The organism is Pseudomonas sp. DSV-1, assembly GCF_035830915.1.
GTDB lineage: Bacteria > Pseudomonadota > Gammaproteobacteria > Pseudomonadales > Pseudomonadaceae > Aquipseudomonas.
Map to the genome: position 1 here is coordinate 1,416,057 of NZ_JAYMYG010000001.1, position 229,588 is coordinate 1,645,644.

201 protein-coding genes and 3 pseudogenes (2 of these 204 only partly in view) are annotated in these 229,588 nt (G+C 58.5%); 98 read left to right on the forward strand and 106 right to left on the reverse strand.

Translation table 11 applies throughout. From position 1 onward, the window contains the following. A protein-coding gene (locus VSQ83_RS06775; RefSeq protein ID WP_326425814.1) for a mechanosensitive ion channel family protein crosses the window boundary here: on the reverse strand, positions 1-691 show its 5' portion. It extends 737 nt beyond the left edge of the window; the window shows 691 of its 1,428 coding nt (coding positions 1-691); its start codon is at positions 689-691; the stop codon falls past the left edge of the window. Between the two features lie 118 nt (positions 692-809). Here VSQ83_RS06775 and VSQ83_RS06780 point away from each other — a divergent pair, with 118 nt between their 5' ends. The 3 genes and pseudogenes from VSQ83_RS06780 (at position 810) to VSQ83_RS06790 (ending at position 4,191) form a co-directional block, all read left to right on the forward strand. Continuing rightward, the gene (locus tag VSQ83_RS06780; RefSeq protein WP_326425817.1) at positions 810-1,706 is read left to right on the forward strand and encodes a LysR family transcriptional regulator; all 897 of its coding nucleotides are present in this window, start codon (positions 810-812) and stop codon (positions 1,704-1,706) included. A gap of 175 nt (positions 1,707-1,881) precedes the next feature. After that, positions 1,882-2,931: an alpha/beta hydrolase gene (locus tag VSQ83_RS06785; protein WP_133077797.1), complete on the forward strand. Its 1,050-nt coding sequence runs from the start codon at positions 1,882-1,884 to the stop codon at positions 2,929-2,931. 14 nt (positions 2,932-2,945) lie between these two features. Beyond that, positions 2,946-4,191: pseudogene (locus VSQ83_RS06790) on the forward strand ((R)-mandelonitrile lyase). Here VSQ83_RS06790 and VSQ83_RS06795 read toward each other — a convergent pair. From VSQ83_RS06795 to VSQ83_RS06805, 3 genes are read right to left on the reverse strand one after another with little or no spacing between them, the layout of a single operon-like run. Then, on the reverse strand, positions 4,179-5,072 hold the full coding sequence (locus VSQ83_RS06795; RefSeq protein ID WP_219262463.1) for a LysR family transcriptional regulator: 894 nt from the start codon (positions 5,070-5,072) through the stop codon (positions 4,179-4,181). The pseudogene VSQ83_RS06790 and the gene VSQ83_RS06795 sit on opposite strands and share 13 nt — an antisense overlap. A gap of 24 nt (positions 5,073-5,096) precedes the next feature. Further along, positions 5,097-5,888: a type I methionyl aminopeptidase gene (map, locus tag VSQ83_RS06800; protein WP_133077794.1), complete on the reverse strand. Its 792-nt coding sequence runs from the start codon at positions 5,886-5,888 to the stop codon at positions 5,097-5,099. Then, a complete protein-coding gene (locus VSQ83_RS06805) occupies positions 5,885-6,127 on the reverse strand; it encodes a ParD-like family protein (RefSeq protein ID WP_133077793.1) in 243 nt (80 codons plus the stop codon). The genes map and VSQ83_RS06805 overlap by 4 nt, the downstream gene beginning before the upstream one ends. Before the next feature lie 142 nt (positions 6,128-6,269). Between VSQ83_RS06805 and VSQ83_RS06810 the strand changes: the two genes are divergently transcribed. The 10 genes from VSQ83_RS06810 to VSQ83_RS06855 all read left to right on the forward strand — a co-directional run bounded on the left by VSQ83_RS06810 (position 6,270) and on the right by VSQ83_RS06855 (position 17,967). Beyond that, entirely contained in the window at positions 6,270-8,027 is a 1,758-nt protein-coding gene (locus VSQ83_RS06810) for an ATP-binding protein (RefSeq protein WP_133077792.1), read from the forward strand. 7 nt (positions 8,028-8,034) lie between these two features. Continuing rightward, positions 8,035-9,375, forward strand: coding sequence for a sigma-54-dependent transcriptional regulator (locus VSQ83_RS06815; RefSeq protein WP_326425820.1), 1,341 nt, complete (start codon positions 8,035-8,037; stop codon positions 9,373-9,375). A gap of 188 nt (positions 9,376-9,563) precedes the next feature. Then, positions 9,564-10,868, forward strand: coding sequence for an ABC transporter substrate-binding protein (locus VSQ83_RS06820; protein WP_133077790.1), 1,305 nt, complete (start codon positions 9,564-9,566; stop codon positions 10,866-10,868). 28 nt (positions 10,869-10,896) lie between these two features. Next, entirely contained in the window at positions 10,897-12,219 is a 1,323-nt protein-coding gene (locus VSQ83_RS06825) for an ABC transporter substrate-binding protein (protein WP_133077789.1), read from the forward strand. Positions 12,220-12,368: 149 nt separating this feature from the next. Beyond that, positions 12,369-13,268, forward strand: a complete 900-nt coding sequence (locus VSQ83_RS06830) for a branched-chain amino acid ABC transporter permease (RefSeq protein ID WP_133077788.1) — start codon at positions 12,369-12,371, stop codon at positions 13,266-13,268. 1 nt (position 13,269) lies between these two features. After that, on the forward strand, positions 13,270-14,214 hold the full coding sequence (locus tag VSQ83_RS06835) for a branched-chain amino acid ABC transporter permease (protein ID WP_326398276.1): 945 nt from the start codon (positions 13,270-13,272) through the stop codon (positions 14,212-14,214). Continuing rightward, complete coding sequence (locus VSQ83_RS06840; RefSeq protein ID WP_326425822.1) at positions 14,211-14,981, forward strand: ABC transporter ATP-binding protein; 771 nt, start codon at positions 14,211-14,213, stop codon at positions 14,979-14,981. Before VSQ83_RS06835 ends, VSQ83_RS06840 begins: the two co-directional genes overlap by 4 nt. Then, positions 14,978-15,625: an ATP-binding cassette domain-containing protein gene (locus VSQ83_RS06845; RefSeq protein ID WP_133077785.1), complete on the forward strand. Its 648-nt coding sequence runs from the start codon at positions 14,978-14,980 to the stop codon at positions 15,623-15,625. The genes VSQ83_RS06840 and VSQ83_RS06845 overlap by 4 nt, the downstream gene beginning before the upstream one ends. 8 nt (positions 15,626-15,633) lie before the next feature. Then, on the forward strand, positions 15,634-16,788 hold the full coding sequence (locus VSQ83_RS06850; protein ID WP_326425824.1) for an iron-containing alcohol dehydrogenase: 1,155 nt from the start codon (positions 15,634-15,636) through the stop codon (positions 16,786-16,788). Positions 16,789-16,812: 24 nt separating this feature from the next. Then, positions 16,813-17,967 (forward strand): iron-containing alcohol dehydrogenase, encoded by a 1,155-nt coding sequence (locus tag VSQ83_RS06855; protein ID WP_326398273.1) that lies wholly within the window; start codon positions 16,813-16,815, stop codon positions 17,965-17,967. A gap of 103 nt (positions 17,968-18,070) precedes the next feature. Here the strand turns inward: VSQ83_RS06855 and VSQ83_RS06860 are convergent, their stop codons facing one another. Then, entirely contained in the window at positions 18,071-18,418 is a 348-nt protein-coding gene (locus VSQ83_RS06860; protein ID WP_219262459.1) for a DUF6124 family protein, read from the reverse strand. A 616-nt stretch (positions 18,419-19,034) separates the two neighbouring features. Then, positions 19,035-20,756, reverse strand: a complete 1,722-nt coding sequence (gene poxB / locus VSQ83_RS06865; RefSeq protein WP_133079332.1) for a ubiquinone-dependent pyruvate dehydrogenase — start codon at positions 20,754-20,756, stop codon at positions 19,035-19,037. A gap of 407 nt (positions 20,757-21,163) precedes the next feature. Between poxB and VSQ83_RS06870 the strand changes: the two genes are divergently transcribed. Continuing rightward, on the forward strand, positions 21,164-22,543 hold the full coding sequence (locus VSQ83_RS06870; RefSeq protein WP_326425826.1) for a glutamine synthetase family protein: 1,380 nt from the start codon (positions 21,164-21,166) through the stop codon (positions 22,541-22,543). Positions 22,544-22,673: 130 nt separating this feature from the next. Further along, on the forward strand, positions 22,674-23,324 hold the full coding sequence (locus VSQ83_RS06875; protein WP_133079334.1) for a class I SAM-dependent methyltransferase: 651 nt from the start codon (positions 22,674-22,676) through the stop codon (positions 23,322-23,324). Here VSQ83_RS06875 and ampC read toward each other — a convergent pair. Then, complete coding sequence (gene ampC, locus VSQ83_RS06880; RefSeq protein WP_326425828.1) at positions 23,321-24,481, reverse strand: class C beta-lactamase; 1,161 nt, start codon at positions 24,479-24,481, stop codon at positions 23,321-23,323. The two genes, VSQ83_RS06875 and ampC, sit on opposite strands and share 4 nt — an antisense overlap. Before the next feature lie 253 nt (positions 24,482-24,734). Here ampC and rnd point away from each other — a divergent pair, with 253 nt between their 5' ends. The 3 genes from rnd to VSQ83_RS06895 all read left to right on the forward strand — a co-directional run bounded on the left by rnd (position 24,735) and on the right by VSQ83_RS06895 (position 27,217). Then, positions 24,735-25,868 carry a ribonuclease D gene (rnd, locus tag VSQ83_RS06885; RefSeq protein WP_219262456.1) on the forward strand — a complete coding sequence of 378 codons (1,134 nt, stop codon included), beginning with the start codon at positions 24,735-24,737 and terminating at the stop codon, positions 25,866-25,868. Continuing rightward, positions 25,865-26,158 (forward strand): YcgL domain-containing protein, encoded by a 294-nt coding sequence (locus VSQ83_RS06890; RefSeq protein ID WP_133079337.1) that lies wholly within the window; start codon positions 25,865-25,867, stop codon positions 26,156-26,158. The genes rnd and VSQ83_RS06890 overlap by 4 nt, the downstream gene beginning before the upstream one ends. A gap of 126 nt (positions 26,159-26,284) precedes the next feature. Further along, positions 26,285-27,217, forward strand: a complete 933-nt coding sequence (locus tag VSQ83_RS06895; RefSeq protein ID WP_326425830.1) for a D-2-hydroxyacid dehydrogenase — start codon at positions 26,285-26,287, stop codon at positions 27,215-27,217. 92 nt (positions 27,218-27,309) lie between these two features. Here VSQ83_RS06895 and VSQ83_RS06900 read toward each other — a convergent pair whose 3' ends face one another. After that, positions 27,310-27,903, reverse strand: a complete 594-nt coding sequence (locus tag VSQ83_RS06900) for a nitroreductase family protein (protein ID WP_133079339.1) — start codon at positions 27,901-27,903, stop codon at positions 27,310-27,312. A gap of 155 nt (positions 27,904-28,058) precedes the next feature. On the opposite strand from VSQ83_RS06900, the gene VSQ83_RS06905 reads away from it, so the two are divergent. The 8 genes from VSQ83_RS06905 to VSQ83_RS06940 all read left to right on the forward strand — a co-directional run bounded on the left by VSQ83_RS06905 (position 28,059) and on the right by VSQ83_RS06940 (position 37,916). After that, the gene (locus VSQ83_RS06905) at positions 28,059-28,508 is read left to right on the forward strand and encodes a YcgN family cysteine cluster protein (protein WP_133079340.1); all 450 of its coding nucleotides are present in this window, start codon (positions 28,059-28,061) and stop codon (positions 28,506-28,508) included. Between the two features lie 27 nt (positions 28,509-28,535). Beyond that, on the forward strand, positions 28,536-29,777 hold the full coding sequence (locus VSQ83_RS06910; protein WP_326425833.1) for a hypothetical protein: 1,242 nt from the start codon (positions 28,536-28,538) through the stop codon (positions 29,775-29,777). Positions 29,778-29,934: 157 nt separating this feature from the next. Further along, positions 29,935-30,024, forward strand: a complete 90-nt coding sequence (gene kdpF / locus VSQ83_RS06915) for a K(+)-transporting ATPase subunit F (protein WP_037032648.1) — start codon at positions 29,935-29,937, stop codon at positions 30,022-30,024. An 8-nt stretch (positions 30,025-30,032) separates the two neighbouring features. Further along, positions 30,033-31,727 (forward strand): potassium-transporting ATPase subunit KdpA, encoded by a 1,695-nt coding sequence (kdpA, locus tag VSQ83_RS06920; protein WP_133079342.1) that lies wholly within the window; start codon positions 30,033-30,035, stop codon positions 31,725-31,727. 10 nt (positions 31,728-31,737) lie between these two features. Then, on the forward strand, positions 31,738-33,810 hold the full coding sequence (gene kdpB / locus VSQ83_RS06925; protein ID WP_133079343.1) for a potassium-transporting ATPase subunit KdpB: 2,073 nt from the start codon (positions 31,738-31,740) through the stop codon (positions 33,808-33,810). A gap of 18 nt (positions 33,811-33,828) precedes the next feature. Next, positions 33,829-34,380, forward strand: a complete 552-nt coding sequence (gene kdpC / locus VSQ83_RS06930) for a potassium-transporting ATPase subunit KdpC (RefSeq protein WP_219261604.1) — start codon at positions 33,829-33,831, stop codon at positions 34,378-34,380. Positions 34,381-34,511: 131 nt separating this feature from the next. Continuing rightward, entirely contained in the window at positions 34,512-37,178 is a 2,667-nt protein-coding gene (locus tag VSQ83_RS06935; protein WP_326425835.1) for a sensor histidine kinase KdpD, read from the forward strand. A 36-nt stretch (positions 37,179-37,214) separates the two neighbouring features. Beyond that, positions 37,215-37,916, forward strand: coding sequence for a response regulator (locus VSQ83_RS06940; protein ID WP_133079346.1), 702 nt, complete (start codon positions 37,215-37,217; stop codon positions 37,914-37,916). Here VSQ83_RS06940 and VSQ83_RS06945 read toward each other — a convergent pair. Then, complete coding sequence (locus VSQ83_RS06945) at positions 37,883-38,920, reverse strand: patatin-like phospholipase family protein (RefSeq protein ID WP_219261602.1); 1,038 nt, start codon at positions 38,918-38,920, stop codon at positions 37,883-37,885. The two genes, VSQ83_RS06940 and VSQ83_RS06945, sit on opposite strands and share 34 nt — an antisense overlap. A 210-nt stretch (positions 38,921-39,130) precedes the next feature. Here VSQ83_RS06945 and VSQ83_RS06950 point away from each other — a divergent pair, with 210 nt between their 5' ends. The 3 genes from VSQ83_RS06950 to VSQ83_RS06960 all read left to right on the forward strand — a co-directional run bounded on the left by VSQ83_RS06950 (position 39,131) and on the right by VSQ83_RS06960 (position 41,080). Further along, positions 39,131-39,409: a hypothetical protein gene (locus tag VSQ83_RS06950; protein WP_016780105.1), complete on the forward strand. Its 279-nt coding sequence runs from the start codon at positions 39,131-39,133 to the stop codon at positions 39,407-39,409. Positions 39,410-39,437: 28 nt separating this feature from the next. Beyond that, positions 39,438-40,205 carry a CHAD domain-containing protein gene (locus tag VSQ83_RS06955; protein WP_133079348.1) on the forward strand — a complete coding sequence of 256 codons (768 nt, stop codon included), beginning with the start codon at positions 39,438-39,440 and terminating at the stop codon, positions 40,203-40,205. A 77-nt stretch (positions 40,206-40,282) separates the two neighbouring features. Next, positions 40,283-41,080: an acyl-CoA thioesterase gene (locus tag VSQ83_RS06960; protein ID WP_219261601.1), complete on the forward strand. Its 798-nt coding sequence runs from the start codon at positions 40,283-40,285 to the stop codon at positions 41,078-41,080. On the opposite strand, the gene VSQ83_RS06965 is transcribed toward VSQ83_RS06960, so the two are convergent. The 3 genes from VSQ83_RS06965 to VSQ83_RS06975 all read right to left on the reverse strand — a co-directional run bounded on the left by VSQ83_RS06965 (position 41,081) and on the right by VSQ83_RS06975 (position 43,970). Next, a complete protein-coding gene (locus tag VSQ83_RS06965) occupies positions 41,081-41,326 on the reverse strand; it encodes a terminase (RefSeq protein WP_219261600.1) in 246 nt (81 codons plus the stop codon). A gap of 99 nt (positions 41,327-41,425) precedes the next feature. Beyond that, a complete protein-coding gene (locus VSQ83_RS06970; RefSeq protein WP_326425840.1) occupies positions 41,426-42,907 on the reverse strand; it encodes a methyl-accepting chemotaxis protein in 1,482 nt (493 codons plus the stop codon). Between the two features lie 256 nt (positions 42,908-43,163). Continuing rightward, on the reverse strand, positions 43,164-43,970 hold the full coding sequence (locus VSQ83_RS06975) for a TatD family hydrolase (RefSeq protein ID WP_326425842.1): 807 nt from the start codon (positions 43,968-43,970) through the stop codon (positions 43,164-43,166). A 237-nt stretch (positions 43,971-44,207) separates the two neighbouring features. Between VSQ83_RS06975 and VSQ83_RS06980 the strand changes: the two genes are divergently transcribed. The 3 genes from VSQ83_RS06980 to VSQ83_RS06990 all read left to right on the forward strand — a co-directional run bounded on the left by VSQ83_RS06980 (position 44,208) and on the right by VSQ83_RS06990 (position 46,717). Continuing rightward, a complete protein-coding gene (locus VSQ83_RS06980; protein ID WP_326425844.1) occupies positions 44,208-45,626 on the forward strand; it encodes a transglycosylase SLT domain-containing protein in 1,419 nt (472 codons plus the stop codon). Between the two features lie 103 nt (positions 45,627-45,729). Next, the gene (locus tag VSQ83_RS06985) at positions 45,730-46,164 is read left to right on the forward strand and encodes a DoxX family protein (RefSeq protein WP_133079354.1); all 435 of its coding nucleotides are present in this window, start codon (positions 45,730-45,732) and stop codon (positions 46,162-46,164) included. 244 nt (positions 46,165-46,408) lie between these two features. Further along, positions 46,409-46,717 carry a class I SAM-dependent methyltransferase gene (locus tag VSQ83_RS06990; protein WP_133079355.1) on the forward strand — a complete coding sequence of 103 codons (309 nt, stop codon included), beginning with the start codon at positions 46,409-46,411 and terminating at the stop codon, positions 46,715-46,717. Positions 46,718-46,942: 225 nt separating this feature from the next. Here the strand turns inward: VSQ83_RS06990 and VSQ83_RS06995 are convergent, their stop codons facing one another. From VSQ83_RS06995 to VSQ83_RS07010, 4 genes and pseudogenes are all read right to left on the reverse strand, one after another. Further along, positions 46,943-48,220 carry an NAD(P)/FAD-dependent oxidoreductase gene (locus VSQ83_RS06995; RefSeq protein ID WP_133079356.1) on the reverse strand — a complete coding sequence of 426 codons (1,278 nt, stop codon included), beginning with the start codon at positions 48,218-48,220 and terminating at the stop codon, positions 46,943-46,945. Continuing rightward, positions 48,213-48,617 (reverse strand): annotated as a pseudogene (locus VSQ83_RS07000) (hypothetical protein); the annotation flags it as partial. The gene VSQ83_RS06995 and the pseudogene VSQ83_RS07000, both read right to left, overlap by 8 nt. Positions 48,618-48,668: 51 nt before the next feature. Beyond that, positions 48,669-49,616, reverse strand: coding sequence for a dihydrodipicolinate synthase family protein (locus VSQ83_RS07005; protein ID WP_133079358.1), 948 nt, complete (start codon positions 49,614-49,616; stop codon positions 48,669-48,671). Between the two features lie 49 nt (positions 49,617-49,665). After that, entirely contained in the window at positions 49,666-50,592 is a 927-nt protein-coding gene (locus VSQ83_RS07010) for a 4-hydroxyproline epimerase (protein WP_326425846.1), read from the reverse strand. A 166-nt stretch (positions 50,593-50,758) separates the two neighbouring features. Between VSQ83_RS07010 and VSQ83_RS07015 the strand changes: the two genes are divergently transcribed. Next, complete coding sequence (locus VSQ83_RS07015; protein ID WP_219261596.1) at positions 50,759-51,532, forward strand: AraC family transcriptional regulator; 774 nt, start codon at positions 50,759-50,761, stop codon at positions 51,530-51,532. Between the two features lie 3 nt (positions 51,533-51,535). Here VSQ83_RS07015 and greB read toward each other — a convergent pair whose 3' ends face one another. Genes greB through VSQ83_RS07030 form a run of 3 tightly spaced genes read right to left on the reverse strand, consistent with a single transcriptional unit; the run spans position 51,536 to position 55,255 of the window. Beyond that, positions 51,536-52,033 (reverse strand): transcription elongation factor GreB, encoded by a 498-nt coding sequence (gene greB / locus VSQ83_RS07020; RefSeq protein ID WP_133079361.1) that lies wholly within the window; start codon positions 52,031-52,033, stop codon positions 51,536-51,538. A 34-nt stretch (positions 52,034-52,067) separates the two neighbouring features. Then, positions 52,068-54,572, reverse strand: a complete 2,505-nt coding sequence (locus tag VSQ83_RS07025; protein WP_326425849.1) for an ABC transporter permease — start codon at positions 54,570-54,572, stop codon at positions 52,068-52,070. Further along, positions 54,572-55,255, reverse strand: a complete 684-nt coding sequence (locus VSQ83_RS07030; RefSeq protein ID WP_133079363.1) for an ABC transporter ATP-binding protein — start codon at positions 55,253-55,255, stop codon at positions 54,572-54,574. Before VSQ83_RS07030 ends, VSQ83_RS07025 begins: the two co-directional genes overlap by 1 nt. A 10-nt stretch (positions 55,256-55,265) precedes the next feature. Between VSQ83_RS07030 and VSQ83_RS07035 the strand changes: the two genes are divergently transcribed. The 3 genes from VSQ83_RS07035 to VSQ83_RS07045 all read left to right on the forward strand — a co-directional run bounded on the left by VSQ83_RS07035 (position 55,266) and on the right by VSQ83_RS07045 (position 57,349). Further along, positions 55,266-55,871: an arylesterase gene (locus VSQ83_RS07035; protein WP_326425851.1), complete on the forward strand. Its 606-nt coding sequence runs from the start codon at positions 55,266-55,268 to the stop codon at positions 55,869-55,871. 58 nt (positions 55,872-55,929) lie between these two features. Next, positions 55,930-56,223 carry a hypothetical protein gene (locus VSQ83_RS07040; RefSeq protein WP_003446817.1) on the forward strand — a complete coding sequence of 98 codons (294 nt, stop codon included), beginning with the start codon at positions 55,930-55,932 and terminating at the stop codon, positions 56,221-56,223. Positions 56,224-56,320: 97 nt separating this feature from the next. Then, a complete protein-coding gene (locus VSQ83_RS07045; protein ID WP_219261593.1) occupies positions 56,321-57,349 on the forward strand; it encodes a L,D-transpeptidase family protein in 1,029 nt (342 codons plus the stop codon). Positions 57,350-57,487: 138 nt separating this feature from the next. On the opposite strand, the gene oprI is transcribed toward VSQ83_RS07045, so the two are convergent. Continuing rightward, a complete protein-coding gene (oprI, locus tag VSQ83_RS07050) occupies positions 57,488-57,739 on the reverse strand; it encodes an outer membrane lipoprotei OprI (protein WP_003172710.1) in 252 nt (83 codons plus the stop codon). Between the two features lie 498 nt (positions 57,740-58,237). Between oprI and VSQ83_RS07055 the strand changes: the two genes are divergently transcribed. Further along, complete coding sequence (locus tag VSQ83_RS07055) at positions 58,238-58,519, forward strand: GNAT family N-acetyltransferase (protein ID WP_019827604.1); 282 nt, start codon at positions 58,238-58,240, stop codon at positions 58,517-58,519. A 49-nt stretch (positions 58,520-58,568) separates the two neighbouring features. Here VSQ83_RS07055 and VSQ83_RS07060 read toward each other — a convergent pair whose 3' ends face one another. From VSQ83_RS07060 to VSQ83_RS07090, 7 genes are all read right to left on the reverse strand, one after another. Beyond that, positions 58,569-59,666: a 2Fe-2S iron-sulfur cluster-binding protein gene (locus VSQ83_RS07060; protein ID WP_326425853.1), complete on the reverse strand. Its 1,098-nt coding sequence runs from the start codon at positions 59,664-59,666 to the stop codon at positions 58,569-58,571. Position 59,667: 1 nt separating this feature from the next. Beyond that, a complete protein-coding gene (locus VSQ83_RS07065; RefSeq protein ID WP_219261591.1) occupies positions 59,668-60,732 on the reverse strand; it encodes an aromatic ring-hydroxylating dioxygenase subunit alpha in 1,065 nt (354 codons plus the stop codon). A 240-nt stretch (positions 60,733-60,972) separates the two neighbouring features. Further along, positions 60,973-62,073, reverse strand: coding sequence for a DUF2817 domain-containing protein (locus tag VSQ83_RS07070; protein ID WP_326425856.1), 1,101 nt, complete (start codon positions 62,071-62,073; stop codon positions 60,973-60,975). A gap of 29 nt (positions 62,074-62,102) precedes the next feature. Beyond that, the gene (locus VSQ83_RS07075) at positions 62,103-62,870 is read right to left on the reverse strand and encodes an ABC transporter ATP-binding protein (RefSeq protein ID WP_326425859.1); all 768 of its coding nucleotides are present in this window, start codon (positions 62,868-62,870) and stop codon (positions 62,103-62,105) included. A gap of 27 nt (positions 62,871-62,897) precedes the next feature. Then, positions 62,898-63,611: an ABC transporter permease gene (locus VSQ83_RS07080; protein ID WP_019827609.1), complete on the reverse strand. Its 714-nt coding sequence runs from the start codon at positions 63,609-63,611 to the stop codon at positions 62,898-62,900. Beyond that, the gene (locus VSQ83_RS07085) at positions 63,608-64,297 is read right to left on the reverse strand and encodes an ABC transporter permease (RefSeq protein ID WP_219261614.1); all 690 of its coding nucleotides are present in this window, start codon (positions 64,295-64,297) and stop codon (positions 63,608-63,610) included. The genes VSQ83_RS07080 and VSQ83_RS07085 overlap by 4 nt, the downstream gene beginning before the upstream one ends. A gap of 111 nt (positions 64,298-64,408) precedes the next feature. Then, positions 64,409-65,179: an ABC transporter substrate-binding protein gene (locus VSQ83_RS07090; protein ID WP_133079372.1), complete on the reverse strand. Its 771-nt coding sequence runs from the start codon at positions 65,177-65,179 to the stop codon at positions 64,409-64,411. Positions 65,180-65,527: 348 nt separating this feature from the next. On the opposite strand from VSQ83_RS07090, the gene VSQ83_RS07095 reads away from it, so the two are divergent. Further along, positions 65,528-66,463 (forward strand): LysR substrate-binding domain-containing protein, encoded by a 936-nt coding sequence (locus VSQ83_RS07095; protein WP_326425862.1) that lies wholly within the window; start codon positions 65,528-65,530, stop codon positions 66,461-66,463. Between the two features lie 51 nt (positions 66,464-66,514). Here VSQ83_RS07095 and VSQ83_RS07100 read toward each other — a convergent pair whose 3' ends face one another. Together VSQ83_RS07100 and VSQ83_RS07105 are read right to left on the reverse strand one after the other, a co-directional pair. After that, a complete protein-coding gene (locus tag VSQ83_RS07100) occupies positions 66,515-67,591 on the reverse strand; it encodes a 3-deoxy-7-phosphoheptulonate synthase (RefSeq protein WP_133079374.1) in 1,077 nt (358 codons plus the stop codon). Between the two features lie 131 nt (positions 67,592-67,722). Beyond that, a complete protein-coding gene (locus VSQ83_RS07105; RefSeq protein ID WP_133079375.1) occupies positions 67,723-68,169 on the reverse strand; it encodes a PilZ domain-containing protein in 447 nt (148 codons plus the stop codon). Here VSQ83_RS07105 and VSQ83_RS07110 point away from each other — a divergent pair. The 4 genes and pseudogenes from VSQ83_RS07110 to cysB all read left to right on the forward strand — a co-directional run bounded on the left by VSQ83_RS07110 (position 68,168) and on the right by cysB (position 71,190). Continuing rightward, positions 68,168-68,553: pseudogene (locus VSQ83_RS07110) on the forward strand (thioredoxin family protein). The gene VSQ83_RS07105 and the pseudogene VSQ83_RS07110 sit on opposite strands and share 2 nt — an antisense overlap. A 38-nt stretch (positions 68,554-68,591) precedes the next feature. Continuing rightward, positions 68,592-69,509 carry a 5'-nucleotidase gene (locus VSQ83_RS07115; RefSeq protein WP_133079377.1) on the forward strand — a complete coding sequence of 306 codons (918 nt, stop codon included), beginning with the start codon at positions 68,592-68,594 and terminating at the stop codon, positions 69,507-69,509. 92 nt (positions 69,510-69,601) lie between these two features. Continuing rightward, positions 69,602-70,102 (forward strand): universal stress protein, encoded by a 501-nt coding sequence (locus VSQ83_RS07120; RefSeq protein WP_133079378.1) that lies wholly within the window; start codon positions 69,602-69,604, stop codon positions 70,100-70,102. A gap of 113 nt (positions 70,103-70,215) precedes the next feature. Further along, positions 70,216-71,190: an HTH-type transcriptional regulator CysB gene (gene cysB / locus VSQ83_RS07125; RefSeq protein ID WP_133079379.1), complete on the forward strand. Its 975-nt coding sequence runs from the start codon at positions 70,216-70,218 to the stop codon at positions 71,188-71,190. A 77-nt stretch (positions 71,191-71,267) separates the two neighbouring features. Here the strand turns inward: cysB and VSQ83_RS07130 are convergent, their stop codons facing one another. The 8 genes from VSQ83_RS07130 to VSQ83_RS07165 all read right to left on the reverse strand — a co-directional run bounded on the left by VSQ83_RS07130 (position 71,268) and on the right by VSQ83_RS07165 (position 81,921). Next, positions 71,268-73,841: a T6SS phospholipase effector Tle1-like catalytic domain-containing protein gene (locus VSQ83_RS07130; protein ID WP_326425864.1), complete on the reverse strand. Its 2,574-nt coding sequence runs from the start codon at positions 73,839-73,841 to the stop codon at positions 71,268-71,270. Continuing rightward, the gene (locus VSQ83_RS07135) at positions 73,826-74,359 is read right to left on the reverse strand and encodes a DUF3304 domain-containing protein (protein WP_326425866.1); all 534 of its coding nucleotides are present in this window, start codon (positions 74,357-74,359) and stop codon (positions 73,826-73,828) included. The genes VSQ83_RS07130 and VSQ83_RS07135 overlap by 16 nt, the downstream gene beginning before the upstream one ends. Then, positions 74,344-74,865: a DUF3304 domain-containing protein gene (locus VSQ83_RS07140; protein ID WP_326425868.1), complete on the reverse strand. Its 522-nt coding sequence runs from the start codon at positions 74,863-74,865 to the stop codon at positions 74,344-74,346. The genes VSQ83_RS07135 and VSQ83_RS07140 overlap by 16 nt, the downstream gene beginning before the upstream one ends. Beyond that, a complete protein-coding gene (locus tag VSQ83_RS07145; RefSeq protein WP_326425870.1) occupies positions 74,862-75,671 on the reverse strand; it encodes a DUF4123 domain-containing protein in 810 nt (269 codons plus the stop codon). The genes VSQ83_RS07140 and VSQ83_RS07145 overlap by 4 nt, the downstream gene beginning before the upstream one ends. Positions 75,672-75,708: 37 nt before the next feature. Beyond that, on the reverse strand, positions 75,709-77,772 hold the full coding sequence (locus VSQ83_RS07150) for a type VI secretion system Vgr family protein (protein ID WP_219261581.1): 2,064 nt from the start codon (positions 77,770-77,772) through the stop codon (positions 75,709-75,711). An 88-nt stretch (positions 77,773-77,860) separates the two neighbouring features. Further along, complete coding sequence (locus VSQ83_RS07155; protein WP_219261057.1) at positions 77,861-78,379, reverse strand: Hcp family type VI secretion system effector; 519 nt, start codon at positions 78,377-78,379, stop codon at positions 77,861-77,863. Positions 78,380-78,926: 547 nt separating this feature from the next. Then, entirely contained in the window at positions 78,927-80,063 is a 1,137-nt protein-coding gene (locus VSQ83_RS07160; RefSeq protein ID WP_326425874.1) for a catalase family protein, read from the reverse strand. A gap of 43 nt (positions 80,064-80,106) precedes the next feature. Beyond that, on the reverse strand, positions 80,107-81,921 hold the full coding sequence (locus VSQ83_RS07165) for a di-heme-cytochrome C peroxidase (RefSeq protein WP_326425877.1): 1,815 nt from the start codon (positions 81,919-81,921) through the stop codon (positions 80,107-80,109). 244 nt (positions 81,922-82,165) lie between these two features. On the opposite strand from VSQ83_RS07165, the gene VSQ83_RS07170 reads away from it, so the two are divergent. The 4 genes from VSQ83_RS07170 to VSQ83_RS07185 all read left to right on the forward strand — a co-directional run bounded on the left by VSQ83_RS07170 (position 82,166) and on the right by VSQ83_RS07185 (position 84,451). Then, the gene (locus VSQ83_RS07170; RefSeq protein ID WP_219261577.1) at positions 82,166-82,885 is read left to right on the forward strand and encodes an FKBP-type peptidyl-prolyl cis-trans isomerase; all 720 of its coding nucleotides are present in this window, start codon (positions 82,166-82,168) and stop codon (positions 82,883-82,885) included. Between the two features lie 415 nt (positions 82,886-83,300). Continuing rightward, positions 83,301-83,642 (forward strand): helix-turn-helix domain-containing protein, encoded by a 342-nt coding sequence (locus VSQ83_RS07175; protein WP_133078115.1) that lies wholly within the window; start codon positions 83,301-83,303, stop codon positions 83,640-83,642. After that, the gene (locus VSQ83_RS07180; RefSeq protein ID WP_133078116.1) at positions 83,639-84,007 is read left to right on the forward strand and encodes a hypothetical protein; all 369 of its coding nucleotides are present in this window, start codon (positions 83,639-83,641) and stop codon (positions 84,005-84,007) included. Before VSQ83_RS07175 ends, VSQ83_RS07180 begins: the two co-directional genes overlap by 4 nt. Then, positions 84,008-84,451 (forward strand): tetratricopeptide repeat protein, encoded by a 444-nt coding sequence (locus tag VSQ83_RS07185; RefSeq protein WP_219261576.1) that lies wholly within the window; start codon positions 84,008-84,010, stop codon positions 84,449-84,451. A gap of 55 nt (positions 84,452-84,506) precedes the next feature. Here VSQ83_RS07185 and VSQ83_RS07190 read toward each other — a convergent pair whose 3' ends face one another. Continuing rightward, on the reverse strand, positions 84,507-86,588 hold the full coding sequence (locus VSQ83_RS07190) for a carboxy terminal-processing peptidase (protein ID WP_219261575.1): 2,082 nt from the start codon (positions 86,586-86,588) through the stop codon (positions 84,507-84,509). A gap of 139 nt (positions 86,589-86,727) precedes the next feature. Here VSQ83_RS07190 and VSQ83_RS07195 point away from each other — a divergent pair, with 139 nt between their 5' ends. Beyond that, positions 86,728-87,690 carry a zinc-binding dehydrogenase gene (locus tag VSQ83_RS07195; protein WP_219261574.1) on the forward strand — a complete coding sequence of 321 codons (963 nt, stop codon included), beginning with the start codon at positions 86,728-86,730 and terminating at the stop codon, positions 87,688-87,690. 103 nt (positions 87,691-87,793) lie between these two features. Here the strand turns inward: VSQ83_RS07195 and VSQ83_RS07200 are convergent, their stop codons facing one another. The 6 genes from VSQ83_RS07200 to VSQ83_RS07225 all read right to left on the reverse strand — a co-directional run bounded on the left by VSQ83_RS07200 (position 87,794) and on the right by VSQ83_RS07225 (position 93,107). Next, entirely contained in the window at positions 87,794-88,447 is a 654-nt protein-coding gene (locus VSQ83_RS07200; RefSeq protein WP_133078120.1) for an HAD family hydrolase, read from the reverse strand. 34 nt (positions 88,448-88,481) lie between these two features. Then, positions 88,482-89,471, reverse strand: a complete 990-nt coding sequence (locus VSQ83_RS07205) for an ABC transporter ATP-binding protein (protein ID WP_133078121.1) — start codon at positions 89,469-89,471, stop codon at positions 88,482-88,484. Beyond that, a complete protein-coding gene (locus tag VSQ83_RS07210) occupies positions 89,468-90,268 on the reverse strand; it encodes an ABC transporter permease (protein ID WP_219261573.1) in 801 nt (266 codons plus the stop codon). The genes VSQ83_RS07205 and VSQ83_RS07210 overlap by 4 nt, the downstream gene beginning before the upstream one ends. Next, on the reverse strand, positions 90,255-91,091 hold the full coding sequence (locus VSQ83_RS07215; protein ID WP_019827637.1) for an ABC transporter permease: 837 nt from the start codon (positions 91,089-91,091) through the stop codon (positions 90,255-90,257). The genes VSQ83_RS07210 and VSQ83_RS07215 overlap by 14 nt, the downstream gene beginning before the upstream one ends. After that, entirely contained in the window at positions 91,088-91,903 is an 816-nt protein-coding gene (locus VSQ83_RS07220; RefSeq protein ID WP_219261572.1) for an alkaline phosphatase family protein, read from the reverse strand. The genes VSQ83_RS07215 and VSQ83_RS07220 overlap by 4 nt, the downstream gene beginning before the upstream one ends. A 136-nt stretch (positions 91,904-92,039) precedes the next feature. Next, positions 92,040-93,107, reverse strand: coding sequence for an ABC transporter substrate-binding protein (locus VSQ83_RS07225; RefSeq protein ID WP_133078124.1), 1,068 nt, complete (start codon positions 93,105-93,107; stop codon positions 92,040-92,042). Positions 93,108-93,453: 346 nt separating this feature from the next. Here VSQ83_RS07225 and VSQ83_RS07230 point away from each other — a divergent pair, with 346 nt between their 5' ends. Beyond that, complete coding sequence (locus VSQ83_RS07230; protein ID WP_133078125.1) at positions 93,454-94,173, forward strand: UTRA domain-containing protein; 720 nt, start codon at positions 93,454-93,456, stop codon at positions 94,171-94,173. A gap of 48 nt (positions 94,174-94,221) precedes the next feature. Here VSQ83_RS07230 and VSQ83_RS07235 read toward each other — a convergent pair whose 3' ends face one another. The 7 genes from VSQ83_RS07235 to minC all read right to left on the reverse strand — a co-directional run bounded on the left by VSQ83_RS07235 (position 94,222) and on the right by minC (position 101,023). Further along, positions 94,222-96,381, reverse strand: a complete 2,160-nt coding sequence (locus VSQ83_RS07235) for a mechanosensitive ion channel domain-containing protein (RefSeq protein ID WP_219261571.1) — start codon at positions 96,379-96,381, stop codon at positions 94,222-94,224. 76 nt (positions 96,382-96,457) lie between these two features. After that, a complete protein-coding gene (locus VSQ83_RS07240; RefSeq protein WP_133078127.1) occupies positions 96,458-96,640 on the reverse strand; it encodes a hypothetical protein in 183 nt (60 codons plus the stop codon). A gap of 195 nt (positions 96,641-96,835) precedes the next feature. After that, entirely contained in the window at positions 96,836-98,125 is a 1,290-nt protein-coding gene (locus VSQ83_RS07245) for a M18 family aminopeptidase (RefSeq protein ID WP_326425882.1), read from the reverse strand. 175 nt (positions 98,126-98,300) lie between these two features. After that, positions 98,301-98,936 (reverse strand): RluA family pseudouridine synthase, encoded by a 636-nt coding sequence (locus VSQ83_RS07250; protein ID WP_016780153.1) that lies wholly within the window; start codon positions 98,934-98,936, stop codon positions 98,301-98,303. A 90-nt stretch (positions 98,937-99,026) separates the two neighbouring features. Next, positions 99,027-99,281, reverse strand: coding sequence for a cell division topological specificity factor MinE (gene minE / locus VSQ83_RS07255; RefSeq protein ID WP_019828577.1), 255 nt, complete (start codon positions 99,279-99,281; stop codon positions 99,027-99,029). A gap of 3 nt (positions 99,282-99,284) precedes the next feature. Next, the gene (gene minD / locus VSQ83_RS07260; protein ID WP_019828576.1) at positions 99,285-100,097 is read right to left on the reverse strand and encodes a septum site-determining protein MinD; all 813 of its coding nucleotides are present in this window, start codon (positions 100,095-100,097) and stop codon (positions 99,285-99,287) included. 188 nt (positions 100,098-100,285) lie between these two features. After that, complete coding sequence (minC, locus tag VSQ83_RS07265; protein ID WP_326425885.1) at positions 100,286-101,023, reverse strand: septum site-determining protein MinC; 738 nt, start codon at positions 101,021-101,023, stop codon at positions 100,286-100,288. A gap of 119 nt (positions 101,024-101,142) precedes the next feature. Here minC and VSQ83_RS07270 point away from each other — a divergent pair, with 119 nt between their 5' ends. Continuing rightward, a complete protein-coding gene (locus VSQ83_RS07270) occupies positions 101,143-102,075 on the forward strand; it encodes a lipid A biosynthesis lauroyl acyltransferase (RefSeq protein ID WP_133078129.1) in 933 nt (310 codons plus the stop codon). 27 nt (positions 102,076-102,102) lie between these two features. Further along, on the forward strand, positions 102,103-103,248 hold the full coding sequence (locus VSQ83_RS07275) for a patatin-like phospholipase family protein (protein WP_326425887.1): 1,146 nt from the start codon (positions 102,103-102,105) through the stop codon (positions 103,246-103,248). A gap of 134 nt (positions 103,249-103,382) precedes the next feature. Here VSQ83_RS07275 and VSQ83_RS07280 read toward each other — a convergent pair whose 3' ends face one another. Further along, positions 103,383-104,171 carry an MlaA family lipoprotein gene (locus VSQ83_RS07280; RefSeq protein WP_133078131.1) on the reverse strand — a complete coding sequence of 263 codons (789 nt, stop codon included), beginning with the start codon at positions 104,169-104,171 and terminating at the stop codon, positions 103,383-103,385. Continuing rightward, positions 104,164-105,462 carry a serine/threonine protein kinase gene (locus tag VSQ83_RS07285; protein WP_133078132.1) on the reverse strand — a complete coding sequence of 433 codons (1,299 nt, stop codon included), beginning with the start codon at positions 105,460-105,462 and terminating at the stop codon, positions 104,164-104,166. The genes VSQ83_RS07280 and VSQ83_RS07285 overlap by 8 nt, the downstream gene beginning before the upstream one ends. A 227-nt stretch (positions 105,463-105,689) precedes the next feature. Between VSQ83_RS07285 and VSQ83_RS07290 the strand changes: the two genes are divergently transcribed. Beyond that, a complete protein-coding gene (locus VSQ83_RS07290; RefSeq protein ID WP_133078133.1) occupies positions 105,690-106,052 on the forward strand; it encodes a hypothetical protein in 363 nt (120 codons plus the stop codon). A 103-nt stretch (positions 106,053-106,155) separates the two neighbouring features. Here VSQ83_RS07290 and VSQ83_RS07295 read toward each other — a convergent pair whose 3' ends face one another. Beyond that, positions 106,156-107,706 carry a glycoside hydrolase family 17 protein gene (locus VSQ83_RS07295; protein WP_219261569.1) on the reverse strand — a complete coding sequence of 517 codons (1,551 nt, stop codon included), beginning with the start codon at positions 107,704-107,706 and terminating at the stop codon, positions 106,156-106,158. 290 nt (positions 107,707-107,996) lie between these two features. Between VSQ83_RS07295 and VSQ83_RS07300 the strand changes: the two genes are divergently transcribed. From VSQ83_RS07300 to VSQ83_RS07310, 3 genes are all read left to right on the forward strand, one after another. Beyond that, entirely contained in the window at positions 107,997-108,854 is an 858-nt protein-coding gene (locus tag VSQ83_RS07300) for a glycine betaine ABC transporter substrate-binding protein (RefSeq protein WP_133078135.1), read from the forward strand. 223 nt (positions 108,855-109,077) lie between these two features. Continuing rightward, positions 109,078-109,389: a DUF485 domain-containing protein gene (locus VSQ83_RS07305; RefSeq protein WP_133078136.1), complete on the forward strand. Its 312-nt coding sequence runs from the start codon at positions 109,078-109,080 to the stop codon at positions 109,387-109,389. Beyond that, a complete protein-coding gene (locus VSQ83_RS07310; protein WP_133078137.1) occupies positions 109,386-111,044 on the forward strand; it encodes a cation acetate symporter in 1,659 nt (552 codons plus the stop codon). Before VSQ83_RS07305 ends, VSQ83_RS07310 begins: the two co-directional genes overlap by 4 nt. A 247-nt stretch (positions 111,045-111,291) precedes the next feature. Here VSQ83_RS07310 and gltA read toward each other — a convergent pair whose 3' ends face one another. Next, positions 111,292-112,581: a citrate synthase gene (gene gltA / locus VSQ83_RS07315; protein ID WP_019828565.1), complete on the reverse strand. Its 1,290-nt coding sequence runs from the start codon at positions 112,579-112,581 to the stop codon at positions 111,292-111,294. Positions 112,582-112,931: 350 nt separating this feature from the next. Here gltA and sdhC point away from each other — a divergent pair, with 350 nt between their 5' ends. The 10 genes from sdhC to brnQ all read left to right on the forward strand — a co-directional run bounded on the left by sdhC (position 112,932) and on the right by brnQ (position 126,038). Beyond that, the gene (gene sdhC, locus VSQ83_RS07320) at positions 112,932-113,318 is read left to right on the forward strand and encodes a succinate dehydrogenase, cytochrome b556 subunit (RefSeq protein ID WP_019828563.1); all 387 of its coding nucleotides are present in this window, start codon (positions 112,932-112,934) and stop codon (positions 113,316-113,318) included. Further along, the gene (gene sdhD / locus VSQ83_RS07325; protein WP_003446906.1) at positions 113,312-113,680 is read left to right on the forward strand and encodes a succinate dehydrogenase, hydrophobic membrane anchor protein; all 369 of its coding nucleotides are present in this window, start codon (positions 113,312-113,314) and stop codon (positions 113,678-113,680) included. The genes sdhC and sdhD overlap by 7 nt, the downstream gene beginning before the upstream one ends. A 3-nt stretch (positions 113,681-113,683) precedes the next feature. Continuing rightward, entirely contained in the window at positions 113,684-115,459 is a 1,776-nt protein-coding gene (sdhA, locus tag VSQ83_RS07330) for a succinate dehydrogenase flavoprotein subunit (protein ID WP_219261568.1), read from the forward strand. An 11-nt stretch (positions 115,460-115,470) separates the two neighbouring features. After that, positions 115,471-116,175: a succinate dehydrogenase iron-sulfur subunit gene (locus tag VSQ83_RS07335; RefSeq protein WP_133078138.1), complete on the forward strand. Its 705-nt coding sequence runs from the start codon at positions 115,471-115,473 to the stop codon at positions 116,173-116,175. A gap of 259 nt (positions 116,176-116,434) precedes the next feature. Further along, on the forward strand, positions 116,435-119,266 hold the full coding sequence (locus tag VSQ83_RS07340) for a 2-oxoglutarate dehydrogenase E1 component (RefSeq protein WP_019828558.1): 2,832 nt from the start codon (positions 116,435-116,437) through the stop codon (positions 119,264-119,266). 41 nt (positions 119,267-119,307) lie between these two features. Further along, entirely contained in the window at positions 119,308-120,522 is a 1,215-nt protein-coding gene (gene odhB / locus VSQ83_RS07345; RefSeq protein ID WP_019828557.1) for a 2-oxoglutarate dehydrogenase complex dihydrolipoyllysine-residue succinyltransferase, read from the forward strand. Positions 120,523-120,627: 105 nt separating this feature from the next. Beyond that, positions 120,628-122,064, forward strand: coding sequence for a dihydrolipoyl dehydrogenase (gene lpdA / locus VSQ83_RS07350; RefSeq protein ID WP_133078139.1), 1,437 nt, complete (start codon positions 120,628-120,630; stop codon positions 122,062-122,064). Positions 122,065-122,290: 226 nt separating this feature from the next. After that, positions 122,291-123,457, forward strand: coding sequence for an ADP-forming succinate--CoA ligase subunit beta (gene sucC, locus VSQ83_RS07355; protein WP_133078140.1), 1,167 nt, complete (start codon positions 122,291-122,293; stop codon positions 123,455-123,457). Continuing rightward, positions 123,457-124,338 (forward strand): succinate--CoA ligase subunit alpha, encoded by an 882-nt coding sequence (gene sucD / locus VSQ83_RS07360; protein ID WP_019408932.1) that lies wholly within the window; start codon positions 123,457-123,459, stop codon positions 124,336-124,338. The genes sucC and sucD overlap by 1 nt, the downstream gene beginning before the upstream one ends. Before the next feature lie 386 nt (positions 124,339-124,724). Then, complete coding sequence (gene brnQ / locus VSQ83_RS07365) at positions 124,725-126,038, forward strand: branched-chain amino acid transport system II carrier protein (RefSeq protein ID WP_133078141.1); 1,314 nt, start codon at positions 124,725-124,727, stop codon at positions 126,036-126,038. Positions 126,039-126,207: 169 nt separating this feature from the next. On the opposite strand, the gene VSQ83_RS07370 is transcribed toward brnQ, so the two are convergent. Next, the gene (locus tag VSQ83_RS07370; RefSeq protein WP_133078142.1) at positions 126,208-126,477 is read right to left on the reverse strand and encodes a hypothetical protein; all 270 of its coding nucleotides are present in this window, start codon (positions 126,475-126,477) and stop codon (positions 126,208-126,210) included. Positions 126,478-126,710: 233 nt separating this feature from the next. Here VSQ83_RS07370 and htpG point away from each other — a divergent pair, with 233 nt between their 5' ends. Further along, positions 126,711-128,615: a molecular chaperone HtpG gene (gene htpG, locus VSQ83_RS07375; RefSeq protein WP_326425889.1), complete on the forward strand. Its 1,905-nt coding sequence runs from the start codon at positions 126,711-126,713 to the stop codon at positions 128,613-128,615. 58 nt (positions 128,616-128,673) lie between these two features. Further along, positions 128,674-129,402 carry a dienelactone hydrolase family protein gene (locus VSQ83_RS07380; protein ID WP_133078144.1) on the forward strand — a complete coding sequence of 243 codons (729 nt, stop codon included), beginning with the start codon at positions 128,674-128,676 and terminating at the stop codon, positions 129,400-129,402. A 106-nt stretch (positions 129,403-129,508) separates the two neighbouring features. Here VSQ83_RS07380 and trhP read toward each other — a convergent pair whose 3' ends face one another. The 9 genes from trhP to VSQ83_RS07425 form a co-directional block, all read right to left on the reverse strand. Next, positions 129,509-130,849, reverse strand: coding sequence for a prephenate-dependent tRNA uridine(34) hydroxylase TrhP (trhP, locus tag VSQ83_RS07385; RefSeq protein ID WP_326425891.1), 1,341 nt, complete (start codon positions 130,847-130,849; stop codon positions 129,509-129,511). Between the two features lie 65 nt (positions 130,850-130,914). Further along, positions 130,915-131,781, reverse strand: a complete 867-nt coding sequence (locus VSQ83_RS07390; protein ID WP_326425893.1) for an aldose 1-epimerase — start codon at positions 131,779-131,781, stop codon at positions 130,915-130,917. Between the two features lie 27 nt (positions 131,782-131,808). After that, positions 131,809-132,723: an EamA family transporter gene (locus VSQ83_RS07395; RefSeq protein ID WP_133078147.1), complete on the reverse strand. Its 915-nt coding sequence runs from the start codon at positions 132,721-132,723 to the stop codon at positions 131,809-131,811. Between the two features lie 147 nt (positions 132,724-132,870). Next, positions 132,871-134,151, reverse strand: coding sequence for a TRAP transporter large permease (locus VSQ83_RS07400; RefSeq protein WP_133078149.1), 1,281 nt, complete (start codon positions 134,149-134,151; stop codon positions 132,871-132,873). Continuing rightward, complete coding sequence (locus tag VSQ83_RS07405; RefSeq protein ID WP_133078150.1) at positions 134,152-134,679, reverse strand: TRAP transporter small permease; 528 nt, start codon at positions 134,677-134,679, stop codon at positions 134,152-134,154. 62 nt (positions 134,680-134,741) lie between these two features. Further along, positions 134,742-135,725, reverse strand: coding sequence for a TRAP transporter substrate-binding protein (locus VSQ83_RS07410; RefSeq protein WP_219261565.1), 984 nt, complete (start codon positions 135,723-135,725; stop codon positions 134,742-134,744). A gap of 49 nt (positions 135,726-135,774) precedes the next feature. Next, positions 135,775-136,662, reverse strand: coding sequence for a glucurono-1,5-lactonase (locus VSQ83_RS07415; protein WP_133078152.1), 888 nt, complete (start codon positions 136,660-136,662; stop codon positions 135,775-135,777). Positions 136,663-136,709: 47 nt separating this feature from the next. After that, positions 136,710-137,537 carry an NAD-dependent epimerase/dehydratase family protein gene (locus VSQ83_RS07420; RefSeq protein ID WP_219261563.1) on the reverse strand — a complete coding sequence of 276 codons (828 nt, stop codon included), beginning with the start codon at positions 137,535-137,537 and terminating at the stop codon, positions 136,710-136,712. A 240-nt stretch (positions 137,538-137,777) separates the two neighbouring features. After that, entirely contained in the window at positions 137,778-139,073 is a 1,296-nt protein-coding gene (locus VSQ83_RS07425; protein WP_257622837.1) for an OprD family porin, read from the reverse strand. Between the two features lie 236 nt (positions 139,074-139,309). On the opposite strand from VSQ83_RS07425, the gene VSQ83_RS07430 reads away from it, so the two are divergent. Continuing rightward, complete coding sequence (locus tag VSQ83_RS07430) at positions 139,310-140,392, forward strand: AI-2E family transporter (RefSeq protein WP_133078154.1); 1,083 nt, start codon at positions 139,310-139,312, stop codon at positions 140,390-140,392. On the opposite strand, the gene VSQ83_RS07435 is transcribed toward VSQ83_RS07430, so the two are convergent. After that, on the reverse strand, positions 140,389-142,473 hold the full coding sequence (locus VSQ83_RS07435) for a TonB-dependent receptor family protein (protein ID WP_326425895.1): 2,085 nt from the start codon (positions 142,471-142,473) through the stop codon (positions 140,389-140,391). The genes VSQ83_RS07430 and VSQ83_RS07435 overlap by 4 nt on opposite strands. A 428-nt stretch (positions 142,474-142,901) precedes the next feature. On the opposite strand from VSQ83_RS07435, the gene VSQ83_RS07440 reads away from it, so the two are divergent. Further along, positions 142,902-143,171, forward strand: coding sequence for a short-chain dehydrogenase (locus tag VSQ83_RS07440; RefSeq protein WP_326425896.1), 270 nt, complete (start codon positions 142,902-142,904; stop codon positions 143,169-143,171). Positions 143,172-143,837: 666 nt separating this feature from the next. Here the strand turns inward: VSQ83_RS07440 and VSQ83_RS07445 are convergent. From VSQ83_RS07445 to VSQ83_RS07565, 25 genes are all read right to left on the reverse strand, one after another. Then, a complete protein-coding gene (locus VSQ83_RS07445) occupies positions 143,838-144,266 on the reverse strand; it encodes a DUF4304 domain-containing protein (RefSeq protein WP_219261560.1) in 429 nt (142 codons plus the stop codon). Between the two features lie 94 nt (positions 144,267-144,360). After that, entirely contained in the window at positions 144,361-144,963 is a 603-nt protein-coding gene (locus tag VSQ83_RS07450; RefSeq protein WP_326425898.1) for a hypothetical protein, read from the reverse strand. Positions 144,964-145,204: 241 nt separating this feature from the next. After that, positions 145,205-146,674: an NADH-quinone oxidoreductase subunit NuoN gene (gene nuoN / locus VSQ83_RS07455; RefSeq protein ID WP_133078158.1), complete on the reverse strand. Its 1,470-nt coding sequence runs from the start codon at positions 146,672-146,674 to the stop codon at positions 145,205-145,207. 7 nt (positions 146,675-146,681) lie between these two features. Beyond that, entirely contained in the window at positions 146,682-148,214 is a 1,533-nt protein-coding gene (gene nuoM, locus VSQ83_RS07460) for an NADH-quinone oxidoreductase subunit M (RefSeq protein ID WP_133078159.1), read from the reverse strand. A 38-nt stretch (positions 148,215-148,252) separates the two neighbouring features. Further along, positions 148,253-150,106: an NADH-quinone oxidoreductase subunit L gene (gene nuoL / locus VSQ83_RS07465; RefSeq protein WP_133078160.1), complete on the reverse strand. Its 1,854-nt coding sequence runs from the start codon at positions 150,104-150,106 to the stop codon at positions 148,253-148,255. Then, a complete protein-coding gene (nuoK, locus tag VSQ83_RS07470) occupies positions 150,103-150,411 on the reverse strand; it encodes an NADH-quinone oxidoreductase subunit NuoK (RefSeq protein ID WP_019412103.1) in 309 nt (102 codons plus the stop codon). Before nuoK ends, nuoL begins: the two co-directional genes overlap by 4 nt. Position 150,412: 1 nt before the next feature. Next, positions 150,413-150,916 carry an NADH-quinone oxidoreductase subunit J gene (gene nuoJ, locus VSQ83_RS07475; RefSeq protein WP_019828520.1) on the reverse strand — a complete coding sequence of 168 codons (504 nt, stop codon included), beginning with the start codon at positions 150,914-150,916 and terminating at the stop codon, positions 150,413-150,415. A 9-nt stretch (positions 150,917-150,925) separates the two neighbouring features. After that, complete coding sequence (gene nuoI / locus VSQ83_RS07480; RefSeq protein WP_016780194.1) at positions 150,926-151,474, reverse strand: NADH-quinone oxidoreductase subunit NuoI; 549 nt, start codon at positions 151,472-151,474, stop codon at positions 150,926-150,928. Positions 151,475-151,486: 12 nt separating this feature from the next. After that, the gene (gene nuoH / locus VSQ83_RS07485; RefSeq protein WP_019828518.1) at positions 151,487-152,494 is read right to left on the reverse strand and encodes an NADH-quinone oxidoreductase subunit NuoH; all 1,008 of its coding nucleotides are present in this window, start codon (positions 152,492-152,494) and stop codon (positions 151,487-151,489) included. Further along, positions 152,491-155,205: an NADH-quinone oxidoreductase subunit NuoG gene (gene nuoG, locus VSQ83_RS07490; RefSeq protein WP_326425900.1), complete on the reverse strand. Its 2,715-nt coding sequence runs from the start codon at positions 155,203-155,205 to the stop codon at positions 152,491-152,493. Before nuoG ends, nuoH begins: the two co-directional genes overlap by 4 nt. A gap of 132 nt (positions 155,206-155,337) precedes the next feature. Next, positions 155,338-156,693 (reverse strand): NADH-quinone oxidoreductase subunit NuoF, encoded by a 1,356-nt coding sequence (nuoF, locus tag VSQ83_RS07495; RefSeq protein ID WP_086796175.1) that lies wholly within the window; start codon positions 156,691-156,693, stop codon positions 155,338-155,340. After that, positions 156,690-157,187 (reverse strand): NADH-quinone oxidoreductase subunit NuoE, encoded by a 498-nt coding sequence (gene nuoE / locus VSQ83_RS07500; RefSeq protein WP_016780198.1) that lies wholly within the window; start codon positions 157,185-157,187, stop codon positions 156,690-156,692. The genes nuoF and nuoE overlap by 4 nt, the downstream gene beginning before the upstream one ends. A gap of 2 nt (positions 157,188-157,189) precedes the next feature. Further along, positions 157,190-158,974, reverse strand: a complete 1,785-nt coding sequence (nuoC, locus tag VSQ83_RS07505; protein ID WP_019828515.1) for an NADH-quinone oxidoreductase subunit C/D — start codon at positions 158,972-158,974, stop codon at positions 157,190-157,192. Between the two features lie 74 nt (positions 158,975-159,048). After that, entirely contained in the window at positions 159,049-159,723 is a 675-nt protein-coding gene (locus tag VSQ83_RS07510) for a NuoB/complex I 20 kDa subunit family protein (RefSeq protein WP_016780200.1), read from the reverse strand. Between the two features lie 10 nt (positions 159,724-159,733). Further along, the gene (locus VSQ83_RS07515) at positions 159,734-160,147 is read right to left on the reverse strand and encodes an NADH-quinone oxidoreductase subunit A (RefSeq protein ID WP_048358577.1); all 414 of its coding nucleotides are present in this window, start codon (positions 160,145-160,147) and stop codon (positions 159,734-159,736) included. Between the two features lie 685 nt (positions 160,148-160,832). Further along, positions 160,833-162,158, reverse strand: a complete 1,326-nt coding sequence (aceA, locus tag VSQ83_RS07520; RefSeq protein ID WP_003446991.1) for an isocitrate lyase — start codon at positions 162,156-162,158, stop codon at positions 160,833-160,835. Between the two features lie 242 nt (positions 162,159-162,400). Further along, the gene (locus tag VSQ83_RS07525) at positions 162,401-163,138 is read right to left on the reverse strand and encodes a secretin N-terminal domain-containing protein (protein ID WP_133078162.1); all 738 of its coding nucleotides are present in this window, start codon (positions 163,136-163,138) and stop codon (positions 162,401-162,403) included. 124 nt (positions 163,139-163,262) lie between these two features. After that, positions 163,263-163,685 carry a GNAT family N-acetyltransferase gene (locus VSQ83_RS07530; protein ID WP_133078163.1) on the reverse strand — a complete coding sequence of 141 codons (423 nt, stop codon included), beginning with the start codon at positions 163,683-163,685 and terminating at the stop codon, positions 163,263-163,265. After that, positions 163,678-164,844 carry a ribosomal protein uL16 3-hydroxylase gene (locus VSQ83_RS07535; RefSeq protein WP_219261557.1) on the reverse strand — a complete coding sequence of 389 codons (1,167 nt, stop codon included), beginning with the start codon at positions 164,842-164,844 and terminating at the stop codon, positions 163,678-163,680. Before VSQ83_RS07535 ends, VSQ83_RS07530 begins: the two co-directional genes overlap by 8 nt. Positions 164,845-164,927: 83 nt before the next feature. Beyond that, positions 164,928-166,298: an adenylosuccinate lyase gene (purB, locus tag VSQ83_RS07540; protein WP_133078165.1), complete on the reverse strand. Its 1,371-nt coding sequence runs from the start codon at positions 166,296-166,298 to the stop codon at positions 164,928-164,930. A gap of 127 nt (positions 166,299-166,425) precedes the next feature. Beyond that, positions 166,426-167,049 carry a high frequency lysogenization protein HflD gene (hflD, locus tag VSQ83_RS07545; protein ID WP_019828508.1) on the reverse strand — a complete coding sequence of 208 codons (624 nt, stop codon included), beginning with the start codon at positions 167,047-167,049 and terminating at the stop codon, positions 166,426-166,428. Further along, entirely contained in the window at positions 167,046-168,179 is a 1,134-nt protein-coding gene (gene mnmA / locus VSQ83_RS07550; RefSeq protein WP_133078166.1) for a tRNA 2-thiouridine(34) synthase MnmA, read from the reverse strand. Before mnmA ends, hflD begins: the two co-directional genes overlap by 4 nt. Before the next feature lie 59 nt (positions 168,180-168,238). Continuing rightward, positions 168,239-168,685 carry an NUDIX hydrolase gene (locus tag VSQ83_RS07555; RefSeq protein ID WP_133078167.1) on the reverse strand — a complete coding sequence of 149 codons (447 nt, stop codon included), beginning with the start codon at positions 168,683-168,685 and terminating at the stop codon, positions 168,239-168,241. A gap of 229 nt (positions 168,686-168,914) precedes the next feature. Beyond that, positions 168,915-171,140: an NADP-dependent isocitrate dehydrogenase gene (locus VSQ83_RS07560; RefSeq protein WP_219261555.1), complete on the reverse strand. Its 2,226-nt coding sequence runs from the start codon at positions 171,138-171,140 to the stop codon at positions 168,915-168,917. A gap of 439 nt (positions 171,141-171,579) precedes the next feature. Then, complete coding sequence (locus VSQ83_RS07565) at positions 171,580-171,858, reverse strand: cold shock domain-containing protein (protein WP_133078181.1); 279 nt, start codon at positions 171,856-171,858, stop codon at positions 171,580-171,582. 228 nt (positions 171,859-172,086) lie between these two features. Here VSQ83_RS07565 and clpS point away from each other — a divergent pair, with 228 nt between their 5' ends. Then, positions 172,087-172,449, forward strand: coding sequence for an ATP-dependent Clp protease adapter ClpS (gene clpS, locus VSQ83_RS07570; RefSeq protein ID WP_019828502.1), 363 nt, complete (start codon positions 172,087-172,089; stop codon positions 172,447-172,449). A 29-nt stretch (positions 172,450-172,478) separates the two neighbouring features. Continuing rightward, complete coding sequence (clpA, locus tag VSQ83_RS07575) at positions 172,479-174,749, forward strand: ATP-dependent Clp protease ATP-binding subunit ClpA (RefSeq protein WP_019828501.1); 2,271 nt, start codon at positions 172,479-172,481, stop codon at positions 174,747-174,749. Between the two features lie 53 nt (positions 174,750-174,802). Here the strand turns inward: clpA and VSQ83_RS07580 are convergent, their stop codons facing one another. The 6 genes from VSQ83_RS07580 to aat form a co-directional block, all read right to left on the reverse strand. Beyond that, positions 174,803-176,431, reverse strand: a complete 1,629-nt coding sequence (locus tag VSQ83_RS07580; protein ID WP_326425903.1) for a Na/Pi cotransporter family protein — start codon at positions 176,429-176,431, stop codon at positions 174,803-174,805. A gap of 95 nt (positions 176,432-176,526) precedes the next feature. Further along, the gene (mgtA, locus tag VSQ83_RS07585; protein WP_326425905.1) at positions 176,527-179,241 is read right to left on the reverse strand and encodes a magnesium-translocating P-type ATPase; all 2,715 of its coding nucleotides are present in this window, start codon (positions 179,239-179,241) and stop codon (positions 176,527-176,529) included. 228 nt (positions 179,242-179,469) lie between these two features. After that, positions 179,470-179,709 carry a hypothetical protein gene (locus VSQ83_RS07590; protein ID WP_046809210.1) on the reverse strand — a complete coding sequence of 80 codons (240 nt, stop codon included), beginning with the start codon at positions 179,707-179,709 and terminating at the stop codon, positions 179,470-179,472. 552 nt (positions 179,710-180,261) lie between these two features. Next, the gene (infA, locus tag VSQ83_RS07595) at positions 180,262-180,480 is read right to left on the reverse strand and encodes a translation initiation factor IF-1 (protein ID WP_002553999.1); all 219 of its coding nucleotides are present in this window, start codon (positions 180,478-180,480) and stop codon (positions 180,262-180,264) included. A 98-nt stretch (positions 180,481-180,578) separates the two neighbouring features. Then, complete coding sequence (locus VSQ83_RS07600) at positions 180,579-181,286, reverse strand: arginyltransferase (protein ID WP_133078171.1); 708 nt, start codon at positions 181,284-181,286, stop codon at positions 180,579-180,581. A gap of 54 nt (positions 181,287-181,340) precedes the next feature. Continuing rightward, the gene (gene aat / locus VSQ83_RS07605) at positions 181,341-182,021 is read right to left on the reverse strand and encodes a leucyl/phenylalanyl-tRNA--protein transferase (RefSeq protein WP_133078172.1); all 681 of its coding nucleotides are present in this window, start codon (positions 182,019-182,021) and stop codon (positions 181,341-181,343) included. Positions 182,022-182,384: 363 nt separating this feature from the next. Here aat and ftsK point away from each other — a divergent pair, with 363 nt between their 5' ends. From ftsK to cysG, 6 genes are read left to right on the forward strand one after another with little or no spacing between them, the layout of a single operon-like run. Beyond that, positions 182,385-184,826 (forward strand): DNA translocase FtsK, encoded by a 2,442-nt coding sequence (ftsK, locus tag VSQ83_RS07610; RefSeq protein ID WP_374105697.1) that lies wholly within the window; start codon positions 182,385-182,387, stop codon positions 184,824-184,826. Positions 184,827-184,864: 38 nt separating this feature from the next. Next, positions 184,865-185,485: an outer membrane lipoprotein chaperone LolA gene (gene lolA, locus VSQ83_RS07615; protein ID WP_133078174.1), complete on the forward strand. Its 621-nt coding sequence runs from the start codon at positions 184,865-184,867 to the stop codon at positions 185,483-185,485. Between the two features lie 28 nt (positions 185,486-185,513). After that, positions 185,514-186,839 (forward strand): replication-associated recombination protein A, encoded by a 1,326-nt coding sequence (locus VSQ83_RS07620; protein WP_048350824.1) that lies wholly within the window; start codon positions 185,514-185,516, stop codon positions 186,837-186,839. After that, positions 186,836-187,210 (forward strand): fluoride efflux transporter CrcB, encoded by a 375-nt coding sequence (gene crcB / locus VSQ83_RS07625; protein WP_133078176.1) that lies wholly within the window; start codon positions 186,836-186,838, stop codon positions 187,208-187,210. Before VSQ83_RS07620 ends, crcB begins: the two co-directional genes overlap by 4 nt. 15 nt (positions 187,211-187,225) lie before the next feature. Further along, a complete protein-coding gene (gene serS / locus VSQ83_RS07630) occupies positions 187,226-188,506 on the forward strand; it encodes a serine--tRNA ligase (protein ID WP_326425910.1) in 1,281 nt (426 codons plus the stop codon). Continuing rightward, entirely contained in the window at positions 188,507-189,901 is a 1,395-nt protein-coding gene (cysG, locus tag VSQ83_RS07635) for a siroheme synthase CysG (RefSeq protein ID WP_133078178.1), read from the forward strand. Positions 189,902-190,010: 109 nt separating this feature from the next. Here cysG and VSQ83_RS07640 read toward each other — a convergent pair whose 3' ends face one another. From VSQ83_RS07640 to mnmC, 4 genes are all read right to left on the reverse strand, one after another. Further along, on the reverse strand, positions 190,011-191,198 hold the full coding sequence (locus VSQ83_RS07640) for an osmoprotectant NAGGN system M42 family peptidase (RefSeq protein WP_019828486.1): 1,188 nt from the start codon (positions 191,196-191,198) through the stop codon (positions 190,011-190,013). A gap of 23 nt (positions 191,199-191,221) precedes the next feature. Beyond that, positions 191,222-192,967 carry an N-acetylglutaminylglutamine synthetase gene (ngg, locus tag VSQ83_RS07645; protein ID WP_326425912.1) on the reverse strand — a complete coding sequence of 582 codons (1,746 nt, stop codon included), beginning with the start codon at positions 192,965-192,967 and terminating at the stop codon, positions 191,222-191,224. Positions 192,968-192,970: 3 nt separating this feature from the next. Beyond that, a complete protein-coding gene (locus tag VSQ83_RS07650; protein ID WP_133077089.1) occupies positions 192,971-194,743 on the reverse strand; it encodes an N-acetylglutaminylglutamine amidotransferase in 1,773 nt (590 codons plus the stop codon). Between the two features lie 409 nt (positions 194,744-195,152). Continuing rightward, the gene (gene mnmC / locus VSQ83_RS07655; RefSeq protein WP_133077090.1) at positions 195,153-197,132 is read right to left on the reverse strand and encodes a bifunctional tRNA (5-methylaminomethyl-2-thiouridine)(34)-methyltransferase MnmD/FAD-dependent 5-carboxymethylaminomethyl-2-thiouridine(34) oxidoreductase MnmC; all 1,980 of its coding nucleotides are present in this window, start codon (positions 197,130-197,132) and stop codon (positions 195,153-195,155) included. 139 nt (positions 197,133-197,271) lie between these two features. Here mnmC and pap point away from each other — a divergent pair, with 139 nt between their 5' ends. Next, positions 197,272-198,777, forward strand: a complete 1,506-nt coding sequence (gene pap, locus VSQ83_RS07660) for a polyphosphate:AMP phosphotransferase (protein WP_133077091.1) — start codon at positions 197,272-197,274, stop codon at positions 198,775-198,777. Positions 198,778-198,874: 97 nt separating this feature from the next. On the opposite strand, the gene VSQ83_RS07665 is transcribed toward pap, so the two are convergent. Continuing rightward, positions 198,875-200,266, reverse strand: a complete 1,392-nt coding sequence (locus VSQ83_RS07665) for a class II fumarate hydratase (protein WP_133077092.1) — start codon at positions 200,264-200,266, stop codon at positions 198,875-198,877. Between the two features lie 192 nt (positions 200,267-200,458). Here VSQ83_RS07665 and VSQ83_RS07670 point away from each other — a divergent pair, with 192 nt between their 5' ends. The 7 genes from VSQ83_RS07670 to VSQ83_RS07700 all read left to right on the forward strand — a co-directional run bounded on the left by VSQ83_RS07670 (position 200,459) and on the right by VSQ83_RS07700 (position 208,240). Continuing rightward, positions 200,459-200,974 carry a DUF2059 domain-containing protein gene (locus tag VSQ83_RS07670; RefSeq protein ID WP_095036428.1) on the forward strand — a complete coding sequence of 172 codons (516 nt, stop codon included), beginning with the start codon at positions 200,459-200,461 and terminating at the stop codon, positions 200,972-200,974. 11 nt (positions 200,975-200,985) lie between these two features. Next, on the forward strand, positions 200,986-201,282 hold the full coding sequence (locus VSQ83_RS07675; RefSeq protein WP_019826801.1) for a BolA family protein: 297 nt from the start codon (positions 200,986-200,988) through the stop codon (positions 201,280-201,282). A 113-nt stretch (positions 201,283-201,395) separates the two neighbouring features. Beyond that, positions 201,396-202,334 carry an oxygen-dependent tRNA uridine(34) hydroxylase TrhO gene (gene trhO / locus VSQ83_RS07680; RefSeq protein WP_133077093.1) on the forward strand — a complete coding sequence of 313 codons (939 nt, stop codon included), beginning with the start codon at positions 201,396-201,398 and terminating at the stop codon, positions 202,332-202,334. 1 nt (position 202,335) lies between these two features. Further along, positions 202,336-202,971, forward strand: a complete 636-nt coding sequence (locus tag VSQ83_RS07685) for a DsbA family protein (protein ID WP_133077094.1) — start codon at positions 202,336-202,338, stop codon at positions 202,969-202,971. Positions 202,972-203,005: 34 nt separating this feature from the next. Then, entirely contained in the window at positions 203,006-204,787 is a 1,782-nt protein-coding gene (locus VSQ83_RS07690; RefSeq protein WP_219261611.1) for an ABC transporter ATP-binding protein, read from the forward strand. A gap of 161 nt (positions 204,788-204,948) precedes the next feature. Next, a complete protein-coding gene (locus VSQ83_RS07695; protein ID WP_219261610.1) occupies positions 204,949-207,408 on the forward strand; it encodes an EAL domain-containing protein in 2,460 nt (819 codons plus the stop codon). 46 nt (positions 207,409-207,454) lie between these two features. Then, positions 207,455-208,240, forward strand: coding sequence for a TenA family transcriptional regulator (locus tag VSQ83_RS07700; RefSeq protein ID WP_326425914.1), 786 nt, complete (start codon positions 207,455-207,457; stop codon positions 208,238-208,240). A gap of 80 nt (positions 208,241-208,320) precedes the next feature. Here VSQ83_RS07700 and VSQ83_RS07705 read toward each other — a convergent pair whose 3' ends face one another. From VSQ83_RS07705 to VSQ83_RS07720, 4 genes are all read right to left on the reverse strand, one after another. Then, the gene (locus VSQ83_RS07705) at positions 208,321-209,061 is read right to left on the reverse strand and encodes a YciK family oxidoreductase (RefSeq protein ID WP_133077097.1); all 741 of its coding nucleotides are present in this window, start codon (positions 209,059-209,061) and stop codon (positions 208,321-208,323) included. Positions 209,062-209,103: 42 nt separating this feature from the next. Continuing rightward, positions 209,104-209,775, reverse strand: coding sequence for an N-acetylmuramic acid 6-phosphate phosphatase MupP (gene mupP, locus VSQ83_RS07710; RefSeq protein ID WP_326398250.1), 672 nt, complete (start codon positions 209,773-209,775; stop codon positions 209,104-209,106). Between the two features lie 3 nt (positions 209,776-209,778). Continuing rightward, positions 209,779-210,477 (reverse strand): bifunctional 2-polyprenyl-6-hydroxyphenol methylase/3-demethylubiquinol 3-O-methyltransferase UbiG, encoded by a 699-nt coding sequence (gene ubiG / locus VSQ83_RS07715; RefSeq protein ID WP_133077099.1) that lies wholly within the window; start codon positions 210,475-210,477, stop codon positions 209,779-209,781. Between the two features lie 63 nt (positions 210,478-210,540). Beyond that, positions 210,541-211,872, reverse strand: coding sequence for a TRZ/ATZ family hydrolase (locus tag VSQ83_RS07720; protein WP_326425916.1), 1,332 nt, complete (start codon positions 211,870-211,872; stop codon positions 210,541-210,543). Between the two features lie 106 nt (positions 211,873-211,978). On the opposite strand from VSQ83_RS07720, the gene mtnA reads away from it, so the two are divergent. From mtnA to VSQ83_RS07790, 14 genes are all read left to right on the forward strand, one after another. Beyond that, the gene (gene mtnA / locus VSQ83_RS07725; protein ID WP_326425918.1) at positions 211,979-213,055 is read left to right on the forward strand and encodes an S-methyl-5-thioribose-1-phosphate isomerase; all 1,077 of its coding nucleotides are present in this window, start codon (positions 211,979-211,981) and stop codon (positions 213,053-213,055) included. 410 nt (positions 213,056-213,465) lie between these two features. Next, positions 213,466-216,126, forward strand: a complete 2,661-nt coding sequence (gene gyrA / locus VSQ83_RS07730) for a DNA gyrase subunit A (RefSeq protein ID WP_133077102.1) — start codon at positions 213,466-213,468, stop codon at positions 216,124-216,126. A gap of 224 nt (positions 216,127-216,350) precedes the next feature. Beyond that, complete coding sequence (serC, locus tag VSQ83_RS07735; protein ID WP_219261545.1) at positions 216,351-217,436, forward strand: 3-phosphoserine/phosphohydroxythreonine transaminase; 1,086 nt, start codon at positions 216,351-216,353, stop codon at positions 217,434-217,436. After that, entirely contained in the window at positions 217,436-218,530 is a 1,095-nt protein-coding gene (pheA, locus tag VSQ83_RS07740; protein WP_016780245.1) for a prephenate dehydratase, read from the forward strand. Before serC ends, pheA begins: the two co-directional genes overlap by 1 nt. 11 nt (positions 218,531-218,541) lie before the next feature. After that, positions 218,542-219,654, forward strand: a complete 1,113-nt coding sequence (gene hisC / locus VSQ83_RS07745; protein WP_326425921.1) for a histidinol-phosphate transaminase — start codon at positions 218,542-218,544, stop codon at positions 219,652-219,654. A gap of 4 nt (positions 219,655-219,658) precedes the next feature. Next, entirely contained in the window at positions 219,659-221,890 is a 2,232-nt protein-coding gene (locus tag VSQ83_RS07750; RefSeq protein ID WP_326425923.1) for a bifunctional prephenate dehydrogenase/3-phosphoshikimate 1-carboxyvinyltransferase, read from the forward strand. Beyond that, the gene (gene cmk, locus VSQ83_RS07755) at positions 221,887-222,570 is read left to right on the forward strand and encodes a (d)CMP kinase (RefSeq protein ID WP_374105694.1); all 684 of its coding nucleotides are present in this window, start codon (positions 221,887-221,889) and stop codon (positions 222,568-222,570) included. The genes VSQ83_RS07750 and cmk overlap by 4 nt, the downstream gene beginning before the upstream one ends. A 126-nt stretch (positions 222,571-222,696) precedes the next feature. Continuing rightward, positions 222,697-224,391 (forward strand): 30S ribosomal protein S1, encoded by a 1,695-nt coding sequence (gene rpsA / locus VSQ83_RS07760; RefSeq protein WP_019826775.1) that lies wholly within the window; start codon positions 222,697-222,699, stop codon positions 224,389-224,391. Between the two features lie 335 nt (positions 224,392-224,726). Further along, positions 224,727-225,023 carry an integration host factor subunit beta gene (gene ihfB, locus VSQ83_RS07765; protein WP_003447108.1) on the forward strand — a complete coding sequence of 99 codons (297 nt, stop codon included), beginning with the start codon at positions 224,727-224,729 and terminating at the stop codon, positions 225,021-225,023. A 24-nt stretch (positions 225,024-225,047) separates the two neighbouring features. Beyond that, on the forward strand, positions 225,048-225,299 hold the full coding sequence (locus tag VSQ83_RS07770) for a LapA family protein (protein ID WP_326425925.1): 252 nt from the start codon (positions 225,048-225,050) through the stop codon (positions 225,297-225,299). A gap of 1,230 nt (positions 225,300-226,529) precedes the next feature. Next, positions 226,530-227,057: a transcription/translation regulatory transformer protein RfaH gene (gene rfaH / locus VSQ83_RS07775; RefSeq protein ID WP_133077107.1), complete on the forward strand. Its 528-nt coding sequence runs from the start codon at positions 226,530-226,532 to the stop codon at positions 227,055-227,057. 161 nt (positions 227,058-227,218) lie between these two features. Continuing rightward, positions 227,219-228,112, forward strand: coding sequence for a glucose-1-phosphate thymidylyltransferase RfbA (gene rfbA / locus VSQ83_RS07780; RefSeq protein ID WP_326425928.1), 894 nt, complete (start codon positions 227,219-227,221; stop codon positions 228,110-228,112). Beyond that, the gene (gene rfbC / locus VSQ83_RS07785) at positions 228,109-228,669 is read left to right on the forward strand and encodes a dTDP-4-dehydrorhamnose 3,5-epimerase (RefSeq protein ID WP_133077109.1); all 561 of its coding nucleotides are present in this window, start codon (positions 228,109-228,111) and stop codon (positions 228,667-228,669) included. Before rfbA ends, rfbC begins: the two co-directional genes overlap by 4 nt. A gap of 143 nt (positions 228,670-228,812) precedes the next feature. After that, on the forward strand, positions 228,813-229,588 hold the 5' portion of the coding sequence (locus VSQ83_RS07790) for an O-antigen translocase (protein WP_326425930.1). 481 nt of this gene lie beyond the right edge of the window; the window shows 776 of its 1,257 coding nt (coding positions 1-776); it begins with the start codon at positions 228,813-228,815; its stop codon lies off the right edge, out of view.

Sequence of the window (229,588 nt, forward strand, 5' to 3'; positions counted from 1 at the left end):
CCTGAATGCTGATCGACACGCCATGCAGATTCGTGGGCCGGCTCAGGTTGACGATCTTGGCCTTGGCCGCCACCGAGTTGGGCACGACCGCCGTACTGCCCGCGCTGGTCAGCAGGTGGGTGGCGCGCCAGTCGATATCCAGCACCTTGCCTTCGACACCGTCGATCACCACCCAGTCATCCACCTGATACGGCTTGGTGGTGTTGAGCACGATGCCGGAAAACACGTCACTGAGGGTGCTCTGCAAGGCCAGGCCGACCACAATGGCGACTACCCCGGAAGTCGCCAGCAATCCTTTGACCGGCAACTCCAGCACGTACCCGGCTGCGGCGACGATGGCCGCCAGAAACACCAGGGCGCCAATCACATCCTGCAGCAGGCGGCCGCTGTGACCGATGCGGCGCATCAGCACCAGGCCGATCACTTCGGTCAGCACCCGCGCCGCGTACAGCCACCACACAATTCCCAGCGCCGTCGCCCCCAATTGCTCCACCCGGTCATCGGTAAACAGCGGGGCCTGCAACGGGCTGACGCCAGCGTTGATGATCAACGCGCTGAACATTGCAAACAGCGCCAGACGCACCCCCACCCGGGTGACACGTTGCTTGAACGGCGCCAGATGCCAGAGTGCGGTGTCGATCACCAACAGCACGGCACCCCAGGACAGCGGGTGATCGAGGAGAAAGGACATGGGCAAACTCCAGTTTCAGAAAGCAGGCGAGAGAGGGGGACCGTGCACAGAGAATAGACGGGTGTTGAAAAGGGAAAAAGCCGCTATAAAGGGTTTAACTGTCCACCAGGTAGTGACAATGAACCCCTTTGAAGACATGCGTATTTTTTGCCAGGTCATGGACTCCGGCAGCTTCACGGCGGCGGCCGACCAACTGGGCCTGTCCAAGCAATTCGTGAGCCGACGATTGATGCAACTGGAGGCGCGACTGGGCGTGCGCCTGCTCAACCGCTCTACCCGGCGACTGGACGTCACGCCCCTGGGGCAGACCTATTACGAGTCGGCCATGCGCTTGCTCAACGACGTCGAGCACATGGAGCAGGGCATCGCCGGCCAGACCAGCGAGCCGCGCGGCACCCTGCGGGTCAGTGCGCCGCTGTCCTTTGCGATGGCCCAGCTGGGCTGCCTGCTGCCGTTGTTTTTGCAGCGCTACAGCGGCGTGACCGTAGAGGTGGACCTCAGCGACCGGCCAGTGGACTTGCTCAGCGAAGGCTATGACCTGGCCTTGCGCATCGGCGTGCTGGAAGACTCGACCCTGATTGCCCGCCGTATCGCCAGCATCGATCGCGTGTACTGTGCCAGCCCGGCCTACCTGGCCGAGCGGGGCACACCGCTCAAACCCCAGGAGCTGCACGAGCATGATTGCCTGCCCTACGGTCATGGCCGTCAAGTGCAGTGGCGTTTCGAAGGGCAGGGCAAGCCCCTGACCCTCAACGTCAGCGGGCGCATGCGGGTCAATAATGGTGAGTTGCTCAAGGATGCGGCCATCGCCGGGCTGGGGATTACCTACCTGCCGACCTTTATCGTCGGCTCGGCGCTGGAGAGCGGGCAATTGGTCCGGGTGCTGGACGATTACCGCTGCGCGCCGCTGGCGTTATCGGCGGTCTATCCGCAGCACCGCCAGCGCTCGCAGCCGGTGCAGGCATTGATCGAGTTCTTGCGCGAGCGGCTGGATCAAGTGCAAGGAGGGTTGTAGCGCCATTGTGCAGATCAGGCCAGGGTGGGGCATTTATGCATGCTTGATATAAGTGCTATCCGGTAAGCGCCGTTTATCAATTAACTCCCAGCCGCTAAGTTACTTCTATATTGAATACGCGCACGTCTATGGCGGCCGTTTCCTACAGAAGTTTCACTTTGACGGGGAGATTTTTATGACGTTTACGGTGCTTAAAGCCACGCTAATGGCCGCAATGGTCGGTATGTCCGCCGCCGAGGCGGGCGACTACAAAGCCAACCCGTTTACCTTGACCTACGCTGGCGCAATCACCCGCAACGAGCCGGGCAAGGTCAACATTCATCCGGTTACCTACACGCTCAACGGCCTGGATATTGCCGCCAATGTGTACACTCCGGCGAACTACGATGCCAACAAAAAATACCCGGCCATTGTTGTTGCTCACCCCAACGGCGGAGTCAAGGAGCAGGTGGCGGGCCTGTATGCCCAGCGCCTGGCTGAAAAGGGCTACATCACCATCACTGCGGATGCCGCCTATCAGGGGGCCAGTGGCGGTCAGCCGCGCAATGTGGATAAACCTGCCAACCGCGTTGAAGACATCCACGGCATGGCTGACTTCATCGCCCGTTACCCCGGTGTTGATCCTCAGCGTCTTGGCCTGCTGGGCATCTGCGGCGGCGGTGGCTATGCCTTGAAGGCGGGGCAAAGCGACAAACGCTTTCAGTCGATTGCCACCGTGAGCATGTTCAACTCCGGGCTGGTTCGCCGTAATGGCTTCATGGATTCGCAACTGGACACTATCCAGGAGCGTCTGCAACAGGCATCCGCAGCCCGTGCCCAGGAAGCGGCAGGCGGGGAGGTGGTGTACACCGGTGATGTCAAACTCACCGACGAACAAATCGCCAAGCTGCCCTTCGACCTGTATCGCGAAGGCTTCGAGTATTACGGCAAGACCCATGCCCACCCCAACTCGACCTTCAAATACACCCTGAGCAGCCTGCTGGACCTGATGAGCTTCGATGCCACCAACCAGCTCGAACTGCTCAACACGCCGCTGCTGATGATTGCCGGCAGCAAGGCCGACACGCTGTACATGACCGAGCAGGCGTTCGCCAAGGCTACGGGCACCCAGGACAAGACGTTGTTCAAGATCGAGGGCGCGACCCATATCCAGACCTACTGGGTGCCTGAATATGTCGACGCAGCCATCAACCAGCTGGCCGATTTTTACGCCAGGACACTCTGAGTCGGGAGGCAGGCATGAACAGGACACTATGGACGCTTGCGCTGTGTGCCGCGGTGCCCCTGACTGACGCCGCCGCTGGCGGTAGTGACAGGGCCCGCACGCAGCAGATCACCCGTGGCGACACTCAGGTACCGTCGCCGGGGCCAGCGGATTATTTTTCAGGAGTGGTGCGCGTCGATCCCTTGTTTGCTGCCAGCGATGAAATCAGTGCATCGGGTGCCTATGTCACGTTCGAGCCTGGAGCACGCTCGGCCTGGCACACTCATCCAGCCGGCCAGCGGCTGGTGGTGGTTTCCGGGGCAGGCCTGACGCAGGAGTGGGGCAAGCCGGTGCAGCAGATTTACCCGGGCGACGTAGTGGTCTGCCCGCCGGGCATCAAACACTGGCATGGCGCAGCGCCAGACGGTGCCATGACCCACCTGGCCGTCACCGGCACGGTGGACGGCAAAAACGTGACCTGGATGGAGAAAGTCACGGATGAACAATACCGAGCCCGTTAAATTCCAGGCATCTGCGATGCTGGCCGTGGCGTTTACCTTCAGCCTGGGCCTGGCCACCTCCTGGGCTCAAGCAGCCCAACCGGCCGGGGATTCGCCCGCTGCCGGCGGGGTGGTCGAGCAGGGCCTGTCGCCCCGCCAGCGCGCGATTCCCCTGATCGCCGCCGCGATGGCCAGCAGTAATATGCCAGCGCTTGATCGTGCCCTGAATCAGGGGCTCGATGCTGGTCTGACGGTCAGCGAGGTGAGGGAGATCCTAGTGCAGTTATATGCCTACACCGGTTTTCCGCGCAGCCTCAACGCCCTAGGTGAGTTGATGAAGGTGCTGCAGGCCCGTCAGCAACGTGGCATTGAAGATGCGCCGGGGCGTGAGCCGGAACGTGTGATCCCCACCGGCGACGAGTTACTGGCGGCGGGCAAGGCCAACCAGACCCGTATTTCAGGTGCACCGGTACAGGGCCCGTTGTTTGACTTTGCTCCGGTGATCAACCAGTACCTGCAGGCGCATTTGTTCGGCGACATTTTTGAACGCGACAATCTGGACTGGCAAAGCCGCGAGCTGGCGACCGTCGGAGCACTGGCTGCCACGCCCGGGGTTGAGCCGCAACTGCGCTCACACATGGGCGCAAGCCTGCGGGTGGGTCTGAGCGAGGCGCAACTGCGCGAGGTGAGCCAGGTATTGGCCGAAAGCGGTGATGGAGATGCCGCCCGGCGCGCCGTCGAGGCGCTGGACGCGCAACTGGCAGCGCGTCAGTCGGGGTAGCGCAGGGCTTCGCGCAACAGGGTGAAGGCCGGGGAAGACTGACGACGGCTCGGGTAATAGAGGTGGTAGCCAGAGTAGGGTTCGCACCAGTCCTCCAGCACGCGGATCAAACGGCCCTGCTCGACATGGGGCCGCACCACATCTTCCGGCATATAGGCCAGGCCCAGCCCCTGCAGGACCGACTCCAGGCGCATGGCAATGTTGTTGAACACCAGTTGGCCTTCTATCCGCACCTTGAGCGCCTGGCCGTTTTTCTCGAACTCCCACATAAACAGGCCGCCGTGGGTGGGCATGCGCAGCGTTATGCAGTTGTGTGACACCAGGTCGGCCGGGGTCACCGGCGTGGGGTAGCGACTGAAGTACGCGGGGGAACCGACCACGGCCATGCGCATATCGGGGCCGATACGCATGGCAATCATGTCCTTGGCTACCTGTTCGCCCAGACGCACGCCAGCGTCGAAGCCCTCGGCGACAATATCGGTCAGGCCGTAGTCAACGATGATTTCAATGTTCAAGTCGGGGTTGTCAGGCAACAGCTGAGCCAGCACCGGTTGCAGGACCGCGATCGAGGCATGCTCCCCTGCCGTGATGCGTAATGTACCCGCAGGTTTGTCGCGGAACTTGCTGAGCAGCGCCAGTTCGTTATTGATCTCGTCGAAGCGTGGCGCAATCACCTGCAACAGGTGCTCCCCCGCTTGCGTGGGGGCAACGCTGCGGGTTGTCCGCGCCAGCAACCTGACCCCCAGCCGCTCCTCCAGTTGGCGCATGGCCCGGCTGAGTGCTGGTTGCGATATGCCGAGCCGGGCCGCGGCGCGCGTAAAACTGCGCTCTTGGGCGACGACCGAGAAGATTGCCAATTGCTCGTAATTTTCAACCGCCATATCGCCGTCCCTATGCAGTGCCCGTCAAACGATGGCGGGGTAGTCTGCCATCGTGTCCGGCCACGGGCTCAATACTTCAAAGCCTTCGTCGGTCACGGCGACCATGTGCTCCCACTGAGCCGATAGCGCGCCATCCTTAGTGACCACGGTCCAGTGATCGGGCAGGGTTTTGACATGGCGTTTGCCGGCATTGAGCATGGGCTCGATGGTGAAAATCATGCCGGTCTTGAGCTTCATACCCTGGCCCGGATAGCCGTAGTGCAGCACTTGCGGCTCGTCGTGATAGACCTTGCCGATGCCGTGGCCGCAGTACTCGCGCACGACGCTGAAGCCTTCTTTCTCGGCGAGGGTCTGGATGGCGTGGCCGATATCGCCCAGGGTTGCTCCGGGGCGCACCATGCGGATACCGGCGCACATGGCGTCGTAGGTGGTCTTGACCAGATGCCGTGCGGCGGCACTGGGTTCGCCGACGAAGTACATGCGGCTGGTGTCGCCGAACCAGCCATCCTTGACCACCGCAATGTCGATATTGACGATGTCGCCGTCCTGCAGCACCCGGTTCGACGGGATGCCGTGGCACACCACTTCATTGACCGACGCGCACACGGTTTTCGGAAAGCCGTGGTAGCCCACGTTGCCCGGAATGGCCTTCTGCACATTGACGATGTAGTCGTGGCAGATCTGGTCGAGCTGGTCGGTGGTAACGCCCGCCTTCACGTGTTCGCCGATCATGGCCAGCACCTCGGCGGCCAGTTTGCCCGCCACCTTGGACTGGGCAATCTGTGCCGGGCTATTGATAACGACGTTGTTTCTCATTGATTTGCTCCCGCAGTGGCATCAGCCAGTTCGCACACGTGCTTCAAATCGAGACCGCCTTGCAGTTCGGCCTGTATCAGCAAGCGGCAGATCTGGTTGTGATCCAGGTCGGGATGCAATTCGGTCAACATGCCGATACGCATCCAGTGCTCTGCCTGTGCATTGATCGAACGGTTGAGTGCGTTGCTGGCGACCCGCAAGTTTTCATGGGTGGCGTCCGAGATCTTTACGATGCCCATCTGAATGCTCAATATGAAATGTATATGAAACGTATATTAATCGAGAGGGGTGCCCGATCGCAACTCAAAGGTCTGTTTGTCATGGACAGCGCGCAGGGTCGATCCCTATGCTGGTGCCATTAAAAAAACAATCAAGCACACCATGACCCTCAATGCCTCTTTCCATGCGCTGCTCCATTGGCTGGCCCGGCCACACCGAAGCCTGGTGGCGCGCTATACCCTACTTTCGGTTTTTGTGATGAGCATTGCGCTGATCACCCTTGCCGTTCTTTACGAGCAATTGGCCAAGGATCTGCTCAACCGCCTGACCGGTGAGCGGCTCGACGCTCAGGCGCTGTCGACGGCAAACCGCTTGTCATCGTTTCTGGATGACCGCTTTTACCAGCTCTCGGCCCTGTCGAATCACCCCAACATGCCGGATTTTATCGCCGACCCGTCACCCCTGATCAGTGACGTGGATTCGTTGCTCAAGCTGGAGGGGGACTTGCCCTTCATGTACGGGGTGCTGTTTTTCGATGAGCAGGACCGGCTGGTCAAGGTATTGCCAGGCCAGTCTGCCTCCGGTGAGCCTTACTGGGGCAGTGAGCACTGGTCCATCGCGGGTCTGGCGGTGCAAAAGGTGGGGGATGTGGAGGTCATTGGCCCGCTGCTGCCCAAGGCGGGAGGTTCGGGCAGCTTTCTGATCCGCAAGAGCGTGCGCAACGGCCGCACCAACCAGCGGGTACGGATTGCGCTGCATCTACGCCTGGCGTCCTTGACCGAACTGCTGGTCAGTGCAGGCATGAGCGGTGTGGTTGCGCCGCTGTTGCGCGTGCCCGGAGGCGAGTTTGTCGACCCCACTGGCCGTCAGGTCAAGGCCCCGACCCAATGGCATGAAGGACCGGTCATTCTGCCGGGCTGGCAGTTGGTGTTCAGCGTGGAGCCGGGAGCGATCCTCAAGCCGCTCAACGACGCCCGGTGGTGGCTGTACTGGGTCGCTGCGGGTTTCATCGGTTTTATCCTGATCGTGTTTTTCACCCTGTCCCGGCAACTGCGTTCACGGGTCAGTACGCTGCTGCAAGGTGCCCACCAGCTGTCCATGGGCGACCTGACCTACCGTCTGGCCCGGCAGCCCCGTGACGATGAAATCAGCCATGTAGCCCGGGCGTTCAACGTGATGGCCGAGCGCCTGGCCCAGGTCATGGAAAAAACCGTGCGCACCGAAAACCTCGCGGTGCTCGGTACATTCGCCACCGGTGTTGCCCATGAGGTGCGCAATCCACTGGCAACCATGAAAACTACCGTTCAGGCCCTGCTGCGCCGGGAGCAAGAGCCGCAACGACGCCTGCTGCTGAGTGATCTGGTCAAGGAAATCGACCGCCTGTCACGGGTCACCAATGACTTGCTGGAGTACGGCAGGCCGCGCCCGGCTCAGCCGCGAGAGGTGTCGGTGGCGCAGCTTTTTGCCCACGCCGCGCACGTGGTCGGGCCCCAGATGCAGGCACGCAACATTGATTTTCAGTGCGCTGCGCCACCGGACTTGCAGGTGTATATCGACCCGGATCAGGCCCAGCAGGTGTTGCTCAATTTATGCTTGAACGCCTTGCAGGCCAGCAGCGAGGGGCAGGTTGTCCGGCTTGACGCCGAGCCCTGGCAAGGGCGGGTACGTATGGTGGTCACTGATCAGGGCTGCGGTATATCGGCCGCTGACTTGCAGAATATCCGCCAGCCATTTTTCACCCTCAAGGCCCGTGGCACCGGCTTGGGGCTAAGCATTTGCCAGCAGTTGCTGGAGGCCAACGGCGCCCGAATGGAAATCGCCAGCACCGTGGGCGAGGGCACTCGGGTGATACTGGATTGCCCGATGCCGCCATCCCCCCTGCTAGCAGGACACGTCCCAACAGAGAACGAATTGAAGTGAGTCGCTGATGTCCGATGTTCACGTTTTAATCGTCGACGATGAAGAAGCGCTGGTGCGCTCGCTCAGCTATGCCTTGCGTGAGGAGGGCATGCGCATCAGCACGGCCGGCAGTGGCGAAGCGGCACTGCAGCATGCCCTGGATGACATCGACATTGTCCTGCTCGATCTTGGCCTGCCGGGGATTGACGGCATGGCCACTCTGGACGGCTTGCGCCTGCGCAGCCCGCTGCTGCCGGTGATCATGATTTCTGCCCATGGGGATACCCGTGCGGCCGTTCAGGCGGTCAAGGGCGGTGCGACCGATTACCTGACCAAGCCGTTTGAACTGGATGACTTGCTCGCCACCATCAGCAGCACCCTGGCCCTTGATGGGCCGGAGCCGGTCGCCAGTGGGGAGTTGGCGGCAGGCCTGCAAGGCCAGAGCGCGGTCATGTTGGCATTGCATGGGGCCGTGCAGCGGATTGCCCGCAGTTCGGCAACGCGGATCCTGCTGCTGGGCGAGTCCGGCACGGGCAAAACCCTGGTGGCCCAGGCCCTTCACGGCTACAGCTCACGTGCTGGCTGCGCCTTTATCGAGGTCAACTGCGCGGCCTTGCCGGAACAGTTGATTGAGGCTGAACTGTTTGGCTCCGAAAAGGGTGCCTACACCGGTGCCCATCAAAAGCGTGCCGGGCTGGTCAGCCAGGCCAATGGCGGGACGCTGTTTCTGGATGAAATTGGTGAACTGCCGTTGAGTCTGCAAGCCAAGCTTTTGCATTTTCTGGAGAACGGAAACTACCGCGCCGTGGGTGCCAGCCAGGCCAGCAGCGCGGATGTCAGGGTGGTGGCTGCCACCAATCGGGACCTGGCCGACGATGTCCGCCTGGGACGGTTTCGTGAAGACCTGTTTTATCGCCTGAACGTGATCACCGTGGATATTCCGGCCTTGCGTGAACGCGAAGATGATCTGCTGCTTCTGGCCCAGTACTTTGCCCAGCGCCAGGCGCTGGAAGAGGGCGTGAGTCCGATCCGGTTTTTGCCTGACTGCGTCGAGCGGCTGCGCCGTCATCGCTGGCCGGGCAATGTGCGCGAGTTGAAGAACCTGGTCGAGCGCCTGACCATTCTTTTGCCGGGGCAAGGGATCAGTGCCGGGATGCTGCCGGCGCAGTTGCAAGAATCCCCATTGCCCGACAACACGGCCCTGGTGCTGGGTGATCAGCTCGAACGTGCCGAGCGTGAACTGGTCACTGATGCCCTGACCCGCACGGCGGGCCACAAAGGCCTGGCCGCGCAATTGCTGGGGATTTCCCGGCACGCCCTCAAGCGCCGCCTGCAACGCCTGGGCATTGAGCGCTCACACGAGCGCTAACCGCTCAGGGTTGCGCGCCTGTTGAGCGGATAGCGCTCAACAGGCATCAAACACCCCATCCGTAGCCGCTGCCGAAGGCTGTGTCCGGCTGCTGCGGCTACAGGGTGGCGCTTGGCACACCCTTTGCTCTATCCCTCTGGCTGCTCAACAAGAGGCGTTTTCAACGCCCCAAGGAATTTATGCACCCGATGCGTTCATGGCGTTTTTGCGCCCCGGCTTTGGCTGGTCTGCTGATTGGTTCGTCTGCCTGTGCCGAGGTCGGTCGGCTGGAGCTCGGCGTGCCTGCGGCCCAGGCCGATCTGACCATGGGTTGCCTGTATCCGATGACCGAACGTGCGGCCATCTACGGGCAAGACAGCATTGTCGGGATTCAGGTCGCCCTCGATGAATTGCAGGCCCGCCAGCAGGCCGGTGAGCCCGTGCCGCGTTTGCGGGTGATCATTGATGATGACCAGTCCAAGGCCTCGTACGGTGTCAGCCTGGCCAGAAGCTTTATCCACAAGGACGGCGTGCAGGTGCTGTGCGGCATGGTCTCGTCGGGGGTGGCGCTGGCGGTCAGCCAACTGGCCCGCCAGGAAAAAGTGCTGATGATCGGCACCGATCACGCGTCTTCGCGCATGACCCTGGAAAACGGCCACCCTTACTACTTCCGTGTGACCAACGACACCTGGACCTCAATGGCGGCCGGAGCCCGTTATCTGCAGGCACTGCAGAAAAAGACCGGCTGGAAGCGCCTGGCCTTTATCGGCCCCGATTACGAATACGGTCACGTGTCGCGGGATGACCTGCACACCGCCCTGAACCAGTTGGGTGTGAAGTTCGACGACGTGATCGAGCTATGGCCGCGTCTGTATGAGCCGGATTACTCGCCCTATATCACCGCGCTGGAGCAATCCAGACCCGACATTATCGTCTCGGCCATTTGGGGCGGCGACTTCCACGCATTCGTCAAGCAGGCGGCCGGTTCCCGCTTGCTGGAGACCTCGCGCCTGGCCAACTTCGACACCGGGGCCAATTTCGACTTTCTGGTTGCCCTGGGTGACAAGGCCCCGGCGGGGCTGATCCTGTCTGCCCGGCACCACAACAACTGGCCGCAAACCGAACGCAACCGCTCGTTTGTCGAGCGCTTTCATCAGTTGAGCGGACGCTATCCAACCTATGCCGCACAGGGCGCCTACACCGGCGTCATGGTGTTGGCCAAAGCCTTTGAAAAGACCGGGGGCGTGACCGACAGCCAGGCGCTGATCCGTGCACTGGAAGGCCTGGAAATCGCCTTGCCGGAAGATCCGCCCGGTACGTACTCGCGCATCGATCCCGTCACCCATCAGATCCAGCAGAGCCAGGCCATTGGCTCGCCGGTGCCCACGACCGCTTACCCGCCTGCCCAACTGATGCTGGGTAACTGGTCGGTGTACTCGGCGCAAGAGCTACAGCTCGACAGCGCCACGCTGAAGCGGCGACTGGCCGCACGAAAACCCGTTGACGAGCCTTAGCCGCTCACTCATCCATTGAGAACCAAGCATGAATAATTCCAAGAAAAGCATGTTGAAACACCCTTTGGCATACGCCATCACTGCTGCCGGTCTGGCCCTGTCCTTGAGTACAGGTGTGCAGGCGGCTGAAAACGGCAAGTTCCGCATTGGTATCGTGACCTTCCTGTCTGGCCCGGCTGCCGGGCCGTTTGGCGAACCGTCGGCCAATGCGGCCAAGGTGCTGGTCGAAGGCCTGAACAAGGGCCAGCTTCCTGCGCCCTACGACAAGCTGGGGATCAATGGCGCTGAAATCGAGGTGGTGATCATCGACGAGGCGGGTGGGGCCGCCAAGCAGGTCGAGGAGTTCCGCAATCTGGTGCAGCGCCAGAAAGTCGATGCGGTGGTGGGCTACATCTCGTCCGGCGACTGCCTGGCCATCGCGCCGGTGGCGGAAGAGCTGGGCGCGATGACGGTGTTCTACGACTGCGGTACGTCGCAGTTGTTCAAGGAAGACAAAACCCCGCAGTACGTGTTCCGCACCAGCCTTGATGCGGCCGTGGACAACATCGGCGCGGCGCGATACCTGGCCAAGGTTCGTCCCGACGCGCAGAAAGTCGCCGGCATTCAGCAAAACTACGCCTGGGGCCAGGACAGCTGGAATGACTTCACCCACTCCATGGAGCAGTTGATGCCCAAGGCCAAGGTGGTCGAATCGCAGATGCCCAAGGTATTCCAGGGGCAGTACGGCGCTGAGATCTCGGCGATCTCGGTCAAGCGTCCGGACATCATTCACTCCAGCTTCTGGGGTGGCGACATGGAGGCCCTGGTGCTGCAAGCCAACGCCCGTGGCCTGCTCGAAGATGCAACGGCTGTCCTGACCTGCGGCGAGTCGGCCATCGACCGCTACAAGGATCAGGCACCCAACGGCATGATCATCGGCGGTCGTGGTCCGTTCGGCGCCTTTGCCCCGGATAACGAACTCAACCGCTGGTTCAAGGACAAGTACGTGGCGGCCTACAAGACCGCCCCGACTTACCCGGCAAGCAAAATGGCCCAGGCGATCCTTGGCCTCAAGCACGCGGCTGAAAACGCCAAGGTCGAGTCCGGGAAAATCCCGACCCCGCTGCAAATCGCCACGGCGTTCAAGGGCTCAACCTTCGAGTCAGTGTCCGGCACCGTGCAAATGGCTCGCGCCGATGGTCATCAGGCCATGCAGGGCATTGCCTACGGCGAGTACCAGTACGACCCGGCGAATAAAAAGGGCAGCGTGCAAAACGTCATCGCCTTTTCCGGTGAGTGCGTGACCCCGCCTGATGGCACCACTGCGCTGGAGTGGATCAAGGCGGGCTTCCCTGGCGCTCAGTGCAACTGATCCCCACACACCTGTAGTCGCTGACGCAGGCTGCGATAAGGGCTCAAGGACCTTCGCTTCTCACAAGGCGCGAACCCTGCGGGCCTGATCGCAGCCTGCGGCAGCGACTACAGCAACGGTTGCGTGATTGATCCCAAGGTAGGACCTCTATGATGAGTCTTTTCGCGGTGCTGATTGACGGCACCATCTATGCCTCGTGGCTGTTTCTGGTCGCCGCCGGGCTCACGGTGATTTACGGGGTGATGCGCATCCTGAACATGGCTCATGGCAGTTTCTATGCCATTGGTGCCTACACCGCTGCCTCGCTCGTGGGCTGGTATTTCAACAACGGCATCGGCCCGGTCTGGGCCGGGTATCTGCTGATGCTGGGCTGCGCGCTGGTGGCGGGCCTGATCGTCGGCCTGATCATCGAGCGAGGTCTGTTGCGCTTTATGTACGGGCGCGACGAAGTGCTGATGGTGATCATCACTTACGCCCTGCTGCTGGTGCTTGAAGACACCATGAAGATGATCTGGGGCGTGAACCCTTATTTCGCTTATCAGCCTTACGCCGAGATGGGCCGCAGCGCCCTGGCCGGACTGAAAGTCTCCAATTACGACCTGATGCTGGTCGGCGTTTCCGCCGTGCTGGGGCTGTGCCTGTGGTTGTGGCTGGAGCGCACACACCAGGGCAAGGTGCTGCGCGCCGTAATTCACGACCGCGAAGTGGCGATGGCCATGGGTGTCAACGTGCGGCGCATGTTCACCCTGGTTTTTGTGCTGGGCACCATGCTCGGCACGCTGGCGGGTGCCTTGACCGCTCCGGCCATTTCGGTGGTGCCGGGCATGGGGGTGGAAATCATCGTGCTGGCGTTTGCCGTGGTGGTGATCGGCGGCATGGGCAGCATCGAAGGCGCCGCAGTGGGCGCATTGCTGGTGGGCTTGAGCCGGGCCGCGGCGGTGCATTACGCCCCGGAGTTCGAACTCTTTGTGATTTACGGGGTAATGGCGCTGGTACTTGCCGTGCGTCCCCAAGGGCTGTTCGGCCGTGTACTGGCGAGGAAAATTTGATATGCGCCTGAGTAAAACCGAATTGATTCTGCTCGGCGTTGCCGTGCTGCTGGCGGCGGGCGGGTTTATCGCGCCGCAATGGCTGGTGTTCCTGCTGACGATGGCCCTGGCCAAGGCCATGGTGGTGCAAGGCGTGGTGATGCAGATGCGCGCCGGGCTGGTGACGTTTGGCCAGGGCCTGTTCTTTTGTGTGGGCGGCTATGCCGTGGGCATGAGCGGGCATTTTCTGGACATCACCGATCTGGCCGTGCTGTTGCTGATCGGAGTGGGCGCCGCAGTGTTGCTGGCCATGCTGCTGGGGCTGTTGATGACCCGCTACCGCGAGATTTTCTTCGCCATGCTGTCGTTGGCGTTCTCGATGATCCTCTACGGCGTGCTGGTAAAAAGCTCGGCGCTGGGCAGCACCGACGGCTTCAACGTCAAGGCCTGGACCCTGTTCGGCTGGACCCCGGCTTCAGGGCAGGCGCCGCTGGCGTTGTTTGTCATCATCGTTGCCTGCTCGGCAGTGCTGGCGGTGTTGCTGCATCGCTACAGCCGCAGCAGCGCCGGGATGATGTGCGAAGCCATTCGTGAAAACGAAGTGCGGGTTGAATACCTGGGCCAGTCCCCACGCTGGGTGCTGTACATGAACTACGTTGCGGCTGCCGCGGTGTCGGCATTGGGCGGTGGTTTCATGGCCTTGTCTGCCGGGCACATCGACCCTGAAATGGCCTACTGGATCACTTCGGGCGAATTCGTCTTTATCGCGCTGCTGGGCGGTACCGCCCATGTTGCAGCACCGTTCATTGCAGCCATTCTGTTTGCCGTGGTGCGCACCTACGCCATCGAACTGGTGCCACACAGCTGGCAGATGATTTTGGGGTTCACCCTGCTGGCAATCATCGTATTTCTGCCTAAAGGCTTGTGGAGCCTGTTCACCGGGCAAGCACGGAGAGCAAAAGCATGAGTTGCATCCTCGAAACCAAGGGCCTGTGCAAATCGTTCGGCGCCGTCACGGCGGCCAAGGATGTGAATGTTCGCATCCACAAAGGCGAAGTGGTCGGCGTGATCGGTTCCAACGGCGCGGGCAAGACCACGTTTATCAACATGGTCACCGGCTACCTGAAACCCAGCAGTGGCGAGATTCTGTTCAACGGCCAGTCCATCATCGGCCACACCCCTCGGGCAATCACCCGGGCGGGCATGGCCCGTTCGTTCCAGGTGGCGCAGTTGTTCCCGCAATTGAGCGTGCTGGACAACTTGCTCATCGCCGTATCGGCCGCACAAAGCCCGTTTCCGTCGTTGCTGGCGCCCATGCGCAATGCATGCCGCATCGCCCAGGCAGATGCGATTCTCGCTGAATTCGACATCAGCCGCTGGCGCGACACGCCGGTCACCGCCGTGCCCCAAGGCGTGCGCAAACTGATCGACATTGCGATGGCGCTGATCGGTGATCCGCAAATGCTGCTGCTCGACGAACCCACCAGCGGGGTGAGCGCCGAGGAAAAAACCGCATTGATGGACACGGTGATGCGGGTTGTCGCCCAGCATCAGGTCACGGTGCTGTTCGTTGAACATGACATGGACGTGGTGCGCCGCTATGTGTCGCGGATTCTGGCTTTCTACAGCGGTGAAGTCCTGGCCGATGGCGCACCCGAGGCCGTGCTGGCCAACGCGCGGGTACAAGAGTTTGTGACCGGTGGCCCGAACGCTCACAAGAGGGCAGCGCAATGAGTCTGGATATTCGCAATCTGCACGTTTCGATCGAAGGCGTGCCCATCCTCCATGACGTGTCCCTGCAGGTGGGAAGCGGCCAGATGGTTGGCCTGATCGGTCACAACGGTGCCGGCAAAACCACCCTGATCCGCGCCATCATGGGCCTGCTCGACGCCGATTCCGGCTCGATCACCTTTGCCGGTCAGGACCTGCGCGGCCTGCCCGGGTTTACCCGCGCCGGTGCCGGTATCAGCTACCTGCCCGAAGACCGTCGCCTGATCCCGTCGTTGACCGTGGAAGAAAATATCCTGCTGCCGGTCTGGGCCAATAAGTTGGCCGACAGCCAGCGCCGCCTGGAGTGGGTCTACAGCCTGATCCCGGAAATCGCCCAGTTTCGTGACCGCAAGGCCATGCAATTGTCCGGCGGGCAACAAAAGCTGGTGGCACTGGCGCGGGCATTGATGCCGGGCAACAAGTTGCTGCTGCTCGATGAGCCCTTCGAAGGTGTGGCGCCGGTACTGTCCCGGCGTTTGAGCGAGGTGATTGCCAAGCTGGGTCAGGAAGGATTGTGCGTACTGATTTCTGAATCTGATGACACTCACTCTGCCGATCTGGTCGATGCGTTGTTTCGCATCGAGCGCGGCAGCGTGACCGTAGGGTAGGGACCACAATGTCAAAATTCATCTTTGAAACCACACCGCGGGTGATCTGCGAAATCGATGGTGCGCTGCGCCTTGGCGCCCTGTGCCGCGAACTGAAAGCCGAGCGCGTGCTGCTGATCAGCGACCCGGGCCTGCTGCGTGCGGGGCTGCTGGATGCACCGCTGCAGGCCATGCGCGACAGCGGATTGCAGGTCACGTTGTACAGTGACGTGCAGGCCGATCCGCCTGCGGCATCGGTGCAGGACGCGGTTGATGTTGCGCGTCAATGTCGTGCTCAGGCGGTTATCGGTCTGGGCGGCGGCAGCTCCCTGGACACGGCCAAACTGGTGGCTTTGCTCTGCGGTCAGACACAGTGCCTGGAGGACATCTACGGCATTGGCCTTGCCAAGGGGCCACGGCTGCCGCTGATTCAGGTTCCGACCACGGCAGGGACAGGTTCGGAGGTGACGGCGGTGGCGATTGTCACCACCCCCAGCCATGAGAAAAAGGGCGTGGTCAGCCCCTTGTTGTACCCCGACATTGCCTTGCTCGATGCACGGCTGACGGTTGGCCTGCCCGCCGCGGTCAGCGCCATGACCGGGGTCGATGCGATGGTGCATGCCATCGAGGCTTACACCAGCGTGCACAAAAAGAACGTGTTGTCCGACGGACTGGCCGTTCAGGCCCTGACCTTGCTGGCGGCCAACATGGACCGGGTGCTGGCCGAACCCGGCGACTTGCAGGCGCGATCGGACATGCTGCTGGGCTCGATGCTCGCCGGCATGGCATTCGCCAATGCCCCGGTGGCGGCGGTGCACGCGCTGGCCTATCCATTGGGCGGACATTTCCATGTGCCCCACGGGTTGAGCAATGCCCTGGTGCTGGTGCCCGTACTGAACTTCAATCGCTCAGCTGCCGAGTCGCTCTATGCACAACTGGCCGCGGCGGTGTTGCCGGGCCAGCGGTTTGCCAGTGCGGTCGAGGCTTGCGATGGCTTTATCGATTTCATGACCGGTCTGGTGGCGCGCATGCCATTTGCCCAGCGCCTGCATGAAGTGGGTGTCACGGCTGAGGACCTTGACCGGTTGACCGATGACGCGCTGAAAGTCGAGCGACTGCTGATCAACAACCCGCGCCCGCTTGACCGCGACGACATCTACGGCATTTACGCCTCGGTGCTGTAGGCACGCTTATTACAGGAGTTAGTCATGAACCATGAATTCAGAAGTGTGCCGCGTATCGTCTGTGAAGTCGGGGCATTACAGGAAGTCGGTTACGTATTCAGAGGCCTGGGCGCACAGCGTGTGATGCTGGTGTGTGACCCGGGCATTGTCAGCCTGGGCTTTGCCGGGCAGGCCTGCAAAGTGCTTGAGGCGGCAGGTTGCGAAGTGGCGGTGTTTGATCAGGTCGCGCCCGATCCGTCATCGGCGCTGGTTGAACGGGCAGTGAAACAGGCGCAAGGGTTCAAGGCCGATGGGGTGCTGGGACTGGGCGGTGGCAGTTCCCTGGACGCGGCCAAACTGGTGGCGTTGCTGATCAACAGCGAGCAACCCCTGGAAGACTTGTACGGCACCGACAAGGCCCTGGGCCAACGCACGCCGCTGGTATTGATGCCTACCACCTCGGGCACCGGTTCCGAGGTGACGTGGGTCTCGGTGATTACCGACGCGCAACAGCGTAAACAGGCGGTTTATTCGCCTCAATTGCTGCCGGATGTGGCGATTCTCGACCCGCAACTGACCCTCGGCCTGCCAGCGAAAGTGACAGCGGCTACGGGGCTGGATGCGATGGTGCATGCCATCGAGGCCTACACCAGTCGCACTCGTAAAAACCCGATCTCCGATGGTCTGGCGACCGCGGCCCTGGCACTGCTGGGTGCCAACTTGCCCAAGGTTCTGGCCAACGGCCAGGACCTGGAAGCGCGCACCGCCATGTTGCAAGGTTCATTGATGGCAGGCATGGCGTTCGTCAATGCGTCGGTGGCGGCCATCCATGCGCTGGCATACCCGCTGGGGGCACGTTTTCATATCCCTCATGGCCACGCCAATGCCCTGGTCATGGCGCCGGTGATCCGTTTCAACCTGGCCAGCGCTCAGCGCCACTACGCCGAACTGGCCGCGCACTTGCTGCCAGGCCAGGATTTTGACAATGAGGCCAGCGCCGCCGAAGCGTTTGTCCAGGCCGTCGAGGGGCTGGTCAAAGCCAGTGGGCTGGAGCAGCGCCTGTCGAATTTGAACGTGGATCAAGCATCACTGCCGGTGATGGCCAGTGACGTGGTGGTGGGCATTCGTCGGCTGATCGACAGCAATCCCTGTGACATGACCGAGCAAGACGTGGAGGCCATTTACCGAAGCATTTACTAGCGCAATCCGTGGCAGCTGTAGCCGTGTTCTTGCGCCAGCTGCTGCAGAAACCCTTCCGTCATTGAGCAATGACGCGCCTGTCGCCAATCAGGCGCGTGCTGCTTCAGTGCGTTGCCAGTGTGTCCAGCGACTTGTCGACATAGCCCTTGGCCAGCTCCACCAAGTGCATGACCGACAACACCAAATCGCGCGCAGGCCCGCTCAAGCCATTCCCCGCCTCATTCGCGCAGGCACCCGCACAGCGCAACAAGTCTGACGCCTGGGCCAAAGCCGCTTCTGAATTGACACTGTTCGGGATGGCCAGCATGGCCGTGCCCATAGGGCGATAAGGCTTATGGTTTTGCAGGTAGTAATTGAGCGCACGTTCGACGGCGGCACGGTCCAGCAACGGGTCGTGACTGTCAGCAGCATCGAGGGGTAAAGCAGGGGGATCGGGGGTGATTTTTTTCATGGTTAAAACTCCTGACCAACTTAAAGGAGCTGTCACCTGTCGCTACTAAACGAATGGGTGGCAGCCGTACGCAGGTTAGTAGACCGGTGATCAGGAAACCCGGCGCGCTCGAAGGCGCCCTGCGCACGACCACCATAAAGCGGGGCCGAAAAAAAGCGCCTCACTAAGGTGGCGCCTTGCGCCTGATCACATCGTCGGGCTACTAAACCCAACCGCTGTTTTGCAGCGATTGGCCGAGACTATTCCCCGAAATGGACAGGCGCAAGCGAGCGGAATCTTCTCGGATGTTTCATGAGAATGAAAGCGAAACGTCGTACGAAATGACTGATTTCCAAGGCCTGAACACCACGTGTAGTCGCTGCCGCAGGCTGCGATAAGGGCCGAAGGACCTTCAAGCAGGGTCGCTGCGCAACCCCTCGCAGCCTCGCTTCGCTCCTCAGCGACTACAGGTTTCGTCGTCAGATGCTACGGATCGCGAGTACCACCCACCTCGCCCTAGGGGCGAAACCCATATTTCAGTTGGACACAAACGCTGGAGATGTACTCGAAATACCTGTTTTACGCGCAGCCACTAGAGGAACGCGTTTGACCGGCAACAGAGTACCCACAGAGTTGCTCAACGCCACAAATTGACTTTGGCCAGATCGATCAGCTCCCGTGCGCGGCCGTCCATCACTGTCTTGAGCATAAACAGGCTGAACCCCTTGGCCTGCTCGAAGGTTTTGGTCGGCGGCATGACTAGCTCCTGGCGGGCGCTGACTACGTCCACCAGCACGGGGCCATCATGGCTGAAAGCTTCTCGCAGTGCGGCTTCCAGCTGTGCCGGGTGCTCAACCCGTATCCCTTTCACGCCCATGGCCTGGGCCATTGCCGCAAAGTTCGGGTTTTTCAGGTCGCAGCCCACATCCGGGAAGCCCGCGGCTTTCATTTCCATTTCCACAAAGCCCAGGGTGCCGTTGTTGAGTACGATGACCTTGACCGGCAAACCCACCTGATTGAGGGTCAGAAAGTCGCCCATCATCATGGTGAATCCGCCATCCCCAGACATTGAAATGACCTGGCGATCAGGAAATGTCGCTTGCGCCCCGATGGCCTGCAGCATGGCATTGGCCATTGAGCCGTGATTGAACGAGCCGATCAGGCGCCGTTTGCCATTCATCTTCAAATAACGGGCAGCCCATGCGGTAGGCGTGCCGACATCGCAGGTGAAAATCGCATCCTCTGCCGCCAGTTCACTGACCAGGCGATTGAGGTACTGCGGATGAATGATCGAACTGTTGGGGCTGCTTTCAGCCAGCGCATCGAGGTCTTCGCGGGCTTTTCTGTAGTCGGCGCAGGCGGCATCGAGGTGTTCGTGATCGGGGTTTTGCATCACCTTGGGCAGCACCGCCTGTAGCGTGAGCTTCACATCACCCAGCAGGCCCAATTGCAGCGGGCAACGGTTGCCCAGGGCTTCGGGGCGCAAGTCGATTTGCGCGATGTAGCTGTGCTGCGGGTAAAACTGGCGATACGGAAAATTGGTGCCGAGCATCAACAAGGTGTCGCAGTTCATCATCGCCTTGTAACCCGAGGCGAAGCCGATCAGTCCGGTCATGCCGACGTCATAGGGGTTGTCGTATTCGACATGTTCCTTGCCGCGCAGGGCATGCACGATGGGCGCGTTCAAGCGCTCGGCCAGCGCCAGGATTTCGCTATGGGCACCGGCGCAGCCTGCGCCGCACAGCAGCGTGACTTTCTTGCCATCATTGAGAAACGACGCCAGCCGGTCGATATCGGCCGGGGCAGGGCAAATCAGCGGTTGGGCAGGCTTTATCCATTGCGGCACTTTGGCCTCGGTGACTTGCAGCGCCACATCGCCGGGAATCACGACGACCGCGACCCCGCGTTTGGCGATGGCCACGCGCATGGCCCGCTGCAGAATCTGCGGCAACTGCTCGGGGTGGGACACCAGTTCGACGTAATGGCTGCATTCCTTGAACAGGCTTTCGGGGTGGGTGGCCTGGAAGTAATCGATACCGATCTCACTGCCGGGAATATGGGCGGCCAGCGCCAGTACCGGTACACCACTGCGATGGGCGTCGAACAGGCCATTGATCAAGTGCAGGTTGCCCGGCCCGCAACTGCCGGCGCATACCGCCAGCTCGCCAGTCAAATGGGCCTCGGCCCCGGCGGCAAAAGCAGCGGACTCCTCATTGCGCATATGGATCCACTCGATCTGCTCCTGGCGGCGCAGGGCATCGGTAAAACCGTTGAGTGAATCGCCCACCACGCCGAACACGCGTTTTACGCCGGCTTGCTGCAGGGTTTCGGTGATGAAATCGGCAACCGTTCTGGTCATGGGGCTGGCTCCTCGAAGCAGTAAGGTGGATCAAGCAGGATAGACACTGCATGCGACCTTGCCGGTCTTTGAAACGTTCACCGGCCTGCGGGATGGGAATGTTTAGCGCAGGTGTAACCAAAGGTATAAAACCCTGCATTTAAACAAGCGGGCCAGCCGTGTGAGGCTGGGTTCCCTTTTTGGCAACGGTTGCAGGTATGAGGCGTGGTCTGAGCAGTATTCAGTGCCAACGGCAGTCGCGCGCTCCTGCCGTGCGGCGTGTGCCATGCCTGCCCTCAGAACTGGCTTTCTGGGCCCTGTTTCACTGCCGCCATGCCCGCCCGCCGGATGCTCGTTAGCCGTTAAATCCTGACTGTCGCGTACCCTCAAGGGGGGCGCCTGCCTGATACGAATCTACGAGTATTGCCATGAGTGCCTCAACCACGTTTGCCCCGCTACAAGAAGCCCTGGATTTTCTGGAACAGCACCCGGACATCGAGATGTTCGAGCTGTTCATCATCGATAACAACGGCGTGCCCCGGGGCAAGTTGTTGCACCGCGACGAATTGCGGGCGGTGTACGAGAGCGGACGGCCGCTGCCCAGCACAATTCTGGGGTTGAGCATCAATGGCGATGATGTGGAAAACACCGGGCTGGTATGGGATGTGGGTGATATCGATTGCCGCGCTTACCCGGTCAGCGGCAGTTTGCAGCGCATGCCATGGCGCTTGATTCCTACGGCGGCAGTGCAAGTCAGCATGCACCCGCAGCAGGGAATGCCCGCCACCGTGGCCGACCCCAGGCACTTGCTGGCCAAGGTGATCGACGGCCTCAAGGCGGACGGTTACTACCCGGTGATGGCGGCAGAGCTGGAGTTTTATCTGCTCGATCAGCAGCGTGACAGCAATGGCCGCCCGCAACCGGCGCGCGATGCCGATGGTCAGCGTCCGCGCGCTACCCAGGTGTACGGGCTGCGTGAGCTGGAGCAAATCGAGCCGTTTCTGGCCGACCTTTACAGCGCCTGCAAGCTGCAAGGGATCCCGGCCCGCACGGCGATTTCCGAGTACGCACCGGGGCAAGTGGAAATCACCCTGGAGCACCGCAGCGACGCGCTGCAAGCGATGGACGAGGCCGTGCGCTACAAGCGCCTGGTCAAGGGCGTGGCGCACAAGCACGGGATGGTTGCCTGCTTTATGGCCAAGCCATTCGATGACCTGGCCGGAACCGGCATGCACATGCATGTGAGCCTGGCCGACAAGGAGGGCAACAACCTGTTTGCCAGTGAGGCGCCGGACGGTACGCCATTACTCAGGCAGGCGGTTGGGGGGATGCTCAGTAGCTTGCTCGACTCGTTGTTGATGTTTTGCCCCAATGCCAACTCGTATCGCCGTTTTCAAAGCAACAGCTATGCGCCGCTGGCCGCGACCTGGGGCGTGGACAATCGCACGGTGAGCTTGCGGGTCCCGGGCGGTCCGGCGTACTCGCGGCATATAGAACACCGTATTTGTGGCGCCGACGCCAATCCCTACCTGGCCGCAGCCGCCATCCTGGCCGGTATTCATCGTGGCATTCGCGAGCAGCTCGATCCGGGCGCGCCGATTGAAGGCAACGGGTATGCCCAGGCCACCGAAATGCTGCCGAACGACTGGCTGACCACCTTGCGGGCGCTGGATGGCTCGCAGTGGGCGAAAGAGGCGTTCGGGCCAGCCTTCTTGAAGGTGTACCTGGCCGTGAAGAAATCGGAGTACCGACAGTTCATGGGTGAGGTGGGTGAGCAGGACTGGCGTTGGTATTTGCAGCAGGCGTGAACACAGGGTCGACAGCGGCTACAACGAAACTGCTTCATCCCTGTGGTTTTCATGCTTCTGTGACAATTTTTTCACTGGTGTCCCGCTAACCTCCGTGTCGAACATCATCAAACACAAGAGTTCGCGGGCCATGTCATCGCAGCCACCTTCTACCCATATTGAGCATGAGTTCGCCGAGCGTTATGACCGCGAGCATGCGAAGGTTTGCCTGCAGGCTCAGCCCCAGGGGTTTGTTCGCAGGTTGGCGTTGTGGCGCGAGAAGCGTCTGGTTCGCCGTGCGTTGAAAGTGGCGGGGGAACCCGGGCTGGTCCTGGACCTGGCCTGCGGTGCTGGGCGTTTCTGGCCTGTATTGGCCGAGCACGGCAATCGGGTGATCCTGGCCTCGGATTCGTCGCAAGACATGCTCAATCACGCCCAGACCCACCATCCAGCCAGTTTGCTGGCGCGCATCAAGCTGTTTCAAAGCTCGGTGTTCTCCATCGATATTTCCGAGAACGCGGTGGACTGCATTTTTTGCATGCAGCTGTTCCACCACGTGCGCGACAGTGACCATCGACTGGCCATTTTGCGTGAGCTGCACCGGGTCAGTCGCGACAGCCTGATCCTGTCAGTGCCTCTTGGTCGTGGGACAGAGCCGGTCAATGACCCGCAACGTATCGTGGTCAGCAGGGGCGAAATTGAAACTCAGTTCAAACAGGCAGGTTTCAGCATCCTCAAGCAGTATGAGGTGCTGCCCGGTTTTGGCATGGGCAGCATCTATATCTTGCGCAAAGATACTTAGTTCAACGCTTTCAAGATCTCGTACGCCAACTCGACACGTGCGCTGTTCGGGTAGTTCTTGTTGGCCAGGATGACAATCGATTTCTGCTCGGACGGCACCATCACCGCGTACCCGCCAAAACCGTTGGTTGACCCGGTCTTGTTGATCCACACCGCCTGCTGTGGCGCCAGGGGCGGGTTGAGGGCGATGGCGCCATTGTTCTCGTAGGCCATTTTGTCCGAGTTGCCCACCAGCAGCGATTTGAGTTCGACAGGGTAAGCGTACTGTTCCCAGATCAGGTCCTGAATCACAGGCCCGATGCGATAGTAACCGACACGGGTGTCAGCCAATACCTGGCGAATGGTGGGGCTGGCATCGCCCTGGCCCAGGCTCAGCTCGGTAAAGTGAATCAGGTCGCGGGCAGTGGTTTTTACGCCGTAGGCTTCGTTGCCCAGAACGCCGGGGTTGAGCCTGACGGGTTCATCCTGTTTGTTGTAGCCCTGGGCATACACCCCCGTTTTGTCCGCGGGCACCGTCAGGTAGGTGCTTTGCAGGCCCAGTGCCGGGAACAGTTGCTGCTCCATCGCCTGGGTAAACGGCATGTTCATGCTTTTGGCCGCAATCTGGCCGAGCATGCCAATGCTGGGGTTGGCATAGCTGCGCTGGGTGCCGGTCGGGTAAACCGGCTTCCAGTCTTTGAAATAGCTCATCAACTGGCTTTGGTTCTGCACGCTGTCAGGCAGCTGCAACGGGAATCCGCCAGCCGTGTGAGTGGCCAGATGGGTCAGCGTAATCTTGCCAAAGGGCGTGCCTTCGAGCTCAGGCTCGTATTTGGCAACGGTGTCGTTAAGTGATAGCTGGCCTTTGGCTTGGGCATAGGTGGCCAGGGTGGCGGTAAACACTTTGCTGATGGAGCCGACTTCAAAAAGAGTGTCCGGGCTCATGGGTTCTTTGGTGGCCTTTGACGCTACACCGAAGTTGTAAAAGTGTTGTTTGCCGTTAACGCTCACGGCGATAACCAGACCGGGTACTGCGTACGCTTGCATCACCTTTCTGGCGCCGTCTTGCACTGCGGCATCCAGCGCGGGCTCAGGGTTTTGAGCCAGTGCAGCGTTGGCAAAGGCACAAAGACCTACCAGCGAGAGAGTCATTGCTGACAGTTTGCAGGACATTTTCATTGGAGTTTCCTCGGTTTTTATAGGGCGCAAATCTACTCGTGTCGTCACGATCCGGTCCTGTCGGCTTGTCACATAATGTGTTGTAACAAATCGTATGGGCGTGAAGTCAGGCAACCTACCGGTAATAACGGTAAGTGGATGCAGGTTTTTGACTTAACTTTTGTAAGTTTTTTCGCACACAACATGACGAGTCGATGTCCGGAAATACTTGAGGGCGATATATACTGCGCGCCATTCTTCAAGGGAGAGCCGTGTGGCCATCGATATTCACTGGATTCGCGACAACGATAGCCTCGGCCAACATTGCGCCGAATGGCAACAATTGCCGTTCGTAGCCCTCGACACCGAATTTATGCGGGTCGATACCTTTTACCCCATTGCCGGCCTGATCCAGATTGGCGACGGCACGCGGGCTTACCTGATTGACCCGTTGACCATCGACAACTGGCAGCCATTGGCTGACTTGCTGGAAAACACGTCGGTCGTCAAAGTCCTGCACGCGTGCAGCGAAGATCTTGAGGTGTTGCTGCGTCTGACTTCCAGCTTGCCGGTGCCTTTGTTCGACACCCAATTGGCAGCAGCCTACCTGAACCTTGGCTTCTCCATGGGCTATTCACGCCTGGTCAAGGAAGTGCTGGATATCGACCTGCCCAAGGGTGAAACCCGCTCCGACTGGCTGCAGCGTCCGCTGTCTGAAACCCAGATCAGCTATGCCGCAGAAGATGCCGTGCATCTGGCTGAAGTCTACAAGTTGCTGTTTCCACGCCTGTCTGACGAAAAATACAGCTGGGTGCTGGAAGATGGTGCCGAGCTTGTCGCCAACCTGCGCCGCGAAGTAGACCCTTACGAGGTGTACCGCGAAGCCAAGCTGGCCTGGAAATTGTCACGGGATCAGTTGGCTGTGTTGCGTGAAATTTGCGCCTGGCGCGAGCACGAAGCCCGTGCCCGGGATCTGCCGCGCAACCGTGTGATACGTGAGCACGCGTTATGGCCTCTGGCCAAGACGCAGCCCGACAATCTGGTCGCGCTGGCGCGGATCGAAGACATGCACCCGCGTACCGTGCGTCAGGATGGCGAGTTTTTGCTTGATCTGATCAAGCGTGCTGGCAGTCTACCGCCAGAGCAATGGCCGCCCGCCGTACCCGAGCCGTTACCGGTCGAGGCGGCGCTGCAGATCAAGCGTCTGCGTGCCATCGGTCAGGCCCAGGCCGAGCGTTTGAACATTGCGCCGGAACTGATGCTGCGCAAGAAAACCCTGGAAGCCCTGCTGAAAAGCGGCTTTCCCAATGGCCCTTACCAATTGCCGGAATCACTGCGCGGCTGGCGCCGTGAGCTGATGGGCCAGGCCTTGCTCGATTGCCTGGCCACCGCTGGAGAACAGTCTTGAAACGTATTTGCTCTATTTATCGCAGCACCAAACGCAACGAAATGTATCTTTATGTACTCAAAGCCGATGCCCTGGAGCGCGTGCCGGAACCCTTGCTGGCTGCCTTCGGCAAGCCATTCCATGCCTTTGACCTGGTACTGAGCCCTGAGCGTACCCTGTCGCGCGAGGACATTCACAAGGTGCTGGAAAACCTGGAAACCCAGGGCTACCACTTGCAAATGCCTCCGGCCGAAGACGAATATATCGAGCACTTGCCCGAAGAGCTGCTGCGTCGCAACGATCCGATGTAAGTGCAGCGCCAGGTGTCCGGTTCCGGGCACCTGTCTTAAACGAACTCATTAAGATTGGCGGTGGCCGAACGCTCCGAGGCAAACCTCGGCGACGGGTGCTGGCAGTGGTTTAGAAAGGTTAGAAACATGCGCATCCTGATCGCCGAGAAAGACTACCCGCTCTACACCCAACTTCTGCAACGCATCGCGCCGGATCTGGAGGTTCAGTCCAGCGGCGACTCCGAGCAATTGTCGCGCATGGCTGGCGAGTGCCAGGTGTGGCTGGGGCAGCCGGACCTGTTGGCGACCCTGTTGCGCCAGGGCCACACGCCGGACTGGCTGCAGTCGACCTGGGCGGGGATCACGCCGTTACTGGCTGAAGGTTTGCCCCGTTCATACCGCCTGACTCGCGCGGTGGGTATTTTTGGTCAGGTGATGGCTGAATACGTATTGACTTACATGCTCGGTCACGAGCGCGAAGTCATGGCCCGCCTGGTCAGCCAGGTCGAGCGCAAGTGGGATAACCGCATGGGCCAGAGCCTGGTCGGGCGCAAGGCCTTGATCGTCGGGGCCGGGGATATTGGCCAGACCGTGGCTCAGTTTCTGTTGCCCTTTGGTGTTGAGCTGTATGCCATTGCCAGCACCGCCCGTGAACTGGCGCCGTTCAAGGAAGTGGGTGTGTTGAGCGACTTGCCGCGCATGGTCGGGCAGATGGATTACGTGATCAATCTGCTGCCCAATACCGCAGACACCCATGACGTCTACGATGCGCCGCTGTTTGCGCAATTCAATCCCAATGCCGTGTTCATCAATGCCGGACGCGGCGTAGCGGTGGTGGATGCCGATTTGGTCGAAGCCTTGCGAGTGGGGCATCTGGCGGGCGCGGTGATTGATGTTTGCCGTCAGGAGCCGTTGCCGGCCAAGCATCCGTTCTGGACTGCCTGGGGCTTGCTGCTGACAGGCCACAGCTCGGCACCCACCTCGCCACCGATGATGGTGCAGCTGTTTGTCGATAACTTGCGGGCGTTTCAGGCGGGTGAAGCACTGCGTGGCGAAGTGGATTTCGAACGCGGTTACTAAACCGGTAGTCGCTGGCGCAGGCTGCGAGCTTTTGATGTTGAAAAGCTCGCAGCCTGCGCCAGCGACTACCGGGTTTGCACCAAGAGGTGCATTTACAGGCTGAAATCGCCTTCAGCCACCAGCTTGCTCAATGGCTCGCGCTGGCTTGGCACTTCCTTGGCCTGCAGGTAATCCACCAGCGTCGACTTGTCGCCGATCTTGCCGATGGCAACCATCGCCTGCACAGCGTAACCCTCAGGAATTTTCAGCTCTGTGCGCGCCCGCTCGAAATCCAGGCCGCTCATGCCGTGGGTGTGCCAGCCGCTCAAGTGCGCTTGCAGCGCCAGATGGCCCCAGGCCGCGCCGGTGTCGAAGGCGTGGGTTGGCGCAGGCTTTTCTTCGGTGGTACCCGGTGCTCCAAAGGTGGTCTTGGACACAATCACCACCAGAGCGGCCGCATGCTTGGCCCAGCCCTGGTTGAATTCCACCAGCAGGCTCAGGTAACGGTCAAAGTCCGGGGTGCCGCGCAGGGCAAACAAAAAACGCCAGGGTTGCGCGTTGTAGGCCGATGGCGCCCAGCGTGCCGCTTCGAAAAAGCTCATCAGGGTCGCTTTGTCGATGGTCGCGTCGGCAAAGGCGCGGGGCGACCAGCGCAGGGTAAATTGCTCGTCAATCGTGTGATCGGCTTTACGGCTGTTGGCAGGCATGGCGGTTTCCTGAGGTAAATGTTACGTATTAATTCAGGGCCTAAAACTACTGTGATGTCGTCAAGGTGACAAGTCTGACGACAAGCCCTTGGCCCCAAGGGCCTTGGGCACTAGACTGGCGGCCTTTTCCACTCCCTGATGTTGATGTTTGAGCCATGGCCGCAATCGTTGAACCGTTCTGGATCCGCAAAACCCTCGATCAACTTGATCAAGAGGAATGGGAGTCGCTGTGCGACGGCTGCGGGTTGTGCTGCTTGCAAAAGCTCGAAGATGAAGACGACAACAGCGTCTACTACACGCGCATTGCCTGCAAATTGCTTGATATGAAAACCTGCCAGTGTACCGACTACCCTAACCGTCGTGATTCGGTGCCGGACTGCATTCAGCTGTCGCCGGGCAAGGCCGAGGAGTTCAAATGGCTGCCGCCGACCTGCGGCTATCGTCTGGTCAGCGAGCGCAAGGACTTGCCGCTCTGGCACCATTTGGTCTGCGGTGACCCGGACGCTGTACACCATGAACGCATTTCGCAGTCGGGGCGCATGCTTGCTGAAGGCAGCGTGCCTGAAGACGACTGGGAAGATCATCTGATTTTCCGCGCCGGTTAAGTGCCGCAGCGCAGCAAAGGAGTGTGTATGGCGCTGCATTACAAATGGCCCCTGGGCCCGAGTCTGTTGCTGTTGCTGTTGCTGTTGCTGATCTGCGGCCCGCTGTGGGCCGGGCAAAAAGTCGATCTCAACTACCACGTGCGCCTGTTGCCGCAAAGCGACCAGGCCGAGGTGCGGCTGACCCTTGCTGAAGGTTCTGCGGTGCGCAGCCTGGATTTCGACCTCGGCGAGCAGGGCAGTTACACCGACTTCAAGGCCGACGGGCAGTGGCAACTTTCTGCCAGGAGCCGGGGGTTGTGGCGGCCCGCACCGGGCAGTGCCAGCCTGAGCTACCGCGTGCGGTTGAACCAGCCGCGCAAGAACGGCAGTTTTGATACCCGTATCACACCTGAGTGGGCCTTGTTTCGCGGCGAACAGTTGATCCCTCCTGCCAATCTCGACCAGCAGGATGGCGTTGAACTGGTGTCGCGTCTTGAGTTCGAGTTGCCCAACGGCTGGAAAAGCGTTGAAACCGCCTGGCCGCGCATCGGCAAGAACCGCTTTCGCATCGATGATGTCTCGCGTCTGTTTGACCGGCCCACCGGCTGGATGCTGGCGGGTAACCTGGGCAGCCGTCGCACCACTGTGGGCGAAACCGAAGTCACGGTGAGTGCGCCTAAAGGTCAGGGCATGCGCCGCATGGATGTGCTGACCTTGCTGACGTTTGTGTGGCCGCAAGTCCAGGCGGTATTCCCGCGCAACCCGCCCAAGCTGCTGATAGTCGGCGCGGGTAGCCCTATGTGGAAGGGCGGTGCAGCGGCGCGCAACTCGATTTATCTCTACAGCGGCCTGCCGCTGGTCAGTGAGAACGGTACCAGCACCCTGTTGCGTGAAGTGGTGCAGGTGTTCAGCGGCATCAATGACGAGCCGGGCCATGACTGGATCGGCGAAGGCTTGAGCGAGTACTACGCCATTGAACTGATGCGTCGTGCAGGCGGCATGAGTGACGAGCGTTATCAGACCCTGCAACACAAGTTCAATGCCGCCGGCAAAAACGTCACCCGACTGCGCGGCCAGCAGGCAGGCCCGGCAATGGTTGCGCGGGCCGTGACGCTGTTGCAGTCGCTGGACCGCGAAATTCGCTTGCAGACTCACAATAAACGCTCTCTGGATGACGTCAGCCAGGCGCTGATGCGCATGGATAAGGTCAATACCGCGAGCTTTATCCAGTTGAGCGAAAGCGTGCTCGGCGGTCACTCCGAGGTGCTGGACACCCCGCTGTTGCGCTAAGAGCCCTCCACCCACATCCGTAGCAGCTGCTACGGCAGGCATCCCTGCTTCTTTACGCCTTCTTTACGCCCCCGCATCCCTCTCGGTCTCGATCCTTTACGGCCTCATTCCCCACACTCTCTCCATACGCGGCAAGTGCCGCTTTGGGAGAGTTGTCATGGGCGTTCTGGATGGGGTGTCGCTGCTGTTGGCAGTGTCGCTGTTCGTTTATCTGCTGGTTGCGCTGTTGCGCGCAGACCGGAACTAGGAGCGGGTATGCACAGTTATGACTATGGGCTGATCCTCGCCTTCTTTGCCCTGGTACTGTTACCGGCGCCGTGGCTGGGACGCTTTTACTACAAGGTGATGGAAGGCCAGCGTACCTGGCTGACCCCGGTGTTCGGGCCCGTCGAGAAGGTGTGCTACCGCATCGCCGGGGTAGACCCCGGCATCGAGCAAAGCTGGCAGAAATACACCCTGGCCCTGCTGGTCTTCAACCTGATGGGCTTTGTGCTGCTGTTTGCAATTCTGCTGTTTCAGCAGTATTTGCCCCTTAACCCGCAGCAGTTGCCGGGGCAGGAATGGACGCAAGCCTTCAACACTGCCGTGAGCTTTGTCACCAACACCAACTGGCAGAGCTACAGCGGTGAAGCCAGCCTGAGCTACTTCAGCCAGATGGCCGGTTTGACCGTGCAGAACTTTGTCAGCGCCGCCACCGGCCTGGCGGTACTGGTTGCACTGTGCCGTGGCATCAGCCGTCGCTCGGCCCATACCCTGGGCAACTTCTGGGTCGACATGACCCGTGCCACCCTCTACGGCTTGCTGCCGCTGTGTGTCGTGCTGGCGCTGTTTCTGGTCTGGCAGGGCGTGCCGCAAACATTTGCCCATTACGTCAATGCCGTCACCCAGCAGGGTGTGGATCAAGTCATCCCCCTGGGCCCGGCCGCCAGCCAGATCGCGATCAAGCAACTGGGCACCAACGGCGGTGGTTTCTTCGGCGTCAACTCGGCACATCCGTTCGAGAACCCGACGGCCTGGAGCAACCTGTTCGAGCTGGCCTCGATCATTCTGATCCCGGTGGCGCTGGTGTTCACCTTCGGCCACTACGTCAAGGATCTGCGCCAGAGCCGGGCGATTGTGGCCTGCATGCTGGCCTTGTTCCTGATCGGCGGCGGCACTGCGCTGTATGCCGAGTATCAGCCGAACCCGGCGCTCAACAGCCCGCTGGTTGAGCAGGCGGCACCGCTGGAAGGCAAGGAAGTGCGCTTCGGCACAACCGGCACGGTGCTCTGGACCGAAACCACGACCTCGGCCTCCAATGGCTCGGTCAACGGCATGCACGACAGCCTCAACCCGCTGACCGGGATGGTGGCGCTGGTCAACATGATGGTCGGCGAAGTGATCTTCGGCGGCGTTGGTGCCGGGCTCTACGGCATGTTGCTCAACGTGTTGATCGCTGTGTTCCTCGCCGGCCTGATGATTGGCCGCACCCCTGAATACCTGGGCAAAAAGCTGCAAGCCAGGGAAGTCCAGCTGCTGGTGGTGACCTTGCTGGTGATGCCGGTGGGCGTGCTGGTACTGGGTTCGATTGCGGCCGTGCTGCCCAGTGCCGTGGCCTCGGTCAGCAACCCCGGGCCCCACGGTTTCAGTCAGGTGCTGTACGCCTTTACCTCGGCCAGTGCCAACAACGGTTCAGCCTTTGCCGGACTCAATGCCAACACGCCGTTCTACAACCTGATGCTGGGGCTGGGCATGTTGATCGGGCGCTTCGGTTACATCCTGCCGGTGCTGGCGTTGGCCGGTAGCCTGGCGCTGAAGAAGTCCGCACCCATTGGCCAGAACAGTTTTCCAACCCACGGCCCGCTGTTTGTAGCCCTGTTGACCGTGACCATTTTGCTGGTGGGCGGCCTGACCTTTCTGCCGACATTGGCCCTTGGCCCAATCGCTGAACAACTGACCCTGGGCTTCTAAGGAGACGATGATGACTATGCCTGCTCCTGTTTCAACGTTGACGCCAACCCCGGAGGCCAAGGCCCCCGAGTCGCCGAAAACTTCGTTTGCCGATATCTGGCGCCCGGCGCTGCTGCAAGCGTTCGTCAAACTCGACCCGCGCCAGCTCAAGCGCTCGCCGGTGATGCTGGTGGTTGAACTGACTGCGATTTTCACCACGGTGCTGTGCTTTGTACCCGAGCCTGCGGTGCCCACCGGGGTGGCTGTGCAAATCGCCCTGTGGCTGTGGTTTACCGTGCTGTTCGCCAACTTTGCCGAAGCACTGGCCGAGGGTCGGGGCAAAGCCCGGGCCGATAGCCTCAAGGCTGGCAGCGTGGGCCTGAGTGCTCGTCGTAGGACCCCTGCGGGAAGTTTCGAGGTCGTACCGGCCACCCGTTTGCGCAAGGGCGATGTGGTGCGCGTCGAAGCGGGGGAGATGATCCCTGGCGACGGCGAGGTGATTGCGGGGATTGCCGCGGTCAACGAAGCGGCAATCACCGGCGAATCGGCACCGGTGATCCGCGAGTCGGGAGGAGATCGTTCGGCAGTGACCGGCAACACGCGTCTGGTCAGTGACTGGCTGCTGGTGCAAATCAGCGCCAACCCCGGCGAGTCGACCCTGGACCGCATGATTGCGCTGGTCGAAGGCGCCAAACGCCAGAAAACCCCCAACGAAGTGGCCCTGGATATCCTGCTGATCGGCTTGACCCTGATCTTTCTGATCGTGGTCGTGACCTTGCAGCCGTTTGCCTACTTTGCCGGTGGCAGCTTGCCGCTGGTGTTTCTGGTGGCGCTGCTGGTCACGCTGATCCCGACCACCATCGGGGGGCTGCTGTCGGCGATCGGGATTGCCGGCATGGACCGCCTGGTACGCCTCAACGTGATCGCCAAGTCCGGTCGCGCAGTGGAAGCGGCCGGTGATGTGCATGTGCTGATGCTCGACAAGACCGGCACCATCACCTTCGGCAACCGTCGTTGCACGGCCTTGTATGCCACCCCTGGCGTGACGGCCAGGGAGCTGGCAGAGGGCGCGTTGCGCGCTTCGCTGGCGGACGAGACGGCCGAGGGCAAGTCCATCGTCGAGTTTATTCGGGGCCAGCACAGCCTGGACGAGCTGCCGGTGTCCGACTTCACGGCGGTGCCGTTCACGGCCGAAACCCGTCTGTCGGGGATCGATTACAACGGCCAGGTGTACCGCAAGGGGGCTGTGGATTCGGTGCTGGCGTTTGTCGGCCTCACACGGGGCGAACTGTTGCCGGCCCTGTCGCGGGAAATCGACAAGATCGCCCAGAGCGGCGGCACCCCGTTGCTGGTCTGTGCCCAGGGCAAGTTGCTGGGTGCGATCCATCTCAAGGACGTGGTGAAACCAGGTATTCGCGAGCGCTTCGCCGAGTTGCGCAAGCTGGGGATCCGCACCGTGATGGTGACGGGCGACAACCCGCTGACCGCGGCTGCGATTGCCGCTGAAGCGGGGGTGGATGATGTGCTGGCTGAGGCCACGCCGGAGAAAAAACTGGCACGCATTCGTCATGAACAGAATGACGGGCGACTGGTGGCCATGTGCGGTGACGGTGCCAACGACGCCCCGGCCCTGGCCCAGGCAGACGTGGGCATGGCCATGAACGACGGCACCCAGGCTGCACGGGAAGCCGCGAACATGGTCGATCTGGACAGCGATCCGACCAAGCTGCTGGATGTGGTGCAAATCGGCAAAGAGTTGCTGGTGACCCGTGGCGCGTTGACTACGTTCTCGATCGCCAACGACGTGGCCAAGTACTTTGCGATCCTGCCTGCGCTGTTTGCTTCGATCTACCCGCAGCTGGGCGTGTTGAACGTGATGGGCCTGAGCAGCCCGCAAAGCGCAATTGTGTCGGCCATCGTGTTCAACGCGCTGATCATCGTGGTGCTGATCCCGCTGGCATTGCGTGGGGTGCGCGTTCAGGCGGCCAGTGCCGCGCACTTGCTGCGTCGCAACTTGCTGATCTATGGCGTGGGCGGGCTGGTGGTGCCGTTTGTGGGCATCAAGCTGATCGACATGCTGCTCACGGCGCTGCATCTGGTTTAAGCATTGGAGGGTTACACCATGACTACTTTTCTACGTCCGGCCCTGAGCCTGATGCTGTTGATGACCGCCATAACCGGCGTGATCTACCCGCTGACCGTCACCGGCATTGCGCAACTGGCGTTCCCCGAGCAGGCCAACGGCAGTCTGGTGCGCGACAGCGCCGGCAAGGTGCTGGGGTCGGCGCTGATCGCTCAGGACTTCAGCGGTGACACCTGGTTTCACCCGCGGCCTTCGGCGGGGGCTTATGCCACCGTGGCCAGTTCGGCCAGCAATCTGGCGCCGAGCAACCCGGCACTGGCCACACGGGTCAAGGACAGCGCCGCCCGGCTCGCCGTGCCGGGGCAGGGGCCGGTGCCCCTGGCGTTGCTGACCACCTCGGGCAGCGGTCTGGACCCGCACTTGCCACCAGAGGCAATACGCTATCAACTGGCCCGTGTAGCTGGCGCGCGCAATGTACCGGTGCAGGCCGTCGAACAGTTGGTGGCTGAACATACCGAGCGGCCACTGGTGGGGCCGCCGGTGGTCAACGTATTGCTGTTGAATCAGGCGTTGGCGCAGCTCAAGAACTGACACCTCCATGTGTGGGAGCGGGCTTGCTCGCGATGGCAGCACTGCGGTTTATCTGACGACCGCATCGTTTGCATCGCGAGCAAGCCCGCTCCCACAGGTCACATACACACACCCGATTTACAGGTAAACCCATGAGTCATTCCGGTCGCGCCGATGCGCTGTTAGCTGATTTGCCCCGCGCAGGCCGTGGCCGGCTCAAGGTGTTCCTTGGCGCGGCACCCGGTGTGGGTAAAACCTACGCCATGTTGCAGGCCGCCCACACTCAACTGCGCCAAGGGGTCCTGGTGCTGGCCGGGGTCGTCGAAACCCATGGCCGCGCCGAGACCGAGGCGTTGCTCAACGGCGTGCCCCAGCAGCCCATGCTGCGCTCGGAATATCGTGGCGTGCAGCTCGAAGAAATGGACCTCGACGGTCTGCTCGCCGCCCGGCCCAAGCTGGTGCTGGTCGATGAGCTGGCCCACAGCAACGCCCCCGGCAGCCGCCATGCCAAACGCTGGCAGGACGTGCAGGAACTGCTGGCAGCCGGGATCGACGTGTACACCACGGTCAACGTCCAGCACCTGGAAAGCCTGAACGATCAGGTGCGCGGGATCACCGGGGTGCAGGTGCGCGAAACACTGCCCGACTGGATCGTGCAGGAAGCCTACGAACTGTTGCTGATCGACCTGCCGCCCCGTGAACTGCTGGAGCGCCTGCGCGAGGGCAAGGTGTATGTGCCGGAACAGGCGCGGGCGGCGATTGATGCGTTTTTCAGTCAGACCAATCTCAACGCCCTGCGCGAACTGGCGATGCAAACGGCAGCGGTGTACGTCGATGATGAACTGGACAAGGGCTATCGCCAGCAGGGGCAGTCGGCCCCGGCGTTGCGCGGGCGCTTGCTGGTCGGGATCGATGGCGATGAGCATGCCGAGCGCCTGGTGCGTCACGCCAGCCGGGTCGCGGAACGTCGGCATCTGCCCTGGAGCCTGGTGCATGTGGACAACGGCACGGTGCGCGACGAGCAATCACGCCTGCGCCTGCAAAGCGCCCAGCAACTGGCCGAGCGCCTGGGGGGCGAAGTGGTCCTGTTGCGTGCCGGTGAAGTGGCCAGGACCCTGATCCAGCACGCCGCTGAACGCCGTGCCAGCTTGCTGCTGGTCGGCCAGTCGCGGCTGACGTGGCGCCGACGCCTGTTCGGTGGCGGGTTGGCGGCGCGCTTGTTGCGCGACTCCCATGGCCTTGAAATCAACGTGCTCGACAATGAGCAATCACCCGCACCGACCGTCAGCCGTCGTGAACATTCCCTGGTGTGGTTTGACTATGGGCTGGCGCTGATTGCCACGGTACTGGCCAGCGCCCTGGCCTGGGGAGTGGCCAGTGTGTTGGCCCTGCCCAATATCTCCCTGGTGTTTCTGGCCGCTGTGTTGCTGGTTGCCGTGCGCAGCAGCCTGGGGCCGTCGCTGGCCTGTGCGGCGATGTCATTTCTGGCCTATGACTTTCTGTTCATCCCGCCCAACTTTTCTTTCAGCATTCAGCGCGAAGAAGACGTGCTCACCCTGGTGTTCTTTCTGCTGATGGCGGCATTGACCGGCAATCTGGCGGCCCGTCAGCGTCGTCAATTGCAGGCCTTGCGCGATACCCAGCAAGAAACCACCGAGCTGCTCGATCTGTCGCGCAAGCTCACCGCCGCCACTGACCGCAAGGCCGTGGTCAACGCTGCCAGTCAGCATTTGAGCGGCTGGAAAGAACTGGATGTGTGCCTGCTCAACCGCAATGGCGAGGGTGGCTGGGAGATTGAAACGGGCGGGCCGCTGCAGTTTTCCGAAGCCGAGCGCGCCGCTGCGGACTGGGCCTGGAGCCATGACCAGCCCGCGGGCAAGGGCACGGGGACGTTGCCGATGGGGCGTTGGTGGTGGTGGCCGATAAGCGCCGAGGAAGGGCCGCTGGCCTTGCTCGGCGTGTGCCCCAGGCAGGGGCAGTCGCTTAGCGGCCAGCGCCGTCGCTTGCTGATGGCTTTGAGCCAACCCCTGGCCCAGGCGCTGGCGCGCGCACGGTTGGCCCAGGACCTGGAAGCGGCACGCCTGCACGGCGAAACCGAGCAGTTGCGCAGCGCGCTGCTGGCGTCGGTGTCCCATGACCTGCGCACGCCGCTGACCAGCATGCGCGGCAGTATCGACACCCTGTTGGCACTGGGCGAGGCCATCCCCCTGGCCGATCGGCGCGAATTGCTTGAAGGCACCCGCGATGAGGCGGAGCGCCTGGACCGCTATATTCAGAACCTGCTGGACATGACCCGGCTGGGCCACGGTGCATTGAAGCTGGCCCGTGACTGGGTATCGCCCGCCGACATTGCGGGCAGTGCCCTGAACCGCTTGCGTGCGGTGCTGGCGCCCTTGCAGGTGCAGGTGGATGTGCCGCCGCAATTGCCGCTGCTCCACGTACACGGTGCATTGATTGAACAGGCACTGGTCAATGTGCTGGAAAACGCCGCGCGCTTTTCACCGCCCCACGGCCAGCTGCAACTGACGGCTGGCGCAGACGAGGGTGAGCTGTGGTTTGCCGTCAGTGACCAGGGGCCGGGCATCCCGGAGGAAGATCGGGCGAAGATATTCGACATGTTTTACACCGCTGCCCGTGGCGATCGCGGCGGGCAGGGCACCGGGCTCGGCCTGGCCATCTGCCAGGGCATGGTAGGCGCCCACGGCGGGCGTATCACGGTCGGCGACGGCATTGCCGGGCAGGGCACGTGCATCACCTTGTATCTGCCGGTCAGCGCGCAGCCGGGCCTTGAGCATGAAGGCCCGGAACGTGAAGACTGATACTCTGGGGCCATTCCTTTGCCACGATCCGAAGCCATGAGCCAGAGCGCGACTATTTTGGTCATCGATGATGAGCCGCAGATTCGCAAGTTCCTGCGGATCAGTCTGGTATCCCAGGGCTACACCGTGCTTGAGGCTGCGACCGGCGCCGAGGGCCTGAGCCAGGCGGCCCTCAAGCGACCCGACGTGATGGTGCTTGATCTGGGCTTGCCGGACATGGACGGCCAGCAGGTACTGCGTGAGTTGCGCGAGTGGTCCGGCATTCCGGTACTGGTTCTGTCGGTGCGCGCCAGTGAAGCGCAGAAAGTCCAGGCGCTGGACGGCGGGGCCAACGATTACGTGACCAAGCCCTTCGGTATCCAGGAGTTTCTGGCGCGGATTCGTGCGTTGCTGCGTCAGGCTCCCGCGGGTGAGGCTCAGGAGGCGGCGCTTGAACTCGGCCCGTTGACCGTTGACCTGGCCTTTCGCCGGGTGTTGCTCGACGGTGTCGAAGTGGCGCTGACGCGCAAGGAGTACGCGGTGCTGGCACAACTGGCGCGCCATCCCGGACGGGTCATCACCCAGCAGCAATTGCTCAAGGATATCTGGGGCCCTACCCATGTCGAGAACAGCCATTACCTGCGGATCGTTGTCGGCCATTTGCGCCAGAAACTGGCGGATGACCCGACCCGGCCCCGGTTTATCGTGACCGAGGCCGGGGTCGGTTATCGGTTGTTGGACGCCTCGTCCCTTTCGTAACGGTCCAGGGTGTCCCTGGCAATCATGCGCCCCAGTGCAATCAGCTCCTGAGCCTTGTAGAACTCGAAAAACCGGCACACCCGCTTGGGCACGTTGATCAGGATATCGGGCGGGTAACCGGCAATCTTGTATTGCGCCAGTGAGGTTTGCATCACCTCGAAACTCTGGTTGATCAAGTCCAGCAGCGAAGCCGGGCCGACGTTGTCGACGATCACCGATCCGGTGGCCGACTTGGGCGAGCCTTGGGCGGCGGCAGGGCGGGCAGGTTGTGCCGAGTCGAGCCAGGGATTGGTCAGGGGCTCGACCAGCGGGTTGAGCATCTCCTGTTCCAGATTGAGCAATTGCTCGGCGTGCCTGTTGCGAAACGGCATGCGCGAACCCAGGGACGTCATCAGGTTGTCAAAGCGCCCTTTGAACGCGGCAGGGCGCTGGATGACAGGCAGTTGGTAGTTGCTGGGATGGGATGAATTCAGGTTGACGGCGATGATCAGGTCGCAATGGCTGGAGACCACCGGCACGATAGGGAGCGGGTTGAGCAGGCTGCCATCGACCAGCATGCGGTTGCCTTGCATCACCGGGGTGAACAGGCTGGGAATCGCCGCCGAGGCGCGCATGGCCTGGTGCAGGCAGCCTTCCTGAAACCAGATCTCCTGCTGATGGGTGAGGTCGGTGGCGACGGCGGTATAGGGGATGCGCAGGTCTTCGATATTGATTTCGCCGACCATGTTGCGGATCTGGCCGAAGACTTTTTCGCCACGAATCGCTCCCAGTCGAAAGCTGACATCCACCAGACGCAACACGTCGAGGTAATCCAGGCTTTGAATCCAGTCGCGATACACATCAAGTTTGCCAGCGGCGTAGATCCCGCCCACCACGGCGCCCATGGAGCAACCGGCGATGCAGGCAATGTCATAGCCCCGGCTCTCAAGCTCTTCAATCACGCCAATATGGGCATAGCCCCGTGCGCCACCTGAGCCCAATACCAATGCAATACGTTTTTTCATGAGCCCAACCTTTGCCTGACAATGACCCACAATGCCTTTTTGTGGCCCTGAGTGACAGCTTTTGGCATGAACGCGTATCTACAAGCTAGGCTAGTGCCTTGTAGCCATGATGGGTAGGCGCTGTCTGTTTTTTGATTGTGGCGTTGTGGCACTTTTAGTCGGGTTGTTCGTCTGAGACTGCACTGAACCTTTATTCCTGAGGAAAACAACATGAAAGCATGGATTTGTGTGCCGTTGATTGCACTGGCATTGGCAGGTTGTGCGGGCACCAAGGCGTACCGTGATACGTGTGCGACCAACCTTGATGCGGCCTGGCATGAGCTGGACCTGGCCAAGGCGGAAGGTTTTGCCGGTACTGTCAGCTACTCCAAGGCCTTGTCCTTGCTGACCGCAGCCAAAACCCAGCAGCAATTCGAAGCCTTTGAGGGTTGCACCAAAAAAGCCGAGAAGGCACGTTTCTATATTCGTGAATCCCGCGCCGGACGTTGAGCCGGCGCAGTGAAGGTGGAGGGTGAGGATGTCTGAGCTGGTTGACCGGATTGTTGCAAACGTTGTGCGTCTGGAGGTCAGGCTGCTGGCCTGCCAGGCGCGTCTTGAAGCCGACACGGACCCTGAGGCCCTGCATGATCTGCGCACCACGGTTCGCCGTTTGCGCAGCCTGCTGCGGCCATTGCGCGGGTTGCCGGGCGTGGTGCAACTGGAAATGTCGGCGGCCCAGGTGGGCACATTGACGACCCCCTTGCGCGACCTTGAGGTGCTGGCGGCGCACTTGCAGCAGCAGGGCTTCCCGACTCAGGCACAACGGCGCCTGCAACAGTTGTCCGGCAGTTACGCCCGGGTGGCTGACAGCGAGCAGCTGGCTCAGCTGTTGATGATCCTTGATGTGTTTCCGCGCTTTCTGCGGGCCGCCGAGCGTGAAAACATGTTGCGCGGTTTGCGTAAGCGGATCGAAAAGGTGCTGGAAAAACAGTGGCAAACCCTGGAGGCCGCCCTCAATGATCCGGGCCATGACCGCCATCGTGTCAGGTTGTTGATCAAGCGCGTGCGCTACGCCGCAGAGGCTTACCCTGAGTTGAATCAGTTACCCCCTCTGGTGGTGACGCGACTCAAGGGCGCGCAACAGGCCCTGGGTGAGTGGCACGATGCCTGGCAGTGGTTGTTGCAAGCCGAGCAGCAGGCCGATTTGCAGCCCTGTGTTGCTCAATGGCAGGCAACCCTTGAACGGGGTGAAAAACGGGCTGACAAGGCGCTGATCAAATTGAGTGCGGCGTGCTTTCACTCCTGATATTTGTCCGATTCAGCACTGTGCAGAGTCAGATCGATGGGTAGTATCCCGTCATATTTTTCTGTTTTGAGGTGCACATGCAGTTTTGCGAATTGGTTGCGGCGGTGCGCGACACGCCCCTGAACGTCACAATCCCGGCAGACTGGGGGCAGGGACGTGCCAGCTTCGGCGGGTTGGTGGTGGCCTTGCAGTACGAAGCCATGCGCGCCCATGTGTCTGTCGAGCGGGCCTTGCGCTCGCTGGCAGTGAGCTTTGTGGGCCCGGTTGCCGCCGATGTGCCGATCAGCTTTGAGGTCGAGGTGTTGCGCGAAGGCCGGGCCGTCAGCCAGGTCGTAGGCCGCGCCGTGCAGAACGGTCAAGTGATGACGCTGGTGCAAGCCAGTTTTGGCGCGTCGAGGGAATCAGCGGTGAGCGTCGACAGCGTACCGGCCCCGGAAATGAAAGCTGTGGCGCAGTGCCCGCTCTTGCCCTGCATCAAGGGCATCACCCCGGAGTTCATGGGGCACCTGTCCATGGCCTGGGCCGTTGGCGCATTGCCGTTTACGGGCCGCGGGACGCGTGAAATGGGGGGGTGGGTGCGTCTTGCCGGGGAGGTTCAGGATGAACCCCTGACTGAAACCCACTTGCTGGCACTGGTCGATGCCTGGCCACCTGCGCTGCTGCCACTGCTGAACAAGCCGACAGCGGGCAGCACGCTGACCTGGACCATCGAATTTGTGCAGCCATTGCCCAAGGCCAGCACGCTGGAGTGGTGCAAGTACCTGGCGGTCATCGAGCATGCCCGTGACGGTTACGGCCATGTGGCGGCCAACCTGTGGGCGCCGGGTGGCGAGCTGATTGCAATCAGTCGCCAGACCGTAGCCGTCTTCGGCTGATCAGAAGGTCTGGCTGTTCTCTTGCGTGCGGCCCTGGTGTTGCAGGATCAGCGCCGCAAACAAGGCAACCAGGCCGATCACCGCGCTCGTGGCGTTTTCACTGAACACGCCCGACACCAGCAGTAGAAAGGCCACCACCATAATGGGGATCGCGATCAGGTTGATCGCCTGATGCGTGCTGCCCTGATGGCTTTGCGGGTTGGAGCGCCATTGCCAGGCCGGTAAGTTTGGATGACGTTTGCCCATGATTGCTCTCCTTGTTCGAGGGTTCAGTTGTCGCTGAACCGGATAAACAAATCATAGATTTATGGCCGCCCCACGGCGAATCAACAATGGCTATTGGCCTTATAGTTTTAACTGACCAATGGCTATGTTCAGTTGAGCGGCCAGGGTTGCCAGCTCATTGCTGGTGGTGGCCGACTCGACGGTTTGTTGCACGGTGTTTTCGGTGACATCACGGATGCTCACCACTGCGCGGTTCATCTCTTCTGCCACCTGGCTTTGCTGCTCGGCAGCCACGGCAATCTGCGTGTTGCTTTCACGCATCTGCGCCACGGCATGGGTGATTTCGGCCAAGGCTACACCCGCTTCCTGGGCCTGCTGTACGCAGTCGTCGGCCTTGAACGAGCTTTCCTGCATGAAGTCCACCGCGTCACGGGTGCCCGCCTGCAGGGCCGAGACCATTGTGGTGATTTCGTCGGTGGAGGTTTGCACGCGTTTGGCCAAATGCCGCACTTCATCGGCGACCACGGCGAAGCCCCGGCCCATTTCGCCTGCGCGAGCGGCTTCAATCGCTGCGTTCAAGGCCAGCAGGTTGGTCTGTTCGGCAATGCTGTGAATCACACTGACGACGCTGTTGATCTTCTGACTGTCCTGGGCCAGTTGCTGGATCATCTCGGCAGTGGTTTGGACCCCGGTGGACAGGCTGGCGATGGATTGCTGCACGCGGCTGACCACCTGCTGGCCGCTGCCGGCCAGGTTGTCTGCTGTCTGTGACAGGTCGCGGGTGGCGCCCGCGTGTTGCGCAATGTGATAGACGGTGGCCGTCATTTGATTGATCGCGGTGGCGGCCTGGTCCGTCTCGCTTTGCTGGCCGAGCATGCCGTGGCGTACCTCGTCCATGCTGCTGGCCAGGCGGGCGGCACCGGCATCCAGTTGCGCGGCGGTTTCGGCCACGGTATTGACCACGCGCTGGTAGCCGGCCTGCATGGCGTTGAAGGCGCTGGCCATCTGCCCGACTTCATCGGTACAGGCCAAGGGAACCCGGGCGGACAGATCGCCGGTTTGCTCGACATGCAACATCACGTCTTTCAGGGTATTGAGCTGGCTAAGCAGGAAGCGGATCAGCAATTGCGAGGCGCAGAGCATGGCCAGCATCAGGATCAGCACTGCGCCTGCATAGTTGGGCAGTCGCTCGACAAATACCTGGGCCAGGCTTGGCGTATAGGCCAGTACCGCGATTTTTTGTCCGTCATCGCGGGTCAGCACATCGGCGCCCAACAACAGATCGTGGCCGAACAGCGGCATGGGATTGATCGAAATCCAGCCCTTGGCGCTGTTTAGCTGTGGCAGGGGTTGATCGTCGACGCTGGCGATCTGGTTGGGTTCAAGGCGCAGCAAGTGCCGGGTTTCAGGCAAGGGTTGCCCGGCGGGCCATGCCTTGAGCAAGTGCGCCTGGTCCCGGGCGTTGGCCTGGGCGGCGGCGCTGCGCGATTGTTGCTCAAGCTGCACGGCGTAAAGCACCAGCAGCAGGGTGGTGACAAATGCCACCCCGTTGACGGCCCAGAATTTGTATTTGAGCGAGATGTTGCTAAGCCAGGTACCCATGGGAGGTCTTCTCTGATTTGGCGCAAACAATATTGGCAAGGTGCCATCATTGTGCCGCTATTCAGTGACGATCTTGTTGATGTGGGTCAACCCTGTGGGTTAGACAAACTTCGTAGTCGCTGACGAGGAACGAAGGCTGCGAGCTTTCGCCTGCTCCGCAGTCGTTGCAAAACTATCAGGACTGCGTTTGGGAATGTATCCGGGATACTTCACCAAAAAGCTCGCAGCCTTCGTTCCTCGTCAGCGACTACTCAGATCAGGCGACCACCGGCAACCCATAAAACGCCCGGGCACACGCGGTGGTGTGCTCAGCCAGGTCCTGTTCGCTCTCGCCACGATGCACGGCCACTTCACGAAGCACGTCGGTCAGGTAAGCCGGTTCGTTACGGCCATTTTTCGGTTTGGGCCGCAAGGTACGGGGCAGCAAGTAGGGCGCGTCACTTTCCAGCATCAGGCGACCCCGGGGGATGTCCCGTACCAGCGGGTGCAAGTGGGTGCCGCGGCGCTCGTCGCAGATCCAGCCGGTAATGCCGATGTGCAGGTCCAGATCCAGATAACTGAACAACGCCTTTTTCTCGCCGGTGAAACAGTGCACTACGGCGGCGGGCAAGCGATCGCGGAAGTCGCGCAGGATTTCCAGTAACCGCTGGCTGGCATCGCGCTCATGCAGAAAAACCGGTAACTGCAGATCAACAGCCATTGCCAGGTGTTCTTCCAGCACTTTTTCCTGCTGGGCACGGGGCGAGAAGTCACGGTTGAAGTCCAGGCCGCACTCACCGACGGCGCACACACCGGGCTCCTTGAGCAAGGCAAGCAAGTGTCGGGCGCTGTCGCCGTTCCAGTCACTGGCCGAGTGCGGGTGAATGCCGGCGGTGGAGAACAGTCGCTGACCGCTTTCATCCAGCTCGCGGCACAGTTGCAAGGCCTGTTCGCTGCCTTCAACGCTGGTGCCGGTCAGCACCAATTGGCACACGCCGGCCGCGTAAGCACGGTCCAGGACCGCCTGGTGTTTGCCGTCGAAGCTTGGATTGGTCAGGTTGACGCCGATATCGATGAGTTGCATGGTGCTACCTCAGGCCACAAGCCGCGAAGCATATCAGAGCTGTAGATTTATAAGAAAAACCAAGAACTACAGACAGTTATGGTTGTCTTTGAATGCCGCAACAACGCAATGCCCGGTTTTCTTCAGGGCGCATTGACTGTTTTGCGCGCTGTTTCCAGCGCTTAAAAGCCCCAAAAAGGGCAACCGGTTGTCGGTTAATCCGACAGGGTGCTGGGCTGTATGCTTTCCGGAGAACGGATGACAAGACCGACGCTATTGATTGCGCTGTGCCTGATGCTGATGCCGCTCCCGGCACTGGCACGACTGGCCGGACCCTTGCAGGTCGGGCAGCCGAGTCAGGTCCGCGATCTGGCGCAAATCCGCAGCAGTCAGGTGCTGCGGGTGCTGGTCAATCAAAGCCGCAACAGTTCGGGTGAAGTGCAAGGCCAGGCCATTGGCGTTGAATACCACCGTCTGCGGGCGTATGAACGCTTTCTCAACAGCCATGCCCGCGACGGCCAGGAAGTCACCCTCAAGATCATTCCCAAAGCCAAGGACCAGCTTCTCGGGGCCTTGTCCCGTGGAGAAGGCGATGTGGTTGCGCCGGGGGAACTGATCGATTTCAAGCCCACCCGCGCCATCAGCGCCAGTGACCCGATCGTCGACGATGTGCCGTTGCTGCTGGTGGGGGTCAAGGGCGAGCGCCGCTTTACCCACCTGGAACAACTGTCGGGACGCACGGTGGCGTTGACCACGGGCAGTGCAGCGGGTGCCGCGGTCAATTTGATCAATCAAAAGCTGGCGCTGCGCAAATTGCCGCCGGTCAGGATCGAATGGGTAGACCCGACTCTGGCCGTGGAAGATGTGCTGGAAATGGTGCAGGCAGGCATTTTTCACCTGACTATCGTTGAGCGCCCGATTGCCGAGCGCTGGGCCACGTTGATGCCCAAGCTGCGTTTTGACCGCAAGGTGCTGGTCAGCGAACCCGAAGCGATGCGCTGGTACGTGCGCCGTGATGCCTCGATGTTGCGTGCCAGTATCGACCGCTTTCTGGACGGTTATAAGGCACCGGCCGATCAGGATGTGGCGTTTGAGCGGGTTTATCGCCGCTTGTACCGGGTGCATAACCCTTTGGCCCGAGCCGACCGGCAGAAGCTTGAAAAACTGCGTCCGGTGTTGCAAAAGCATGCCCGGCAGCAGGGGATGGACTGGTTGAACCTGGCGGCACTGGCGTTCAAGGAGTCTACCCTTGACCCGAATGCCAAGGGCGTTGGCGGGGCGACGGGGCTGTTGCAAATCACCCCCTCTGCGGCGCAACGGGTGGGGGTCAACAATATTCAAAACGTCGATAACAATGTACAGGCCGGTGCCCGGTACCTGGCGTTGATCCGTCGCAAGTTCTTTGCCAGCCCCAAACTCAACGAGCGCGAGCGCATGGCCTTTGTCCTGGCGGCCTACAACATGGGCCCCGAGCGAGTACAAGGCATGCGGGCCGAGGCCCGGCGGCGCGGATTGAACCCCAATCAATGGTTCTTTCAGGTTGAACGTATTGCCATGGAGCAGGTGGGAATGGGCGCTGTCAGCTATGTTAATAGCGTGAATAAATACTATTTGGCCTTTGATCGGGAGCGCGACTCCCTGGAACCCGCAAAAGCTGAACTGGCTTCACGCAAGTAATCGAATAAACTGATAGTTATATTGGGTTTATTCGACTTTTAACATTCTAAAAACTGATTAGTATGGCGAGCATTCCCCAACTGATTACCTAAAGGATTCCACCATGAGCAAATTGATCCATACCGTACTGGGCAGTCGCGCAGGTTATGGTTTGACTGTTTTGCGTATCTTCGTAGGCATCATCTTTGCTGCTCACGGTTCGCAAAAACTGTTTGGCTGGTTTGGCGGCGGGGGGTTGGCAGGAACCGCGCAATGGATGGAAAGCATCGGCCTGGCACCGGGCACGCTGATGGCAGCGCTGGCGGGCGGTACCGAGTTTCTGGGTGGTCTGGCGCTGATCGTGGGGCTGCTGGCGCGACCTGCGGCATTGGGTCTGACGTTCACCCTGCTGGTGGCGATTTTCTCGGTGCATATCCACAACGGTCTGTTCATGGCCAACAACGGTTATGAATTTGCCCTGGCCCTGCTGGGCGGCACTATTGCGGTATTGTTCGAAGGTGCAGGCAAGGTGTCCCTTGACCGTGCGATAACCGACTGAAAACCGAATGTTCGCCAAAAGGCCCGCCCAGCGCGGGCCTTTTTCGTTTTACTGGATTGTTGACAGTTGTAAGCCGGTTTATCTAGGATGTTTTCTTGCGCCGATTTAAACAGCTACTTGCGGGGCGCCAGAGGGTCCAGGGACCGTCTAAGAGGCTTGAAGCACGCCTCGAAATACCGCTAAAGCGCTGGTTCGGTGATGCCTCTCACCTGCCACGCAGAATCTTGAGGCGGAGAACCGATACATGAGTCACCCACGTCCCCTAGTACGTCTTGCACCGATCTCGGCCAGTCCTGCCTTGCGCAACCCAAAAATCCTCCTGGGCGGTAAACACCAGCCCACACTGCTGCGTTGCCTGGACGGCTGGCCGCGTCGCAAGGGGCGGGCTACTGCGTTTTTGATCCAGTTTGTGGAAGAGGGTGATCAGCTGGCGCGATTTGCCGCTGACAGTTTCGACCTGGCAGTGATCCAGTCCCCCGGCGCCGATGATGCCGAGCGAGTGATTCACCACCTGACCCGCGTGTGCCGCCAGGGGCTGATAACCCTGCGTTGAATCCACCTGAAACCCTGTAGTCGCTGACGAGCTCCGCGAGGCGGCGTTCGGCGGCGCAGCCGTCGTAAACCTTGCGGCTCGATGTGTCAGGTATAGCGCGTATTCAGGGCTTACGACCGCTGCGCGCTCGGACGCAGCCTCGTTCTACTCGTCAGCAACTACAGGGCCACGGGGTTTCAGAGTTACAGTGTTTTCAAGCAACAAAGTAGCGACAGGCTTCGTGGTTCAGAATCTATCCAGGCGGTAGGGCTCCAGTGCCGGTAAATCACGGGAGCTACCGGGCAATGCCAACTGCGTAATCATTTCTGCAGTCACCGCTGCCTGGGTCAGGCCCAGATGCTGATGACCGAAAGCAAGCAGCACCTTGCCGTCGCACACGGTGTCGATGATCGGCAACGAGTCTGGCAGCGACGGCCGAAAGCCCATCCAGGGCGTGGCGGCTTCTGCGCTCAAGTCCCGACGGAACAACCCTTTGCTCAGTCGATGCAGCTGCCAGGCGCGCTCCATGCTCGGTGGGGCCTGCAACCCTGCGAACTCAACCGTACCCGCCAGCCTCAGACCGTCAGTCATCGGGGTCATGATGAACTTGCGCTCCAGCGAGGTGACGGCAAAAGGCAGCCGGTCATGTTCGTGGGGCAGCATCAGGTGATAACCGCGCTCGGTATCCAGAGGGACCTTTTTGCCGGTCAGCTCGGCAGTGAGTTTCGCCGAGTGGGCGCCGCAGGCGATCACCACTCGCCGGGCCGTCACCCGGCCCTGAGGGGTGACCAGGTTCACGCCGGCCTCGCTCAGTTGCCCGCCCGTGACCGGTTGCTTGAGGAACTGCACACCACAGGTTTTGGCGGCGTTTACCAGTTCGCAGACCACGCGGTAGGGGTCGATAAAATGCCCGGTAGCCGGAAAAAACAACCCGCCCTGAATCTGCTCGCTGAGTTGCGGTGCGGTCTCGTGTACCGCCCTGGCCTGCCAGAACTCGACCGGTACCTGTTGCTGACGCATGCGCGCCTGAAGTGCTTCGAGCGCCGGGCGCGATTCAGGTCGCTCGTAGACCAGTAACGAGCCGTCCTCCCTCATCAGACCGGGGCAGTCAATGCCGTCGAGCAGCCGGTGCCAGGCCTGCAGGCTGCTCTCGTTGAGGGCGCGGATACCGGCGACGGTGCGCTGGAATGGCGCCGGGCGCAGGTTCAGCAGCAGGCGGGTAAACCAGGGCAGGGCGCGGGGCATGTATTTCCAGTCCAGGCGCAGGGGGCCCATCGGGTCCATGAGCATGGCGGGCAAGCGCTTGAGAATGGACAGGTCGGCAATCGGGAATACCTGTTCGGTTGCCAGGTGCCCGGCATTGCCGAATGAAGCACCCTGGCCCGGTTCCTGTTGGTCGATGACCACCACCCGCAGGCCCTGGCGCGCCAGCTGCAGGGCGCAGGCGACGCCGATAATGCCAGCCCCGACCACTGCGATGTCAGGGGTCGGGTGCGCGCTGTTCGAGCTGAAATGATCAGGCATTGGGTTGGGCTTCTCTGTGGCCATCGAGCAGGCGACGCAGTTGCAGAGGATTGTCATGCTTGAGTGCGCTGGGCAACAAGCTGTCCGAGGTGGCCGGGAAAGGACCGCCGTGGACCATCGCGTCGCACACCTCAACCCCGGTAGGCCAGCCGTTGACCAGCAGGCGTCCGGCTTTCTTTACCCGCTCGGCTGCGGCGCTGATGAATAGATCCAGAGCGGGGCCTTGGTGGGCAATGACCAGCCCCGGGTTGGTGCAAAACTGGCCAGCCCCTTGGGTCAGGGAGGCCACAAAGCCTTGTGCCAGGGCTTCGCCGCTACCGGTGATGGCTTGCTGACCGATCAGCATGTTGCCTGTCAGAGTCATGACGTGTTCCTGGGAAAATGGGGTGGGGCGCGAGCAAGGCGGCGCACCTGATGTGCGCCGCGGGCTTGAGGGTGTGGCGAAGCCTTAGGCGACGCTCTGTTCTGCGGACCAGTTTTTGTACCACTGGCGGAACAGGGTGTACTGGTTCTCGGCGTAATGGCGCTGGGCATCGCTGAGCGCGTCGGTTTCGTTGAAGTGCAGGGTGTATTCGGTGTCGCCATTGAGCACCATCAGGTGCTTGTAGTAGAGCACCAGGTCGGTGCCTTCATCGAATGACGAGAGCACGCCAAGGGCGGCTTCCAGCTCGCGGGCCAGACGGCGGGCCTTGGGATCACCGGTGGCGGCCTGCTTGCTCAGGGCTACCAGTTGCAGCACTTCCCGTGGCAGGGCGTTGCCGATACCGGTGATGGCGCCGGTGGCGTTGCAGTTGACGAAACCGTGGACCACTTGAGTATCGACACCGACCATCAGGGTCACGTCATCGTCCTTGGAGGTGATGTTTTCGGCGGCGTAACGCATGTCGGCAGCACCGCCGAACTCTTTGAAGCCGATCAGGTTCGGGTATTCGCGGCGCAGTTCGAAGAACAGGTCGGCGCGGGTGGCGAAGCCATAATAAGGGCTGTTATAGATCACCGCCGGCAGCTCTGGAGCCGCCTGCAGGATGGCGGCGAAATGGGCTTTTTGTGCAGCAGGCGAGGCTGCGCGGGACAGCAGTCGCGGAATCACCATCAGGCCCTTGGCGCCTACCTTGGCTGCGTGCGCTGCGTGGGACACGGCTTCGCGACTGTTTACGGCGCCGGTGCCGACGATGGTCGGGATGCCCGCAGCCACCAGTCGTGCCACACCTTCCTGACGTTCGGCCTCGGTCAACAGAGGCCAGTCACCCATTGAGCCGCAGTAAACGACTGCGCTCATGCCGATGTCGATCAGTTCGCGGCCTTTGGCGACCAGGGCGTCGAAATCCGGCTTGCGCTGGGCGGTGCAAGGGGTCATCAGGGCAGGCATGCAGCCGGTGAAAATGTTGTCGCTCATTGCTGTAACTCCTGGAGTCGTTTATTCGGACGGGTGTGGAACCGGGGGCTTAAATGCCCCACGCGAAAGGATCTTTTTCGTCAATCAGCAGCGTGCTGTCGGCGGTCATGAAGGCCTGGCCGGTAATGAACGGGCGGATACGTTCGCCTTCCCACTGGTAGCTGCCGACGAACTGGCTGGCGGTAATGCTGGCTTGCACCCAGGGCTGGCCTGGAGCCAGTTTTCCATCGGCCGCCAGGCATGCCAGCTTGGCGCTGGTGCCCGTGCCGCATGGGGAGCGGTCGTAGGCCTTGCCCGGGCACATGACGAAGTTGCGGCTGTCTGCCTGGTCGTCGTCGGCAAACAGTTCGATGTGGTCGATCAGGGCGCCGTCTTCGCCGTGGATACCCTGGGCCTCCAGGGCTTTGAGCATCGCCCAGGTGTACTCGGTCAGGGCTTCGACGTTGTCCAGTTGCAGGGCATGGCCATGATCGGAAACCAGGAAAAACCAGTTGCCGCCCCAGGCGATATCGCCGAACACCTGACCGTGCCCCGGTACTTCAACGGCCACCTGCTTGCGGTAGCGGTAAGCGGGCACATTGCCCACGGTCACGCTGCCATCCTCATGCAGGGTGGCGCTGACCGGGCCGACCGGGGTGTCGATTTTGTGCTCGCCGGTCTCGATCAGGCCCAGGTGGTGCAGCGAGGCAACCAGGCCTATGGTGCCGTGCCCGCACATGCCCAGGTAGCCGGCATTGTTGAAGAAGATGACGCCGCAGGTGGCATCTGGCGAAACCGGTTCGCAATACAGCGCGCCGACCAGTACATCATTGCCGCGAGGCTCCAGCAGGCAAGCCCGGCGCCACTGGTCATGCTGGTCGCGCAAGGCATCGCGCTTCTCGACCATGGTATGACCGGACAGTTGTGGAAAACCTTTGATCACCAGGCGGGTGGGTTCGCCGCCGGTGTGTGAGTCAATGATATGTACCTGCTTCATAAACCTATCCATTAGAAGAGAGCAGCGGCCGGGAGGTATGCGATGTCTTTAGATTGAAGGCTTGAAGAGGTTTGCGATTGATCTTTTCGGTTGATGCCGATGACGAAATCGGCACAATGGCCCAAGGCTGGTTTCGCACAGGTTGTGCAGTTTTGGAGTGAGACTCATGACGCAGAATGCTTTTGCAACCCTGTGCCAGGGGAGCGACCTGAGTCGTCCCGAGACCCTTGAACAGTTGCTGTCAGGCGTTGCGCTTTTGCTGCCGATGCTGGATGTGATTCCCAATGCCGCGATCTTTATCAAGGACATTCAGGCGCGCTACGTCTTGGCCAACCGCACGCTGGTGCAGCGTTGCGGCTTGAAGCAGTTGCAACCCCTGCTGGGCAAAACCAGCGCCGAGGTATTTCCTGAGCAATTGGGGCCTGGCTATACCGAACAGGATCGACGCGTGCTGGAGCAGGGGCTGGTACTGGAAGATCAGCTGGAACTGCATTTGTACGGGAGCCGGGAGCCGGGCTGGTGCCTGACGCACAAGCGCCCCCTGTACAACCGGGACGGTGCAATCATCGGCCTGGCCGGGATTTCGGTTGACCTGCAGTCGGCCAGTGACACTCACCCGGCCTATCAGCGGCTGGCGGCGGTAGACGAGCACATCCGCCTGCATTTCAACCGTCGCGTGACCCTGGGCGAGTTGACGCGCATTGCCGGGATTTCAGTGGCGCAACTGGAGCGGTACTGCAAGCGGGTGTTCCATCTTACGCCGCGGCAGATGATTCAGAAGGTTCGTCTGGAGCATGCTCATCGTCTGTTGCTGACCGATATCCCCATCACTGAAGTTGCCCTGCAGTGCGGCTACACCGACCACAGCGCGTTCACCCGACAGTTCAAGGCATTGACCGGCTTCACCCCGCGTCAGTACCGACAGGCCACGGCACCCTGAGCACTACGGGTAGTCAATCGCGACGATGTACACCCACTGCTCCCCGGTGGGTGTCTGTACCTGGACTTCGGCATCCAGTGCCTTGCCGATCAGCGCCCGGGCAAGTGGGGAGTCGATGCTGATCAGGCCTTGCTTGAGGTCAAGCTCATCGGGCCCGACGATGCGGTAGCGCGACTGTTTGCCGTCTTCATCTTCAATGGTGACCCAGGCGCCGAAATAAACCTTGTTCGGATCGCTGGGTTTTTCGCTGACCACCTTGAGGCTTTCAAGGCGCTTTGTAAGGAAGCGCACGCGGCTATCGATCTCGCGCAGCATTTTTTTGCCGTAGGTGTATTCGGCGTTTTCAGAGCGGTCGCCCTGGGCTGCGGCTTCACTGACAGACTGCGTCACCTGGGGCCTGCGCACGTGCCACAACTCGTGCAGCTCGGCGCGCATCCGCGCTTCACCTTCAGGGGTGATCAGCGCGGTGCCGGCAGGGCGGGGAGGGCGATAGCGGCTCATGGGCAATCCGTGTGCAGAGGAGGGCGCGAGTCTATCAGCCCTCGCGCAACACTGTCAGCGGGCTGGCATTGAGCGCTCTGCGCGTCCCAAACACGCCTGCTGCCCCCACCATCAAGGCGCCCAGCACCGGCAACAGCAGCAGCCACGGGTGCGGGGACCACGGCAGGTCAAACGCAAAGCGGTAAAGCACCAGGCTGACCAGCTCGGCGCCTAACGCTGCGAGCAAGCCGCTGGTGGCACCCAGCAGGCCGAACTCGATGCGCCTGGCCTTGATCAGCAACTGCCGCTCGGCTCCCAATGCCCTGAGCAGGGCGCCCTGGCGAATGCGTTCGTCCAGGGTGGACTGCAAGCCGGAAAACAGCACCGCCATGCCCGCTGCCAACACGAACAGCAGTACGTATTCCACGGCGATGGTCACTTGCGCCAGGATGCTGCGCAACTGCTCAAGCAGGGCATCGATGGGCAGAATGGTCACGGCCGGAAAGCGGCGCGACAGCTCGATGACTTCCTTGTCGTGCCCCGGTGCCAGGTAAAAGCTGGTGAGGTAGGTGGCCGGCAAGTCCTGCAAGGTGCCGGGTTGGAAAATCATGAAGAAGTTGGGCTGGAAGTTGTCCCAGTTGATGCTGCGCAAACTGGTGACCTGTGCTTCACGGTTGACCCCGGCCACGGTGAAGATCAGGCGATCGCCCAATTTCAGCTTCAGGCTTTCGGCGACTTTGGCTTCGACCGAGACGCCGGGTACATCGGCGGCTGGCTGTTGGGTCCACCAGGTGCCTGCGGTCAATTCGTTGTCCGCAGGCAGGTTGGCCGCCCAGGTCAGGCTCAAATCGCGCTGAATGGCCCGGTCGCCGCTGGAGTCCTTGCTGACGATGTCTTGCACCGGCTCGCCATTGATACTGATCAAGCGCCCCGGAATAACCGGGTACAGCGGCGCAGCCTGAGCCTGTAGGGTCATCAGGTGGGCGCCGAATGCGTCCTTGTCGGCGGGCAGGATGTTGAGGGCAAAGTAGTTGGGCGCGTCCTTGGGCAACTGGTTTTGCCAGGTGTCGAGCAGTTCGCCGCGCAGCAGGGCGATCAGGCCCATCGACAGCAGGATCAGGCCAAAGGCCAGGGCCTGGCCCGCGGCTGCCAGCGGGTGGCGCAGCAACTGGCCCAGCCCCAGGCGCCAGGGTAGCGAGGCGCGTGCCAGCAAGCGGCGCAGGCTTTGCAGGCCCAGCAGCAGGATGCCGCCCAGCACCAGCGCGGCAATCACGCCACCCCCCAGCAGGGCGAACGTCAGCACCAGATCGAGGCTCATGCGCCACATGATCAGGCCCAGTGCCAGCAGCGCCGCACCGTAGACGGTCCAGGTGCTGGCCGGGATCGGCAGCATGTCGCGTCGCAAGACCCGCAGCGGCGGTACGCGACCCAGTGCAGCCAGTGGCGGCAATGCGAAACCTGCCAGAGCCACCAGCCCGGTGCCCATCCCGGCGATCGCCGGCATCAGGCCGCCGGGCGGCACGTCAGAGGGCAGCAGGTCGTGCAGCAGGGCGAACAGTCCGAGTTGGGCCAGCCAGCCAAGCACGGCGCCTGCAAGGCTCGCCAGCAGCCCGAGCACGGCCAGTTGCAAGGTGAACAGCCACAGGGTTTCGCGCCGCGACAGGCCCAGGCAGCGCAGCAGGGCACTGGCATCGAAGCGGCGATTGGCAAAGCGCGTTGCAGACAACGCCACGGCCACGCCCGCCAACAGGACCGCCACCAGGCTGGCCATGTTCAAGTAGCGCTCGGCCTTGCCCAGCGCCCCGCCGATTTGTTGATTGCCATCACGACCGTCCAGCAGGCGCTGGTTGGGGTCCAGGCCGGGTTTGATTAACCCTCGATAGGATTCAAGGGCTGGCGCTTCACCTCGCCACAGTTCGCGATAGGTGACCCTGCTGCCCGGTTGGACGATCCCGGTGGCGGCCAGATCCTCCAGGTTGATCAGCACCCGCGGGGTAAGGCTGTACAGATTGCCGGCGCGGTCAGGCTCGTAAGTCAGTACGCGGGAAATGCGTACGGTTTTTGAACCGACATCGATTTGATCGCCGATGTTGAGATCCAGGGCGGTCAGCAGTCGGGCTTCGGCCCAGGCTTCCCCGGGTCTGGGGCCACCGCCGGGTTGTTCTTCGGCATAGGGTTGAGGGGCGCTTTTCAGTTCGCCGCGCAACGGGTAGGCATCGTCTGCCGCCTTGATGCTGGACAGCTGAATGCCGTTGTCGGTAGCGATCACGCTGGCAAACTCGACCACGCGAGCGTGCTTGAGTCCCAGGTCGGTGCCGACCTTGATTTGCTCTTCACGGGCCGGGGAGCTGCCATCAAGCACCAGGTCGGCGCCCAGGAACTCGGTGGCGCGCAACAGCATCGCGCCATTGAGGCGGGCACCGAAGTAACCGATGGCGGTGCTGGCTGCGACCGCAACCAGGAGGGCAAAGAACAGCACGCGCAACTCGCCTGCGCGGGCATCGCGCAGCAATTGGCGTACGGCAAGGCTTAGCAGGCGCAACAGCGGCAGGCGTGCCATCAGGGCTCCAGAGGGCCGACCAGATGGCCAGCTTCAAGGCGGATCAGGCGACGGCAGCGATGGGCCAGGCGTTCGTCGTGGGTCACCAGCACCAGGGTGGTGCCGCGTTCCTTGTTCAGTTCGAAGAGCAGATCGGTGATGCGCTCGCCGGTGTGACTGTCCAGGTTGCCGGTGGGTTCATCGGCAAACAGCACATCCGGGTTGGCCGCAAATGCCCGTGCAATGGCGACTCGCTGTTGTTCACCGCCGGAAAGCTGGCGCGGTGAATGGCTCAGGCGCTGGCCCAGGCCGACCCGTTCCAGCAAATGGCGGGCATGTTCGCGGGCGTCCTTTCGGCCCTCAAGCTCCAGGGGCAGCATGACGTTTTCCAGGGCGTTGAGGCTGTCGAGCAACTGGAACGACTGGAACACAAAACCCACGTGTTCGGCCCGAACCCGGGCTCGCTGGTCTTCGTCCAGAGTGCTCAGGGCCCGACCGGCCAGAATCACTTCACCTTGGCTTGGCAGGTCCAGGCCAGCCAGCAAACCCAGCAAGGTGGACTTGCCCGAGCCGGATGCGCCGACAATCGCCAGACTGTCGCCCTTGCTCAATTCAAGGTTCAAGGGGTGCAGGATGGTTAACTCGCCTTCCGCGCTGGGAACCACTTTGCTAAGGTTCTGCGCGGTGAGAATACTTTCGCCCATGGAGAATCCAATGCGTGTGTGGTTTTTAAGTGCTGCTCTGGCCCTGATGTGCATGGCGCAGACGGCAACGGCGGGAACAATACTGATTGTTGGCGATAGTATCAGCGCGGCTTTCGGACTGGATACCCGTCTGGGATGGGTGTCTTTGCTCGAACAGCGACTCAAGGAGCAAGGATACGACGACCAGGTGGTCAACGCTTCGATCAGCGGTGACACCAGCGCTGGAGGGCTTGCGCGCCTGCCTGCGCTGCTTGCAGAGCATAAACCCGATGTGGTGATTGTCGAATTGGGTGGCAACGATGGACTGCGTGGCCAGTTGCCAGCGCAATTGAAACAAAATCTTGCAGGCATGATTGACGCCTCCAGGCAGGCGGGTGCCAAGGTGCTGTTGCTGGGGATGCAGTTGCCGCCCAATTACGGTGCGCGCTACACCCAGGCTTTTGCCGCCGTGTATGGCGAACTGGGCAAGGAAAAAAACGTCCCGCTGGTGCCGTTTTTCCTTGAGGGCGTGGGGGGCAAACCCGAGCTGATGCAGGCCGATCGCATCCACCCGGCGGTCGGGGCGCAGGGGCTTTTGCTGGATAATGTGTGGCCGGCGCTAAAACCCCTGCTTTGATGCTTTTCTAGTGGCAGTGTTTCGGCTAAGGTGGCGCCCCCCCGATTTGGAGCCCCCGATGTCGCGTCCTGCCTGGTCTTTATATGCCTATCAACTGATCGAGCCTGACGAACAGCTCGATCTGTTCGCCTGCCAGGAGGTACGGGTGCATCTGGTGACGCGTCAATTGGAGCTGGGAGGCACCATTGACCGTACGTTGTGTGGCTCGTTGCTGCCTGCCCAGCCGCGCTGGTCGGATGTCACTCGCAAGGTCTTTCAAGACCACCGGCTATGCCCGCTGTGCAGGGCAATTATCGAGTCCCAGCGGCGTGGCACCGAGCCTATCTGGCCAGAGTTACGCTTTGAACTATGATGTTACCTGTTTGATGCCCTAGCCGGCTCACGCTCCCCGTGGGCGCGGTGTACACTCCCTTTTTTGTCCCCCGTTGATTATGCGAAGGATGTTCCGGATGTTGTCGCGCCTACCTGCCGTCACCCGCTACCTGTCAGTTGCCGCACTTTGTGTTGCGGGTCCCGCTGTTGCGCTTGAATTCCCGCTGCCACCGCCTGGCGAAGATGTGGTCGGCGAAGTGCAGGTCATCAAGGGCAAGTACGAAGACTCCTTTGCTGATCTGGGAAACAAGTACGAACTGGGCTATTCGGAAATGATCGCAGCCAACCCGGGAGTGGATGCCTGGTTGCCGGTCAAGAAGAACCTGGATGGTACGATCGTCGACACCGATATCGTGTTGCCAACCCAGTTCATCCTGCCGCCGGGCAAGCGTGAAGGGATCGTGATCAACCTGGCCGAATATCGTTTGTATTACTTCCCCAAGGACCAGAGCAAGGTCTACACCTTCCCGCTGGGGATTGGCCGCGAAGGTTGGGGCTCGCCTCTGGGCCAGACCAAGATCACCGCCAAGACACCCAATCCGACCTGGACGCCACCGGCTTCGATCAAGGCCGAGCACGCCAGAAATGGCGATCCGCTGCCCAACGTCGTGCCTGCAGGGCCTGACAACCCGTTGGGCCCTTTCAAGTTCACGCTTGGCATGCCGGGTTACCTGATCCATGGTTCGAACGCCAAGTTCGGCATTGGTACCGGAACCAGCCATGGCTGCTTCCGTATGCTGAACCAGAACGTCCTTGAAATGTCGCGAATAGTGCCTGTCGGAACACCGGTGCGAATCATCAACGAGCCGTACAAGATTGGTGTCAGCGGCGGCAAGGTCTTCCTTGAGGTCCATGAGCCGTTGAACGTCAAGGATGGCTCGCTGCTGGCCGTCAGCGACAAGTCCCATTTGACCCCTGAAGACTTGCAAAACAAGTACGCCGCGTTCATGAACTTTTTGCTCAAGCACAAAGCCCTGGAAAACAACATCCAGATAGACAAGGACAAGGCGTTCCCTGTTGTGGGTGCCGAGACCGGTATACCTGCAGAGATCGGCATATCCAATTCGCCAGTGGCGGATGGCCAGTCTCTGGATTACGTGCAGTAAAACGCACTAAAAACGCGCAATAAAAAGCCGCCGCGGTTAATACCTTCGGCGGCTTTTTTATTGCCTGCTTAGTGGCCGGCAGGCAATAAAAAAGCCGACCTATAAATAGGTCGGCTTGATAACAATCCCGAAGGACTATTACTTGCGGCTTGCTTTTTCAAGCATGCGCAGAGCGCGCTCGTTTGCTTCATCAGCAGTCTGTTGTGCTTTTTGAGCAGCAGCCAGAGCTTCGTCAGCTTTACGGTAGGCTTCGTCAGCACGAGCCTGGGAGCGAGCTGCTGCATCTTCAGTTGCAGTCAGACGGGCTTCAGTTTCTTTAGATACGCTGCTGCAACCGGTAGCCAGAACTGCGGCCAATGCCAGAGCAGAGAATTTCAGAACGTTGTTCATCGTGTTCCCCTTCAAGGACTTTCTAATTAAAGCTGCTCCTTCAAAGTGAGGAAACAGCCGGCGTACATAGTACCCATTACTTGTAGTAAGTAAAATGACCTAGCGCAAGAACCAAAAAAAATATTTGGTCAGCATTGTTGATAGGCTAGCTTTAACTGATTGTGCTTGTAAAACAGTCAGTTTGGAGTGCGGTCAGGGGCGTGCTCGTTGAGGGCACAACGTGACTTTAAGTGTGGTTCTACGTCATAGCCTCAACCTTCCGGAAATGTTCAGGGCTACTTTAAGGTTGTCGGGCTGACGAAACGTTTGAGCAGGCTTGTTTTGCGGACAATTGCCGACCCCATGAATTGAACATTTGCATTGAGAGTGGCTACTCTTTAATCAGGCCGGTTCACACATTCTGTGCTGGCAGCGCGTGCCTGATGGCGTAGTAGTTCCCTCGGCGGAAAAACAACAGTAAGGTAGGGGTCACGGTACAAGACCCGCGAAGGAGCAATGATGAGCGAGGCGTTGTCTATCCACCATGACCAGGCAGGTCACCAGTTTGAGACCACTGTCGACGGTCATCGTGCTTACCTGACCTACATGGATCTGGGCAAGCAGACTCTGGATATCTATCGCACGTTCGTGCCTAACGCCCTGCGTGGTCGGGGTATTGCGGCAGCATTGACGGAGCAGGCGCTCGATTACGCCGACAAGATGGGGTACGAGGTGATTCCTTCATGTTCGTATGTCGAACGTTACATGGAGCGTCACAAGCGCCCTCAGGCCAATACCTGAAACCAGATTCATAAAAACGCCGGGCTTGCCCCGGCGTTTTTGTGTCTGGCTACAACTGCACGGTAATGGCGCTGGTGGGGCGTGTGCAGCACAGCAGGATGTCACCGGGTTGGGGTGTATCCAGGGGTTCTTCCAGATACTCCACGGTGCCCTCCTGCAGCCGGACCTGGCAGGTGTTGCACAGCCCCGCACGGCAGTTGAAGGCGGGCTCCAGCCCGGCCTGTTCGGCCAGTTCCAGCAGCGAGTTACAGCTTTCATTCCACATCACCCGAGTGCCGGACGGCATGAAGCAGACACTCAGGGTGTTGTCATCCGTGCGTGCAGCAGTCGGGACGATGGCGGTTTCTGCAACCGCACTGACTTCGTCTTCTTCCAGCACGGCGGCCGGTCCAAAAAATTCATAGTGAATACGCTCCCTGGCGACCCCGAGGCTGCGTAACAGGCGCCAGTTTGCCTGCATGAACGGACGGGGACCGCACAGGTAGACATCGTAATCGTCCAGTGGCAGCAACTGTTGCAGGGTTTGGCGCGTGATCAGGCCTTCGCTGTGATAACGCCCTCTGTCGTCTGCAGCCGGGTTGCGGTAGCAGAAATGCACGGCAATGCCCGAGCGCCTGTCGGCCAGCGCCAGGACCTCCTCGCGCAAGGCATGTACCGCCCCGTTCTCGCAGGCATGCACAAAGTGCACGGCCCGGCCGGATTGCTGGCTCAGGGTGTGGAGCATGCTGACCATCGGTGTCAGACCGACCCCGCCGCTGAACAGCAGCACAGGCCGGGTGCTGATCTCGTCCAGCACAAACGTGCCGGACGGTCCCGCCACTTCCAGCAGGTCTCCCACCTGCACACAGTCGTGCAGATGGCTGGAGCCCAGCCCGGAGGGCAAATGGGGCTGGTCGAAGGGCGCAGGTTCGCGCTTGACCGAAATCCGCACCTGGCACCCATTGGTAGCGCCGGCACTGAAGCTGTAATTGCGTAGCACCGTGCTGCGGTCTGTCAGTGTCAGGCGCAGTGTGAGGAATTGGCCGGGGCGAAAATCAAGCTGGCTGATACCGTCTGCGGGCGCCAGGACGAAGGAGGTGATGATTGCACTTTCAGGTTGCTTGTCGATCACCCGCCAGGCGCTGAAACCCGGTGTTTGAGTGCTCATCTCAGGCCTCCACGGCATTCGGGGCGGACACCAGCGGAATCAGTTCCTGGGGTTGCTCAAGGGCAATCAGTCGCGCGAGATTGCGTCGAAACCGCAGCGGCCCCGCGTCGGAAGCCAGGTCAATATTCGGGCTGCGCTTGTGGGTCATGCCCTGATGCACAGCGCTGAGTACAACCCGGTCCTCGGCAAACGCGTGGCGCACGTCTTCGTCAAACTGACGGGAAATGTCCTCGTTGTCCTGGTCGAAATTACGCACTTGAAACCAGTAGTAGCGCGTGTTCGAGTCGTCGATGGGGGTCATGAAGTTGTAGGAGTTCATCAGGAATACCTGCTCATGCAGCGCGCCGTCATCGCTGCCTGTGCCCGCCGGGGTGAAGATGGCCTTGATGATGGCCTGGGCCGGGTAGTGGACTTCGTAGTGTTGCTTGCGATCACAGTGGCCGCTGAATTTGACGAACTTGGCATAGAAGGGCGCGACTTCAACGTCACGCATCCAGCGCGAAACGATCACGCCGACATCGGTCACTGTGGTTTGCAGCGGTTCCTGGGCGCAGGCGGCATTGCCGAAAGAGGACTGGTGGACCCAGGCCACATGGGACGGATCAAGCAGATTGTCGGTCATGTACAGGTAGTTGCAAGGAATGATCATGCTGTCGCCACGGTTCAGGCCCCAGTCAGGATCGCCCCACTCGGGTACGTGACAGATCTTGTCGGCATCGGCCAGTCCGGCGTCGCCCATCCAGATCCAGATCAGGCCGTAACGCACCTGCAGCGGGTAGCTGCGCACTTTGGCGCCTTTGGGCACATGGCTGCTGCCAGGGGCTTTTACGCAGCTGCCGGAGCAGTCGAAGGTCAGGCCGTGATAGCCGCACTCGATGTCATCGCCTTTGCGTCGGCCCAATGACAGCGGCAGCTTGCGGTGCGGACACGCATCCTCCAGGGCTACCGGGGTGCCATCACCCTTGCGGTACAACACGACAGATTCGTTGAGCAGCTTGACCGCAAGCAACTCCTCACCCAACTCGGTTTCACTGGCTGCGACATACCACGCGTTGCGCATAAACATGCGGTCTCTCCTTATTATTCTGGTGGTGCCCTGTGCGAGGACGAGACCAGAATAAGAGGCATCGCATGAGTAAGAATAGAGGTCTAAAACTGTTGTGTGTTTTAGTTTTTCTTAACTGATAGGCGTCGGATACGCGAAAAAACGGTGGGAGCGGGCTTGCTCGCGATGCAAGCAACACGGCACATCCGGCACGCTGCGCTAATGCCATCGCGAGCAAGCCCGCTCCCACAGGACAAGGGTCTACCGGGTAAGTGACGCTAGCGCCCGCTCCCAGATCTGCCGCGTACGCACCCATACAAGCTCTTGCCAGTCAGGGTCGGCCGGGAAGAATTGCTCCAGCAGTTTGAGTTTGATCTGTCGGGCTTGCGGGCTGAACAGGTCACCGTGCAGGTGCAGCCACTGGTCGTCGCGCAACACCCCGTGAATCTGCTCGCCGGGATAGGTGCCGCACTCGATCACAAACGGCATCAACCGCACGTGCGGCAGGGCATCAATCAGCGCTTGCGAGGTGTACCCGGTAGCCGTGGCGGCGACGCCTGTATCGCTGTGGCTGCCAGCACCGGTCATCAGGGTGAACAGCCACGGGCCAAACAGTCGCTGGGCATCCTCAAGTGCCGGATAAGGTGCCTGGGCGATGGTCATCAGCATCGGATGGCCGTAATCACCGGCACCGGTGTGCAGGTCAAAGCACATGACGCTGCTGGCGTGGGCCACATGCTCCTGCAAGATCGTGTGCAAGGTGCGATTCGACCAGCTGGCGCCATTGCCGCCGTAAAACAGCCCGTCGGGATGGTGATACTGGCCCGCTTCGACAATCGACATCACCGCCGACCAGCCGTCGCGCTGAACCCGTGCATTGAGCAGGGCATCGACCTGTTCGCGTTGCGGTCCGCGCAGTTGGTCGCAGGTGTAGATCCCGTGCAACGCTTCGTAAGCCTGGTTGTCGGGCGGTGGCTGGTTGAAGTCCAGGTGGTTGCGATTGAGGTCGATATTGTCTTCGTTGACCCGGCGCATCCAGGCCGTGCCCCACGGGTTGATCAGGTGAATCATCAGCACGGCGACATCATCGGGCAGGCTGCGCTCGCCAAAGGTGTGCAGCCATTGGCGCTGACAGTCGGAGCCGTAGTAGCCCTCTACACCGTGGGTGCCGCTCAGGGCCACCAGCAAGTGTTTTGCCTGGGGGTTGCCAATGAGGGCAACGTCGGTGCCAAGCGCCTCGCCGAACGGGCCGCGAAGCGGATGCGGGTACTCGTAAAGTTGTGCGCCTGCCTCGTTGGCCGCCGCCAGGAACTGCTCACGCTGGAGGGTAAAACTGCGGTGTGAAGGGAAACCTGTTGTCATGCCTTGCTCCTGTTGAACGACTTGCCTGCTCACTTCAAGCGCCCGGAAAGAAATTGGGTCAAGCGCTCGCTCTTGGGGTTGACCAGCACGTCGCCCGGCGGGCCTTGCTCCTCAACCAGCCCCTGATGAAGGAACATCACATGGTTGGACACATTGCGCGCAAAGCCCATTTCATGGGTCACCACCACCATCGTGCGGCCCTCTTCGGCCAGGGCCTGCATCACTTTGAGCACTTCACCGACCAGCTCCGGGTCCAGGGCCGAGGTGGGTTCGTCGAACAGCATGACCTCCGGCTCCATCGCCAGTGCCCGGGCAATGGCCACACGCTGCTGTTGACCGCCGGACAGGTGAGACGGGTACTTGCTTTCGACCTCGGGTGCCAGACCCACCTTGTGCAAGTATTGGCGCGCCCGCTCGATGGCTTCCTTGCGCTTGATGCCGAGCACATGGACCGGGGCTTCGATGATGTTTTCCAGCACGGTCATGTGTTGCCACAAGTTGAAATGCTGAAACACCATTGCCAGCTTGGTCCGCACTTTCTGCAGCTGACGCGGGTCAGCCACGCACAGTGCCCCGTTCAGATCCTGTCGGGTGCGGATGGGTTCGTCGTTCACCTTGATGCTGCCGGCGCAGGGTTGTTCCAGAAAGTTGATGCAGCGCAAAAACGTGCTCTTGCCTGAACCGCTGGAGCCAATGATGCTGATCACGTCCCCGGCCTTGGCCTTGAGTGACACGCCCTTGAGGACTTCGTGATTGCCGTACTTCTTGTGCAGCCCTTCGATACTGAGTTTGTACATGCTCGATGTTCTCCAGGTGACGCCGGTTCAATGGGCCTGCGGTTGCAAGAAGGCTAGCCAGCGGTTTTCGCAGCGGCGAAACAGCCAGACCAGGGTAAAGACCATCACCGCGTACAACACGGCGGCCAGGCCAAAGGCTTCAAACGAGGAGTAAGTGGCCGAGTTCACATCGCGGGCGACCTTCAGCAGATCCGGCACCGTGGCGGTGAATGCCAGCGTCGTGGAGTGCAGCATCAGGATCACTTCGTTGCTGTAGAACGGCAGCGAGCGGCGCAGCGCCGAAGGCAAGATGATGCGCCGGTACAGGGTGAACTCGGACATGCCATAGGCGCGGCCGGCTTCAATTTCGCCATAGGGCGTGGCGCGGATGGCGCCCGCGAAAATCTCCGTGGTGTAGGCGCACGTGTTGAGGGCAAAGGCCAGCAGCGTGCAGTTGATGCCCTCGCGAAAGAATGCATCCAGCGTCGGTTGGTCGCGCACCACCTGCAGGCTGTAAATCCCGGTGTAGAGAATCAGCAGCTGGATGTACAAGGGGGTGCCGCGAAACACGTAGGTGTAGAACCACACCGGAAGGCGCAGCAGCGGATTGCGCGATACCCGGGCTACCGCCAGCGGCACGGCCAGGGTGCCGCCGATGGCGATAGAGGCAACCAGCAGCCACAAGGTCATGGCTACGCCCGAGAGTTGATACCCATCGAACCACAGGTAGGATTTCCAGTATTCCTGGATGATTTCGTTCATAGCTGGGCACCTCTGACGCCGACCGAATAGCGGCGCTCAAGCCACATCAATACACCGTTGGACACCGTGGTCAGGGCCAGATAAATCAGCCCGCCGATCACGCTGAAAAAGAACAGGTCCATCGAGTTCTTGCCGGCATCCTGGGTGACTTTGACGATATCGATCAAACCGATGATCGACACCAGCGCGGTCGCCTTGATCAGTACCTGCCAGTTATTGCCGATGCCCGGCAGCGCGAAGCGCATCATTTGCGGGAACAGCACGCGGATGAAGACCTGGCGCCGATTCATGCCGTACGCCACGGCTGCCTCAAGCTGGCCTGCCGGCACGGACTGAAAGGCGCCGCGAAAGGTTTCGGTGAAATACGCCCCGTAAATGAAGCCCAGGGTCAGTACCCCGGCGGCGAACGGGTTGATATCGATTTGCTCGACCTGCAGCCATTCGGTGAGGTTGTTCAGCCAGATTTGCAGGCTGAAGAACAGCAGCAGCATGATGACCAGATCCGGCACGCTACGGATCAGCGTGGTGTAGCCCGCTGCCAGGTAGCGCACGGCCGGTTGCCTGGACAGCTTGGCTGACGCGCCGATCAGTCCCAGCGTGACGGCCAGCAGCATCGACAGCAGTGCCAGCTGGATTGTCGCCAGCGTCCCGTCGACGATCAGTGAGCCATAGCCCTGTAAGAACATGTTCTGTCGCTCCATGGGCAACGACGGTCCGCAGACCGGTTGCACGAAAGTGAACTGCAAGGCACCGGATTACCTGCATGCAGGTGATCCGGCACCGTTCAGACGCGGGCTTCAGTTATAGATGTCGAAGGTGAAGTACTTTTTCTGGATCGTGTCGTAGGTGCCGTCCTGGTGCATCGCGGCCAATGCCCGGTTGATGGCTTCGAGCAGTACCGGGTCGTCCTTGCGCAAACCGATGGCGATGCCTTCGCCGAGGATCTCGATGTTGGACACCGCGTCGCCGGCGAAGGCGAAGCCGTTGTTTTTGCTGGTTTGCAAAAAGCCGATATCGGCCACTGCCGCATCGGTCAGGCTGGCGTCGATCCGGCCGCTGACGAGGTCGGGATACAGCAGGTCCTGGTTGGGGTAGGTGACCATGATCACCCCTTGCGGCGCCCAGATGGCTTTGACGTAAGCCTCTTGAGTGGTGCCTTGGGCGACGCCCACGCGTTTGCCTTTCAGCGATTCCGGGGTCGGCAGCAAGCCGCTGTCTTTTTTGGCGATCAATCGGTTAGGGGAGTTGTAGAGACGGTCCGAGAACGCGACGTTCTTTTTGCGCTGCTCGTTAACGGTCATGGCCGACAACACCGCGTCGAATTTCTTCGCCCGCAAGGCAGGGATGCTGCTGTCGAACGGGGTCTCTACCCATTTGCACTTGACCTTGAGTTCGGCGCAGATGGCATTGCCCAGATCAATATCAAAACCCACCAGTTCACCCTTTTCGTTTTTGGATTCGAAGGGTGCGAAGGTCGGGTCGACGCCGAAGCGAATCTCGGTCAAGTCCTTGGCCAGGATGCCGGTGGATGTCAGGGCTAAGACAGCTGCGAGGACAAGTTTTTTCATTTTTATTTTCCTTTGTCTGACGGGGGCGGCGTGATGACCGTGCTACAAATACGTTGTGCATTGATCGTACCTGTATATACATGATGAGCAATTTACAGGCCAATTCCGCTGGATGGCGTGCCAGAGCAGTTGCCTGGATAGGTTAGGGCCAGGAATGCACGGGACATGTCACTCAACAACGGTGTGTCGTTACGTAGAGTTACATTCGTGTGGGAAATTTCCTCGTTCTGCTGCGGGGGTGGCAAGACCAGAATACGAGGCTTTCATTTTTCTAAAAGAGGGTGAAAGCTGCGGCTTCCTATAGCTGAGCTAAAGTATCAACCCGTCGATTTGCCTCAGGAGATGCTGATGAACAGCTTGCCTTCCCTGCGTGCCCTGCAGGTTTTTGAAGCCGTTGGACGTTTCGGCGGGATTGTTGAGGCGGCCAGGCGCCTCGGGATTTCGGCAGGAGCGGTGAGCCAGCAGATGAAGCTGCTGGAAGACACTCTGGGTTTGAGCCTGACCCACAAGGTCGGCAAGCGCATCCGCCTGACCGTTGCCGGTCAGCGTTACCACGAGAGTTGTGCTGCGGCTTTTGAAAGTCTGCGCGTTGCCCAGACCGAGGTCGAACGCTCGAAAAATGCCAGCAACCTGCGCATCAGTGCTTTGCCGTCGTTGCTCTCGGAGTGGCTGGCACCCCACGTCTATGCCTGGCAGGACGAGCATCCGCAGCTCAATGTGTTTCTCGACGCCAGCCATGCCGAGCCCTCTACTGAGGGGTATGACATCGACTTTCGTTTCACCTACGGCGATTACGTGGCGGGCGAAAACGCTATCGAGCTGTACCGCGATTGCGTGGTGCCCGTGCTGAGCCCGCAGTTACTACGCGCCGACGCTGCGCTCAATAGCCCCAGGGACTTGTTGGCGTATCCCTTGCTGTCGATTGACTGGTTGCCCAAGTTCGCGTCGCCACCGTCCTGGCGCGACTGGTTCAAGGACCGGCAGGTGGACTGTGAAGGCCTGCGTGATGGTTATCGGGTCTATTCACTGTCGTCCATGGCGATCCATGCGGCGCTGGCGGGGCAGGGCGTGGTGCTGGCGCAGTATTCGATGGTGGCTGATGCGTTGGCGCAAGGGCGCCTGATCATGCCGTTCGCCCACGGCTTGCCCTTGCCTTCGGCGTATTTTCTGGTGGGTGCAAAGGGGGCTTTTGACAAGGCGCACTGTCGCGACTTTCATCGCTGGATGGTGGCCAAGGGGCGGGAACAGAGAGTGGCGAGTCAGCGGTTGCTGGAGAACACATAACCTGAAACCAGCGTGGGAGCGGGCAAGCCCGCTCCCACCTGTCAGTGCGCTTTAGCCGCGATCACGCTTGGGCAGTACATCCTTGAGCTTGGCGCGCATGCTGCGCAGGGTGCTCTCGGTGGACGCCCAGTCGATGCAGGCGTCGGTAATCGACACGCCGTACTGCAAGTCTTCCAGGTTTTTAGGGATTGCCTGGCAGCCCCAGTTCAAGTGACTTTCAACCATCAGGCCGATAATCGACTGGTTGCCCTCGACGATCTGGTTGGCCACGTTCTCCATTACCAGCGGTTGCAGTGCCGGGTCTTTGTTGGAGTTGGCGTGGCTGCAGTCGACCATGATGTTCGGGCGGATTTTCGCCTTGTTCAGTGCCTGCTCGCAGAGCGCAACGCTGACCGAATCATAGTTCGGCTTACCGTTGCCACCGCGCAATACCACGTGGCCGTAGGCGTTACCCTTGGTGGTAACGATCGACACGCCGCCTTCCTGGTTGATACCCAGGAAACGATGGGGGCTGGAGACCGACTGCAGGGCGTTGATGGCAACAGTCAGGCCGCCATCGGTGCCGTTTTTGAAGCCTACCGACGAAGACAGGCCAGAGGCCATTTCGCGGTGGGTCTGGGATTCGGTGGTGCGTGCGCCAATGGCCGACCAGCTGATCAGGTCCTGCAGGTACTGCGGGGAGATCGGATCAAGGGCTTCAGTGGCCGTTGGCAGGCCCATTTCAGCCAGGTCCAGCAGCAGCTTGCGGCCGATGTGCAGGCCGTCTTCGATCTTGAACGAGTCGTCCAGGTACGGGTCGTTGATCAGACCTTTCCAGCCTACAGTGGTGCGTGGCTTTTCAAAATAAACGCGCATGACCAGATACAGCGTATCGCTGACTTCTGCGGCGAGCACTTTCAGGCGCTCGGCATACTCGTGGGCAGCCTTGATATCGTGGATCGAGCAAGGCCCGATGACAACGAACAGTCGATGGTCAGTGCCATCCAGGATGTTGCGAATCACCTCACGCCCTTTGGTCACCGTCTGCAGAGCCGTTTCACGCAAAGGCATTTCGCGCTTGAGCTGTTCAGGTGTGATCAGGGTTTCGTTGGAGGCAACGTTTAGGTCGTCGATCGGTAAATCAGCCATCGTGTTACTCGTCAGGTCACGGGTGCCGGCCGCCAGCGATCCCCGTGCGGCGGAGCACAGCTTGATTGAGCGCATCGGGGAGCCGAACCTTAACGCGTTATCCGGTAAGTCGACAATGGGCAGGCACAGCTTTAATCCAGTACCGCCTGCGCCATTGCGTGATCCAGGGTTGCCTGAGAGAACTCTACGGCGTGGTGGCTGACCCATTCCAGGGCAAGGGCTTCCAGGTCTTGCGGACATGAACTCTGTTGTTGCTGGAGGCGGGAGTAGTGCTCGATCTGGCAGATCTGTTCGCCCATGCGCGCCCCGAACAGCGCTTGTTCGTCGATCAGGGCCACCCCGATGCGATAGCCGTCCAGGTGTTTCTCGCACCAGGCTATATAGCCCGGATAGTGTGCGCTTTCCCCCAGGGTGGGCATGTACATGTCGACGGCGGTACCCCGTCGCCAGGCTCTATCGGTGTTGCATGACACGCCTGCGAGGCTGATAGAGTGCAGCTTGTGGCGCGAAAGTGAAGGTTGTTTGCGTCGCGTTATCTCAACGGGAATATCGTCAGGGTGAGGTAAAAAACGACCCATGAAAGCTGACTCCAAGTGCCATCAAATTAGTATTGTCTTTTGAGTATAGTGACTGAAATGGAACTGACAGACTTTGATGCCGATCAGCGCCTGCTGGCGTTGCCCGGGACTTCACTGGTGATCTTCACCAGCGCGGGTTGTTCGGCCTGCCGTACTGCGCGGCGCATGTTGCCCGCTATGCAGTTGCCCGTTGATCGGTTGTGCTGGATCGATGCCGGTGACAATGGTGGTCTGGTCGAACGTTACGAGATTTTCCATCTGCCCACCCTGTTTGTGGTGCACGACGGGGCCTTCTACGGTGAGCTGAAGTCCCGCCTGAGTGAGGGCGAACTGGCGCACCATATTCGACTCGCCTTGATGCATGAGCCTGACGAGCTACCGTGAAGCGGTGTCCGAATCCGCTTGAAACCTGTGGAGGCAACATGAGCAAAGGCTTAAAGGGCAAGCTGGTGCTGGCCATTTCTTCTCGGGCCCTGTTCGATTTGAGTGATAGCCATCAGGTGTATCTGAACAAGGGGATCGAGGCCTACCGGCAATACCAGATCGAGCATGAAGATGAAGTACTGGCGCCGGGGGATGCCTTCGCGCTGGTCAAAAAGCTCCTCAGTTTCAACGCAAGCCTTGGGCGTGACCGGGTCGAGGTGGTGCTGGTGTCACGCAACAGTGCCGATACCGGGTTGCGGGTATTCAATTCCATCCAGCATTACGGTCTCGATATTTCCCGTGCAGCCTTCAGCGGCGGGCGCAATCCCCATCCGTATCTCAATGCCTTTGGCTGTGACCTGTTTTTGTCGACCCATGCCGAGGATGTGCGCAGTGCACTGGATGCAGGTTTTGCGGCAGCGACCATCCTGTCGGGTGGTGCACTGCGGGCCGAGAGCAACGAGTTGCGCATTGCCTTCGACGGTGACGCGGTGCTGTTTTCCGATGAATCGGAGCGGGTTTTCCAGTCCGGTGGCCTGGAGGCTTTTCAGTCTCTTGAGCGCGAATCTGCCCGCAACCCGCTGCGTGGTGGGCCGTTCAAGGGTTTCCTGGAGGCGCTGAACCTGCTGCAGCGCGAGTTTCCTGATGACGCCTGCCCGATTCGTACCGCGCTGGTCACCGCACGGTCGGCCCCAGCCCATGAGCGGGTGATCCGTACGCTGCGCGATTGGGATATTCGCCTGGACGAGTCGCTGTTTCTCGGAGGACTGGACAAGTCGGCGTTTCTGGAGGCCTTTGCTGCCGATGTGTTTTTTGATGATCAGGCGGGTCATTGCGAAAGGGCGCGCCAGGTTGTCGCTACCGGTCATGTTCCACACGGCATCAGCAATGAATCCCGGGATTCGGTGCCCGAGTAAGCCTGCATGCAGGTGGTCGAGGGGGCTTCGTAGTTGTCCGGGCGCTGCTAAGCTGAATCTACCTCGTTCATCAAAGCTGTCGGGAAGGTCGCATGATTCGCTCAATTCTCTATGCCACTGACCTCGGCGTTTATGCGCCCGTTGTAATGCAGCATGCGCTGGGGCTTGCCCGCAGCTTCGGCGCCGATCTGTTTGTGGTGCATGTAGTCGAACCCATGGGGCTGTTTGCCGAGTCAGTCCTGCAGAGTTATCTCGATGAGCATGCGTTGAACGAACTGCACCGCCAGGGCATGCACACCATGCTGTCGAATATTGAATTGCGTGTCCTTGAGAATCTTCGTGAGGAGTTGGCAGGGTGGGAGTTGGAACTGGCCCTGATTCGCTCGGTCAAGGTTATTCAGGGTGAACCTTCACAAGTCATTCTGGAGCAGTCGAAAAAGTTGTGCGTAGATCTGCTGATCCTGGGCAGTCACGCCCAGCCCACGGGGGGCGAGTCGCATTTGGGGCGAACCGCAACCAGGGTGATCGAGCTGGCGCAGATGCCGGTGTATCTGGTGCCGCTGACACAGCGTCGGCGCAGCGCTGATGTGTAAGGCTGATGAATCGATAAAAACGATAAAAAGTTCTAGATTTCTTATTCCAACCTTCCATATAGTTATATATCGCCGCCGATACCCTTGGCGTCTATCAGCTTTGAGGGATGCATATGAAGCTTCAACAATTGCGCTACATCTGGGAAGTGGCGCACCACGACCTCAACGTTTCGGCCACTGCACAGAGCCTTTACACCTCACAGCCGGGTATCAGCAAACAGATCCGCCTGCTTGAAGACGAACTGGGGGTCGAGGTTTTTGCCCGTAGTGGCAAGCACCTGACCCGAGTGACACCGGCGGGCGAGCGCATCATCACGACGGCTGGCGAGATCCTGCGCAAGGTCGAAAGCATCAAGCAGATCGCTCAAGAGTTTTCCAACGAGAAAAAAGGCACGCTGTCGATTGCCACCACCCACACCCAGGCGCGTTACGCCTTGCCGCCGGTGATCAGCAATTTCATCAAGCAGTACCCGGATGTCGCGTTGCACATGCATCAGGGTTCGCCCATGCAAATTGCCGAAATGGCCGCTGATGGCACCGTCGACTTTGCAATTGCCACCGAGGCCCTGGAGCTGTTTGGCGATCTGGTGATGATGCCGTGCTACCGCTGGAATCGCTGCGTGGTCGTGCCACAAGGTCACCCGCTGACCAAACTGCCAAAGCTGACCCTCGAAGCCCTGGCTGAATTCCCGATCGTGACTTACGTATTCGGCTTTACGGGCCGTTCCAAGCTCGATGAAGCCTTCAGTCATCGCGGCCTGACCCCCAAGGTGGTGTTCACCGCGGCTGATGCTGACGTGATCAAGACCTATGTACGTCTGGGCCTGGGTGTTGGCATCGTGGCCAAAATGGCCGTGGACACCAAGCTCGACAACGACCTGGTGGTCCTGGATGCCAGCGAACTGTTCGAGTCCAGCATCACCAAGATCGGTTTCCGCCGTGGCACCTTCCTGCGCGGATTCATGTGCGACTTTATCGAGAAATTTGCCCCGCACCTCACCCGTGAAGTAATGGCAAAGGCCATTGCCTGCCACAACAAGCAAGAGCTCGAAGAGCTGTTTGAAGGGGTCGAGCTGCCGGTGCATTGAGTGCAGCGTTTACCCCGTAGGTGTGGCTTTGTGCGGCGCCTGCGGGGTGCTTGTCACGACCTATGTGAGCATTCCAGTTAGAAGCTTCCCGCCACGCCCTTTGCCTGATCCAGCCAGCCCCTGGTTGGCTCAGCCTGGGGCGTTTGTGTTTGCAGCGCGTGTTCCAGCAGGTTGTTGGCTTCAAGTGCTTGCGCGGCCTTGAGGATCGAAATCAAATTATCCGTAGTGGCGGTTTTTTCGGTCAATGCAGGTGGCACGGGCAGCGCCTGGGCCGCTTTCACCGCGTCGCCGGTGTTTTTGGTAAAGGCGCATACGGTTTCTATGTTTTCGATCATCGGCAGTGACAGGCGGGTCACGGTGTCAAATGCATTGATAAACGGGAACTCCACCTTGCCGCGAAGCACCGGGGTGCCCAGGCTTGGCAGAATCAGCCCCACCAGATAACGCGGGTTCTGACGCCTGATCGTCAGGCCGACACTGGCCACCGCCAGGGCCACGCCCACCACGCGCCCAACGTTCACCAGCAGCGACAGTTCGTTGTTGGATTGAGTGTCGAAGAAGATCCCGCGGTACCGAAAGTAGTCGCTGAACACCTCCCGCTCGTTCAAGGCCGCGTTCATGAACCAGGCGCGGGAATCATGCACATGCTCGTCAAACAGGCCCACGATCGCCCACGCTTTGTCGTTCACCGGCTTGCCGTTGGCGCCGAACAGCAGGGCGTAATTTTCTTCACCGGCCTGGCGCAGTTTGGCATAGTGCTCGGCCTCATCCTGGCCATTGGTCATATACACCAGCCCGCCCACCAGGGTGTTGGCGAGGGTGCCAAAGCTGATCATCTCGCTCAAGGTCAGGTTCCACTCCGGCACGTAGTCGCGCCGAAAGTCGGCCATGGCGTTGCGCAACTGGCGATAATCCAGGTTGGGCTCGAACACTTTGCTGGTGTTGAACGAGGCGGCAGGTTGGGTGCCGGTGCGCTTTTCATAAGCCTCTTTTGTGGCTTGATGTTTTTTTTGCGACGCCAGTTCGGCTTCGGACCAGACCGGCGCTTTAGAGCCGGCGCGCATGGCGGCATCTTCTTCGAGCTGCATGGCGTGCAGGGCCTCGAACGCGTCGACTTCGTCGCCGTTCATATCGCTCGCGGGGCCGTTTTGCAGCACCCGCCGATTGAGACACGTCCACTTGATCCAGTTCATGGCGTAACGGCTGATGCGCCAACCGGTAATCACCCCGGCCTCGCGGGCCATGACCTCTTCCAGCGGGCCGTTGTCCATATTGTCAAGCCAGGTGTTGAAACGTTCGATCAAGGTGGGGTCGACCTGGAATTCGATAGACGTTGAGTCGCTCATCACCAGCCAAGGTCGATCATGTTTCAATGCCATGTTGAAAGCTTCTGGAGGTGCCTGCAACGGCGCGCCAACTTTGTAGGCTTCGTCATACATATGGTGCAGGGCAATTTGCGATAGCACCTCTTTTCCACCTGCTGCAGCTTTGCCTTGATCGCCGGGCGGATAACCGCCGCCAACGTCGGAGTGCATGCCGGGGTAGATGTATTCCCTGGTGCCGCTGCGATAGGTGGACAGGCAGTCCGGATCGTCGGGGTTGGCCTGGCGCCGGATCGAGTCCAGGGGGAAGCAACTGCGCTGCTCGTGGGCTGCCACCATATGCACGCAGCGCTCCAGAAATTCTTCGGAGTCGGACAGGCGCAGGGTGCCGTCGGCCCAGCCCATGTGGCCTGCGGCAAATGGCGCCAGATAGGGGATACCCACTGAGGCCACGGTGTCGAACAGCCCCATGAACACAATCTTGATCGGCAGCCCGGCAAACAGGTAGCAGGTGGTGCCTTCCACTTCGACCTTGGTCAGGGCTTCCAGCCAGTTGGCAAATGCCCGCGCCTGGGCGGCGCCCCGTGAAAACCCGTACACGAACAGGCGTACAGCCTTGATGGTCGGGATGGTCTTGCCGGCATGGGCGGCGTCGATCTGGGCTTTGAGTTCGGCCAGGGGCTGGGCCAGTACTTCTTGGCGGCGGGTATAGCTGTTTTTGAAGACCGAAGCTGCGAGCATATCTTCGGTGAGGCTGGTGCCCATTTTTTGTACGAGAGCGTAGGCGTCTCCATTATCAAGATAAGTATCGCCAGATGCCCTCTTTAGAGCGTCAATTAAACGGGTTAGCCCCCAATTGATCCGGTTTTCGCCGCCTGTCGACATCGTCAAACCTTGGCTATCCGGCTTGAACTCGCCTATTTCCTTGAACTCGGTGCCGACGCCTTGCATGTAATAGCGATAAAAACCCTCTCTCTGCTCGGCTTCATGTTCAGGGCCTCCCAAGCTCGCATGAAACAGACGTGCCACATTGGTAGTGGTCGAAGGTAAAGCCAGATTGTCCGTCGGTTCATGGTTGTTGGTACCGTCAAAGCAAAGCGTGATCGTCACGATCTGCATGCAGGGCCGGCCCGCGTAAGCCCATCCGGCTGCATGAGCAGCGTCCATTGCTTGTTGTTCGAACGGGTCGAAGGCTTGCTGTTGCTTTCGATAATTGAAAAGCACATCTCCCGGTGTTTGGGGTAAAAGCCCGCCCATTTTGAAGTCGGGGGTCAGGCTGAGAAATTCGCCAGTGGATCTTTTAGGGCGCGGCGTCATGGTTTCGGACATGTGGCAGGCTCCTGCATTTTTTGTGGAAATTTATAGGGGTAGTTGGGTGAGCGGGGCATCATCAGACCTGCCGTAACGGCGACTTGGTTGCAGGGTAGGAAATGCACATTGACGACACCTAAGCGCTCATACGGCGCCACTGTCACAACGGCGCGATGGCGGGTGTATTGAGCTTCTTTCTCTCGAGCGGCTTTTAACCAGGCATCGGAATAGCGGGGCTTGGGCCAGTTGGCGGAATCATACGGATTGGGGTCTTTCTCCCACTCGACCACCACGGTCAAGCCGGGGTGCCATTTCACGGGAAGCGTGGCGCAGCACATTTGGCCGCCGCCGTATCCGTAGGGCGCCAGATTGGGCCCGCCATTGCCATTGACCGAAAACCGGTTGATCGCCGCCGAGGTATGGCTATAACCCTCGATTGGCGCGCCCAGTCGGTCAGGCAGGGAGTCGGCACAGCCCTGTAGCGCCATCCCGGCGATAAACATCACCAGCAGTGAGCGAGTCATGGTTTCGGACATGTGGCAGGCTCCTGCATTTTTTGAGGGAAGTTAAATGGGTAACCTGGCTGGCCGGGAAGAGCGGCGACTGCTGATACAGCCACCTGATTACAGAGCAGAAAATGCACATCTATTGCCCCCAGCTCTTCATACGGAGCCACTGCGACAACGGCGCGATGGCGGGTGTATTGAGCTTCGTGCTCTTGAGCTGCCTTCCTCCATGCATCTGAAAAAGGAGGATCCGGCCAATTGACAGAGTCATACGGATCAGGGTCTTTCTCCCACTCGACAACCACGGTCAAGCCGGGGTGCCATTTCACGGGAAGCGTGGCGCAGCACATTTGGCCGCCGCCGTATCCGTAGGGCGCCAGATTGGGTCCGCCATTGCCATTCACCGAAAACCGGTTGATCGCCGCCGAGGTATGGCTATAGCCCTCGATTGGCGCGCCTAACCGGTCAGGTATGGAGTCGGCACAGCCCTGTAGCGAGAGACCGCTGATTAACAGCAAAAGAGGCAAGCGACTCATGAGTGGGCCTTGTGCCAGGTCGAGGTGATTGGAAGGTGGGTACTCAGCGCCGAGGCAATAAAGTCTTCGTGTTCATGTTTTTCCAGTTTCTGCCGGCTGATATCCAGATGGATTTCAATCAGGCAACGAATCATGGCTTCGCGTGAAGTGAAGCCATGCTCATGGGGCGTCTTGGCGTGCTCCTTGAACCAGCGAAGTGCCGCGCTGACAGCTTGCAAGTGCAGCACTTGCTCATTGCTCAGGCTCATGCCGGTTTGCGCAGCCTGATCGCCCGGGCGGGTGTCGAACCCTGATAGCGCTGCAGCTTTGTTGTCGCGATCGATCCAGTGCCACCGGCTCACCGGGGCGTGAAACAACTTGAGTTGAGGGGGATCAAGCTGTTCGCAAAAAGACTTGAACAGGCGGGTGTCGTAGTAACGCAGTACACCGCTGCACGTATTCTGGTTCCAGCAAGCCCGGGTAGCCCCACGCAAGTGCGCGGCCAAGGCGTCGAAAGGCCAGCGACTGGTCAGTGCCAGCACACAAAAGTCGTGGTGTACCGCTTCAAGCAGCGCAAATAGCCCGGCGCACTGTTGCTCATGGGTCAATTCGATGCGCAGCAGCAGTGGGCCAAAACGGGCCACTTCGTGCTCCAGCGTTTGCTCGAACAACCAGGCGCTGGCAGGCGCCGGTGTCAGTTCAAGCAGGGGCGGCAATAGCTGGGCAGGCAGTGTCGTGCAGTCGATCAGAACATCCAGGTGGTCGAGCTTCGCCTTGCGGGCTTCTACGGTCAAAAGTTGAAACCAGTCCTTTGCGGTTGTTGACATGTTGCTTCCTTGTTTCAAGAGGTTCGCTGATGAAGTGTTACTGCGCCACTAATGCCTCGGCCCTGGCCTGTGCAGCCAGCAAGCAGCCCTTGCACACCCCTTTGGGCGACGCAGGGGGCTCGTTTGCCTGGGCGTCTGTAGCCTCCGGATCAAGCAAGGACGGAATGCTTGAGAGCCCCAGCAAGTCGGGCAATAGCGACACCGCCGCCGTTCCGCTGAGGGGGGCGCCGCCGGTTTCAATCGGGGTGCTGCTGAAGATGCCTGCGGGGCTGATGACCAGGTGGTGCCCCCCGGCTTTCAAGGTAAGGCTGGCACCCGCGTCCAGGATCAGATTGGCTCCGGCCTTGAGGTGAACTTCCTGACCTGCCTCCACGACCACGGTCTGCCCGACCCGGGTATGGCTGCTGCTGGCGACCTGCAAGTAGTCGCTGGCCTGGAGCGCGACTTTTCGATCTGCCGTTACAGTGCGCTGGTCCTGCGCTTCGAGCACCGCGATGCTGTTGCCCTTGATGGTTTCATGGCGCTCGTTGCCAACTTCAAGGCGGCTGTCATGCCCGATGTTCTGTTCCATGTCGCGCTGGGCACGCAGATAGATCAGCTCCTGACCGGCGCGATCTTCAAGGTGCAGTTCGTTGAAACCCCGGCCTCCCGGTGAACTGCGGCTGCGCAAGACACTGCGGGTCTTGTGTGCTGGCAACTCATAAGGCACCGGGTTCAGGCTATTGGCCAGGCAGCCGCTGACCACGGGCCGGTCGGGGTCGCCCTCAAGGAAGGTGACCAGCACCTCCATCCCGACCCGCGGAATCGTGACCCCGCCGTGGCTGCCGCCCGCCCAACTGGAGGCCACCCGTAGCCAGTAGCTGGACTTGTCATCAGCCTTGCCTTCGCGGTCCCAGTGGAACTTGACCTTGATCCGGCCATAGGCGTCGCAATAGATCTCTTCGCCGGCTGGCCCGGTGACCAGGGCCGTTTGGCTGCCCAGCACGCGGGGTTTGGGGTATGGCTGTTGCGGGCGATAAAACACATCCCAGGGCGTTGCCACGAAACGGTTGCGATAGCCCTGTTCAAGCTGTTCTGAATCAGGTGAGGGGGCATGGCTGATGCTCTCTTCCAGTACCTGCGGCTGATAGCCCTGGTGATGGACTTCAGTCAGTAACCAGAGCGCGTTCCACTCTTTGCGCGGGTGTTCGCTGAGCAACATGAAGTGCCCGCTGACCAGCGTTGGCTGATCGCTGTTGCCTTCGGATTGACGGTAATCGGCTCGGTGACGCTCAAGGGCGCGCCGGGTCAAGGGCTTGCCGCGCTCACCCTGGACGAACAAACCTGGATAGTCATAGTCCTCAAGATCGGGCTGAGGGCTCTGGGCTTCAGGGTTGTGGGCGGCCTGGACGGTAAAGCCGGCTTTCTCGAAGTTGTAATCCCTGCGCGTGGTGCGACTGGTACGGGCCTCAACGCGCAGGTTGAAGTGCTTGATGGCAGGTTCATCGGCCACCATGCCGCTGTCCTGCAGGTAGGCGGTGGGTTTGTCCAGTTGGGGAAACCCCGTCTGGTCATCGCCGAACACCAGTAAATGGGCCTGCCTGGAGTGTTCGAAGTGGTAATGAATACCTTCTTCGCGGCACAGGCGCTGGATGAAGTGCAAGTCCGACTCGTTGTACTGAACGCAGTATTCTCGCGGCGGGTAGATCGCGTTCAGTCGAAACTGGTAGGCATCGCCAAGGATTGCGTGTTCTTCAAGGATCTTGCTGATGATTTGCGCAACCGTGCGCTGTTGGAAAATACGCTGATTGGTGCGATGCCTTAGATAGGCAAGGTGCGGGACCAGCGTCAGGCTGTAACGTGTCAGACGTTTGCCCGAATCGCCTTGGGCAATACGATATATCTGCCCATGAATACCGTTACCACTGTTGTTGAAAGCCAGAAAAGCTTGTTTGTGAAGCATGCTTTCAAGGTCAAGATTCGGGCGTTCGCTGACGAGTTCTACCTTGATCGCAAACGGTGTGCTGATGGCCTCCGGCCCTTGAAACTCAAGCACGCGCAGATCGTGTTCAAACCCTTCGATAGTGAGCGTGAACAGCGTTTCGTTAGCAGGATTGAACATGTTTTTTTCCTCAAGCCTGACCCTCAAAAAGTCATGAGCGGTATCAACCGTTAAACAACGATTGATACCGTGAAACACTCAGTCAGTGTCAGCCTGCAACTGGGGTGCGCCAGTCATCAGAACCGGAAGTACCGGACACTTCATGGGTCCAGGTGATTTTGCGGTAGGTGAACTCAACGTCTTCCAGATGGGTGAAGTGCGAATTCGACGGGTCCTGGCAGTTATGCATGTAGTCCTTGATGTCGACGATGATCGCGTCTTCAAGTTTGGTGGTGAAGTAGTGCTCCTGAGTGCCTGCCGATGAAGTGCGATACCACTCGATAGTGATTTCAGTCAGGCGCTCGCCGGACGTCAGTGCAGCCAGCAGCAGCGGCGAAGACTTGTCGAAGACCTTGGTAATCTTGACCGGCTTGTGAACGCGTTGACCGGTCGGTTGACCCGATTGCGGATCGCGAGGAATGATCACTTCGTGACTGAAACCCTGAACCATGACCTGGTCTTCGTGACCTTCCTGATAGGTGTTGCCGACCGAGTCGGCGGTGAAAGCACCGGCGGTAATCAGACCCTGTTTGGTACCGGTGATGGACATATACGCTGGCGTTGCCATGGATGATTTCCTTACTGATCAATATAGAAACCCGCAGGCTTTTTTAATGGCGGGCTCCTATTTGCTATCAAAGCCCATGCCAGAAAAAATAAAGTCTTTGTTTATCAGGGATGTAGTGTTGCTAGTTGGATTTAATTTGCTGGCGTAATGAAAAGTACCGATAAAAGTGCGCAAGAAGTTGCGCAGTAGTGTGCAACTTCTTGCGCACTTGGCTGTACATCAAGATTTGCAGGCGTTACAAGGATCTATTCACAGGGTTATCCACATTCAAGTGTGCAACTTGTTGCGCATAGTGGCTAATTAGGGGGCTTGGATGTGCGGTGCGTTGTTCGTTGTTTTTGTGAGCGGCACATTATGTGCTGTTTGATGGGTGTCAAGTTGTGCGTATGACAGATATAAACTTTTTAAGTGTGGGAGATATCTTAATTACAGCGTGCGCCAAATCCTGTGGGAGCGGGCTTGCTCGCGATGGCATCGACGCGATCTGATTCAAAGACCGCGTCGCCTTCATTGCGAGCAAGCCCGCTCCTACATTTATCCGGGCATGTTATTGCTGCGCATTGCGTGTATGCCGATACTCGCTCACGGCGTCATACACCGCCTTGCGCAGGCGGTTGATCCCGCCAATCGGACGATGCTCTTCGATGCCATGCCACGGGCTGAACGACAGGTTGTCACACGCCAGATTCTGGCTTGGGGTGTCGAAGTCCTGAGGGGCAATCCTGACCCGTGCCACCGTCTCGAAGGGCGCGTCAGACTCTTTCCATTCAATGCTCGTATCTTCAATCGGCATGAAGCGATTGGCGTTCTGGCGTTGCACCTGCAAGACAAAACAGGCAGGTACCCGGTCGGTGGAAAGTTGCTGGTTCAAGGCATTGCGCAAGAAATTGGGCAGTGCCTCATTTTGCGCCGGCAATGTGTATGCCGGGCAGCTCTCAGGGTCGGGGGCCACACGGTATTTGGCATTGGCCGTGCCGAACTTGTAGGGCGACACTGAAAAGTACGTGGTTTGCGTGGGGCTGGCGGGGGCGGGTGCCAGTGTCGCCAGGGCGATAAACAAATGACGGACCTGCCAGCTGCGCGGATCCCACGACGGGAAGAAGGCCAGCACCTTTTTGCCATCTGCCTGGGCACCGATGTTCTGACGGTATTCGGCTACGTCGCTGACGAAGAAGTTGGGATGGTTGAACATGACAAAATCCTGTTCGCCACGCCCTTGCTGGCTTGGCAGTAACTGAGCCCCCGGTACGTCGAGCAACTTGATCGCCATCCCCCGGGCATCCCGGATGCTGTCAAATTGCGGGTAAGCATTGCCATTGGACAGACGCATCACCGCTTGCCAGGTTTTACCCGGTGCGGCGAATACGCCCTGGCGCAATGCCGGATCGAGATCGTCGAGCACCTGGACCTGGGCTTTGACGCAGCCGTGGGCCTTGGCGTGGGCATCGCGCAGATAACGGGTGTTCTCGCGGTGCTGGTCAACGATCCTGATTGCCGTCTGGATAGTGTCCTGGGTCATGGCGGCTTCACCCGCGGGGATCTGTTCCTGGGCCGAGACCGGGCCGCGATGCTGCCAGGCGTACCAGCCCGTGGCCAATCCCCAGCCAAGCAACCCCAGGGCGATCAGTGCCAGCAGTAACGTGCCCAGCCATTTGCCGAGTCGAAGCCAGAAAGCGGTCAGCATGCAAACATCCTTTTAGGGAAATCTTCGGTGTGTCGAACAAACTTCATTCGTTGGGCAACGGGTGTTCAAGGGGCCCGCCGAGCACTTTCAAGTACTCCAGCAACGCCCAGCGCTCTTCGGGTTGCAGCAGGCGTCCGATAACGCCATTGCCGCGAGGGCCGGGGCGGAACTCGTGCCCGCTGTTGTGGTTGCCGCTGATACGCGTATCGAGCACAAAACCACCGTCAAAGGCTTCGGTGCGGTAGCCCAAATGCCGCGGGTCGTACTCAAAGCTGCCGCGATAGAAGGTCTGGTCGCGCTCGGCCTGTGGCGAAAGCAGTTGGTACACCGTAGGCACTGAGCCGTTGTGCAGGAAGGGCGCTGTGGCCCAGATCCCGTCGAGGGGCCGCGCCTTGTAGGCACGCACTTCCAGAACACCGATAGGCAGGCCGAAACCGTTGAGACGCGCCTGCTCTTGTGGGCCAATGCTGGCGTCATGGTAGGCCCGTTTTTCAACAAACGCAGTGACGTAGGCCAGGCCCTTGGCCACTGACAGTTTGCTCATGTCCAGAGGCGTATCGGTTTTGGGGTACAAATCCACGTTCATGCCAGCCAGTTCAGCCGGATCCCACTGCAAGGGGCTCAGATCGTATCGATTGTCGGCAATGTTGTTCGCGGTATTGGGATCGGTGCCGATGACCTCGACCGGCAACATTTTGAGCTGCTTGACCAGGCGCCCATTCTCCTCGATCACCGGTGGTACATGACACCCGGCGCAGTTTTCGTTGAATAGCGCACGGCCTTTGGCTGCCAGGGGGCGATCGATGTTGCCGAACAGTGCCTCGGGCCAGACCGGGGGCTTGAGTTTTTGCAGGGTCTCTTCAATCAGGTGCAAGTCGTTTACCCGAACACTCGACGGGTAGCGGGCATCGCCCTGCAGTGGCTGGCCATGCTCATCGAAAAAATTCAGGGTGGCGCCAACACCAAGGGCTTCACCAATATTGCGTGCCATCGGCTGCTTGGCCGAGCCGTTCCACTGCACCCAGTCGAACGTCCACATATCCCACAGGTGCGGATAGTCAACCGGAGCGTTGGCTACGCGGTAGTTGGACGGGGAAATGGCATCACCGAAACTGGCGTTGGCGATCCTTCCGAAAGCATCGGTACGGCCCGGCCCTTCGAGTGTGGGATAGAGGCCGCGATGGGTGTCATTCCAGGCCACCGCCAGAAACGTATCCAGGGATGCCTTGAAGTCTTTGCGCAGTTGTTTGTGCTGAGCTTCGTACTGCTCGCCCAGCACCGTGCGTGCGAAGCGTTCGAATTTCCAGGGGTTGTAGTAGGTCGCGGCGAGACTGGCTACCAGCGCCTGACCAAAACTGCCGCCGCGCAAGGTCGGTACGCTGGATGGCAGCACGTGTTGTGCCGGGGCACCATCGATGCGCAGTGCCTGGCCTTTGTAGCGCAGTTCACCGGTGTGGCAGGCGGCGCAGGTGATGTCCAGGTACTCGACCTGGCTGCCCGGGTTCTGGTGGCGAGTAAAGCCCACTGGCAGGTTGCCCGGGTTGGCGGTAGTGGCCTGTTGCTTGGGATCGACCAGAAACCCGAAGCGCGCCAGATACTCGGGCGCTGCGAAAGGCTGTTTTGAAAAGGGCAGTTCGAGGGCGCTGAACCAGTCGTAATGCAGGCCTTTAACCTGGGTCCCCTGGGGGGTGTAGTAATAGGTCTGGCGTTCGGCAGGGGTCCACTGATCCAGATAGTGCAGTTGCTGAGGGGGCTCGTAGGCAGGCAGTTTTGGGTTGGCAATGAAGTAGATCATCAGGCCAAGCCCCAGGACCAACGCCAGCAGCAGTCCCAGCAGAACACGGTAAAACAGACGCACAGTAACGCTCCTTGTAAAAATAATTACAGCCTTATGCCTCAGGTAGGGGCAGGCATCAAGTGACCCGATGGCATTGTCGGGTTTACAGATGTGTTAATAAAAGTTGCTGTAATCGTGAATTGTTATTAATGCATGAACTTATCGGCATTTCGCCCCTCTTATGCCGGTAGCCATTGGTCGCGGCCGCCTGATAAGCTCGCGGCTTTATTCGATTGCCCATTTGGCGCATGAACAAGGAAATAGCATGAAACAGCATCGGTTGGCGGCAGCTGTGGCTCTGGTAAGCCTGGTACTGGCGGGTTGTGATTCGCAGACCAGCGTAGAGCTGAAAACTCCAGCGCAAAAAGCCTCGTACGGCATTGGCCTGAACATGGGTAAAAGCCTGGCTCAAGAAGGCATGGATGATCTGGATTCCAAGGCCGTAGCCCAGGGCATCGAAGATGCCGTCGGCAAGAAAGAGCAAAAGCTGAAGGACGATGAGCTGATCGAAGCGTTTGCAGCACTGCAGAAACGTGCTGAAGAGCGTCTGACCAAGATGAGCGAAGAAGCTTCTACTGCTGGCAAAAAATTCCTGGAAGAAAATGGCAAGAAAGCAGGTGTTGTCACTACCGCTTCTGGCCTGCAGTACGAAGTCATCAAGAAAGCCGATGGCCCTCAGCCTAAAGCCACCGACGTGGTGACTGTTCACTACGAAGGCAAATTGATTGATGGCAAGGTTTTCGACAGCTCGGTTGAGCGCGGCAGCCCGATTGATCTGCCGGTTAGCGGCGTGATCCCGGGTTGGGTTGAAGGTCTGCAACTGATGCATGTTGGCGAGAAGTACAAGCTGTACATCCCTAGCGAACTGGCCTACGGCGCACAAAGCCCAAGCCCGTCGATCCCGGCCAACTCGGTGCTGGTATTCGATCTGGAACTGCTGGGCATCAAAGATCCTGCCAAAGCAGAGCAAGACGCTGCCAAGTAAGTAGCATGTTGTACGCGTAACGCCCCGTCTCGACGGGGCGTTGTCGTATCTGCAGTCAGGTTTTTGTTTGCGTCAGTGTTGTCCTGCACCCTTTCAAATCGCCCATAAGTTCCCTTGGCTAGTGGTTGCTGACTGCCAAGTCAATGAATTTATGGGTTTTTTTATGTGTGTAAAAAACGCCCGATCTGACTCCAGCCCTTATGGGACGGGCCTTTCAGCCTTAAAAAACAGCTCTGTTCACAAGGTTATCCACAATTTGTGTGGATAACATTTTCCTCCCGGTGGGGCGTTCAGGGCTGTTTTCACAAAAATTTCACTTGCGAGTGAAAACCCGAGAGACCTTGGTGGCTGATAGGATTAAGCTTCAAGGGAAAGTTCTGACTCGATTTATTTAAAAGTCTGACGGGGTTTAGTAATGGATCTTCAAATCATCAAGCGTAATGGTGAGCCTGAATACGCCGTTCTTTCATGGGAAAGTTATCAGGCGCTGCTCAAGGCTGCAGGCCTCAAGGAGCGAACTGCAGCGCCTGACCCTGTACTGCAGGCATCTGCCCCCGAGCAGGTGCATCCCGGACTCGATCAACTGCGCAGCCTGCGCGAGAACAAGGGCCTGGCCCTTGAAGTGCTGGCTCGCACAGTCGGTATCAGTCCGTCCTATCTGGGAATGATAGAAACCGGTGAGCGTCTCCCCGACCTCGCCATTCGTCGAAGCTTGGCCTGGGAGCTTGGTATCCCGGGCTGGAGGGAAGCACCATGAGCGTTCGCATCAGTCGTCAACACTGGGATGGGTTGTTGGCTGAGCTCGATCAGGCGCGCCGACAGCGCCACTTGCTGACTTACCGTGCGCTACTGGAACGGTTGCAATTACCGAGCCCTGCAATGTTGACCCTTACCGCAGCACTTGAGCACCTAGCGGCGATGGATGCCAAGGCCGAGCAGCCCTTGCGCAGTTCGCTGGTGATCAGCCAGGGCGCAAGTCGTCTGCCACGCACGGGCTTTTTTGAGTGCGTTGAGCGGCTTGGGCGTTTTCCCGGCCCGCCGGATGGCATTGCCGCCGCGTCATGGCATGCCTCAGAGGTGGTGCGCGTGTTTGAGCATGCTTATGAGCACGAGGAGGCTTGAGTGCTCTGGCGGTTTAAGGCGCGCCTGAGCTACTGGCTGGCGCGCAAGTTGTTTCGCTGGCCCTGGTGCGTGCGCCAGCCGCGCGTCTGGGGCTGGATGGAAGGGCAGTTTGCACGTATGGCCAACCTGGGCGATACCCGTGCCCAAAGCTTCTACGGGCACATTCTGGCCTTTCGCGGTCAAGGCCTTGGAGCGAAGGAGGAGGGCGTACGCCTGTTGCGTCTGGCGGCGTTGAGCGGCGACGCGAAGGCAGCTTATCAAGTGGGTGTTTTCAGCCTGGCGGGTTCGCTCGGCAAGACCCCGGATGCTGCAGAAGCGGCGCGCTGGTGGACGATGGCGGTAAAGGCGGGACATCCACTGGCCGCGCACAAGCTGGCGATGTTGTATCAGGACGGTGGCCCGGGATTGCTGGCTGATCCGCAACTGGCCCGGCTTTACCAATAGCCAATAAAAAGGGCGGGACGCATAACGCGGCCCGCCCTTTTTTTTCAGCCTTGATTTACTTCTTTGCCACTTGCGAGCTGAGCTTGAGGTAGTCCAGCAGAATCCGCCCGGTTTCACTCAGGTAGGCGTCATCTTCCGGTTTGGTCTTTTCAGGCTCTACCGGCAACGCATCTTCGTCTTCTTTCTTCATTTCCTTGAGCGGTGCTTCGCCTTTGGCCTGACGGCGAGCGTTCTCCATCACCAATTGCTTGGCATCGATATCGGCGTGCTGTGCACGGCGCTCGGCCTCGTTCAGGCTGACGGTTTTCTCGGCCATCAACTTCTCGGCCAGGGCCAGCTTGTCGCGGATAAAGATGAACTCGGCATCCTTGGTCGCGCGGGCATCATGGTTGGCTTTGAGCCGGTCAATGTAAGGCTTGAACGGATCAGACGCCGGCTTGATGGCAGGGCGGATGGTGTCCCAGGGCATGGCTTCAGGCAGTGCGCTTTCGCCGATTTCCTTGGTGTCGATGATCGACGGGAAGGCAACGTCAGGCAGTACGCCCTGATGCTGGGTGCTCTGACCGGAAACCCGGTAGAACTTGGCCAGAGTCAGTTTCAGCTCGCCGTGGTTCAGTGGCTGGATGGTTTGCACCGTACCTTTGCCGAACGTCTGGCCGCCGATGATCAGCGCGCGATGGTAGTCCTGCATGGCGCCGGCAAAAATCTCCGAGGCCGAAGCCGAGAGGCGGTTGACCAGCAACGCCATCGGGCCTTTGTAGAACGCGCCCGGATTTTCGTCTTCCAGAACGTCCACCTTGCCGTCGGCGTTACGCACCAGAACCGTCGGACCCTTGTCGATAAACAGACTGGTCAGTTCGGTCGCTTCCTGCAACGAGCCGCCACCGTTGTTGCGCAGGTCGATAATCACGCCATCGACTTTTTCTTTCTGCAACTCGGTCAGCAGTTTTTTGACGTCGCGGGTGGTGCTCTTGTAGTTCGGGTCGCCAGCGCGGAACGCTTTGAAATCCAGGTAGAAGGCCGGGATTTCGATGACGCCGAGCTTGTAGTCCTTGCCATCCTGTTTCAGGTTGAGGATCGACTTTTTGGCAGCCTGTTCCTCAAGCTTCACCGCTTCGCGGGTGATGGACACAATCTTGCTGGTCTGGTCGTTCGGCGCGTTGCTGGCCGGAATCACTTCCAGGCGCACCACGGAGCCTTTAGGGCCACGAATCAATTTGACCACTTCGTCCAGACGCCAGCCGATGACGTCGACCATTTCCTTGTCGCCCTGGGCAACACCGATGATCTTGTCAGCCGGTGCGACCTGTTTGGTCTTGTCGGCAGGGCCCGCGGGCACCAGCCGGACAATTTTCACCTGGTCGTTGTCGCTCTGCAACACGGCGCCGATGCCTTCCAGCGACAGGCTCATGTTGATGTCGAAGTTCTCCGCGTTATCTGGCGACAGATAGTTGGTGTGCGGATCGTAAGACATGGCGAAGGTGTTGATGTAGGCCTGGAAGATGTCTTCGCTGCGGGTCTGATCAAGGCGCGACAACTGATTCTTGTAACGCTTGGTCAGCAGCTCCTGAATTTTTGCAGGCTCTTTGCCAGCGATCTTCAAGCGCAGGACTTCGTCCTTGATGCGTTTGCGCCACAGGTCATTGAGTTCGGCTTCGGTCTTGAGCCACGGAGCGTCCTTGCGGTCGATCTGCAAGGTTTCGCGAGCCGTGAAGTCCAGAGAGTCCGGGCCTTTGTTCAGCTCTGCAAGGGCGAAGTCCAGGCGCGATTTGACGCGGTCCAGGTAGCGCTTGTAGATGATGAAGCCGGGATTGAGGTCGCCGCTTTTCAGGAAGTCGTCAAACTGATACTTCCATTTGTCGAACTCGGCAATATCGCTGGCCAGAAAATAGCTTCGAGAAGGGTCAAGCAGCTTCAGGTAGCTGTCATAGATGATCGCGGAGCGCGCGTCATTCAGTGGCGGCTTGCTGTAATGATGGCGCTTGAGCAGCTCAACAACGTTAAGACTGGCAATTACCTCATCACGATCGGGCTGAAGGTTATCCCAACTGTTAGCGGCGAACGAATTGGCCGAAAACGGCAAAACGCCTAGGCCAATGAATAGGGCAAGTGCGGTGCTAGGGAATAAATGCTTCATGCTGATTCGACGCGGGGGCAATTGATAACGCATATTAGGCCGTCTTTGAAGTCGCCGGTTCCATCAAGGACCGGTCGCATAATGCAAAAAGCCCGGCGCAACAGCTCCGGGCTCAGTCCAGACTCACTATGGAGGCACTGTGAAAGCATTGCAAGGCGTTGAAGGTCAAGTGACATGGGTTGAAGAGCCAAGCCCGGCATGTGATGTAGGACAAATTCGAATTCGTGTGGCGGCTGCGGGGCTCAATCGGGCCGATCTGTTGCAGAGCGCCGGGTTGTATCCGCCGCCGCCGGGCGCCAGTCAGGTGTTGGGCCTGGAGTGCTCCGGAGTGGTCACTGAAGTGGGGCCGGGTTCGTCCTGGCAGGTGGGCGACCGGGTTTGCGCGCTGCTGGCGGGCGGCGGCATGGCGCAAGAGGTGGTGGTCGATGCCCGTCACGCCCTGCCAGTGCCTGAAGGTCTGTCGCTGATCGAAGCGGCAGCCTTGCCTGAGGTGTACAGCACTGCGTGGCTGAACCTGTTCCAGCTGGCCGCTTTGCAGCCAGGTGAAAAAGTGCTGCTGCATGCCGGCGCAAGCGGTGTTGGTTCAGCGGCCATTCAGCTGTGCAAGGCCTTCGGCAGCCCGTGCTGGGTCACTGTGGGTTCGGCTGATCGTCTGTCTTACTGTCAGGCGTTGGGTGCACAGGGCGGTGTGGTGCGTACCGAGGGGCTGGACAGCCTCAAGGCCATGGGGCCTTTCGATGTGGTACTGGACCCGGTGGGCGCCAATTACGCCGAGTCCAACCTCAAGTTGCTGGCGCTGGACGGGCGTTGGGTGTTGATCGGCTTGATGGGCGGTCGCAAGGCCGAACTGGATCTGGCACTGGTACTGGGCAAGCGTATCCAGCTGCTGGGTTCGACTCTGCGTAGCCGCAGCGATCAATTCAAGGCTGACCTGCTCAGTGATCTGGGGCAGCAGGTATGGCCATTGTTCACTGAAGGTCGCTTGAGCCCGCAACTGGCCAAAACCTTTCCGATTGAAGAGGCTCAGGCGGCATTTGCCGAACTGGCAAGCAATCAGGTGTCGGGCAAGCTGGTGCTGGTGATAGACAGCAGCCTGAGCTGATCCTGGTGGGAGCGGGCTTGCTCGCGATGGTATCGACCCGGCGTGCCTGACAAGGCGCGGCGTCTGTATCGCGAGCAAGCCCGCTCCCACAGGTATTGAGGTGTCACTTCCAGTGATGGATCGGCCACCCGGCTTTTTCTGCCTGTTCACGCAATACCGGATCAGGATTCACCACGTGCGGGTGATCAACCTTGAGCAGCAGCGGCAAGTCATTGCGTGAGTCGGAGTAAAAGCTCGCGCCCTCAAGGTTTTCTTCCTGCTCATCCAGCCATTCCAGCAGGCGCGTGATCTTGCCTTCGCGGTACGTCAAGGTTCCCACGGTGTTGCCGGTGTAAAAGCCGTGTGCAACTTCCAGCTCGATCCCCAGCACTTCATCGATCCCCAGTCGCTCTGCAATCGGCTTTACCAGATGGGTGCCCGAGGCCGAAATCACCAGGATCCGGTCCCCTGCCTTGCGATGGGCCGCAATGGTTCTTGTGGCGTCGCTGAAGATGATCGGTTCGATGAAGTCTTCAACCCACGGCCCGACCAAGTGTTCAACCTCTTCGGGGGTGCGGCCTATCAACGGTTCCAGGCTGAAGGCCATGAACTCTTCCATGGCCAGCTTGCCTTGGCTGTAGGCGTCCATCAGCTCGTTGTTGCGCTGCATGAACGACGCGGGATCAACCCAGCCCAGGCGGCCCATCTGCTCGCTCCACAGGGTGGCGCAGTCGCCATGAATCAGGGTTTCGTCCAGGTCAAAAATTGCCAAAGCCATCAGCGCAACTCGCTCTTCAGTGAATTCAAGAACATCAGGCTACCTCACAAAGGGTGCTTGAATCGATGGACAGCGCCACACGCTGACCATCCGGATACAGATCACCGGGTGCCCGGTTGAGTACATCGACGATCAGTTGCACACCACGTGCCTCTACCCGGTAGCGGATGACGTTGCCCAGCAGGCTGTGGTTGAGGATCACCCCGTCGAGTTCGCCCTGCAGGCTCAGACCCACGGTTTCAGGGCGTATGGCGATGCGGCTGTTGATCGGGCGTTGCAGCAGGCGGCTGGCAGTTTCGGGGTCCAGCAGGTTGTAGTTGCCGATAAACCCGGCGGCGAATGCATCCACTGGCGCGGCATAGAGGGTTTGGGCATTGCCGCTTTGAACGATGTGGCCCTTGTTCATCAGGAATATCCGGTCGCTCATGACCAGTGCTTCTTCCTGGTCGTGGGTGACGAAAATCGTGGTCAGGCCCAGCTCGCGCTGAATAGTGCGGATTTGCTCGCGCAAGTGCTTGCGAATTCGCGCATCCAGCGCCGACAGCGGCTCATCCAGCAGCAACAGGCGCGGACGCGTGACCAGCGAGCGCGCCAGGGCCACGCGCTGGCATTGACCACCCGACAGCTGATGCGGGTAGCGCTTGGCAAAATCATTCAGTTCCACCAGTTGCAATGCTTCGGCCACGCGCTTGTTGCTGTCATCAGTGCTGACCTTCTGCATGCGCAGGCCGAACGCGACGTTTTGCTCGACGGTCATGTTGGGGAACAGCGCATAGCTTTGAAACACCATGCCGATGCCACGCTTTTGCGGGCTCAGCGGCACGATGTCCTGGCCATCGAGCAGGATTTTGCCACCGTCCACGGGCGTTAATCCCGCGATACAGCGCAGCAGCGTGGACTTGCCGCAACCGGATGGCCCCAGCAGGGTCACGAACTCGCCCTTGGCGATGCTGCAGTTGATATCGCTGAAAATCGCCGTGCCGGAATAGGATTTTTGCAGGTGTTCGACGCTGACGAAGCTCATTGGCTTTTGTCCTTGTTCAGGAAGGTGGCAACCCAGGTCAGCACCAATACAAAGAGGAAATAGGAGATCACCAGGGCGCTGGTGAAGTGGCCACTGCTGTTACGCATGTTGTTCAAGAACACCTGCAAGGTTTCGTAGCGGGTGCCCACCAGAATATTGGCGAACACAAACTCGCCAAACAGGAACGAGAACGACAGCAGCAGGGCAACCATCAAGCCTTTGCGCAAATTGGGCAGCACCACCAAAAACGCCGCCTGCCAGGTGCTGGCACCCAGCAGTTGGGCTGCGTCCATCAGGTCGCGCAGATTGATTGCCTGCAGGTTGTTGGTGATCGCCCGGTACATAAAGGGCAGCGCCACGGTGAAATAGCAGCCGATCAGAATCCAGGGGGTGCCGACCATTTGCAGCGGGCCTGAACCGTAGAGCTGCAACAGGCCCACCGATGACACCACTGGCGGTACGGCGAAAGGCAGCAGGATCAGGATGTTCATCAGCGCATCGAGCCTGGGGAAGTGGTAGTGCACCACAAACAGCAGCGGCAGGATCAGAACGACGGACAGCACCAGCGCAGCAACGCACACCAGCAGCGACTGGCCGAAGGCCTTCAGGAAGCGCGGGTCGCTCCAGAGCTGGTCATACCACTTGAAGGTAAAACCGCTGGGCATGATGGTCGCTGACCAACTGCTGGAAATGGAATAAATCAGTGTGCCCAGCAGCGGCAGCAACAAGATCAGAAACAGCAGCCAGACCACGCTGCGGTGGTAAATGCCGGGGGAACCCGATTCAGCGCGCGACATGGTAGCTCCTCTTTAACAGCCACTGATGCACCAGGGTCACCAGGGTCATCAAACCCACCAGAATCACCGCCAGGGCGCTGGCCATGTTCGGGTCCAGGCTGATATCCCCCGAGACCATTGCAGCAATACGGATCGGCAGTACGTTGAAGTTGCCCGTGGTCAATGCATACACCGTGGCGTAGGCGCCCAGTGCGTTGGCCAGCAGGATCACGAAAGTGCCGAGCAATGCCGGGGTGAGGACGGGCAGGCCGATATGGCGCCAGAACTGCCAACTGCTGGCCCCCAGCAAGGACGCCGACTCGCGCCAGTCTTCGCGTACGGCATCAAAGGCGGGGTAAAGCAGCAGTACGCCGAGGGGAATCTGGAAGTAGGTGTACAGGATGATCAGGCCGGTCTTGGAGTAAAGGTTGAAATCCTCAATGATCCCGGCCTGTTTGAGCATGATCGTAATGCTGCCGTTAAACCCCAGCAGAATGATGAAGGCGAAGGCCAGCGGAACCCCGGAGAAGTTGCTGGTCATGTTGGCGAACGCGTTGACGAAATTGCGCAGCCGCGAATCCACCTTGCGCAAGGAGTAACTGCCCAGTATGGCGATCACAATGCCGAACAGACTGGACCAGAAACTGATCTCCAGGCTGTGCTGGATGGCTTGCAAGTAGAATTTCGAGTTGAAGATCTTGATGAAGTTGGCCATGCCCCAGCCGCTTTCTTCAGATTGCACGCTGTGGATCAGCACCCACACCAGCGGGGCAATTTGAAACACGATAAAAAAAACGGCGAAGGGCACCAGGCACAGCAACGCAAGCCATTTGCCACGGCTCATGGCGCTGGCCTCAGCAGGTCGCGACACAACGGTTTGTCATGGGTCACACCCAGCAATTCGCAGATCGTGCCGCACAACTCGGTTTGTTTGGGGGTGACATCCGGGTTGAGGCTGAACGCATCGCCCAGTACAAACAGGGGGACCTCACGCTCTTCGGGCAGCAAACCGTTGTGTGAGCGGTCGTTGTTCATGCCGTGATCGGCCGTCACCAACACCTGATAACCGGCCTGCAGCCAGCCTTGCAGGTAGTCGGCCAGAATGATGTCGGCCGAGCGTGCACTGTTGCGGTATTGCGGGGTATCGAGGCCGTGCTTGTGCCCGGCATCATCAATGTTCATGGGATGAACCAGTAAGAAATTCGGTGTGTGCGCTAGACGCAGGCTTTCGGCGTCGGCGAACAAATGGGAGTCGGGGTAGTGATCGCTCCAGTAGAAGTGCCCGTGCTGAATCGGCAAATCGGCGGCAACGGTATGGCGGTCCCGGACCATCACAAATGGCGAGCGGTTATACAGTTCGCTGACCCAGTGATAAGCCGCGGCGGCCGTGCTCAGGCCACCGTCGCGAGCGTAATGGAACACGCTGCGCTGGTTGGACAGGCGCGACACATGGTTGTGTACGATGCCGCTTTCAATCGGCGGTACGCCGGTGAGGATGCACTCGTAAAGAGGGCGTGACAGCGCGGGCAATTCGCAAGTGAGCTTGTAGAGTGCAGCACGACCCGCCCCGACGTAGGCTTGCAGATGGCCCATCGCCTGGCGGGCTACCTCGTAATTCAAGCCATCGAGGACTACCAGGATAACGTTGTGTTTCATGTCCGGCGACTCCGCAAACAGAAGTAGCATGCCAACTGCGTAGTCGCTGCCGAGGTACGAAGGCTGCGAGCCTTTCGCAATCAAAGGCTCGCAGCCTGCGTTCCTTGGCAGCGACCACAGGTCTTGGTTCAGCGGGTTACTGCATATTGATGATGACTTCTTCCTGCCACAGTTGCGGCAGGGCCTTGGAGGTTTTTTCCCAGGCGTCAGCGTCCTTGATCGGGGTCACGTTTTTGTACTGATCGTTGGAGAGCAGCTTGGCTTGAACGTCATCAGGCAGCTTCAAGTGCTCGGCACGAATCGGCCGTGCATTGCCCCGCGCCAGGTTGGTTTGCCCGGCATCGCTGAAGATGAATTCGCGAGTCAGCTTGGCCGCGTTCGGGTGCTTGGCGTATTTGTTGATGATGGTGGTGTAGCCCGAGATCACCGAACCGTCCGATGGAATCAGCACCACGTAGTCATCCGGGTTGACCATTTTGGCTTTGTAGCTCAGGCCGTTGAAATCCCAGACCACGCCCACTTCCACTTCACCTTTTTCCATGGTGGCGATGGTCGGGTTGGCCAATGACAAGCGGCCTTGCTTGGCGATGTCGGCAAACATCAGCAGGGCAGGCTGGATGTTCTTTTCACTGCCGCCATTGGCCAGTGCAGCAGCCAGTACGCCGTTGGTGGCTTGCGCTGCGGTGCTGACGTCACCGATGGAAACCTTGTATTTGCCGGATTTCAGGTCAGCCCACTTGGTTGGAACTTCAGAGCCGTGCAGCAGCTTTTTGTTGACGATAAACGCAATGGTGCCGGTGTAGGCCAGCGCCCAGTTACCGTCTTTGTCCTTGGCCCAGTCCGGGATCTGGTCCCATGTGGTCGGCTTGTACGGCTGGGTCACGCCCTTGGCCACCGCAATCGGGCCGAAGGCCGCGCCTACGTCACCGATGTCGGCACTGGCGTTGTCTTTTTCAGCGGCGAACTTGGCCACTTCCTGGGCCGAACTCATGTCGGTATCGATGTGCTTGAGGCCATAGAGCTTGTTCAGATCTGACCACGTGCCTTTCCAGTTGGCCCAGTCATCGGGCATGCCGACGCTGTTGACCGTTCCCTCTGCCTTTGCTGCGGCTTCCAGGGCTTTTAAATCCACATCGGCGGCCATGGCCGATGTGCACAGGGCGATGCTTGAACCTAACAGTGATGCCAGGAAAAACCGTTTCATCCGAAGCTCCTTGGGCGTTTTCAACGCTGGGTTTTATTGCTCTTTTGCGGTGGGTTGGTCTAGGTCAGCAATACCTGAGCCAATTTAAGCCCGGCAGATGACACTTTAATGTCGGCACTGGTTGTGCAGGGGATGTTGCAGGTCCGTGTGAGTGTTTCGAGTAAGCGTAGACCATCGCGCAGGGCTTGATTGGCAAGGCCTGTGGCATTTTCTGATGGGCCTTGTCGCAGGCGCTGTCATGCAACAGTCATGTGCTCTGACTAGGCTTCGACTATCAAGGTTTGGTGATTTTTCAGGCCGTGCCTGCCCACATTTGGTGCTGGACTAGTCCAGTCAGGTAACGTTAATGCGAGAAGGTGTACCTAAAGCGGTGACCGCGATCAGTCGCACGCTCCAAGAGCAAATTGAGCACGGCCTGTTGGCGTGCGGCAGTCAGTTGCCGGCCGAACGCAAACTCAGCGAGTTGTTTGCCACTACTCGGGTTACGGTGCGCGAGGCGTTGCTTCAGCTCGAAGCCCAGGGGATGGTCTATCGGGAGGAGCGTCGCGGCTGGTTTATTTCGCCGCCGCGCCTGGCCTATAACTTGATGCAGCGCAGCCACTTCCACGCAATGGTCACGGCCCAGGGGCGCGTGGCGTCCACTGAAGTGATTTCGGCGCGCCTGCTACCGGCCACGGCGGCAGTGTGCGACCGCTTGCAGTTGCCGGCCCTGTCCAGTGTGATCCAGATCTGCCGCGGCCGGCGCATTGACGGGAGGCTGGTGCTGTACGTCGAGCACTATTTGAACCCTCAGTATTTCCCTCGAATTCTTGAACTTGATCTCACCGGGTCGATCACCGAGCTGTATGCCCGGCATTACGACTTGCATTACGGTCGGGTGCGTTTCGAAATCGTACCCACATCATTGCCGATGCAAGCGGCAGCCACGCTCAAGGTTTCAACCGGCAGCCCGGGCTTGCAGATTGCGCGGGTCAATTATGACCAGCACGAACGGCTGATCGACTGTGACCTGGAATATTGGCGACATGATGCGATTCATGTCGGGGTGGATGTGCAGGAGCGTTGAATTTTCTCTGGTTTCTGGAGGCAACTCACTTTGTGGGAGCATCCAGGATCAATCCTTCTGCAACATTCCGCTGCCTGCGGTCACGACTTGTACGCTCAGGCGCGGGGTCGCCAGGTCAAGTCCGGCTTCATCCAGATGCCGCTTGAGGGACAGGTTGAACGCCCGCGACACTTCCCATTGCTTGATAGGCGCGGTCTTGAAACGGGCGCGCAGGATGGCGCTGCCCGACTCAAAGCTTTCGACCCCCTGGATCTCCAGCGGTGACCAGATATTGCGTCGCTGCAGTGGGTCGTTCCGCATTTTTTGCCCGACTTCACGCATCAGTTTGATCGCATCGTCGATGTCCATGTTATAGGGGATCGCAACCCGGAAGATGGCGTAACCGAATTCCCGGGAGTAGTTCTTGATGCTTTTGATTTCGCTGAACGGGATGGTATGCACGATGCCGTCGATATCCCGCAGGCGCACCGTACGAATCGTCAGCCCTTCAACCGTGCCCAGGTGCCCGCCGACATCGACGTAGTCGTCGATGGCCAGGGAGTCTTCAATGATGATGAACAGGCCGGTGATCAGGTCGGCAACCAGTGATTGCGCACCAAAGCCGATGGCCAGACCGATCACACCGGCACCCGCCAGCAGCGGGGTGACGTTCATGCCCATGTTGGCCAGGGCCACGATCAGCGCGATGATGAAAATCGCCACAAACAACACGTTGCGAATCAACGGCATCATGGTTTGGGCGCGGGCATTGGCCAGGCCTTTGCGCGAGCGGGTCAGTGCGTGGTGCACGGCGGTGTCGGAAAGAATCCAGATCAGCCAGGCAAACAGCAGCGTGCCGCCGAGGCTGAACAGTTTGACGCTGATCTCATGACCTTCGCCTTCGGTGAAGCTGATCAGTGACATGCCCCACACCCGCAGCCCCAGCTCAATGAATACCAGCCACACGATCAGATGCGCCAGGGTGTAGAGAAAGCTTTTCAAGCGCTCGGAATACAGCGCATGACGTTTGTGTCCGCGTTGCGGTCTTTGGGAATGACGTCGTACCAGCCCGTTGATCACCATGCACAGCACCACCAGCACGGTGCAAATCAGTGACTGGCGCAGCGCGGTGCTGGTATCGCCTGCCGAGACAAACGTCGCGACCAGAGAAATACCCACCAGAATCAGGGCCGGTATGAACCAGTAGGTCCCAAGGATATCGATGCTGTCGCTCAAGGCCCGTCGGGTCAGGCGACGCGACAATGGCTGGTTGCGAATCAGGTGGGCAATGGGGCGACGGAACCGGATGATAAACAGCCCGGTGGACAGGGCGGCCATTACATTGGCAAAGGTAGCGGCCGTATGGGCCAGATGCACACCCAGGGTGGCAACCAGTCGCGGGTCACTGAGTGCTTCGCCAAAGGCTGCAAAGCTGCCGATCCACCACAGGGGGCGAAACGCCTGATGCCGCAAAATATGCAGGGCACGATGGCGGTGGGGGCCATCGAGCAGTGAGAACAGGATGACGCAAATGGCCGAGAAGCAAGTGCCGATAACCAGTGCGTAAGCCAGCACCATCGCCAGGTCTTTGCCCAGCGACGAGGGCAGGGCGTAACTCATGTACACCGTGATCACCAGCGCCACCATCCACGGCCCCAGTTTGCGCAGGGCAAAGCGCAGCATGTCCACGGCCTTGGGGTGTTGCGGCAGTTCTTCGCTCAGTCCAAAGCGCACCCGGACACGGTGGCTGACCCAAATCAGCAGTGCCGCCGACAAACTCCAGATCATGATGATTAATGCAAAGCCAAAGATGATCGGCAGCCATTCGCTGGCGGGCAGCATCAGTGCCGACAGCTCTTCGTTGGCTTGGGAGATTTCCTTGGTCCAGCGAGAGGTCGGGCTGTCAGCGCCGGAGAACTGTTTTTCGAGGTCTGCCAGGGTGCTGCCGATCAGTCCCAGAACACCGATCTCGGCTTCAGGCTGGGCTTTTTTGGTGGCATCGCGCAGTTTTTTCAGATCGGCCAGCAGCTTGCTGCGCTGCTGATCGCTTTCGAGGTTTTTGATGACCTCGTCCAACGATTGGCCCAGCGGCTCGGCGGGTTGTGCCTGGGTTTTATCCGAACTGCCGAGCATGCCCGGCAAGCCAACGGCCTGTGCGCACGTCATGGGCAACAGCGTCAGCAGGCAAACCAGCAGGACATGGGGCAAGGCAAAAAGACGGAGAAACACTGGGCGATCAACCTCGAAGGGTGCGAATTGGCCGAGTGTACGCTAGGGCCCGTTCAATGGGCGAATGACACCACGTCTATTCGTTCAGCTTGGCGAGGATCTTGAAAACGATGGTGCCAAAAATCAGCAGCATGCCGCACCAGATCATCAGCACGCCGACGCCGCTACTGCGTTCGCGAAAGTTGAAGCCAATGGTGAGCAGCAGCATGCCGCAAACAATGGGAATCATCATGGAGTGGAACGCAGACGTCTCGAACATGGTTATGGACCTTTGGAAAGCAATGTTCCCAGTCTAGGTCGGTTTACGCAGATGTGTGGTGATGTGTATCAAAAATGAATCAGCCATTAACTACAGGTGATGATCGACTGTAGGAGCAGGCTTGCTCGTGATGCAGATACCGCAGTTTTAAGGATAAACCGCGTTGCTGTCATCGCGAGCATGCCCCCTGCTTTGTTACGGCAACTGGTTGCTGGCGTAAAACGCGCTGAGCACTTTGACCAGATGCGCGAGGTCATGGCTGCCGGCCAGTTCGCGGATCGAGTGCATGGCGAATGTCGGCAGACCGATATCCACGGTACGTACACCCAGATGGCTGGCGGTGATCGGGCCAATGGTTGAGCCGCAGCCCATGTCGCTGCGCACTACAAAGCTTTGCACCGGGACTTCTACGGCCATGCACAAGTGGCGGAAGAACCCGGCCGTTTCGCTGTTGGTGGCGTAACGTTGATTGCTGTTGACCTTGATCACCGGCCCGGCATTGAGCTTGGGGCCGTGGTTGGCGTCGTGCTTGTCGGCGTAGTTGGGATGAACACCGTGGGCGTTGTCTGCCGATACCAACAGCGATTTCTGGATCGTACGTACGTACTCGTCGCCTTCAGGCAGTACGCGTTGCAGGATCTGCTCCAGCATCGGGCCATCGGCGCCGCAGGCTGAACAGGAGCCGACTTCTTCGTGGTCGTTGGCCACTAACAGGCAGGTTTCTTCGGTCTCGGTGGTGAGCAGGGCTTGCAGGCCGGCGTAGCACGACAGCAGGTTGTCCAGGCGAGCGCCGGCGATGAAGTCACCGTTAAGGCCAATGACCGCAGCACTTTGGGTGTCGTAGAAACTCAGCTCGTAATCGAGCACCACGTCGGCATTGAGGCCGTGCTCGCGGGCCAGTTGGTCGGCCAGCAGGGCACGGAAATCCACGCGCTCGTCGCCTGCTACCTGGGCCAGAATCGGCGGCAGCTCGGTTTGCGGGTTGATCGCCCAGCCTTCGTTGGCGGTGCGATTGAGGTGGATCGCCAGATTGGGAATGGTCGCAATCGGTGCCTTGAAATCGATCAGCTGGCTTTCGACCTGGCCGTCGCGGCGGAAGGTCACGCGTCCGGCCAGAGACAAGTCGCGGTCAAACCATGGCGCGAGCAGGGCACCGCCGTAGACTTCTACGCCCAGTTGCCAAAAGCCCTGGCGTTGCAGTTCAGGCTGTGGCTTGACGCGCAGGCACGGGCTGTCTGTGTGAGCGCCGACCATGCGGATACCGCCCTGGAGCGGCGAGTGACGACCCAGCTTGAACGCAACGATCGACGAGTCATTACGGGTGACGTAATAACGACCGTTGGCTTCGGTGAACCATGTTTCGCGTTCATCGAGGCGCTGGTAACCGGCAGCCTCCAGGCGCTGAACAAGACTGGCAGTGGCATGAAAGGGGGTAGGGGAGGCCTTCAGAAAGTCGATCAGGCCTTGGTTCAACTCTTCGCGCATAAGTTACTCCAGACAGCAAGGCCGCGAGTTTAGCGCATTGATCGCAAGATTTGATCCCAATCGAACATCATTCACGTAGTCGCTGCCGAGGAACGAAGGCTGCGAGCTCTGGATGGTTAAAAGCTCGCAGCCATCGTTCCTCGGCAGCGACTACGTCAGGTGGTCATGCCTGCAGTCAAAACGGTGCCGGGCACTCAAAGCGCAGGCGTTCGCCGGTTTGCGGGTGAGTAAAACTCAGCATGCTCGCGTGCAGGCACAAGCGAGGCCATGCGGCCAAGGCTTGCGGATGGGCATACAGGCCATCGCCCAGCAACGGGTGGCCGATAGACAGCATATGGACGCGCAACTGGTGCGACCGGCCGGTAATCGGCGTCAGTTCTACGCGGCAGTAATCGCCGCAACGCTCCAGCACTTTCCAGAAGGTCAGCGCGTTTTTGCCAAACTCGTGGTCGACCACGTGCCGGGGCTTGGTCGGCGGGTCGTAACGCAGGGGCAAGTCGATGCTGCCACTGTCGAGCTCGGGTTGACCCCAGGCCAGCGCGGTATAGGCCTTTTCGGTTTCACGGTCGTGAAATTGACGGGACAGTTCGCGGTGAGTGTCAGCATCACGGGCCAGCAGAATGATCCCGGAGGTTTCCCAGTCCAGACGGTGGACGATGCGCGCTTCGGGGTAGCCGTTTTCTTGCAGGCGGGTGATGAGGCAGTCCTTGTTGTCATCGGCCCGGCCGGGCACCGACAGCAACAGGGTGGGTTTGTTGACCACCAGGACGCCAGCGTCCTCGTGGATGATGTGAATATTGGACAACGGCATTAAAACAGCCTCTTAACAAACACCAACGGCGACGAGGGAACCTTCCCGGCAGGGAAGGCGCCCAAGTCGCCGCGGTGTCAGCCGGATCGATTAACGATCAGGCAGTGTGATGTTGAGTTCCAGAATCGAGCAGCTACCCTCGTTCTCCAGGGCGATCTGTACTTGATCATCCCCGATGTTGACGTATTTGCGGATCACCTCGACCAGCTCTTTTTGCAGGGCTGGCAGGTAGTCCGGGGTGCTGCGTTGGCCACGCTCGTGCGCCACGATGATCTGTAGACGCTCTTTCGCGACCGACGCGGTGGATGGCGTTTTGCGGGTACGAAAGAAGTCAAAAATGTTCATTGTCTAGTTGCCTCCAAACAGGCGCTCGAAGAATCCCTTCTTCTGTACATCCAGGAATCGGTGCTCCACGGTTTTGCCCAGCAGGCGATCAACCGCATCGCTGTAGGCCTGACCGGCGTCGCTCTGATCATCAAGGATCACGGGTACGCCCTGGTTGGATGCCTTCAATACCGCCTGGGATTCAGGAATCACGCCCAGCAGGGCAACGGCCAGAATTTCCTTGACGTCTTCAACGCCGAGCATTTCGCCCTTGGAAACACGATCCGGGTTGTAGCGGGTCAGAAGCAGGTGTTCCTTGATAGGGTCCTGGTTCAGTTCGGCGCGGCGCGATTTGCTGGCCAGCAGGCCCAGCATGCGGTCGGAGTCACGTACCGAGGACACTTCCGGGTTGGTCACTACAATCGCTTCATCAGCGAAGTACATGGCCAGGTGAGCACCGGTTTCGATGCCAGCCGGTGAATCGCAGACTACGTATTCGAAGGTTTCCTTAAGTTCCATCAGAACTTTTTCGACGCCTTCCTTGGTCAGCGCATCCTTGTCACGGGTCTGGCTGGCGGCCAGCACGTAGAGATTTTCCAGGCGCTTGTCTTTGATCAGTGCCTGCTGCAGGTTGGCTTCGCCGTTAACCACGTTGACGAAGTCATACACCACGCGGCGCTCGCAACCCATGATCAGGTCGAGGTTACGCAAGCCAACGTCGAAGTCGACGATCACTGTTTTGTGGCCGCGCAGAGCGAGGCCGGTACCGATAGCGGCGCTGGTGGTGGTCTTACCCACACCACCCTTGCCGGATGTAACCACTAGAATCTTGGCCAAGGTGTTTCACCCCTAAGGAAAAAGGACTTTTTAGCCCCTGAATAACATCTCTATAAACGACTGCAGGCAAACAGCCTTGGCGGGTCATCATCCGAGAGCGTAAACGCTGTTTGGGTGTTGGTTGCCTACAAGGTGAAATCTGTTTTCTCTACGAAATTGAGATGCTTGGAAAATGGCGAGAGTATCCGTTAAAGACGGGTGATGTTCAACATGTCACTTGACAGACTGATCTGAACGCCTGTTCCCCACAGCGGATCTCTTCGCAGGTCTTCAGATACCTTGTACTTGCCTGCAATCGACACCAGTTCGGCGCTCAACTGCTGGCAGAAAATCCGCGCCTTGGTGTTGCCTTTTTGGCCAGCCAGCGCTCGGCCACGCATTGGCCCGTACACATGGATGTTGCCATCGGCCATAAGTTCCGCACCGGGGCTTACCGAGGCGATAACCACCAGGTCACACCCCTCGGCATAAACCGTCTGACCGCCACGTACGGGGCTGGTGATGATTTTGGTCGGCTTGATGGTCGGCTCAGGCGGTTTTTCGGGTTTTTTCGGCGCGACGACTTCGACAGGGTCAATCGGTCGCTCGCGAGCGCCTGAAGGCGGAAGCACCGGCAGATCGATGGCAATGGCCGCTGCGATGTCTTCAATGCGATTGGCGCGAAGGGCCAGGGTGCGCAGACCATGCTGACGACACACGCGCATCAGCCCCGGCAAATCGATAGCCCCTTCGCCGGCAGGCAGTTTGTCCAGCGCCAGGACGAGCGGGGTGTTACTGAAAAAATTAGGCGCCTGGGCCACTTTGGCCGCCAGTTGACGGTCAAGGGCTTCAAGGTCGTAGTGCGCCAGTTCCAGCACCGTAATGGCGAGCATACTGCCCTTTAACTGGAACACAGGGGCTTGGTCTAGCGATTCGGTTTGGCTCATGGTTGCTTAACGCGACTTGTCACTTAAAGTGCTGAGACTTATAACGAGAACGCCCGCAAGCCGCAAGCCGGGTCGAACGTTGTAGAATGCCCGACCCTTGTGTCTGTCCGGAATCATTAATGGATCGCCCGCGTTTTCGTGCTGTTTTTTTTCATCCGCGCTTTTGGCTGCTATGGCTGGGGCTGGGCGTGCTGTGGCTGGTTGTTCAACTGCCTTATAAAGTACAACTGTGTATCGGCCGAGGGCTGGGTGCGTTGATGTACCGGGTGGCCGGTGATCGTCGACGCATTGCGTCGCGTAACCTTGAGCTGTGCTTCCCCGAGAAAACGGCCGCCGAGCGCAAGCAGTTGCTCAAAGACAACTTTGCCTCCACCGGTATCGCGTTTTTCGAGATGGCCATGAGTTGGTGGTGGTCCAAACCACGACTGGCCAAATTGGCCCATGTCGAAGGGCTGGAGCATCTCAAGCAGGCTCAGCTGGAAGGCAGGGGCGTCATCCTGATGGCGTTCCACTTCACCACGCTGGAGATTGGCGCTGCCTTGCTCGGCCAGCAGCACACCATCGACGGCATGTACCGGGAACACAAAAACCCGCTGTTCGACTTTATCCAGCGTCGGGGGCGTGAACGGCATAACGTCGACTCCCTGGCAGTTGAGCGCGATGACGTACGCGGCATGCTCAAGTTGCTGCGCTCCGGCCGGGCGATCTGGTATGCACCCGATCAGGACTACGGCGCCAAGCAAAGTATCTTCGTGCCGTTGTTCGGCATTGAGGCTGCCACGGTTACGGCTACCAGCAAATTTGCCAAACTGGGCAAAGCTCAGGTTGTGCCCTTTACTCAACAACGACTGGCCGACGGCAGTGGTTACAAGTTGGTCATTCATCCTCCCCTGAAGGATTTCCCCGGAGACAGCGATGAGGCCGATTGCCTGCGAATCAATCAATGGGTCGAGCGGGCGGTGCGCGAGTGCCCCGAGCAATACCTGTGGGCCCATCGCCGGTTCAAGACCCGTCCACCGGGCGAGCCCAAGCTCTACGACAAACGCGGCTGAGGAAACTCGGGCCCAGGCCTGCCCGCAGTGACGTCAGTCGCACCGGTCACGGGCCTGATCCTGTCTGGCGGCGGGGCGCGTGCGGCCTATCAGGTTGGCGTGCTGGCGGCGATTGCCGAGCTGCTGCCTGCCGGTGCGCCAAACCCGTTTCCAGTGATCGTCGGCACCTCCGCAGGGGCGATCAACGCAGTTAGTCTGGCCAGCGGGGCGATGGATTTTACCCGTGCGGTCGAGCACCTGACCGCGTTCTGGAAGGGCTTTGAAAGTCGCCGCGTATTGCGCAGCGACTGGCCGGGGGTGCTGCATCAGGCCAGTCGATTCGTGGGGCACAGCCTGCTCGGGCTGGGCTCCCACGTTCCGGTGGCATTGCTTGACAGCTCACCCCTGCGGGATCTGCTGCGGGACAAAATCAACTTTCCCGGCATTGAGCAGGCGATTGCCGGGCAGCACCTGCGCGCCGTGGCTGTCACGGCGTTTGGTTACTCGTCGAGTCAGGCGGTGACCTTTTATCAAGGCAAGGGCACGATCAATGGCTGGTTGCGTCATCGGCGCATCGGCATGCCTACGGCGTTGACGGTAGAGCACTTGCTGGCCAGTTCGGCGATTCCGCTGCTCTTTGCCCCGGTAAAACTGGGCGAAGAATACTTTGGCGACGGTGCCGTGCGCCAATCGGCGCCAATCAGTCCGGCCCTGCATCTGGGGGCCAGCCGGGTGCTGGTGGTGGGGGTGAGCGGCAACCCGCGAGGGCCGGATATACAAGATGGTCAGCCGCGTTTCTACAACGCGCAACAACCCACCCTGGCGCAAATTGGCGGTCACATGCTCAACAGCACGTTTATCGACAGTCTGGAGAGCGATATCGAACTGCTGGAGCGCCTGAACCACTTCAGCCGCTTGCTGCCCAGACAGACCGACAACCTTGGCCTGTCGCCCGTGGAAGTGCTGGTGATCGCGCCGAGTCAGCCCATAGACGAAATCGCCGCCCGCCATCGACATGAATTGCCTGCAGCACTACGCATGTTTCTGCGGGGCCCCGGTGCGACCAAAACCAGTGGCGCAGGGGTGCTGAGTTATTTGCTGTTCGAGTCTGGCTATTGCCGGGAGTTGATCGAGCTTGGGCGTCGGGATGCGATGGCCAAGCGTGATGCGTTGTGCCAGTTTTTGCGGGTTTGAAGGATTAGGTTTTGTAGTCCCTGCCGAAGGCTGCGATAAAGCCCGCAAGGGCCTTTCACGCAACATTCAGGAGAACGGGTTGCTACGCAACCCTTCGCAGCCTGCGGCAGCGACTACGGGGTTTGCATACAACGCTACTCCGCAATCTGCAGTTTGCGGGCTTCGGTATAGATATAGCGCAGCTTGTCGTACTCAAACGGCGAGTCGAACTGGCCATAGCGGAAGCTGGTGTTGTAGCGCTTGTCGACCGCGCCCAGCACCCAGATTTCGGGATGGCGGGTACTTTCGTGAGGCACGTTGAGGAAGTTGATTTCCTGATTGACGCCAAAGTCGACCGCAAGGCCCGTGGTGTCGCGCAGGTTGGATGGGCCCAGGATCGGTAGCATCAGGTAGGCACCACCCGGTACGCCGTAAAAGCCCAGGGTCTGGCCGAAGTCTTCGCTCTGACGGGGCAGGCCCATCGCCGTGGCCGGATCCCACAGCCCGCCGATGCCTATCGTCGTGTTCAGCAACAGTCGCCCCGTAGTTTCCAGCGAGCGATGGCCCTTGAGCTGCAGCAGGCTGTTGAACAGGTTGGGTACATCCCCCAGGTTTTTGAAAAAGTTGCTCACGCCAGTGCGCAGAAAACTTGGCGTGACGTAGCGATAGCCATTGACCACCGGCAGGAAGACCCACTGATCAAAGCGGTAGTTGAAGTGGTAGATCCGGCGGTTGAGCGGTTCCAGCGGGTCATAGATGCTCAGCGCGTTCATGGTGGCGCGTTCAAACTCGCGCTGGTCCAGGCCCGGATTGAACTTCAGCAGTTTCAACGGCTGGGTGAAGCCGTCGACATCGGGTGTGAGCTCCGTGTGAGCCTTGCTGTTATCCGCTTGGGCGAAGCCTGCGCCGAGCAGGGCGGCGAGAAGCAATAATTGTTTAGCCACGGAAGAACTCCAGCATATCGTCAGCGTTGACACGGTAGTTGAGATTGCCGCAGTGGCCACCATACGGGTAAACCGTCAGGCGATTGCCGAAGGTCTTGCGCAGGAATCCCAGATCGCCTGGCCCCAGGATGATGTCGTCGGCGTTATGCATGACGGCAATTTTCGGGCTGTTTTTCAGGTAGTCCTGAAGTGCATACAGACTGACCTGGTCAATCAGTTGCAACAGGCTGCCGCCATCGGTTTTGGCGCGCCACATCGGAATCACCTGTTCAGTCAGGTAGCAGTCGAAATCACACTGCAACGAGCGCTTGAGGAACGGTGTCAGGCTGGTGCCTTCGGTGATCGGGTAATTGGGCGGCGTGATCAGGCCGCGGCGGTTGATCAGGTCCGAGGTGAACACGATATCGGCCGACGAGAAGCGGAAAACGGTGCCGATCAGCATCGCCATCTGTTCGTTGGTCAGACGCTCCTTGGAATTTTGCAGGTCATAGACCAGAGCCGCATTGAGGTCCACATGGCCTTTGTCCTGGAAGTAGCGGGTCAGCTTGCCCAGTACCAGTTCGTAGAATGTCGTGGTGTTGTTGATGCCTTTGACCTCTGTCTGCACCAGCTTGTCGAGGTTGCTGATGGAGGTGAAAAGGTTGACCGGGGGGTTGAGCATCAACACTTTCTTGAAATTGAAACTCTTGCGGGTTTCATCCAGGTGGCTGACGAACGCTGCGTCCAGTGCTCCCAGGCTATAACCGGCCAGGTAGTAGTCGGTCACCGGGACGTGGGCCTGTTGGGCGCGCACGGCTTGCATCACGTGATACAGATCCTCGGCGTCATACTGGCTGATACCGGGGGTGGCCAGGCGCGAGGCCGCACTCATGAAGTCGTAGCTGGTCGGTGATGACAGCTGCACAACGTGGTAACCCTCTTGGTAGAAGAGTTTTTTCAGGTACTCGTTGAGGCTGCTGTCGTAAGCCGCACCGGTACCGGCAATCAAAAACATCAGCGGCGCCGGGTGATCCTGTTTGGCCATGCGGTAAGTCAGCTTTTTCACGGCCCAAAAGTTGGCGGGCAGCGTGAACTCGCGTTCGGGGCGCAGGCTCAGGGTGTAATCCGATTGATTGATGTCGTCTTCGTCAGGCAGCAGCGGGCGCATTTGTGGCGGCGTGGTGGCAATCGTGGCTTCAAACGGATTGGTGATCGGGTAGCCATAAGTTGCGGGATCGACATCGACCGCCTGCGCGGACGCACTCAAGATAAGGCTGCCAAGCAAGGCAACGAGGGGCAGAGAACGTAGCATGAAGACTATCCCTAAGAAGGTGCGCAAAAGATTCGCAGGCTATGACCACAGGGCTAGTGCTGAAGTGCCATATGGCGGCACTAAAAAACCCAAAAGAGTCTCGAAAAGGCAAAAAGCCACTCAAGATACACGCTGAATGACTTTAGTTAACAGATATCTCATTGCAAGGCTTGCATAGGCAAGGATGGGGATTAAGCTGGGCGCCGCTTTTGTCTATCGGAGTTTTTATGCGACCTCGTTTGCCGTTGATCTTGCTGCTTATCGCCCTGCCTGTATGGCTGGCAGCCAGTTATGGGTTGCGTTACGGCTTGATGGAAGACCCGCAGTGGGTTGGGACCTGTGTGGCCGAGGCTGCGCGTTGGGAGTGCCAGCTGCGTTCAAACCTGGGGTTGTTGATTCATTTCAGGGTGCTGGGTTGGGTTGCGTTGGTGCTGTCGATTGTCGCGTTTTTTGTGCGCGGGCACGTCGGCCGTGCGCTGGCGGTACTGGCCTTGTTGTCCGGTTTGCCTGCGCTGGCGCTCTACAACGCCAGCCTGGCAGTGTTTGCCGTTGTGATCGCCGGGTTGCGACTGGTTCGGGCGGCCAGGTAAGGCAATAGGAGCGGGCTTGCTCGTCAAGGCATCAACAGCGCGGTCTGCCTGACAGATCGCGTCGCCTCTATCGCGAGCAAGCCCGCTCCCACAAGGTTGGGCGTTACGCTTTCTGTCGCACGCTACGCCACAATGCCATCACCATCAGAATGCTCACCAATGCCCACATCCAGGCCTGTTCGTTGTTCAGGCCCTCGCGGTACAGCTGCAGCGGTATGCCTGCGCCGATGATCAATGCCAGCAGGCCGAATTCACGGCGTGGTCCGTGTACCGGACGCAGCAGGTAAACCAGTGCAGGCAGTATCAGTGCTGCACTCGGGAAGCTGCGATAGCGCGGTTCAAACACCAGCCCCAGCATCATCACCGCACCGGCAAACCCTGCCGCTGCCAGCCACCAGCCAGCACGGCGCTCCAGCACATTGAACAGGCGCTCGCGCCAACCTTCTTTCTGGCCCAGAGCCAGCGCTGCATGTACCAATACAATCAGGTTCAAGCCGACCAGCAGGCCGGCCCAGGACCACTCTCCGGCATAGCGGCTGGTCACGGAGGCCAGTTCTGCCCAGGCCACGATGCTGCATCCCGCCACAGCGCCCAGTGCTGGCAGCAGCAGGGCTGAACGTGGCGTGCGAACGCGCCCGCCAAGTACCAGAGTGCTCAGAAACACCAGCGCACCCAACCCCAGCCAGGCAGGCCAGTGCGGCAGATTGGAAACTGGACCGGCCAGAATGCCCTTGTCCTGACGGTCCGCATCAAACAAGCCCCAATAGCCGCCAACTGCGCCTTCGCTGCCGCGCTTCCAGGGTTGGTCGAAGGCTTCGATCAGGTTGTACTTCCAGCCGTTTTGCTCGGCCAGGGTGACAAAACCGCGAATGTATTTGGCTTCATTGACCCGGCCGGGTACGGCGGTTTCGCGCTGGCGTCCTTCGCTGGGCCAGCCGGTCTCGCCGATCAGGATGTCCTTGGGTGCAAATTTGTTGCCGAATACCTGGCGGATCTGCGCGACATGGTTCACCGCTTGATCAATGCCTGCAGGGTCATCTTCCCAGTAAGGCAACAGGTGAATGGTCAGGAAGTCCACCGCCGGGGCGATTTCCGGATGCTGCAGCCAGAACTCCCAAACATCTGCATAGGTCACGGGTTGCTTGATCTGGCTTTTCACCTTGTCGATCAGCTTGACCAGTTGTGGCGCGGTGACTTCTTTGCGCAGCAAGGCCTCGTTGCCAACGATGACCGAACTGACGACGTCCGGGTTGGCATTGGCCGAGGCGATCAGGGCGTCGACTTCCTGTGCGGTGGCAACCGGGTCGCTGCTGACCCAGGCCCCGATCATCAGCTTCAGGCCGTGTTTGCGTGCAAGGTCTGGCAGGCCTTCAAGACCTGCCTGCGAATAGGTGCGGATGCACTGAAAGCGCGTGGCCAGCAACGCCAGGTCCGCGTCCATGCGCTCGGCCCGAGGCACGAAAGGCTGGTCGAACGGTGATTGGTCCTTGTCGAACGGCGTATACGACGCACATTGCAGTTTATGGGTCGGTGTTGCGGCATCAGGCAAAATCACCGGTTGGCCAAGGCCGTACCAGAAACCGGCAATGGCAAACATGCCCAGCAAGCAGGCAAGGAGATAAGGCAGCACGGGGAAGCGGGCAGTCGCAGACATGGTCGGGCCGTATGGGAGCAAAGCCGCGCATCTTACCTGCAATTGAGCAGGTGCAGCGCCCGCGTATAATTTTGACATGCAAAGTTCGGGCAGCCATCTGGGCAAAGCACGCAGGTATCAAATGGGTGTAGTGGCAATGTCGTTGCTGGTTGTATGGGGGTCGTCGTCAGAGCAGGACGGCAAGCAGTCGCGGTTGATGATCGGGTGCAAGTGATACGGGGTAGAAAAACCTTGTAGGAAACTTGAAGTGGCCCGGCACTCGTCGGGCCCGGCACTGTGGGGAATCAAAGATGAAGATGCGACGTATTTTGAGCGCGGGAGCAGCCTTGGTGCTGGCGATGAGTGCGGGCCTGGCGAGCGCCCAGAGCAAGCCGACCCTGAATATTGGCTATGTGGATGGTTGGTCGGACAGCGTGGCAACTACCCATGTGGCTGCCGAAGTCATCAAGCAAAAGCTGGGTTATGACGTGAAACTGATGCCCGTTGCGACCGGCATCATGTGGCAGGGCGTGGCCACGGGGAAACTGGACGCCATGCTGTCTGCCTGGTTGCCCGTTACTCATGGCGAGTACTGGGCGAAGAATAAAGACAAGGTGGTCGACTACGGGCCCAACTTCAAAGATGCAAAAATTGGCCTGATCGTTCCTGAGTATGTAAAGGCCCAGTCCATTGCCGATTTGAAGGGCAGCGACGAGTTCAAAAACAAGATCGTCGGTATTGATGCCGGCTCAGGTGTCATGCTCAAGACCGACCAGGCAATCAAGGATTATGACCTCAAGGGCTACAAGCTACAGGCAAGTTCCGGAGCGGCAATGACCTCGGAACTGGGTCGTGCCTATGCCAAAAACGAACCGATTGCCGTGACCGGCTGGGTGCCGCACTGGATGTTTGCCAAGTGGAAACTGCGTTTTCTCGAAGATCCCAAGTCCGTGTATGGCGCTGCAGAAACCGTTAATAGCATTGGCAGCAAAGAACTGGGTAAAAAAGCACCTGAAGTTGCAGAGTTTCTGGAGAAGTTTTCCTGGAACTCAAAAGATGAAATTGGTGAAGTAATGCTGGCTATTCAAGAGGGGGCAAAGCCTGAAGCGGCGGCCAAAGAGTGGGTCGCCAAGCACCCTGAGCGTGTGGCCGAGTGGACAGCTAAATAATCGCGAAGCGTCTAGCTCGCAGTACACAAGACCGCCTGGTGTTTACATCAGGCGGTTTTTGCATTTCTGGAGTTTCATGCTTATGTGCATCGTCCTTGCAGACTAGATAAAACGCGGGCTGCAGCTGATTCAGGGCTCTACTACTAAAGTCGTCTGGAATTGAATGTGCGGCGCCCTAATAGTGAAAACGTTCCATCTCATCTGTGCTGCGAGGACAAAAATAATGAACGACAGCATTTACCTCTCGATTCAAAACAGCCCGCGTTTCAAGGAGCTGGTTAAAAAAAGAGAGCGGTTCGCCTGGATTCTCTCGGCAATCATGCTCGGACTATATGCCGCCTTTATCCTGTTGATTGCTTATGGGTCACACATCATGGGGACCAAGTTGAGTCCCGGTTCGTCTATTACCTGGGGTATTCCGATTGGTGTGGGGTTGATTGTTTCAGCCTTCATTCTTACCGGTATCTATGTGCGCCGGGCCAATGGCGAGTTTGATGAGCTGAACAATGCAATTCTCAAGGAGGCAGGGCAATGATCGGGCGCCTATTGGCAACACTGGGCGTTGCAGCCCTTGCACCTGCGGTCTGGGCGGGAGAGGCCCTGACCGGCGAAGTGCAGAAGCAACCGCTTAATATCGCGGCGATCATCATGTTCGTCGTTTTTGTGGGTGCGACTCTGTGCATTACGTACTGGGCGTCAAAGCGTAACAAGTCTGCTGCCGACTACTATGCTGCGGGCGGCAAAATTACAGGTTTTCAGAACGGCCTGGCGATTGCGGGCGACTATATGTCCGCCGCCTCCTTCCTGGGTATTTCCGCGCTGGTTTACACCTCTGGCTACGATGGTCTGATCTATTCGATCGGCTTTCTGGTGGGTTGGCCCATCATCCTGTTCCTGATCGCAGAGCGTTTGCGTAACCTGGGCAAGTACACCTTTGCTGACGTTGCCTCGTACCGTTTGGGTCAAACCCAGATCCGCTCGCTGTCGGCTTGCGGTTCATTGGTGGTGGTTGCGTTCTACCTCATTGCGCAAATGGTCGGTGCCGGCAAGCTGATTCAGCTGCTGTTCGGCCTGGACTACCACGTTGCGGTGATCCTGGTAGGCATTCTGATGTGCATGTATGTGTTGTTCGGCGGCATGCTGGCCACTACTTGGGTGCAAATCATCAAAGCGGTGATGTTGTTGTCGGGTGCGACGTTCATGGCCGTGATGGTAATGAAACACGTCAACTTTGATTTCAATGCCTTGTTTGCCGAAGCCGTCAAAATTCACCCTAAAGGTGAGGCGATCATGAGCCCGGGCGGCCTGGTTAAAGACCCGATCTCGGCCTTTTCCCTCGGTCTGGCCCTGATGTTCGGTACTGCCGGCCTGCCACATATCCTGATGCGCTTCTTCACCGTTAGCGATGCCAAGGAAGCCCGCAAGAGCGTGTTCTACGCAACTGGCTTTATCGGTTACTTCTACATCCTGACCTTCATCATCGGTTTTGGCGCGATCATCCTGGTCAGCACCAACCCTGCATTCAAAGACGCTGCTGGCGCCTTGCTGGGCGGTAACAACATGGCGGCCGTGCATCTGGCTGATGCGGTGGGCGGCAGTATGTTCCTGGGCTTTATCTCGGCCGTAGCCTTCGCCACTATCCTTGCGGTAGTTGCGGGTCTGACCCTGGCCGGTGCCTCGGCGGTGTCTCACGACCTTTATGCAAGCGTAATCAAGAAGGGCAAGGCCAACGACAAGGATGAGATTCGCGTTTCCAAGATCACTACCATCGCTCTGGCGGTGCTGGCGATTGGCTTGGGCATCCTGTTCGAAAGCCAGAACATCGCATTCATGGTGGGCCTGGCGTTCTCCATTGCTGCGAGCTGCAACTTCCCTGTGCTGCTGCTTTCCATGTACTGGAAAAACCTCACCACTCGCGGCGCCATGATTGGCGGCTGGATGGGGCTGGTCAGTGCGGTTGGCTTGATGATCCTGGGCCCGACCATCTGGGTGCAGATCCTGCATCATGAGAAAGCAATCTTCCCTTACGAGTACCCAGCACTGTTCTCCATGATCATTGCGTTCGCGGGTATCTGGTTCTTCTCTATTACCGACAAATCCAAGGCGGCAGAGAAAGAGCGTGCGTTGTTCTTCCCGCAGTTTGTGCGTTCGCAGACGGGTCTTGGGGCGAGCGGGGCGGTGGATCACTAATCAGCGGCAGGCGTTATGTGTAAAGCAATCCCCCTGTCGTGAGGCAGGGGGATTTTTTTGTGTTGAGGTTTGGTGGGAGGGGGCTTGCTCGCGATGGCAGCACTGCGGCCTGTCAAGCGGGCCACGGCGATACCGTCGCTCCCACAGCAGTCAGTTCTGCACAGGGTTAAAACGGCGCAAAACAAAAACGGCCTCTATATATAGAGGCCGTCTTGTGTGCAGCTAAGACTATATCGTGGGATATGCCTTACTTGCGGTCTTCCAGGTTGGTCAGGTCACGCTGCTCGTAACCGGTGTACAGCTGGCGCGGACGGCCAATCTTGTACGGGCTGGAGAGCATTTCTTTCCAGTGCGAGATCCAGCCGACTGTACGCGACAGGGCGAAGATCACGGTGAACATGCTGGTTGGAATGCCGATCGCCTTGAGGATGATCCCCGAGTAGAAGTCGACGTTCGGGTACAGCGAGCGCTCGATGAAGTACGGGTCGGTCAGAGCGATCTCTTCCAGGCGCATGGCCAGTTCGAGTTGCGGATCGTTCTGGATGCCCAGTTCTTTAAGCACTTCGTCGCAGGTCTTTTTCATCACTGTGGCGCGTGGGTCGCGGTTTTTATAAACCCGGTGACCAAAGCCCATCAGTTTGAACGGATCGTTTTTGTCCTTGGCCTTGGCGATGAACGTGTCGATGTTCGAAACATCGCCAATTTCGTCGAGCATGGTCAACACGGCTTCGTTTGCACCGCCGTGGGCAGGGCCCCACAGTGCGGCGATACCGGCAGCAATACAGGCGAACGGGTTGGCACCCGAAGAGCCCGCCAGACGCACGGTAGAGGTCGAGGCATTCTGTTCGTGGTCAGCGTGCAGGATAAAGATCTTATCCATTGCCTTGGCCAGCACCGGGCTGATCGGTTTGATCTCGCACGGTGTGTTGAACATCATGTGCAGGAAGTTTTCGGCGTAGGTCAGGTCGTTACGCGGGTACATCATGGGTTGACCCATGGAGTACTTGTAAACCATCGCTGCCAGGGTTGGCATCTTGGCAACCAGACGGATCGCGGAAATTTCGCGATGCTGCGGGTTATTGATGTCCAGGGAGTCGTGGTAGAAGGCCGAGAGGGCGCCGACTACACCGCACATGACCGCCATCGGGTGGGCGTCACGACGGAAGCCGTTGAAGAACGTCTTCAACTGCTCGTGAACCATTGTGTGGTTCTTCACGGTGCTGACAAATTGAGCCTTCTGCTCTGCAGTCGGCAGTTCGCCGTTCAGCAGCAGGTAAGCGGTCTCAAGGTAGTCAGAGTGTTCAGCCAGCTGTTCAATCGGGTAGCCGCGGTGCAGCAGGATACCGTTGTCACCATCAATATAGGTGATCTTCGACTCGCAAGATGCGGTCGACATGAAGCCAGGGTCAAATGTGAATCGGCCCGTTGCCGTTAGGCCTCGCACATCGATTACATCGGGACCCACGGTGCCAGTTAAAATGGGCAGCTCGACGGGGGCTGCGCCCTCGATGATCAACTGCGCTTTTTTGTCAGCCATGTGGCCTCCTATTTATGCTTGAAATCATCAGACAGACCCCCCACGCAGGGCCCGCACCACTATAGTGAGATAAATTTGAATGTCAATTTGCCTAAAGTCTTGCTGTACAAGGCTTTGGGGAGTCATTTTTCGCGAATATCCCTGCCGTTTACGCCTTTTATAGCCAGAGCGCAATGCGCTATTAGGGGGAGGTCTTTGCGTTGTCATTAGCGACCTAACTGTCTATACTCGGCAGCCGACCGCCAGGGGCTTTTGGGCCTGTTTAGATGGGGGTCGTCACTCCCGGGTGGTGGGTACCTGACCAGTGCGCATCCCAACAAACTTGCCCTGATTGTTAGGGGCTCTTCAGTGTGAAAAAAGCCGTGAATAGCCAACGACCTGTAAACCTAGACCTAAGGACCATCAAACTCCCCATCACCGGCGTTACGTCATTTCTGCACCGTGTATCGGGCATTATTCTTTTTCTCGGCCTGGGCATCATGCTTTATGCATTGAGCAAATCCCTGGGTTCGGAAGAAGGTTATGCCGAGGTGAAGGCATGCTTGACCAGTCCTCTGGCCAAATTCGTTGCGTGGGGCCTGCTCTCTGCCTTGCTGTATCACCTGGTTGCCGGTGTGCGCCACTTGATCATGGACATGGGCATCGGTGAGACGCTTGAAGGCGGCCGACTGGGCTCGAAAATTGTAATCGTCATTTCCGTGGTGATGATTGTTCTGGCGGGAGTTTGGATATGGTAACCAGCGTTACGAACCTGTCGCGTTCGGGCCTCTATGACTGGATGGCACAGCGTGTGTCTGCGGTTGTTCTAGCGGCTTATTTCATTTTCCTGATCGGATACCTCGTTGCGAACCCTGGCATTGGCTACGCCCAATGGCATGAGCTGTTTGCAAGCAACTGGATGCGTATCTTCAGCCTGCTGGCCCTTGTTGCTCTGGGCGCACACGCCTGGGTAGGCATGTGGACCATCGCGACCGACTACCTGACGCCAATGGCGCTGGGCAAGTCCGCGACAGCAGTACGTTTCCTCTTCCAGGCAGTCTGCGGCGTTGCAATGTTCGCTTACTTCGTCTGGGGTGTGCAGATTCTTTGGGGTATCTGATTCATGGCTAACACAGTTAATACACTTTCGTTCGACGCCATTATTATTGGCGGCGGCGGTGCTGGCATGCGCGCTGCTCTGCAGCTGGCACAAGGTGGTCACAAGACTGCCGTAATCACCAAGGTTTTCCCGACTCGTTCGCACACTGTATCGGCTCAGGGTGGCATCACCTGCGCGATCGCTTCTGCAGATCCGAACGATGACTGGCGCTGGCACATGTACGATACCGTCAAGGGTTCCGACTATATCGGTGACCAGGACGCTATCGAGTACATGTGTTCCGTAGGTCCGGAAGCCGTGTTCGAACTTGAGCACATGGGTCTGCCGTTCTCCCGTACCGAACAGGGTCGTATCTATCAGCGTCCTTTCGGTGGTCAGTCCAAGGACTTCGGTAAAGGCGGCCAGGCTGCCCGTACTTGCGCTGCAGCCGACCGTACCGGTCACGCGCTGTTGCACACCCTGTACCAGGCCAACCTGAAGGCTGGCACTGTATTCCTGAACGAATACTACGGTGTCGATCTGGTTAAGAACGAGGCTGGCGATTTCGTCGGCATGATCGTTATCTGCATCGAAACCGGTGAAACCTCCTACGTTCGCGCTAACGCCACCGTACTGGCGACTGGCGGTGCAGGTCGTATCTACTCTTCGACTACCAACGCCCTGATCAACACCGGTGACGGTATTGGCATGGCGCTGCGTGCTGGCGTGCCGGTACAGGACATCGAGATGTGGCAGTTCCACCCAACCGGTATTGCCGGCGCCGGTGTACTGGTTACTGAAGGTTGCCGCGGTGAAGGTGGATACCTGATCAACAAGCACGGCGAGCGTTTCATGGAGCGTTATGCTCCGAACGCCAAAGACCTTGCCGGTCGTGACGTAGTCGCTCGCTCGATGGTTAAGGAAATCATCGCGGGCAACGGTTGCGGTCCGGATGGCGACCACGTGATGCTGAAACTCGATCACCTGGGTGAAGAAGTTCTGCACAGCCGTCTGCCTGGTATCTGCGAACTGTCGAAAACGTTCGCGCACGTTGACCCGGTTCTGGCTCCAGTTCCAGTGGTTCCTACCTGCCACTATATGATGGGCGGCGTTGCCACCAACATTCATGGCCAGGCAATCACTCAGGACGCTGACGGCGTTGACCAGATCATCCCTGGCCTGTTCGCAGTGGGTGAAGTGGCTTGCGTATCGGTACACGGTGCCAACCGTCTGGGCGGCAACTCGTTGCTCGACCTGGTGGTATTCGGTCGTGCTGCCGGCCTGTTCCTTGAGCAGACCCTGAAAGAAGGCGTTGATTACGCTCGTCCGCGCCAGTCCGACATCGACGCTGCCCTGGCACGTCTGGATGGCCTGAACTCGCGTACCGACGGCGAAGACGTGGCAACCCTGCGTAAAGAGCTGCAGAGCTGCATGCAGAACTACTTCGGTGTATTCCGTACTGGCGAATACATGCAGAAGGGCATTGCCCAGCTGGCAGATCTGCGCAAGCGCATTGCCAACGTGAAAATCAACGATAAGAGCCAGGCGTTCAACACCGCTCGTATCGAAGCCCTTGAGCTGCAAAACCTGCTCGAAGTGGCTGAAGCGACTGCAATCGCTGCTGAAGTTCGTAAAGAATCGCGCGGTGCTCACGCCCGTGAAGACTTCGAAGATCGTGACGACGTTAACTGGCTGTGCCACACCCTGTACTTCCCGGGTGACAAGCGCGTAGCCAAGCGTGCGGTGAACTTCTCGCCGAAAACCGTTCCGACCTTCGAGCCTATGGTTCGGACTTACTAAGGGTGGCCGATATGTTGAAAGTCAGTGTTTATCGTTACAACCCTGATCAGGACGCCGCTCCGTTCATGCAGGAATTCGAGGTCAATACCCACGGTAAAGACCTGATGGTGCTGGACGTACTGGCCCTGATCAAAGAGCAGGACGAGGGTTTCTCTTATCGTCGCTCTTGCCGTGAGGGCGTTTGCGGCTCCGACGGCATGAACATCAACGGCAAAAACGCTTTGGCGTGCGTCACGCCACTGTCTGCTGTCGTTAAAGGCAACAAGCTGATCGTTCGTCCACTACCAGGTTTGCCGGTTATCCGTGACCTGGTCGTCGATATGAGCATCTTCTACAAGCAATACGAAAAAGTTAAGCCGTTCCTGCAGAACGATACTCCGGCTCCGGCCATCGAGCGTCTGCAATCGCCAGAAGAGCGTGAAAAGCTCGACGGTCTGTACGAGTGCATCCTGTGCGCTTGCTGCTCGACCTCGTGCCCGTCCTTCTGGTGGAACCCGGACAAGTTCCTGGGCCCTGCTGCACTGTTGCAAGCCTACCGCTTCCTGGCTGACAGCCGTGACACCAAGACCAGCGAGCGTCTGGCTTCACTGGATGACCCGTTCAGCGTATTCCGCTGCCGCGGGATCATGAACTGCGTAAACGTGTGTCCGAAGGGCTTGAACCCGACTAAGGCCATCGGTCACGTGCGTAGCATGCTGCTGCAAAGCGGCGTGTGATCCAAGGCTGTACCGCAGGACCGCTTTAACCGTAAATGCTGCGGCGCAGGCTTCAACCGGCGCCGTAGTTTTAACCTGAGCAACAGCTCAAAAGCTGCGGCTCTTATTTTGAAGAAATGAGACCAGCAGGGGCATCCGGGCTGGTACCCGGACTATCAGCGTGATCCTAAGTGGCTTGTTTTAGTCGCTGTATTCGGACTTTCTCAAGCATGCTCTGGTGTTCTCGTCGATGGTGTCCCCTAACCGAGGGTGACCAAGCATGCAAGAAAGCGTGATGCAGCGCATGTGGAACAGCGGCTATCTTTCAGGTGGTAACGCTGCCTATGTGGAAGAGCTCTATGAGCTCTACCTGCACGACCCTAACGCTGTGCCAGAAGAATGGCGCACCAAATTTCAGACGTTGCCTACTGACGGCAACTCTGCCAACGATGTTTCGCACTCCACAATCCGCGATCATTTCGTGCTGCTGGCAAAGAACCAGCGCCGCGCCCAACCGGTTTCCGCCGGGAGCGTGAGCAGTGAGCACGAGAAGAAGCAGGTTGAAGTGCTGCGATTGATCCAGGCCTATCGGATGCGCGGCCACCAGGCAGCCCAGCTTGATCCGCTGGGACTGTGGCAGCGTCCTGCACCTGCAGACCTGTCGATCAATCATTACGGCTTGACCAATGCCGATCTTGATACGACCTTCCGTGCCGGCGACCTGTACATCGGCAAAGAGGAAGCGAGCCTACGCGAAATTCTCGAAGCGTTGCAGCAGACATATTGCCGCACCATCGGCGCAGAGTTCACGCACATCGTCGATTCCGAGCAGCGCCACTGGTTTGAACAGCGCCTCGAAAGCGTACGCGGCCGCCCAACGTATTCGGCTGAAGTCAAAGGCCATCTGCTTGAGCGCGTGACTGCTGCTGAAGGTCTGGAAAAGTACCTGGGTACCAAATACCCGGGCACCAAGCGTTTCGGCCTGGAAGGTGGCGAGAGCCTGATTCCTTTGCTGGACGAGCTGATCCAGCGTTCGGGCAACTACGGCACCAAGGAAATCGTTATCGGCATGGCCCACCGTGGCCGTCTGAACGTATTGGTGAACACCTTCGGTAAAAACCCGCGCGAGTTGTTCGACGAGTTCGAAGGCAAGAAAAAGATCGAGCTGGGTTCCGGTGACGTTAAATACCACCAGGGCTTCTCCTCCAACGTCATGACCGGTGGTGGCGAAGTCCACCTGGCAATGGCGTTCAACCCGTCCCACCTGGAAATCGTTTCTCCAGTGGTTGAAGGGTCTGTACGTGCTCGCCAGGACCGTCGTAACGACAGCACCGGCGAAAAAGTACTGCCAATTTCCATCCACGGTGATGCTGCATTCGCAGGTCAGGGCGTGGTCATGGAAACCTTCCAGATGTCGCAAACTCGCGGCTTCAAGACGGGCGGCACCATTCATCTGGTGATCAACAACCAGGTGGGCTTCACCATCAGCAATCCGGAAGACTCGCGCTCCACCGAGTACTGCACGGACGTTGCGAAAATGATCCAGGCCCCGATCCTCCATGTGAATGGTGATGATCCGGAAGCCGTTCTGTTCGTAACCCAGCTGGCTATCGACTACCGCATGCAGTTCAAGCGTGACGTCGTGATCGACCTGTTCTGCTACCGCCGTCGCGGTCACAACGAGGCCGACGAGCCAAACGGTACTCAGCCGCTGATGTATCAGCAGATCGCCAAGCAGCGCACTACCCGTGAACTGTATGCCGAACGTCTGACGCAAGAAAAAGTGGTGGACGCAGAACGCGTTCAGGCCAAGATCGACGAATACCGCAACGCGCTGGACAACGGTCTGCATGTTGTGAAAAGTCTGGTCAAAGAGCCGAACAAAGAGCTGTTCGTAGACTGGCGCCCATACCTGGGTCACGCCTGGACTGCACGTCACGACACCCGTTTTGATCTCAAGACCCTGCAAGAACTGTCTGCCAAGCTGCTGGAGATTCCGGAAGGCTTCGTTGTTCAGCGCCAGGTTGCGAAGATCTACGAAGATCGTCAAAAAATGCAAGCCGGCGGCCTGCCGATCAACTGGGGTTATGCCGAAACAATGGCATACGCAACCCTGCAGTTCGAAGGTCACCCGATTCGCATGACGGGTCAGGACATCGGCCGCGGTACGTTCTCGCACCGTCACGCCGTGCTGCACAACCAGAAAGATGCTGGCACCTACATTCCTCTGAAGCACCTGTTTGAAGGTCAGCCACGTTTTGACCTGTACGACTCGTTGCTGTCGGAAGAAGCGGTATTGGCGTTCGAATACGGCTACTCGACCACCACGCCTAACGCGCTGGTGATCTGGGAAGCCCAGTTCGGCGACTTCGCCAACGGCGCCCAGGTTGTAATCGACCAGTTCATCACCAGCGGCGAGCACAAGTGGGGCCGTCTGTGCGGTCTGACCATGCTGCTGCCACACGGTTATGAAGGCCAGGGCCCGGAGCACTCCTCTGCACGTCTTGAGCGTTACCTGCAGCTGTGCGCCGAGCACAACATTCAGGTGTGCGTGCCGACTACTCCTGCGCAGATTTATCACCTGCTGCGCCGTCAGGTCATCCGTCCGCTGCGCAAGCCGCTGATCGTCCTGACTCCGAAGTCGTTGCTGCGTCACAAATTGGCAATCTCGACCCTGGAAGATCTGGCCGAAGGTTCGTTCCAGACCGTTATTCCGGAAATCGATGCACAAGATCCGGCGAAAGTCGGTCGTATCGTGCTGTGTAGCGGCAAGGTCTACTACGACCTGCTGGAAAAACGCCGTGCCGAAGGTCGTGATGACATCGCCATCGTGCGTCTTGAGCAGCTGTACCCGTTCCCTGAGGACGACTTGATTGAAGTCCTGGCTCCGTACAAAAACGCCAAACATATTGTCTGGTGTCAGGAAGAGCCGATGAACCAGGGTGCCTGGTACTGCAGCCAGCACCACATGCGCCGCATCATCAGCGGTCACGACAAATCTCTCGTACTTGAGTACGCGGGCCGTGACGCTTCTGCTGCACCTGCTTGTGGTTACGCATCGATGCACGCTGAGCAACAGGCAAAACTGTTGCAAGACGCGTTCACTGTTTAACGCCTTCGCGCACTGAAACCGAATTTAAGGAACCAAAGAACATGGCTATCGAGATCAAAGCCCCAACATTTCCGGAATCGGTTGCCGATGGCACCGTTGCCACCTGGCACAAACAACCGGGCGACGCTGTAAAGCGCGACGACCTGATTGTTGACATCGAAACCGACAAGGTTGTGCTGGAAGTGCTGGCAACAGCTGACGGCGTACTGGGCGCTATCGTCAAGAACGAAGGCGACACCGTTCTGTCCGACGAAGTTCTGGGCTCCATCGTTGAAGGCGGCGTTGCTGCTGCACCAGCCGCTGCTGCACCGGCTGCTCAGGCTGCTGCTCCAGCTGGCGAAGGCGAAGACGATCCAGTGGCTGCGCCTGCTGCTCGCAAGATCGCCGAAGAAAACGGTATCAACATTGCTTCCGTTGCCGGTACTGGCAAAGGCGGTCGTGTGACCAAGGAAGACGTAGTTGCCGCTGTTGCTGCCAAAAAGGCCGCGCCTGCTGCTGCGCCTGCCAAGGCTGCCGCACCTGCCGCTGCTGCTCCGGTTTTCGCTGCTGGCGACCGCGTAGAAAAACGCGTTCCAATGACCCGCGTTCGTGCCACCGTGGCCAAGCGTCTGGTTGAAGCTCAATCGAACATGGCGATGCTGACCACTTTCAACGAAGTGGACATGACTGAAATCATGGCACTGCGTTCGAAGTACAAGGACCTGTTCGAGAAGTCGCACAACGGTGTACGTCTGGGCTTCATGTCGTTCTTCGTCAAGGCCGCTACCGAAGCGCTGAAACGCTTCCCGGCGGTCAACGCTTCGATCGACGGTTCCGACATCGTTTACCACGGCTTCGCCGACATCGGTGTTGCTGTATCCAGCGACCGTGGTCTGGTAGTTCCGGTTCTGCGTAACGCCGAACTGATGAGCCTGGCTGAAATCGAAGGCGGCATTGCTGCTTACGGCAAAAAAGCGCGTGACGGCAAACTGTCCATCGACGAAATGACCGGTGGTACGTTCACCATCACTAACGGTGGTACTTTCGGTTCGATGATGTCGACCCCGATCGTTAACCCGCCGCAAGCCGCGATCCTGGGCATGCACAACATCCTTCAGCGTCCAATGGCAATCAACGGTCAGGTCGTAATCCGTCCGATGATGTATTTGGCTCTGTCTTACGATCACCGCTTGATCGATGGCAAAGAAGCTGTAAGTTTCCTGGTAGCAATCAAAAACCTGCTGGAAGACCCGGCTCGTCTGCTGCTGGATATCTAATAGAAGCGGCTGCAAGCTTCAGGTGCCAGGCTGCGAGAAAAAGCAGCTTGGCTTTGGCTTGTAGCGTGCTGCTGACAGCTTGTAGCTAATAGAGGATCTATTTTCATGTCTCAGAAATTTGACGTTGTAGTGATTGGTGCGGGCCCTGGCGGCTACGTTGCTGCCATCAAGGCTGCTCAACTGGGCCTTTCGACTGCTTGCATCGAAAAATACACCGACAAGGAAGGCAAACTGGCGCTGGGCGGTACTTGCCTGAACGTTGGCTGCATTCCATCCAAGGCGCTGCTGGACAGCTCCTGGAAGTACCACGAAGCCAAGGATGCATTTGCCATCCACGGCATCACCACCGGTGAAGTGAAGATGGACGTTGCTGCGATGGTTGGCCGTAAAGCCAACATCGTTAAAGGTCTGACTTCCGGCGTTGCTACCCTGTTCAAGGCTAACGGCGTTACTTCCCTGCAAGGTCACGGCAAACTGCTGGCCGGCAAGAAAGTTGAACTGACCAAGCCAGACGGCACTGTCGAAATCATCGAAGCCGAGAACGTGATTCTGGCTTCGGGCTCGCGTCCGATCGACATTCCACCTGCTCCAGTTGATAACAACGTCATCGTTGATTCGACCGGCGCCCTGGAATTCCAATCCGTACCCAAGCGTCTGGGCGTTATCGGCGCTGGCGTTATCGGTCTGGAACTGGGTTCGGTATGGTCCCGTCTGGGTGCTCAGGTAACGGTTCTGGAAGCTCTGGACACGTTCCTGATGGCTGCTGACGCTGCCGTATCCAAAGAAGCCTACAAAACCCTGACCAAACAAGGTCTGGACATCAAGCTGGGCGCTCGCGTTACCGGTTCCAAGGTTAACGGCGAAGAAGTCGTTGTGACCTACACCGACGCCAACGGCGAACAGACCATCACCTTCGACAAGCTGATCGTAGCCGTTGGTCGCCGTCCGGTGACTACCGAACTGCTGGCAGCTGACAGCGGCGTGACCATCGACGAGCGCGGTTTCGTGTTTGTTGACGATCATTGCGCGACCAGCGTACCGGGCGTTTTCGCCATTGGTGACGTGGTACGTGGCATGATGCTGGCACACAAGGCATCGGAAGAAGGCATCATGGTTGTCGAGCGCATCAAAGGTCACAAGACCGAGATGAACTACGACCTGATTCCATCGGTTATTTACACTCACCCGGAGATCGCGTGGGTCGGTAAAACCGAACAGGCCTTGAAAGCTGAAGGCGTTGAAGTTAACGTCGGCACCTTCCCGTTTGCAGCCAGTGGCCGTGCCATGGCAGCAAACGACACCGGTGGCTTTGTTAAAGTCATCGCTGATGCCAAAACTGACCGCGTACTGGGCGTCCACGTGATTGGCCCGAGCGCAGCAGAGCTGGTTCAGCAAGGCGCGATCGGTATGGAATTCGGCACCAGCGCTGAAGATCTGGGCATGATGGTTTTCTCCCATCCAACCCTGTCTGAAGCCTTGCACGAAGCAGCACTGGCAGTGAATGGCGGCGCCATCCACATTGCCAACCGCAAGAAACGTTAAGACCAGACAATAAGAAACCACGGCGGTTTGCCCGTCGTGAGCCTTGCTAGCAAGCCTCACCGCGGAACTTCCGCCGGACGCAGTCTTGTCTTGTTTGACTCAGGCCCGGCTCCGCTCACGCGGGTGTCGGGCTTGTAAAGGCAGCACAAGCAGCAGTCACAGGTGGTGCGGCACTAATAAAAGTGCAGCGCCGAATGCGCAGTACCTAACGAAGACGGTAAAAAGCATGAATCTTCACGAGTATCAGGGTAAGCAGCTGTTCGCTGAATACGGCCTGCCAGTATCCAAGGGTTATGCAGTAGACACCCCGGAAGCAGCCGCAGAAGCTTGCGACAAAATCGGTGGGACCGAATGGGTTGTCAAAGCCCAGGTTCACGCAGGTGGTCGCGGTAAAGCGGGCGGCGTTAAGCTGGTTCGCAGCAAAGAAGACGCTAAAGCATTCGCACAACAGTGGTTGGGCAAGCGTCTGGTGACTTACCAGACTGATGCCAATGGTCAGCCGGTCACCAAGATCCTGGTTGAATCGTGCACTGATATCGCTAAAGAGCTGTACCTGGGCGCTGTCGTTGACCGTTCCAGCCGTCGTATCGTATTCATGGCTTCCACCGAAGGTGGCGTGGATATCGAGAAGATCGCTCACGACACTCCAGAAAAAATTCTGAAAGCAACTATCGATCCACTGGTTGGCGCTCAGCCATTCCAGGGTCGCGAGTTGGCTTTCCAGTTGGGTCTGGAAGGCAAGCAAGTTACTCAGTTCGCCAAGATCTTCGTAGGTCTGGCCAAACTGTTCAAGGATCACGATCTGGCCCTGCTGGAAGTGAACCCGCTGGTTATCAAGGCTGACGGCGATCTGCACTGCCTCGATGCAAAAATCAACATCGACGCTAACGCCATGTACCGTCAGGCCAAGCTGAAAACTTTCCACGATCCGTCGCAAGACGATCCGCGCGAAGCGCACGCTGCCAAGTTCGAACTGAACTACGTAGCACTGGAAGGCAACATCGGCTGCATGGTAAACGGCGCTGGTCTGGCGATGGGCACCATGGACATCGTTAACCTGCATGGCGGCAAGCCAGCCAACTTCCTCGACGTTGGCGGCGGTGCTACCAAAGAACGCGTTACCGAAGCGTTCAAGATCATCCTGTCCGACAGCAATGTCGCTGCAGTACTGGTCAACATCTTCGGCGGCATCGTTCGTTGCGACATGATTGCCGAAGGCATCATCGGTGCAGTGAAAGAAGTCGGCGTGAAAATCCCGGTGGTTGTTCGCCTTGAAGGCAACAACGCTGAACTGGGCGCTAAAGTACTGGCAGAAAGCGGCTTGAACATCATCGCTGCTACCAGCTTGACCGACGCTGCTCAACAAGTTGTTAAAGCTGCGGAGGGCAAGTAATGAGCGTCCTGATCAATAAAGACACCAAAGTTATCTGCCAGGGCATCACTGGTTCGCAGGGCAGCTTCCACACCCAGCAAGCCATCGAATACGGCACCAAGATGGTTGGTGGCGTTACTCCGGGCAAAGGCGGCACCACTCACCTGGACCTGCCTGTTTTCAACACTGTGAAAGAAGCCGTAGCTGCCACTGGCGCAACCGCCAGCGTTATCTACGTACCGGCTCCTTTCTGCAAGGACTCCATCCTTGAAGCAGCTTTCGGCGGCATCAAGCTGATCGTTTGCATCACTGAAGGCATTCCTACCCTGGACATGCTGGACGCTAAAGTTAAGTGCGACGAACTGGGTGTTACCCTGATCGGCCCTAACTGCCCAGGCGTTATCACTCCAGGCGAATGCAAGATCGGCATCATGCCAGGTCACATTCACTTGCCAGGCAAAGTAGGCATCGTGTCGCGTTCCGGCACCCTGACTTACGAAGCTGTTAAGCAAACTACTGACGCCGGTTTCGGTCAGTCGACTTGCGTAGGCATCGGTGGTGACCCGATCCCTGGTTCCAACTTCATCGACATCCTGAAGTTGTTCCAGGAAGACCCGAAGACCGAAGCGATCGTAATGATCGGTGAGATCGGCGGTTCGGCTGAAGAAGAAGCGGCTGCCTACATCAAGGCACACGTGACCAAGCCAGTTGTTTCCTACATAGCTGGTGTGACTGCCCCTGCTGGCAAGCGCATGGGCCATGCTGGCGCAATCATCTCTGGCGGCAAGGGCACTGCAGACGAGAAGTTTGCTGCTCTGGAAGACGCAGGCGTTAAAACCGTGCGTTCGCTGGCAGACATCGGCAAGGCTCTGTCCGAGCTGACTGGCTGGGCAATCAAATAAGCCACGCGCTTAGCTGATAGCTACACCAGACAAAGGCCACCTTCGGGTGGCCTTTGTGCGTTCTGGCAGAAGTGTTTGTAACCGCCGCCGAAGGAACGAGGCAGCGCCTACCCAATCGCGGCAGTCCCAACGCTGCAAAACCACATCAAATCAATTTTCGATGTCATCCAGGCGACAACTGCGTTCGTTCATCGGACAGTCCGCCCTCTAACAGTGCGTTGTAGGAAAAAAATCGGTAATCTTGCCGCCATTCTGCATTTCTGCGTGTGCATCCCAAAAGGAAGCCGCGCGCTAGACGGGTCGGACTTATACAGACCGACAGCATTTCCCACATCCGCACGGGAAATTCCCCTCTAATTCCGATTCAGTAGTGTGGTATTTCCGTAATGAAAGTATTGAAAGGCCAGGACATCCTGGCACTTGGGTTTATGACTTTTGCCCTGTTCGTTGGGGCTGGCAACATCATTTTCCCGCCAATCGTTGGCCTGCAGGCTGGACCTAACGTCTGGATGGCCGCATTGGGCTTCCTGATCACCGCGGTAGGTCTGCCGGTGGTCACTGTTATTGCGCTCGCCAAGGTTGGCGGCGGAATGGACGCACTGAGCAGCCCGATCGGTAAAGTGGCTGGCGGCTTGCTCGCGGCTGTGGCCTATCTGGCTGTTGGTCCGTTGTTCGCCACCCCGCGTACCGCCACCGTATCCTTCGAGGTCGGTCTGGCGCCGTTGACGGGTGAAAGCCCGCTGGCGCTGTTCTTGTACAGCTCGGTGTACTTCCTGATTGTGTTCTTCGTTTCGCTGTATCCGGGTCGTCTGCTCGACACGGTAGGGCGCTTCCTTGCACCGTTGAAGATCATCGCACTGGCGATTCTCGGTATTGCCGCTGTTGCCTTGCCTGCGGGTGATATTGGCGTTGCGACCCCTGAATACGTCGCCGCACCCTTCTCTCAAGGGTTTATCAATGGCTACCTGACCATGGATACCCTGGGCGCGCTGGTGTTCGGCATTGTGATCGTGAACGCCATTCGCTCCCGTGGGGTTGAGTCACCGAAGCTGATTACCCGTTACGCAATCATTGCCGGCCTGATCGCCGGTGTTGGCCTTGCGCTGGTCTACATCAGCCTGTTCCGCCTGGGGGCGGGCAGCCATGAAGTGGCGGCGGGCGCAACCAATGGCGCGGCAGTACTGCACGCCTATGTACAGCATACGTTCGGTTCCCTGGGCAGCGGCTTCCTGGCTGTACTGATTGCCCTGGCTTGCCTGGTAACGGCGGTGGGCCTGACGTGCGCCTGTGCTGAATACTTCAGCACGGTGTTGCCACTGTCTTACAAGACTCTGGTGATTATCCTTGCGGTGTTCTCGCTGGCCGTGTCGAACCTTGGTCTGACGCAGTTGATCGCCTTCTCCATCCCGCTGCTGACGGCGATTTACCCGCCGTGCATCGTGCTGGTGGCGTTGAGTTTCTGCAAAGGCCTGTGGCATGCCCAGGCGCGGATCGTGGGTCCGGTGATGCTGGTGTCGTTCATCTTCGGTTCGATCGATGCGCTCAAAGGTGCAGGCCTGGCTGGCTGGATTCCTAGCCAGCTTGCGAATATGCCCTTCAGCGACCAAGGTTTGGCGTGGCTGGTGCCATGCCTCGTGACCTTGGTGGGCGCATTTATTTGCGACCGTCTGCTGGGCAAGCGTGCTGAAGCACTCGCGTAATTATTCGGTTCGCCAAAAGCGTTCCTGAATACCTGAAAAAGCCCTGCATCTCACGGATGCAGGGCTTTTTTATGGCGCTGTGTTCGGGTATCGAAGCAAGAAATCTTGAGCCCGGGACACAACAAAGCCCGCACTTGGCGGGCTTTGTGTTACCTCACAAAAAGCCGTATTACTTGCTTTCTGGAGTTGCCACTGGAGCAGCAGGAGTAGCAGGAGCGGCTTCTTCAGCGGCGGCTTTGTTGGACTCGGCCTGAGCTTTGGCAGCTTCGGCGTTTTCTTTCGCCGCGTCGTTCACTTTGTCCTGGGCTTCAGACATTTTTTCTTGAGCTTGCTCAGCGTGCTGAGTGGCTTCCTGGGCTTTATCTTCGGACTTCTTGTCACACGCAGCCAGACCAAGGGTGGCAGCCAGCATCAAGGCAACAGCAAAAGTATTACGCATGGGGTGTTTCTCCTTATGAGTAGATCTACGGGGCGTTTGAGCATTGGCTCAATGCTTAAGTTCCATGCTTTCAGACATATATAAGTAAAGCATCCTAGGTCGAAACGGCTGGTAAAAAACCGATGCCTTGCCATCAGGCCTTGAAATTTGAACCTGAGCCCCCAACTTTCATGACATCCCGCCGCCAACCCACTAGGGCGTGGCTCATGCCATCCAATCGGAGTTTGATAACAATGAGCGTGGAAACTCAAAAAGAAACCCTGGGCTTCCAGACCGAGGTCAAGCAACTGCTGCACCTCATGATCCATTCGCTGTACTCCAACAAGGAAATTTTCCTTCGCGAATTGATCTCGAACGCCTCTGATGCTGTCGACAAATTACGTTTTGAAGCACTGTCCAAGCCTGAGCTGCTGGAGGGCGGTGCCGATCTTAAAATCCGTGTGACCTTCGACAAGGACGCCAACACCGTCACCCTCGAAGACAACGGTATCGGTATGAACCGTGATGACGTGATCACCCACTTGGGTACGATTGCGAAATCCGGCACAGCTGATTTCATGAAAAACCTGACAGGCGATCAGAAGAAAGACTCGCACCTGATCGGTCAGTTCGGTGTGGGCTTCTATTCCGCCTTTATCGTCGCCGACAAGGTTGACGTCTACAGCCGCCGTGCCGGGACTCCTGCCAGCGAAGGCGTGCACTGGTCCTCCAGGGGCGAAGGCGAGTTTGAAGTTGCCACCGTCGAAAAAGCTGATCGCGGCACCAAGATTGTTATGCACCTGAAGTCCGGCGAATCCGAGTTCGCTGACGGCTGGCGCTTGCGCAACATCATCAAGAAGTACTCCGACCATATCGCCTTGCCGATCGAGCTGCCTAAAGAGCAAACCGTTGCCGAAGGCGAAGAAACACCTGCGCTGGAATGGGAAACCGTTAACCGCGCAAGTGCCCTGTGGACTCGCCCTCGTACTGAAGTCAAGGACGAGGAATACCAGGAGTTCTACAAGCACATTGCCCACGATTACGAGAACCCGCTGGCCTGGAGCCACAACAAGGTTGAAGGCAAGCTGGAATACAGCTCGCTGCTCTACGTGCCGGCACGTGCGCCATTCGACCTGTACCAGCGTGAAGCGCCTAAAGGCCTGAAGCTGTACGTACAGCGTGTATTCGTGATGGACCAGGCCGAGTCGTTCCTGCCTCTGTACCTGCGCTTCATCAAGGGCGTGATCGACTCCAACGACCTGTCGCTGAACGTGTCGCGGGAAATCCTGCAAAAAGACCCGATCATCGACTCGATGAAGACCGCGCTGACCAAGCGTGTACTCGACATGCTGGAAAAACTGGCGAAGAACGAGCCTGAGAAATACCAGGGCTTCTGGAAAAACTTCGGCCAGGTGATGAAAGAAGGCCCGGCTGAAGATTTCGCCAACAAGGAAAAAATCGCCGGTCTGCTGCGTTTCGCTTCGACCCATGGTGACGACGGCGAACAAAACGTTTCTCTGGTCGACTACCTGGCTCGCGCCAAGGAAGGTCAGGACAAGATCTACTACCTGACCGGCGAAACCTACGCGCAGGTCAAAAACAGCCCACACCTCGAAGTCTTCCGCAAGAAAGGCATCGAAGTCCTGCTGTTGACCGACCGTATCGACGAGTGGCTGATGAGCTACCTCAGCGATTTCGACGGCAAGAGCTTTGTGGACGTTGCACGCGGCGACCTCGATCTGGGCAACCTGGACTCCGAAGAGGACAAGAAAGCTGCAGAAGAAGTGGCCAAGGCCAAAGAAGGTCTGGTTGAACGCATCAAGGCAGCCCTGGGTGAAAGCGTCAGCGAAGTGCGTGTATCCCACCGTCTGACTGATTCCCCGGCGATTCTGGCCATCGGCGAGCAGGACCTGGGCATGCAAATGCGTCAGATCCTGGAAGCTAGCGGTCAGAAAGTGCCTGAGTCCAAGCCTATCTTCGAGTTCAACCCGGCTCACCCGCTGATCGAGAAACTCGATGCAGAGCAGAGCGAAGAGCGTTTTGGCGACCTGTCGCACATCCTCTTCGATCAGGCGGCCCTGGCAGCCGGTGACAGTTTGAAAGACCCTGCGGCTTATGTCCGTCGGCTTAACAAATTGTTAGTAGAGTTGTCGGTCTAACCGCGCTATAAAAACCCGCTTCGGCGGGTTTTTTTTGTTTTGAGCTCAGGAGTTTTTAATGAAATCAATTACGGTCAGTTCTGTGGCCTATCAAATCGACGGCCAACCTTACGAAGGCCGCCTCGCGTTTGACCCGAGCCGAGAAGATCCACTGCCGGGCTTGCTGATGGCGCCTAACTGGATGGGCATCAGTGCGGGTGCCGAAGAGATCGCCAAGTCGGTTGCAGAGCAAGGCTACGTGGTACTGATCGCGGATTTGTACGGCCAGGCCATCCGTCCGGGCAATGCCGACGAGGCGGGCGCTGCAATGATGCCGCTCAAGAATGACCGCGCCCTGTTGCGCAAGCGGATGTGGGCAGCGTACGACATGCTGAAAAATCAGGGCCTGGCCCAGGTCGACAGCAACAAGCTGGCCACCTTTGGCTTCTGTTTTGGCGGCTGCTGCTCACTTGAACTGGCGCGCAGCGGTGCACCACTTCAAGCGGCGGTGTCCTTCCACGGCAACCTCGACACGCCCAATCCGATCGATGCCCAGAGCATCAAGGGTGCGGTGCTGGTGTTGCACGGCGCTTCTGATCCGTTGGTGCCAAACGAACAGCTACCGGTTTTTGAGGCCGAGATGAATGCGGCAAGCGTGGACTGGCAATTGACCAGCTACGGCGGCGCGGTGCATTCCTTCACCGATCCCCACGCCAATGTGCCGGGCAAGATGATGTACGACGCCAAAACTTCCAGCCGTGCCTTTACGGCGATGCACAACCTGCTGGATGAAGTGTTCCGCGATTAATCGCAATCACCCAGTCTGTGGGAGCGGGCTTGCTCGCGATGCTGACGGCTCGGTCGTCAGACAAAACCGGGCGATGCTCTCGCGAGCAAGCCGGCTCCCACAGCGCTCACGCCGAGCGCTCCATCACTTCACTTACCGTCAAGTCCCGCATCAACAACCCGTACTTCAAGTCCACCTGCTCGGGGATCGGCAGGTACACCGTGTGGCCGTCACCCGGTGCAACCTGGGTCGGCAAGCCCGCGCTGTTGTGTAACCGGTCGAGATCAAAATGGTAGTTGCCGTGGGGGGTCATCAACTCCAGATGGTCACCCAGGGCAAAGCGGTTTTTGACTTTGACCTCGGCCAGGCCGTTGCGCCGTTCGCCGGTCAACTCCCCGACAAACTGCTGGCGGTGCGACAGCGAGCTGCCATGCAGGTAGTTTTGATATTCATCGTGGACATGGCGCCGCAAAAATCCTTCGGTGTAACCGCGCTGGGCCAGTGACTCCAGGTCCGTCATCAGGCTGCGGTCAAACTCACGGCCTGCCACCGCATCATCAATCGCCTTGCGATACACCTGAGTCGCCCGCGCACAGTAGAAGTGCGACTTGGTTCGGCCCTCGATTTTCAGCGAGTGCACGCCCATCCCGGTCAGCCGCGCCACATGCTGTACGGCGCGCAGATCCTTGGAGTTCATGATGTAAGTGCCGTGCTCGTCTTCGAACGCCGTCATCTGTTCGTCCGGGCGTTGGGCCTCGTTGAGCACGAACACTTCGTCGGTGGGCGCACCCACCCCCAGGGTCGGCTCGACCACATTGACGATATTGCCCAGTTCGTTTTCCGTGGCCGGTTTGGTGTCGTATTTCCAGCGGCAGGCATTGGTGCAACTGCCTTGATTGGCGTCGCGCTTGTTCATGTAGCCCGACAACAGGCAGCGCCCCGAGTAGGCCATGCACAATGCGCCGTGGACGAAGATCTCCAGTTCCATGTCCGGTACTTGTTGGCGAATCTCTTCAATCTCTTCCAGCGACAGCTCGCGGGACAGGATGATCCGGCTCAGGCCTTGCTGGCGCCAGAACTCGACACTGGCCCAGTTGACCGTATTGGCTTGTACCGACAAATGAATCGGGACATGGGGGAAGTTTTTGCGCACCAGCATGATCAGCCCCGGGTCGGACATGATCAGGGCATCCGGGCCCATGGCGATTACCGGTTCCAGATCCTTGAGGAACGTGCGCAGCTTGGCGTTGTGGGGGGCAATATTGACCACCACGTAAAAGCGTTTGCCCTGCGCCTGGGCTTCGGCGATCCCGATGGCCAGATTGGCGTGGTCGAATTCGTTATTGCGTACCCGCAAGCTGTAGCGCGGCTGGCCTGCATACACCGCGTCGGCGCCATAGGCGAAGGCGTATCGCATGTTTTTGAGGGTGCCGGCAGGGGCGAGGAGTTCGGGCGGTGCAAGGCGCATAGTCAGGTCATTCGCAAAAAGGCGCGATATTAATCGAGCCTGAGTGCGGGATTATTGACCTGGATCTATGGGTTGAGTTTGAAGCTGACACTGATGTTCGCTGATTGGCCCTTATGCAATAACGTCAGCCCGGGGTGGCCGGGCAGGTGATGGGCATTGACCGGGTGGCTGACGGGTTCGAAGCAGAAAAAGTCCTCTCCCGGCGGGCAATACACCAGGCAGTAAGGGCTGCCCGTTGCCTGACAGCCCAGCGTATAGCCCAGGTCCGGCTGGCTGATCACTGCGTTGCCATCCCACTCGGTGAAACAATTGTCGAGCCGGGTTTGCGGCAAGGCGTTGCTCTGGTTGAAGTCCCATTCGATCGGCAGGGGCGCAAGCTCCGTGGGCAGGCCCTGGTCATCGCACAGCCAGACCTGAGCAGACTTTGCCTGCAATCGTGTGTTGGCGGTGCGTGGCAGATACGGGTGTAGCCCCAGGCCATGCCAGGCCGCGTGCTCGTCCTGATGGGTCACGCTCAGCTCGATACGCAGTTGGCCGTCGCTCAGGCTGTAACGCAGTTGCGCACGGTAGGCAAAGGGGACGGTGCTGTCGAGTTGCAGGCAGGCATGGTGCGGGCTGTGTTCGGTCACGCTCCAGGTCTGCTGCCATGCACTGCCGTGGATGGGCAGCAGGCCTGGAGGATTGTTGGGCTGCAAGGCGAACCAATGGCCTGCGCCTTCGAAGCCTCCATCCCCGATCCGGTTCGACCAGGGCACCAGTGGATAACAGGCCAGCTGGTTGGCCGAGTTGCTGTCCAGGGCATCGGCTGCACTTGGGCGAAACAAGGGCTGGCCGCTGGCAATGATGCTCCAGTCAAGAATGCTGCCGCCTATGTGCGGTGCCAGAGTCAGACGGGTCAGGCCGTCTTCAAGGGTCAATGTTTCTGTGGGCATGGGGCTCTACCGTTAGGGAATGACAGATCAATCGGTGGCACGGCGCCAGGTCAGCATCACGATACCCGCGACCACGATCAGGCCGCCGATGATTTGGCCGCTGCTGAGCAATTGGTCCAGGATCAGCCAGCCAAACAGCAGGCTTGCCACTGGCTCAACGTTCATTACGGGTGCGTTGCGGGCCATGTTCAGGCGCGTCATGCAGATAAACAACAGGCAGAACCCTAGTCCATAAAGCGCCACCAGGCAGGCCAGAGCTGTCCAGCCGGTGGACGAGGAGGGCAGCGACACGCCGCCGGGCAGCACACCGCTGACCCCGGCCAGGGCCGCTGCGCAAAATACAATCAGCATGGTCAGCATGCTGCGCACCGTGCCACGCAGGCTCGACAGCTTGTGATCGGTAATCCAGAGCGCACAGGCGAACACGGAGGCCGCGGCGAACCCGAACAGAATGCCTTCGAGCCATTGCGCTTCGGTGGTGCCCTGGTTGGACAGGCGCTCGGGGACGTCCAGAGCAAAGACCAGGCCGCACATGATCAACCCCATGAGCAGCGCCGCTCGCCGTGTCGGGGCTGCACCTCCCAGGGCCCAGGTCAGCAGCACCAGCAGGATCGGCGCCACGTTGGCAATCAACAGCGCCAGTGCCACAGGAATCCGTGCCACGGCCGAATAGATAAAGAAACTTTGGGCCGCGATCAGCAGCCCCAGCAGCACTTGCCAGCGCCAGTTGGCAGGGGTCAGGCGCGGGCGTTCGCGTTGCCACAGCACCAGGCTGGTCAACACCAGCAAGGTCACGCCAGCGCGGCACAGAATGGCCAGTAACAGGCCTGTGTCGTGATCGAAGGCGATGCGGGCGGCGATGTGGTTGCCCGCGAATGCGCAGGCCAGCAGGACCAGAATCAACACGGCGATATGGCGGGGGAACAAAGCAGGAGCAGACATAAGTAACCAGCCTCCTTGGCTGGAAATAAAGCCTCTTGGATAAGCATTGTGGGAGCGGGCTTGCTCGTGATGGGAACGCTGCGGTGTATCAGTTACACCGCGTCGTCTGCATCGCAAGCAAGCCCGCTCCCACGGGCAGGGGACGGGTTATAGCACCAGGCTTGGCAACCACAGCGAGATGGCCGGAACGTAGGTCACCAGCATCAGCACCATGAACAGCGCCACGTAGAACGGCAGCAAGGCTTTAACCGTGTTTTCGATAGTGACTTTACCCACGGCAGCGCCCACGAACAGCACTGCGCCTACCGGCGGTGTAATCAGTCCGATCCCCAGGTTGACCAGCATGATCATGCCGAAATGCACGGGATCAACGCCGATACCGATGATCACGGGCAGCAGGATTGGCGTAAGTATCAGAATCAGTGGCGCCATGTCCATCACGGTGCCCAGTAGCAGCAACATGACGTTGATGCACATCAGGATCACGTAACGGTTATCCGACAGCGTCAGGAACGCTGTGGTGATCTTCATCGGGATTTCCATCAGCGTCAGGATGTAACCGAAGCTGGCTGCAAAACCGATAAGGATCATCACGATGGAAATGGTGCGTACCGCCCGGTGCATCAGCTTGGGCAGGTCGCGCCATTTGTAGTCGCGATAAATGAACATGGTGACAAAGAACGACCAGACCACCGCAACGGCTGCCGACTCGGTGGCGGTGAAGATGCCTGTCAGGATGCCGCCGAGGATGATGACCATGGCCATCAGGCCCCACATCGCTTCACCGGCGATTTTCAGCGCCCGGCGCAGCGGAATCACTTCACCCTTGGGGTAGTTGCGCTTGCGCGCAAAGATCATGCACAGGCCCATCATCACGGCGCTGAGCAGCAATCCCGGCATGATGCCCGCCATGAACAGCGAAGCGATCGACACCGTACCGCCAGCGGCCAGCGAGTACAGCACCGAGTTGTGGCTCGGCGGTGTGAGCAAGGCTTGTACCGAACCGCTGACCGTCACTGCCGTGGAGAACTCGCGGGGGTAGCCGGCACGCTCCATCTCCGGAATCAGTACCGAGCCTACCGACGCCGTGTCAGCCACAGATGAGCCGGAAATCGCACCGAAAAAGGTTGAAGCCACGATGTTGACCAGTGACAGCCCGCCCCGTACGAAGCCCACCAACACCCCGGCAAATGCCACCAGCCGGCGTGACATGCCCCCTTCGGCCATGATCGCCCCCGCCAGTACGAAGAACGGGATAGCCAGCAGGGAGAATTTATTCACGCCCCCAGCCACCTGGATCATCAGGGCGTCGAACGGGATATCGATCCACCAGGCGCCGACCAGTGCCGACAGGCCCAGCGCATAGGCGACCGGCATGCCGAGAAGGATCAGGGCGATAAAGCTGCCCAACAATACGAAAGCGTCCATTTATACGGCCTCTTCGCTGGCTTCTACGATGTCGAACCGCACGGCACGGCGGTGGCTTTGGTCGCCCAGGAACAGTTTTTCCAGGACGAAGCAAAGGGTTATCAGGCCGCCAACAGGGATAGGTAAATAGGAGATGCCAACCCGCACGGACGGCATCTCACCAATGAACTGATTCCAGGTGGTCGCACACAATTTGAACCCCTTCACGGTCATGAACAGACAGACCATCACCATCAGTATTTGCACCAGCACGGCGACCTTGGGGCGGATGTGCCTGGGCATCCGTTCCACGGCCATCGCCACGGCCATATGGGCCCCGGCGCGGTAACTGGCGGCGGCCCCGAAGAAGGTGAATACCACCATCAATAAAATGGCGGTGGGCTCGGGCCAACTGGAGCCGGTCCCCAGCACGTAGCGGGCAAAGATGCCCCATGGAATGATCAGGGTCATGGTCAGTACCGACAGGCCGGCAATCCCGATACACACCCGGTACAACATGTCGTTAAAGCGCAGCACGGTATTTTTCATGGGGCTCACCACTGCGGCGGAAAACGGGCTTGAGCCCGTCACCGCGGCATTATCGGACTGACTTATTGAACGGCTTCAATACGGGAGATCAGGTCTTTGTAGTCAGCGCCATACTTGTCACGCACCGGCTGAGTCGCGTCGTAGAAGGCTTTTTTCTGCTCAGGCGTGAGGGTGATGAACTCAACACCACCGGCCTTGAGTTTGGTGACGCTTTCGGCGGATTTTTTGTCCCACAACTCGCGCTCTTCAAACTGCGCCTCGCGGGCAAGTTTCTGCACCAGGGCTTGTTGCTCCGGGTTGAGCTTTGTCCAGGTGGATTTGGCGATCACGATCGGCTCGGGCAGGATCAGGTGATCGGTCCAGGTGAAGTACTTGGCGTTCTGGTAGTGGTTGTGTTCAAGAAAGGTAGGCGGGTTGTTCTCTGCGCCATCGATCACGCCGGTCTGGAGGGCGCTGAAGATCTCGCCGGTGGCCATGCCGATACCATTGCCGCCCATGTCGTTGATGGTCTGGATAAATACCGGGTTGCCCTGGACGCGGATTTTCATGCCCTTGAGGTCGGCAATTTCGCGTACGGGCTTCTTGGTGTACAGGTTGCGGGTTCCGCCATCCATCCAGGCCAGCGCGACCATGTTGAAGTCGGAGTTGGTGATTTTATCCAGCATCTCCTGGCCAATTTCACCGTCGATGATTTTGCGCATGTGGGCCTGGTCGCGGAACACGAACGGCAGGTTGAACGCGTTGGTTTCCGGCACGACCGGCCCGAGGATGCCCAGGCTGACACGGGTCATCTGTATCGCGCCGGACTGGAGTTGCTCGACCACCTCTTTCTCGGAGCCCAGCACGCCACCGGCAAACATCTTGAAGGAAATATCGCCGTTACTCTGGGTCTGAAGCTTCTTGCCCATTTCCTGTTCAGCGACCACAGGCGGATAGCCAGTGGGGTGAACCTCGGCGAATTTGATTTTGATTTCGGCCTGGGCCATGCCTGAGAGGCAGAAAGCCAGCGGGAGCGCAGCGATAAGCAAGGTGCGTTTGAAATCCATGGGTCACTCCACATATTGTTTTTGTTATTTAAAGGTGTTGGATCAGCAATCAGTGATTGAAGGCGGGCTCCGGCAGGCCTTTGACGCCTGGCCTTAGGGCAAACACCCCGCCTGCCAGCGGCTGGTCGGCGAGATCCCCGGCAGGACGAATCGAGGTCACGAACAGGGTGTCCAGGTCTGCGCCGCCAAAGGCACACATCGCGGGTTTTTTGACGGGCACGGCCAGGGAGCGGTCAAGCTTGCCTTCAGGGGTAAAGCGATGGATCAACCCCGCATCGTTGCCGCAGATCCAGTAGCAGCCATCCGCGTCGACGGCGGCGCCATCAGGGCGGCCTGCCTGTTCGGCCATGTCCACGAACAGGCGGCGGCCATGGGGCGTGCCGGTGTCGGTGTCGTAGTCAAACGCCCAGATCTTTTGCACATCGGGATGTGAGTCCGAGAGGTACATGGTTTTGCCGTCCGGGCTGAACGCCAGGCCGTTGGGTACGGTCAGCCCTTCAAGTTGCGCCTCGAGTGGTTCTTGCTGGCCCGCGCTGTAGCGATACATCGCGCCCACCGGCGCACCGGCGGCCATGTTCATCAACATGGTGCCCGCCCAGAAGCGTCCCTGGCGATCGCAACGGCCATCGTTAAATCGCATCCCTGGCAGGGCGTGGGTCACGCTGGCCAGCAGGCGACTGTCGAGGCTGCCATCGGTGTGGGGCGTGATGGCGAACAGCCCGTTCTCCATACCGGCGATCCAGCTGCCATTCCCTGCCTGAGCAATGCACGCGAGCATTTGCGAGGCTTGCCAGCTTTGGTTTTTGCCATCGGCGGGGCTCCAGCGGTGCAAGCGTTTTGCCGGGATATCCACCCAGAAAAGTGCCTGTTGCGCAGTGCTCCAGACCGGGCTTTCGCCGGTGGCGTTGCGTGCATCCAGAATCAGTTCAGCAGTCATGGCGGCTCAATCCTTGTCCGTATTCAGTGGTGTGCCCGGGGAGCGGTTTACTCGTCCCCGAACGGACCTGCCGCAACGAAGGCTCCGCCCTGGTAAACCATGGCTGGATCGTTGGCCGCTGGCACAGGCTGGGCGTCGATCTTGGCGCGGAATACTTCAGAGGTGTCCCTGGGCTCAAAACCCAGGTGGGCGGCAAAGCGGTTGTCCCACCACACGTTGAGGTTGTTGGAGGCGCCATAGACCACGGTGTGGCCGACATTGGGGGTGTACAGCGAGCGCTCGATCAACTGCGTGAGGTCGGCAAAGCTCAGCCAGGTGCTCATCATCCGGCGGTTTTGCGGCTCGGGGAACGAGGAGCCGATGCGGATGCTGACGGTTTCGATGCCGTAGCGATCGAAGTAGAAGGTGGCCATGTCTTCGCCGTAGGACTTGGACAGACCGTAATAGCCGTCCGGACGTCGCGGGGAGTGGGCATCCAGGGTTTGGTCCTGCTTGTAGAACCCGATGACATGGTTGGAGCTGGCGAAGATCACGCGCTTGACGCCATGACGGCGTGCGGCTTCGTAGATATGGAAAATACCGCTGATGTTGGGGCCCAGAATCTCTTCGAACGGACGCTCTACCGAGACCCCACCAAAGTGCAGGATGGCGTCTACACCTTCAACCATCTGGTGAACAGCGTGCTTGTCGGCAAGATCACAGAGGACTATTTCTTCGTGGCTATCGGCCGCGGGTGCTATTTGGGCGATATCAGAGAGTCGCAACACCTTCGCGTAGGGCTTGAGGCTTTCGCGCAGTACCTTCCCCAGACCGCCGGCAGCACCGGTGAGAAGAAGGCGATTGAAGGGGGTTTGGACAGTACGTGTGGTTGTCATCAAAAATCCCTGTATTTCTTGTTATTGTCATCTGTTGTCGTATGACTTGGCTTGGATTATTCACAGCCATTGTGGTGGTTGTCAATGCCGAATCCGTACTTGTAACGGCTAAGGTTTTACTATTTGGGGAGCGTCACATACCTGTGGGAGCTGGTTTGCCGGCGATGCAGACACCACGGTGTGGCAGGTTGCACAGATACCATCGCGAGCAAGCCCGCTCCCACAGATCAAGAAGGGCGCTTACAACAACGACAGCGGATAGCTGATGAAGATGCGGTTTTCGTCGAATTCGTGCGCGCTGTAATCGCGACGGATGCTCGCGTTGCGCCAGCGCAGGTTCAGGTCCTTGAACGTGCCGCTTTGCACGGTGTAGGCCAGTTCCGATTCGCGGCCCCATTCCTTGCCATCCGTAATGGCGCCGGTGTGGATGTTATCGCCGCTGATATAGCGGTTCATCATCGTCAGGCCGGGGACGCCAAGCACTGCAAAATCCAGGTCGTGGCGCAGTTGCCAGGAGCGTTCCTTGGCGTTGTCGTAGCTGGAGTTGTAGCTGTCGTTGGCCAATGTGCCGCCGCTGGTGCCGTTGACGCGGAACCAGCCATCGTCGCCGCTGATTTTCTGCAGGCCTACATACAGGGTGTTGCCTTTGTATTTGGCCGAAAGCAGGGCGTAGGCGGTTTTGTTGTCCAGATCGCCAGCCAGTTTGTTGCCGTCTTCCTTGCCCCAGAAATAGCCAAGGTTGGCGCCCAGGGTCACATCGCCGATGGGCTGGCTGTGCAGGACGTTCAGGAATTGCTGCTGATAGATATCTTCCAGCTGGGCGTACCACACGCCGACCTGAGTGCGCTTGTCGTTGAAGCTGTAATCACCGCCGGCAAAGTTGAAACGGTCGGAGGTAAAGGCGCCTTTACCGTTGAGCGACATTTCTTCCATGCTTGCATCGTTACGCGGACTGTTGGCACGGAACTGACCGCCATAGAGGTTCAGCCCGGCGATTTCTTTTGACGTGATCTGGCCGCCACGGAAGGTTTGAGGCAGGGAGCGCCCGTCATCCGAGCGCAGGATTGGCAATACAGGCATCCACTCGCCGATTTTAAGCTCCGTGCTGGATATTTTGGCCTTGGCTGCAACGCCCAGGCGGCCGAAGTTATCGGCGGGCTCGCCATCACTATGGGTCGGCAGCAGTTGTGTGCCGACTGTGCCTTTACCGCCATCGAGCTTCTGAGAGTAGAGCCCCAGCACATCCACCCCGAAACCGACCGTGCCTTGGGTAAAGCCGGACTTGACGTCGAGAATGAAGTTTTGTGTCCACTCTTCGGCTTTGCTTTGTGGATAGTTGGGGTTGGTGTAATTGCGGTTGATATAGGCGTTGCGCAGGGTCAGGGTGGCCTTGGTGTCGTCCACAAAGCCCTCTGCCATGCCCGTTAACGGCAAGGCCAGGCCCATGCTGCCGAGGCCGAGCAGCGCAAGGGAGCGGGTACTTTTGGCGTTTATCGAGCGTGTGAGAAGCGAGAGGGCGCAGGTAGGTGAAATCATCCGTAGAGCTCCTTGATCATTATTATTTTTGTTATCTGTTGTCATACAACTGGACGGATTTTTTACAGAGTGCGCACAGGGTTGTCAATGCTGCGTGATGTCGTTTTCATGGCTGCTGGCGCAAGTCGCGGGATTGAGCTTGAGTGTTCAAGGGGCAGTGCTTCTTATCGCAGCCGGTGTCAGGGGCTACACTGCGTCTATTCCAAGCATTCGCGGCCTACTGACATGGATGACACATGAACGAAACAAGTCTTCAACGCAAAACCCTGCTCCTGTTGCTGGCCTTGGTCACGATTGCCTTCATCTGGATTTTACTGCCGTTTTACGGGGCGATTTTTTGGGCTGTGGCCCTGGGGATCCTGTTCGCACCGCTGCAACGCAAGTTGCTGCTCAAGATGCGGGGGCGCCGCAATCTGGCAACGTTCACCACGTTGGGTGCGTGTACGGTGATCGCGATCATACCGGTGGTCATCACCACGGCCTTGCTGGTGCAAGAAGTGGCCACTCTCTACAAGGATGTTGAGAGCGGCAAGATCAACGTCGCCAGTTATGTCATGCAGTTCAAGGACATCTTGCCGCCCACGGCGCAGGACTGGCTTGATCATTTCGGCCTGGGCAGCATTGACGGTCTCAGTGAAAAAGTCTCCAAGGGCGTACTCGAAGGCAGCCAGTTTTTTGCCACTCAGGTCTTCAGTTTTGGCCAAAGTACCTTTGATCTGGTGGTGAGCTTTTTCATCATGCTGTACCTGCTGTACTTCTTTATTCGTGATGGCCAGCAAATGGTGCGCACCATCCGCAATGCGGTGCCGCTGGCAGAGCAGCAAAAACGCCTGTTGCAGCTCAAGCTGCGCCGTGTGGTTCGGGCCTCGGTCAAGGGCAACCTGGCGGTGGCCATTACCCAGGGGGCATTGGGCGGGGTGATTTTCTGGGTGCTGGGCATTCACAGTGCGCTGTTCTGGGCGGTGCTGATGATGTTTCTGTCGCTGCTGCCCGCCGTAGGCGCCGGGATCGTCTGGGCACCGGTCGCGGTTTACTTTGTAGTGACCGGTGCGGTCTGGGAAGGGGTAGTGCTGGCGCTGTACGGGGTATTCGTGATCGGCATGGTGGACAACGTGCTGCGCCCGATCCTGGTGGGTAAAGACACCAAAATGCCGGACTTCCTGATCCTGATTTCGACCCTGGGCGGCATGGCGATCTTTGGCCTCAATGGCTTTGTGATCGGGCCGTTGATCGCCGCCCTGTTCCTGTCCAGCTGGGGATTGTTCAGCGGCACCCGCCGCAAGGTGCGGTTGCCTGCCGATATCCAGACGGAGGATTAACGCAAGCTGTAGGAAACCCCTATGTAGGCGCCCATGCCTTCTCCAGGCGTGGAGCGTGCCGCATCCAGGCCTTTGTCGTCATAGCCGGGGGTAATGGTGGCGGCGTAGCGCTCACCGGTGAGGTTGCGCAGGTCGAGCCAGGTTTGCCAGTCCTGCTTGGGGGAGTTGTAGCCCAGCGTTGCGCCAAACAGCATGTACGACGACGCGTAGTACGAGTTGGCGTAATCCACCGCCATCCGCGAAGCCACCTGGGTGTTTACCCCGGCATAGAAGCCTTGCGGGTGGTCATAGCGGACTTCGGCCTGGTAGTAGTGTTGTGGGATGCCCGGCAACTTGTTATCACCGAAGCGCTCGTCATCACGGTAGTGGAAGTCGCTGAACGTGTAGGCCTGACGCAGGGATACTTTGCCTGCGGCTCGACCTTCCCACAGGAGGCTGTTGAGGCCTGCTTCGATGCCTTGGTGCACGGTTGGGCTGGCGTTGTATTCACCGACGATGGGTGACTCGATCTCCACGGTCAGTAACTCATGGCGTACGGCCGAGTAATACCAGGCCAGATCCCATTTACCTACCCATGACTCGCCACGTGTACCCAGCTCCAGCGTGGTAGCCGTCTGGTTTTGCATGGCTATCGGTGTGCTTTGACGATCTGTTGCGGGGCCGCTGTCTTTGAAGCGGTACGGCGAGCTCCAGATCATCGACCAAGGGTGCGGTGGTTCGACCGAGCGACTCAGGTTGCCATACACCTGCAGGTTCGGGTTGAACTCGTAGCGCAAGCCAACTCGGGGCGCGTAGTCCCAATCATGCTGGCTGACCTTGCCACCGCTCTCGGGGTAGCTCACATCGCTCTCGCGGCGGGTATAGATCAGCGCCATGCCGGTGGTCAGCCACAGGTCGGGGATCAGCTCAAGGTCATTGCTGGCGTGCAGCACGGTGTCTGAGCCTTGGTAGCTGAAGTCACGAGTCTTGGTGCCGACCGGGTATTTAGTCGAAATACGTACATATTCCGACGCACCGCTGTTAGGCAGGTGCTTGGTGTTGCGCAGGCCCACAGTGGTGTTGCTTTCAAGCCCGAACAGGGTGTCGCGACGCTTGTAGTTCAGCGTGCCGCTGACATCGGTGTAGGCAACTTTCAGGCGATTGGGGCCTTCACGCAGATCCATCGGGTAGTCGTGATAGACCAGGCCCACTTCCAGTTGCGAATCGTCATCCAGGTACATCGTGGTCTTGTTGCCCAGCCAGGTACTGCCGGGTTGCGGGCGGGTGTAGTCACCGCTGACGTAGGCCGGGTTGGCTGCCCGGGGATGATGCTTGATGCTGTCTTTGGTCACGCGCCCGGCCAGTTCGTTATCGGTTTCGCGATAGCGCAGGTAGAAGCGGGTTTCCAGTTGCGGGCTGAAGCGATAGCCGACGTTGGCGGCAATGCCTTTGCTGTTGCCAGCGGTGTGGTCCTGATAACCGTCAGTGTTGGAATCTGTCAGGGAGACGTAGTAGTCCAGATCCCCCAGCTCCTGCCCGGAGCTGATCTGGCGTTTCTGATAGCCGTAGCTGCCGGCTTCATAGCGCACCTGCAATGGCGCCGCGTCGTAGCCGGTATGGGTGACATAGTTGATCGACCCGCCCAGGGCCAGCGAGCCGGTTTCGAAACCGTTGGCGCCGCGCAGCACTTCGGCGCGGCTTAGCCACAAGGGTTCAAACAGTTCATAGGGCGTACCGCCGGGGCCGGTCAGCGGCAAACCGTCGAACATGACATACAGGCCTGAACCGTGGGCGCTGGGCGCGCGGTTGATACCCGAGCCGCGTACCGAGACCTTGGCCCCGTCATTGCCCGCTGATTGCGCATAGACCCCCGGTTGATAGGCCAGCACATCGGCATTGCTCGCAGTGCGGCCGTTTTCGACGCGGGTCATGTCGATCAGGTTGCTGGCGCCGGGGATTTGCTCAAGTGCGACCTTTGCGGCCTCAAGCTCACTGCTTTCTTCGCTGCGTACCTGAACCTCGCCCAGTTCCAGGGCACTGCCATAGGCGGGGGCGCTGCAGATCAGCGCCAAGGGTAAAAGTGAAGAAAGAGCAGAGCGCATTAATGGAGCTTCCAGATCGATGGGCGGGCGGCGCGCCAGCCTATACAAGCCGAGAATCACTCGCAACGTGCGGGCAGCATAAATTGAGTGGGAGTGGGCTTGCTCGCGATGCTACAAGCTCACGTTTTTTCGGGATTTTTCGCACAGGGTTGGCAATTGCTGGGGGCTTGGTGCGGGGCCTATAGTCGGTGCTCGCCGATAAGGCGAACGGATTTGGCGATCCGGAGTAACTTTAAATAAGTACATAATTGCTATATACGGTTGAGCGTGTATTTTGCTCGCAATGTTTTATGGCAGCTGTACGTGGGAGATCTTCGGGTCTGCCGGGTTTTCTTAAAGTTACCGGTTCGCCAACCCGCGTACAGCGGCCACCTTTTTTGTTTGGCGACAAAAATGGATGGCTAAATCCAACTTTAAGAGACTTACATATGACGAATTCACCGTACATTCCGCTTACCGCCATCGACTGCACCATCCCCGCCTTGCTGATCGACCGCAACGCCCCACTCGATGTACTCCATGCCAACGCTGCTGCCCGCATTCTTGTTGTAACCCAGCTGATGGAAATGTTCTCTAGCCGCGAAGTGCAGCAGGCCGATGCTGTTGATCTCAAGCATCTGGCCACGGTTTCGGCGCAATTGTTGCGCGACGGTTGTGACCTGCTCGATGTGCTGGGCTGGCGGTTGCGGCCTGCTTGATCGTGTTTGTTTAACTGATACGTTGAGTACATATCCGGCATTTGTGTCTAACTAAAACATTGGTTTCGCCCTTACGGCGAGTCCCTTTTTGAAGGACCAAAAAGGAACCAAAAAGTCCTCGCCCCAGCGTACGGCCTTCGCTTCGCTCAGGTTCCCTCGTTCCGGTCCCGCCCCGTGGGCCCGCCGTGACGGGCCATCCTTGGCCCAACACGGCTCTCCCGGCATCCATGCCGGGATGCCCACTGCGCAGAACCTCCTCTCGGCCTCCCGAAGGGGCGGGCAGATCAAAAGCATTTCGCGCCGAGGCGGCCGACCGGCCGGCCTGTTTGGTGTAAGTGCGCGCTGCTCAATCTGTAGTCGCTGACGAGGAACGAAGGCTGCGTTCGGCGACGAAGTCGTCGCAAAATCAGACAATGCGTTGTGTCAGCTAAACCAGGTTCTCAGGGTTTGCGACTGCTGCGTCGCAGTGGCGTACCAAACTGGACGCAGCCTTCGTTCCTCGTCAGCGGTTACAGGGGTCTGCTTGATATCGCTTGTTTAACGGGAATATCGGTTTCGCCCTTACGGCTGATCACTTTTCCAGACGCCGAAAAAGTCCCCCAAAAGGCGTTTCCCTGTGTATCACCGCACGTCACGTCTGAGAAACTCATCCCGGGTCGAAGGGGCTTACGAGGTTGAGTTGTCACAGAGCGGGCCTTTAGCCCAATGGTCAGTCGCTTCAGCGCTCAGGTAAGGCAGTACCTCCCGGGCCGTATCTTCGAATCGGGTAGTGCGGGTGCCTTTATTGTCATATCTGAACCAGTGGTCTCCTTCCATGGCCGCGCCCAACCGAATGCGTTTATTGGGATGCAGGTGCGTGGCGACCACTTTTGCCGCGGGGATCTGCTCGCCCCAATGCAGGGTGACTCCCTCAGTCGGACTGACAGCGACTTCAATAACAAAACCGCCTCCATGTTTATCAAACTGAAACGTTAGCAGGTCAATTTGCTGTCCCGTGTTACGGCGAAAGTGAGGAAAAGACCCCTTAAACCCCATGCAGCGAAGTACCGTGACGACATGTTCTTTTAATGCGGCATCAATTTTCTCGCGTTCCATGGCATGACTCCATTTGGCAGGCAGTTATTCGGTCAGACATGCGCAGGTGCCAGTCGAACAGCATTGCCGTTGTTCGGGTGTGGCAGGTTTTTACTCAGCAGTTGAATACTGGCGCATAGCGTTCTTCACGTTTTTTAAAGTGGACGGGTGCCATGGGCACTTTTTCACCATTCACGTAAATATCCGGGAAGGTGAGTGTGAAGTCATCCATGTCGCCCTTGCCCAGTGGCGTTCCCTTACGGCTGCTGGTGTGTTCCTGCGGGTCAAAGCCGGTTTCCAATTGATCGATACTGACTTGATAGGTTTCACCCGTCGCCAGCGTTACGCTCACCCTGGGGGAGGCGGCACTCACCCACAGAGGCGGGTCGGTTTGTTTGTAGGCTGCTCGGCGTTGATCCGGGGTGTTCAGATTGCGCAAGCGTGGAGGTATGTAGAGTCGGCCAAACAGGCGAAGCTCGGTATCAACTGAGCGCAGGTTACCCGGCCAGCTCGATGTGCCCGGCGGCGCTACATAGACCAGTACATGCACCCAATTGAGTTCTTCCGAGAGGGGGGCAAAGCTCATTGCTGCTTTTGGACCAGGGCAGGTGCGATCAAGCACGGCGTTTTTACCCGTTGCGGATTCCGGATACAGATAGGGCCCCGTGCTGCATCCTGCGAGCAACGCCATGAGCGGATAGAGGAAGTATTTCTTCATTGGGGGGCCAACTCCATTTGCGGTATTGCCGACTATGTCATCTCTGCGATGGCTTCTCATCAGTTCTGTTTCGGGTTCTGCTGGCCATCCTGGGCCTTCCGGCGGTGCGCACAGATCAAAAGCAATGCGCGTCGAGGCAGTCTGTTTTCGTGTTGACGACCCGTAGCCAGCGGCTACAAATCCAACAAAAAACCCCGTGAAGGCCAGGCCTTCACGGGGTTTCGGGTACAGCGCTTAACGCTTAGCCAGCAAAGTTCAGCGCGGCGTGTTGCACCAGTTCCAGCATTGGCTGCGGGTATACACCCAGGAAGAACACCATGACCGAAACCGCCAGCAACATGACGCCGCCGGCTTTTTGTTCCCAGTTCAGCGGAGCATCGTGGCGATGCAGTTTCGGCTCGACCAGGTACAGGGTCACCATCACACGCAGGTAGTAGAACACGCCAATGGCGCTACCCAGGATCAGGGAACCGACCAGCCACCATTGGTGAGCTTCAACGCCCGTGGCAATGATGTAGAACTTGCCGATAAAGCCCGCAGTCAGCGGAATGCCCGCCAGCGACAGCATCATCACGGTCATGACCGCCGTCAGGTACGGACGGCGCCAGAACAGGCCGCGGTACTCGTACAGGGCGTCTGCGTCACGGCCTTTGTACGGCGAGGACATCAGGGTAATGACACCGAATGCACCCAGGCTGGTCAGCACGTAGGTGATCAGGTAAACACCGATCGCTTCCATGGCCATGCCCTTGCTCGCCACCAGGGCGATCAGCAGGTAGCCGAAGTGGGCGATGGACGAGTAACCCAGCAGTCGCTTGAGGTTGTTTTGGGTCAGGGCCAGCAAGTTACCGAACAGGATCGAGGCAATCGCGATCACGGTCAGTACATCGCTCATCACACCGGTAGTCGCCGAAGGCGTGATCTGGAACAGACGCACCATCACGGCAAACACGGCCACTTTCGACGCGGTAGCCAGGAAGGCGGCGACCGGAGCCGGGGCACCTTCGTACACGTCTGGCGTCCAGAGGTGGAAAGGAACCAGGGACAGTTTGAATGCCAGGCCCACCAACATCATGCCCAGACCCAGTTGTGCCAGCGGCGCAGGTACGCCAGTGGCTGCCAGGGCCAGACCAATGCCGCTGAAGCTCAGGCTGCCGGCTTCGGCGTACAGCAAGGCCATGCCGAACAACAGGAACGCGGAACCGGCTGCCGACAGCACCATGTACTTGATGCCGGCTTCCAGGGAGCGCTTGTTGAAGAAGGCATACGCCACCAGGCCGTAAACCGGTACCGAGAGCAGTTCCAGACCGATAAACAGGCCCGCCAGGTGTTGTGCGCTGACCAGCACGATACCGCCGGTCGCAGCCAGCAGCATCAGCAGGTAAAGCTCTTCACGGTTGCCCGGGTAGCCCGTGCCGCCTTCGCCCAGATAGGCGTGAGCCAGGGTGACGCAGGCCAGGGTCGCGGCCAGGATCAGCCCGATGTACAGAAAGGCGAAGTTGTCCATCATCAACAGCGGGGTGACAGCCAGTGGAGCAACTTTCAACGCCGGGAAGATCGACAACAAGGCCAGGTTAAGACCCGCCACCGAAAGCAGGAAGGTCTGTGAGTGGTTGCGGCGCCACGCGATTGCCAGCATCACCACAACAACGGTGAGGCTGGTAATCAGCAGTGGAGCAAGCGCGATAAAGTGTTGGATCGTGAATTCCATAGCGCTCTTACCGGGCCGAAGCGAGTTGAGTGAAGGCGGTGCCGAGCCATTGCTGCACGCCATGCATGGTGGCAGCCGAGGTATCGAGGAACGGTTGTGGGTACACGCCGATGAAAATCAGCAATACCGCCAGACCGAGCACCATGATCAGTTCACGTGCATCCATGCCGGCCAGTACAGCGTCGGACTTGGACGGGCCGAAATAGGCACGGTGAATCATGATCAGCGAGTAGACCGAACCAAACACCAGACCGGTCGTTGCAATGGCCGTGATCCATGGGAAGCTGGCGAACGAGCCAATCAGGATCAGGAACTCACCCACGAAGTTACCGGTACCCGGCAAGCCCAGGGACGCTGCCGCGAAGAACAGGCTGATGGCGGGCAGGTAAGCGATCTTGGACCACAAACCACCCATCTCACGCATGTCACGGGTATGCAGACGCTCGTACAGTTGACCGCTGAGGATAAACAGCGCGGCAGCCGAAACACCGTGGGCCAGCATCTGGATCACTGCGCCTTGCAGGGCCAGCTGGCTGCCGGAGTAGATACCGATCAGTACGAAGCCCATGTGCGAAACACTGGAGAACGCGATCAGACGCTTGATGTCGGTTTGTGCGAAGGCCAGGAATGCACCGTAGAAAATCCCGATCAGGCCCAGGGCCATGGCGATCGGCGCAAACTCGGCCGAAGCATTCGGGAACAGCGGCAAGGCGAAACGCAGCAGACCATACGCAGCGGTCTTCAACAGGATACCGGCCAGATCGACCGAACCTGCGGTAGGTGCCTGTGCGTGAGCATCCGGCAGCCAAGAGTGGAACGGTACAACCGGCAGCTTCACGGCAAAGGCAATGAAGAAGCCCAGCATCAGGATGTACTCAGTGGTGAGCGACATCTTGGTTTTCAGCAACTCGGCGTAGCTGAAGGTAATCACGCCGGTGCTGTTGAAGTTGACCAGCACCAGACCCAGGATCGCCACCAGCATGATCAGGCCGGAAGCCTGAGTGAAGATGAAGAACTTGGTCGCGGCGTAGATACGGGTTTTCTTGCCGTCCGATGAGCTGTGACCCCAGAGCGCGATGAGGAAGTACATCGGCACCAGCATCATTTCCCAGAAGAAGAAGAACATGAACAGGTCGATGGCGAGGAACACGCCAACCACGCCGCCCAGGATCCACATCAGGTTCAGGTGGAAGAAGCCCACGTGACGCTGAATTTCTTTCCAGGAACACAGAACCGACAGCACACCGAGCAAGCCGGTCAGCAGGATCATCAGCAGCGACAGGCCGTCCAGCGCCAGGTGCACGCTGATACCGAAACGTGCAATCCAGGTGTGCTGGAACTCAAGGGCCCAGGTCGGATCGGCGCCAGGCGCCGGTGCAAATGAGTAGTTCCCCTGGGACCACAGCCAAAGGCCGAGGGCAAGCTCAAGGGACATGGTCAGCAATGCAATCCAGCGGGGCAGGGTGGAGCCGAAACGCTCACCCAGCCAGCACAGGAGGCCGCCGATAAAGGGGATCAGGATTAGCCAAGGCAGAATCATGACGGGCTCAATTCCTTTCGCAAAGTCGAAGGTTCATATCAGACCGCTACCAACACGATGGCGCCCATGACCAGTACAGCACCGGCGGCCATGGATGCAGCGTACCAACGCAGTTGACCGGTTTCGCTGCGGCTCAGGGCGTTATGCCCGGCCTTGGCCATCTTCGGGATCAAACCAATGGTCTGGTCCAGAGGATCTTTGGCCAGCAAGCGGCAGATCAACAGGTACGGTTTGACGAACAGTTTGTCGTACAGCCAGTCGAAGCCCCAGGCAGCGAACCACCAGGCCGACAGGAAGCGACCGATGCCGCTGTTGGCGACTGCGGTTACAAAGCGACGCTTGCCCAGGTACAGCAGGGCGGCGAGCAGGATACCGGCCAGGGCGATGGCGCCCGAGGCGATTTCCAGGCTGTGCTTGGCTTCACCGCCAGCATGGCCAACGCTTTGTGGCAGTACACCGGCCAGTGGCGGGGTGATCATGGCGCCGATGAAGGTCGACAGTACGATCAGCACGCTCAATGGCAGCCAGTAGGTCACGCCGTGGCCCGCATGCGCTTCAGTCTTGGCTTCACCGTGGAACGTGATGAAGATCAGGCGGAAGGTGTACAGCGAGGTCATGAACGCACCGACCAGACCGGCATACAACAGTTCGTTGTTACCGCTGGCGAAGGCTTCCCAGAGGATTTCGTCCTTGGAGTAGAAACCGGCCGTCAGCAATGGCAAGGCAGACAGCGCCGCGCCACCGACGATAAAGCTGGCGTAGGCCAGAGGCAGTTTTTTCCACAGGCCGCCCATCTTGAAGATGTTCTGCTCGTGATGGCAGGCAACGATCACCGCACCCGATGCAAGGAACAACAGCGCCTTGAAGAAGGCGTGGGTCATCAGGTGGAAGATCGCGCCGTCCCAGGCACCTACGCCCAATGCCAGGAACATGTAGCCGATCTGGCTCATGGTCGAGTAGGCAAGGATGCGTTTGATGTCGGTTTGTACCAGTGCAGCAAAACCGGCCAGGACCAGGGTCACACCGCCGACGATGCCGACCAGGTGCAGCACGTCAGGCGCCAGGGTGAACAGGCCGTGGGTACGGGCAATCAGGTATACACCGGCCGTTACCATGGTTGCGGCGTGGATCAGGGCTGACACCGGGGTAGGACCGGCCATGGCGTCTGCCAGCCAGGTTTGCAGCGGCAGTTGCGCAGATTTACCGACAGCGCCGCCCAGCAGCATCAAGGTCGCCAGTACGATCCAGAAATCACCGGCCTGGAACTTCTGAGGTGCCAGAACCAGCAGTTCCTGAATATTCAGCGTGCCCAGTTGCTGGAACAGGATGAACAGGCCGATGGCCAGGAACACGTCGCCGACGCGGGTCACGATAAAGGCTTTGAGTGCGGCGTTACCGTTGTTGCGGTTGCTGTAGTAGAAACCGATCAACAGATACGAGCACAAGCCCACGCCTTCCCAGCCGAAGTACACGAACAGCAGGTTATCGGCCAGGATCAGGAACAGCATGCTGGCGATAAACAGGTTGGTGTAGGCAAAGAAACGTGAGTAGCCGTTTTCGCCGCGCATGTACCACGAAGCAAACACGTGGATCAGGAAGCCCACGCCAACCACTACGCCGAGCATGGTGACCGACAGGCCGTCCAGGTGCAGGGCGAAGTTGGGCTTGAAGCCTTCCACCGACATCCACTGCCACAGCACTTGCGTGTACTCGCCGCCGGGTGGCGGTGCGACATTGAATTGCCAGATCACATACGCGGCCACGATGGCCGACAGGCCAATGGAGCCAACGCCGATCACGGCCGAGAGGTTTTCGCTGAAGCGTCCACGGGAGAACGACAGCAGCAAAAAACCGATCAGGGGGAATACGAAAGTCAGAAAGAGAAGGTTCATCCGCGCATCTCACTGGCAGCATCGATATCAAGCGTATGGAAGCGGCGATACAGCTGCAGCAGGATCGCCAGGCCAATACTGGCCTCAGCGGCTGCCAGGGTGATCACCAGGATGAACATCACTTGTCCATCCGGCTGCGCCCAGCGTGCACCGGCAACGATGAAGGCCAGTGCAGCGGCGTTCATCATGATTTCCAGACTCATCAATACGAAGAGAATGTTGCGACGTACCATCAGGCCGACCAGACCGAGGCAGAACAGGATGCCCGCTACCGCGAGACCATGTTCGAGAGGTATTCCTGGCATGTTATTGCTCCTTCGCCTCAGTGCGGCCCAAGTGGAACGCCGTCACAGCTGCAGCAAGCAGCAGCATCGAGGCGAGTTCGACCACCAGCAGGTACGGGCCGAACAGGCTGATGCCCACGGCTTTGGCATCAATGGTGGTTTGACCGATTGCCGCACCGCTCTGGTGAGCGAACAGCACGTACAGCAATTGGGCCAGCAGGATGGCCGACAAAATGCTCGGACCGATCCAGATGCCCGGCTTGAGCCAATGGCGTTCTTGCGTCACCGAGGCAGGGCCCTGGTTGAGCATCATCACCACGAACACAAACAGCACCATGATGGCACCGGCGTAGGCGATCACTTCGAGCACACCGGCAAAGGGTGCACCGAGGCTAAAGAACGTCATCGCCACGGCAATCAGCGAAATAATCAGGTAGAGCAGGGCGTGCACAGGGTTGGTGTTGGTGATCACGCGTAGCGTGGACACGACAGCGACACCCGATGCGAAATAGAAAGCGAATTCCATCGTTCTTCCTTAAGGCAGCAAGCTCTTCACGTTGATCGGCTCGGCTTCGTTCTGGGCAGCGCCTTTCGGCTTGCCCTCAACGGCCATACCCGCAACACGATAGAAGTTGTAATCAGGGTTCTTACCGGGACCGGAGATCAGCAGATCTTCTTTCTCGTACACCAGATCCTGACGTTTGAACTCGGCCATCTCGAAATCCGGTGTCAGCTGGATCGCGGTGGTCGGGCAGGCTTCCTCACACAGGCCGCAAAAAATGCAGCGTGAGAAGTTGATGCGGAAGAACTCCGGGTACCAACGACCATCTTCGGTTTCGGCTTTTTGCAGCGAGATGCAGCCTACCGGGCACGCGACAGCGCACAGGTTACAGGCTACACAACGCTCTTCGCCGTCCGGGTCGCGGGTCAGGACAATCCGGCCACGGTAGCGCGGTGGCAGGTAGACCGGTTCTTCCGGGTATTGCAGCGTGTCACGCTTGCGGAAGGCATGGCCAAAGACCATCACCAAGCTGCGAAGCTGGGTGTAGGTGCCATGCACGATGTCAAACAGGTACTTGAACATGGGTCTCTATCCTCACTGAACCGCGCCGGCAGGCGTGTTCAACAACACGACTGCGGCGGTCACCAGCAAATTGATCAGGGTCAGCGGCAGGCAGAACTTCCAGCTGAAGTCCATCACTTGGTCATACCGTGGGCGCGGAATAGAAGCGCGCAACAGGATGAAGATCATGATGAAAAACGCGGTCTTCAGGGCGAACCAGATAAACGGGATCTGCGGCAGGATGCCGAAAGGCCCGTGCCAGCCACCGAAGAACAAAGTCACCAGCAACGCCGAGATCAACACGATCCCGATGTATTCACCGACGAAGAACATGCCCCATTTCATGCCGGCGTATTCAATGTGGTAACCATCGGCCAGTTCCTGTTCTGCTTCTGGCTGGTCGAAGGGGTGACGGTGAGTCACGGCCACGCCTGCGATGAAGAAGGTCAGGAAACCGAAGATCTGCGGAATGATGAACCACAGGTTCTGCGCCTGGTACTCAACGATGTCGCGCATGTTGAACGAGCCAACCTGCACCACGATGCCCATCAGCGCCAGGCCCATGAACACTTCGTAGGAAACCGTCTGTGCCGAGGCGCGCAAGGCACCCAGCAGCGCGAACTTGTTGTTGCTCGACCAGCCTGCAAACAACACCGCATAGACCGACAGGCCGGCCATCGCGAAGAAGAACAGGATACCGACGTTCAGATCCGCCACGCCCCAGGTCGGGGTGATCGGGATAATCGCGAAGGCGATCAGCAAGGCGCTCATGGCCACAACCGGTGCCAGGGTGAAGATCACCTTGTCGGCAAACGGTGGGGTCCAGTCTTCCTTGAAGAACATCTTGATCATGTCGGCGGCGATCTGGAACGCGCCGAACGGGCCCACGCGGTTCGGACCGTAACGGTCTTGCCACAAGGCCAGCAGGCGACGCTCGACCCAGCTGAGCAGCGCGCCGCACACCACGACGGCGAGCAGGATGACCACGGCTTTGAGCACCGAGATAATCACGTCGATCACTTCAGGGGTGAACCAGGTCATTGGGCTGCCTCCTGCAAACCGTCAACGGTAAGGCCAAAGATCGCAGGCGGGATACCGGCGAGGCCTGCTGGCAATGCCACCAGACCTGAACCCAGCTCTTCATTGATACGCAGCGGCAGACGCAGGGTCACGCCGGCAACGTTCAGGCTGAGCAGCGCGCCATCATTGACACCCAGACGGTCGGCTTCGGATTTGGCCAGTGCGATGTAGGCAGCCGGAATGCGTTCCTGAACCGGCGCGGCTTTGGAAGAGTTCTCTTCGCTGCCCAGCAGGTGGAAGAACGGCACGACTTGCCAGGTGCCACGTGCCGGGTTGAATGCGCCCGGGATGTTGGCGAACCAGCTCAGCGAATCACCTGTGCTTTCGATCAGGCGGGTGCCCGGGTCGCCAGCGCGGATATGACCACCCACTTCGTCCTGGAACTTGTTCCACGCTTGTGGCGAGTTCCAGCCCGGCGACCAGGCGAACGGTACTTGCTGGCGCGGTTCGACGGAGCCCGAGTAACCTTCCATGGAGAAGGCGAACGCGGTATCCGGGTCTTGCGGGGTACGAGGTTCGTGCACGCTGATGTTGGCACGCATGGCGGTACGGCCGCTGTAACGCAGCGGTTCGCGAGCCAGTTTCATGCCCTTGATGCGGAACGCAGCAGACGGCGCGGCATCAACGATGCGGGCCAGTGCAGGTGTGCTTGCAGCAGTGGCTTGCGTGACGTGGTCGAGCAAGGTCCAGTCAACCGGCTTGTTCAGCAGGGTGCTGCGCAGGGCATGCAACCAGCGCCAGCCTTCGTGAACCAGGATGCTGGCGTCCAGATAAGTCGGGTCGAAGACCTGGAAGAAGCGCTGGGCGCGGCCTTCCTGGCTGACCAGAGTACCGTCGCCTTCAGCGAAGCTGGCTGCCGGCAGTACCAGGTCGGCACGGTCGGTGGTGGCCGTCTTCTGGTGGTCGGCAACGATCACCACTTTGGCAGCGTCCAGCGCGGCGTTGACCTTGACGGCGTCGACGCGGGTGAACAGGTCGTTTTCCAGTACCACGATGGCGTCGGCTTTACCGTCGATCACCGCTTGCAGGGCTGCATCTACCGAATCGCCACCCAGCATGGCCAGGCCGAGGCTGTTGGCTTCCGGCACGACGAGGCTGATGGAACCGGCTTTTTCACGCAGGTGCAGGGCTTTGGCGATGTTGCCTGCCGCTTCGATCAGGGCCTTGGAGCCCAGGGAAGTACCGGCAATGATCAATGGGCGTTTGGCCGCGAGCAGGGCGTCGGCGATGCGCTTGGCCAGCTCCAGTGCTTCAGCGTCCAGGCCGGCAACGGCAGGGGCGCTGGCGTCGAGGGCGTGAGCCACGGCGAAACCGATACGGGCCAAGTCATCCGGCGCAGCGTGTACGCATTCTTCAGCCACGTCATCGAGCTTGGTTTCAGCCAGGCTTGCGATAAACAGCGGGTTCAGCGCGTGCTGGCCGATGTTTTTCACGGCGGCATCGAGCCACGGCTGAACGCGCATGGCGTCGGCCATGTCCTCAGCCTTGCCCTTGACCGATTGACGCAGTGACAGCGCCATGCGGGCGGCGGTCTGGGTCAGGTCTTCGCCGAGGACGAAAATGGCGTCGTGATCTTCGATCTCGCGCATGTTCGGCACTGGCAGCGGGCTGTCTTTCAATACTTGCAGCACCAGGCGGATGCGCTCCAGCTCACCGGCTTCGATGCCCGAGTAGAAGTGCTCGGCGCCGACCAGTTCGCGCAACGCGTAGTTGCTTTCGAGGCTGGCCCGTGGCGAACCGATACCGACAATGTTGCGACCGCGTAGCAGGTCAGCGGCTTTATCCAGCGCGTTGTCCAGGCTCAGCTTGGTGCCGTCGGCCAGCAGTGGCTGACGTGGACGATCGGTGCGGTTGACGTAGCCATAGCCGAAACGACCACGGTCACACAGGAAGTACTGGTTGACCGAACCGTTGAAGCGGTTTTCGATGCGACGCAGTTCCCCATAACGCTCGCCCGGGCTGATGTTGCAGCCGCTGGAGCAACCGTGGCAGATGCTCGGTGCAAACTGCATGTCCCACTTGCGGTTGTAGCGCTCGGAGTGGGTTTTGTCGGTGAACACACCGGTCGGGCAGACTTCGGTGAGGTTGCCCGAGAACTCGCTTTCGAGCACGCCGTCTTCAACGCGACCGAAGTACACGTTGTCGTGGGCACCGAATACGCCCAGGTCAGTGCCGCCAGCGTAGTCTTTATAGAAGCGTACACAGCGATAGCAGGCGATGCAGCGGTTCATCTCGTGAGAAATGAACGGGCCCAGTTGCTGGTTCTGGTGGGTACGCTTGGTGAAGCGATAACGGCGCTCGTTGTGGCCGGTCATCACGGTCATGTCTTGCAGGTGACAGTGACCGCCTTCTTCGCACACCGGGCAGTCGTGCGGGTGGTTGGTCATCAGCCATTCAACAACGCTGGCGCGAAACACTTTCGCCTCTTCGTCGTCGATGGAGATCCAGCTACCGTCGGTGGCCGGGGTCATGCATGACATGACGATACGACCACGCTTGTCGTTCTCGTCGGTGTACTGCTTGACGGCGCATTGGCGACAAGCGCCAACACTGCCCAGGGCAGGGTGCCAGCAGAAATACGGGATATCGAGGCCCAGCGACAGACACGCCTGTAACAGGTTGTCTGCCCCATCGACTTCGAGATCTTTGCCGTCTACGTGGATAGTGGCCATTGTTCAAAGGTCTTCGTTGGCCCGGTGTCAGCGGGCGTGGCTAATGGAATCTTGTTATGCGTTCGAAACAACTCAGCCTCACGGCGTTATCGAACGATCAAAGAGCGGCACGGACCGCTCTCCTACAGAGCGTTACGCGCCGATTACAATCGGGCGTGCCAGAGGCGGTACACCGGGTTTTGCTTGCGCAATGCCGGCTTCGAACTCTGGACGGAAATACTTGATCGCGCTGCCCAAAGGCTCCACGGCACCCGGTGCGTGAGCACAGAACGTCTTGCCAGGGCCGAGGAAGCCGACCAGACCCAGCAGGGTCTCGATATCGCCGGGCTGACCTTCGCCGTGTTCAATCGCCATCAGGAGCTTGACGCTCCACGGCAGACCATCACGGCAAGGGGTGCAGAAACCGCACGATTCGCGAGCGAAGAACTGTTCCATGTTGCGCAGCAGGGAGACCATGTTGACGCTGTCGTCGACGGCCATTGCCAGGCCAGTACCCATACGGGTGCCGACCTTGGCGATACCACCGGCGTACATTTGTGCGTCAAGGTGCTCCGGCAGCAGGAACCCGGTACCGGCGCCACCTGGCTGCCAGCACTTGAGCTTGAAGCCGTCGCGCATGCCGCCAGCGTAGTCTTCGAACAGTTCGCGAGCGGTCACGCCGAACGGCAGTTCCCACAGGCCAGGGTTCTTCACTTTGCCGGAGAAGCCCATCAGCTTGGTGCCGTGGTCTTCGCTGCCTTCGCGGGCGAGGGATTTGTACCAGTCAACGCCGTTGCCGATGATGGCCGGTACGTTGCACAGGGTTTCAACGTTGTTCACGCAGGTCGGCTTGCCCCATACGCCCACGGCAGCCGGGAACGGCGGCTTGGAGCGCGGGTTGGCGCGACGGCCTTCGAGGGAGTTGATCAGTGCGGTTTCTTCGCCGCAGATGTAACGCCCGGCGCCGGTGTGAACGAACAGTTCGAAGTCAAACCCCGAGCCCAGAATATTCTTGCCCAGCAGGCCTGCTGCCTTGGCTTCTTCGACAGCACGGCGCAGGTGCACTGCAGCCGTGGTGTATTCGCCACGCAGGAAGATATAGCCGCGGTAGGTTTTGAGCGCACGGGCACTGATCAGCATGCCTTCGATGAGCAGATGGGGCAGTTGCTCCATCAGCATGCGGTCTTTCCAGGTGTTGGGTTCCATTTCATCGGCGTTACACAACAGGTAACGGATGTTCATGGACTCATCTTTTGGCATCAGCCCCCACTTCACGCCCGTGGGGAAGCCCGCACCGCCGCGACCCTTGAGGCCAGCGTCTTTCACGGTCTGGACGATGTCGTCCTGGGCCATGTCAGCGAATGCCTTGCGCGCAGCGGCGTAACCGTCCTTGGCCTGGTATTCGTCGAGCCACACCGGCTCGCCGTCGTCACGCAGACGCCAGGTCAGGGGGTGGGTTTCTGCCGAACGCTTGATCAGGTTGGCAGGGCCGAAAGAAGTCAGGCTCATGGGTAGGCCTCCAGCAACGTGGCGACGCCAGCAGGCTGCACGTCACCGAATGTGTCGTCGTCGATCATCAACGCCGGCGCCTTGTCGCAGTTGCCCAGGCAGCACACCGGCAGCAGCGTGAAGCGGCCGTCCGCAGTGGTCTGGCCCAGGCCGATGCCCAGCTTGTTCTGGATTTCGCCAACCACGGATTCGTGGCCGCCGATGTAGCAGACCATGCTGTCGCACACGCGGATGATGTGACGGCCAACGGGCTGGCGGAAGATCTGGCTGTAGAACGTAGCCACACCTTCAACGTCGCTGGCAGGGATGCCCAGCAGTTCGCCGATGGCGTAAATCGCGCCGTCCGGCACCCAGCCGCGTTCCTTCTGAACGATCTTCAGGGCTTCGATCGACGCTGCGCGTGGATCTTCGTAGTGATGCATCTCGTGCTCGATGGCCGAGCGCTCGGTTTCGCTCAGGGCGAAACGGTCTGTCTGGATAAGCGTGCTGTTCATGCTTAGCGGTCCACGTCGGCCATAACGAAATCGATACTACCCAGGTACGCAATCAAGTCCGCGACCATTTCACCTTTGATCACCGAAGGGATCTGTTGCAGGTGCGGGAAGCTTGGAGTACGAATCCGGGTGCGGTAGCTCATGGTGCCGCCATCGCTCGTCAGGTAATAACTGTTGATGCCCTTGGTCGCTTCGATCATCTGGAAGGATTCGTTGGCCGGCATGACCGGGCCCCACGAAACTTGCAGGAAGTGCGTGATCAAGGTCTCGATGTGCTGCAGCGTGCGCTCTTTAGGCGGCGGCGTGGTCAGCGGGTGATCCGCCTTGTACGGGCCTGCCGGCATGTTGCGCATGCACTGCTCGATGATTTTCAGGCTCTGACGCATTTCTTCGACACGCACGATGCAACGATCGTAGGCATCGCCGTTGGCTGCCAGCGGGACTTCGAACTCGAAGTTCTCGTAGCCGGAATACGGGCGCGCTTTACGGATGTCGAAATCACAGCCGGTCGAACGCAAGCCAGCACCGGTGACGCCCCATTCCAGGGCCTCTTTGGTGTTGTAGGCGGCAACGCCGATGGTACGGCCACGCAGGATGCTGTTGTCCAGAGCGGCTTTCTGGTACTCGTCCAGGCGCTTTGGCATCCAGTCGATGAATTCCTGAACCAGCTTTTCCCAACCGCGGGGCAGGTCGTGTGCAACGCCGCCGATGCGGTACCAGGCCGGGTGCAGACGGAAACCGGTGATGGCTTCGATCACTTTGTAGGCGCGCTGACGGTCGGTGAAGGTGAAGAACACCGGGGTCATGGCGCCCACGTCCTGGATGTAAGTACCCAGGAACAGCAGGTGGCTGGTGATGCGGAAGAACTCGGCCATCATGATGCGGATGGTATCGACCCGATCCGGAACCTTGATGCCGGCCAGCTTCTCGACCGAGAGCACGTACGGCAGGTTGTTCATCACGCCGCCGAGGTAGTCGATACGGTCGGTGTACGGGATGAAGCTGTGCCAGGACTGGCGCTCTGCCATTTTCTCGGCACCACGGTGGTGGTAGCCGACGTCTGGCACGCAGTCGACGATCTCTTCACCGTCCAGCTGCAGGATGATACGGAAGGCACCGTGGGCCGAAGGGTGGTTCGGACCCAGGTTGAGGAACATGTAGTCCTCGTTTTCGCCCGAACGTTTCATGCCCCAGTCTTCTGGACGGAAGCGTGCGGCTTCTTCTTCCAGTTGCACCTTGGCCAGGGTCAGGCTGTACGGGTCGAACTCGGTGGCACGGGCCGGGAAGTCCTTGCGCAGCGGGTGACCTTCCCAGGTCGGCGGCATCATGATGCGCGACAGGTGAGGGTGGCCTTTGAAGTCGATGCCGAACATGTCCCAGACTTCGCGCTCGTACCAGTTGGCGTTCGGCCAGATACCGGTCACGGTCGGTACGCTGAGGTCGCTCTCGGACAAGGCGACCTTGATCATTACGTCACTATTACGTTCAAGCGACATCAGGTGATAGAAGACGGTGAAGTCCGCACCCGATGGCAGGCCCTGACGCTTGGTACGCAGACGTTCGTCTACACCGTGCAGGTCATAGAGCATGACGTAAGGTTTTGGCAGGTTGCGCAGGAAGGTCAGGACTTCAACCAGTTTTGCGCGGGTAACCCAAAGCACCGGCATGCCGGTGCGCGTGGCCTGGGCGGTGAACGCCTCAGGGCCAAAGCGGGTATTGAGTTCGACAACCACATCTTGGTCGTCAGCCTTGTAAGGCGGGATGTACAGAGCGGAGCCTGTAGTCATGGTTTTTTTATCGCTTTCGGTCAACGTAAAGAATGAAGCCAGGGTTTCGTTCTATTGATAGAAACGGTGCTGGATCAGACTTCGTCGGGGCTGCGCAGGTTGGTTACCTGAATACGCTGTTCACGGCGCTGTTCCTTTTGGGACGGCATCTCGGCGCGGTAAACGCCTTGCTCGCCGACAACCCAGGAAAGTGGGCGACGCTCCTGGCCAATCGACTCTTGCAAGAGCATCAAGCCTTGCAGAAAAGCCTCAGGGCGGGGTGGGCAGCCTGGCACGTAAACGTCCACGGGCAGGAACTTGTCGACCCCTTGAACCACGGAGTAGATGTCGTACATGCCACCGGAGTTGGCGCAAGAACCCATGGAAATAACCCACTTAGGCTCAAGCATTTGCTCATAGAGACGCTGAATGATCGGCGCCATCTTGATGAAGCAGGTACCGGCAATAACCATGAAATCCGCCTGACGCGGCGATGCCCGGATAACTTCGGCGCCAAAGCGTGCGATGTCGTGGGGCGCCGTGAAGGCGGTAGTCATTTCCACGTAGCAGCAGGACAGGCCGAAGTTGTACGGCCACAGGGAGTTTTTACGCCCCCAGTTGACCGTGCCGTTCAGCACGTCTTCCAGCTTGCCCATGAAGATGTTTTTGTGGACTTGATCTTCTAACGGATCGGCAACGGTTTCCCGTGTGCCGATCGGGTATTGCTCGTTAGGAGCATCCGGGTCGATCCTGGTGAGTTCGTATTGCATTGCCAAAGCCTCATTGTTTCAGCTTGGCCTGCCGCTTACGACGAGCTTCCGGTGCCCAATCAAGAGCACCCACCCGAAATAGGTAGACAAGGCCTGCCAACAGAATTGCTATGAAAACGAGAGCTTCGACGAATCCGGTCCAGCCGCTTTCGCGAACAGACACAGACCATGCAAAGAGATAGAGGGCTTCGATATCGAAGATCACGAACAGCATCGCGACCAGATAGAATTTGGCTGAGAGCCGCAAGCGGGCGCCACCGGTGGGTAGCATGCCGGACTCGAACGGTTCGTTTTTGCTGCGACCCCAGGCTTTTGACCCGAGGAGGCTGGAGACACCGAGCATGAAGGCGCAGAGGCCGACAACGCCGAGAAGGAAAATGGCAAAGCCCCAGTTGTGGGCTATGAGTCCTGTCGCTTCGGGCATGCTGGAAATCCTTAACAGAGAGCAAAGGTCTCTGAGCTTAAAAAGGTAATAAAGCAGTGACGTTATGTCGCAGTGCTATTGATTGCCGGGATTTTATGGCTAAACACCCAGCAAGTAAATTTTCTAAGATGAATTAATTCAGTCCTTTAGTGGTATGGCCTTCCTGGAATGTGCTGTAAGCCTTGTGGCACGGGCATTACAGCGAGTTTTGTTGATTATGTTTTACAGCGCCGGTAATCAACAACAGCAACTCTAAATGATAATCAATATTGTTTAAGTGCGGCGCGGTGCTTTGTACCGGTTGAAGTTGGCTTATATAAGCGCACTTCGCAAGTTTTGAACTTGGCTTTTTAACCCGGTTTCTGTTTTCGGTTATGGATCTGGGTCAGGGTTTTGTCGGATGGGCCTGATTCCTGATTCCTGATTCCTGATTCCTGATTCTTCTGATCCAACTCACCTTTCTGATCCCGTAGTCGCTGCCGAGGAACGAAGGCTGCGAGCTGTTTATATGCCGCCATGAAAATCAAAAGCTCGCAGCCTTCGTTCCTCGGCAGCGACTACGTTTGGTATTTGGTGGTGGTAATGGGAGTTCGCAGGCAAAAAAACGCCCCGAGCCAGTCGGGGCGTCATGTGCGAGGCATTGCGTTTTTGCTTTACGAGCCGGGCAATGGCCGTGGTTCCACTATCAGTGGAACTGTTCTTCTTCAGTCGAACCGGTCAGGGCAGTGACCGAAGACGACCCACCCTGGATCACGGTGGTCATGTCGTCGAAGTAGCCGGTGCCCACTTCCTGCTGGTGAGCCACAAAGGTGTAACCCTTGGCGGCGTCAGCGAATTCCTGCTCTTGCAGTTTTACGTAGGCAGTCATGTCGTTGCGGGCGTAGTCGTGCGCCAGGTTGAACATGCTGTGCCACATGTTGTGGATGCCCGCCAGGGTGATGAACTGGTGCTTGTAGCCCATTGCCGACAGTTCGCGCTGGAACTTGGCGATGGTCGCGTCGTCCAGGTTTTTCTTCCAGTTGAAGGAAGGCGAGCAGTTGTACGACAGCAGTTGGTCCGGGTATTCCTTTTTGATCGCTTCGGCAAAGCGACGGGCTTCGTCCAGGTCAGGCTTTGCAGTTTCGCACCAGATCAGGTCGGCATAAGGCGCATACGCCAGGCCGCGAGCGATGGCTTGATCCAGGCCGGCGCGTACTTTGTAGAAGCCTTCCTTGGTGCGTTCACCGGTTACGAACGGCTGATCGTACGGGTCGCAATCAGAGGTCAGCAGGTCGGCGGCGTTGGCGTCGGTGCGGGCCAGAATGATCGTCGGTGTGCCTGCAACGTCGGCGGCCAGACGAGCAGCGGTCAGCTTTTGCACAGCTTCCTGGGTCGGTACCAGTACCTTGCCGCCCATGTGCCCGCATTTTTTAACCGAGGCCAGCTGATCTTCGAAGTGAACGCCTGCGGCGCCTGCCTCGATCATGCTTTTCATCAGTTCGTAAGCGTTGAGAACACCGCCGAAACCGGCTTCAGCGTCTGCCACGATCGGTGCGAAGTAGTCGATATAGCCCTGGTCGCCCGGGTTTTTACCGGCTTTCCACTGGATCTGGTCGGCGCGGCGGAACGAGTTGTTGATGCGCTTGACCACGGTTGGAACGGAGTCCACCGGGTACAGCGACTGATCCGGGTACATGGATTCGGCAGAGTTGTTGTCTGCCGCCACTTGCCAACCCGACAGGTAAATAGCCTGGATACCGGCTTTAACCTGTTGAACCGCTTGGCCCCCGGTCAGGGCGCCCATGCAGTTGACGAAATCTTTCTCAGGACGGAAGGACGGGTGTGCGCCCTGTGTCACCAGTTTCCACAGCTTGTCGGCACCCATTTTTGCAAAGGTGTGCTCGGGTTGAACCGAGCCGCGCAGGCGGACCACGTCAGCAGCGGAGTAATCGCGAGTCACGCCTTTCCAGCGTGGGTTTTCGGCCCAGTCTTTTTCAAGGGCTGCAATTTGCTGTTCGCGTGTCAGTGCCATGGAGATAAACCTCGTCGCATAGGTCTGGGTTGAAAAATGGTTGCTCCACCAGGCACACAACAATGTTGTTTGAAGTGAGTGCGTGAATGGCTGCTCGCTATGGGCGGTACTGGCCCCAGGGCCTTTGCAGGGCCTCTGATCAGCGGGAGCGGGGCCATCATGCCCTTGCATTTTTGAGGCGTCAAATGTTTTGTAGTGCTTTTTTAATAACACTACATAATTGCGGAAAAACGACTCGTCAGTCAGTTTTGGCCCTTTTGGTCGAGTGCGTCGACTTTCACTCGTACAGTCATGTCATCCCGACTTTGAGTAGAGTAGGTGCGGGTTGTGGGCGATTGGCGGGATAAATTGCGGCCGCTGATGCCGGCCAGGGTTATCCATTGGCCCAGGGGGCCGCTGACTTCTGTGTCGGTACTTTGTGTTTCCACTACATCAGAACGCTCCTGGCTCATTCGGTCACGATTTGTACGGATGGACAGATGTACGGTATTTCCCGTGACGTTGGCGGTGACGTAAAACCCGCGGGTTACATCGCGGTAATCGGTCTGGCTCAGCATGCGGCCATAGGCATCGGTCTGGCTGCTGGTCAGTGGCACGGTGCTGCCCGTCTGGATCAGGGCGGGTACGCCTTCTGTGGCTTGAATCTGTTGGGTGCCACCTTCCCGGCTGGCGGTGCTGTAGACCCGGGCATTGCTGTCGGGCGGGCTGTTATCGCTGGTATCAACACTGATCAGCAAGCGCCGGGCCGGCTTGTCGAGCTTGGCCAGCAGCTCCTGCAGGCTCTGGATTCTCGCTGCCGGGGCGTCGACGATCAGTTGATTGCCGTAGGCGCTTACTTTTCCGGTGATGCCGATATAGTCCCGGGCTATCGGCAGCAGGCTGGCGCTGGTGCGGTTTTGCAGGGTAATGACCTGGGTTTCGGCGATCGCGCTGGCGCTGACTATCAGCAGCAGACTGGCGATAAAAGGGCGTAGTGGCATCTGTGTTTTCTCCGCGGTGCTCGAGAGGGCGATGGGAAGAGTGTGGCAGATAGCAAAACGCCCTGCGATCCGGGGATGGCAGGGCGTTTTGGGGTTGCCTGGTTCTTGTGGGAGGGCGTGATGATCAGCTCCCGCGCACCATATCAACGTGGGGAATCCCTGCTTCCAGGAATTCGTCGCTGACAATCTTGAAGCCCAGGCGCTCATAGAACGGCGTGGCATGCACTTGTGCGCTGAGCATTTGCTGCTTGAGGCCGCGTTTTTCAGCTTCCTCGATCGTGGCTTGCATCAACGCGTCGCCGACTTTCAGGCCGCGCCAGTCCTTGAGGACTGACACGCGGCCGATATGGCCGTCCGGCAGCAGCCGGGCGGTGCCAATCGGAAAGTCGCCTTCATAGGCCAGAAAATGCACTGCATCGGCATCGTCTGCATCCCACTCCAGTTCTGGAGGTACAGATTGTTCGGCAATAAACACCGCCTCACGAATGCGTCGAAGTTCGGCGTTGTCCTTTTGCCAGTCGGCGACACGTACGTGAATGCTATTCATCAGCGAACCCCAGGCTTCCTTGTTTAACCAGCTCACAGAGCAGGTTGCGTCCATCTTCATCGGCCAGCCATGTGCCGAGGTTGTCACTGTGCAGCGCATCGGCGGCACAAATCATTTTCAGCAGCTCGCGCAGCTTGCCCGGCAGCAGGCGGCTCTGGCCGCTGGCGAACAGCAGCAGGTCCTCATCGACTTCGGACCAGGCCAGGCGGGCGCTCGGGTTGCGGATCAGGATCGCGCCCTGTTCCAGGCTGCCCAGCAGGTCTTCTTCTTCGAGTTCAGGGCCGACCACGAGTTCCGGATAACGTGGCTCGGTCATGAACTGGCCGAACCAGGTCAGCAGCATGCGCTCGTCGCTCATGTGCTCGGTCAGCAGGCTCTTGAGGCGGCCCAAGGCGTCGTGCTGGATCTGGTGCGGGTCGCTGGCCGGCTGCGCGTCGGCGTCGGTGTAGCGGTCTTCGTCCGGCAGGTACTGGCTGAGGAAGTCGGTGAAGTGGGTCAGCACTTCAGCGGCGCTCGGCGCGCGGAAGCCCACCGAGTAGGTCAGGCAGTCGTCCACGGCGACGCCGCAGTGGGCCAGGCGCGGCGGCAGGTAGAGCATGTCGCCGGGCTCCAGGGTCCACTCGTCGGTGGCCTGGAAGTCGGCCAGGATGCGCAGGTCGGCGTGCTCCAGCAGCTTGCTCTCGGAGTCGCACATCTGGCCGATCTGCCAGTGACGCTGGCCGTGGCCTTGCAGCAGGAACACATCGTAGTTGTCAAAGTGCGGGCCCACGCTGCCACCTGGGGCGGCGTAGCTGATCATGACGTCGTCGATGCGCCAGCTAGGCAGGAAACGGAAGTTTTCCAGCAGCTCGTTGACTTCAGGTACGAACTGGTCGACCGCTTGCACCAGCAGGGTCCATTCGCGCTCAGGCAGTTTGCCGAATTCGTCTTCAGCGAACGGGCCGCGGCGCAATTCCCATGGGCGCTCGCCGTGTTCGATGATCAGGCGCGATTCGACTTCTTCTTCAAGGGCCAGACCGGCCAGTTCGTCGGCGTCGATCGGGCTTTCGAAGTCAGGAATGGCCTGACGGACCAGCAGCGGTTTTTTCTGCCAGTAGTCGCGCATGAACTCGCGTGCAGTGATGCCGCCCAGAAGTTGAAGAGGAATATCAGGATTCATGTGTAACCTATTGAAAAAATGCACTTTGTAATCGGGAATAAAAACGCCCGGCACGGCCGGGCGTTAATAGGTCGTTGCAGCGATCAGATGCGCTTGGCTTGCTCGACCGCGTTGCCAATGTAGTTGGCAGGGGTCAGCAGTTTCAGCTCGGCTTTGGCCGCTTCCGGCATTTCAAGGCCGTCAATGAAAGTTTGCAGTGCTTCAGGGCTGATGCCCTTGCCGCGGGTCAGCTCTTTGAGCTTCTCGTACGGGTTTTCGATGTTGTAGCGGCGCATTACGGTCTGGATCGGCTCAGCCAGGACTTCCCAGCAAGCGTCCAGGTCAGCAGCGATTTTCTGAGCGTTAAGCTCAAGCTTGCTGATGCCTTTGAGGCTGGCTTCGTACGCGATCACGCTATGGGCAAAGCCCACGCCGAGGTTGCGTAGTACGGTGGAGTCGGTCAGGTCACGCTGCCAGCGGGAAATTGGCAACTTGCTGGCCAAATGCTGGAACAGGGCGTTGGCGATACCCAGGTTGCCTTCGGAGTTTTCGAAGTCGATCGGGTTGACCTTGTGTGGCATGGTCGAGGAACCGATTTCGCCGGCAATGGTGCGCTGCTTGAAGTAGCCCAGGGAGATGTAGCCCCAGATATCGCGATCGAAGTCGATCAGGATGGTGTTGAAGCGGGCGATTGCATCGAACAGCTCGGCGATGTAGTCGTGCGGTTCGATCTGGGTGGTGTACGGGTTGAAGCCCAGGCCCAGTTCGTCTTCGATAAAGGCGCGGGCGTTTTCTTCCCAGTCGATCTGCGGGTAAGCCGACAGGTGGGCGTTGTAGTTACCTACGGCGCCGTTGATTTTGCCCAGCAGCGGTACGGCTGCAACCTGAGCGATCTGACGCTCCAGGCGGTAAACCACGTTGGCCAGTTCTTTGCCCAGGGTGGTCGGCGAAGCCGGTTGACCGTGGGTGCGCGACAGCATGGGCACGTCAGCGAACTTGATGGCCAGTTCGCGGATGGCCTGGGCGGTTTGACGCATCAGCGGCAGCATCACGTCATCACGGCCTTCGCGCAGCATCAGGGCGTGGGACAGGTTGTTGATGTCCTCGCTGGTGCAGGCAAAGTGGATGAACTCACTGACGTTGGCCAGTTCAGGCAGCTTGGCAGCCTGTTCCTTGAGCAGGTACTCAATGGCTTTGACGTCGTGGTTGGTGGTGCGCTCGATCTCTTTGGCGCGCTCGGCGTGTTCCAGGGAGAAGTTTTCGGCCAGTTCATTCAGAACGGCGTTGGCTTGCTCGGAAAAAGCCGGGACTTCAGGGATGGCAGCGTGAGCAGCCAGGCGCTGGAGCCAGCGAACTTCAACCAGGACGCGAGCACGGATCAAGCCGTATTCGCTGAAAATTGGGCGCAGGGCCTGGGTTTTGCCGGCGTAGCGGCCGTCAACAGGGGAAACCGCAGTGAGCGAAGAAAGCTTCATGGGGTGTTCTCGGACAGTCGGGCAACGAAATGGGGCGCGTATCATACATGAAAAAACGGCCGGTCCGTTGCCAAGTGACCGGCGTCATACGCGTATCGATTTTCAAACCTGTGCCAGCTGGCGTGCTTCAGTTGCCGCGCAGCATCGGATAAAGCTCTTTGAGCAGCTTGCGGCGGCTGATGACCAGCTGCCAGCGGTGGCCACCCAATTGACGCCAAAGCCGCGCTGAGCGGATACCGGCCAGCAGCAGGGCGCGAATTTTTGATGCGTTGTTCGGTTGTTGCAGGTTGCGCATGTCGCCGTGTACCTGGATTCGCTGACGCAAAGTGCTCAGGGTGTCCTGGTACAGCGCGCCACAGGCGGCCACCACGTTTTCGTGGGCCGGGCCGAAGTGCTCGACCTGGGACTGGATCTGCGGCAGGCGTTTGCCGATCAGTTCCAGCATGTCATTGCGCTTGGCCAGTTGGCGTTCAAGGCCCAGCATCGACAACGCGTAGCGCAGGGGTTCGCGCTGCAGGGTGTTGGGGTCGCGCTCAAGGGCGCCAATCAGGGCTCGATAGCCTTCTCGCAGGTTGATGTCGTCACCGCCAAACACTTCAAGCGTGTCCTTGGGGTCGCGCACCAGCAGGCTGCCGAGCATGCAGCTCAGGTCGGCCTCGCTGACCTGTCCGGTCTTGGCGATCTTGTCCACCAGCACGGCGGCCAAAAACACGCCCCCCAGGGCTACCAGTTGCTCCTGAGTGGCGTTCATGTCCGGTTGCCCTTGCTGGACCATGGCTCGGCCACTTCGATCACACCGCCGCCCAGGCAGACTTCGCCGTCATAAAACACCACGGACTGGCCGGGAGTGACCGCCCGTTGCGGGTCGTCGAAGGTCGCGCGATATCCCGTAGCGGTTTTTTCCAGGGTGCAGGGTTGATCGCTTTGGCGATAGCGAACCTTGGCTGTCAGGCGCAGCGGGGTGCTCAGGTCGATCGGGTTGACCCAGTAGATTTCGGAGGCGAGCAGGGCGCCGGAGAACAGCCACGGGTGATCATTGCCTTGGCCAACGATCAGTTCGTTGTGTTCCAGGTCCTTGATCAGCACGTACCACGGCTCGTCGCTGGCGTCTTTAAGGCCGCCAATGCCCAGGCCCTGGCGCTGGCCGATGGTGTGATACATCAGGCCGTGGTGGCGGCCGATCACTTCACCTTCGGTATTTTTGATCTCGCCAGGCTGCGCCGGCAGGTATTGCTTGAGGAAGTCGCTGAAGCGGCGCTCGCCGATAAAGCAGATCCCGGTGGAGTCTTTTTTCTTCGCGGTGGCCAGATCGTGCTTTTCAGCGATCCTGCGCACTTCGGGTTTTTCCAGTTCGCCGACCGGAAACAGGGTCTTGGCGATTTGCTCGCCGCCAACGGCGTGCAGGAAGTAGCTTTGGTCCTTATTAGGGTCCAGGCCCTTGAGCAGTTCGGTGCGGCCATCGATGTCGCGACGGCGCACGTAATGGCCGGTGGCGATCAAGTCGGCACCGAGCATTACGGCGTAGTCGAGGAACGCCTTGAACTTGATTTCGCGGTTGCACAGGATGTCCGGGTTCGGCGTGCGACCGGCCTTGTATTCGGCCAGGAAGTGCTCAAACACGTTGTCCCAGTACTCGGCAGCAAAATTGGCGGTGTGCAGCTTGATGCCAATTTTGTCGCACACGGCCTGGGCGTCTGCCAGATCATCCATGGCGGTGCAGTAATCAGTTCCGTCGTCTTCCTCCCAGTTCTTCATGAACAGGCCTTCCACCTGGTAGCCCTGCTCCATGAGCAGAACGGCGGAAACGGAAGAATCGACACCGCCGGACATGCCGACGATGACGCGCTGCTTTTCGGGGGCGACTAGGGCTGGATCACGCATAAGGTTTCAATGAGTGTCTTGAAAAAGGACGCGATTCTAGCAGGCCCGAGCGCTCAAGGCTAAACCGAAGGGCGGATTAACGTCAGGTCGAACAGTTTACCGTCCAGATAATCGTCGATGCACTGCAGGGTAAGCTCGCTGCGCCAGCGTTCACGCTGGGCTATCAGCTCGTCGCGGGTCAGCCACAGCGGACCGATAATGCCCGTGTCCAGTTGGTATTCGGGGTGGTGCTTGATGGCCTTGCCGGCAAAGCAGATACGCTGGTAGGTCACGCCATTGCTGGGGGCGGTATACAGGTAAATGCCGATCACGCCGGTCAGTTCGACGTCGTAACCGGTTTCTTCGAGGGTTTCGCGGATGGCGGCCTCGATCAGGCTTTCGTTCGGGTCCAGATGCCCGGCCGGTTGGTTGAGCACGGCGAGGTCGCGCTTGAGCTCTTCAACCATCAGGAAGCGGCCATTGTCTTCGACGACAGTGGCGACGGTGATGTGGGGTTTCCATTCCATATTGTTCACTCCTTGGGGGTGAGATGTTGTAGTCGCTGCCGAAGGCTGCGTTCGGTTGCGAAGAAATCGTTATGCCGTGTAAAGAGTTTGACCGAGAGATCGCATGCGTTGATTTTACGCCGGCTTCGCCGTCGATCGCAGCCTTCGGCAGCGACTACAGGGTTGCGAGCACCGTAAAAACACAAACCCCGGCGTCGTGGGCCGGGGTCTGTGGTGTTGCCTGTTGCTCTTACACCAGTGAGGCGATGATCGCGTTCAGCGTGGCGCTAGGGCGCATTACTTTGCTGACCTTGTCGGCATCGGCGTGGTAGTAGCCACCGATATCGACAGGCTTGCCCTGCACGGCGTTGAGTTCGGCAACGATTTTTGCCTCGTTCTCGGCCATGGCTTTTGCTACTGGAGCAAACTGGGCTTGCAACTCTTTGTCTTCAGTCTGGGCAGCCAGGGCCTGAGCCCAGTACAGCGCCAGGTAGAAGTGGCTACCGCGGTTGTCGATGTTGCCGACTTTGCGCGATGGCGATTTGTTGTTGTCGAGGAACTGGCCGGTAGCCTGGTCCAGGGTCTTGGCCAACACCAACGCTTTCGGGTTGTTGTAGGTCGTGCCCAGGTGCTCCAAGGAGGCAGCCAGTGCCAGGAATTCACCCAGCGAGTCCCAGCGCAGGAAGTTTTCTTCCAGCAGCTGTTGAACGTGCTTGGGGGCCGAACCGCCTGCGCCGGTTTCGAACAGACCGCCGCCATTCATCAGCGGAACGATCGACAGCATCTTGGCGCTGGTGCCCAGTTCCATGATCGGGAACAGGTCGGTCAGGTAGTCACGCAGAACGTTGCCGGTTACCGAGATGGTGTCCAGACCCTTGCGGGTGCGCTCCAGGGTGAACTTCATGGCGTCTACCGGGGCCATGATGCGGATGTCCAGGCCGCTGGTGTCGTGATCCTTCAGGTAGGTTTCTACCTTTTTGATCATTTCAGCGTCGTGGCTACGCTTTGGATCAAGCCAGAACACGGCCGGGGTGTTGCTGGCGCGGGCGCGGTTGACGGCCAGTTTGACCCAGTCGCGGATCGGCGCGTCTTTGGCCTGGCACATGCGCCAGATATCGCCTTCTTCGACGTTCTGTTCCATCAGCACGTTGCCGTTGCTGTCAGTTACCCGTACAACGCCCGGGGTCTTGATCTGGAAGGTCTTGTCGTGGGAACCGTATTCTTCGGCTTTTTGCGCCATCAGGCCAACGTTTGGCACGCTGCCCATGGTGGTCGGATCGAAGGCGCCGTGTTGCTTGCAGTCTTCGATGGTCGCCTGGTAGATGGTGGCGTAGCAGCGATCCGGGATCACGGCCTTGGTGTCTTGCAACTGGCCTTCGGTGTTCCACATTTTGCCGGAATCACGAATCATGGCCGGCATCGAGGCGTCGACGATAACGTCGCTCGGCACGTGCAGGTTGGTGATGCCTTTGTCGGAGTTGACCATGGCCAGCGCAGGGCGGTTGGCGTACACGGCTTCGATGTCGGCTTCGATTTCAGCTTGCTTCTCGGCTGGCAGCGCCTTGATGCGGGCGTACAGGTCGCCGATACCGTTGTTCAGGTTGAAACCGATTTCTTTCAGGACGTCGGCGTGTTTTTCCAGCGCATCCTTGTAGAACTCAGCCACGATCTGACCAAACATGATCGGGTCGGAGACCTTCATCATGGTGGCTTTCAAGTGAACCGAGAACAGTACGCCCTGTTTCTTGGCGTCTTCGATTTCGGCCGCTACGAACTGGCGCAGGGCTTTTTTGCTCATGACGGAGCAGTCGATGATCTCACCGGCCTGGACGGCGGTTTTTTCTTTCAGGACGGTGGTGGTGCCGTCTTGAGCGATCAGTTCGATTTTAACGCTGCCCGGTGCTTCGATCAGGGCGGCTTTTTCGCTGGCGTAGAAGTCGCCTTCGCTCATGTGAGCGACGTGGGACTTGGAGTCTTTCGCCCAGGCGCCCATTTTGTGCGGGTGCTTGCGAGCGTAGTTCTTGACCGACAGCGGTGCGCGGCGGTCAGAGTTGCCTTCGCGCAGAACCGGGTTTACGGCGCTGCCCATGACTTTGCTGTAACGCGCTTTGACTTCTTTGTCAGCGTCAGTGGTCACGGTTTCCGGGTAATCCGGGATATCAAAGCCCTGCGCTTGCAGTTCCTTGATCGCGGCCTGCAATTGCGGGACCGAGGCGCTGATGTTAGGCAGCTTGATGATGTTGGCTTCAGGAGTAACGGCCAGGGCGCCCAGTTCGGCGAGGTGGTCTGCTACAGCCTTGTCACCCAATTGCTCGGGGAAGCTTGAGAGGATGCGGCCTGCCAGAGAGATGTCGCGCGTTTCAACGGCGATATCGGCGCTGGCGGTAAACGCCTCGATGATAGGCAGCAGTGAATAGGTGGCGAGCGCCGGAGCTTCGTCGGTGAAGGTGTAGATGATCTTCGAACGGTTGGGCATTTCGGATTAACTCTCTTCTTTGCTGAGCGTGCTCAGATACTCGAGATGCGCAGGGTAGGCGCTTTCGTTCACAGTGAACAATGAGCCGAAAGTCGAGGTTCTTCGCGGTGATTGAATGCATCAGTAGAGCGTCAAGCGGTCGAGCCGGGGTAACGGCTCAGCCTTTCTAGGCCTGAAAGACTCATTCCAGTAGGTGTTTCACTGTGACTCCGTGGTCACCGGCGCAGTATACATAGGTCACTAAGGTTGCTGCGAGGGGGGCGGCCTATCACGAATCATCAATTGGTCTAAGTCCCTGCGTCAAAATGCCCTTATTGTTGGTGCTTTAGCCCGTGTTTGCGGGTTTTTTCGGCAATCTTCACCTTTCTCCCAGATGGAGCAGGCATAAAAAAACCGGCCGGTTCAATGATTGAATCGGCCGGTTTTCTTTTGCAGTGGGTCAGACCGAGAGGCTCGTCACCTCTTGCACAGTCGCCTGTGCGCTGGCTGGAACTTGAACGTTGGTGATAGCAACAGCATGCAGGCCCTTGGGGCCCTGGGTTATTTCGAAACTCACAGGCTGGCCAGCCTTGAGGGTCTTGTAACCATCCATCTGGATTGCTGAAAAATGTGCAAAAAAGTCGATTGGGTTTCCGTGTTCATCGATGCCTTCCTTGGCCTGCGTATTAATAAAGCCAAAGCCTTTCGCGTTGTTGAACCACTTGACCTTGCCTTGCATACTCATATCCCTCTGCTGCAAACAACTCCATCACTGGAGTATCATCCAGTTCACTCGCACAGAAACCAGTAATTATGGTTGACTGTGCGGACCATTTTTCCCACTGTGGGCACTAATGGTTGTAACACCGTTTTACCGATAGTCAAGGTCACGCGGCGGCGCGGTTGAAATTTGAGACGTGTGCCTCCATCACTGTATCTGTACAACCTACGACGAACCTTTTTTTCCATGCATGCAATCAGCCAGACTCGACTAACATTCAATCAGGATCATCCGGATTTTGATGACGAAGATTCCGCTGGCTTGGCTGTGCAAGAGGCTAAGCCTGCGCTTCAGGCGCCGCCGATGTACAAGGTGGTTTTGTTTAATGATGACTACACTCCCATGGATTTTGTTGTCGAAATCCTTGAGGCGTTTTTTAACTTGAATCGCGAATTGGCGACCAAGGTCATGCTGGCCGTCCATACAGAAGGACGGGCTGTGTGCGGCATCTATACCCGCGACATTGCCGAGACCAAGGCGGCGCAGGTAAACCAGTACGCACGCGAAAGCCAGCATCCGCTACTCTGTGAAATCGAGAAGGACGGTTAACGCCGACCACTTGGGTATGAGGTGAAGCCATGTTAAATCGCGAGCTCGAAGTCACCCTCAATCTTGCCTTCAAGGAAGCCCGCTCCAAACGTCATGAGTTCATGACGGTTGAGCATCTCCTTTTAGCGCTTTTGGATAATGAGGCGGCCGCAACCGTTCTACGCGCCTGTGGCGCAAACCTCGACAAACTCAAGCATGACCTGCAAGAGTTTATTGACTCCACGACACCCCTTATCCCTGTCCACGACGAAGACCGCGAAACGCAGCCAACCCTTGGTTTTCAGCGTGTCTTGCAGCGTGCCGTATTCCACGTGCAGAGTTCCGGCAAGCGTGAAGTAACGGGCGCCAATGTACTGGTTGCCATCTTCAGCGAGCAGGAAAGCCAGGCTGTGTTTCTGCTCAAGCAGCAGAGCGTGGCGCGCATTGATGTGGTCAACTTTATTGCCCACGGCATTTCCAAGGTGCCGGGGCATGGCGACCACACTGACAGCGATCATGAGATGCAGGATGAAGAGGGTGGCGAGTCGTCGTCTTCAAGCAATCCTCTGGATGCCTACGCCAGCAATCTGAACGAGCTGGCCCGCCAGGGTCGCATCGATCCGCTGGTTGGGCGCGAAATGGAAGTTGAGCGCGTTGCTCAGATCCTGGCCCGTCGTCGCAAAAACAACCCGTTGCTGGTCGGTGAGGCAGGTGTGGGTAAAACCGCGATTGCCGAAGGTCTGGCCAAGCGCATCGTCGACAATCAAGTGCCTGACCTGCTGGCTAACAGCATCGTCTACTCCCTTGATCTGGGCGCGTTGCTGGCGGGTACCAAATACCGCGGTGATTTCGAGAAGCGCTTCAAGGCGTTGCTCGGCGAGCTGAAAAAGCGTCCACAAGCGATTCTGTTTATCGACGAAATTCACACCATTATCGGTGCTGGCGCGGCTTCTGGCGGGGTGATGGATGCCTCCAACCTGCTCAAGCCCTTGTTGTCTTCGGGCGACATTCGTTGCATCGGCTCCACTACGTTCCAGGAATTTCGCGGAATTTTCGAGAAAGACCGTGCCTTGGCGCGACGTTTCCAGAAAGTCGATGTGTCCGAACCTTCGGTTGAAGACACCATTGGCATTCTGCGCGGGCTTAAAGGTCGTTTCGAGCAGCATCACGGTATCGAATACAGCGATGAGGCCCTGCGTGCAGCGGCTGAGCTGGCTTCGCGCTATATCAATGACCGTCATATGCCGGACAAGGCCATCGATGTGATCGACGAGGCTGGCGCCTACCAGCGCCTGCAGCCGGTCGAGAGCCGGGTCAAGCGCATTGAAGTGGCGCAGGTGGAAGATATCGTGGCGAAAATCGCCCGTATTCCGCCAAAACATGTCTCTGTCTCTGACAAGGAACTGTTGCGCAACCTAGAGCGCGACCTGCGTCTGACCGTATTCGGCCAGGATGCGGCAATCGATTCGTTGTCCACGGCGATCAAGTTGTCCCGTGCCGGGCTCAAGTCGCCAGACAAGCCTGTGGGTTCGTTCCTGTTCGCAGGGCCGACCGGTGTCGGTAAAACCGAGGCCGCGCGCCAGTTGGCCAAGGCGTTGGGGATCGAGCTGATCCGTTTCGACATGTCCGAGTACATGGAGCGTCACACCGTATCGCGTCTGATTGGTGCGCCTCCGGGCTATGTCGGTTTCGATCAGGGCGGTTTACTGACTGAAGCCATCACCAAGCAGCCTCACTGCGTGTTGCTGCTCGACGAAATCGAGAAGGCCCACCCTGAAGTCTTTAACCTGCTGTTGCAGGTCATGGATCACGGCACGCTGACCGATAACAACGGGCGCAAGGCTGACTTTCGCAATGTGATCGTCATCATGACCACCAACGCGGGGGCTGAAACGGCTTCTCGGGCTTCGATCGGGTTTACTCATCAGGATCATGCTTCCGATGCGATGGAAGCGATCAAGAAGAGCTTCACCCCCGAGTTCCGTAACCGCCTGGACACCATCATCCAGTTTGGTCGCCTCAGCCACGAGGTTATCAAGCACGTGGTGGACAAGTTCCTTACCGAACTGCAAGCCCAGCTGGAAGACAAGCATGTGCAGCTTGAAGTGTCGGATGCGGCTCGCGGCTGGTTGGCGGCGGGTGGCTATGATGCTCTGATGGGTGCACGCCCAATGGCGCGTTTGATCCAGGACAAGATCAAGCGTCCGTTGGCCGAGGAGATTCTCTTTGGGGAGCTGGCCGACCATGGCGGTGTAGTACACATCGACCTGGAGAATGGCGAGTTGACCTTCGAGTATGAAACCTCAGTTGAAATGGCTTGATGTGACATCGCAGTAAAAAAAGGCGCCTTCGGGCGCCTTTTTGCTGTCTGCAATCAGGTGGTCGGGCTCAGCGCGGTGTTGCGCTCCAGTACCGGGTAGCCCAGGGCGGCAATATGGTGATGAACGCGACGGTAGTCGCGCAGCACGCGCTGGAAGATGTCTCCGGATTCTGCCCATGCCGTCTTGTCATTCTGCAGCTTGCGAAAGTGTTCGCGGCTGGCTCTTGCTTCCAGCTTGCGCATGGTCTCCTTGTGGCTGATCAGTGCATCTGCAGCGGCTACGTCTTCGCGCAAAAAAGCGGTAATGGCCAGGTTCAGGCTGTCCAGCAGGGCCAGGTGCATGGCCTGGATGTGAATCAGCTCGAACGAAGAGAAGCGTTCACCCCGGCGAGTCCTGCGAATAGCCAACTGCGCCAGGTTGTTGAGGATGTCACCGGCATGTTCCAGATTGATCACGAACATCAGGACTTCCTGGGCGCGGTCGGCATCGGCATCGCTCAGGCCATCCTGGCCGATGTCGGCAAGATAAGCGCGGATCGCCGCACTTAGCAGATCGATGGAGTGATCCAGCTGGCGCACGTTGTCCATCGTGCGCTGATCGATTTTTTCGAACAGCTGCAAGACCTGGTTAAGCATCAGGGATGTCATGTCCGCCAGACGCAAGGCTTCACGCACACTGTTGGACAGTCCGATATTGGCCACTTCCAGCCCGGCTTCGTCCAGATACTGCGGCATGCCCGGGTCTGCTGGCGGTTCTTGTTGTGGAAACAGGCGGGTAAGCAGGCGAGCGCAAGGTTCGGTCAGGCCGATAAACACCACTGCCAGCACCAGGCTGAACGCGGTATGCAGGTAAACAACCCAGTGCGCGAGATCGATATCGGTGCCAGCCAGCCAGGTGGCTATCAGCGGCAGGCATGGCAGCAGGGCCAGGGTGCCCAGCAGGCGGATCAGCAGGTTGCCCACCGGCAGGCGTCGCGCGACTGGCGAACTGGCGCTCATCACTGACGGCAAGGCGCCGCCGATATTGGCGCCGAGCATCAGGGCGATGGCGGTGACCGGAGTCATCATGCCTGCGCCCGCCAGCGAAGCGATAAGCAGCACGACCGCGACACTGGAGTGGCAGATCCAGGTCAGCAGCACGGCGGCGAGCACTGCAATGATCACATCACCTTCCAGGCTTTGCATCACGGCGCGAAACACCGAGGTTTCTTCCATGTGGCCCAGACTGGCGCTGAGCAAGCCCAGGGCCAGCAGCATCAGGCCCAGACCAATCAATGCGCAGCCAACGCTTTCATGGCGCGAATCATCGCGCAGGCGAAAGATGATAAAGCCCACCAGCAAAATGACAGGCATCGCCAGCGAGGTATCGAAGCTCAGCAGCTGCACCACCAGGGTTGAGCCGATGTTGGCCCCCAGCATCACTGCCAGGGCTGGCGCCAGGCTCAAGGTGCCTGCGGCGGTAAACGAGGTTGCCATCAGGCTGACTGCCGTACTGCTTTGCAGTACGCCGGTGATACCCATTCCGGAAATCAGCGCCATCCAGCGGTTATTCAGGTTGCGCCCCATCCAGTTGCGCAGTTGGGTGCCAAAACCGCGCAGCAGGGCTGTAGAAATCATGTGGGTGCCCCATAGCAAAAGTGCGATGGCGCCCGCGAGGTTGAGCAACAGAGTGGTTCCCGACATGAGGAATCTCCACAGTACAAATAGTCATGTTTTACGAGGTCGTAATACGAAGGCACGGGCTGGCGCAGTGTTGCGCCAGCCCATGGCGGTTCAAGTCAGTACCACTGCTTGAAACGACGGATGTAGATGGTTTTCATCAGTTGCGCGACGCAGCAATAGCTGAACAGGGTGGCAACCAGCCAAGGGAAGTAGGAGAGCGGCAGCGGCTCCAGGCCAACCATGGTGCCCAGCGGCGAGAACGGCACGTAGATCCCGAGCACTATCACAATGATGGTCATCATGGTGACAGGCCATGCGGCAGTGCTCTGGAAGAACGGGATCTTGCGGGTACGCAGCATGTGGACCACCAGGGTTTGCGACAGCAACCCCTCGATAAACCAGCCGGACTGGAACAGGGTCTGCATTTCCACGCTGTTGGCCGAGAACACGTACCACATCAGGGCGAACGTGGTGATGTCGAAGATCGACGAAGTTGGCCCGATCCAGATCATGAAGCGCCCGATGTTCCTGGCGTCCCACTTGCGTGGTTTTTGCAGGTACTCCTTGTCCATCTTGTCCCACGGCAAGGCCAGTTGGGAGATGTCGTACATCAGGTTTTGCAGCAGCAGGTGGATCGACAGCATCGGCAGAAAAGGGATGAAGGCGCTGGCCACCAGAACCGAGAACACGTTGCCGAAGTTGGAGCTGGCAGTCATGTTCAGGTACTTCATGATATTGCCGAAGGTCTCACGTCCTTTGAGCACGCCTTCTTCGAGTACCATCAGGCTCTTTTCCAGGAGGATGATGTCAGCCGACTCTTTGGCGATGTCCGTGCCGCTGTCCACCGAGATGCCAACATCGGCGTCGCGCAGGGCTGGGGCGTCATTGATGCCGTCGCCAAGGAAGCCCACGGTGTGGCCGTTGGCTTGCAGGGCTTTGAGCACTCGGGACTTTTGCAGTGGGGTGAGCTTGGCGAACACCGTTCGCTGTTCGACCTCCAGTTGGAGTGCGGCGTCGTCCATCGTCTCTATCTGCGGGCCCAGCAGCGGTGTGCCGGGTTCCAGGCCCACCTGACGGCAGATCTTGCTGGTGACAACCGCGTTGTCGCCGGTCAGTACCTTGACCGCTACACCGATATCTTGCAGGGCGGCAATTGCCGGGCCCGCCGTCTCTTTTGGTGGATCGAGAAAGGTCAGCAAGCCGCGGATCACCAGATCCCGTTCGTCAGCAGTGTTGTATTGCTTTTGCGCCTGGGCCTCGGGGATTTCGCGGGTGGCTATCAGCAGTACGCGGAAGCCATCCTCATTGTACTCGGTGGCCAGTGCCAGCAATTGCTCGCGGCGTGTGGCATCCAGTGCAACGCGGGTGTCGCCTTCCATGACATGGGTGGCGATGCCGAGCATTTCTTCGACGGCGCCCTTGCACACCAGCAGGTGGTCGCCTCGGGTGTCCTTGACGATGATCGACAGGCGCCGACGCACGAAGTCAAAAGGCAGCTCATCGACTTTGCTGTAGTTGAGCGGCGCATTGAACTTGGGATCCTGCCGTGAAAACTGCACCACGGCCTGATCCATCAGGTTGCGAATGCCGCTTTGGTGATGGCTGTTGAGCCAGGCCAGAGCCAGTACCGACTCATCGCGTTGGCCGCTTGGATCAACGTGATGCTCAAGGATGATGTGGTCCTGGGTCAGGGTGCCGGTCTTGTCGGTGCACAGCACGTCCATCGAGCCCAGGTTCTGGATTGCATTCAGGCGCTTGACCACCACTTTGCGCTTGGCCATGGCGGTCGCACCCTTGGCCAGGTTGGCGCTGACAATCATTGGCAGCATTTCCGGAGTCAGGCCAACCGCCACTGCCAGGGCAAACAGGAAGGCATCGCCCCAATCGCCCTTTGAGAACCCATTGAGAAAAAACACGATGGGCACCATGACCAGCATGAAGCGGATCAGCAGCCAGCTGACGCTGTTGACCCCGCGGTCGAACGCGGTTTGGGTGCGAGAGCCGACGATTGCTTTGGCCAGCGAGCCGAAGTAGGTGCGCGGACCGGTGGCCACCACTACGGCCCGGGCGGTGCCGCTGACCACGTTGGTGCCCATGAAGCAAATGTTGGGCAAGTCCAGCAGATTGCTCTGGTCGGCCGCGGTGCTGGAGGCGGACTTTTGTGTCACATCCCCCAGGGTGTCGTATTTCTCCACGGGCAAGGCTTCGCCGGTGAGCACGGCCTGGCTGATAAACAGGTCACGGGACTCGATCAGGCGGATGTCCGCCGGGATCATGTCGCCCGCTGACAGTTGCACGATATCCCCGGCGACCAATTCGCGCATCGGCACCTCATGGACAGAGGTTTTGCCGCAGGCTGTGTCCCGCCGAACGACGGTGGCGGTGGTGCGGACCATGGCCTTGAGGGCTTCGGCGCTCTTGGCAGAGCGGTGTTCCTGCCAGAAACGCAGCAGGCTGCTGAGGCCGACCATCAAGCCAATGATGATGACTTTGGTCAGGTCGCCTTCTTCGCCATCGCGCTCCGGCAGCCAGTAGTCGGTGACAAAGCTGATAACGCCCAGGGTCAGCAGTACATAGATGAAGGGGTTGTGCAGGGCCAGCAGAAATTGCACCAGGGCGTGAGGTGGCTTGTCGTGAGCCACCTCGTTGTAGCCATCGCTTTGCAGGCGTTCGGCGGCGTCCTGCTCGGTCAAGCCTGCGGTGGTGGCGCGTACATTGGCCAGGGTGGCCGAGAGACCGTTCTGGGCTTCCCGAGCGGCACGCATGGACAGTTTGTTATTGTCGCTGGCGTTGTTCTTGTCCCGAACTTCAGTGTTTTTTACAGCGCTCATGATGAGTACTCCTGTCGCCAACTCTTGACCGGGCATATGTTGATTTACCTTTTAAGAGGCGAGCCAATATATGCCGAGTCGCAAACTTCGCAATCGGTTTGGTTGAAGTGTTAAGTGCGCTTTATATTCCCGCTGCGGCGAGGTAATTAATATTCGCGCAGCGGGTAACTACTGGCTTCTTCCATAAGGAACTCCAGTTCATTAATACGTGTTTTAATGGGGTGGAACTTAGCGCAAAAAGCGACTCTGCGGGTCCTGAGAGTCGGCCATGCTCCAGCGCTGTTCCAGTTGGCCGGTGGCCGGACTGACGCGCCATTGCACTTGGCGGTGCGCAGGTTTTACGCCGGTTACGGGGATGGAGAAGGGGGATTTTGCCGAGCGAGCATAGGTGGGCTCGCGGGACAGTTTCACGCGCATGCTGGAGGCAAAGGCGCGAACGCCGGGTAGAACATGGGTTTTAAAGGTCATAACACACCTCGTGACCGGACTGCTGCCGGTGAGGTCGTTACGTTGGAGCGTCAGGCTCTAGCGCAGTTGACCCCGCCGTGCAGGCGAGTCCCGTCAATGTCTGGGTTGGGCGTCCGGATCTCCGTATTAACGGTGACCGGACAGCGACTAGATACTGTGTCCATTGGCTTCTTTTGTGAAGTTTATAGGCGGCCTGAATGACCGACCTGTGCAATCTACTCAGTGGGTGGTGGTGCGTCAACTTTAAAACCCGATAAGTGTGGCTGGTACAGCAACGGTTCAGGAAGTTTGAAAGTTATTGGAGTGGTTCGCCGGGCAGGTCATTAATATGACAGGGAAGTTACAGGTATAGAAGTTTGAAGTGCGCAGCATTTATTGTTGGTGCGGGATATTCGCCTGGCCACACACACCTTGTGGGAGCGGGTGCGGTTAAGCTGGAATATCGCGCCGCTTGCATCGCGGGCAAGCCCGCTCCCACAGGTCTTGGGTACAGACTCAAATCGCAGACAAACAAAAACGCCCGGCAGAGCCGGGCGTTTTGTATTGACTTGATTAGCGAGCGCGGTAAGTGATGCGCCCTTTGCTCAAGTCATAGGGCGTCAGCTCGACGCGCACTTTGTCACCGGTAAGAATACGAATGTAGTTCTTGCGCATCTTGCCGGAAATATGCGCGGTTACGACGTGCCCATTTTCCAACTCCACACGAAACATGGTGTTGGGCAGGGTGTCGACGACAGTGCCTTCCATTTCGAAGCTGTCTTCTTTCGACATGCAGTAAAGCCCTCGGTGTCCAATGAATGGCCCGGTGCAACTGCGCCAGGCAAAAGCGGCGTGCATTGTGCCCGAAAAATGGGGTTTAAGCCAAGGGTTCAATCAAGAGAGCTCCATCTCTGATTAATCAGCAGCTCAATGGGCCTGTATTCGGTCTTGTAATTCATCTTTTTGCAGTTCTTGATCCAGTACCCAAGGTACAGCGCATCCAGCCCCAGGCGCTGCGCTTCTGCAATTTGCCAGAGAATGCCGTAACGCCCCAGGCTGCGCCGCTCTTCGTCAGGGTCGTAGAAGGTGTACACGGCAGACAGGCCGTTGGGGAGCACGTCTGTGACGGCAACAGCCAGCAAGCGCCCGTCCAGGCGGAACTCGTAGAACTTCGAGAACGGGAGGTCGCGTACCAGGAAGGTTGAAAATTGATCGCGGCTGGGTGGGTACATGTCGCCGTCGGCATGCCGTTGCTCGATATAGCGCTGGTAAAGGTCAAAGTTCTCTTCGCTGAAACCAGGCTTTACCGGCCGAACCTGTAAATCGGCGTTGCGCTTGAAAATGCGTTTTTGCTGACGATTGGGCTTGAACCGGGCGACAGGAATACGCGCAGGGGTGCAGGCATCGCACTTCAGGCAATGGGGGCGATACAGATGGTCGCCACTGCGCCGAAAACCCATTTCGGACAAATCGGCATAAACCTGCACATCCATCGGCTGACTGGGGTCGAGGAACAGCGTGGTGGCCTGTTCGTCAGGCAAGTAGCTGCAAGCGTGAGGTTGAGTGGCATAAAACTTCAGACGCGCCAGCTCGGTCATGATGGGCCCTCGGGAAATCTTTAAATTAAGTGTAAGCCAGTGTGTAAAAGTCGCCTATAAAACCCACTGTGCAGTTGTGGGTTGATCCAGGTGCTGGTGCAAATAATCGGCGAATTGCTGACGCGGGATCGAACGTGCGCCCAGGCTCTGCAGGTGATCAGTCGGCATCTGGCAGTCAATCAGCACAAAGCCCCAGGCCTTGAGGTGTTTGACCAGTGTTGCAAAACCGAACTTTGACGCGTTGTCGGCACGGCTGAACATGGATTCGCCAAAAAACAACTGGCCCATTGCCAGGCCGTACAGCCCGCCCACCAGTTCGCCGTCATCCCAGACCTCAACCGAATGCGCATGGCCGCGAGCGTGAAGTTCGATGTAGGCGTTTTGCATGTTGTCGGTAATCCACGTGCCGTCCGCATAGTCGCGCGGTGCTGCACAGGCTTGAATCACGGCGGCAAAGTCACGGTCAAAGCTGACTTGGTAGCGCTGCTGGCGCAACAGCTTGCCCAGGCTGCGGGACACGTGCAGCTCTTCAGGGAACAGCACTGTGCGCGGGTCAGGTGACCACCAGAGGATCGGCTGGCCTTCGCTGAACCACGGAAAGCAGCCGTGACGGTAGGCCTGGATCAGTCGGTCTGCCGACAGGTCGCCACCTGCGGCCAGAAGGCCATTGGGTTCGCGCATGGCTTTTGCCAATGGCGGAAATGTCAGGGTGTCGCGTTTTAACCAGGTCAGCATGGCAATCAGTCTTACAGAAGAAGGGAAGGGCGGCTGCAACTCTGTCGCGCAAGTGCGGTCTCAGTCGATCTGCCAATGAAATGCGAGCTCTGTTTTGACGGTGGTATAAGTCTTTGTCACAAAAGGTAATACATGCTCAAATTGGCGCTTCCTGGCCAGTTTCGGGACGAATCGGACCGCACCTTGAGCCAGCATGGCATCAACGGCTCAAACCCGTACAATGGCTGGCCTGTTTGAGCTGATCTAAGCTACACCCACCTTGCAGCAGGTTGCTGCTGGCAAAATAATACAAGGCTGGTTTCATTTCACGTTTGAGCGTGTCGCCTGTTCGATACGAACAGTATTTTGCAGTCACATTAGTCAATTAATAGTTGGGCGCGCCACAGGCGCAGGAAAAGACCCGTTTTGAAGAAATCCACAGCAGCACCCAAAGCAGTTCCTCTCTGGCGTCAGCAATTGCACTACCGACTCAAGGAAGGTGCATTGATCGCTATCGGCGCCCTGTGCCTGTTCCTGATCATGGCCCTGTTGACCTACGGCAAGGACGATCCCGGCTGGAGCCATAACAGCCGTGTCGTGGATGTACAGAACTTTGGTGGGCCAGCCGGCTCCTACAGTGCAGACATCCTGTTTATGGTGCTTGGCTATTTTGCCTACATCTTTCCGTTGCTGCTGGCGGTCAAGGCGTACCAGATCTTCCGCGAGCGGCATCAGCCCTGGCAGTGGAGCGGGTGGCTGTTCTCGTGGCGCCTGGTTGGTCTGGTGTTCCTGGTGATCTCGGGCGCAGCCCTTGCCCATATTCATTTTCACTCTGCCGTGGCCCTGCCTGCAGGCGCGGGCGGTGCGCTGGGCGAAAGCCTGGGTGATCTGGCCAAGAATGCGCTGAATATCCAGGGCAGTACCCTGCTGCTGATTGCGTTGTTCCTGTTTGGCCTGACGGTCTTTACGGACCTTTCATGGTTCAAGGTCATGGATGTGACGGGCAAGATCACCCTTGACCTGTTTGAACTCATCCAGGGTGCGGCCAATCGCTGGTGGTCCGAGCGCAACGAGCGTAAACAGCTTGTTGCCCAACTGCGCGAAGTCGACAGCCGGGTCAATGAAGTGGTTGCCCCAAGCGTTTCCGACAAGCGGGAGCAGGCCAAGGCCAAAGAGCGTCTGATTGAACGTGAGCAGGCGCTGACCAAGCACATGTCCGAGCGTGAAAAGCACGTACCGGCAGTTATCGCGCCGGCACCGCCCAAGGCACCTGAACCGAGCAAGCGTGTACAGAAAGAGAAGCAGGCGCCGCTGTTTGTGGACAGCGCGGTTGAAGGCACGTTGCCGCCGATCTCGATTCTTGACCCTGCTGAAAAGAAGCAGCTCAATTATTCCCCTGAATCCCTAGCGGCCGTTGGCCATTTGCTTGAAATCAAGCTCAAGGAATTCGGGGTTGAGGTCACGGTGGACTCCATTCACCCCGGCCCGGTCATTACCCGCTACGAAATCCAGCCTGCTGCCGGGGTAAAGGTCAGCCGTATTTCAAACCTGGCCAAAGACCTGGCGCGTTCCCTGGCTGTGACCAGCGTGCGGGTGGTTGAGGTTATTCCGGGCAAGACCACGGTCGGTATCGAGATTCCCAACGAGGATCGTCAGATCGTGCGCTTCTCCGAAGTGCTGTCGACCCCTGAATACGACAATGCCAAGTCTCCAGTGGCCCTGGCCCTGGGCCATGATATCGGCGGGCGTCCGGTGATCACCGATCTGGCGAAAATGCCGCACTTGCTGGTGGCCGGTACAACCGGTTCCGGTAAGTCTGTAGGCGTTAACGCCATGATCCTGTCGATTCTGTTCAAGTCTGGCCCTGAAGACGCCAAATTGATCATGATCGACCCGAAGATGCTTGAATTGTCGATCTACGAAGGCATCCCGCATCTGCTGTGCCCGGTAGTGACGGACATGAAGGATGCCGCCAACGCCCTGCGCTGGAGCGTTGCCGAGATGGAACGCCGCTACAAGCTGATGGCCAAGATGGGCGTGCGTAACCTCGCCGGCTTCAACCAGAAGGTCAAGGACGCCCAGGACGCTGGCGAGCCCCTGGTTGACCCGTTGTACAAGCGTGAAAGCATTCACGACGAAGCCCCGCTGTTGGTGAAGTTGCCAACCATCGTGGTGGTGGTCGACGAATTTGCCGACATGATGATGATCGTCGGCAAGAAGGTTGAAGAGCTGATCGCCCGTATTGCCCAGAAAGCACGGGCGGCGGGTATCCACTTGATCCTCGCTACCCAGCGCCCGTCGGTGGACGTGATCACCGGCCTGATCAAGGCCAATATCCCGACCCGTATGGCGTTCCAGGTATCGAGCAAGATCGACTCGCGCACCATCATCGACCAGGGTGGCGCCGAGCAACTGCTGGGTCACGGTGACATGCTGTATATGCCGCCCGGCACCAGCCTGCCGATTCGGGTGCACGGCGCGTTTGTTTCCGACGACGAAGTACACCGTGTGGTCGAAGCCTGGAAGCTGCGAGGCTCCCCGGACTACAACGAAGACATCCTTGCCGGCGTCGAAGAGCCTGGCAGCGGTTTTGATGGTGGCAGCGAAGGCAGCGATGACGCTGAAACCGATGCGCTCTATGACGAGGCCGTACAGTTTGTACTCGAAAGCCGTCGTGCCTCTATTTCTGCGGTACAACGCAAGTTGAAGATCGGTTACAACCGCGCTGCGCGAATGATTGAGTCCATGGAAATGGCCGGGGTCGTGACCTCGATGAACACTAATGGCTCGCGCGAAGTACTGGCACCAGCCCCGATGCGCGATTGATCTGCCCCACGGCATCTAACTAATCAATGAGGATCTCCATGCGTTTTGTCAGCATGCTGTTGCTACCGGTACTGGCTTTTTCTTCGCTGTCGGCCCATGCCGACGCCGAGAGTGTGAAACGTCTTGGCCAACTGTTGGGCTCCGACACCATCACCGCCCGTTTTTCTCAGCTGACCCTTGACGGTAGCGGCACCCAGTTGCAGGAAACTGCCGGCGAAATGTCGGTAAAGCGTCCGGGTTTGTTCTACTGGCACACCGACGCACCGCAAGAACAATTGATGGTCTCCGATGGCCAGAAAGTCTCGCTCTGGGACCCGGATCTGGAGCAGGTCACGATCAAGAAGCTGGATCAGCGCCTGACCCAGACCCCTGCCTTGTTGCTGTCGGGTGATGTGTCGAAAATCAGCGACAGCTTTGACATTACCTCCAAACAGGCCGGTGATGTCATGGACTTCACCCTCAAGCCCAAGACCAAGGACACCCTGTTCGACTCCCTGCGCCTGTCCTTTCGCGGCGGCAAAATCAACGACATGCAGTTGATCGACAGCGTGGGTCAGCGCACCAACATCCTGTTCACCGGGGTCAAGGTCAACGAGCCGATTCCTGCATCCAAATTCAAGTTCGATATCCCGAAAGGGGCTGATGTCATCCAGGAATAAGCCCTGGAAGAGGTTTCAAGCGCTGCCCATGGATCTGTTTCGAAGTGCCCCGATTGCCCAGCCTCTGGCTGCCCGTTTACGTGCGGCCAATCTGGACGAGTACGTCGGTCAGGAACACCTGCTCGCTCGCGGCAAGCCCTTGCGTGAAGCGCTGGAGCAGGGCGCGCTGCATTCGATGATTTTCTGGGGGCCGCCGGGGGTGGGTAAAACCACCCTGGCGCGACTGCTGGCAGAAGTGTCGGATGCGCATTTTGAAACTGTTTCGGCGGTGCTGGCCGGGGTCAAGGAGATCCGCCAGGCCGTCGAAATCGCCAAGCAGCAGGCGGGCCAGTATGGCCGGCGCACCATCCTGTTTGTCGACGAAGTGCATCGCTTCAACAAGTCACAGCAAGATGCCTTCTTGCCCTACGTTGAAGACGGTACCCTGATCTTTATCGGTGCCACCACCGAAAACCCATCCTTTGAACTGAACAACGCATTGCTTTCGCGGGCGCGGGTCTATGTGCTCAAAAGCCTCGACGAAGCGGCCCTGCACAAGCTGGTGCAACGCGCGCTGACGGAAGACAAGGGCCTGGGCAAGCGTGACCTGACCCTCAGCGATGAAGGTTTCCAGATATTGCTGCGGGCGGCTGACGGTGATGGCCGGCGCTTGCTCAACCTGCTGGAAAACGCCTCGGACCTGGCTGAAGACCACAGCGAAATCGGCACCGATCTGTTGCATAACCTGCTGGGCGATACCCAGCGTCGTTTCGACAAGGGTGGCGAAGCTTTTTACGACCAGATTTCGGCGTTGCACAAGTCGGTGCGTGGTTCCAATCCGGATGGTGCCCTGTACTGGTTTGCGCGAATGATCGACGGCGGATGCGACCCGCTGTATATCGCCCGGCGCGTTGTGCGCATGGCCAGCGAAGACATTGGTAACGCCGATCCACGGGCCTTGAGCCTGTGCCTGTCGGCCTGGGACGTACAAGAACGTCTTGGCAGCCCGGAGGGTGAGTTGGCGGTGGCCCAGGCCATTACCTACCTGGCCTGCGCGCCCAAAAGCAACGCGGTGTATATGGGGTTCAAGGCCGCACTGCGCAGCGCCGCCGAGTATGGTTCGCTCGAAGTCCCGCTGCATTTGCGCAACGCGCCGACCAAACTGATGAAGCAGCTGGGGTATGGCGACGAATACCGTTATGCCCATGACGAACCGGATGCTTATGCCGCTGGCGAGGACTATTACCCCGATGAGCTGGAGCCGTTGAACCTGTATCAGCCTGTCCCTCGAGGCCTTGAGCTTAAAATCGGTGAAAAGCTTAAACACCTCGCCGCACTCGATCGAGCCAGCCCCAAACAGCGGAGAAAACCGTGATTCCATTGGTGGTTGCAGTCTCGGTGGGTGGCATTGCGGGCACCCTGTTGCGCTTTGCCACAGGAAACTGGATCAACGCCAATTGGCCGCGGCACTTTTATACCGCGACGTTGGCCGTTAATATCGTGGGCTGTCTGCTGATTGGCGTCCTGTACGGACTTTTTCTGATACGCCCGGAAGTACCGATTGAAGTCCGCGCCGGGCTGATGGTCGGTTTCCTGGGTGGCTTGACCACTTTTTCATCCTTTTCACTGGATACGGTGCGCCTGCTTGAAAGCGGGCAGGTGCCACTGGCACTGGGCTACGCGGCCCTCAGCGTATTCGGCGGGCTGCTCGCGACGTGGGCTGGCCTGTCCCTGACCAAACTTTGATAACGAGAAACCGACATGCTTGATTCCAAACTGTTACGTAGCAACCTGCAGGACGTAGCGGATCGCCTGGCATCCCGTGGCTTCAAGCTGGACGTGGCGCGCATCGACGCGCTGGAAGCCAAGCGCAAGGAAGTCCAGACCCTGACCGAGAAGCTGCAGGCCGAGCGCAATGCCATCTCCAAAAGCATTGGCCAGGCCAAGGCTCGCGGCGAAGACATCGCGCCACTGATGGCCAGTGTTGAAACCATGGGCAGCGATCTGGCCAATGGCAAGGTTGAGCTGGACGCCATCCAGGCCGAACTGGACGCCATCCTGCTGGGCCTGCCCAACCTGCCGGATGCTTCCGTGCCGGTAGGTGCTGACGAAGACGACAACGTCGAGATCCGTCGCTGGGGCACCCCGACTGCCTTCGATTTCGCGATCAAGGACCACGTGGCCCTGGGCGAGCAGCATGGCTGGCTGGACTTCGAAACCGCCGCCAAACTGTCCGGTGCCCGTTTTGCCCTGCTGCGCGGCCCGATTGCCCGCCTGCATCGCGCGCTGGCCCAGTTCATGATCAACCTGCACACCGGTGAGCATGGCTACGAAGAGGCGTACACGCCTTATCTGGTTCAGGCCCCTGCATTGCAAGGCACTGGCCAGTTGCCGAAGTTCGAAGAAGATCTGTTCAAGATCAGCCGTGAAGGCGAAGCTGATTTCTACCTCATCCCGACGGCTGAAGTGACGCTGACCAACATCGTTGCCGGCGAAATCGTTGAGCACAAAGCCCTGCCGATCAAGTTGGTGGCTCACACGCCGTGCTTCCGCAGTGAAGCCGGTGCGTCAGGCCGTGATACCCGCGGCATGATCCGTCAGCACCAGTTCGACAAGGTTGAAATGGTCCAGATCGTTGAGCCTTCCACCTCGATGGATGCACTGGAAGGTCTGGTAGGCAACGCAGAGAAAGTCCTGCAATTGCTTGAACTGCCATACCGCGCCCTGGCGTTGTGCACCGGCGACATGGGCTTCAGCGCTGTCAAAACCTACGATCTGGAAGTGTGGATCCCGAGCCAGGACAAGTACCGCGAAATTTCGTCGTGCTCCAACTGCGGTGATTTCCAGGCCCGTCGCATGCAAGCACGTTTCCGCAACCCGGAAACCAACAAGCCTGAACTGGTTCACACCCTCAACGGTTCCGGTCTGGCTGTAGGCCGTACGCTGGTAGCCGTACTGGAAAACTACCAGCAGGCAGACGGCTCGATCCGTGTACCTGAAGTACTCAAGCCTTACATGGGCGGCATTGAGGTCATCGGCTAAATGGAGTTTCTGCCGCTGTTTCATAACCTGCGTGGCAGCCGTGTACTGGTGGTCGGCGGTGGGGAGATTGCCTTGCGCAAATCCCGGCTGCTGGCCGATGCCGGTGCCGTGCTGCGGGTGGTTGCACCCGCCATAGAGCCCCAGTTGTGCGAGTTGATAAACAGCAGCGGTGGCGAACAGGTGCTGCGCGGCTATGTTGAGGCTGACCTTGAAGGGTGTGTCCTGATCATTGCTGCAACGGACGATGAGCCACTCAACGCCCAGGTCTCCGCTGACGCCCACCGTCGCTGCGTGCCCGTCAATGTGGTGGATGCTCCTGCCTTGTGCAGCGTGATCTTCCCCGCAATTGTCGACCGCTCGCCGCTGGTGATCGCCATTTCCAGTGGCGGTGATGCGCCGGTGCTGGCGCGCTTGATTCGCGCCAAGATCGAAACCTGGATTCCTTCGACCTACGGTCAGTTGGCGGGCCTTGCCGCTCGTTTTCGCACCCAGGTCAAAGGCTTGTTTCCGGATGTACAGCAGCGCCGTGGTTTTTGGGAAGACGTTTTCCAGGGCCCGATTGCCGACCGCCAACTGGCCGGGCAGGGCGCTGAGGCCGAGCGTTTGCTGCTGGCCAAAATCAATGGTCAGGCGACCGTAACCACCGGTGAGGTTTATCTGGTGGGTGCCGGGCCGGGTGATCCGGACCTGCTGACATTCCGCGCGCTGCGACTGATGCAACAGGCTGATGTGGTCCTTTACGACCGCCTGGTGGCCCCTGCAATTCTTGAGTTGTGCCGTCGCGATGCCGAACGCGTTTATGTCGGTAAGCGTCGCGCCGAGCATGCGGTGCCGCAAGACCAGATCAACCAGCAATTGGTGGACCTGGCCAAGCAAGGCAAGCGCGTGGTGCGGCTCAAGGGTGGCGATCCGTTTATCTTTGGTCGTGGCGGTGAAGAAATCGAAGAGCTGGCCGCTCACGGGATACCGTTCCAGGTCGTGCCGGGCATCACCGCTGCGAGCGGTTGTGCAGCCTATGCCGGTATTCCGCTGACCCATCGTGATTACGCGCAATCCGTGCGTTTCGTGACGGGCCACCTGAAGGACGGCACCAGCAATTTGCCCTGGAGTGATCTGGTTTCTCCGGCACAGACCCTGGTGTTCTACATGGGCCTGGTGGGTTTGCCGACCATCTGCCAAGAGCTGATCAAGCACGGTCGTTCGGCAGACACCCCGGCTGCGTTGATTCAGCAGGGCACTACGTCCAACCAGCGGGTATTTACGGGCACCCTGGCTGACTTGCCAACATTGGTGGCGGAGCATGAAGTTCATGCGCCGACGCTGGTGATCGTGGGCGAAGTGGTTTTGCTGCGTGAGAAACTGAAGTGGTTTGAAGGCGCTCAGTCGCAGGTCTAGGTGCATGGTGGGGCGGGCTTGCTCGGGATGGTTTCAGCGCGGTTTTTCAGTTAAACCGAGTTGATTGCATCGCAGGCAAGCCAGCTCCCATCATTGCTTCTGCTGTGCCTCAGTTCCGGTTGTCCCCCACCAGACTCTCCACCGACGGCACTCGCGTGTCGCTTTCCATCTGCGCGTCGTGTTCGATCTGATGACTGAAGCGATCCAGTGAGCCTTGTGCCGGCTGCGCATCGCTGGCAAAAACCGGCGGGCTCAGGATGTAAGCCCCCAGCAATCGGCTCAACGCCGCCAGGCTGTCGATATGGGTGCGTTCATACCCGTGGGTCGCATCGCAACCAAACGCCAGCAAGGCGCACCGAATATCATGCCCGGCAGTGACGGCCGAATGGGCATCGCTGAAGTAGTAGCGGAACATGTCACGGCGTACTGGCAGTTCATTATCGCTGGCCAGGCGCAGCAGGTGCCGCGACAAGTGATAGTCATACGGCCCGCCCGAATCCTGCATCGCCACGCTTACCGCGTGCTCGCTGGAGTGCTGGCCCGGCGCTACCGGGGCAATATCAATTCCGACAAACTCGCTCACATCCCACGGCAATGCGGCGGCCGCGCCACTGCCCGTTTCTTCGGTGATGGTGAACAGCGGATGACAGTCGATCAGCGGTTGCTCGCCACTGTCCACAATGGCCTTCAATGCGGCAAGCAGTGCAGCCACCCCGGCCTTGTCGTCCAGATGCCGCGCGCTGATATGGCCGCTTTCGGTGAATTCCGGCAGCGGATCAAATGCCACGTAGTCGCCGATATTGATCCCCAGGGAATCGCAGTCGGCCCGGGTCGCGCAATATGCATCCAGACGCAACTCGATGTGGTCCCAACTGATCGGCAACTCATCCACCCCGGTATTGAAGGCATGACCTGAAGCCATTAATGGCAGGACACTGCCGCGGATCACGCCATTGTCAGTGAACAGGCTGACCCGGCTGCCTTCAGCAAAACGGCTGGACCAGCACCCCACGGGCGCTAGGACCAGACGGCCGTTGTCCTTGATCGCCCGCACGCTGGCGCCGATGGTGTCCAAATGCGCGGAAACGGCACGGTCAGGACTGTTCTTCTGGCCCTTGAGGGTCGCGCGCAAAGTGCCGCGTCGAGTCAGCTCAAAGGGAATCCCCAGCTCATCGAGGCGTTCGGCGACATAGCGCACGATGGTGTCGGTAAACCCGGTGGGGCTGGGGATGGCGAGCATTTCCAGCAGTACCCGTTGCAGGTAGTCGAGGTCGGGTTCAGGGAGGGTGCGATTCATAAAAGCTCCTGAGGGCCGGTCAGCTAGAGAGCAGGCTGACAGTGGGGGAAGAGTAAATCGATGAAGCGTTCGGCGGTCGGCTGTGGCTCATGGTTGGCGAGCCCGGCCCGTTCGTTGGCTTCGATAAATACGTACACGGGCTGGTCGGCGGCAGGCACCATCAAGTCCAGGCCGACCACGGGAATATCCAGCGCCCGGGCGGCGCGAATGGCCGCGTCGGCCAGCGCCGGGTGCAGCACGGAGGTCACATCTTCGAGGCAACCGCCCGTGTGCAGATTGGCCGTACGGCGCACGGCGAGCACCTGGCCTGCGGGCAAGATACTGTCGTACTCATAGCCAGCGGCTTGTACGGTGCGCCGGGTTTCTGCGTCCAGCGGGATGCGGCTTTCACCCGCAGTGGCGGCCTGACGGCGTCGGCTTTGTGCTTCGATCAGTCGATGGATCGTGTGCAGGCCATCACCCGTCACCTGGGCAGGACGGCGGATGGCGGCTGCCACGACCTCAAAGCCGATCACCACAATTCGCAGGTCGAGCCCCTCGTGGAAGCTTTCGAGCAGCACCCGGCTATCGAATGCACGCGCTGCTTCGATGGCCAGTTGCACCTGTTCGAGGCTGTCCAGATCCACCGCCACGCCATTGCCTTGCTCGCCATCCACAGGTTTGACCACCACCCGCGTGTGTTGCTCAAGAAAGCCCAGGTTGTCGTCGGCATTACCGGCCAATTGCTGGCTGGGCACACTCAGTCCCGCCTGGTGCAACACTGCGTGGGTCAGGCATTTGTCCTGGCACAGACTCATGCTGATGGCGCTGGTCAGATCGCTCAGGGATTCGCGGCAACGAATCCGTCGTCCGCCGTGGCTCAGAGTGAAAAGTCCGGCGGGCGCGTCGTCAATTTGCACATCAATACCGCGTTTGAAGGCTTCTTCGACCAGGATTCGGGCATAGGGGTTGAGCCCGACTTCAGGCCCGGGGCCGAGAAACAGCGGTTGGTTGATGCCATTTTTGCGCTTGATGGCAAAGGTCGACAGGGTACGAAAGCCCAGTTTGCTGTAGAGGCTTTTCGCTTGGGCGTTGTCGTGCAGCACCGACAGGTCGAGGTAGCTCAAGCCGCGGCTCATGAAGTGTTCGATCAAATGCCGGACCAGCACTTCGCCTACACCGGGCCGCGAGCAGTGGGGGTCCACTGCCAGGCACCAGAGGCTGCTGCCGTTTTCCGGGTCGTGGAACGCGGTGTGATGGTTCAGGCCCATGACGCTGCCGATCACCGCGCCGCTGTCTTCATCCTCGGCCATCCAGTACACCGGCCCGCCCTGATCTCGGGAGGTGAGCAATGCCGGGTCGATGGGCAGCATCGAGCGCGCCTGATACAGCGTGTTGATCGAGTTCCAGTCCGCTTCGCTTTGTGCCCGGCGGATCCGGAACCCGCGAAACACGCGGGTAGCCGGGCGGTAATCGGTAAACCACAGGCGCAAGGTGTCCGAAGGGTCGAGAAACAACTGTTGTGGCGACTGGGCCAGCACTTGCTGCGGCGCCGCCACATACAGCGCGATATCGCGCTCACCGGGTTGTTCGTTGAGCAACTCGTTGGCCAGGCTGGCGGGGTCGGGAAAGGTATGCCCGATCAGCAACCGCCCCCAGCCGCAATGCACGGCCACGGGTTGTGCGTCGAGTGGGCTGCCGTCTTCGGCCAGGCGCGCTTGCAGGCGTTCGTAGGACGGTGTTTGACCACGCAACAGACGCTGGCTGTAAGCCGTAGCGAGGGGTTTCATCGATCAGATTCCTTGTTCGCTCAGCCACAGGTTCAAGGCTGCCAGTTGCCATAGCTTTGAACCGTTAAGAGGCGTCAGCTGGCTTTGTGGGTGGGTCAGCAGCTGATCAAGCATCGCTGGCTGAAACAGCCCTCGATCCTGGCTCGGGTCCAGCAGCAGGTCACGGACCCAGTTCAGCGTGTCGCCCTGCAAGTGCTTGAGACCAGGCACCGGGAAGTAACCTTTCTTGCGGTCGATCACTTCGCTTGGGATCACCAGCCGCGCCGCTTCCTTGAGTACCTGCTTGCCGCCGTCCGGCAATTTGAACCGCGCCGGAATACGTGCCGAGAGTTCGGCCAGACGGTAATCCAGAAACGGTGTACGGGCCTCAAGGCCCCAGGCCATGGTCATGTTGTCGACCCGTTTGACCGGGTCATCCACCAGCATCACCGTGCTGTCCAGTCGCAGGGCTTTGTCCACCCCCGCGCTGGCGCCTGGCTGGGCAAAGTGCTCGCGTACAAAATCCCCGGCCGCATCATTGGCCGTCAGCCATTGCGGCTGCACCGTGGCCTTGTACTCGTCGTAACTGCGATCAAAAAACGCTTCGCGGTAAGCGGCATAAGGGTCGTCGGCGGCATCGACGGGCGGATACCAGTGATACCCGGCAAACAGTTCGTCGGCGCCCTGGCCGCTCTGCACCACCTTGCAGTGCTTGGCCACCTCACGCGACAGCAGATAAAACGCGATGCAGTCGTGGCTGACCATCGGTTCGCTCATGGCGCGAAAGGCCGCAGGCAGTTGCTCAATGATTTCGTGCTCACCAATGCGCAGTTGGTGATGGCGGGTGCCGTAATGCCGGGCGATCAAGTCCGAATACTGGAACTCATCGCCGCGCTCGCCGCCCGAGTCCTCAAAGCCGATGGAAAAGGTCGACAAGTCCTGTACGCCCACTTCGCGCAACAAACCCACCAGCAAGCTGGAGTCAACCCCGCCCGAGAGCAGCACGCCGACATCCACTGCCGCACGTTGGCGAATAGCCACAGCTTCGCGGGTACTGTCCAGAACGCGGTCGCGCCAGTCTTCGAGGGTCAAGTCGAGTTCATCGGCATGGGGGCCGTAGGGCAGGGTCCACCAGGTTTTCTGCTCGGTATGACCGTTGGCATCGATACGCAGCCAGGTGGCGGGAGGCAATTTTTCAATCCCGGCAATCAGCGTGCGGGGCGCGGGCACCACGGCATGGAAATTCAAGTAGTGATTGAGTGCCACGGGGTCGAGCATCGGATTGATATCGCCGCCCTTGAGCAGCGCGGGCAGGGTGGAGGCAAAGCGCAAACGTTCCCCGGTACGTGACAGGTAAAGAGGCTTAACCCCCAAACGGTCGCGGGCGATAAACAGGCGCTGGGTGTCGCGCTCCCAAATGGCAAACGCAAACATGCCATTGAGTTTGGGCAGCAGCGCTTCACCCCAGGCGTGATAGCCCTTGAGCAGCACTTCAGTGTCGCCGTCGGAGTAAAAGGCATAACCGAGGTGTTCAAGCTCGGCTCTCAATTCGGGGAAGTTATAGATTGCGCCGTTGAACGCCAGTGACAGGCCCAGTTGGCTGTCAACCATCGGTTGAGCGGAGCCGTCCGACAAATCCATGATTTTCAGACGGCGGTGGCCGAGGGCTATCGGCCCCTGGCTGTGGAAACCCCAGGCATCAGGTCCACGGGGGGCCAGGTGGTGGGTAATGCGTTCGATGGCTGCCAGGTCGGCAGGGTGTTGATCAAAACGTAACTCTCCAGCTAATCCGCACATGGTGTTTAAATCCTTGGTATTTCGGCATGTGGTGCTACAGGTTGAGTCAGCGTCTTTGCGAGACGCCATGTAGCGCTTGGGCCCGGTTTTAAAGGGGCGATGAAGCGTCAGGCGCCATCGCCAGCCCGTGCGGCGCAGGGCAAAAGATACCCGCGGCGCGGTAAACGACCGTGTTTTATCGAGTAACTGAGGCCCGGATCGTTCAATAAAACTTACAGGAGGTTGATCAAGCAGACGTTTGCACGGGGCGCAAGGCAGGGTATTTCAAGGGGGTTGACCAGGGCTTTATGCACCTCTGGATAGGCGACAAGGCATCCTCAACGATTGCTGTTGAGCAATGCCATCCATCAATGGGCTGCCGGTTAACGTAAGGGGGCAGAAATCTGCCGTTAACCGGCCAGCACTAAGGCTATAACCCTTTGATCAGCGCTCGCAGACCGAAACGGTTTGGCAGGCAGGCTTCGGCCACAACCCGTGGCAGGGGCAGAGGCTCATTGTTGATCCAGGCCGCCAGTAGTTCACCGGACAGCGGCGCGGTAATCAGCCCTCGGGAACCGTGGCCGCTGTTGATATGCAAGCCTGCGAGCCAGGGGCAGGGCGTGTCTGGCACCTGGCGGGCATCCTTGCGCAAAACGGCATAGGCACTTGCAAACTGCTCCGGGTCCGTCAGTGGGCCAACAATCGGCAAATAGTCCGGGCTGGTGCAACGAAAGGCAGCCCAACCCTGCAGGGTATGGGGATCGAGTTGCTCGTCACCGAGTCGATGGGCAAGGTCCGGGGATATTTCCTGTAGCAGGTCGAGGTTGCCCTGATGCCCCTCGGGGGTGGTGGTCAGGTCTTCGTTATGAAAGTCGAAACTGGCACCCAGCGTGTGCTCACCCAGGCGGCCGGGGGCCACATATCCTTCGGCACAGACCACCGTTTTAAGCACGGCGCTGTTCTGGGTTTCAACCAGCTGAGTGATTTGTCCCCGAATGCGCTTGAGCGGCAAGTCGCTGCTGGCCGGGAAACGCTTGACCTCTGCAGCACCGGCAAGAATTACCACCGGTGCTTGAGCCAGTAGTGTGTCGTCCTGACAGGCTTGCCACTGGTCATCGACCTTGTGCAGTTGCAACACCTCATGGTGCGTCAAGACCTGAACATTGGGGTGCAAGGTCTGGTAATGGCAAAGTGCGGGCGGGTGAACCCAGCCTCCCTCGGGATAGAACAGCCCGCCGTGAGCCAGTTCTATTCCGGCCAGCGTTTGTGCCTGGGGCTGATCCACCAGATGCACCAGCTCAGGTGGAAATGCCGCGGCCAGTTGGGCCTGGCGTTGGGCTTCCTTGGCATTGAAGCCCAATTGCAGAACGCCGCAATCATCCCAGTCACGCCCGCGTTGCAGGTGTTCCAGCAGGCGACGGGTGTAGCCGAATCCGCTGACAATCAACTGCGACAGGGTTGTACCGTGCGCCGACAGCTTGAGGTACAGCACGCCCTGTGGATTACCCGATGCTTCCTTGGCCAGCCGCCCATGGCGCTCCAGCAGAACCACCTGCCAACCGCGGCGGGCCAGGCTGTTGGCACTGGCGCAACCCGACAGGCCGCCACCAATGACCAACGCTTTGCGTGGGCCTTGTACCTGAGGCGGGCGGGCAAACCAGGGTTTGACGCCGGGTGTCGCGGTCACGCTGTCAGGCAACCCGACAAAAGTGCCGCGCAGGATTTCCCATTTATGACCGATCCCAGGCGTGCGGCGCATCTTGAAACCCGCTTCGTTCAGCGCCCGGCGCACCCAGCCGGTGCTGGTGAAGGTACTGATGGTGGACTCGGGAGCTGCCAGGCGCGCCAGTTGCGCGAACAGTTCGGGTGTCCACATCTCGGGGTTTTTTGCCGGAGCGAAGCCATCGAGAAACCAGGCGTCGACTTGCGCGTCCAGTTGCGGCAGTTGTTCCAGCACGTCACCGATCAATAACGTGAGGGTTACCCGGCCATTGTCCAGGCTCAGGGTCTGGAATCCCGGGTGAATCGCAAAGTAGGCCGCCAGCAACTGATCGCTGAATGGCGTCAGTTCGGGCCACAGGGCGAGGGCCCGCTGCAGGTCCTGGCGGGTGAGCGGGTACTTCTCGACACTGATGAAGTGCAGGCGGGCGTCGGGCCGTGCCGTTTGTTCAAACAACTGCCAGGCGCACAGAAAATTCAGGCCGGTGCCGAAGCCGGTCTCGCCAATCACCAACTGGGCATTGGCGGGCAAAGTTGCGAAACGCTCTGCGAGTGCGTTCTGCTCGATAAAGACATAACGGGTTTCTTCCAGGCCGGACTTGTCCGAAAAGTACACGTCATCAAACACCCGCGAATGGGGGCGACCTTGGTCATCCCAGTCAATCTGGGCATTGGGCATTTCAGTAGTCATGTGCGGCTCGGCAGCGGTAAGACGGCCATTCTAGCGGATCAGCAGCGGTGCGACTGATCCATGACAGTTTTGTGAGTGTTGTTCCTACACGTTTAGACGCAATCCGCTAGGCTTGTGAAATCTTGCCAGGGAGCTTTCTATGTTCGAATCCGCTGAAATCGGTCATGCCATCGATAAAGAAACCTACGACAGGGAAGTTCCCGCCTTACGCGAAGCGTTGCTTGAAGCTCAATACGATCTCCACCAGCAGAAGCGCTCGGCTGTCATCGTGTTGATCAATGGTATTGAAGGCGCCGGCAAAGGCGAGACGGTCAAGCTGCTGAGTGAGTGGATGGATCCGCGGCTGATTGAAGTGCGAACCTTTGATCAGCAAACCGATGAAGAGTTGGCGCACCCGCCCGCCTGGCGCTACTGGCGCCAGTTACCGGCCAAAGGTCGCATGGGGGTGTTCTTCGGTAACTGGTACAGCCAGATGCTGCAGGGCCGGGTTCATGGTCGTTTCAAGGATGCCGTGCTCGATCAGGCCATCAATGGCGCGGAACGTCTGGAAAAAATGCTGTGTAACGAAGGGGCGGTGATTTTCAAGTTCTGGTTCCATTTGTCCAAGAAACAGATGAAAGCCCGTCTCAAGGCACTCAAGGATGACCCGTTGCATAGCTGGCGTATCAGCCCACTGGATTGGCAACAGTCAGAAACCTACGATCGCTTCGTACGGTTTGGCGAGCGTGTGATTCGTCGAACCAGCCGTGACTACGCGCCCTGGAACATCGTTGAGGGTGTCGATCCGTATTACCGCAGCCTGACAGTGGGCAAGATTCTGCTTGAGGGTCTGCAAGCCGCGCTGAATGAACCCAAAACAAAAGTGCGCGCCACCCATGTCGCGCCGTTGACTGAAACCCAGGACGGTTTGAGCCTGCTCGACTGCCTGGATATGACCCAGCATCTGGAAAAAGACGATTATCAGGAACAGTTGATCACCGAGCAGGCACGCTTGTCGGGATTGATGCGCGACAAGCGGATGCGTCGTCATGCGTTGGTATCGGTGTTTGAAGGCAACGATGCGGCAGGCAAGGGCGGATCGATCAAGCGCGTGGCGGCGGCACTTGACCCGCGTCAGTACAATATCGTGCCGATTGCTGCGCCTTCTGAAGATGAGCGCGCACAGCCCTACTTGTGGCGCTTCTGGCGACAGATTCCGGGGCGCGGCAAGTTCACCATCTTTGATCGCTCATGGTATGGGCGGGTACTGGTGGAGCGGGTCGAAGGCTTTTGCACCCCGGCTGACTGGATGCGCGCCTATGGTGAGATCAATGACTTCGAGGAGCAGTTGCGTGCTGCGGGCGTGATTGTCGTCAAGTTCTGGCTGGCGATTGATAAAGATGTCCAGCTTGAGCGTTTTCATGAGCGTGAAGAAATCCCGTTCAAGCGCTTCAAAATCACCGAGGAAGACTGGCGCAACCGTGAGAAGTGGGATGTGTATCGCAAGGCAGTGTGCGACATGGTTGACCGCACCAGCACCGAGATTTCCTCCTGGACACTGGTTGAAGCCAATGACAAGCGCTGGGCGCGGGTCAAAGTGTTGCGCACGATCAACGAGGCGCTGGAAGCCGCATTCGAGAAGAGCGACAAGAAACGCAAAAAGTAGTCGCTGCCGAAGGCTGCGAAGGGGGGCGAAGCCCCCCGTTTTCTTGATGCCCCTGCAAGTCCCTCCCAGCCTTCGGCAGCGGCTACAGGGCGACGTTTCAGTGCTTGCCAGCACCCAGCATGTTTTCCGGGCGTACCCACTGATCGAACTCGGCATCGGTCAGATAGCCCAGCGCCAATGCCGCTTCGCGCAGGGTCAGTCCTTCGGCGTAGGCTTTTTTGGCAATCTCGGCCGACTTGTCGTAGCCAATATGCGGGTTGAGCGCTGTCACCAGCATCAAGCCGCGCTCCAGATGCTCGGCCATTTTTTCGGCGTCGGCTTCAAGGCCGGTGACGCAGTGTTTTTGGAAGTTGACGCAACCGTCCCCCAGCAACTGAATCGACTGCAGCAGGTTGTGAATGATCACCGGTTTGTAGACGTTCAGCTGCAGGTGCCCCTGGCTTGCAGCAAAGCCGATGGTCACGTCATTGCCCATCACCTGGCAGGCCAGCATCGACAGGGCTTCGCACTGGGTCGGGTTGACCTTGCCCGGCATGATCGAGCTGCCCGGCTCATTGGCTGGCAGCTTGATCTCGGCCAACCCGGCACGCGGGCCAGAACCCAGCAAGCGGAAGTCATTGGCCAGTTTCATCAGGGTAACGGCCAGGGTTTTGAGTGCGCCGGAGAGGGTGGTCAGGGGTTCGTGCCCCGCCAGTGCAGCAAACTTGTTTGGCGCCGTGATAAATGGCAATCCGGACAATGCGGCGATCTCAGCGGCAATCGCTTCGGCAAAGCCGTGTGGCGCGTTGAGTCCGGTCCCTACCGCCGTCCCCCCTTGCGCCAGTTCATACACCGCCAGAATGGCTGAGCGTATGGCTTGCTCGGCGTAATCGAGTTGGGCGATATAGGCTGAAAGCTCCTGGCCAAAGGTAATGGGTGTGGCGTCCATCATGTGGGTGCGGCCGGTTTTAACCAGTTTCATGTGCCGCGCCGACAACTCGGCCAGTCCGCCTGACAGCTCGCTGATCGCGGGCAGCAAATGCTCGTGTACCGCTTTGGCGGTGGCGATATGCATGGCGGTCGGGAAGCAGTCATTGGAGCTTTGTGAACGGTTGACGTGGTCATTGGGGTGGACCGGGGATTTGCCGCCCCGGCCTTTGCCGGCCAGCTCGTTGGCGCGGCCGGCGATCACTTCGTTGGCGTTCATGTTGCTTTGCGTGCCGCTGCCGGTTTGCCAGACGACCAGCGGGAACTGGTCGTCGTGCTCACCGTCGAGTACTTCATCGGCGGCCTGTTCGATCAGGCGGGCGATGTCGGCGGGCAGGTCGCCGTTGCGGTTATTGACCCGGGCAGCGGCTTTCTTGATCAGCACCAGGGCGTGCAACACGGCCAGGGGCATCTTTTCGTTGCCGATGGCGAAATTGATCAGCGATCGTTGAGTCTGAGCGCCCCAATAAGCCTCATCGGCCACACTTACTTCACCCAGGCTGTCGGTTTCGATACGGCTCATCGGCTCTTTCTCCTATAGGTCTGACCAGACAGCTTAGGCGCTGGTTTGCACCGGGGGTTCAATCTGATGTTTTTAATGCTTTTGGTCAGATGATGAGAACGTCTATCAGACTCGGGGTTGAGTGACACACTTTATTAGGCGCAGAATGACCGCCCTTGGGGTTCAACCTCGCTTGCTAGAAAAGGAAACTCGATGACCCGTCTTCGCGCCATCTGTACAGCGGTTGCTCTGGTTTGCGCCAGCGGCCAGGTTTTCGCCGATGCAGCTAGCCACGCTGCCAGTGCTGAAACGTTCCTGAAACTGGCACATGCCGATAAGCTGGGTACCCCGGTGTATATGCAAGTGCAGCAAATGTTCGCTCAGCGTTTCGAGCAAACCAAAGCGCCAGCCTCCAAGAAAGCCCTGCTGGAAACCTACCAGGCCAAAGCCAACACCGCTCTGGACCAGGCCATCGGCTGGAATAAACTCAAGCCGGACATGGTCAAGCTGTACACCACCAACTTCACCGAATCCGAGCTCAAGGACCTGGTAGCGTTCTACCAGTCTCCACTGGGCAAGAAAGTCCTGGAAAAAATGCCGCAGCTGACCCAGCAATCGGCACAAATGACCCAGGCCAAACTGGAAAGCGCAGTGCCGGTCGTCAACAAGCTGTTGGCCGACATGACCGCCGAGCTGGAGCCAGCAGCGGCCCCGGCCAAGAAGAAGTAAGCGGAGCCTGAATGGACATGCAGCAACGTATCGAATCGACGCTCAGCGCGTTGCAACCTGAGCACCTGAGTGTGCTGGATGAAAGCCACATGCACAGTCGCGGGTTGCAGACCCACTTCAAGGCGGTGGTGGTTAGCGAGCAGTTCGCCGGGCTCAACAGCGTCAAGCGTCACCAGAAGGTCTATGCCACCCTGGGTGACCTGATGGGCGAGTTCCATGCGCTGGCCCTGCACACGTACACGCCTGAGGAATGGGCAAAAATCGGCACGGCCCCGGCATCGCCGACCTGTGCTGGCGGTGGGCACTGAGTTGGTGTAATACACCTGCTTTTTGCTAGAATCCGCAGCGCGCCGCTTAGCCGGCGCGTTTTTTTTGCATCCGGTTCACCCTTTGCGAGGGTAGCCACCTGGAGAGAAACACGATGACCGCGCCAATTGTTGTAGCTGCACTGTACAAATTCGTCACCCTTGAAGATTACGTTGAACTGCGTGAACCGCTGCTCAATGCCATGGTCGCCAACGGCATCAAGGGCACCCTGCTGATTGCCGAAGAGGGCATCAACGGCACGGTTTCCGGAACTCGTGAAGGCATTGACGGGCTGATGGCCTGGCTCAAGAACGATCCGCGCATGGTCGATATCGACCACAAAGAATCCTACTGCGATGACCAGCCGTTCTATCGGACCAAGGTCAAGCTCAAGAAAGAGATCGTTACCCTTGGCGTTGAAGGCGTAGACCCGAACAAGAAAGTCGGAACCTATGTCGACCCCGAGAACTGGAATGCGCTGATCAGCGATCCAGAGGTGTTGCTGATTGACACCCGTAACGACTACGAAGTCTCGATCGGTACGTTTGAAGGTGCCATTGACCCGAAGACCACCAGCTTTCGCGAATTTCCTGACTACATCAAAGCCAATTTCGACCCGGCCAAGCACAAAAAAGTCGCGATGTTCTGCACCGGCGGCATTCGTTGTGAAAAAGCGTCGAGCTACATGCTCAGCCAGGGTTTTGACGAGGTTTACCACCTTAAAGGCGGAATCCTGAAGTACCTCGAAGAAGTGCCGCAGGAAGAAACCAAATGGCAGGGCGACTGCTTCGTATTCGATAACCGCGTCACCGTGCGCCATGACCTGAGTGCCGGCGAGTACGACCAGTGCCATGCCTGCCGCACGCCGATCAGCATCGCGGATCGTGAGTCCGAGCACTATCAGCCCGGCATCAGTTGCCCCCATTGCTGGGACACGCTGAGCGAGAAAACCCGTCGCAGCGCAATTGATCGGCAAAAGCAGATCGACCTGGCCAAGGAACGTAACCAGCCGCACCCGATTGGCCACAACTACCGTAAAGCTGCCGAGGCCTGATATGACAGCGCGCCTGCTCTATGTGATGGACCCTATGTGCTCCTGGTGCTGGGGCTTTTCGCCCATCGCCGAAGCGCTGGTTGAGCAGGCGCAGGCCGCAGGCGTCGAGTTGCACCTGGTGGTGGGTGGATTGCGCACTGGCAGTGGCTCGGCGCTTGAGCCCGCCACGCGACGCTACATCCTTGAGCATTGGCAGGCGGTCACAGAAGCTACCGGGCAAACCTTCAATTTCGACGGTGCCTTGCCGGACGGTTTTGTGTATGACACCGAACCTGCCTGCCGGGCTGTGGTGGCGGCACGCAGTCTTGCGCCCGATTGCGCCTGGCGGCTGGTCAAGCTGATTCAGCAGGCCTTTTATGTGCAAGGGCGCGATGTCACCCAGGCCAGTGTGCTGGTTGAGCTCGCTGAAACGGCAGGGGTGCCGCGTATCGAGTTTGCTGCCGCCTTTGACTCGGCCGAACAACATACGGCCACGGGTGCCGATTTTACCTGGGTACAAGACCTGGGAATTGCCGGTTTTCCGACGTTGCTCGCCGAGCGTAACGGTCAACTGGCCTTGCTGACCAATGGCTATCAGCCACTTGAGCCATTGTCTGACCTGCTTGCCCGTTGGCTTGAACGCGCTACGCGTGTTTGACCCTTCTGCGGTGCAGTCCTCGCCCTCGTCCCCTGTGACGGATCGCCTGACCTGGGCTGAAATCCGTCGCCTGGCCTTGCGCCATAAAAAAGCACTGTGGATTGCCAACGGCGTGGCCGTGCTGGCTACGCTGTGCAGCGTCCCCATCCCGTTGCTACTGCCCTTGCTGGTGGACGAAGTGTTGCTGGGCAACGGTGATGCAGCGCTGAAAGTCATGAACCACTGGCTACCGACAGCCTGGCAAAGTGCAGCGGGCTACATTGGCCTCATGCTGGCCATTACTTTGATGCTGCGCTGTGGGGCATTGCTGTTTAACGTCCTGCAGGCCCGTCTGTTTTCACGCCTGGCCAAGGACATCGTGTTTCGCATTCGCTTACGCCTGATTGAGCGTTTGAAGCGTATATCCTTGGCTGAGTATGAAAACCTGGGCAGTGGCACGGTGACCACCCATCTGGTCACCGATCTCGAAACCCTCGACAAGTTTGTCGGCGAAACCTTGAGCCGGTTTTTGGTGGCCATGCTCACGCTGGTGGGAACTTCGGCGATTTTGCTATGGATGCACTGGCAACTGGCTCTGCTGATCTTGCTGTTCAACCCGCTGGTGATCTACGCCACGGTGCAATTGGGCAAGCGGGTCAAGCATCTGAAAAAACTCGAAAACGACAGTACGGCGCGTTTCACTCAAGCATTGACCGAGACACTGGACGCGATTCAAGAGGTCCGTGCGGGTAACCGCCAGGGCTTTTTCCTCGGTCGTCTGGGGTTGCGTGCGCGGGAAGTCCGGGACTTTGCCGTGGCTTCGCAATGGAAGAGCGATGCTTCAAATCGTGCCAGCGGGTTGTTGTTCCAGTTTGGTATCGATATTTTTCGCGCCGCTGCGATGCTCACGGTGCTGTTTTCGGATTTGTCCATTGGCCAGATGCTCGCCGTGTTCAGCTACCTGTGGTTCATGATCGGGCCCGTCGAGCAGTTGCTTAACTTGCAATATGCGTTCTACGCCGCCGACGGTGCCGTGACGCGAATCAACCAGTTACTGGCACGCAGCGACGAGCCGCAATACCCAGCAGGTGTTAATCCGTTTCTGGGCCGCCAGACCGTGGGTATCGAGGTGCGCGACCTGAGCTTCAGCTATGGCGATGAAAAAGTGCTGGATCATCTGAACCTGACCATTGCTCCGGGCGAAAAGGTGGCCATCGTGGGCACCAGTGGCGGGGGAAAAAGCACGTTGGTGCAACTGTTGCTCGGGCTGTATACGCCGCAGTCGGGGAGCATCCACTTTGCAGGTGCGAGCCAGCCAGAAATCGGTCTGCAGACCATTCGCGAGCATGTCGCGGTGGTGCTGCAACATCCCTCGTTGTTCAACGATACCGTGCGCGCCAATCTCACAATGGGCCGTGAGCGAACGGATGAGGCGTGCTGGCATGCCCTGGAAATCGCCCAGCTCGACGGCACCATTCGCACGCTCCCCCAAGGGTTGGACAGTATTGTCGGGCGTTCAGGCGTGCGATTGTCGGGTGGTCAGCGCCAGCGTCTGGCCATTGCACGGATGGTGCTGGCCGAACCCAAGGTCGTGATCCTGGATGAGGCGACCAGCGCCCTGGATGCGGCCACCGAATACAACTTGCATCACGCTTTGGGAAAATTCTTGAGCGGGCGTACCACTTTAATCATCGCTCATCGTTTGTCTGCGGTAAAACAGGCAGACAGAGTGCTGGTGTTTGATGGTGGGTGCATTGCTGAAGAAGGCGGTCACCAGCAATTGATTGCAGAGGGAGGGCTTTACGCCAAGCTCTACGGGCATCTTCAACAAACTTGATACAAGCGGTTGTCTTTAAAGGGCAGGGGGCTGTCCAGGTTCGGGTTTTTTGTCGGTTTCGGGCAACACGCACTGCTCAGGTTTTTGAAAATTGGCCTAGGCTGATTTGTAGTGAGATTTTCTCTCTGGTTTTCATCCGACGCCATGAAGCAAGGAAACTCATGAAATCAAAACGCCCCCATGGGACACCACGCTTGCTGGGCATTGTTTGGCCCTTTATTGCCGTCGTGCTTTTCCAGGCGCTATTGGGGTGTGTGAGTCTGTATATGCTCTCTGCAGTGCGCAGTTATGTAGGGGGCGAAAGTTTGTGGTCCAAGGGCCAGAAAGATGCCATCTACTTCCTCCACTTGTATTCCGATACTCAAAATCCGCTTTACTTCAGCAAATATCAGCAGGCTATAAGTGTCCCCCAGGGCGGCCACAAACTGCGGCTTGCGATGGATCAATCTCCCCCTGATGTAGCCTCTGCCCGAGAAGGTATTTTGCAAGGCGGTAACAGTGAGCAAGATGCTTCCAGCATCATTTGGTTCTACCGCTACTTCCGTAACGTCAGTTATATGAAAACGGCCATTGAGAAGTGGACCCTGGGAGATGCTTACCTCATTCAACTCGATGAGCTGGCTCAAGATATGCATCAGGCATTGCTTGGCGGCCCGGTCAGTGAAGTGGACGTCAAGCGCTGGGAAGACAATATCTTTGCCATCAATGAAGGTATTGCACCGGCGGCCAAGGCTTTCAGCGATGCTCTGGGTGAGGGGTCGCGTTTTATCTGGCAGTTGCTGGTCGCCATCAATTTAGCCACAGCCCTGGGGCTGATCCTTCTGGTGCTCAAGCGGACTCATAAAGTACTTGCTCAGAGTCGGGCATTTGCAGAAGCGCTGCAGCTGGAAAAAGAACGGGCACAAATCACGCTTCAGTCCATTGGCGACGGCGTCATAACGACCGACGTGAATGGTGCCATTGCCTACCTGAATCCGGCGGCCGAGCAACTGACCCAATGGAAGTCCGAGCAGGCACAAGGCGTCACCCTCGCGGCGCTGTTCAAGTTGCTCGACGACAATGATCAGGACGACGGCTTCAAGCTGATTGATCGTATTCTCAGCGGCCAGCTGGGTAACAGCCGCGAGCATTCCAGGCAGATTCAGCGAATGGATGGCAGTACCGTCGCGGTTACGCTGGTGGGTGCACCTATCCTCCACGGGGGGGAGGTGAGCGGTGCGGTGCTGGTGCTGCATGACATGACCCAGGAGCGTCAATACATCGCCAACCTGTCCTGGCAAGCCACCCACGACGGGCTAACCGGTTTGGCCAACCGCCGTGAGTTTGAATACCGTCTGGAGTTGGTGCTGAAGAATCTGGGCCGACAACAAGGCCGGCATGCACTGATGTTTCTCGATCTTGACCAGTTCAAGCTGGTCAATGACACCTGCGGCCACGCGGCAGGTGATGAGCTGTTACGACATATATGTGTGTTGCTGCGAGCCGGGTTGCGCGAAGGCGACACCCTGGCGAGATTGGGAGGGGATGAGTTCGGCATCCTGCTGGAAAACTGCCCGGTCGATATGGCAGAAAAAATAGCGGGAGGTTTGCGCCAGTCGGTGCAAAACCTGCATTTTGCCTGGAAGGGGCGACCGTTCATGAGCACCATCAGCATTGGCCTGGTACACATCCATCAACCCCCCGCGACCCTGGAAGGGTTGATGCGCGCTGCGGACATGGCCTGTTATATGGCCAAGGAGAAGGGCCGCAACCGGGTGCAGGTCTATCACGTGGATGACACCGAGCTTTCGTTGCGTTTTGGTGAAATGGCATGGGTGCAGCGTTTGCATGTGGCGCTGGAAGAAAACCATTTCAGCCTCTATGCACAAGAAATCACGCCCTTGGGGGAGGTGCAGGAAGGCGGCGGGCACATCGAGATTCTGCTGCGGTTGCAGGATGAAAGCGGGCGGATGATTTTTCCTGACAGTTTTATTCCCGCCGCCGAACGTTATGGGTTGATGAGCCTGATCGACCGCTGGGTAGTCGAAAATGTATTCAGGGTCATTTCCGAATGTTCAGCCCAGGCGGACGGACAGCCGATGGCAATGTGTGCCATCAACTTGTCAGGTTCGACCATTGGGGATGACGATTTCCTGGAGTTCTTGCATGAGCAATTTGATTTTTATGGCGTGTCGCCCAAACTGATCTGCTTTGAAATAACCGAAACCAGCGCCATTGCAAACTTGGGCAGTGCCATCCGATTTATTAATGATCTCAAGGCGTTGGGTTGTCATTTTTCGTTGGACGACTTTTGTGCCGGTATGTCGTCATTTGCATACTTGAAACATTTGCCCGTCGACTTTTTGAAAATTGATGGCAGTTTCGTCAAGGACATGCTGGATGATCCAATCAACCGGGCCATGGTTGAAGTTATTAATCATATTGGCCATGTCATGGGTAAACGCACCATTGCAGAGTTTGTTGAAAGCACGAAAATCGAGCAGGCGTTGATTGAAATCGGAGTTGATTATGCGCAGGGCTATATAGTTCAGCGTCCGCAGTTGTTTACCTTTGACAGTTTATTAAAGCGCCCTGTGCGATCCAGATCTTTGACATTGAAGTTGCCGGGAACTTTACGTTGAGGTGTTGTACAGTTTCTGAAGTCTCTTCTCAAAAAGGATTTGGATTGTGATTACTGTATTTAACCGGGCAGGGCCTCTCATGGAAGAGGCCAGTTATCCGCAGTGGGCGCAGCAGTTGATTCGCGACTGCAGCGAGAGCAAGCGCCGGGCTGTCGGGCACGAAATATACAAGCGCATGCGTGATAACACCCTGAGTCCACGGGCCATGCGAACGTACCTGATTGGCGGCTGGCCGGTCGTCGAGCAGTTCTCGTTGTATATGGGACGTAACCTTGGGAAAACCCGTTATGGGCGTCATCCCGGTGAGGACATGGCGCGTCGCTGGCTGATCCGCAATATTCGGGTCGAGCTCAACCATGCTGATTACTGGGTGTACTGGGCTCGGGCGCATGGCGTGAGCCTTGAAGAGCTGAACGCGCAGGACCTTCCCGCTGAATTCCAGGCCCTCAACGATTGGTGCTGGCATACCTGTGCAACGGATTCACTGGCCGTGGCCATGGCAGCGACCAATTACGCCATTGAAGGTGCGGTGGGTGAGTGGGCGGCCGTCGTGTGTTCAAAGAATATCTACGAAGAGTCGTTTCCGCTCGAGGGGCGCAAACGCGCGATGAAATGGCTGAAGATGCATGCCCAGTATGATGATGAGCATCCTTGGGAAGCGCTTGAAATCATATGTACGCTGGCAGGCATGAACCCTGGTCAGGAGTTGATTGACGATCTGCGCAAGGCGATTTGCAAGAGTTACGACTACATATACCTGTTTTTGCAAAGTTGCTTGCAGCTCGACAATGCGGTTGCTGTGCGTGGACGTCGTGAGTTGGTTGAGAGCTGAATGCCCAGTGCCAGATTTCACGGGTAAAAAAACCGCAGGCTGCATTCACATGCAGGCTGCGGTTTTTGTTTGAGGCGTTGTTACTGCGCGTCGAAAGCCTGACCGTTGATTCCGGTACTGTCCGGGCCCATCAGGTAGAGATAAACCGGCATGATCGCGTGCGGTTCAGGATTGTTTTCAGGGTTTTCGCCCGGATATGCCAGCGCGCGCATGCTGGTGCGGGTCGCGCCAGGATTGATGCTGTTGGAGCGCACCGGAGCGACGCTCTCGACTTCGTCGGCCAGGGTTTGCATCAAGCCTTCGGTAGCGAACTTCGATACACCATAAGCGCCCCAGTAAGCACGGCCTTTGCGGCCCACGCTGCTGGAGGTGAAGATCACCGAGGCGTCCTGGGAAAGCTTGAGCAGTGGCAGCAGGGTGCTTGTGAGCATGAACATGGCGTTGACGTTGATGTGCATCACGCGCATGAAGTTCTCGCCGGACAACTGCTCCAGCGGCGTGCGCGGGCCAATGATCGAAGCGTTGTGCAGCAGCCCGTCAAGATGGCCGAACTCGTTTTCGATCATGGCGGCCAGCTCATCGTATTGATGGGGCTGGGCGGTTTCGAGATTGAACGGGATGACGACCGGTACAGGATGACCCGCGGCTTCGATTTCGTCGTAAACCTGGCTCAGGTTGGCCTCGGTCTTGCCCAGCAGCAGGACGGTTGCGCCGTGAGCGGCATAGGTCTTGGCAGCCGCAGCACCGATGCCACGTCCAGCACCGGTGACCAGAATGACCCGGTCCTGAAGCAGGTTGGGGCGGGCGGAATAATCAAACATATCAAACCTCAACAAAAATCTAGGATCGTCAGCTGGCGCTTGTCAGCAGCTGCACATCGCGTTATCCAGCACTTTGCGCAACTCGCCCGGGTGGTCGACCACCACGTCGGCACCCCAGTGGTCGGGATTGTCGTCAGGGTGGATATAACCAAAGCGCACGGCGGCAGTTTTGGTTCCGGCGTCCCGTCCGGACTCGATGTCGCGCAGGTCGTCACCCACAAACAGCACGCTGGCCGGGTCGAGGTCGAGCATTTTGCAGGCCAGGATAAGCGGCTCGGGATCGGGCTTGCTGTGGGTGACATGATCCGGGCAGATCAGCAGGGCCGACCGTTGTGCCAGGCCCAGTCGTTCCATGATCGGCTGCGCAAAACGTACGGGCTTGTTGGTGACGACGCCCCACACCAGGTGCGCTTTTTCGATATCGGCCAGCAACTCTTCCATGCCATCAAACAGCTTGGTATGCACCGCGCAATCGCGCTGGTAGCGCTCAAGGAACTCCAGGCGCAAGTCTTCGAAGCCTGGCGCCTGCGGGTCCATGCCGAAGGTGGCCGCCACCATGGCGCGCGCCCCCCCGGAAATTTCGTCGCGTATCAGCTTGTCTGCGATAGGGGGCAGATCGCGATCAGCCCGCATGGCCTGACAGATCGCGATAAAGTCCGGCGCGGTGTCGAGCAGGGTGCCGTCCATGTCAAAAAGAACTGCTCTTAAACGCATGTGTTACTCCTCGCGAAGGGTCTGGATCATGTAGTTGACGTCAACGTCGGCCGCCAGCTTGTAGTGTTTGGTCAGCGGGTTGTAGGTCAGGCCGATGATGTCCTTGACGCTCAGTCCGGCCTGGCGGCTCCAGGCACCCAGTTCGGAGGGGCGGATGAACTTCTTGAAGTCGTGGGTCCCGCGGGGGATCAGCTTCATGATGTATTCAGCGCCGATGATCGCGAACAGATAGGACTTCGGATTGCGGTTGATGGTCGAGAAAAACACCTGGCCGCCGGGTTTGACCATGCGGTAGCAGGCGCGAATCACGGAGGCCGGGTCAGGTACGTGCTCCAGCATTTCAAGGCAAGTGACCACATCGAACTGCTCGGGCATTTCGATGGCCAGGTCTTCGGCGGTGATCTGGCGGTATTCAACACTCACGCCGGACTCAAGCTGATGCAGTTGCGCAACAGCCAGTGGGGCCTCGCCCATGTCGATACCCATCACGGTTGCACCGCGCTGAGCCATGGACTCGCTGAGAATGCCGCCGCCGCAACCGACGTCGAGGACTTTTTTGCCGGCCAGTTGCACGCGCTCGTCAATCCAGTTGACGCGCAGCGGGTTGATGTCGTGCAGCGGCTTGAACTCGCTTTCACGGTCCCACCAGCGATGGGCTAGCGCTTCGAATTTTGCGATCTCGGCGTGGTCAACGTTGCTCATGGGTAAATCCTCTAAAGCCTAATAATCTGGTAAAGCTCCGGGCGCAGGCCCGAAGGTACTGAATCAATGAGTATGGCCGCTTATGCGCTCACCCCAGGACCTGGCTGTTGTGCTGAGCTGTTGCTCGTCCAGTCGGGTCAGGCGCCGGTCGTCCAGTAGTTGTTTGCCTGCAACCCACAGATGTTTCACACACTCTCGGCCTGTGGCGTAGATCAGCTGTGAGACGGGGTCGTAGACCGGTTGTTGGGCCAGTCCGCTGAGGTCAAATGCAACCATGTCAGCGGCTTTTCCGACTTCTATGGAGCCAGTGTCGTTTTCAATGCCCAGGGCGCGTGCGCCGTTGAGTGTCGCCATGCGCAGTGCGCGGTGCGCGTCCAGTGCGGTGGCCGACCCTGCGACGGCTTTGGCCAGCAGGGCTGCAGTGCGGGTTTCGCCGAGCAGGTCGAGGTCATTGTTGCTGGCGGCACCGTCGGTGCCGATCGCCACATTGACACCTGCTTGCCACAAGCGCTCCACCGGGCAGAAGCCGCTGGCCAGTTTCAGGTTGGACTCCGGGCAATGAATCACGCTGGAGTTGCTTTCTACCAGCATTGCCAGGTCGTCATCGCTGATCTGGGTCATGTGTACGGCCTGGAAGCGCGGGCCCAGCAAGCTCAGGCGTGCGAGGCGGGCGACGGGGCGCTCGGCATGCTGCTCGACGGCCTGATGCACTTCAAAGGCGGTTTCGTGTACGTGCATGTGAATGGCTGCGTCCAGTTCATCGGCGATGACCCGGATTTTTTCCAGGTTTTCGTCGCCGACGGTGTAGGGCGCGTGGGGGCCAAAAGCAATTTTGATCCGCGGGTGGAACTTCAGGTCGGCGAACAGCTCGACGGCCTGGCGCAGGGCCTCGTCTGTGTTGCTGGCGCCGGGGATCGGGAAGTCGAGAATCGGAATGGCGATTTGCGCGCGAATCCCGCTCTTGTGTACGCACTCACTGGCAACTTTCGGGAAAAAGTACATGTCGCTGAAACAGGTGATACCGCCTTTGAGTTGCTCGGCGATCGCAAGGTTGGTGCCGTCGCGCACGAAGTCTTCATCAACCCATTTGGCCTCTGCGGGCCAGATATGCTGTTCCAGCCAGGTCATCAGTGGCAGGTCATCCGCCATGCCGCGGAACAGTGTCATCGCGGCGTGGCCGTGGGCATTGATCAGCCCGGGGCTGAGCAGCATGTCAGGCAGCTCGCGGGTTTCGATGGCCGTGAGCTTAAGGGCCTGCTGGCGCGGACCTATGAAAACAATGCGTCCGTCCCGAATGCCTACGCCATGCTCCTTGAGTACGACACCGGCCGGCTCTACAGGCACCAGCCAGGTGGGTAGCAGCAATAAGTCCAGGGGCAGGGTCGGAGTCGGCATCGAAAACAGTTTCCAGTGCGTGTAAAAGGAGGCGAAGTATACCCGAGCGTCTTATGGGTGGGCTCGCTATAATCGGCGGCTTTGTTACCGGGTGATGGGGAAAGGCATGCGCGATCGACTGTTGGCTGCGGAAAAGGTTAAGGCCATCGATTGGCGGGACGACGCCCTGTATCTGCTGGACCAACGCAGCTTGCCCCTTGAAGAGAACTGGCTGGCCTACACCTGTGTCGAGGGTGTTGCTCAAGCCATTCGCGATATGGTCGTGCGTGGTGCCCCGGTGATTGGTATTGCGGCGGCCTATGGTGTAGTGCTGGCTGCCCGGGCGCGCAAGGCCGAGGGTGGGGACTGGTTGGTGGCGCTGGAGGAAGATTTCACCCTGCTGGCAGGCTCGCGTCCTACGGCGGGCAATCTGTTTTGGGCATTGAATCGCATGCGTGACAGATTGGCCCGCGCCAAAACCCGTAAAGAAGTCTTGCAGGTGCTTGAAGCCGAAGCTGTTGCCATTCATGAAAGTGACCGTGATGCCAACCTGACGATGGCGCAGTTGGGAGTCGATGTGATCCGCCGCCACCAGGGCAATGCGCAGGCCGTACTGACCCACTGCAATACCGGTGCGTTGGCCACGGGCGGCTTTGGTACGGCGCTGGGGGTGATCCGGGCTGCCTGGCTGGAGGGCATGATCGAGCAGGTGTACGTCGATGAGACCCGGCCCTGGCTGCAGGGCTCGCGCCTCACGGCGTGGGAACTGGCCAATGAAGGCATCCCGGTGGTGCTCAATGTGGATGCCGCCGCGGCACACATCATGAAAACCAAGGGTTTGACCTGGGTAATCGTGGGGGCTGACCGGATCGCGGCCAATGGTGATGTGGCGAACAAGATCGGCACTTACCAACTGGCGGTCAATGCCATGCACCATGGTGTGCGCTTTATGGTCGTGGCCCCCAGCTCGACGATCGACATGGAACTGGCCACGGGTGATGACATTCCTATTGAGGAGCGTGACGGTAGCGAAGTGCTGGAGGTGGGTGGCCAGCGGGTCGGTGCCGATGTGCAGGCGTTCAATCCGGTCTTTGACGTGACGCCTGCCGACCTGATTGATGTGCTCGTGACCGAGAAGGGCGTGGTTGAGCGTCCGGATGCCGCCAAGTTGGCCCAGTTGATGTGTCGCAAGCGATTGCACTGAAACGCAATTCTGTCGTCGCTGCCGAAGGCGGTGAAGGCGGCTGCGAGGGTTGTTGCAAAGAGAATCGCGGGGGCTCCAGATTAACGGGTTGCTACGCAACCCTTCGCAGCCTTCGGCAGCGGCTACGGCCTTCAAATCGCCTTCAGAGTCCCTCTGAGCCCCTTCACGCCGACAAGCGTCGCAATTACTACGCTCCATGCGCATCTGAGGGATAGGTGCGTGGCGGCGATTGTGATAACATTCGGCGGTTTCCAGGGTCGCCCGCAAGGGTTGCCCTTACTGCGCAAATCCGTGACATAACTTGTTGATTTGTCGTAAGTCGTTGCATGGCACGTGGCCAGCGGCGGCGAGCTTCGTTCGTCCCGAATGGATGTGGCGAAGTTTCACCCGAAAAAGGAATCAGGCTTCTCATGGGCGAACTGGCCAAAGAAATCCTCCCGGTCAATATCGAAGACGAGCTGAAACAGTCCTACCTCGACTACGCGATGAGCGTAATTGTCGGGCGGGCACTGCCTGATGCACGCGATGGCTTGAAGCCCGTGCACCGGCGTGTGCTGTTTGCGATGAGCGAACTGAACAACGACTGGAACAAGCCGTACAAGAAATCTGCCCGTGTGGTCGGTGACGTGATCGGTAAGTATCACCCGCATGGTGATACCGCCGTTTACGACACCATTGTTCGAATGGCTCAGCCATTCTCCCTGCGCTACCTGCTGGTAGACGGTCAGGGCAACTTCGGTTCGGTCGACGGCGATAATGCCGCTGCGATGCGATACACCGAAGTGCGCATGACCAAGTTGGCCCACGAGCTGCTGGCCGACTTGCACAAAGAGACCGTGGATTGGGTGCCGAACTACGACGGCACGGAAATGATCCCGGCTGTCATGCCGACACGAATTCCCAACTTGTTGGTCAACGGTTCCAGCGGTATCGCTGTGGGCATGGCCACCAATATCCCGCCGCACAACCTGGGCGAAGTCATCGACGGTTGCCTGGCGCTGATCGATAACCCGGAGCTGAGCATCGATGAACTGATGCAGTTCATCCCTGGCCCGGACTTCCCGACGGCTGCGATCATCAACGGTCGCGCCGGCATCATCGAAGCCTACCGCACCGGTCGTGGTCGCATTTACATGCGCGCCCGCTCGATGATCGAAGATATCGACAAGGTCGGTGGTCGCCAGCAGATCGTGATCACTGAGCTTCCTTACCAGCTGAACAAGGCGCGTTTGATCGAGAAGATCGCCGAGCTGGTTAAAGAGAAGAAGCTCGAAGGCATCACCGAGCTGCGCGACGAGTCAGATAAAGACGGTATGCGCGTCGTGATCGAGCTGCGCCGCGGTGAAGTGCCGGAGGTTATCCTGAATAACCTTTACGCCCAGACCCAGCTGCAAAGTGTTTTCGGTATCAACATCGTTGCGCTGATCGACGGCCGTCCACGCATCCTTAACCTTAAGGATCTGCTGGAAGCCTTCGTCCGTCACCGTCGTGAAGTGGTTACCCGCCGTACTGTTTTCGAACTGCGCAAAGCCCGTGAACGTGGTCACATCCTTGAAGGCCAGGCGGTTGCCCTGTCCAACATCGACCCGGTCATCGCGTTGATCAAGGCTTCGCCAACCCCGTCTGAAGCCAAGGAAGCGCTCATCAGCACGCCTTGGGAGTCGAGTGCGGTGGTGGCGATGGTTGAACGTGCCGGTGCCGATTCGTGCCGTCCCGACAACCTCGACCCGCAATACGGTCTGCGCGAAGGCAAGTACTTCCTGTCGCCAGAGCAGGCTCAGGCCATTCTTGAGTTGCGCTTGCACCGTCTGACCGGCCTTGAGCACGAGAAGCTGCTGGCCGAGTACCAGGAGATCCTCAACCAGATTGGTGAGCTGATCCGCATCCTGAACAGCGCCGAGCGCTTGATGGAAGTGATCCGTGAGGAGCTGGAAGTCATTCGTGCTGAATACGGTGACGTGCGCCGTACTGAAATCCTGGATCACCGTCTTGACCTGACACTGGGCGACATGATTCCGGAAGAAGAGCGTGTTGTAACCATTTCCCATGGTGGCTATGCCAAGACTCAGCCGTTGGCTGCGTACCAGGCCCAGCGTCGTGGCGGTAAAGGTAAATCGGCTACTGGCGTTAAGGATGAGGACTACATCGCTCACCTGCTGGTTGCCAACAGTCACACCACGCTGCTGCTGTTCTCCAGCAAAGGCAAGGTGTACTGGCTCAAGACTTATGAGATTCCCGAAGCATCCCGCGCTGCCCGTGGTCGTCCGCTGGTCAACCTGCTGCCGCTGGGTGAGGGTGAATACATCACCACCATGTTGCCGGTCGAGGACTACACCGAAGGTCACTTCATCTTCATGGCAACCGCTAACGGTACCGTGAAGAAGACCCCGCTGGAATCCTTCAGCCGTCAGCGCAGCGTAGGCTTGATCGCGCTGGAGCTGGACGAAGGCGACGTGCTGATCAGCGCCGCGATCACCGATGGCGAGCGCGAAGTCATGCTGTTCTCCGATGGTGGCAAGGTCACTCGCTTCAAAGAGTCCGATGTCCGTGCAATGGGTCGTACAGCCCGCGGCGTACGCGGCATGCGTCTGCCAGAAGGTCAGAAGCTGATTTCGATGCTGATCCCTGAAGAAGGCAGTCAGATCCTCACCGCTTCGGCGCGTGGTTATGGCAAGCGCACGGCAATCAGCGAGTTCCCTGAGTACAAGCGTGGCGGTCAGGGCGTTATTGCCATGGTCAGCAACGAGCGTAATGGCCGTCTGGTCGGTGCGGTTCAGGTGCAGGACGGTGAAGAAATCATGTTGATTTCGGACCAGGGCACCCTGGTGCGCACGCGGGTCGATGAAGTATCGAGCCTGGGTCGTAATACCCAGGGCGTCACCTTGATCAAGCTGGCCAGCGACGAAACGCTGGTAGGGCTTGAGCGGGTTCAGGAACCTTCGGAAGTTGAAGGTGAAGAGCTTGAAGGTGAGGGTGAAGGCGGTGCAGAGTTCGACGGTGAGGCCATCCATGATGGCGTTGACGACGAGCAGCCGCTAGAGGCTGGCGCTGACGAAGAACCGCAAGAATAAGCGGACACACAGGGGGCGGATGAGAATTCGCCCCCTTGTTGTATGTCCGGCATGAAAGTTTGCGACACTTCGTGGCCCAGTGGGGGCGGGCTTGCTCGCGATAGCATTGGCACGGTATATCAATAGACCCTGCTGCCCGTATCGTGAGCGAACCTGGTTCCACAAGGAACACCGTGTCGAGTGTTGATTTATTGCGTGACCACCAAATCAGAGTGAGAGTGGAAGTGAGCAAACGAGCCTATAACTTCTGCGCAGGTCCTGCTGCGCTACCTGAAGCTGTCCTGTTGCGTGCCCAGTCCGAGTTGCTCGACTGGCATGGCAAGGGCCTCTCGGTCATGGAGATGAGCCATCGCAGCGATGAGTTCGTATCCATTGCGACCAAGGCTGAGCAGGATTTGCGTGACCTGCTGTCTATTCCCTCGAACTACAAAGTCCTGTTTCTGCAAGGCGGCGCAAGCCAGCAATTTGCACAGATCCCGTTGAATCTGCTGCCTGAAAATGGCAAGGCGGATTACATTGATACCGGTATCTGGTCTCAAAAGGCCATTGAAGAAGGTTCGCGCTTCGGTCACATCAATGTGGCAGCCAGCGCCAAGCCTTACGATTACTTTGCGATTCCAGGCCAGAACGAGTGGAACCTGTCGAAAGACGCGGCCTACGTTCACTACGCGCCAAACGAAACCATTGGCGGCCTGGAGTTCGACTGGATTCCGGAAACTGGCGATGTGCCTCTGGTCGCAGACATGTCCTCGGACATTCTGTCGCGTCCGGTTGATGTTTCCCGTTTCGGCATGATCTACGCAGGCGCCCAGAAAAACATCGGTCCGAGCGGAATTGTGGTCAACATCGTTCGTGAGGACCTGCTGGGTCGTGCGCGCTCGATCTGCCCGACCATGCTTGATTACAAGGTCGCGGCTGACAACGGTTCGATGTACAACACGCCGCCAACGCTGGCCTGGTACTTGTCCGGCCTGGTGTTCGAGTGGCTGAAAGAGCAGGGTGGTGTCGAGGCTATCGGCAAGCTCAATGAAGTGAAAAAACGTACCTTGTACGATTTCATCGATGCCAGCGGACTGTACAGCAACCCGATCAATATCTCTGACCGCTCCTGGATGAACGTACCGTTCCGCCTGGCTGACGACCGCCTCGACAAGCCTTTCCTGGCGGGTGCCGAAGCGCGCGGGCTGCTGAACCTCAAAGGGCATCGCTCGGTAGGTGGCATGCGTGCTTCGATCTATAACGCTGTGGACATCAATGCAGTTAACGCATTGGTGGCTTACATGGCAGAGTTCGAAAAGGAACACGGCTAATGTCCGAACAAGAACTCAAGGCGCTGCGACTGCGCATCGACAGCCTGGACGAAAAAGTTCTGGAGCTGATCAGCGAGCGCGCGCGCTGCGCTCAGGAAGTGGCGCGAGTCAAAATGGCTTCGTTGGCTGAAGGCGAAGTGCCGGTATTTTACCGGCCTGAGCGTGAGGCTCAGGTGCTCAAGCGTGTCATGGAGCGCAACAAAGGCCCATTGGGCAACGAAGAGATGGCGCGACTGTTCCGCGAAATCATGTCTTCTTGCCTGGCCCTGGAGCAGCCGCTGAAAGTGGCTTATCTCGGTCCGGAAGGTACTTTTACCCAGGCAGCCGCCATGAAGCACTTTGGCCATGCGGTCATCAGCAAGCCAATGGCCGCTATTGATGAAGTGTTCCGTGAAGTTGCAGCGGGTGCAGTGAATTTTGGTGTGGTGCCGGTGGAAAACTCCACCGAAGGCGCAGTCAACCACACGCTCGACAGCTTCCTTGAGCATGACATGGTGATTTGTGGCGAAGTCGAGCTGCGCATCCACCATCATCTGCTGGTTGGCGAAAACACCAAGACTGACAGCATCAGCCGTATCTATTCCCATGCGCAGTCGTTGGCCCAGTGCCGCAAGTGGCTGGATGCGCATTACCCGAATGTCGAGCGTATTGCAGTGTCGAGCAATGCCGAAGCCGCCAAGCGGGTCAAGGGTGAGTGGAATTCTGCTGCCATTGCCGGCGATATGGCTGCGGGCCTTTACGGCTTGACCCGACTGGCTGAGAAAATCGAAGATCGTCCGGATAACTCCACGCGGTTTTTGATGATTGGTAGCCAGGAAGTCCCGCCTACCGGGGATGACAAGACTTCAATCATCGTCTCGATGAGCAACCGTCCTGGTGCGCTGCATGAATTGTTGGTTCCGTTTCATGAAAACGGGATCGATCTGACGCGTATCGAGACACGTCCTTCGCGTAGCGGTAAATGGACTTATGTGTTTTTCATCGACTTTGCTGGCCATCACCGCGACCCTCTGGTCAAGAGTGTTCTGGAGCAGATCAGTCAAGAAGCCGTAGCGCTTAAAGTGTTGGGTTCTTACCCGAAAGCGGTTCTTTGAGGCGATAAAACATGAGCGGTGATTTCCTTGCCCTGGCACAGCCGGGCGTGCAACAACTTTCGCCTTATGTCCCGGGCAAGCCTGTGGACGAGCTGGCCCGTGAGCTGGATCTGGATCCAGCCACAATTGTGAAGCTGGCCAGCAATGAAAATCCTTTGGGTGCGAGCCCCAAGGCACTGGAAGCCATCCGTGCTGAGCTGGCCGAGCTGACGCGCTATCCGGACGGCAACGGCTTCGCCCTTAAAAGCCTGTTGGCTGAGCAGTGTGCGGTGCAGATTGATCAGGTGACGCTGGGTAACGGCTCAAACGATGTTCTTGAGCTGGTTGCGCGTGCTTATCTGGCGCCAGGCCTGAATGCCGTGTTCAGCGAGCACGCGTTTGCCGTATATCCGATCGTTACCCAAGCGGTAGGTGCGCAGGCACGAGTAGTGCCCGCCAAGGATTGGGGGCATGACTTGCCTGCCATGCTTGACGCTATCGACAGCAATACCCGTGTGGTTTTCATTGCCAACCCGAATAACCCGACCGGAACCTGGTTTGGCGTCGATGCGCTGAACGAGTTCTTGCAGGATGTTCCCGAGCACGTGCTCGTGGTGCTGGACGAAGCCTATATCGAGTACGCCCAAGGTGGTGATCTGCCAGACGGTCTTGAGTTTTTGTCGGCGTATCCCAATTTGCTGGTTTCGCGCACGTTCTCCAAGGCTTACGGCCTGGCCGCTTTGCGGGTGGGCTATGGCCTGTCGACGGCAATCGTTGCAGATGTGCTGAATCGCGTGCGTCAGCCATTCAACGTCAACAGCCTGGCCTTGGCAGCCGCTTGTGCGGCCCTTAAAGATACTGATTACCTGAACCAGAGCCGGCGTCTTAACGAGGCCGGCATGCAGCAGTTGCAGGACGGTTTTCGCGAACTTGGCCTGAGCTGGATTCCATCCAAAGGCAACTTCATTGCTCTGGACCTCGGTCGGGAGGCGGCTCCCGTTTATCAGGGACTGCTGCGGGAGGGCGTGATCGTGCGTCCGGTTGCTAACTACGGGATGCCGAACCATTTGCGCATCACTATTGGTTTGCCTGCGGAAAATATCCGTTTGCTTGAGGCGCTGGCCAAGGTGCTTGCTCGTGGTTGATGTAATGTCTGTGCAATCGGTAAAGCCTGTTCTGGGTCGTTTGGTTGTTGTCGGCTTGGGGCTGATTGGCGGCTCTTTCGCCAAGGGTATGCGCGAGAGCGGGCTGTGCGGCGAAGTGGTTGGTGTTGATCTCGACCCCAAGTCTTGTGCAATGGCTGTGGAGTTGGGGGTGGTCGACCGCTGCGAGGCTGATCTGGCAACCGCTTGTGCGGGCGCTGATGTGATTCAGTTGGCAGTGCCGATTCTGGCCATGGAGAAAATGCTTGGCCTTTTGGCGGGCATGGATCTTGGACAGGCGGTGATCACTGATGTTGGCAGTGCCAAAGGCAATGTCGTGCAGGCTGCAGCCCATGCCTTTGGCGGTATGCCCGCACGTTTCGTTCCGGGTCACCCGATTGCCGGTTCTGAACAGAGCGGTGTCGAGGCCTCGAACGCCAGCCTGTTTGAGCGTCACAAAGTTATTTTGACGCCAGTGGCGCAAACCGATGCTGGCGCTCTGGACCTGGTCGATGGCATGTGGCGCGCCTTGGGTGCGGACGTCGAACATATGCAGGTCGAGCGTCATGACGAGGTTTTGGCTGCAACCAGCCATTTGCCTCATCTGCTGGCTTTCGGGTTGGTGGACTCTCTTGCCAAGCGCAACGAGAATCTGGATATCTTCCGTTACGCAGCGGGTGGCTTTCGCGATTTCACAAGAATCGCGGGTAGCGACCCGGTAATGTGGCATGACATTTTTCTCGCGAATCGCGAGGCAGTGCTGCGCACATTGGATACATTTCGCAGTGATCTCGACGCTTTGCGCGACGCGGTCGATGCAGGGGATGGGCATCAATTGCTGGGCGTCTTTACGCGCGCCCGGGTTGCCCGCGAGCATTTCAGTAAAATCCTGGCCCGCCGGGCATATGTGGACGCTATGAATTCCAACGATCTGATTTTTTTGGCAAATCCTGGTGGTCAAGTTACTGGCCGGATCCGCGTACCAGGCGACAAATCCATTTCTCACCGCTCGATCATGCTCGGCTCACTGGCCGAAGGCACGACCGAGGTGGAAGGTTTCCTTGAGGGTGAAGATGCCCTGGCAACGTTGCAGGCATTCCGTGACATGGGTGTGGTCATCGAGGGTCCTCACCATGGCCGTGTGACCATTCATGGTGTTGGCCTGCATGGCTTGAAAGCTCCGCCTGGCCCAATTTATCTGGGTAACTCGGGTACTTCGATGCGTCTTTTGTCTGGCCTGCTGGCCGCACAAACCTTCGATACCACCCTGACCGGCGACGCTTCGCTGACCAAGCGTCCGATGAATCGTGTGGCTAATCCATTGCGCGAAATGGGCGCCGTGATCGAGACCGCTGCAGAAGGTCGTCCGCCGATGACCATTCGCGGTGGCCACGCTCTTAAAGGCATGAACTACACCTTGCCGATGGCCAGTGCTCAGGTTAAGTCTTGCCTGTTACTGGCGGGCTTGTATGCAGAAGGCAAGACGTCGGTCACCGAGCCGGCTCCGACTCGCGATCACACCGAGCGCATGCTGCAGGGTTTCGGCTACCCCGTAACTGTTAATGGCCCTACAGCTTCGGTTGAGTCGGGTCACAAGCTGACTGCGACGCATATTGAAGTCCCTGGCGATATTTCTTCGTCAGCGTTCTTCCTGGTTGCCGCTTCTATCGCAGAAGGCTCTGATCTGCTGCTGGAGCATGTGGGGATCAATCCTACCCGTACTGGCGTAATCGACATTTTGCGTCTTATGGGTGCGGATATCACCCTTGAGAATCAGCGTGAAGTGGGCGGCGAGCCGGTAGCTGATCTGCGTGTACGTGCCGCGAAGCTGAAGGGAATCGAGATTCCTGAAGAGCTGGTGCCGCTGGCGATTGATGAGTTCCCGGTACTGTTCGTGGCGGCGGCTGTTGCCGAAGGTCGTACGATCCTGCGTGGGGCAGAAGAGTTGCGCGTCAAGGAGTCCGACCGGATTCAAGTGATGGCGGACGGTTTGCTGGCGCTGGGTGTGAAGTGCGAGCCGACACCAGATGGCATCATCATTGATGGCGGTACTATCGGTGGAGGTGAAGTTCATGGGCATGGCGATCATCGTATTGCGATGGCCTTCAGCGTGGCTTCGTTGCGTGCAACCGCTCCAATCCGTATTCACGATTGCGCCAACGTGGCAACCTCGTTCCCGAACTTCCTTGCGCTGTGCAAGCAGGTGGGCATGCGTGTAGCTCAAGAGGCGAACTCGTGATTTCGGCACCGGTTATTACCATCGATGGCCCTAGTGGTTCCGGTAAAGGTACCGTTGCCGGGATCCTGGCCAAGCGCCTGGGGTGGAATTTGCTGGACTCCGGTGCTCTGTACCGCTTGCTGGCTTTTGCTGCGGGCAATCACGGTGTTGCCCTCGATAACGAGGCGCTGCTGGAGAAACTGGCTGCACATCTTGATGTGCAGTTCGTCGGGGCGACCGACGGCAAGCCCGCTCGCATCATTCTCGAAGGCGACGAAGTGACTCACGCTATCCGCAGTGAGGCTGTGGCAGCTGGAGCCTCCAAAGTCGCGGCTTTGCCGGCTGTTCGTGATGCTTTGTTGCAGCGTCAGCGTGCATTTCAGGAGTTGCCAGGCCTGGTTGCCGATGGTCGTGACATGGGTACGGTGGTATTTCCTGATGCCCCGTTGAAGGTTTTTCTGACGGCCAGCGCTGAAGAGAGGGCCCGTCGCCGTTACTTGCAGTTGAAGGCAAAGGGCGATGATGTTAGTCTCTCAGGTCTGCTAGATGAGATTCGTGCCCGCGATGAGCGTGATACGCAGCGTGCAATAGCCCCGCTTAAACCGGCGGCTGATGCCATACAGCTGGACTCTACGGAGTTATCCATCGAACAGGTGCTGGAACGCATCATGAGTGAAATCGCACTTCGCGATATTGCCTGATGACCAAGAAAGCGTGCAGGAGACCAGAAATAGTCCTGCATGCCTTCTTTTATATAAACGTAACCCACATTGTCTGGAATGTGGCAGATGGGCGTATTCCTTCGCCCTTGATCAACAGGAATTAAAATGAGCGAAAGCTTTGCAGAACTCTTTGAAGAAAGCCTAAAAACCCTGAATCTTCAGGCTGGCTCGATCATCACCGCTATCATCGTTGATATCGATTACCAAGCTGGTTGGGTTACCGTTCACGCTGGTTTGAAGTCGGAAGGCCTCATCCCGCTGGAGCAGTTCCACAACGACGCTGGCGAACTGAACATCAACATCGGTGATGAAGTTCACGTTGCGCTGGACGCGGTCGAAGACGGCTTTGGCGAAACCAAACTGTCCCGTGAAAAAGCCAAGCGCGCTGAATGCTGGATCGTTCTGGAAGCAGCCTTCGCAGCAGAAGAAGTGGTCAAGGGCGTTATCAACGGTAAGGTTAAAGGCGGCTTCACTGTCGACGTTAACGGCATCCGTGCGTTCCTGCCAGGTTCTCTGGTTGACGTTCGTCCAGTGCGCGACACCACGCACCTGGAAGGCAAAGAGCTGGAATTCAAGGTCATCAAACTTGACCAGAAGCGCAACAACGTTGTTGTTTCGCGTCGCAGCGTTCTTGAAGCAGAGAACTCGGCTGAGCGTGAAGCTCTGCTGGAATCCCTGCAAGAAGGCCAGCAAGTCAAAGGTATCGTCAAAAACCTCACCGATTACGGCGCATTCGTCGATCTGGGTGGCGTCGATGGCCTGCTGCACATTACCGACATGGCTTGGAAGCGTATCAAGCATCCTTCCGAAATCGTCAACGTTGGCGACGAGATCGATGTCAAGGTTCTGAAGTACGATCGCGAACGCAATCGTGTTTCCCTGGGCCTGAAGCAACTGGGCGAAGATCCATGGGTTGCTATCAAAGCCCGTTACCCAGAAAGCACTCGCGTTACCGCTCGTGTAACCAACCTGACCGACTACGGCTGCTTCGCTGAGCTGGAAGAAGGCGTTGAAGGTCTGGTACACGTTTCCGAAATGGACTGGACCAACAAAAACATCCACCCTTCGAAAGTCGTACAAGTCGGCGACGAAGTGGAAGTTATGGTTCTGGACATCGACGAAGAGCGTCGTCGTATCTCCCTGGGCATCAAGCAGTGCAAATCTAACCCATGGGAAGATTTCTCTGGCCAGTTCAACAAGGGCGATAAAATCTCCGGCACCATCAAGTCGATCACCGATTTCGGTATCTTCATTGGTCTGGACGGCGGCATCGACGGCCTGGTTCACCTGTCCGACATTTCCTGGAACGAAGTTGGCGAAGAAGCCGTACGTCGTTTCAAGAAAGGCGACGAGCTTGACACCGTTATCCTGTCTGTTGATCCAGAGCGTGAGCGTATCTCCCTGGGTATCAAGCAGCTGGAAAGCGATCCGTTCTCCGAGTACGTACAAGAGAACGACAAAGGCGCAATCGTTAAGGGCATCGTGAAAGAAGTTGACGCTAAAGGCGCCATCATCACTCTGGCCAACGATATCGAAGCGACTCTGAAAGCATCCGAAATCAGCCGTGACCGCATCGAAGATGCACGTAACGTTCTGAAAGAAGGCGAAGAAGTAGAAGCCAAGATCATCAGCGTTGATCGCAAAAGCCGCGTAATCCAACTGTCCATCAAGTCGAAAGACGTTGAAGACGAGAAGGAAGCAATCCAGAGCCTGCGCGACAAGCCAGCTACCTCTGAGATCGCTGCTGGTCCGACCACTTTGGGCGACCTGCTGCGTGCACAAATGGAAAAACAGAACTAAGTTCTGATTGACCATAAAAAAGGGCGACTTAGGTCGCCCTTTTTGTGTCTGAGATTTGATGGCCAGGATGGCTTCCGTCCATGAGTTCTTGTGTAGGCGTGTTTGCAGGTCGCTTATGATTTGGCTAGGGAAGGGCGGGGGGTTATGTCGAGCGAGCTGTGTGAGGGCTTGGGAGGTGGCTGCCGTGGGCTATGGTTATTACTTGGCCTGATGGAAGTTTGGAGGGGGCGACAAACTTTGCAAAGATAAGTCAATCCTTGGGCTGTTCAAAATCTATCGATCATGCTAAAACCTTTGAAGCGCTGATCTAGCTGCTTGAAAAAGAAGGGAAAAATATGACGAAATCGGAGTTGATCGAACGAATTGTCACCCATCAAGGGCTGCTCTCATCCAAGGATGTAGAGTTGGCCATCAAGACTATGCTTGAACAAATGTCCCAATGCCTGGCGACCGGTGATCGGATTGAGATTCGTGGTTTTGGCAGCTTCTCGTTGCATTACCGAGCCCCTCGAGTTGGCCGCAATCCCAAGACCGGTCAGTCAGTCAGTCTGGATGGAAAATTTGTTCCTCATTTCAAGCCGGGCAAAGAGCTACGGGATCGAGTAAATGAAGATGAGGAAGACGACATTTAATCCTTCGTGGAACAGGAGTTGCCGATGCGTAGCGTCAAACGTGCAGTGTTAGTCGTGTTTGCCCTGATGGTCATTTTCGGGATCGTGATATTTATCCTCGAAAACCAGCAGCCCACAGCACTGGTATTTTTGGGTTGGCACACTGCGCAACTTCCGCAATCACTGTTCTTTATCGGTGCTTTACTGGTTGGTATGGCTATCGGGCCTGCAATGGGTTTTGTGGCCTACAAGCGCAAAGCTGCCAGATTGAAGCGCAAGCTGTTGGTCGAGTCTTAAGGCTGCCTTTCTAGGTCTCTCATATGGATAGTGTGAGAGGCTTTTGTACGTCGACTGATATCCGAAAAGTAAGCGCCGCAATCTAGCGGGGCTTGTAATTTGGGATATTTCCTACAAGTTGCTAGCTTGCATTGTTTAGTGGATCTGGCAGAGTGCTCGACTCTCAGTACTTGGCGCGTACTCGTGCGCTCATTGATATTTACGTCGGATGTTAAAAATCGATAATTTCGAGTCTGTTCAGGGTTTTTGCTGTTCGATTTTTCATTTTTGTTCTGAGGCTTCCTTCGGTTTCAATCTGCAGTGCTTATGTTTCATTAGGGTATCGTCTGATTAGGTGATGCTGCTCATCTTGTCAAAGTTGTATTTTATTCAGGATAAACGTTACGACTGTAGTTCTGCATGTTGTGGCTGTATAGCGGCCGGTTCCCTATTTTCAGACAAGTATCTACGGTATTCCCATCTGAAATTCTGAGTAAGCCGATATATCGATCGGGCTTAACGGTCGGTGTGCAAGGTGCTTCTCCTTCCTGGTCCTCCAGCCAATTCATATGATTGGTGTCATACATTGCATATGGGTGGCCATAGCTGTCTTTAAATTAGCAGCAGCTTGTATCGGTGAGGATAAATCCCTTGAGGCTCAATTTGCGCACATTGCCCTGGAATCGACGGGCATTCTGGGCTCCCTGTGTCCGTGGGCTTGTCTTCTGGATCGTGCTAGCTCTCCTTCTAGAAGGGCGTAAGCACAGGTTGCCATGCGCTCGTCTGGTTGTGCGCCAGTGGTCGCATAGTCAATTCCCTGAGGGCCATGCTGGGTAACAATGTGCTCTGTCCAGGCTTCTGGGCATATGGAATACCTGTCGCCGTGATACAAAAATACGACCTGTGAGGTGGTTTTGTTGAAATGGAGGGGGAGCGCTGTATCATTCGCCCAGGCGTGTATGTTTTGGACGATTGCTCTGCCCATGCGAACCAGAAAAGTGTGCTCAACTTCGTTTCGGGAGTAGGGACATGACCTGAGCAAGTAAGTAAGTTTGGTGGATTGTGAGTGACGAGCAAAACAGATATTAGCTAAAAAGTTACCGGGTCTGGACAGACCGCACAATAGATAGATTTCGGGCTAATGGCCCTGCTGCGATTCAACGCTCGTAGCGATAATGAGAACTCAACTGCTGCCATTGGCACATGCGCTGCACGATGGTAAACACGGAAGAACCTATTAATGAATCACCCATGCACATGACAAGCAGCGCAGCAACCCAGGACCCGGCTGCATCCCGATCCGGCGACTGGTATCTGGTGCAATGCAAGCCAAGACAGGACGAGCGGGCAGAGGAGAACCTTCTGCGCCAGGGCTATAAGTGCTCACGTCCGGCCTGCCGCCGCGAGCGACTGCTGCGCGGCCAGATGCAACACGTCCAGGAGTCCCTCTTTCCTGGCTATCTTTTTATCCACATGCCTCAAGGTGCCAACTGGGCTCCGTTGCGATCTACACGCGGCGTAGCACGGGTTGTGGCCTTTGGCGGCCGTCCCCTGGCAGTCAGTCATGAGTTAGTAACTCAATTACAAGACCGTGCAGACAGTCACATCATCACCGCGTTCAAGCCCGGTGAAAAAGTCACCATCCTTGATCAAGGCTTTGCAGGTATTGAGTCCATATTCATGACTATGGACGGCGAAGAACGAGTTATTTTGCTTATCAACTTAATGAACCGGCAGCAACAAATCAGTTTGCCGTTGGCGAGTATTAGCAATCATTGAGTAAAACCCTGGCCACAGCCGGGGCAAAGACAACAAAGCGCGTTCTCAGGAAATTGACGGTGAATCCTGGGGCGGTAGCGTGTTTGTTTCAGACAGAATTCAGTCATCGCCTATCCAAGTTACAGGCGATGCACCCTACAAGTTAAGGAAGTGCTTTAACCATGACCTCCCTCAAACGTAAAGGCATCATCCTCGCTGGCGGTTCAGGTACGCGCCTGCATCCACTTACGTTGGGTGTGTCAAAGCAGATGCTGCCGATCTACGACAAACCAATGATCTTCTATCCGCTGTCAGTACTGATGCTGGCGGGCATGCAAGAAATTCTGATTATCTCAACACCCGAAGACTTGCCGTGCTTCAAGAAATTGCTGGGTGACGGTAGTCAGTACGGTATTGAGTTGAGCTACGCGGAACAGCCGAGTCCCGATGGATTGGCGCAAGCCTTTATCATTGGTGAAGAGTTTATTGGTAAAGCCCCGGTCTGCCTGATCCTCGGTGACAATATTTTTTATGGTCAGAATTTTTCTGGGAACCTGCGTGCGGCCATGTCCCAAGAAAAGGGCGCCACGGTATTTGGCTACCATGTGTCGGACCCGGAGCGTTTTGGTGTCGTTGAGTTTGATGGCACCGGCCGTGCGTTAAGCATTGAAGAAAAGCCTGCGAAGCCAAAATCAAACTACGCCGTGACGGGGTTATATTTCTACGACAATCAGGTTGTTGAAATTGCAAAAAATATCAAGCCATCTTCGCGAGGTGAGCTTGAAATCACCGATGTCAATCGCGCTTATCTTGAGCAAAACACGCTGACGGTTGAAATACTGGGACGTGGTTTTGCATGGCTGGATACCGGTACTCATGAGTCTCTGCTGGAGGCCAGTCATTTTGTGCACACCATCGAGCAGCGTCAGGGTTTGAAAGTAGCTTGCCTAGAGGAGATTGCTTTTAATAAGGAGTGGATAACCCCTGAGATGTTGGAAATACAGGGGAAAAGACTCGAAAAGACAGGGTATGGGCAGTATCTGTTGAATATGCTCTTGGAAGCTAAACAGAAATGAAAATTACGAGAACCAATATTCCGGATGTGCTGGTCATAGAGCCAGTTGTATTTAAGGATTCGCGGGGCTGGTTTATGGAAACCTTCAACGAAAGAGACTTTTTTGAAAGCTTGAGGTCTCTGAATATTCCCGCCCCCAAATCGTTTGTACAAGACAATCAATCATGCTCAAAAAAAGGTGTCCTCAGGGGATTGCATTATCAAACTGCCCCATATGCCCAAGGGAAGCTTGTGCGAGTTGTGCAAGGTTCAGTGTTTGATGTTGCCGTTGATATTCGTGAAACTTCATCAACATATCTAGAATGGGTCGGTGTTGAGTTAAGTAGCTGTAACAAGAAAATGTTGTGGATTCCTGAAGGCTTTGCACATGGTTTCTTGGCGTTGGAAGATGAAACGCATTTATTATATAAGACAACTGATTATTATAATCCGGGTTCAGAGCGTTCGTTGCGATGGGATGATGAGGCTTTTAAAATAAATTGGCCTTTTATGGAGAGTTTTATTATTAATCAAAAGGATCAAGAGGCCCAAAAGTATCTTGTGAGTAATGGGGGTTAATAGTACTCGTGAGTTGAATAGGCTTCCGGCCAGATATTAGGCGGCAACGGAAGCGGTTCGTTTGTATTTGTGCGGGCTCGACAATAGCTTGCTGGTTAATAAATACAACTCAGTTTTTTGTGGTTTGGAATGTTTGACCGGGAGTGCCTTTGACAAAGCTGAGAGCTGGTATTCATTTTGCGTCGGCAACGCTCATCAAGACTGTCGCAGGTTTGATTGTTATAAAACTCCTTGCTGTACAGCTTGGACCTGATGGGTTCGGTCAGTTAAGCCAGTTGATGACGCTTGTTGCAATTACAAGTATGTTCGCGGGTGGAGGCGTGGCTAACGGCTTGACCAAGGCCTTGGCGAAAACGCCGATAACAACAGTTGAAGGGGCCTCCTGGTTTGCAACGGCGTTCACAATATCCACCATTGCTGCACTTCTAGTAGCTATCGGTCTTGTGGTGCTGTCTGAATTTTTCCTTGATCGATTAATGCTGGGTGGTTTTGCTGCCATTTTCGTTTTTTTGGCCATTGGCCAAGTTGTTGTTGGTTATGGAAATCTTGCGCAATCTGAAGCCAGTAGTCGTGGTGAAACGGGATTTTATGCGAAGGTGAATATAGTAGGAACTGTCATCGGGGTAACGGTACTTTATTTTGCGGTTACCTACTTTGGGTTTCCTGGGGCTGCTTATTCAATAGCAATTATGCCTTCTTTTTTGGGGCTCGTGGCGCTGGCGCTCTTCTTCAAGCGAGTGGATGTGTTTCAATATCTAAAGTGCTCGTTAGAGTCGTACAAAGTAAAGTGGTTGTTATCATTTTCAGTTGTGACTTTTGTTGGGGCGCTGTCAATACCTCTCGCCCAAATCATTATTCGTGATGTTATGGCGCAGCAATTTGGATGGTCGCAGGTGGGGCTGTGGCAGGGTGTTGTAAA

What these genes read in the sequence shown, in the direction of transcription:
- VSQ83_RS07580 (WP_326425903.1), bottom strand. Translation starts at nt 176,431, where the DNA reads ATGTCGGGAACCACTCTGTTGCTCAACCTCGCGGGCGCCATCGCACTT.
- VSQ83_RS07705 (WP_133077097.1), bottom strand. Translation starts at nt 209,061, where the DNA reads ATGTTTGATTATTCCGCCCGCCCCAACCTGCTTCAGGACCGGGTCATT.
- VSQ83_RS06845 (WP_133077785.1), top strand. Translation starts at nt 14,978, where the DNA reads ATGAGTCTGGATATTCGCAATCTGCACGTTTCGATCGAAGGCGTGCCC.
- VSQ83_RS07370 (WP_133078142.1), bottom strand. Translation starts at nt 126,477, where the DNA reads ATGCGTAATACTTTTGCTGTTGCCTTGATGCTGGCTGCCACCCTTGGT.
- VSQ83_RS07770 (WP_326425925.1), top strand. Translation starts at nt 225,048, where the DNA reads ATGCGTAGCGTCAAACGTGCAGTGTTAGTCGTGTTTGCCCTGATGGTC.
- VSQ83_RS07140 (WP_326425868.1), bottom strand. Translation starts at nt 74,865, where the DNA reads ATGAGTCGCTTGCCTCTTTTGCTGTTAATCAGCGGTCTCTCGCTACAG.
- VSQ83_RS07685 (WP_133077094.1), top strand. Translation starts at nt 202,336, where the DNA reads ATGACAGCGCGCCTGCTCTATGTGATGGACCCTATGTGCTCCTGGTGC.
- nuoE (WP_016780198.1), bottom strand. Translation starts at nt 157,187, where the DNA reads ATGAACAGCACGCTTATCCAGACAGACCGTTTCGCCCTGAGCGAAACC.
- VSQ83_RS07015 (WP_219261596.1), top strand. Translation starts at nt 50,759, where the DNA reads ATGACGCAGAATGCTTTTGCAACCCTGTGCCAGGGGAGCGACCTGAGT.
- serS (WP_326425910.1), top strand. Translation starts at nt 187,226, where the DNA reads ATGCTTGATTCCAAACTGTTACGTAGCAACCTGCAGGACGTAGCGGAT.
- VSQ83_RS07425 (WP_257622837.1), bottom strand. Translation starts at nt 139,073, where the DNA reads ATGATTTCACCTACCTGCGCCCTCTCGCTTCTCACACGCTCGATAAAC.
- greB (WP_133079361.1), bottom strand. Translation starts at nt 52,033, where the DNA reads ATGAGCCGCTATCGCCCTCCCCGCCCTGCCGGCACCGCGCTGATCACC.
- hisC (WP_326425921.1), top strand. Translation starts at nt 218,542, where the DNA reads ATGAGCGGTGATTTCCTTGCCCTGGCACAGCCGGGCGTGCAACAACTT.
- VSQ83_RS06895 (WP_326425830.1), top strand. Translation starts at nt 26,285, where the DNA reads ATGCGCATCCTGATCGCCGAGAAAGACTACCCGCTCTACACCCAACTT.
- VSQ83_RS06820 (WP_133077790.1), top strand. Translation starts at nt 9,564, where the DNA reads ATGCGTTCATGGCGTTTTTGCGCCCCGGCTTTGGCTGGTCTGCTGATT.
- VSQ83_RS06900 (WP_133079339.1), bottom strand. Translation starts at nt 27,903, where the DNA reads ATGCCTGCCAACAGCCGTAAAGCCGATCACACGATTGACGAGCAATTT.
- VSQ83_RS07065 (WP_219261591.1), bottom strand. Translation starts at nt 60,732, where the DNA reads ATGTTTATGCGCAACGCGTGGTATGTCGCAGCCAGTGAAACCGAGTTG.
- VSQ83_RS07040 (WP_003446817.1), top strand. Translation starts at nt 55,930, where the DNA reads ATGTCGCGTCCTGCCTGGTCTTTATATGCCTATCAACTGATCGAGCCT.
- VSQ83_RS06815 (WP_326425820.1), top strand. Translation starts at nt 8,035, where the DNA reads ATGTCCGATGTTCACGTTTTAATCGTCGACGATGAAGAAGCGCTGGTG.
- brnQ (WP_133078141.1), top strand. Translation starts at nt 124,725, where the DNA reads ATGAAAGTATTGAAAGGCCAGGACATCCTGGCACTTGGGTTTATGACT.
- VSQ83_RS07080 (WP_019827609.1), bottom strand. Translation starts at nt 63,611, where the DNA reads ATGAACGAAATCATCCAGGAATACTGGAAATCCTACCTGTGGTTCGAT.
- lpdA (WP_133078139.1), top strand. Translation starts at nt 120,628, where the DNA reads ATGTCTCAGAAATTTGACGTTGTAGTGATTGGTGCGGGCCCTGGCGGC.
- VSQ83_RS06840 (WP_326425822.1), top strand. Translation starts at nt 14,211, where the DNA reads ATGAGTTGCATCCTCGAAACCAAGGGCCTGTGCAAATCGTTCGGCGCC.
- VSQ83_RS07310 (WP_133078137.1), top strand. Translation starts at nt 109,386, where the DNA reads ATGATCGGGCGCCTATTGGCAACACTGGGCGTTGCAGCCCTTGCACCT.
- VSQ83_RS07210 (WP_219261573.1), bottom strand. Translation starts at nt 90,268, where the DNA reads ATGTCGCGCGCTGAATCGGGTTCCCCCGGCATTTACCACCGCAGCGTG.
- VSQ83_RS07045 (WP_219261593.1), top strand. Translation starts at nt 56,321, where the DNA reads ATGTTGTCGCGCCTACCTGCCGTCACCCGCTACCTGTCAGTTGCCGCA.
- pheA (WP_016780245.1), top strand. Translation starts at nt 217,436, where the DNA reads ATGTCCGAACAAGAACTCAAGGCGCTGCGACTGCGCATCGACAGCCTG.
- nuoH (WP_019828518.1), bottom strand. Translation starts at nt 152,494, where the DNA reads ATGACCTGGTTCACCCCTGAAGTGATCGACGTGATTATCTCGGTGCTC.
- VSQ83_RS06995 (WP_133079356.1), bottom strand. Translation starts at nt 48,220, where the DNA reads ATGCCTGATCATTTCAGCTCGAACAGCGCGCACCCGACCCCTGACATC.
- map (WP_133077794.1), bottom strand. Translation starts at nt 5,888, where the DNA reads ATGAGAAACAACGTCGTTATCAATAGCCCGGCACAGATTGCCCAGTCC.
- VSQ83_RS07530 (WP_133078163.1), bottom strand. Translation starts at nt 163,685, where the DNA reads ATGAATAGCATTCACGTACGTGTCGCCGACTGGCAAAAGGACAACGCC.
- VSQ83_RS07435 (WP_326425895.1), bottom strand. Translation starts at nt 142,473, where the DNA reads ATGCGCTCTGCTCTTTCTTCACTTTTACCCTTGGCGCTGATCTGCAGC.
- VSQ83_RS07675 (WP_019826801.1), top strand. Translation starts at nt 200,986, where the DNA reads ATGGACATGCAGCAACGTATCGAATCGACGCTCAGCGCGTTGCAACCT.
- nuoI (WP_016780194.1), bottom strand. Translation starts at nt 151,474, where the DNA reads ATGTTCAAGTACCTGTTTGACATCGTGCATGGCACCTACACCCAGCTT.
- mgtA (WP_326425905.1), bottom strand. Translation starts at nt 179,241, where the DNA reads ATGAGCGCTGTAAAAAACACTGAAGTTCGGGACAAGAACAACGCCAGC.
- VSQ83_RS07600 (WP_133078171.1), bottom strand. Translation starts at nt 181,286, where the DNA reads ATGACCGAGCTGGCGCGTCTGAAGTTTTATGCCACTCAACCTCACGCT.
- VSQ83_RS07295 (WP_219261569.1), bottom strand. Translation starts at nt 107,706, where the DNA reads ATGTCTGCGACTGCCCGCTTCCCCGTGCTGCCTTATCTCCTTGCCTGC.
- VSQ83_RS07335 (WP_133078138.1), top strand. Translation starts at nt 115,471, where the DNA reads ATGTTGAAAGTCAGTGTTTATCGTTACAACCCTGATCAGGACGCCGCT.
- VSQ83_RS07285 (WP_133078132.1), bottom strand. Translation starts at nt 105,462, where the DNA reads ATGCTACGTTCTCTGCCCCTCGTTGCCTTGCTTGGCAGCCTTATCTTG.
- mtnA (WP_326425918.1), top strand. Translation starts at nt 211,979, where the DNA reads ATGCGCGATCGACTGTTGGCTGCGGAAAAGGTTAAGGCCATCGATTGG.
- VSQ83_RS07560 (WP_219261555.1), bottom strand. Translation starts at nt 171,140, where the DNA reads ATGCCCAACCGTTCGAAGATCATCTACACCTTCACCGACGAAGCTCCG.
- VSQ83_RS07085 (WP_219261614.1), bottom strand. Translation starts at nt 64,297, where the DNA reads ATGTTCTTACAGGGCTATGGCTCACTGATCGTCGACGGGACGCTGGCG.
- sdhA (WP_219261568.1), top strand. Translation starts at nt 113,684, where the DNA reads ATGGCTAACACAGTTAATACACTTTCGTTCGACGCCATTATTATTGGC.
- gyrA (WP_133077102.1), top strand. Translation starts at nt 213,466, where the DNA reads ATGGGCGAACTGGCCAAAGAAATCCTCCCGGTCAATATCGAAGACGAG.
- VSQ83_RS07175 (WP_133078115.1), top strand. Translation starts at nt 83,301, where the DNA reads ATGGATCTTCAAATCATCAAGCGTAATGGTGAGCCTGAATACGCCGTT.
- VSQ83_RS06975 (WP_326425842.1), bottom strand. Translation starts at nt 43,970, where the DNA reads ATGCAACTCATCGATATCGGCGTCAACCTGACCAATCCAAGCTTCGAC.
- VSQ83_RS07095 (WP_326425862.1), top strand. Translation starts at nt 65,528, where the DNA reads ATGAACAGCTTGCCTTCCCTGCGTGCCCTGCAGGTTTTTGAAGCCGTT.
- VSQ83_RS07300 (WP_133078135.1), top strand. Translation starts at nt 107,997, where the DNA reads ATGAAGATGCGACGTATTTTGAGCGCGGGAGCAGCCTTGGTGCTGGCG.
- hflD (WP_019828508.1), bottom strand. Translation starts at nt 167,049, where the DNA reads ATGAACGCCACTCAGGAGCAACTGGTAGCCCTGGGGGGCGTGTTTTTG.
- VSQ83_RS07450 (WP_326425898.1), bottom strand. Translation starts at nt 144,963, where the DNA reads ATGAAGAAATACTTCCTCTATCCGCTCATGGCGTTGCTCGCAGGATGC.
- rfbA (WP_326425928.1), top strand. Translation starts at nt 227,219, where the DNA reads ATGACCTCCCTCAAACGTAAAGGCATCATCCTCGCTGGCGGTTCAGGT.
- VSQ83_RS06965 (WP_219261600.1), bottom strand. Translation starts at nt 41,326, where the DNA reads ATGGGCAAACGTCATCCAAACTTACCGGCCTGGCAATGGCGCTCCAAC.
- VSQ83_RS07155 (WP_219261057.1), bottom strand. Translation starts at nt 78,379, where the DNA reads ATGGCAACGCCAGCGTATATGTCCATCACCGGTACCAAACAGGGTCTG.
- VSQ83_RS07190 (WP_219261575.1), bottom strand. Translation starts at nt 86,588, where the DNA reads ATGAAGCATTTATTCCCTAGCACCGCACTTGCCCTATTCATTGGCCTA.
- aceA (WP_003446991.1), bottom strand. Translation starts at nt 162,158, where the DNA reads ATGGCACTGACACGCGAACAGCAAATTGCAGCCCTTGAAAAAGACTGG.
- VSQ83_RS07430 (WP_133078154.1), top strand. Translation starts at nt 139,310, where the DNA reads ATGAACGAAACAAGTCTTCAACGCAAAACCCTGCTCCTGTTGCTGGCC.
- trhO (WP_133077093.1), top strand. Translation starts at nt 201,396, where the DNA reads ATGACCGCGCCAATTGTTGTAGCTGCACTGTACAAATTCGTCACCCTT.
- VSQ83_RS07270 (WP_133078129.1), top strand. Translation starts at nt 101,143, where the DNA reads ATGGATCGCCCGCGTTTTCGTGCTGTTTTTTTTCATCCGCGCTTTTGG.
- VSQ83_RS07565 (WP_133078181.1), bottom strand. Translation starts at nt 171,858, where the DNA reads ATGCAAGGCAAGGTCAAGTGGTTCAACAACGCGAAAGGCTTTGGCTTT.
- VSQ83_RS07250 (WP_016780153.1), bottom strand. Translation starts at nt 98,936, where the DNA reads ATGCCGTTGTCCAATATTCACATCATCCACGAGGACGCTGGCGTCCTG.
- clpS (WP_019828502.1), top strand. Translation starts at nt 172,087, where the DNA reads ATGCATGCAATCAGCCAGACTCGACTAACATTCAATCAGGATCATCCG.
- VSQ83_RS07010 (WP_326425846.1), bottom strand. Translation starts at nt 50,592, where the DNA reads ATGAAGCAGGTACATATCATTGACTCACACACCGGCGGCGAACCCACC.
- sucD (WP_019408932.1), top strand. Translation starts at nt 123,457, where the DNA reads ATGAGCGTCCTGATCAATAAAGACACCAAAGTTATCTGCCAGGGCATC.
- VSQ83_RS07555 (WP_133078167.1), bottom strand. Translation starts at nt 168,685, where the DNA reads ATGGAATGGAAACCCCACATCACCGTCGCCACTGTCGTCGAAGACAAT.
- rfbC (WP_133077109.1), top strand. Translation starts at nt 228,109, where the DNA reads ATGAAAATTACGAGAACCAATATTCCGGATGTGCTGGTCATAGAGCCA.
- VSQ83_RS07665 (WP_133077092.1), bottom strand. Translation starts at nt 200,266, where the DNA reads ATGAGCCGTATCGAAACCGACAGCCTGGGTGAAGTAAGTGTGGCCGAT.
- poxB (WP_133079332.1), bottom strand. Translation starts at nt 20,756, where the DNA reads ATGACCAGAACGGTTGCCGATTTCATCACCGAAACCCTGCAGCAAGCC.
- clpA (WP_019828501.1), top strand. Translation starts at nt 172,479, where the DNA reads ATGTTAAATCGCGAGCTCGAAGTCACCCTCAATCTTGCCTTCAAGGAA.
- VSQ83_RS07120 (WP_133079378.1), top strand. Translation starts at nt 69,602, where the DNA reads ATGATTCGCTCAATTCTCTATGCCACTGACCTCGGCGTTTATGCGCCC.
- VSQ83_RS07220 (WP_219261572.1), bottom strand. Translation starts at nt 91,903, where the DNA reads ATGAAACACAACGTTATCCTGGTAGTCCTCGATGGCTTGAATTACGAG.
- VSQ83_RS07005 (WP_133079358.1), bottom strand. Translation starts at nt 49,616, where the DNA reads ATGAGCGACAACATTTTCACCGGCTGCATGCCTGCCCTGATGACCCCT.
- VSQ83_RS06955 (WP_133079348.1), top strand. Translation starts at nt 39,438, where the DNA reads ATGTCTGAGCTGGTTGACCGGATTGTTGCAAACGTTGTGCGTCTGGAG.
- VSQ83_RS06980 (WP_326425844.1), top strand. Translation starts at nt 44,208, where the DNA reads ATGACAAGACCGACGCTATTGATTGCGCTGTGCCTGATGCTGATGCCG.
- infA (WP_002553999.1), bottom strand. Translation starts at nt 180,480, where the DNA reads ATGTCGAAAGAAGACAGCTTCGAAATGGAAGGCACTGTCGTCGACACC.
- trhP (WP_326425891.1), bottom strand. Translation starts at nt 130,849, where the DNA reads ATGCGCCTTGCACCGCCCGAACTCCTCGCCCCTGCCGGCACCCTCAAA.
- VSQ83_RS07510 (WP_016780200.1), bottom strand. Translation starts at nt 159,723, where the DNA reads ATGCAATACGAACTCACCAGGATCGACCCGGATGCTCCTAACGAGCAA.
- VSQ83_RS06780 (WP_326425817.1), top strand. Translation starts at nt 810, where the DNA reads ATGAACCCCTTTGAAGACATGCGTATTTTTTGCCAGGTCATGGACTCC.
- cysB (WP_133079379.1), top strand. Translation starts at nt 70,216, where the DNA reads ATGAAGCTTCAACAATTGCGCTACATCTGGGAAGTGGCGCACCACGAC.
- VSQ83_RS06945 (WP_219261602.1), bottom strand. Translation starts at nt 38,920, where the DNA reads ATGAAAAAACGTATTGCATTGGTATTGGGCTCAGGTGGCGCACGGGGC.
- nuoC (WP_019828515.1), bottom strand. Translation starts at nt 158,974, where the DNA reads ATGACTACAGGCTCCGCTCTGTACATCCCGCCTTACAAGGCTGACGAC.
- aat (WP_133078172.1), bottom strand. Translation starts at nt 182,021, where the DNA reads ATGCTGACCTGGTTAAAACGCGACACCCTGACATTTCCGCCATTGGCA.
- VSQ83_RS06805 (WP_133077793.1), bottom strand. Translation starts at nt 6,127, where the DNA reads ATGGGCATCGTAAAGATCTCGGACGCCACCCATGAAAACTTGCGGGTC.
- VSQ83_RS06990 (WP_133079355.1), top strand. Translation starts at nt 46,409, where the DNA reads ATGAGTCACCCACGTCCCCTAGTACGTCTTGCACCGATCTCGGCCAGT.
- VSQ83_RS07405 (WP_133078150.1), bottom strand. Translation starts at nt 134,679, where the DNA reads ATGAAAAATACCGTGCTGCGCTTTAACGACATGTTGTACCGGGTGTGT.
- VSQ83_RS06860 (WP_219262459.1), bottom strand. Translation starts at nt 18,418, where the DNA reads ATGAAAAAAATCACCCCCGATCCCCCTGCTTTACCCCTCGATGCTGCT.
- VSQ83_RS06910 (WP_326425833.1), top strand. Translation starts at nt 28,536, where the DNA reads ATGGCGCTGCATTACAAATGGCCCCTGGGCCCGAGTCTGTTGCTGTTG.
- VSQ83_RS07305 (WP_133078136.1), top strand. Translation starts at nt 109,078, where the DNA reads ATGAACGACAGCATTTACCTCTCGATTCAAAACAGCCCGCGTTTCAAG.
- VSQ83_RS06850 (WP_326425824.1), top strand. Translation starts at nt 15,634, where the DNA reads ATGTCAAAATTCATCTTTGAAACCACACCGCGGGTGATCTGCGAAATC.
- VSQ83_RS06830 (WP_133077788.1), top strand. Translation starts at nt 12,369, where the DNA reads ATGATGAGTCTTTTCGCGGTGCTGATTGACGGCACCATCTATGCCTCG.
- VSQ83_RS07620 (WP_048350824.1), top strand. Translation starts at nt 185,514, where the DNA reads ATGGATCTGTTTCGAAGTGCCCCGATTGCCCAGCCTCTGGCTGCCCGT.
- sucC (WP_133078140.1), top strand. Translation starts at nt 122,291, where the DNA reads ATGAATCTTCACGAGTATCAGGGTAAGCAGCTGTTCGCTGAATACGGC.
- VSQ83_RS07170 (WP_219261577.1), top strand. Translation starts at nt 82,166, where the DNA reads ATGAAACAGCATCGGTTGGCGGCAGCTGTGGCTCTGGTAAGCCTGGTA.
- gltA (WP_019828565.1), bottom strand. Translation starts at nt 112,581, where the DNA reads ATGGCTGACAAAAAAGCGCAGTTGATCATCGAGGGCGCAGCCCCCGTC.
- VSQ83_RS07180 (WP_133078116.1), top strand. Translation starts at nt 83,639, where the DNA reads ATGAGCGTTCGCATCAGTCGTCAACACTGGGATGGGTTGTTGGCTGAG.
- mnmA (WP_133078166.1), bottom strand. Translation starts at nt 168,179, where the DNA reads ATGCGTGATCCAGCCCTAGTCGCCCCCGAAAAGCAGCGCGTCATCGTC.
- VSQ83_RS07640 (WP_019828486.1), bottom strand. Translation starts at nt 191,198, where the DNA reads ATGAATCGCACCCTCCCTGAACCCGACCTCGACTACCTGCAACGGGTA.
- VSQ83_RS07240 (WP_133078127.1), bottom strand. Translation starts at nt 96,640, where the DNA reads ATGTTCGAGACGTCTGCGTTCCACTCCATGATGATTCCCATTGTTTGC.
- VSQ83_RS07445 (WP_219261560.1), bottom strand. Translation starts at nt 144,266, where the DNA reads ATGGAACGCGAGAAAATTGATGCCGCATTAAAAGAACATGTCGTCACG.
- VSQ83_RS06940 (WP_133079346.1), top strand. Translation starts at nt 37,215, where the DNA reads ATGAGCCAGAGCGCGACTATTTTGGTCATCGATGATGAGCCGCAGATT.
- VSQ83_RS07590 (WP_046809210.1), bottom strand. Translation starts at nt 179,709, where the DNA reads ATGACCTTTAAAACCCATGTTCTACCCGGCGTTCGCGCCTTTGCCTCC.
- kdpC (WP_219261604.1), top strand. Translation starts at nt 33,829, where the DNA reads ATGACTACTTTTCTACGTCCGGCCCTGAGCCTGATGCTGTTGATGACC.
- VSQ83_RS07395 (WP_133078147.1), bottom strand. Translation starts at nt 132,723, where the DNA reads ATGTCTGCTCCTGCTTTGTTCCCCCGCCATATCGCCGTGTTGATTCTG.
- lolA (WP_133078174.1), top strand. Translation starts at nt 184,865, where the DNA reads ATGCGTTTTGTCAGCATGCTGTTGCTACCGGTACTGGCTTTTTCTTCG.
- VSQ83_RS06870 (WP_326425826.1), top strand. Translation starts at nt 21,164, where the DNA reads ATGAGTGCCTCAACCACGTTTGCCCCGCTACAAGAAGCCCTGGATTTT.
- ihfB (WP_003447108.1), top strand. Translation starts at nt 224,727, where the DNA reads ATGACGAAATCGGAGTTGATCGAACGAATTGTCACCCATCAAGGGCTG.
- VSQ83_RS07150 (WP_219261581.1), bottom strand. Translation starts at nt 77,772, where the DNA reads ATGTTCAATCCTGCTAACGAAACGCTGTTCACGCTCACTATCGAAGGG.
- VSQ83_RS06905 (WP_133079340.1), top strand. Translation starts at nt 28,059, where the DNA reads ATGGCCGCAATCGTTGAACCGTTCTGGATCCGCAAAACCCTCGATCAA.
- VSQ83_RS06835 (WP_326398276.1), top strand. Translation starts at nt 13,270, where the DNA reads ATGCGCCTGAGTAAAACCGAATTGATTCTGCTCGGCGTTGCCGTGCTG.
- nuoM (WP_133078159.1), bottom strand. Translation starts at nt 148,214, where the DNA reads ATGATTCTGCCTTGGCTAATCCTGATCCCCTTTATCGGCGGCCTCCTG.
- VSQ83_RS06950 (WP_016780105.1), top strand. Translation starts at nt 39,131, where the DNA reads ATGAAAGCATGGATTTGTGTGCCGTTGATTGCACTGGCATTGGCAGGT.
- VSQ83_RS07055 (WP_019827604.1), top strand. Translation starts at nt 58,238, where the DNA reads ATGAGCGAGGCGTTGTCTATCCACCATGACCAGGCAGGTCACCAGTTT.
- VSQ83_RS07230 (WP_133078125.1), top strand. Translation starts at nt 93,454, where the DNA reads ATGCGAGAAGGTGTACCTAAAGCGGTGACCGCGATCAGTCGCACGCTC.
- VSQ83_RS07130 (WP_326425864.1), bottom strand. Translation starts at nt 73,841, where the DNA reads ATGTCCGAAACCATGACGCCGCGCCCTAAAAGATCCACTGGCGAATTT.
- VSQ83_RS06825 (WP_133077789.1), top strand. Translation starts at nt 10,897, where the DNA reads ATGAATAATTCCAAGAAAAGCATGTTGAAACACCCTTTGGCATACGCC.
- VSQ83_RS07420 (WP_219261563.1), bottom strand. Translation starts at nt 137,537, where the DNA reads ATGACAACCACACGTACTGTCCAAACCCCCTTCAATCGCCTTCTTCTC.
- VSQ83_RS07070 (WP_326425856.1), bottom strand. Translation starts at nt 62,073, where the DNA reads ATGACAACAGGTTTCCCTTCACACCGCAGTTTTACCCTCCAGCGTGAG.
- VSQ83_RS06785 (WP_133077797.1), top strand. Translation starts at nt 1,882, where the DNA reads ATGACGTTTACGGTGCTTAAAGCCACGCTAATGGCCGCAATGGTCGGT.
- mnmC (WP_133077090.1), bottom strand. Translation starts at nt 197,132, where the DNA reads ATGACTACTGAAATGCCCAATGCCCAGATTGACTGGGATGACCAAGGT.
- VSQ83_RS06795 (WP_219262463.1), bottom strand. Translation starts at nt 5,072, where the DNA reads ATGGCGGTTGAAAATTACGAGCAATTGGCAATCTTCTCGGTCGTCGCC.
- nuoK (WP_019412103.1), bottom strand. Translation starts at nt 150,411, where the DNA reads ATGCCAGGAATACCTCTCGAACATGGTCTCGCGGTAGCGGGCATCCTG.
- VSQ83_RS07100 (WP_133079374.1), bottom strand. Translation starts at nt 67,591, where the DNA reads ATGGCTGATTTACCGATCGACGACCTAAACGTTGCCTCCAACGAAACC.
- VSQ83_RS07200 (WP_133078120.1), bottom strand. Translation starts at nt 88,447, where the DNA reads ATGGCTTTGGCAATTTTTGACCTGGACGAAACCCTGATTCATGGCGAC.
- VSQ83_RS07205 (WP_133078121.1), bottom strand. Translation starts at nt 89,471, where the DNA reads ATGAGCTTCGTCAGCGTCGAACACCTGCAAAAATCCTATTCCGGCACG.
- mupP (WP_326398250.1), bottom strand. Translation starts at nt 209,775, where the DNA reads ATGCGTTTAAGAGCAGTTCTTTTTGACATGGACGGCACCCTGCTCGAC.
- VSQ83_RS07415 (WP_133078152.1), bottom strand. Translation starts at nt 136,662, where the DNA reads ATGACTGCTGAACTGATTCTGGATGCACGCAACGCCACCGGCGAAAGC.
- VSQ83_RS06855 (WP_326398273.1), top strand. Translation starts at nt 16,813, where the DNA reads ATGAACCATGAATTCAGAAGTGTGCCGCGTATCGTCTGTGAAGTCGGG.
- minE (WP_019828577.1), bottom strand. Translation starts at nt 99,281, where the DNA reads ATGAACATTTTTGACTTCTTTCGTACCCGCAAAACGCCATCCACCGCG.
- VSQ83_RS07400 (WP_133078149.1), bottom strand. Translation starts at nt 134,151, where the DNA reads ATGGACGCTTTCGTATTGTTGGGCAGCTTTATCGCCCTGATCCTTCTC.
- VSQ83_RS06970 (WP_326425840.1), bottom strand. Translation starts at nt 42,907, where the DNA reads ATGGGTACCTGGCTTAGCAACATCTCGCTCAAATACAAATTCTGGGCC.
- ngg (WP_326425912.1), bottom strand. Translation starts at nt 192,967, where the DNA reads ATGAAACCCCTCGCTACGGCTTACAGCCAGCGTCTGTTGCGTGGTCAA.
- nuoF (WP_086796175.1), bottom strand. Translation starts at nt 156,693, where the DNA reads ATGAGCCTGACTTCTTTCGGCCCTGCCAACCTGATCAAGCGTTCGGCA.
- VSQ83_RS07160 (WP_326425874.1), bottom strand. Translation starts at nt 80,063, where the DNA reads ATGCTGACCGCTTTCTGGCTTCGACTCGGCAAATGGCTGGGCACGTTA.
- kdpA (WP_133079342.1), top strand. Translation starts at nt 30,033, where the DNA reads ATGCACAGTTATGACTATGGGCTGATCCTCGCCTTCTTTGCCCTGGTA.
- kdpF (WP_037032648.1), top strand. Translation starts at nt 29,935, where the DNA reads ATGGGCGTTCTGGATGGGGTGTCGCTGCTGTTGGCAGTGTCGCTGTTC.
- VSQ83_RS07340 (WP_019828558.1), top strand. Translation starts at nt 116,435, where the DNA reads ATGCAAGAAAGCGTGATGCAGCGCATGTGGAACAGCGGCTATCTTTCA.
- VSQ83_RS07695 (WP_219261610.1), top strand. Translation starts at nt 204,949, where the DNA reads ATGAAATCAAAACGCCCCCATGGGACACCACGCTTGCTGGGCATTGTT.
- rpsA (WP_019826775.1), top strand. Translation starts at nt 222,697, where the DNA reads ATGAGCGAAAGCTTTGCAGAACTCTTTGAAGAAAGCCTAAAAACCCTG.
- ampC (WP_326425828.1), bottom strand. Translation starts at nt 24,481, where the DNA reads ATGAAAATGTCCTGCAAACTGTCAGCAATGACTCTCTCGCTGGTAGGT.
- VSQ83_RS07670 (WP_095036428.1), top strand. Translation starts at nt 200,459, where the DNA reads ATGACCCGTCTTCGCGCCATCTGTACAGCGGTTGCTCTGGTTTGCGCC.
- VSQ83_RS06960 (WP_219261601.1), top strand. Translation starts at nt 40,283, where the DNA reads ATGCAGTTTTGCGAATTGGTTGCGGCGGTGCGCGACACGCCCCTGAAC.
- ubiG (WP_133077099.1), bottom strand. Translation starts at nt 210,477, where the DNA reads ATGAGCAACGTTGACCACGCCGAGATCGCAAAATTCGAAGCGCTAGCC.
- VSQ83_RS07215 (WP_019827637.1), bottom strand. Translation starts at nt 91,091, where the DNA reads ATGAGCCGTGGCAAATGGCTTGCGTTGCTGTGCCTGGTGCCCTTCGCC.
- VSQ83_RS07650 (WP_133077089.1), bottom strand. Translation starts at nt 194,743, where the DNA reads ATGTGCGGATTAGCTGGAGAGTTACGTTTTGATCAACACCCTGCCGAC.
- odhB (WP_019828557.1), top strand. Translation starts at nt 119,308, where the DNA reads ATGGCTATCGAGATCAAAGCCCCAACATTTCCGGAATCGGTTGCCGAT.
- sdhD (WP_003446906.1), top strand. Translation starts at nt 113,312, where the DNA reads ATGGTAACCAGCGTTACGAACCTGTCGCGTTCGGGCCTCTATGACTGG.
- VSQ83_RS07380 (WP_133078144.1), top strand. Translation starts at nt 128,674, where the DNA reads ATGAAATCAATTACGGTCAGTTCTGTGGCCTATCAAATCGACGGCCAA.
- VSQ83_RS07410 (WP_219261565.1), bottom strand. Translation starts at nt 135,725, where the DNA reads ATGGATTTCAAACGCACCTTGCTTATCGCTGCGCTCCCGCTGGCTTTC.
- VSQ83_RS07720 (WP_326425916.1), bottom strand. Translation starts at nt 211,872, where the DNA reads ATGCCGACTCCGACCCTGCCCCTGGACTTATTGCTGCTACCCACCTGG.
- pap (WP_133077091.1), top strand. Translation starts at nt 197,272, where the DNA reads ATGTTCGAATCCGCTGAAATCGGTCATGCCATCGATAAAGAAACCTAC.
- VSQ83_RS07135 (WP_326425866.1), bottom strand. Translation starts at nt 74,359, where the DNA reads ATGTCCGAAACCATGACTCGCTCACTGCTGGTGATGTTTATCGCCGGG.
- minC (WP_326425885.1), bottom strand. Translation starts at nt 101,023, where the DNA reads ATGAGCCAAACCGAATCGCTAGACCAAGCCCCTGTGTTCCAGTTAAAG.
- kdpB (WP_133079343.1), top strand. Translation starts at nt 31,738, where the DNA reads ATGACTATGCCTGCTCCTGTTTCAACGTTGACGCCAACCCCGGAGGCC.
- VSQ83_RS07525 (WP_133078162.1), bottom strand. Translation starts at nt 163,138, where the DNA reads ATGCCACTACGCCCTTTTATCGCCAGTCTGCTGCTGATAGTCAGCGCC.
- VSQ83_RS07105 (WP_133079375.1), bottom strand. Translation starts at nt 68,169, where the DNA reads ATGGGTCGTTTTTTACCTCACCCTGACGATATTCCCGTTGAGATAACG.
- purB (WP_133078165.1), bottom strand. Translation starts at nt 166,298, where the DNA reads ATGAAGCTTTCTTCGCTCACTGCGGTTTCCCCTGTTGACGGCCGCTAC.
- VSQ83_RS06985 (WP_133079354.1), top strand. Translation starts at nt 45,730, where the DNA reads ATGAGCAAATTGATCCATACCGTACTGGGCAGTCGCGCAGGTTATGGT.
- VSQ83_RS07090 (WP_133079372.1), bottom strand. Translation starts at nt 65,179, where the DNA reads ATGAAAAAACTTGTCCTCGCAGCTGTCTTAGCCCTGACATCCACCGGC.
- VSQ83_RS07290 (WP_133078133.1), top strand. Translation starts at nt 105,690, where the DNA reads ATGCGACCTCGTTTGCCGTTGATCTTGCTGCTTATCGCCCTGCCTGTA.
- nuoN (WP_133078158.1), bottom strand. Translation starts at nt 146,674, where the DNA reads ATGGAATTCACGATCCAACACTTTATCGCGCTTGCTCCACTGCTGATT.
- VSQ83_RS07535 (WP_219261557.1), bottom strand. Translation starts at nt 164,844, where the DNA reads ATGAATCCTGATATTCCTCTTCAACTTCTGGGCGGCATCACTGCACGC.
- VSQ83_RS07075 (WP_326425859.1), bottom strand. Translation starts at nt 62,870, where the DNA reads ATGTACAAACTCAGTATCGAAGGGCTGCACAAGAAGTACGGCAATCAC.
- VSQ83_RS07030 (WP_133079363.1), bottom strand. Translation starts at nt 55,255, where the DNA reads ATGGGCGAAAGTATTCTCACCGCGCAGAACCTTAGCAAAGTGGTTCCC.
- cysG (WP_133078178.1), top strand. Translation starts at nt 188,507, where the DNA reads ATGGAGTTTCTGCCGCTGTTTCATAACCTGCGTGGCAGCCGTGTACTG.
- nuoJ (WP_019828520.1), bottom strand. Translation starts at nt 150,916, where the DNA reads ATGGAATTCGCTTTCTATTTCGCATCGGGTGTCGCTGTCGTGTCCACG.
- VSQ83_RS07390 (WP_326425893.1), bottom strand. Translation starts at nt 131,781, where the DNA reads ATGCCCACAGAAACATTGACCCTTGAAGACGGCCTGACCCGTCTGACT.
- rfaH (WP_133077107.1), top strand. Translation starts at nt 226,530, where the DNA reads ATGCACATGACAAGCAGCGCAGCAACCCAGGACCCGGCTGCATCCCGA.
- VSQ83_RS06875 (WP_133079334.1), top strand. Translation starts at nt 22,674, where the DNA reads ATGTCATCGCAGCCACCTTCTACCCATATTGAGCATGAGTTCGCCGAG.
- VSQ83_RS07060 (WP_326425853.1), bottom strand. Translation starts at nt 59,666, where the DNA reads ATGAGCACTCAAACACCGGGTTTCAGCGCCTGGCGGGTGATCGACAAG.
- VSQ83_RS07025 (WP_326425849.1), bottom strand. Translation starts at nt 54,572, where the DNA reads ATGGCACGCCTGCCGCTGTTGCGCCTGCTAAGCCTTGCCGTACGCCAA.
- nuoG (WP_326425900.1), bottom strand. Translation starts at nt 155,205, where the DNA reads ATGGCCACTATCCACGTAGACGGCAAAGATCTCGAAGTCGATGGGGCA.
- nuoL (WP_133078160.1), bottom strand. Translation starts at nt 150,106, where the DNA reads ATGAACCTTCTCTTTCTGACTTTCGTATTCCCCCTGATCGGTTTTTTG.
- VSQ83_RS07245 (WP_326425882.1), bottom strand. Translation starts at nt 98,125, where the DNA reads ATGCGCGAAGAGTTGAACCAAGGCCTGATCGACTTTCTGAAGGCCTCC.
- oprI (WP_003172710.1), bottom strand. Translation starts at nt 57,739, where the DNA reads ATGAACAACGTTCTGAAATTCTCTGCTCTGGCATTGGCCGCAGTTCTG.
- VSQ83_RS07440 (WP_326425896.1), top strand. Translation starts at nt 142,902, where the DNA reads ATGACGAATTCACCGTACATTCCGCTTACCGCCATCGACTGCACCATC.
- VSQ83_RS06810 (WP_133077792.1), top strand. Translation starts at nt 6,270, where the DNA reads ATGACCCTCAATGCCTCTTTCCATGCGCTGCTCCATTGGCTGGCCCGG.
- VSQ83_RS07145 (WP_326425870.1), bottom strand. Translation starts at nt 75,671, where the DNA reads ATGTCAACAACCGCAAAGGACTGGTTTCAACTTTTGACCGTAGAAGCC.
- VSQ83_RS07750 (WP_326425923.1), top strand. Translation starts at nt 219,659, where the DNA reads ATGTCTGTGCAATCGGTAAAGCCTGTTCTGGGTCGTTTGGTTGTTGTC.
- VSQ83_RS07515 (WP_048358577.1), bottom strand. Translation starts at nt 160,147, where the DNA reads ATGCCCGAAGCGACAGGACTCATAGCCCACAACTGGGGCTTTGCCATT.
- VSQ83_RS06935 (WP_326425835.1), top strand. Translation starts at nt 34,512, where the DNA reads ATGAGTCATTCCGGTCGCGCCGATGCGCTGTTAGCTGATTTGCCCCGC.
- VSQ83_RS07035 (WP_326425851.1), top strand. Translation starts at nt 55,266, where the DNA reads ATGCGTGTGTGGTTTTTAAGTGCTGCTCTGGCCCTGATGTGCATGGCG.
- VSQ83_RS07115 (WP_133079377.1), top strand. Translation starts at nt 68,592, where the DNA reads ATGAGCAAAGGCTTAAAGGGCAAGCTGGTGCTGGCCATTTCTTCTCGG.
- VSQ83_RS07225 (WP_133078124.1), bottom strand. Translation starts at nt 93,107, where the DNA reads ATGAAACGGTTTTTCCTGGCATCACTGTTAGGTTCAAGCATCGCCCTG.
- htpG (WP_326425889.1), top strand. Translation starts at nt 126,711, where the DNA reads ATGAGCGTGGAAACTCAAAAAGAAACCCTGGGCTTCCAGACCGAGGTC.